This window comes from Pedobacter polysacchareus, assembly GCF_019802255.1.
In the GTDB taxonomy this organism is placed as follows: domain Bacteria; phylum Bacteroidota; class Bacteroidia; order Sphingobacteriales; family Sphingobacteriaceae; genus Pedobacter; species Pedobacter polysacchareus.
Window position 1 is genome coordinate 230686 of record NZ_JAHYSS010000002.1, and the last position, 230686, is coordinate 461371.

A 230686-nucleotide genomic window follows, 5' to 3' on the forward strand; every position below is an offset into this window, starting at 1 on the left:
AGCAATGCTTTTGAACAATACTTTAGAATCGTTTTTGCAGTAAAGTACACGCCTTTCCGGGAGAACGTTCTGAAACAGGCAGGGCTATTTGCAGGGAGTATCCTTCAGGAATAGCATCTGTACCCCATAGATTAAAGTATACTGAACCCCTTTTATCTTTCCGCAATTCCTAATTTGCCCCAGAAATAGATCGTCGAGGATGCCACTCAGTTATCAAGAGGAACAGCCATCAGGGATTGATCTTTAATGACTATGAACATGGAAAATAAGATAAAAACAAAGTTTACTATTGCCTCCGAAGAAGGAATTGCCATACTGCAGGAACTGGGGGAGAAGCGCGCACAAGAGAAATATACCGGATTACTGAGTCCCAGTCAAATTGAAAACTACTTGTTCGATAAATTCAATACGGATACCATTATAAGTAATTTAAATACATTCTCTAATCAATTGATCGTGGTGTATGTGGAGGATCAGCCTGCGGGATACGCGTACTTCAGTGGAAATGGAGAGGTTCCGGAAGCGTTGAAAGATAAACGTGTGGTACACCTCGAAGATCTGGAAGTGTTGGATGCTTATAGAGGAAGCGGCGCAAAAGAGTTCCTGATGGAGAAATTCCTGAATGTCTGTAAATCTTATGGAGTGTTAAAGAGCAGAGAAAGAATCGATGTACAGGATCACATTACTTTCTATGAGCAATATGGATTTCAACAAAAGGGAACAGAAGAGATCAGTATAGCCGGGCTAACTTTTCCATCGGTGATACTGATCAGGGAAAACCCTTAAATACGTTGCTATTTTCTATTGATAAAAGATTCTTTTTTCATGGTGTTCCTGCAAATCCATAAGCTGATCAGCATAAATATTGCAGCAGCAAGGAAGGGAGCACCGGAAAATTTAAATGGTGCTTTTGGATTGGTAAACCAGGCGAATAAATTGGTCATGAGTAGGGGACCTACAATAGAAGTGGCACTCATCAGACTGGTTAAAGCACCTTGTAGTTCTCCTTGTTCGTTCTGTGGAACGTTTTGAGAGATTGTGGCTTGTAAGGCAGGGCCGGCAATTCCACCCAGACAGTAGGGCACGAGAAAGGCAAACATCATCCAGCTTTGGTTCGCAAAGGCAAATAACAGCATACCCAGGACAGAAAACGCAAGGCCGATATATATGCTCTTTTCATTACCTAACCGCGGACTTGTGTACCTGATTAAGCCACCCTGAACCAGCGCAACTAATATTCCCGCAGTGGCCAGTGAGATGCCGATGAGGAAAGTATTCCATTGGAAACGTTCGATATTGATGAATGTCCAGGTACTTTGCAGCGCCTGACCAGCAATATAAATAAAAATTAAAGCCACGATTAAACCACCCACACCTTTGTACTTTTTGAGGCAAAGTAAGGAACCTACCGGATTGGCTCTGGACCATTCAAAAGAACGTCGGTGAGCCTTATCCAATGACTCAGGCAATACAAAATAGCCGTAAATCACATTGACAAACGTAAGGACAGCTGCCGCAATGAAAGGGACTCTTGGGCCAAGCTCACCAAGCAGGCCACCTAGCGCAGGACCAACTACAAAGCCTAAACCGAATGCGGCGCCAATTAAGCCGAAGTTTTGCGCCCTGTTTTCCGGCGTACTGATGTCGGCAATATAGGCTGTAGCAGTGGTCATACTGGCACCAAACATGCCCGCAATGATGCGGCCAAGGAATAACCACCAGATACTTGGGGCTAAAGCCAGGAAAATATAATCGATGCCAAAGCCAAATAAAGAGAAAAGTAATACTGGTCTTCTGCCATATTTATCACTCAGGTTACCGATAATCGGGGCACAGATGAATTGCATAATGGCATAAGCAAACATGAGTAAGCCGCTCCATTGTGAAGCTTCACTGATATTGCCATGGATCAACTGTTCTATCAATTGAGGGAATACCGGAATGATCAGCCCAATGCCAATCACGTCCAATAACATGGTGATGAAAATGAAGCTTAACGCCGCTTTTCTGGATGATGCCATAAAATTTTTAGGATATGAAGGCGCAAGTTATTGCTTCTAATTTAAAAATCGGGTTTCCTGATCTGATATATTATGGATTATGCGCTATTTTTCTAAAATTTAAATTCAAAACCGACCTCAGGCTTAAACTCTGCAAAATCAAAGCACCATTTTAAATCTGCTGTCGAGGATGTTTTCTATCAAGTAGGGCGTGCATCCGAAACATTTAAACGGGGTTCTTAGGAGGCTGTCCAGTTTTTCTTTTAATACTTGATATTCTTTTGAAAATACCGAAAGCTTGACGATTCCGGTTATCGAAAAAGCAAAAAAATAGTGAGTATAAGACCAAGATAAAAAGACGAGATAGTGGTCGGGTAGTGTTCGGGAAGAGATCGGCCTTATAATAGGGTTCGGATAGGGTTGCTTTAGTCTCTGCTATCCCAACCCCTTCCAACAGCTACAAGAAAGTAGGTCTCTTCCCGACTACATCCAGGCTTGTTTTTGAAGAGCTCTGTTGCTTTTAATTGCAGAAAGCTAATGTAGTACTCATCAATCTGTCATTTTAATTATATACGCAGGAGCGGGTCTTATAATTGTCTTCCTGATGTATTTAAATGTATTGACTAGATCAGCTGTTTTACCAGTAATGATCCAGCGGTTATGTTGAGGCTACTCCAATCTTTATCAAGGTTAGTTTTTCTTTAAGATGCCTCTGGTCATACTTTCCTCAAATAAATTCTGAGTATGGTCCCATAATACCTCTGAACCATCCTTCATTTTGCGTGTTTTTTTGAGTACCATATCATATTTTACCTCAAATTCGCTCCAGGTTCCTCCTTCATTGGAGACGTTTTGAAGAACTGGTTCCAGTCTGTCAATGGTCTTGGCAAACTTAGATTCTGCAGTGATTCCAGCTTCAAATTCTTCCCATAGTGAAATAAATTCTTCTGCTTGCTGTTCAGGTAAAAGGCCGAAAATCCGTGCTGCAGCCTTCTGTTCTTCGAGAGTATTGTCGTGATTCGCGTTGGTATCATATAAAAAAATATCTCCTGAATCGATCTCTACAATGTCGTGAATGAGCAGCATCTTGACCACTTTCATTACGTCTACTTTTTCATTCGCGTGCTCGGCAAGTACCATGGCCATCATGGCGAGGTGCCAACTGTGCTCAGCATCGTTTTCATGTCGCATACTGTTGAATAGACGCGTTTTTCGCTGTATATATTTGAGTTTGTCAATTTCGTGAATGAAGGCCATCTGTTTGGACAGGTTCGTTAAATCCATAAGGGTTTTCAAGATTTTTAAAGATCCAAAAGTAGGCTTTTATTCATCTTTTTCTATCATATTCTGGTCAGGTATATCCCCATTACTGAGTAGCTAATTTGGCGGTGGACTTGTTTTTTAGCCTCTTTTTTCGTACCTTTGTCGTGTTTTTAATTTAAAGCTCAGCGGATTCGTCGGAATTTGCTAGTCAATTTCTTTTAAAGAAACAGGTGTAAATCTGTTCAAATGTCTAAGGGGATTGCCCCCCGATTTTCATTTAATGTTTTATTTAAAGCATTTGATTACAAACAGTAATGGAACTGATTTGTACTAATAAAATATTATGGTAAAATTCACACAGCTCATAGGCTGTTTAACACTATTTTTTGTTGTCCCACTGACGACGCTGGCCCAAGATCCAACCCCCATATTAACCGCTGCAGCCCAAATTCCATTAGGAGCAGATCAGCTGGACAGGAGGGATCAGCCAGATTCGACAAGAAAAGCAAGCAGGGAAGGCCAGGCAAATAAGGCATCTCCAAAAAATAAAGAAGATACGCTCAAGCAGAACGTATCGGCAAAACAGAGTGATACAGCAGGCCGGGGAAAACAGGCAAATTCAATACAGCGGGCAAAAAAGCCTACACTCAAAATAGGGGGTGCATTAAGGTTCAACTACAACCTTTCCTCCTGGAAAAAAGAACAAGTAAAAAGAGGCGGAGATTTCGGACTGGATATGTTCAGAATCAATGTAGATGCCTCCCACAAAAAACTAGATTTCCACGCAGAATATCGGTTTTATGCTAAAGCCTCCGGCGGATCTTTTTTAAAAGATGGGTATTTAACCTATCACTTCAATGACAGCACCAATCTTGCAATTGGACTAGTTCAGAATCCCTTCGGGAACACAACGTATAACTCTCATAACTGGTTTTTTAACCTTCCCTATTACCTGGGCTTTGAAGATAAAGCTTCCATGGGAATCAGGTTCCATCAACGCAGCAATCGCTGGATGTATGATTTGGCCTTCTTTAAAAGTGCAATGGAACTGGATTTTGGCGATAAAACCAGCATCGATCCTTCGCGATATTCTTATGATGTTGCGGGCAGAAATAAAGAAGTAAACCAGGGGAACGTAAAAACAGAATATTTACTCTCAGAAAATAAACGAATCGGTATTTCTGGAATGCTGGGCGGTGTTTACAACATCCCTACCGGAAATATGGGCTCCAGATGGGCAGCAGCCATCCATACCGACCTTACTTTTGGGAAGTTCAATGTTAAACTGCAGTCGATGTATTATCAATACCATCTCGCAGATTCAGCACAATATAACCAAACCGTAAATCTGGGTGCTTATGGTTCCACTTATGATGCGGCCACAAAAGCATATTTACACACTGCATCTGTCGCCTTTACCCAACCCGTAAAGATTGGTCCGGTCAGTTCAATCACCTTTTATGAAAACTATTCTTATATGGATAAGACACAAAAGGGAAGTACCGATACACAAATGAATGTATTGGGAATGATGCTGAACGCAGGTAACCTGGTTACTTATGTGGATTGGGCATCAGGAAAAAATCAACCCTGGTTAGGTCCTGAATGGCAAAATGGTCTCGCCTCAGGAAATCCAGATGCCAAATGGCACAGCCGCTTTAACATTAACATCGGCTATTATTTTTAACATCACATCTACGAAAAATGTCTAAACTTAAAATAGAAGACCTTACCCTAATTTTTGGGAAGGAAAAGGAAGCTGCGCTTTCTTTATTGAAGCAAGGGAAATCCAAAGCGGAGATCCTCAAAGAAACAGGTTGCACAGTAGCGGTGAAAAATGCCAGCTTCGCAATTGAAGAAGGTGAATTTTTTGTCATTATGGGATTATCAGGAAGTGGTAAATCCAGTTTATTGCGTTGCCTGAACAGGTTAATAGAACCTACCGCAGGAAACGTGATTTTAAATCAAAGAAATATTACCTCTTTGGGTGACCTGGAATTACAAGCGGTTCGTCGTAAAGAAATGGCGATGGTATTTCAAAATTTCGGACTGCTGCCACACCGTACAGTATTGGAAAATGTAGCATTCGGATTGGAATTGCAAGATATTCCAAAAGCAGAAAGAGAAGAAAAAGCGAAAGCTGTGATTGATCTGGTGAGCCTTCGTGGTTATGAAAATCAACATACAGGCGAACTTTCAGGAGGGATGCAGCAGCGTGTTGGTCTAGCCAGAGCTTTAGCCAATGATCCGGAGATTTTATTGATGGATGAAGCCTTTTCTGCACTGGATCCGCTGATCCGTACGCAAATGCAGGACGAGCTGATCGATCTGCAGGAGAAAATGCACAGAACCATTGTTTTTATTACACATGATCTGGATGAAGCCATTCGCTTAGGGGATCGCATTGCGATCATGAAAGATGGAGAAATTATACAAATAGGTACTCCAGAAGATATTTTAACCAATCCGGCAACAGATTACGTGGCTTCTTTCGTTGAGAAAGTAGACCGTAAATCAATCATCACTGCCGCCAGTCTGCTTTTTGAAAAACCAACCGTAGCTATTTTCAAAAAGGATGGGGTAGAAGGTAGTTTGCGAAAAATGCGTATTTCCGGATTGACCTCTTTACCAGCAGTATCCGTGGATAAACATTTCCTGGGTTTTGTATACCTGAAGGATCTGCTAGAGCTGAAAGCACAAAAAGAGCATACCATTGAAAAAGCAATCATCAAGGATATTCCTGTGGCTTATCCGGAGACAACCGTAGAGCAGATGCTGCCATATATTGCTGAAAACGGCAGAGCGGTGCCTGTAGTAGACGAAAAAACAAATAAACTGATTGGAATCGTATCCCAAACTTCCCTGTTAATTGAAACAACGGGTACAAGCTGGGAAAGCGCCACTGGAAACACAATTGATCACCTTCAAAAAGAAATTATTTAATGATACATATAGGGACATACATAGAACAATTTATAAACTGGCTGACACTCAACTTTGGGACGTTTTTTAACCTGATCAAAATAGTGGTAGAATCTGTCGTTAATTCGGTAGAATGGGTACTGATGTTTCCTCCGTTTTACATCGTGATCGCTTTAATTGCATTTCTAGCCTGGAAACGTACAGGTTGGGGCGTAACGGTCTTTACTATTCTGGGACTCGGCTTGATTTGGGGAATGGGCTATTGGGACCAGACGATGGCCACACTGGCACTGATTCTATCTGCGGCTTTTATCGCCTTGCTGATGGGTGTTCCACTGGGTATCTGGGCCGCTAAAAATCCGATGGCCGGAAAAATCATCCGTCCGGTCCTGGATTTAATGCAAACCATGCCTGCGTTCGTTTACCTGATTCCTGCGGTGCTGTTCTTTGGCTTAGGTAAGGTGCCTGGTGCTTTTGCAACGGTGATCTTTGCGATGCCACCCGCAGTTAGATTAACCACGTTAGGGATTAGTCAGGTGCCTGCTTCTATCGTAGAGGCTACGCGTTCATTTGGTGCAACGCCTCGTCAGCTGCTTTTTAAAGTAGAATTGCCGCTGGCATTACCAACCATCCTGGCTGGCGTAAATCAAACCATTATGATGGCACTTTCTATGGTTGTGATCTCTGCAATGATTGCAGCTGGTGGATTAGGTGAGGTGGTATTGAAAGGAATTACGCAGCTGAAAATCGGTTTAGGTTTTGAAGGTGGGATCGCTGTAGTGATTCTGGCTGTGATCCTGGACAGGATTACACAGTCGTTTGGCGTAAAGAAACCAGTTAAGGTTTAAGCTTAGGAAATAACGGTTAAACACAAAGGATGCTATAGACCGGGCTTCCTGAATGAATATTGAAAATTAGTACAACATCATAAAATAAGATAACATGAAAAAAATATTTGGTAGTATATTGATCGCATTGGTAATTGGTGCCATCGCTTCCTGCGGAAAAACCAATGATGATAAAAAAGTAACGATTGCCTATGTAAACTGGGCAGAAGGGGTGGCAATGACACAATTGTCGAAAGTTTTATTGGAAAAGGAAGGTTATACCGTAGCGCTGAAAAACGCGGATGTAGCACCTGTTTTTGCAGCCGTAGCCGGCGGTGATGCCGATGTTTTCCTGGATACCTGGATGCCGGTAACGCATAAAGAATACCTGGATAAATTTGGTGCAAACCTGGAAGTTTTAGGAACGAATTTTAAAAATGCAAGGATTGGTTTTGTGGTTCCAGAATATGTAAAGATCAGCAGTATTGAAGATCTAAACGTAAATGCGAAGCTTTTTAACGGTAAAATCGTTGGGATTGATGCCGGCGCTGGAATTATGAATAAGACAGAACAAGCCATTAAAGATTACGAGCTGAAATTAGAATTACAGTCCTCAAGTGAGGCAGCTATGCTAGCCGTATTGAAGAAAAGTATTGATGCGAAAGCGCCACTCGTGATCACAGGATGGGCACCACATTACATCTTCAGTACTTATAAATTAAAGTTCTTAAATGATCCGAAAGCTGTTTTTGGTGCGGTAGAATCGATTCAAACGGTAGCCAATAAACATTTTGTAGCAGCTAAGCCGAAGGTGGCAGAATTTTTTAGAAACTTCCAGCTGGATGAAGCAGAACTAAGTTCTTTAATGGCCGCTTTGGAAAGTAATACGAATGAAAAAGTAGCGGTTGTGGAGTGGTTGGCTAAACACCAGGAACTGGAAATGCAATTGCGTTCTTTTATAAAATCAGACGCGGAGTAATGTAAGCGTTATCCTCATAAAACACATTTAGCAGCAGCGGCCGTATCATTTGATGATGCGGCCGCTGCTGGTTTATAGCATCTCTACATTTTTATATATGCTGTTGAGTTATACTTAAGCTGATCAGCTTAATCGTAAACGATCGTTCCTGTTAAATGTAAGATCGGGGTCAAATAAATAAAATGCTCGGTCTTTGTCTTCTTTCGTTTATAATCCAAATTAAACATGGCAGCTATTCTATTTAGAATTTCACCATTCCCAACCTTCAGCATAGCTGTTGCTGTGGTTGGCTTATTGACCCAGGCAATCTGTATGGCTACCGGGATCACCAGGATCGCTTCCTTTTTTTCCTTTAGTACAGAAGAGAAGTTAATGTATTTTAAGAAATCAAAATCTTTATATAAAACCTTCGCGATGCTGTCATTCACATTTATGCTTTTAACTAAAGTGCTATCCTTTTGTTTGACTACATTCAGTTCAATGGCAAAGGTATATAATGCGACAGAATCTTTAAGCTTCCCCTCATAATCTACATCAGTAGCCGAAAAATATCTGCTGATGAGATCGTTGACCGAGTCCTTTTGGTTTTTAAATTCAACTGGATTCATGTCAAAATATTTCTTTATAGTTTTTTCTCTGGACTGCGCATTAGTGATCAAGGTATTTGTGCAAAACAGCACAATGATGAAGATTGATTTTTTCATGTATTCAGTTTTATTGATTAGGACAATTAGGTATGCCCTTAGATGATGGATCGCCTGTACTATTATATGGAAGATATGCATTTGTAATTTCGCTTTTACTTAAAGTTTCTCCCGGATTAGTTTCAAATCTTTCATCGTCAGCGGCATTTTGAAAAACATCCCCCATTCCAGACCATGCTAAGCTCCAGGCATCGTTACTCGGCATGTTGTATTTGCTGGTCAGGTACCCTGCTATGTCTTTTGCGAAGTTACTAAACATAAAGTTGTGTTGTTGTTCTTTAGGCTGATCTCTATAAGTGCTATTTGTCTCTAATAGATAAGCATGAACCATTTCGTGAATTAAGCTGGAAACTACAAATTCTTTTGAACTGTCTTTAAAATAATCCGAATTTAGAGTGATATCAGCCTCAAACTGATTCTTTTCAGGGTATATCGTGGCTTTGGTTTGAGCGGGTTTCCCTACATTCATGTCTTTTATATTTATGATTATACCATTATTTTTACCTGAATATCTATTTAAAAGGTCTGCCATGAATCCTTTTACATCCTTATTGTCATTAAGTGCTTCAGTAATGGTTGTATTTAAGCATGGGTCCTTAATTTCATTTTTGATTTCTTCTAAATCGTCTATCAAAATTACAGGTGGAAGACATGGGGCAGGACCACTTGAACCAGAGGTAGGGGAACTTCCATTTGAATTTGAATTGGGGTTACATGGTTCTGGCGTATAGTTTCCAGATGAGCCTGGTCCCGTTCCTGAAGATCCTGGGTGTCCAATTGTTGAACCTGGGTTTGTACCTATTGGATCATTTAGCTCCGGAAAAAGGTCGCTACAGTCAATTTGCTTTCGCTGAAGTAAGACTCCAGGGTGTCCATTTTGATCAACTGTTGGGATTTCTCTAACATTTATCCAACAATTACCATCATTATCCTTGTACATCCTACCAATATTATCATCTCCTAAAGCCATTAGGTTTGGAACTTTTTTATCAAGAACAGTTTGTTTCTTTTGAGTCCAGTTCGTAGAGCTTGTCTGATTTCTTGATAAATCTCCATTAGAGAAATCTGATGTATAAACTTCCCCATTTTTATGATATGAGTAGGTCTTTTTTAAATTTCCATCCCAATCAGCTATTTTAATTCTTCCTATATATTTCTCTCTCTTTCCTCGTAGCCACTCTACATCAGGATATAAGGTGACCCAGTCTGCAGTTAGCTCATTGTTGTCTTTTTTTGTAATTAAAAGGTAGTTCAATTCATCAAAATTAACAGTTTCATTTTCCCCTACTCTTAGAAAAGATTTTAATCTAAACTTTATAGGTATAGCAACTGCAGTACCATTATTCACCCCCTTGTAAGTGGCTTTATTCCATAAGGGCTCTTTGTACAGAAGGTCATTTACATTATTATTTAATATTAGATCCCCAGCTGTAAGTCCTTTATATGATCTTAGTGTTTCAGCCGTTAGCCTACTATTTGGGACTACGTGATCTTGAAAATAGCTTTTAGCTTCATTTATGCTTATTCTATTTGTTGTGTTTGGGGAAATTATTTCTTTTTTACATCCAAAAAGCAATAAATTAAGGAAAAGTAATAGAGTTGTCCATCCTTTTGTTTTGTTTTTTTTCATGAAGGTGTTTTTTTTGGTTCTAATCGTAAATTATTGTTATTATTATTAATTAAAGATTTTTTTTGAAATTTTTGTTTATCTGAAGGACTACGTTGTTAATTTTACTTCAACTCATTTAAACTTACAGCCAGTCTTTTCGCCAGATAAACATGACATAATTTTTAAGATTCTGTATTAAAAATATCACTGTTCTACGTAGAATATAGGTACTTTTGCCCCATGATTTCAAGGGTTTGGAGCTGCTGTAGCTGAGCCATGAATTTATGCCCGCAATGAAGGAAGATCGCCAATAACAATTAGCGGGATGGACCAGTATTGCAACCAACAAAATAACCAACAAGAACATCGATAACTAACATTTTCAAATGAAAATAGCAATTAATGGTTTTGGTAGAATCGGCCGTATTTTTTTACGCAGTGCCATCGAAAAAAACATCAATGTTGTGGCCATCAATGACCTCGGAGATCCGGCAACACTCGCGCATTTATTCAAATACGATACGGTTCACCGTGGATTTAAGGGTACAGTCAGCTTTGAAGCTGATGCTTTAATTGTGAATGGAAAGAAAATCCAGGTTTATGCAAAGTCTAATCCGGCAGAATTGCCTTGGGCGGAACTTGGAATCGACCTGGTTTTAGAATCTACTGGTAAATTTACCAGCAGAGCAGGAGCGGATCTGCACTTGCAGGCTGGTGCGAAACAGGTGTTGATTTCAGCACCGGCTGCGGATAAAGATATTCCTATGGTGGTATTGGGCGTGAACGAAACGCATATCGATTTGAAGTCGCCCATTCTGTCTAATGCTTCTTGTACCACAAATAATGTGGCGCCCATGGTGAAAATCCTGGACGACAACTGGGGAGTTTTGGAAGGATATATTACTACGATCCACTCCATGACTGGTGATCAGAACCTGCATGATGGGCCTCATAAAGATTTAAGAAGAGCAAGAGCGGCTTCGGCTTCCATTATTCCAACGAGTACAGGAGCGGCAAAAGCGATCACGAATATTTTTCCTCATCTGGAAGGGAAATTGGGCGGTGCAGGAATCAGGGTTCCGGTGTTGAACGGTTCCTTAACTGATTTTACTTGTCTGCTGAAAACACCAACCACGATTGAAGAAATCAATGCCGCATTCAAAAAAGCATCAGAAAATGAATTAAAAGGGCTGGTGGAATATACCGAAGACCCTATAGTTTCCGTTGATATTCTAGACAATTCACATTCCTGCATCTTTGATGCACAGTTGACCTCCATTGTTGGCGATATGGTGAAAGTGGTGGGTTGGTATGATAACGAATCTGGATATTCTAATCGTTTGGTAGATCTGGTACTAAAAATTGCAGCAATACATGATTAAGAGAATTACAGCAGCAGAGACGCTACCTTTGAGAAGCTTAGTACTAAGGAATGGAATGCCTTATGAGCAGTGTATTTTCCCTCAGGATCATCAGGAAGGTGTTTTTCACCTGGGCTGTTTTGAAGGAGAAAAACTAGTTACCGTAGCTACATTTTTCCCAGAGGATCGTTCCGAACAAGGTTCAGGAGGATTTCGTTTACGCGGCATGGCTTCTGATCCGGCCTTTGCTGGAAAAGGATATGGCGCAAAGCTGATAAAATTTGCAATTGATGAGCTGACATCAGCTAATGCTGCTTATATTTGGTGCAACGCGCGTAGTTCTGCGACTGCTTTTTATGAGAAGCTGGGGTTTGTATTCATTTCTGAAGAGTTTGAAGTACCAGGTGTAGGACCTCATTTTGACATGCTCAGAAAGCTGTAAAGCTCATTTGAACCAAATAGCGTAGCGTAAATAATTTAAAGCTTTTTTTTTAAGCTGATCATTCAAAACCAATAATATCTAAACAATAACAATAATGAGAACAATAGACCAGTGTAATTTTAAAGATAAGAAAGCTTTAGTCAGGGTAGATTTTAATGTGCCTTTGGATGCTGAATTTAACATTACTGATGACAAAAGAATGCGTGCTGCATTGCCAACCATTACCAAGATTTTGAATGATGGTGGTTCAGTAATCCTGATGTCTCATTTAGGTCGTCCAAAAAACGGACCAGATGACAAATTTTCTTTGAAACACATCTTAGGTGACCTTTCCAGAATGTTAGACCTGGAAGTGAAGTTTGCAAATGATTGTATTGGAGAAGAGGCTGCAGACAAAGCTAAAAACCTGGAGCCAGGGCAAGTTTTGCTATTGGAAAACCTTCGTTTTTACAAAGAAGAAGAAAAAGGAGATCGTGATTTCGCAGAGAAATTATCGAAACTTGGAGATGTATATGTGAATGATGCTTTTGGTACTGCACACCGTGCACATGCCTCTACAGCAATCATCGCTGAATTCTTTCCGAATGATAAATACTTCGGTTATTTGATGGCTGAAGAGCTTAAAAATGCGGAGAAAGTAAACGATGGCGCGGTGAAACCTTTTACTGCGATCATGGGTGGCGCGAAAGTGTCGGATAAGATTTTATTGATCGAAAGCCTGCTGGATAAAGTAGATAACCTGATCATCGGTGGTGGTATGGCTTATACTTTTGCGAAAGCTCAGGGCGGCGAAATCGGTACTTCTCTTTTAGAGGAAGATAGGATGGCGCTTTGCCTGGAATTGCTGGATAAAGCGAAAGCTAAAGGGGTGAATTTATACCTTCCTTTAGACACGGTGATCGCGGATAAATTCTCTAATGAAGCAGAGAAGAAAAACGTGGATACAGGTTGCATTCCGGCAGACTGGATGGGCTTAGATATCGGTCCAAAAACGATTGCTTTATTTTCTGAAGTGATCAAAGGTTCGAAAACTTTGCTTTGGAATGGCCCGATGGGTGTTTTCGAAATGGCAAACTTCGAGCAAGGAACACGTGCGATCGCTGACGCGGTTGTAGCTGCTACTCAGGATAATGGCGCGTTTTCATTGATTGGTGGCGGAGATTCTGCTGCGGCCATCGCAAAATTCAATTTAGAGGATAAAGTCAGCTATGTTTCTACCGGTGGTGGTGCATTATTGGAGTACATGGAAGGTAAAGAATTGCCAGGTGTAAAAGCCATCAATGACTAGTCTTTTCGTATGAAAAAATAGACAGGCGCTGCGCGATTTTGTGAAGCGCCTGTTTTTTTTACCACCTCATTTACTGTGTTTTCGATCCCATCAAGGCACAAAAAAAGTGGTATGAATTATGTGGATAATTTTTTGTGGTAGAATGTGGTAAAAAGTGGTAGAAATATCTATTTTTACACTACATTATAAAGACCACATAAAGAAATGGTTCAACTGTTAGGAGAGTTTGATTGTAAATTGGATGCGAAAGGCCGCTTGATGGTTCCTTCGTCTCTGAAAAAACAATTGCCTAATGTTGAGGTTGAGGGACTTGTGATCAATAGGGGTTTTGAAAAACACCTGGTGATCTATCCTAAAAAAGTATGGGAAGGAATAGTGGAAGAGTTGAGTAAGTTGAATCCATACGAACAAAAAAACAGAGAATTTATTCGATACTTCACGCGCGGCGCTACGGAATTGACGTTAGATGCAGCAGGAAGGGTTAATTTACCAAAATCATTATTGGAATCTGTAGGCATAGAAATCAACACAGAGTTGGTTTTGGCTTGTCAGTTTGATAAGATTGAGGTATGGTCGAAAAAAGGATATGATGCTTTGTTTGATCATGAACCGGCTGACTTTTCAAAACTTGCAGAAGAAGTAATGGGTAATAAAAATAGGAGGAGCGATGGAGAATAATTACCACATTCCTGTCATGTTGAAAGAATGTATCGATGGTTTGAATATCAAACCCGATGGCGTATATGTGGACGTTACCTTTGGTGGTGGCGGACATTCAAGAGAAATATTAAAGCATTTAGGAAAAGACGGAGTTTTGATCGCCTTCGATCAGGATCCTGATGCACAGCGCAATAAAATTGATGATCCACGTTTCATTTTTGTAGACCAGAATTTTGCCTTTATCAAAAATAACCTGCGCTTGCTGGGTTATAAAGCGGTAGATGGCATTTTAGCTGATCTAGGCGTTTCTTCACATCAGTTTGATGTTCCAGAGCGTGGTTTCTCTACCAGATTTGAATCTGACCTGGATATGCGTATGGACAAACAAGGTGCGCTAACGGCTGCCGATGTTTTGAATACCTATGCAGAAGATAAACTACACAAGATTTTTGGCATTTATGGCGAAGTGAAAAATGCAAAGTCGCTGGCGCGTGCGGTAGTGACCGGTCGTGTGGAGCAACCTATTAAAACCCTTGCGGATTTTAAGAAAGCTGCTGGTGCTCATATCCCTAAAGGGAAGGAAAACAAGTACATGGCTCAGGTTTTTCAGGCTTTACGCATTGAAGTAAACAAAGAAATTGAAGTGTTAGAGAATTTTTTAATGCAAACAGCTGATATCCTGAAACCAGGTGGTCGTTTGGTAGTGATGTCTTACCATTCATTGGAAGATAGACCAGTTAAAAGTTTTCTGGCTAAAGGGAAGTTCAGAGGAGAAGTGGAGAAAGATTTTTATGGTAATGAAGAAAAACCATTTAAAGTCATCACCAGAAAAGCGGTGATTGCAGACGACGAAGAGTTGGAACGCAACAGCCGCGCAAGGAGTGCGAAGCTTAGAATTGGAGAAAGATTATGAGTAACCAGTTCAGGCAAAATATAGAAGAAGAGGATGAACTGGGATCTGAAGAAATTCAGATTAAGAAACCCAGAAGGAAGAATAGGGAGCCTGAGAGTGGTAAAGCGTTCTTTAAGAAGTTATTTACCGAAGGGGTAGTAACCAAGGAAGCGGCAACAGATATGTTACCGTTTTTACTGTTTTTGTCGGTTTTGTGTATGCTTTACATCGCAAACAGTCACATGGCAGTGAAGAACATAAGGAATATTGACAAGTTAAATAAAGAAGTAAAAGAGTTGAGCTGGGAATATAAATCGCTGAAAGCTGATTTAATGTTCAAAAGTAAGCTGACTGAAGTTGCTAAAAAAGTAGATACCCTGGGGATAAAGGAATTAACCGAGCCCCCTAAAAAAATTGTTATAAACGCTAATGAACATTAGAGCAAACATATTATTACGTGTTTATCTGTCATTTGGACTGATTGTACTGCTTGCCGTAGCAGTATTGGTCAGACTATGCGATGTACAATTTGTAGAGGGGCATAAGTGGCGTGCCATGGCCGACAGCCTCTCTACTAAGTATATCAATGTGGAAGCGGCTCGTGGAAATATTTATTCTTCAGACGGAAGTCTGCTGGCTACCTCTATTCCTGAATATGAATTGAGAATGGATTTGTTTGCTGGTGGGATTGACGACAACAAGGTGTTCTTCGGAAAAGTGGATTCTTTAGCCATGAAATTATCGGAATTCTTTAAGGATAAAAGCCCTAAAGAATATTCGCGTTACCTGCGTTCAGCCAGACAGGATAGCTCACGTTACCTGCTGATCAAACGTAAAGTAGGTTATCAGGAATTGAAAATCATCAGAACGTTTCCGCTATATAATATCGGAAAATATTCTGGAGGTCTGATTGCTGTGCAGCAAAACAAAAGGATTAAACCATTTAAGTTTTTGGCTTCCAGAACAATTGGTTATAAAAATGAAAATGTGGCCAATGGTGTAGGTCTGGAAGGTGCTTATGGCAATTACATCAATGGTGAAAGTGGAAAACGACTGGTACAGCGTATTGCCGGTGGCGTATGGATGCCAGTAAATGATGAAGCAGAGGTAGCTCCTAAAGAAGGTGCAGATATCATTTCTACCATCGACATTAATATGCAGGATTTAGCGCAAACCGCATTAGAGAGACAGCTGAAACTAAGTGATGCAGACCATGGTACGGTGATCCTGATGGAGGTCAACACTGGTGAGGTGAGAGCCGTAGCCAATTATACCAGGGTATCAGAAGGGGTTTATGAAGAGAAATTTAACTATGCTATTGGTGGCAGTCAGGATCCAGGATCTACCTTTAAACTGGCTTCATACATGGCATTGCTGGAGGATAAAAAAGTAGATACGAACACTTTGGTAGATACTGGTGATGGTTTTTACCGTGTTCCGGGACATACGATTAAGGATTCACATGGTGGTATTGGTGTAGTAACGGTGATGAAAGCATTTGAGCAATCGGCAAATACAGCGATTGCTAAACTGGTAAATACGCATTATAAAGACAACCCTGCACAGTTTACGGATCATTTGTACGATATCCACATGAACAAGAAACTGGGATTACAGATTCCTGGGGAAGCACAGCCAGTGATCAAGAATCCATCGAACAGAAGCTGGAACAAGAACCTGACTTTGGCGCAGATGGCTTATGGTTATGAGATGCAGATTACACCATTACAAATTCTGGCCTTTTATAATGCGGTTGCGAATAATGGGAAATACATCTCTCCAATTTTTGTGAAAGAGATCAGAAGATTAGGCAATCCGATTGAGCAATTCCATGCCAGAGTGATCAGCGAACAGATTTGTTCGGACAAAACAGTGAAAAAATTACAAGCCATGCTGGAATCAGTGGTGACCAAAGGTACCGGTAAGTTAATGGGCTCTCCTTTTTATCGCGTTGCTGGAAAAACAGGAACCGCACAGGTAGCAGATGGCAATAAAGGATATAGAGCAAAAAGAAGTTATCAAGCCTCGTTCTGCGGTTATTTCCCTGCGGATAAGCCTAAATACTCGATTATGGTATCCATCAATGGTCCGAAAAACGGTTATTATGGAGCAACAGTAGCGGGCCCGGTATTTAAAGAAATTGCAGATCGTATTTACGCAAGTGACATCCAGATGTACAACAATGTTCAGGATCACCTGGTAGGCAATACCAAAAATCCTGAAGCAAAATCGGGACAAAGCAAAGCAGTAAAGAAAGTATACAGTGCTTTTGGCATCAAATCTTTATACGCAGCTAAGTCTGAATATTTCAATAGCGTGGATACCAATAACGGGGTCGCTTATGAAGAATATAATTCCGTAAAAGGAGTAATGCCTAACGTAAATGGAATGGGACTGAAAGATGCCCTATACCTTTTAGGAAATGCAGGTTTGAAAACAAGAGTGTTTGGAAGTGGAAAGGTGTTTAGTCAGTCGATTCCTTCCGGCAGTAAAATAGGTAGAGGATTAGGAGTAGATTTAGAATTAAGATAATATGCAATTACAAGACGTTTTATATGGAATCGCAATAACAAACCTGGTTGGATCTACCAATAGGGAGATCACTGCGCTTGTTTTTGATTCCCGTCAGGTGATTAAAGATGCGGTGTTCTTTGCCATTAAAGGAACGCTTTCAGATGGTCATAAATATATTGAAAATACAATACAGGCAGGTGCTTCGGTGATTGTGTGTGAGCAGATTCCTGCACAGACCGTTCCAGGAGTAGTTTATATACAGGTAGACAATAGTTCGGTAGCCTTAGGAGAAATGGCTGCTAATTATTATGGTAACCCTTCTTCGAAATTGAAATTGGTGGGCATTACCGGGACAAATGGTAAAACGACGATCGCAACGATCTTGTTTAAGCTTTTCCGTACGCTGGGCTATCATGTAGGATTGATTTCTACCGTACAGAACCATATTGATGATGTGGTAATTCCGGCTACACATACGACCCCAAATCCAATTGCCTTAAATGAATTGCTGCAGAAAATGGTGGATGCTGGCTGTGAATATTGCTTTATGGAAGTGAGTTCTCATGCCGTAGTGCAACACCGTATCGAAGGTTTAGATTTTGTAGGCGGTGTGTTTTCGAACATCAGTCATGACCATTTAGACTTCCATAAAACTTTCGACAATTACATTAAAGCTAAAAAAGCATTTTTTGATGGATTGCCGGCAGGTGCTTTTGCATTGACCAATCTGGACGATAGAAACGGAATGGTGATGCTGCAGAATACCAAAGCAACAAAAATGACTTATGCTTTAAAACAGCTGGCTGATTTTAAAGCGAGAGTGGTAGAAAATAGTTTCAATGGTTTACATCTGGAAATAGATCAGGCAGATGTATTCTTTAAACTGGTAGGTTCCTTCAACGCATACAACCTGCTTGCCGTTTACGGTACTGCAGTATTGTTGGGCGAAGATAAACTGGAAGCATTAACCGCATTGAGCAACCTTACCGGAGCTGAAGGAAGGTTTGATTACATCACTTCGAGTAACCAGATCATCGGTATTGTAGATTATGCACATACACCAGATGCGGTGCAGAATGTATTGAGTACCATCGCTGACATTAGAAAAGGCACAGAACAGGTGATTACGATCATAGGTTGTGGTGGCGATAGAGATAAAACAAAACGTCCAATTATGGCACAAGTGGCCTGCGATTGGAGTGATAAGGTGATCCTGACTTCGGACAACCCAAGGTCGGAAAACCCGCAAACGATAGTAGAGGAAATGGAAAAGGGCGTATCGCCAACAAATAAAAGGAAGACGTTGAGCATAGTAGATAGAAGAGAAGCGATTAAAACGGCTTGCCATTTAGCAAAACCAGGAGATATTATCCTGCTGGCTGGAAAAGGGCATGAGAAGTATCAGGAAATCAATGGCGTGAGGTATCATTTCGATGATAAGGAAATATTAATGGAACAATTAAACTTGATCAGCTAATGTTATATTATTTATTCGAATACCTAAACGCACATTACGATTTTCCGGGATTAAGGTTGTTTCAATACATCACTTTCCGTACTTCCTTAGCGATCATTATTTCCTTAATCATTACCACTGTTTTTGGCCGTGCTATTATCAACTATCTGCAGAAAATGCAGGTGGGGGAAACCGTGAGAAACCTAGGTTTAGAAGGTCAAATGCAGAAACAAGGAACGCCAACAATGGGTGGAATCATGATCCTGTTAGGGATTTTGGTGCCTACTTTATTACTGGCCAATCTTTCTAATATTTATGTATTGCTGATGATCATCACCACCGTTTGGATGGGAGTGATCGGTTTTGTAGATGATTATATCAAGGTTTTCAGAAAAAACAAAGAAGGTTTAGCAGGTAGGTTTAAGATTGTCGGACAAGTTGGTCTGGCTTTGATTATCGGATGGACGATGTATTTCAATCCTAATATTGTAGTACGTCAGACGGTAGATGAATCAGGTATTACCAATGCGACTGCGCCAATGGTACTGCGACAAAAAGGAGAGAGTTTTTACTATACACAGGATGTGAAATCTACCTTGACGAATGTTCCTTTTTACAAAAATAATGAGTTTGATTACGCTAAAGTCCTGAAGTTTTTAGGAGAAGGCTATGAGAAATATTCGGTATTTGTATTCTTGTTTTTCGTAGTCATTATTGTGACCGCGGTATCCAATGGAGCAAATATCACAGATGGGATTGATGGATTGGCCACAGGAACTTCTGCCATCATCGGGATTACCTTAGGCCTGCTGGCTTATGTGTCGGGTAATACCGTGATTGCCGATTACCTGAACATCATGTATATCCCCAATTCAGGGGAGCTGATGATCTTTGCTGGTGCCTTTGTGGGTGCCTGTGTTGGCTTTTTATGGTATAATTCCTACCCTGCACAGGTGTTTATGGGAGATACCGGAAGTCTGGCCATCGGTGGAATCATCGCTGCTTTTGCGATAATGATCCGTAAAGAATTATTGATCCCGGTTTTATGCGGCGTATTCCTGATTGAAAACTTGTCGGTGATCATTCAGGTGAGCTATTTTAAATATACAAAAAAGCGGTTTGGAGAGGGGAAAAGGGTATTTTTGATGTCTCCTTTACACCACCACTATCAGAAAAAAGGATACCATGAAGCTAAAATCGTGACACGGTTCTGGATTATTGGAATTTTATTGGCCATCATTACAATTATCACTTTAAAACTTCGATAATGGAAAAGCAAAGGATAGTCGTTTTAGGAGCCGGAGAAAGCGGTGTAGGTGCAGCAATGTTAGCACAGAAACAGGGATTTGATGTTTTTGTATCTGATCTAGGTGCTATCCCTTCGCAGTATAAAGAACGTTTGCAGGAACTGAATATCGCCTTTGAAGAAAAGCAGCATACGGCTGAACTGATCTTAAATGCAGTAGAGGTGGTGAAGAGCCCTGGAATTCCGGAAACGGCTCCAATGATCAAAGCGCTGAAAGCAAAAGGTACGGCTGTGATCTCGGAAATTGAATTCGCGAAAAGATATACCAAGGCAAAAACGATCTGCATCACTGGATCAAATGGTAAAACAACGACTTCCTTGTTGACGTACCACATTTTGAAAAATGCTGGGTTGAACGTTGCCCTGGCAGGGAATATTGGAAACAGCTTTGCAGCATTAGTTGCCACGGCTGATTTTGACTATTACGTATTGGAAATTTCCAGCTTCATGTTGGACGATATGTATGAATTCAGAGCCGATATCTCCATTTTATTAAACATTACGCCGGATCATTTGGACCGGTACGATTATAAACTGAGTAATTATGCAGCCTCGAAATTGCGAATCACTCAAAATCAGCAGAGTGATGATGTTTTCATTTATTGTGCTGATGATGACGAGACTTTAAAAGCCATGAAGTCTGTCAAAATCAATTCAGGGAAGTTGGCTTTTTCTATCCGTAAAAAGATTGAAAATGGCGCTTACCTGGAAGGCAATAACCTACACATCAACATTAACTTAAAAGAGGAATTAACCATGTCGATCACAGAATTAGCTTTACAAGGCAAGCATAATGTTTATAATTCTATGGCTGCGGGCATAGTTGCGAAAATATTGGATATTAAAAATTCCGTGATTCGTGAGAGCATGAGTGACTTCAAAAATGTGGAACATCGTTTGGAACATGTCGGTAAAATCTCCGGCGTGGAGTATATCAACGATTCTAAAGCGACCAATGTGAATTCTACCTGGTATGCGCTGGAAAGTGTAAATCCTGGGGTGATCCTGATCATGGGCGGTGTAGACAAAGGCAATGACTATAGCATGCTGAAAGACCTGGTTCGTGAGAAAGTGAGGGCAATCGTGTGCTTAGGTAAAGACAATAAAAGAATTCATGAGGCTTTTGAAGATGATGTAGAAGTGATCGTCAATACCTTCTCTGCAAATGAAGCGGTTCAGGTGGCTTACCACTTGGCAAATAAAGGAAATACGGTGCTGTTATCACCGGCCTGTGCAAGTTTTGATTTGTTCAAAAACTACGAAGACCGTGGGAATCAGTTTAAAATGGCTGTGAAAGAACTATAAGTTATGATCGCAATTAATCAGATTTTAGACAAGACAAAAGGAGATCGCTGGATATGGCTGATCATTATCCTTTTATCGCTGATCTCTATACTTACCGTGTATAGTGCAACGGGAACGTATGCCTATAAAGTGAATAAAACCGTAGAAAAAGTTTTATTAACCAAGCACTTAATCTTCGTGATTATGGGTATAGGGATGATCTATATCTCGCATTTATTGGATTATAAATATTATGCTGGTATTTCCAAAATCCTGATGATCATTACGATTCCATTGTTATTCTATACCGCAGTATTTGGAGCGAACATCAATGATGCCTCGCGTTGGGTAAAGATTCCAGTGATTGGATTGACATTCCAGACTTCCGATTTGGCGAAACTTGCCCTGATTACCTTTTTGGCCAGGATGTTGACGAAGAAGCAGGAAAATATTAAAGATGTAAAAGAAGCATTTGTCCCGATTATGGGATCAGTATGTGTGGTTTTTGTGCTGATTGCATGGGCGAATCTATCGACGGCAATTATGTTGTTTGGGGTGAGTATCCTATTGCTGATTATTGGCAGGATCTCCATTAAACAGATCTCCATTGTTTGTGCGGGCGGTGCAGTTTTGCTATTGTTTATTGTGTTTTTAGGCCCCAGGGCAGGAACCTATAAATCGAGGGTAAACTCATTCTTACATCCGGAGCTTCAGAATTCAGATAAAACTTATCAGGCAGATCAATCTAAAATCGCGCTGGCAACAGGCGGTGTTTTTGGAAAAGGTCCCGGAAATAGCACGCAAAGAAATTTCTTACCTCACCCATATTCGGATTTTATCTTCGCGATTATCGTGGAAGAATACGGTTTGTTAGGGGCAATGACGGTGATTGTATTATACCTGGTGCTGCTCTACCGATGCGTACGGATTGTCACACAAAGTCCCAAGGCCTTCGGTGCCTTGCTGGCTGCGGGGTTGAGCTTTAGTCTGACCATTCAGGCTTTTGCCAATATGGCCGTAGCCGTAGGTTTAGGCCCGGTTACCGGGGTGCCTTTACCATTAGTGAGCATGGGAGGTACTTCCATGATTTTTACCAGTATCGCCTTTGGAATTATCCTGAGTGTGAGCAGAGATGTAGAAGAGAATAGTCATAAAAAAGTAGTGGTAGGTGAGATTCCTGCAATAGATTAAGAAGATGAAGAGAGCAACGAGAGTAATTATTTCAGGTGGTGGTACTGGCGGACATATTTTTCCGGCGATATCGATAGCGAATGCTTTAAAACGCATGGAGCCTAGCTGTGAGATTTTATTTGTCGGCGCAACAGGCAGAATGGAAATGGAAAAAGTTCCTGCTGCCGGATATAAGATCATAGGTTTAAACATCAGCGGTATACAAAGAGGCTCAATCGTAAAAAATTTAAGTTTGCCATTTAAAATGCTAGGAAGCATGCGTAAAGCCTTGCAGTTAATTGCTGATTTTAAACCTGATGTAGTGGTTGGTGTAGGTGGCTATGCTTCCGGACCCGTCTTATTTGCTGCATCATTAAAAAATATTCCTTACCTGATTCAGGAGCAAAACTCCTATGCGGGGGTCACCAATAAATGGTTAGGGAAAAAAGCAGCGAAAGTATGTGTGGCTTTTGATGAAATGGATCAGTTTTTCCCAGCAGCGAATATCCTGAAGACAGGAAATCCGGTCAGGAAAGATGTGGTAGACATAGCGCAGAAACATCATGCTGGTGCAGAATTGCTGAAACTGGACCCATTGAAGAAAACCATCCTGGTGACAGGTGGAAGCCTGGGTGCAGGGACATTAAACAAAAGCATTGAAAAGCATTTAGAAGATTTAATTGCTGAAGATGTTCAGGTGATCTGGCAGACGGGGAAATTTTATTATAAAGGGATTGTGGAGCGCTTAGGTTTGGATTACCATCGGAATGTATGTATTCTGGAGTTTCTGAATAAGATGGACATGGCTTATGCCGCTGCCGATCTGATTATTTCCAGAGCAGGAGCTGGTACGATTGCGGAGCTTTGTTTGATTAAAAAGCCGGTAATCCTCGTGCCTTCGCCAAATGTAGCGGAAGACCACCAGACGAAAAATGCGATGGCATTGGTGAAACACCATGCGGCGCTTTTAATTGCCGATCGCTCTGCGGAGGATACACTGGTATCGGAAGCATTAATGTTATTAAAAGATAAGGATCGCTGTAAAATGCTTTCTGAGAATATAGGAAAAATGGCTTTGCCTGATGCGGATAACATCATCGCAGAAGAGGTGTTAATTTTAGCAGGGAAAGGAGGTCTACGTGAAGTTAGATAAGATTAAGAGGATTTATTTTGTAGGCATCGGCGGTATTGGCATGAGTGCGCTTGCCCGTTACTTCAAAAACAGAGGTTGCGAGGTTTGCGGTTATGATAAAACCAGGACCAACCTGACGATCGCTTTGGAAGAAGAGGGAATTGCGGTTTCTTACATCGACGAAGTATTGGCTTTACCAGTAGCTTTTTTAACGCATGACGAATACACTTTAGTGGTGTATACGCCAGCTATTCCTAAACATAGTGCTTTACTCCATTATTTCCAGGAGCAGGGTTTTGTGATGAAGAAACGTTCTGAAGTATTAGGGATCATCAGCGAAGGGCAGTTTTGTATTGCCGTTGCCGGTACTCATGGAAAAACCACGACTTCTTCGATCATTGCACACGTGCTGACCGATACCGGTTTTGGCTGTACTGCTTTTTTAGGCGGCATCGCCAGCAATTATAACAGCAATTTTTTATTGGGTACCAACCATGTAGTCGTGGTGGAAGCCGATGAATATGACCGTTCTTTCCTGACTTTACATCCGGATATTTCTGTGATTACTTCTATGGATGCGGATCACCTGGATATCTATGGTGATGCGAACCAGTTGGAGGAGTCTTTCCGCCTGTTTGCGGGACAATTGAAACCGGAAGGAACTTTGTTCGTTAAGGAAGGTTTGCCTTTGGAAGGCGGCCTGAATTATAGTGCAGGAATGGATTCTCCGATTAAAGGGGAAAACATACGTGTTGTAGGATCAAAGTTTGTTTTTGATTATGTAGATGGGGAGGTTAAAATTTCCGATGTACAGTTAATGTTACCAGGAAAACACAATGTTGAAAATGCTGTAGCAGCAATGGCAGTGGCCTTAAAGCTAGGCATTGATGCGGATAAAATAAAGGGCGCTATTGCCAGTTTTAAAGGAGTAAAAAGAAGGTTTGAATATATTGTGAATACAAAAAATCACATTTATATCGACGATTACGCACACCATCCTGAAGAATTAAAAGCTTGTTTTCATGCGGTCAGACAACTGTATCCGGAGAAGAAAATGACAGTGATTTTTCAGCCACATTTGTTCAGTCGCACACGCGATTTTGCCGATGGATTTGCGGAAGTGCTCAGTACCGTAGATGACCTGATTTTACTGGACATTTACCCGGCAAGAGAGCTGCCTATTGAAGGCGTTGATTCAGCATTTTTGCTGGATAAAATCACCTTAGAAAGTAAAGAGATTTGCGCGAAAGACCTTGTGTTGGAGCGTATTAAAACTAAAAACCCGGAGCTGCTGATTACTGTTGGTGCTGGGGATATTGACACGTTAATACAACCATTAAAAACTAATTTCACTAATGTTTAAAGACATCAATTGGAAATTTGTATTCAGATGCTTTGCATGGGTAGTTTGCCTGTGTGGAGTGGTTGTGCTCATGAGTTTCATCAGCATGAAGAAGGATACGGTGACCATTACGAATGTCAAAATATTGATCCCTGGAGCAGATAATTTCATTGAGCGAGAGGAGATAGATGCGGTTTTAAAGCAGAGCCAGGGCTCTTTAGTCGGTCGGAAGCTGGAAGATATCAATCTGCAGGCGATAGAGAAAAAGATACAATCCAACCCTTATATTGCTCAGGCAACCGTGTATGCCGACATGGATGGCGTGATTCATATTGAAATTAAACAGCGTCAGCCGATTTTAAGGGTAATTAATGCTGGTGGACAGGACTATTACATTGACCGTGACGGACTAAAAATGCCGGTGTCTCCGAACTTTACGGCCAACGTTTTGGTGGCTAATGGAAACATTATGGAGCGTTTTAGTGGTAGAGTAGACACTTTAATCACCAAATTGGCAGCAGATTTGTACGAGACGGCTTTGTTCATCAAAAGAGATACTTTGTGGGATGCACAAATCGAGCAATTGTATGTAGATGATAGAATGGATATTGAGTTGATCCCAAGAGTAGGTAACCAGCGCATCTTGCTGGGCTCTGCTGATTCCTTGCAGGTGAAAATGAGAAATCTTCTGGCGTTTTATAAACAGGCCATGCCGAAAGTGGGATGGGATACCTATAAAACGATCAATATTAAATATACGAATCAGGTGGTTTGTGAAAAGAACAAACCAGATTCGCAGGTTGTGAATGGAGTGAAGCGGCCGAAAATTGTGGATACCGCAAAAGCGAATAAGGGAGTGATCAACGCATTGGTTTTGCAGCAGATTGCAAAGGAAATGAAAAACGATGCGGATGATCCTTATGTTCCGGATGGAGCAGTTGCTGCAGTGCCAGTTAAGGCTCCAGCGCCGAAGCCGGTAAATAAGCCGGCGGTAAAAAAGGTGGAAGCTACGAAACCTGCAATTAAAAAGCCGGAAGCAAAAAAGCCAGAGCCAAAAAAATCGGAACCGAAAAAGACAGCAGCGGTAAAACCTGCGGTCAAGAAGCCGGCGACTAATCCAGTTGCAAAAGCAAAGCCAGTGACGAGTCCGGTTAAAAAGACGAGTACTGCAAAAACAGAGAAAAAAACAACTGCAAAGAAGCCGGGAACGGTAGCAGAAAAGAGATAAGAATACAGATACCAGAAAAACAACAAGAATATAACTCAGCAAATCGATATAGTTATGGGCAAAGAAAAATCTATCGTGCAGTCTCCAATCGTAGTAGGATTGGATATTGGTACTACAAAAATTTGCGTGATCGTTGGTCGGCGCACTCAGCATAAAAAAATAGAGGTATTGGGCATTGGAAAAGCGGAATCAGCAGGGGTAACCCGTGGTGTGGTTTCGAACATCCAAAAAACAGTTCAGGGAATCGCACAGGCAGTAGAAGTTGCCAGCGGTCAATCGAATGTTGAAATCCGCGTGGTGAACGTTGGTATCGCTGGTCAGCATATCAAAAGTTTGCAGCACCGTGGGATTTTAACCAGGAGAGAGCTGAACAATGAAATTGGAAAGAAAGACATTGACAAATTAATTGATGATATGTTCAAACTGGTGATGCCCCCAGGAGAAGAAATCATTCATGTTTTGCCACAGGAATTTACTATCGATAATGAGCCCGGTGTGAAAGACCCGATCGGGATGGCAGGAGTGCGTTTAGAAGCGAATTTCCACATCATCTCCGGACAGGTAACTGCGGTTAAAAATATAATGAGGTGCGTAACCAATGCTGGGTTGCAAACTCAGGAATTAATTTTAGAGCCTCTTGCTTCTTCAGAGTCGGTGTTGAGCGACGAAGAGAAGGAAGCTGGTATTGCTTTAGTCGATATTGGTGGTGGTACAACCGATATTGCTATTTTTCATGAAGGCATCATCCGCCATACTGCTGTGATCCCATTTGGGGGGAACAGTGTAACGGAAGATATTCGTGAAGGATGTTCTGTGATGAGAAACCAGGCTGAATTGTTGAAGACCCGTTTCGGTTCTGCCCTGGCTGAAGAGAACAAAGAAAATGAGATCATTTGTGTTCCCGGCCTACGTGGAAGAGAGCCAAAAGAGATTTCTGTGAAAAACTTAGCTTATGTGATCCAGGCCCGTATGGAAGAAATCATTGAGCATGTTTATTATGAGATTAAATCGTCTGGTTATGAGAAAAAATTAATCGGTGGTGTAGTGATCACTGGTGGTGGTGCTTTGCTGAAACACCTTTCTCAACTGGTAGAATATGTTACAGGTTTGGATTGCCGCGTGGGTTATCCGAATGAGCATTTGTCTAAATATGAAGACATGCCAAAGACCATTTATGACGATTTGAAAAGTCCGATGTATGCAACCAGTGTTGGTTTGCTGATCAAAGGAATTCAAAAAGCGGAAGAACTGATCGAAGAAATGAAACAGCCAGGCGTATATGTTGAAAAACCAAAGGATCCTAAAGACAAGAACAAGAATTCTGGTGGTGGACTGTTCGACAAGCTGCTGGCCAAGGCTAAAGACTTCGTAAAGGACGATATGAACGTAAGCGACGAAGATTATATTAAATCATAAATACTTATCCACAATTAGCGATTTTTCCACATTCCAAACAGTAATAGAAAAGCCCTGTTAAAAAATGGTATTATTACGTTGGTAGATGAACAGGAAAAACGAATTTTTAAACAACTGATTCATAAAGATATGCAGTTCGAAATGTTAAAAGATAAGTCATCAATCATCAAGGTAATTGGTGTTGGTGGCGGTGGTGGTAATGCGGTAAACCATATGTACCGTCAGGGAATTACAGGTGTAGACTTTATTATTTGTAATACAGATGCGCAAGCATTGGAGTTTAGTCCGATCCCTAATAAGGTACAATTGGGTGCTAGCTTAACAGAAGGAATGGGTGCAGGCTCAATTCCTGAGGTAGGAAAGAATTCTGCTATAGAAAATATAGATGACATCAAACAAATGCTGGGAAGCACCACAAAGATGTTATTTATTACTGCCGGAATGGGCGGTGGTACCGGAACAGGTGCAAGCCCAATCATTGCAAAAGCAGCGAAAGAATTAGATATATTAACCGTAGCCATCGTGACTACGCCATTTGCCTTTGAAGGTAAACGACGTAAGATGCAAGCCAATGATGGTTTGGATGAGCTGAAAAAATATGTGGACTCTTACCTGGTGATCTCGAACGACAGGTTAAGGGAGATTTTTGGTAACCTGACTTTAGGTTCCGCATTTGCCCAGGCAGATGATATCTTAACTACCGCAGCCAAAGGAATCGCCGAAATCATTACAGTACCTGGATATATCAACGTGGATTTTAAGGATGTGCGTACGGTGATGAAGGACAGTGGGGTTTCGATCATGGGTAGTTTTGCTTGTGATGGCGAAAATAGAGCATTAAATGCAGTGGAAGGCGCTTTGGCTTCTCCATTGTTAAAAGATAATGAGATTGAAGGTGCCAGATATATTTTATTGAATATCAGTTCAGGATTACGTGAAGTAACGATGGATGAGGTGACCATCATCACAGACTATATTCAGGACAAAGCGGGGTTATCTGCAGACCTGATCTGGGGTAACTGTATCGATGAGAACCTGGAGGATAAATTATCGGTAACGATTATTGCCACTGGATTCCAGACTACGGAACAACGTGATGAAGAAAAAAAAAATGTAAGAAAAGTTTCTTTGCTTACGCCTGAAGAAGCTCCATTGGTGAAGCCGGTAGAACCAGTAAATTCTTTTATCGCACCAAGACCGGAAGCTTATTCAAATGAGCCGGTTATGAAAACTAAAGAAGAGATCAAACAGTCTGATCTTTTTGGTGATCTGTATGGCAACAATAAAAGGGGATATCAGGAGCCAGACAATAATGGCATCGTCAGACATACTTTAGTGGAAGAAGAAGCGGTGGCTGAAGAACAGCAGGATCCTTCTTTTGAGTTTGAAATTAAAGTAGCTGAAACTGATTTTACCTTTGAAAAACCAGAATCTGTATTCCATAATAATGTGGAGCCGCAGCGTCAGGAAGTGGTGGAGCAAGGAGCAGATGATGATAAAAATGATGATTCTATCGAAGATCAGTTGAAAAAATCTAAAGAGCGTATCTTGAGATTAAAAGACCTGAGTATGAAACTGAGAACCAGCAATGGTTTACAGGAACTGGAAAACGAGCCGGCTTATAAACGTAAGCAAATGCAGTTGGAACAGGTTCAGCATTCTTCAGAATCCCAGGTTTCAAGGTTTACCTTGAGTAATGATGAAGAGGGATCTACAGAGATCAGACCTAATAACTCATTTTTACACGATAACGTTGATTAACCAGTCGATTTAAATATTTGAAAAGCCTTAGCAATTTTATTGTTGAGGCTTTTTTGGCATAATAATCGTATGGGAAGGGCAAGCGGACTAAAGCGCTTCCAGGTAAAATTGCTATTACAGCAGATTAACCTTAAATTTGCAGAAAAATAAGATACATAACATTTAAATAAATACACATTGGATATTTTTGATAAAGTAGCAAAACGCATGGGACCGATTGGTCAGCACCAGAAATGGTCACATGGATATTTCTCTTTTCCTAAATTAGAGGGGGATATCGCACCTCACATGAATTTTCGTGGCAAAGAACATTTAGTTTGGAGTTTAAACAACTATTTAGGATTGGCAAATCACCCTGAAGTTAGGGAAGCGGATAAGCAGGGTGCGACGGATTTTGGTATGGCATACCCGATGGGTGCAAGGATGATGTCTGGTAACTCTAAGTACCATGAGCAAATGGAGCAGGAATTGGCTGAATTTGTTGGGAAAGAAGATGCATTTTTATTGAATTTCGGTTACCAGGGTATGGTATCGATCATCGATTGTTTAGTAGATAGAAATGACGTGATCGTTTATGATGCGGAATCTCATGCCTGTATTATTGATGGTTTACGTTTACACATGGGTAAGCGCTTCGTTTACCAGCATAATGATATTGAAAGTGCACGCAAACAATTAGAACGTGCTACTAAACTGACTGAACAATCTGGAGGTGGTATTCTTTTGATCACTGAAGGTGTATTTGGTATGTCAGGTGCACAAGGTAAATTGAAAGAATTAATTGAATTGAAAAAAGAATTCGATTTCCGTCTTTTGATTGATGATGCACATGGTTTTGGTACTATGGGTCCAACAGGTGCGGGTACTCATGAAGAGCAAGGCTGTATTGAAGGTGTAGATGTGTACTTTGGTACTTTCGCAAAATCAATGGCAGGTATTGGTGCATTCGTTGCCTCTACACAAGAATTAACTAACTATTTCCGCTACAATATGCGTTCGCAGACTTTCGCGAAGGCTTTGCCAATGCCAATGGTAATTGGTTTATTGAAAAGATTAGAGCTGCTTAAAAATAATCCAGAGTTAAGAGAACGTCTTTGGTTGATCGCAACTACCCTTCAGAACGGTTTAAGAGAACGTGGTTTTGATTTAGGGATCACCAACACGATGGTGACGCCGGTGTTCTTAAAAGGGGAATTGTTAGAAGCTACGGCATTGACCATGGATTTACGTGAGAACTACGGTATTTTCTGTTCGATTGTAGTTTATCCAGTGATTCCTAAGGGATTAATTGAGCTAAGGTTGATTCCAACCGCTGTTCATACTTTGGAAGACGTACAGCGTACTTTAGACGCTTTTAGCGAAGTGTCTGAGAAGTTGAAAACAGGTTATTATAAAGAACATCAGTTCTCTATGGCTTAGGCTATTTTATAAGAATTTAGGAAAGACTGCTTTTTTTAAGGCAGTCTTTTTTTTGTGTCTAAAAATTAGTTTTCAAAAGCGCTTTATTTATTGTCTGAAAATCTTTTTTTTATAGAATAAACACCTTACTTTAGTAATAGAGTATCAATCAAACCATTAAAAACTAAAAAGGAGTAAATTAACGATGAAAAAATTTAATGAAGCAAAAGAACTTGTTGCTGCTTTAGAAGCAGATGCAGACAAATTCTACAACAAAGCTAATAGCGCTGCTGGAACACGTGTTCGTAAAGGTATGCAGGATCTTAAGAACTTAGCTCAAGCGATTCGTTTGGAAGTTCAGGAAACTAAAAACAAAGACGCTAAATAAGCTTTTTGATTCAAAAAAAAGCGTCCAGGCAACCGGGACGCTTTTTTTATGGAATATGGTTTTTACAGCTTCGCTGTTTCTATGCTTTTAATGATGTTTTAAGCAGTAATTCTGTTGGTTTCTGCAATGATTGCTTTGCGCAGGGAGTCAGTTACCTGTACCAATGGCAAACGTACATAGTCGTCACATACACCTAATTGTTTCAATGCTGCTTTTACGCCACCGGGATTTCCTTCTGCGAAGATCAGTCTGGTAAACTCGATTAAGTTCAGATGTAATGGCGCTGCGGCTTTAAAATCACCGTTTAGACACAACCTGATCATGTCGGATAATTGCTGAGGCAAAGCGTTTCCTACTACAGAAATTACCCCTACTGCACCTAAAGCGATCATTGGCATTGCTACCGGATCATCACCTGAGATCAGCATAAAATCTGCTGGTTTATCACGCAGGATCTGGTTGAACTGATCGAAACTTCCAGACGCTTCTTTTGTACCAATGATATTTTTGAAATCATTAGCTAAGCGGCAGGTCGTCTCAGGACTTACATTGCTGCCTGTACGGCCTGGTACATTGTAAAGAAACACAGGTAATGCACTGGCTTCTGATACGGCTTTATAGTGTTGGTAAATGCCTTCCTGAGTTGGCTTATTATAATATGGACTGGCTGATAGGATCGCATCATAACCACTCACTTCGAAATCTTTTATACTTTGGGCAAGTTCAGCGGTATCATTTCCTCCGATACCAGCTACAAGCGGTAAACGGCCATTGTTAATTTCAGCAGTAAATTCCCAGATCTTCTTCTTGTCGCTCTTATTCAGTGTTGATGCTTCTCCCGTTGTACCTAAAGATACCAGGTATTCTACTTTTCCTTCAACGAGGTGATTGATCAGGTTTTTAAGGCCTGTATAATCCACTGTTCCGTCTGCATTAAATGGGGTGACCAATGCCACACCCGTTCCGTGAAATTTGTTCATCTTTTTTATTTACTTCAATAACGCTAATAGGTCATCCTGTGAAATCAGGGGGACATTCAATTTATTTGCCTTTTCCAATTTGGAAGGTCCCATATTATCACCCGCAACAAGGTAGTTGAGTTTTGCGGAAATGCCGCTCAGGATCTTACCACCATTGCTTTCAATTATCTCTTTGAGTTCTTCCCTACTGTAATTTTCAAAAACTCCCGAAATTACGAATGTTTTTCCAGTTAATTTGTCACTTTGTAGGCTAATTTCTTTTTCTACCACTTCGAACTGCAGTCCATAAGACTTTAAAAGCTCAATTTGGTGGATGTGTTCCGGTTTTGCGAAGTATTCTAGGATGCTTTCTGCAATTCTTTGTCCGATTTCATCAATTGCAACGAGTTCTTCCAGGGTTGCAGTCATTAACTTGTCGATATTTTTAGTTCCAACAGCCAGTTTTCTTGCAACAGTTTCTCCGACATATCTGATTCCTAATCCGAAAAGGACTTTTTCAAAAGGCATCTGCTTGGAGTTTTCAATTCCTTTCAGCATATTTTCAATAGAACGATCTCCGAAGCGTTCCAATGTTTTCAAATCTTCTGATCTTTCATGCAGGGTGTAAAGATCGCTGATGCGGGCAACCAGTCCTTTTTGATAAAAGGTTTCAATAGTTTCATCACCCAATCCGTCAATATTCATCGCCTTGCGGCTGATAAAATGCTGGATTCTACCTACGATTTGCGGCGGACAAGCTTCGTCATTAGGGCAGTAGAAAGCCACTTCTCCTTCTTTCCTGATCAATGGGGTATTACATTCCGGGCATTGCGTCAGGTAATGTATTTTTAAAGCTCCTGGCTTACGTTTTTCCAGGTTTACATGGATGATTTTAGGAATGATCTCTCCACCTTTTTCTACAAATACGGTATCACCTTCATGAAGATCTAGTCGCTCGATCTCATTTGCATTGTGCAGGGTAGCTCTTTTTACTGTTGTTCCGGCCAGCTGAACTGGTTTCAGGTTGGCCACAGGGGTCACTGCACCAGTACGTCCTACCTGATAAGTTACTTTCTCCAGGATGGTTTCTACTTCCTGTGCTTTGTATTTATAAGAAATTGCCCAGCGTGGAGATTTGGCTGTAAAGCCCAATTCCTGCTGCTGCGCATAGCTGTTTACTTTGATCACGATTCCATCAATATCATAAGAAAGTTTGAAACGCTGTTCTTCCCATTTGTGTACAAAAGCAAGTACGTCATCGATGGTACTGCTCAGCTCAGTATGCTCGCACACATTAAAACCCCAGCTTTTTAAGCTTTCTAAACTTTCCCAATGCGTTTTGAAATAGTTTTTATCGGTATTCAGGGAATATAGGAAACAGTCTAATGGACGTCTGGCTACTTCTTTAGAATCCTGCATTTTAACGGTTCCTGCGGCAAAATTTCTAGGGTTGGCATATTGTACCTCTCCAAGCTCTTCACGCTCTCTGTTGAGTCGATCGAAGGCAGCACGGTGCATAAATATCTCCCCTCTGATCTCAAATAGCGGAGGAACAGTTTCATTTTTTAACTGATGAGGGATGTTACTGATGGTTTTGATATTGGTGGTTACATCATCGCCTTTGGTACCATCACCACGGGTAACGGCACGAACCAATTTGTTGTTTTCGTAGGTTAAGCTGATGGAAAGTCCATCAAACTTAAGTTCACATACATATTCAAACTGATCTCCAATTGTTTTCCGAACGCGTTCGTCAAAATCGCGTAGGTCTTGTTCGTTATAGGTATTTCCCAGTGAAAGCATTGGCCATCGGTGGGCAACGGTTGTAAAGTTTTTGGTGATCTCCCCACCAACTTTTTGGGTAGGGGAGTTGGGATCTGCGAATTCTGGATGTGCTTTTTCTAATTGCTCCAGCTCTGCTAATTTCTTGTCGAACTCGTAATCTGCAATGGTAGGCATTGCCAATACATAATAATTGTAACTATGTTGGTTAAGCTCCTTAACCAATGCTTCCATTTTGTCTTTGATCTCCATAAGCGGCATAAGACAAAGATAGAAAAATCAGTTTATAAAGGGGGTAGATTGCCTGCTATGCGCTTAAAAATCTCCAGGTATTCCGGCTCCAGGGCGTCTCGGTAAATGATCAGCTTTTCGGTGAGCATTTCTGTCTGTGCTTCCGTAAAAGGATTTGGCCAGATGCGCATACAGATTCTATTGAGTGCATAAGAGATGTTTTCGATTTTTTGATAGCTAAATAGGTAGCGGCTTGTGATGAAGTTATCCAGGAATTTTATGAAAATACGGGTGTCTGTAACTCCGCAGTTTTTTAAGAAAAGTTCAGTGGCTTTTGTATCAGATTTGATGAGCTGTTCGTAGAAAGTATGGATGTTGATCAGCCCTTTGACGGTCAGAAGATGGTCTAAAACCAGTTCAATGCCAATATGTGCCAGGAAAAAAGGTTTCACCGGACTGTTTTCACAAGCAGGTAAAATCAGTTGTTTCAAGGCATGCGTTTGTACTTTGAAGAAGTCTGAGTTGTGAAAAACCCGATCGACTTCCAAGTGTCTTTCCCAGCCTTTTAATAGCGAATGCTGAATTGGATCCCCTAAGAAAAGATGCTTTTCTTTTAGTGGATAGAGGTTAATTTCTTTCTGTGCATTTTTGATCAGATCGGGCAAAATGACGCCTAAGACGATGTTTTCGTCAGGGTTGTCTCGTTCAAAATAGTAGTGGGAAAGAAAGTTCATCGCTTTAAAAGTAGCTATTTTTGTTCAGTTTCGCCCTTTTTGAAGGGGATTGAATTGCTTCATAACCTCAGCTTCTTCCATATTTGTCTTATATTTGCGACAAACTAAGGAGATACATAATGACCAATTTCGTTGAAGAGCTACGCTGGAGAGGCATGTTGCAGGATATAATGCCTGGTACTGAAGAAAAATTAAATGAAGGAATGACATCGGGGTATATCGGTTTTGATCCAACTGCAGATTCATTGCATGTGGGCCACCTGACTCAGATCATGACTTTAATACATTTTCAACGTGCAGGACATAAACCTTATGCTTTGGTAGGCGGAGCAACAGGAATGGTTGGTGACCCTTCAGGTAAATCTGATGAACGAAACCTGCAAACGGAGGATATGGTAGAACATAACCTGGCTGGGATGAGAAAACAGCTGTCGAAGTTCCTTACGTTTGAAGCAGCTGGAAACGGTGCGGTAATGGTGAACAATGCAGACTGGTTTAAGGATATGAATCTTTTTACTTTTATCAGGGATGTAGGCAAGCACATTACTGTGAACTATATGATGGCAAAAGATAGTGTAAAGAGACGTCTTGAAGGTGATTCAGGTTTGTCATTTACAGAGTTTTGCTACCAGTTGATCCAGGGTTTCGATTTTTACTATTTGTGGAAACACCACAACTGTTTAGTTCAGATGGGTGGATCAGATCAGTGGGGAAATATCGTAACAGGTACTGAATTGATCAGACGTAAAGATGCAGGTACTGCCTTTGCAGTCACTACAAAGCTGATTAAAAAAGCAGATGGGACCAAATTCGGAAAAACAGAAAGCGGTGCAGTTTGGTTAGCACCAGAGAAAACTTCTCCGTATAAATTCTACCAGTTCTGGCTGAATGCTTCAGATGATGATACTAAAAAATGGATCCGAATCTTTACTTTAAAAACAAGAGAAGAAATTGAAGCCTTAGAAGTTGAGCATGATGCAGCACCACATCTGCGCATTTTGCAGAAAGCATTGGCGGAAGACATCACGGTGAGAACACATTCTGAAGAAGCTTTAGAAACTGCGATCAAAACTTCTGAGTTTTTATTCGGTAATGGTTCTTTAGATTTCTTTAAGACTTTAAATGAAACACAGGTGTTAGAGATTTTTGAAGGTATTCCTCAGTTTGAAATTTCAAAAGAAGAATTGATGTTAGGTATTGATGCGGCAACTTTATTGGCAGAGAAATCAGCTGTGCTCGCTTCAAAAGGAGAAGCTAAGAAATTGATTCAAGGCGGTGGGGTATCTGTAAACAGAGAGAAATTGAAAGATGCTTCAGAGGTCATTGGTTCGGAGCACCTTTTGAATGATCAGTTTATCATTGTGCAAAAAGGAAAGAAAAACTATTTCTTGCTGACTGTTAAATAAGAAAGATATAGCATAAAAAATCCCGGCCTGATCAGGACCGGGATTTTTTATGCACTCCTAGTTTACGGAGCGTCTGAAATGAACGTTATAATTAGTTACTGAACGAGCAGGTTACAGCCCCTGATATCCGCATTGTCGAAGCGGCCTAATACCTCAAATGAGCCATCAGGGAACAGACGACCTAAATCTTGCGTCGCGATAAAAGAGCAGGAATTTACATTGGAAAGATCGATCACATTGATCCCACCAGTACTTTTATTGTCGACCAGACTTAGCGGATCATTGGTGTCACGCAGATAAATTTTCATCCATGGCGGACAATTGAAAATACCAGCTCCTTTGGAATACGCCTGACCTAATAATTCGGTCATGCCATACTCACTATGGATATCGGCTACACCGAAACCTTCCTGCAGCAATTGATGCAGCTCTTCCCGTACCATCTCTTTTCTTTTTCCTTTCATTCCGCCAGTTTCCATGACTACCAGTTCCGGGAAATTAATTTGATACTTTTCTATAAAGTCCAGCAGGGCATAAGTGACTCCGATCAGGATGGTCTTCTGACCGATGGCCTGCAGTGTGGTTAATTTTTGATGTAATTCTTCATGGTTGTGCAGGAAATAACCACTATCCGGATGTTTGCTGTCTCTGATTAAAGCATCTACCATATAGATCAGCGAGGATCCTTCTCGTTCCAGATAAGAGGGCAGTAAAGCCAGAAAACAAGTGTTTTCAATACTGCCATAAAACTGCTCAAATGCTAAGGTAAAACTCTGGTCGTAGACTGATAAGTCGGTTACCAGGTGTTTACTTTGCAACATTCCTGTAGTACCGGAGCTGCTAAATGTAATCTCTACCGGATCTTTGCTGCTCAATACTTCATGGGTTTTGAAAAAACTGATTGGCAGAAAAGGAATTTCTTTGGCCGATTTGATGGCCTCAGGCTGTACCTTAAGATGAGAAATGTAGGCTTTATAAACGTCGCAGTTTTCTACCTGGTGTTTAAATACCTCCAGGCAGGTTTCTTCAAACTGTTCATTATTGGAGATAGAAAATATTTGCTTGATTAAGTTCTTCACCCTGCAAAAATACACAAGAATGCTTTAGTTGGCGGGTTGATTTTTATTTAGTAATGCTTTTCTGAACTGATAGCCGCAAAAACCGCTGACAGCAGCTGCAAATGCACCTAGTATAGTCGTTAGTGCCAGCACTAGATACCAGCTTTTTACGCCAATCATTTCTGCCACACGGCCAGCCAGTATATGGTCGTTGGGGATACTTTTAAAAAGAGCCATTCCCAACCAGAGTAGTAATATGGCGAAAAAAGGAGCCCATAAAGATATTTTTGCTGTCTTGCCGATCAATCCGCAGGTAGCGAAAGAAATCACGATGATAATCCACCATGGAAGTACCATTTGCAATAGGAAGGACAGGATGAGTATGACTAGAAAAACCATTGGCTTATTTTTTGGTTATTTTTAAGGTAGAAATTATTTTGGCAGCAGGATCATTTGGGCTTTGCATGAAATAAAGATCATACAATTTGCCGCTGGCCCAGGTATCGATCATGTTGTCATAGAAGCGACTTCCAGGATTTCCTGATTGTCCACCAGGAAATACCCCATGTCCTTTAGGATTTTTGCCGAGTTCGATGACCATTCTCCAGGAGGGACCATTAGTTTCACTCAGGGCGTTGATGGTCATTTTTCCACCACCTGTCATCAATACTTTAGAACCAAACCCTGGAATTTTGGCAAGGTGTGGCACATTGCTATGTTTCACATTTGCCCATGCCCATTCCATGCTGATGGCACCATATTTTCTTTCCAGGCTGTCGCATGCATATTTGAAAGCCTCATTCACGGCGTCATTCAAGGTTTCTTTTGCCGGGGTATTGATGTTATCAAACCATTTTGAATTTGGTTCTTTTTGGATCAGCTGAACTGTACGATCCCTGGATGGGAAGCGCATTGGAACAGCATCCACCGTAAATTCATCATTCCAGATGTTGAACATCAGTCTTTTTGTCCATAGGTCGAATACGCTGGCTCCAACAGATTCGGCGCCATAATATTTGTTCCATCCTGAGGTGATCCTGAAAGCTTCTTTTTGTGTCGCATTGAGCCCTGGCTGATCGACAAGCGGGAGGATATATGGCAGGATGTTTTGTGCGTAGATGCTATAGGAATCTGTTTGCATTAAGCGTATACTATCGGCCGTGGCTTTAGTCATGGCAGTCAGGCGGTCGTTGATCCTTTTACCACGTTCATATGGACTGAATTCCCAATTGATGTAATACGGGTAAGTTTGATCCGTAGAAGATTGGTTGGCAGAGCTGACAAAGTTTCTCGATGGATTTTTAACTGTTGGATTTTGCAAGGCAGGAATCCATCCTTGCCAGTCATTTTTAGGGTCTGTTCCGTCTAAGATAAATTTCCCCTGGTCTTTCCATTTCAATGGGAATTTACCATTTGCGGTGATGGAAATGTCATTGTCTGCGGAAGCGAAGACAAAGTTCTGTGCTGGTGCAGTGTAATAAATGAGGGCTTTCCGGTAATCGTCGTAGTTTTTGCCTCTGTTTAATAAGTAAAAGGTTTTTAGCTCATTGGATTTCTCATGTGCAATCCAGCGAAGTGCATTTCCAATCGGCACATTTGCAGCTTTGGAGAAGTCTTTAGGCTTTTGAAGGTAAACTACGGGACCATGATGGGTATAGAATACGGTGTCGACTTCCGTTTTTTCTCCGAGGATTTTTATCTCTTCCAGTCGGCTGCTGGTATTTTTCCATTGGTTGTCGTACCAGTAACTTTTATGGGTATTGTCTTTGAACTTGATCTGGTAGAAATCCAATACATCTGCGGCCACATTGGTGACACCCCAGGCGATGTTTTGGTTGAAGCCAATCACGATTCCTGGTGCCCCAGGAAGGGATACTCCGTAGGCATTTAAGCCGGGTGCATGGAGTTGGATCTGGTACCAGATGGAAGGCAAGGTGAGGTCCAGATGGGGATCATTTGCCAGAATAGGTGATCCGGAAAGTGTTTTTGCTCCGGATATTGCCCAGTTATTACTGCCGATACCCTCTATTTTCTCCTGGGTTTTAATATTCGCAGTAGTCATTTCTGTAAATGCAGCAGGAGGAGTAGGAATTGGGAGTGGCTTGAAATCCCATTTTGTCCCTACAGGGATGATTGGATCTTCTTTGAATGGATAATCAGGAAATAAGTCTTTGACTACTTCAGTGCCAAATTTCTTCCGGATATTGGTCATGTAAAACTCGTCGGAACCCATGGCCAGCACTGCCGACATCTGTTTTAACAATAACGCACATTTCAGTGGAGTCCAGTCTTCTGGTTTAAAATCTAATATTTTGTATTCTAAAGGGAGTTTAGCTGTATTCAGGCTATGGATATAAGCATTGATACCTGCTGTATAGGCCAGAATCATTTCTTTAGATTTCGGGTCTGCCATCATGCCTTCCAGCGATTTCTCTGCGCCATATACCATCCCCATTCTACGTTGATATCTGTCGAGTTCTATGGCTTTTTTGCCGACTACTTCTGATAAGCGTCCGGCAGCATAACGTGTCTGGAAATCCATTTGCCACAAACGATGCATTGCGGTCACGTAACCCTGTGCATAATATACATCATGGTCGTTTTCCGCAAAAATATGGGGGATCATACGATCGTCAAACGCAATATCTACGTTCTGTAAGGTCCCTTTCAGCGCCAGATTTGTTGTAGAGGAAATGGCTTTATTTTCTGCGTTTTGCCAGAATCCAGTGAAAGGATTCAGAAATTTAAGTAGCGGAGGAGTATTCCCAAACTTTGTATTCAAGGCATACGCGAGGAGTATGGGAATAATCACGCAAACCAAGGCTTTTAATTTATTCATCATGATTGAATTAAATGTACGCTTTATCTTGTCAATAAAAGGGAATAGATTTTTTGTGCCTTCGCAATTTAACATAAAACTTAATTCATTTAAAATGAAAATTAGATTTCGTCAATTAAATTGTGTACAAAATTCAGTTTGGATAATTAAAAAATTGTATTAATTTTAAGATAAATTAACCAATTATAAATTCTCGAGTATGAGCAAAACTTTTACAAAAACGATCCTCACGTTTTTATTGCTGTGTATGACCGCCGTATTTGCACAGGCACAAAATGTGATCATTAGTGGGACAATTACTGATAAAATCACTAAGGAGCCAATACCAGGTGTTGGGATTACCGTTAAAGGCACTACCTCCGGCACAGCAACGGACATCAATGGAAAGTACAATTTTAGTACTTCGCAGAAAGCTCCTTTTATTTTGGTCATTTCCTATGTAGGATATGCGCCTATCGAGAAGCAAATTACAGGAAACGCATCAAATGTAGATGCAGCAATGGAACAAGTGGGTATTCTGGGACAAGAAGTGGTTATTTCTGCTTCAAGAACACCAGAGCGTATTTTAGAATCTCCGGTTTCGGTAGAAAGAATGGGTGCTACTGCCATCAAAGAAATTGCCGCGCCGTCTTTCTATGACGCTTTATCGAACATGAAAGGAGTAGAGATGAGTACACAAAGTTTAACTTTTAAATCTATCAATACTAGAGGATTTAACTCCAATGGAAATACACGTTTCAATCAATATGTGGATGGAATGGACAATCAGGCTCCAGGACTAAATTTTTCTGTGGGCAACATTGTTGGGATCAACGACCTTGATGTAGATAATGTAGAGCTGTTACCAGGTGCTTCTTCGGCATTGTACGGGGCAGGCGGAATTAGTGGTACTATGCTGATCACGTCAAAAAATCCTTACGATTATCAGGGCGCAAGTTTTCAATTTAAAAGCGGGATCAACCATGTGAATGATGGGACTACTGATGTACAGCCTTTCAATCAGCTGGATGTTCGTGTGGCGAAAGCATGGAACAATAAATTTGCATTCAAAGGAAGTTTCTCTTTCCTGCAGGCAGAAGATTGGCATGCCAACAATTACACCGATTTTGACCGTGCTGCACGTAAGGTAAAAGAGGGGAATAGAATTTCAGATCCTAACTATGACGGGATTAACGTGTATGGAGATGAAGTAAGTCAGAATATGAAAAATGTGGCTCAAGCGGCTATAAACGCTGGAACTTCCGGTTTTGTACAGCAAGCCCTGGGGTTGTCGGCCCCACCAACAGCTGCTCAGATTGCTGGGTTTAAATCTAATCCGGCTGGTTTAGCCGCTTTAAATGGCTTTTTAGGAACAGACCCAAGGTTTAGACCTTTTGTTGCAGGATTGGCAAATCCAGCATTACTCCCTGATCAGGCGGTATCCAGAACAGGTTATGAAGAGGTAAGTTTGGTAGACTATAAAACACAGTCGCTGAAAGCTTCCGGTGCCTTACACTATCGTTTTTCGCCAACTATTGAAGCGATTGCACAGGCCAACTGGGGAACTGGAACATCTGTATATACTGGCTCTGACCGCTACTCACTGCGTAATTTTAGCATCGGACAATATAAACTGGAATTAAAAGGCCAGGATTTCTTCTTAAAAGGATACACCACTCAGGAGCGTTCCGGAGATTCTTATATCTCTTCTATTTTGGGTAGTTATATCAATGAATCTTCTAAGAAATCAACAGATTGGTTTCCTGAATATGTAGGTAATTTTATCGGTGCAAAGGCATCAGCTCCGGGCGTAACAGACGCTCAGGCACATGCTGCGGCAAGAGCAGCAGCAGATAGAGGCAGATTCCAGCCAGGATCTCCTGAGTTTGAGGCTGCAAAAGATAAGATCATGAATACTACTATTGCCAGTACAGATTTCAAAAAAGGCATTTATGGAGCTAAATTCAATGATAAAACCAATTTATATCATTATGAAGGCATGTATAATTTTACGAATGCATTGAATAATGTAGTGGAATTACAAGTAGGTTCTTCTTATCGCATGTACCAGTTGAGGTCTGGCGGTACAATTTTCGATGATCTTAACAACAGTATCGACATCAATGAATACGGTGCATTTGCTCAGATCGGTAAGAAATTCTTTAATGAAAAGGTGAAATTAACGTTCTCTGGCCGTTATGATAAGAGCTCTAATTTTGACGGCAGGTTTACGCCGAGGATCACCGGTGTATTCACTGTTGCACCAAATAACAACATCCGTGTTTCTTATCAAACTGGTTACCGTAACCCAACCACACAGAATCAGTACATAGATTTATCTGTGGGTGGTGGTTCTCAGCGATTGATTGGTGGTTTACCAGCAAGTTTGAACAAATATGAATTGCTGACCAATAAGCCTTATACCGATGTGAGTTACCGTGCATTCTTAGCTTCTGCTTCAGCAGGTGCACCAAATCCAGCTTTATTAAAGGCTTATGATTTTGATGTTAAAGGTGTTCGTCCGGAAAGTGTACAAGCTTATGAATTGGGTTACAAAGGCTTGTTAGGTCCTAAAGTCCTGATTGATGCTTACGCTTATTACAGCATTTATAAAGATTTCATTACTGCTGTTGATGTGTATCAGAATAGAGATGGTGCTTTCACCAAGTTTGGAGTTCCGGTAAATGCGACAGGAGAAGTGAAAACTTATGGTGGTGCTATCGGTCTGGATTATCTGATTGGTAAATATAATTTGAGTGGTAACGTTTCTTACAACAAGATCGGTGATCTTCCTGATGATTATATCAATGATTTTAATACGCCTGAATTCCGTTATAACTTAGGATTTGGTAACCGTGAAATCATCAAAAATGTAGGCTTTAATGTGAACTGGCGCTGGCAAGGTAAATTCTACTGGAACTCTTCTTTTGCTTCAGGAGAAGTACCTGCATTCAGTACACTTGATGCACAGGTGAACCTAAAAATCCCTTCGGTGAACTCTATGATTAAGATTGGCGGCTCTAACATATTGAATAAATACTACTTCACTTCTTATGGTAATCCTTCTGTTGGAGCGCTGTATTATGTGTCTTATGTATTCAATCCATAGTCTCTCGTTACTTTAAATTTGAGAAACCCTGGCAGGAATGCCGGGGTTTTTTATTCGCTAAGGTTTTAGCTACCAATTCAGAAGCTTAAAATAATCCTTTGGTTTACTGTAAATTTTAACAATCTTAGTTGTATAAAATACACGATCTACCAATCTACTACTTATAAAAAACGATTTTAATGGAAGAACAACACGAACAAGGAAGAGAAATAAAAGAGGAGGAGAAAATTCCCGAAATTGTTGAGGATATAATTCAACATTTAAATAATCCTGTTACCGACTTAAAACCTATTGTAAAAAAATATTTGTCTGCTGTTCAGAAGGTAAGTAAGGAAGGAAATAAGTTTTTCTTCTCTGATGGAGATGCTTGTGTAGAAGTCAGGGTAGTGAGCGATGAAATCATCAGGGTAAGATTGGCACCTCACGGTGTTTTTCTGGATGATTTCTCCTATGCCGTACCCGTGGTGGATCAAAAAGTGACTACTTTCAATATGAATGAGCTGGAGGATCACTATGCAATTTCTACAAATACCATCACTTGTAAGGTTGCAAAGGCAGATTTCAACATCTCCTTTGTGGAGAACCTGAATCAGATGGTGATGAGCGAGGATGACGCGCCGATGCACTGGGAGGAAAATGTGGAATTTGGTGGTTACTATGTTTATGCGACTAAGAAATGCCGTGCGGAAGAAAATTTCTTTGGCTTAGGTGATAAATCGGGGAATATGAACCTGAGAGGTCGCCATTTCCAAAACTGGAATACTGATGCTTATTCCTTTGGATGGGATCAGGATCCTTTGTATCGCACCATTCCTTTCTATGTTGGCGTACATCAGCAGGCGGCTTATGGTATTTTCTTCGACAATACCTTCCGCTCTTATTTTGACTTTGGAAAAGAAGATAACCAGAAGACCAGTTTTTGGGCTGATGGTGGTGAATTGCAATATTATTATATCCATGGGCCACACATGATGGACGTGGTTAAAAGATACCAGACCTTAACAGGGACGCATCCAATGCCGCCTAAATGGGCGCTGGGCTACCATCAATGCAGGTGGAGTTACTACCCGGAAAAGAAGGTGAAAGAAATCGCCGATGGCTTCCGTTCCAGGAATATCCCTTGTGATGCAATCTATCTTGATATTGATTATATGGACGGTTACCGCTGCTTTACCTGGAATAAAAACTATTTCCCAGATCCTAAAAGGATGATCAAAGAATTAGCTAATGATGGCTTTAAAACGGTGGTGATGATTGATCCGGGGATTAAAGTAGATGATAATTACTGGGTTTTTAAAGAAGGTAAAGCGAACAATTATTTCTGTAGAAGGAGTGATGATTATTTTATGGAAGGTCATGTTTGGCCAGGTAGGTGCCAGTTCCCCGACTTTACCAACCCTGCAGTCAGGGAATGGTGGGGTAACTTATACAAGGAACTGGTAGATATTGGCGTGGCTGGAGTTTGGAACGACATGAATGAGCCTGCAGTTTTTGGCGCAGGAACTTTTCCGAATGATGTAAGGCATAATTATGATGGGTATAGAGGCTCACATCGCAAGGCACATAATGTGTACGGGATGCAGATGGTCCGCTCTACTTATGATGGATTAAAGAAGTTGATGCGCAATAAACGTCCTTTTACCATTACCAGAGCAGGTTATTCTGGAATGCAAAGGTATGGTTGTGTGTGGACAGGTGATAACGTAGCAACCTGGGAGCATTTAAAAATGGGCAATATCCAGTGTCAGCGGATGTCGGTTTCCGGCGTTCCATTCTGCGGAACAGATATTGGTGGATTTAGCGGCGAACCAGATGCAGAATTGTTTACGCGCTGGATTCAACTCGGTACTTTTTCTCCTTTTATGCGTGCACACTCCGCAGGAGATACCGCGGAAAGAGAGCCCTGGAGCTTTGGAGAGCCTTATACGAGCATCAACCGGACTTTTATTGAATTGAGGTATCGATTGATGCCTTACTTATATTCTGTGTTCTGGGAGCATCACCGTTATGGTTTCCCTATCCTCAGACCTTTAGTTATGCTGGAGCAGGAAAATGTTGGCAATCATTACCGTCAGGATGAGTTTACTTTTGGGGATAAAATCCTGGTTTGTCCGGTTTTGGAGCAAGGTGCAACCTCTAGAATGGTGTACTTACCTAAAGGTAAATGGTATAATTTCTGGACGCATGAAATCCTAAGCGGAGAAAGTGAACACCTGATCCAGGCTGCTTTAGACCATATGCCGCTATTTGTGCGCGCAGGCTCTGTCATTCCTGAATATCCAGTGATGCAATATGTAGGCGAGAAAAATATCGATGAGGTATTGCTCAATATCTATTATTCAGATTATGAGGTCAATTCCTTTTTCTATGAAGATCATGGAGATACATTTGCCTACGAACAAGATATATATTCAGAGAAAAAGTTTAGTGTAAAAGGTGACGCTCAGAAACTGAGTATCGAGCAAAGTGTAGCCGGTCTTTATACTCCAAATTATGAGTTGTACGACTATACAGTGATCGGAATTCCATTTAAAGTGAACAAAATCACAGTAGATGAAAAGGATGTAAAAGATTATTATGTGGATGAACGTAATTGCTTGCGTTTCAAATCCAACAAGAATTTCATGACAGTAAAGATATATGGTGAGTAGGATAACAAATTAAAATCAATTTCATGAGCATACCAGTTAAGCGCAATTCCGATAAAATAGTAGATGATAAAGCAGTGCCAGCAGTTGGGCAACAGCATAAAAGTGTTTGGGTGTATAGCTTATTTACTGATTTTGATGTGTCCTTGTTTGTCAGCGGAAAGCATTTCCGACTGTATGAAAAAATGGGGGGCCACCTGCAGCAGGTTGCTGGCAGAGAGGGCGCCTATTTCGCTGTTTGGGCACCAAATGCACAAAATGTAAGTGTGATTGGTAATTTTAACCAATGGGATGCCAGTGCTCATCCATTGAACAAGCGATGGGATGCCTCCGGAATCTGGGAAGGCTTTATCCCTGACCTTAAAAATGGAGAGGTTTACAAGTATGGAATTAAAGGTTTCGATGGCGTAGACATCCAGAAAGGTGATCCATTTGCCAGGCATTGGGAACACCCTCCAAGAACAGCTTCGGTGATTTGGGAAGCCGATTACCGATGGAAGGATAAAAACTGGCTGAAAAAACGGCCAAAGATAAATGCACTAAATCAGCCATTATCGGTATATGAACTGCATTTAGGCTCCTGGCAAAGGGATCCTGCAGAACCGCAGCGCGTGCTCACTTATCAGGAAATTGCCACTAGCCTGGTGCCTTATATCCTGGATATGGGCTTTACCCATGTAGAGTTGATGCCCATCATGGAATACCCTTATTTTCCCTCCTGGGGCTACCAGATTACCGGATATTTTGCAGCGAGTTCCAGGCATGGGACTCCAGAAGAATTGATGTACCTGATTGATGAACTTCATAAACATGATATCGGAGTGATCCTGGATTGGGTGCCTTCCCATTTTCCTGGGGATGCGCATGGGCTTTTTCATTTTGATGGTACTCATTTGTATGAGCACGCAGATATGAGGAAAGGTTTTCACCCAGATTGGAAGTCGTACATTTTTAATTATGATAGAAACGAGGTTCGGTCTTTCTTAATCAGTAATGCGATGTTTTGGATGGATAAATTTCATGCAGATGGACTTCGCGTAGATGCGGTAGCTTCAATGCTGTATTTTAATTTTTCAAGAAAAGCCGAAGAAGCTGCAACGAATGAGTTCGGCGGATCGGAAAATCTGGGGGCGATACAGTTTCTTAAGGACTTGAATGAGGCCGTTTACGGTAGCTTTGAGGGCATACATATGATCGCAGAAGAAAGTAGTACTTATCCCGGAGTGACACATCCGGTAAAGGATGGTGGACTGGGTTTTGGTATGAAATGGATGATGGGATGGATGAATGATACCTTGAAGTATTTCAAGAATGATCCGCTGAACCGCAGTTTTCATCATCACCAGCTTACTTTTAGTGCTACTTATGCCTTTACTGAGAAGTTTATGCTTCCTTTTTCTCATGATGAGGTCGTGCATGGGAAATCTTCTATGATCTATAAGATGCCCGGTGATGAATGGCAGAAGTTTGCCAACCTCCGCCTTTTATATGCTTATATGTTTACGCAGCCAGGAACCAAACTGCTATTCATGGGAAATGAGTTCGCGCAAACACATGAATGGGATTTTAAAAGCTCCCTGGATTGGCATTTGCTCCAGCATGCACCTCATCTGGGCATGCAGAAAACCGTGAGGGCGCTAAATAATTTTTATCGCAGCGAACCTGCACTCTATGAACATAGTTTTTCTTATGAGGGCTTTGAATGGATTAACGCGGATGATACCGATAATTCTGTTTATGTATACCTGAGAAAAGGGCTTAAAGCGAAAGATACATTAATCGTCATTTTGAATATGACACCTGTTTTACGGGAAAATTACCGCATCGGACTCCCTTTCAAAGCAAAATGGAAAGAGATATTTAATACAGATGCAGAGGAATTTTTTGGCAGTGGAAAAGGAAATCAAGGCATTCTGCTGGCACCTGAACCGTTAACTTGTCATGGCCGCGAATATTCTATTCAATTGCAACTTCCCCCTTTGGGAGCGATCGTATTGAAACAAGGGAAATAGGTATTTATAGCGCTATTTAAACGACAATAGCCTCCATTTATGGAGGCTATTGTCGTTTAAAACTAAAGAATTTATGTTTTAATCTGGTGATTGAAAGTTGTAAATCACCTGAGAAGTTAATCTCTTTTTGTCTTTTAGTCGTTCCAGATTATCATGGAGTGCACTTTTATCTTCTATGCCAGTGCTGTTTAACAGCGCTTTCTTATAGAATTCATTCGCTGCTTCCCATCTTTTATCCTGCTCTGCGTAAATTCCCATTTGTTCATAAATGCAGCATTTGCAAACGCCTTTCGTAGCCAGTGCTTGTTTAAAGACCTGCTCTACTAATCTTGACATTTCTAAAGTGCAAAGCAGACGCAAATAAGGCAGGTAAACATCCGGAAATTCCGGATCTAAGTCTATACATTTTTTGTAATAATAGCCTGCAGTTTGGTAATTTTTAAGTTTATCCTGATAGATATTTGCCAGGCTGCAGTAAGCTCTTGCATATTCAGGATCTTCCTGGATAATTGCATTTAGTAAGTGAAGTGCTTTTGGCGGCTCTCCGAAATTTAATTCTTCAAGAGCTTCCAAATACTTTTCTTCGGTGGTATATAAAATGTCCATAAGGAATCGTGTCGTTTTTAATCCGATAAGAAAAATTCGGGGTGTTATGAAATCGTTATTGTTGTTAATGGCTGAATATCAGCAGGGATAAAAAGGATATTCCATGCCTATCCGATGCAGGCAAGCCATTGGACTGCTGCTGATAAACGGAAGAGGAGGGTACTTTAACATGGCCTTTTTTTCTACAAAGATAAGGATATGTGGCTTAATATCAAAACGTTTGGTTTGCTGGCATCTGGACATCGTTAATCAGTGATAAATATAATTTGCTGTTTCTGGATTCGAAAGAAAGCAGGAGCTTTTGCATTAAAAACAAGGACCTTTAGAAGGGATATGGGCAAAGGCAACCTGGTTAAAATAACAGGCTGCTTTGGTTTTTTATAAAAATGAAATTATTAATCATGGAATTGTTACATTAGAAATAGATTTCAACCAACCAACAAACCAACCATTACCTACATGACCACCACCATTAAAGAAAAGAGTGCCTGGGCTTATTTGCTGAGTGCACCTGTAATTGTAGCCTCTCTTGGCTATTTTGTAGACATCTATGATTTACTTTTATTTGGTATTGTCAGGATTCCCAGCTTAACAGAATTGGGCCTCGATGAGGCTGCACGGTCTGTTGAAGGAGCCAGTATCATCAATTGGCAGATGACCGGTTTACTGCTGGGGGGAATTCTATGGGGGGTATTGGGCGATAAAAAAGGTCGGTTATCTGTACTTTTTGGTTCCATTATCACTTATTCTATTGCCAATTTTGCCTGTGGATTTGTACAGGATGTTTTTGTGTACAAGATTTTGCGTTTTATAGCAGGAATAGGTTTGGCTGGGGAGCTTGGCGCTGGGATCACACTGGTTTCTGAAAGTTTACCGAAAAAACTGAGAGCATTAGGGACTTCCCTGGTAGCAGGAGTAGGATTGCTCGGTGCGGTAGTCGGTTATTTCACTGTAGAACTTTTTAGCTGGCGAAATGCTTATTTCATTGGCGGTGGAATGGGAATTCTGTTGTTATTCCTTCGAATCGGTGTTTTTGAATCGGGAATGTTTCATGCCATGAAAGCCAAACAGCAATTGAGCAAGGGCGATTTTCTTTCTTTTTTTACTAAGAAAAGCAGGTTGATTTTATATTTAAAATGTATTGGTGTAGGCTTACCTACCTGGTTCGTGATTGGTATTCTGGCTACATTTAGTAATGAGATCGGTAAAGCTTTACATATTTCTGAAGCAATAAAACCAGGATTAGCAGTGATGTGGTGTTATGTCGGTCTTGCTGCGGGAGATTTGGTGAGTGGGATCATCAGCTATTGGCTGGAATCACGTCGCAAGGCTGTGGCTTACCTGATGATGTTTGCGGCCATAGGAAGTCTGATTTTTCTGTATGGAGGCATTTCCACTACAAAAGGACTGTACGCCATGTGTTTATGGGTAGGATTTGGCATTGGCTACTGGGCGATGTTTGTAACGATTGGTGCGGAGCAATTTGGTACAAACGTAAGGGCAACAGCAGCCACTACTATCCCAAATATGGTACGGGGAACGGTAGTCCTGATGACTACCGGTTATACTTTTTTAAAACCCCATGTGATGGAATTGAATGCCGCTGCAATTATTGGCCTGCTTTGTTTCGGAATAGGATTTTATTGCATCAAAACCATTCCTGAAACCCATCATAAGGACCTGGACTTCGTAGAAGACTAAATCCTTAGGATGGACAACAGCTCTATTTGATGGGTTGAAGAATCACGGATTTCAATTTAAATAGTTCTTTGGTATTATTCGCTTCAGGCCTTAAGTTCAAGGTATATATTCCTGGTTTTAGAACGGTGACTGTTGCTACAGGATGCTTAATAAATAGCAAAGGTTTGCTGGAATTGAATTCAGAAGTCCTTAAAGTTTGAAATTTATAGGTTTTATGGTCAAATTCCATGATCCCTTCTTGTTTTGCACTGGCCTCTGGACAAGCATATTCCAACAGCACTTTATAGTCGCCTGGAGAGGTGATGTTAAATTGGAAAGTGGTTTGATCTTCTGGTTTTACCATATTTGTGATGCAGGTGGTATGCTTCCAATCGCCAAAATAATGACTGTAGGTTAAGGTCTGCATTTTTGCGGCCCCGATGGTTTTTGAATGAACTACCTCCAGCATATTGTTCGGGTAGGAAGCGGAAACCGTAGGTATATTGTTTAGGTAACCATCATTGAGCTGCCCATTAAAGGCAACTTCAATGACCGCATGATAAGGATCAGTTTTTAAAGGTAGGTCTACATAAAGTATCTGGTCTTTAATTTCATATTTTAATGTCGCTTTGCTGCCAAGCTGGATAACATTTGTCAACTTTACATTGATCCCAGGAACCCTTATTTTTCCATTTTCCGGAGGATTAAGAATATGCAGGAATAACTTTCCTGGTTTGGAAGTCGTAACGCCCCATGGCTGGGCCGGGACAAGGCCATAGGTACTTCCATAAATGCTCTCCCCATTTTTCTTTAACCATTTGCCAGTCTCCCTAAGGTATTTTTCTGAGTAATAAGGGATGTTTCCTTCTCCATCCGGACCGATATTGAGCATCAGATTTCCTCCTTTAGAAGTTACATTGGCTAGTAGCTGCGTGATTTCTTCTGGTGTTTTGAAATTCATATCATGACTGATGTAACCCCAGGAATCGTTATGGGTGTAAATAGATTCCCAGGCACCTTTTATCGGCGTTGCCGGAACCTCAGAATCGCCGAAAGTACGGTAATCTCCTAATCCCTGTCCCACACGACTGCTAAAAAGGCTTTTCGGCTGTAAGGCATGCATTTCATCAACTAAGGCCTGTGTTTGCTGTTTATTTAGTCCTCCTGGCATGTCAAACCAGACAATACCCAGGTCGCCATAATTAGTCAGCAGTTCTTTTAGCTGCGGGATGGACTTGTCCTTATAATATTTTAAATAATCTTTGTCAGCCTCTTTAAAGTCCCATTTATTGCCGCCGCCATTCGGCTCATGCCAATCCAGAAATTGAGAATAATAAAAGCCAAATTGAATTCCTCTTTTTCTCGTCGCATTGGCCAATGCTTTCATTGGATCCTTGCCATAAGGAGATGCTTTTACGATGTTGAAATCGCTTACTTTAGAATCGTACATCGCGAAGCCTTCATGGTGTTTTGCTGTAATGACCATATATTTGATCCCTGCATCTTTCGCCAGGTCTGCCCATTCATCAGCATTAAATTTTTGCGGGTTAAAACTCTTGGCAACCTGCTCATAAGCCTTCGCAGGAATCTTGGCCTGGTTCATCAGCCACTCACCGCTGCCATAATAATCTTTACCCTCCCATACGCCTGCCAATTTAGAATATAATCCCCAATGGATAAACATGCCGAACTTGGCATTTTGAAACCAGGAAGCATTCGGATTTTCTTTTTCAGCACTGCTTTTATCCCATCTTTCGATGTCCTGGGCATAAGAGGTACAGATTGTGGAGAAAAATAAAAATAAGTAAATGGAGGATTTTTTTAGTTCGTTCATATTTGGATATCAATTGATGGTTAGTCGATTACTAAGATAAGTTCCCTGTTTTTTTATAGTTATTCATTTATAGCCAATGATTAAACGCTTTTGGCAAGATCTACCTGTTTAAAGGCAAAGCTTGATAGTTTGGGTTAAAAGATTTAGGTTTATCCTCCCAAAGTAGAAGAGGATATGGAAGACCGATTAAGGACAGAGCAGGCGATATTGAAGTATAAAGAGAAGATTAGCTGGTTGGATTTACTAAAAGTCATTGCCGTTTTTATGGTCATCGTGGCGCATGCTAATGATAGTATCATCTTAAATCAGGACGGTAATTTTAATTTTGAATGGGGAACTTATATCGGTTCTCTATACCGTTTTTCGGTGCCTTTATTTGTACTCATTTCTGGAGTTTTACTGTTGCCAACCAAACTTAATACCATAGATTTTTATAAAAAAAGACTCTGGAGAATCCTTCCGGCATTGCTATTCTGGGGTGTCGCTTATGTGTGGTTTGATGGATGGGTTCTCCAGCACAAATCTTGGGATAAAATTTGGATGGACATCATTCGCTTGCCCCTTAGTTTTGGTGATGCCTCCCCGCATTTATGGTATCTGTATATGTTGGCGGGCCTTTATTTAATGATTCCCATCATCTCTCCATGGGTTGCTAAGGCCACAAAAAGAGAGCTGGAATTGGTATTGTCCATCTTTATTTTCTCTACTTTTATTCCCTATCTGAAATTTTTAACCGGCTTGGCTTTTGGCGTGTCTGACTGGAATGAATTCCATTCTTTTTACTATTTATCGGGCTTCATCGGTTATTTATTGATGGGATACTATCTCTATACTTACCTGCCAGGATGGAGTATACTTACTAAAAGAACTACTGGTGCAGTCTTATTTCTAACCGGTTATGGCATTACTTATTACCTCAGTATCAGTGTCCCTTTTTCTATTCCAAATATTGAAATGGTATGGTATTACTGTTCTCCAAACGTGCTTTTGGAAGCAGTAGGGGTGTTTTTAATGGTGGAGGGCATGACCTTTAAAAAGGGTGTTTTCATCAGGATTATTCAAACTATTGCCAAGTATTCATTTGGTGTTTTTTTAATACACTACTTTTTTATAGGCATTATTTTCAGATACCTTGCTGCTCAGTTTGACCTTCATGAGGGATTAAATGTGTTAATATCCAGTTTAATGACTTTATTGCTCTCTTTTGTAGCAGTTTGGCTGCTGACCAGACTGAACTGGATGAAAAAGTTGCTCATGTAACCTTCAATGTTTTTTCCTTAGGCATCTCCGATAGTGTTTTTAATCTTTTTGTCCTCTATCGAAGAGGCACTATAGGCTTTTAGACTAGAGGTTTACTGATTCTTTTTACCGTTTTCCACTAGTCTTTTCATCAGTTGGATGATGAGTCCCATATCACTGTTATTTTCTATATCATGGCTGCTATTGATGTTTTGTACATCCAGTTCAGGATTAAGTTTTTTGAGTAAACTGAGCTTTACATTTAGAATTTTAGCAATTTTTTGGAGCAAATCATCCCCAATGTTATTCTTCTGTTCCATTTTTGATACAGCTTGCTGACTAATGCCCAATGCTTTAGCTAATGTGGTTTGTTTCATTCCGTAGTAGCCGCGAATTCGGCTTAAGTTTCTTCCTAAATGGGGTTTCTTGATCATCTTGTTAATGGTAAAGTTATGGTGGTTTCCTGAATATCTAATGGATTAATCAATTGTAAAAAACAACCTGTTTTATGTTAATTACAACCTTATTTTATTCCTTAATCCATATACTGTTTATACTTTTGATTAATTAAAACGTAAAATATGACAATTATTACCAAAAGGAGAGAAAAGGGACTAAAAACTACCTATTTAAATTTTGATCTAATTTATTTCATACAATTGAAGAGGATCGCTTCCCAATTTTCGCAGGAAGAGCTTTCCTTTTTAATGGGTAGGAAAAAGGGATTTATTGCAGATCGGGAGGCATTTAAACAGAATAAGGAATTGTGGCTGGGAGATGTGTCGGCCATGGCAAAGATATTTAACTGTCACACTGTTGACTTTTTCAGAAGCATGGACGGTATTCCCAAAGAAATCAAATTATGGGCAGTACAATCAAAACAAGGAGATTTTATTCAATATAAGGTTTTCCAAGTCCATGAAGAACTTCCGAGGGAACTATTGTACATGATGAATGAAACAGACCCTACGAGACGTTACCATGAAAATGAACAGGTTACTTTTCGTCACCATGCTAGAATTGAACTTAGCCATTTAATGATGGAAGGTTTTTTTGACAATCAGCCAAAAACACCGTTGGAAATTTTTACTGTGTGTAGAAATCGGGCTGGACATTTGATTAGAGCAGGATTTTTGGAAGAAGCACTGGAGGAATGTTTAGGGGAGGCTAAAGGACAAGCTTTGAAGAGGTACAAGCATAAGGATATGGGATTTGTTTATGAGGCAGTATAGTTTCCATCAAATGGTTTTTGACTTCCATCGCTCCCTGATTAACTTTCAGGAAGCGACCTGGTCACCAACCTCGTTTTAGGTGGAGGGAAAATAATGAGTTAATTGAATAATATTTTGATATTTTAGTAAGACCTTATCCTTTAATGGTAGGCGAAGGATGTATTTAAATTATAACCTAACCAAAAAACGCTAAAATTCTTAAACTCAAATAATGATATGAACCTAAAAGTTGGCTTAATTATCCTCACCTCCGCACTGATTCCGGTATTAAATTTCATGAATGCTGAAGATCAGATCCCAAAAAATTTACCTATCCAAGGCACCTGGCAACTCGTATCTGGGGTGACGATTGAAAAGGGAAAATCTACATTTACCGATTATAAAAAAGACATGAAACAGATCAAGATCATCAATGATACGCATTTTGCCTTTTTTAACCATGACTTGAAACAGGGAAAAGATCCTAAGCCTGTTTTTGTGGCAGGAGGAGGTAAATATACTTTAAAGGGAAATGAGTATACAGAACACCTGGAATATTGTAATTACAGAGAATGGGAGCATAAGACATTTAATTTTAAATTGACTATGAAAGGGGATACTTTGATTCAACAGGGAATGGAAAAGGATGAGAAAATCGGTGTCGACCATGAGATTATTGAAAAATATGTAAGGTTAAAAGATTAACAGCATTTATCGTTTCAATCCATGCCAGGCTGAGCTTTATTGTGTTCATCCTGGCATGAAATGGAAAAGACGACTATCATTTTTTATATCCAAGCATTTGGGCTACCTTTGTGCTAATGGATCCCATTAGGCATATCAATCACTTCCGTTTTAACCAGCTCGCTACACAATTGCGAAGGGTATCGGCCGTGTCTTGCCATTTTTTATCTCTGCAATATCGTTTAGGAGATTCTTTTCTTAAAAGCAGTAAGGACTTTATTAAGTAAGCCCCAGCCTTTATAAAGGTTTGGGGATTTGACCTTAATTCTTTTTTCCTTCTATCTTTTTTCTTTCTTATCATGAAAAAATCAGGCATCATACCCTTGTTAAGGGGTATTCTTGTATGGCTTTCTGTATTAAATCTAGGTGTTTTGCTGATGTCCATTTTGACGGTTAAACCGTTGTGGATAGGCTTGTCTATCAGTTTTTTTGCGTTAATGATCGCTTTTCAAAATCATAATCGATCTGAGAAATCTGAGGAACTTCCAGTTTTTGGAAAAGAAAAAACTAATGCTGATTAAGATGGGAATATTAGTTAGGAGGAATCGGGATTTTGATGGTTTAGCCCCAGTTGAGTATTAGACTGGGGCTAAGGTATCACACATTATTTTATTATTTAATTCAACAAAAAAAATATCATGACTACAAGTTCATTAAAAATAGACGAAACCCCTATCATTTTATCCACTGGAATCTTTGATTTATTGAAAGACCACCTGAGAAGAAGAAAGCTAAGTAAGTTTAATGAAGATAAATTGAAACTGGAGCTGCGTTTTGCCAAGCAGGTATTGAATAAAGAATTGCCAGAAGATGTCGTAACCGTAGATAGAGCTGTGCGGGTAAGAGAAATGGAATCTGGTAATGAATTTACTTACAAACTGGTTGCACCTGCAAAGGCAAGAGATAAACATAAAACACTTTCTATTTTATCACCAATTGGGGTAGCAATGGTAGGTTATGTAAAAGGCGCCCAATTACAGTGGGAAATGCCTGATGGCATAAAGGTTTATCGCATTGAAGAGGTGAGTAAAATTGCTTAAGATTCAATGACTAAATGCGCAGCTTAGTTCCAAAGCTGAGCTGCTGATTTGTCATTCTTATTGTTTACAAAAAAGCTGTTCAAGGACTCCCTGAACAGCTTTATTAGTATGAAGCAAATTGTTATTTCTCAAATAAGGCTTAATTTTAAACCTGTTAGAACTTTTAGACTTTTTGAATCAGCAAGTTGTCTTTCTTAACCAGTTCTTTAGCACCGTTTCTATACTTGACAAGGTTAATCAGCAACACACTTCCTAAGATTACAAATAGACCAATAATCTGTATAAAAGTAATTTTCTCATTCGTAAAGGTCAGGCTTAATAGAATAGCAACTACTGGATTGACATAAGCATAAGTACTTACCTGTGTAGCAGACCTGACTTTTAATAACCATACATAAGCACTAAAGGCAGCGATCGAGCCAAAAATAATCAGATAAATAATCGAAATCCAGGCATCCAAAGAAACTTGTGACCATTTAAAAGTCTGATATTCAGAACTGAAAATACTGCCAGGGATAAAGAGTAGTCCTGCAGCAATCATCTGCCAAGCCGTATTTACAGTTACTGAGCTGTTAGGATCGGTTTTATATTTCGCATAAAGTGATCCTCCTGCCCAGCCAATAGGGCCAAGAACTAACAATCCCATTCCAATGACCTCTTTTGTACTCTGCTGTGTATTAAAGGAGTGGATCATTTGTTCACCAAACAATAAGATTACGCCAATAAAACCAATGATCACACCGGCCAGCGTAGATTTACTAGTTAAATTCTCTTTCCATTTGGGTTTATCCAGAATCACAAACCAAATTGCTGCAGAAGCCACCATAATAGCAACTAGGCCGCTTGGAATAAATTGCTCTACCCAAATGACAATTCCATTTCCCAAACCCAGCATCAATATGCCGCCAATGGCTGCAATCCTGATGTTTTTCTTATTAAAAATCTGTTCTCCCTTCATCAGACACCAAGAAATTAGCAATCCTCCCGCAATCAGAAATCGGAAAGAGCCTAAAATGAATGGAGGAAAACCAGCAAGGGCTTTTTGAATGAAAAAGTAAGTGGAGCCCCAAACGATGTAAACAATAGCAAAAGCCAGATATACCATTATTGGGGAAGCAGATTTAGTTGGAGCTGTCATAGTAGGTTCAGTAGGCGTTCAATTTATTTTTCTGGGATGACCAATTGTATTTCTTCTTTTACAGTTTCGAGAACAATGGTGGTTCTTATAGATTGTATGGTCGTTATTTTGCTAAATGAGTCTCTCATTAATGCCATTAAGGAAGCCGAATCTGTGGTTCTCACCTTCACTAGATAACAGTCGTCGCCAGCAATAATATGTACTTCCTGTACTTCTTTAATCTTCGACAATTCCGTTGCGGTAGTGGTACAGCCGATACTATGAGAGGCTTTCATGGAAATGAAGGCCAGCAATTTTAAGTCTACAGCGGCAGGATTGATTCTCGCTGTGTATTGTGTAATCACATTCTTCTGTTCTAACTTTTTCACGCGTTCCAGCACCGCAGAGGGAGCCATCTCTAATTCTTTGGCCATGTGCACATTGGAAATCCTTGAATTTTCCTGCATCAACCTTAAAATAGCAAGATCGATCTTATCTAAATTGATGTTGTTTTCGATTATCATTCTATAAATTTATATAAATTCAGAATAATATGCAAAAAATATTTATATATTATGATTATTGTTCTCTTTTGTTGTGTTTGTTGGATTCTGTACAGATAACTGTTTTTAACTCTTCAGCTCAGTTTAATTGCTGTGTTAACGGTGATTTAAAAATTGCACTGTATATTGCCTGTCAACTGGAAACTCAAAATAAGTGATGAAAAATCTAAAGGCCGCACTATTTGATCTTGATGGAACATTAATTGATTCCGAGTATTTTCACTACGAATGCTGGAATGAAATGCAAAAAATCTACTGAAAAAGTATCAGATCAATGCTGCTTTGGAGGATGTGGTGAACTGTGCAGCACTTGGACAAAAGAAAGAAGAATGTATCGTATTTGAAGATCCATTAAATGAATCAAAGCTGCGAAAGCAGCTGGACTAAGGTGTATTGCGATCCAACGTAATTTGGAAGTTCATCCGTCATTAGCCATAGCGGATGAGTTATTCCAGGATCTAGAAGTGGCTAAAACAACATTATTCGCAGCAAGTTGATCAATTCAGCTTATCAGACGAATAACGATACCGACAGCTAAAGATCAGTATCAATAATCTTGTGTTTAAAAGCAAATACGACTAATCCTGCTACATTTTTTGCGCCTGTTTTAACCAATAAATTATTTCGGTGTCCATCCACCGTACGTAAGCTGATCGACAATCTATCGGCAATTTCCGGAGTAGTCAATTCTTCACAAATCAAACCTAATATTTCTTTTTCGCGTTGCGTAAGAGAGGAGCTGGCATCAAAGCCCCTTAGGCTAGTCTTGTTCAGTAGTTTTCCTGATTGTAAGGTCTTTAACACCATTTCATTGAAGTAGAAGCCATTGTGATAAGTAGTTTCAATGGCATTTTTAAGCTCACTCAACTCTGAGTTTTTAGCGATATACCCGTTTACGCCCTGTTGAATCATCCTGGATACATGTTTCTCTTCACCATGGACGGACAGGACAATCACGCGTACATCCGGGAAGGCTATTTTTAACTGTTTAGTAGCTTCCATTCCGTTCATTTCAGGCATGTTCAGGTCCATCAGTACGATGTCTGGTTTAACCTCACCACATTCATCCATGGCTTTTAATAGTTCCAGTCCATTCCCTGCTTCAAACATAACTTCCATGTTTCCAAAGCTTTTGATATTATTCACCAGGCATTCTCTAAACATCACCTGGTCATCTGTAACTGCAATCTTTATCAATTTGTTCATTTTATTAAATTAGTATAGGGAAATAGATGGAGACGCCAAATCCTGGACTATCGGTATGATAGGTCAGCTGGCCACCGTTCATTTCTACTCTGCTGGTGATGTTCTGTATGCCCAATCCTCTGCGAACCAGGTCTTTGTCAAAGCCTATGCCGTCATCTTTGTATTGATACATCACTTCCATTTCAGTGCAGTTAAGCTGTATTTCTACATGTTTTGCAGCAGCATGTTTCACTGTATTACTGATGAGTTCCTGAGTGATGCGGAAAAGTGCAAGTTCTATTTCTGTGCGGCCGCATTTATCGAGTCCTTCGCTTTCAAAGCTTACATCCAGTCCGTCGGAGCCTTCTATCTGAAAACATAATTCTTCGATTGCAGCTGCAATCCCAAACATTTCCAGTTCATTGGGAATCATGTTGTGAGAAATTCGCCTTACACTCATGACGCCCTTATCTACAAGGAGCTTGGTTTCTTTGATCAGGTCGATACCTCCTACCGCATTGGATGCCGGACTATTTTTCTTCTCAAACTGTATAATTTTCATACCGATAGTAGAAAAGATACTGCCTACCTCATCATGTAAATCTTTGGCGACTCTTCGGCGCTCTTCTTCAATTTTTTCAATGTTATTGTGCAATAATTTTTGCTGGTATTCTGCTTCTTTTTCTCTGAGTTTTACCTGCTGGTTATAGAATTTCTTCTGGTATACGAAAAAAAGCACTACTACAGCAGCGCTCAGAATAAACATGACAATCATTCCCGTAAAGAGAAAAAAGTAAACATCTATGTTTTCTTGTGCTGCCATAAGCCAATAAAGATTAAAATATTATTAACAATAGATAGAAAGGCATGGAATTGCCAAACCATCATGTTGAATTTAAAGCTATATGGCAGAATATAATTGCTAATTGTAAACAATAAGAAACTTCCCGAAAAGTAAATAAAGAAGCCGGTATTGATCCAGAATACAGGGCTTTTTTCAATTTGTGTGTAGAGCGTTTGACGGGTAATTTTATAATAATAATATAAGGAAGCACCAATCACCAAAATGCTTTCCAGTGTTCGCGGATAGGTATTAAATATTTTCCAGTCTTGAATACAGGTGGCATTGATTAGGCAAAATGCAAGAAAGCAGGTGATGAGCACCCAAAACCAGATCTTGTCGATATATGTTTTGAAGATTACCTGGTAGAAAAGCATAATCCCGGTAAATTCAACCATCGTGTAAACGTGCAATACCGGAAGGTTATTTTTAAGCTGCGACCATAAATAGGCACTATATGCTCCAAGAGTTGCAATAGAAACCAGGTATAGTGTGATTACTTTTAATTCCTTAGGATAGGACTTGACATTAATCAAAGCCAAAATCAATGGGCAAAGAATGATGCCCATTGAAAAGTACAAATAAATTTTTTCTAGTGTTGAAGCCATTCTTTAATTATAATGGATCAGGTGAGCAGGTAGGTGGACAAGGCATTGTAAAATCGAACACATTGCTATCTACAGGACCCTCAAGGTTTTCTCCAACACCCTTGTTCACCATATCTTGTCCGTAAATATCAACAGGAACCATGATCATTCTCTGCTGTCTTCCTTCTTCCATTGAGTTATCCCAGCCAAAATACATTCTGATGTATTTAACGCCATCTTCCTCAAGCATGTCTTTCAATTCCTGTGCATCAACCAGAAAAGCTTTGATTAGATTTCCTTGTGCCGTCCAGGCAGCAGTCAGTTCTTTAGCTTCAGCTAAAGGAATTTCATACATACTTTTGTTGTGTTTTTCCATGAGTTGTTTTAATTTTTTGGTTTACCGGTCTTTTTTAGAACTTTTGGTTTTAAATCCTTAATCTAAAATAAAACATTCCTTGTTAAGCTCATCAATTATTTACAGCTAATTTATATTTGTTACGGTTTCGTTATTAAAACAGGTATAAATACCTGTTTTTCCATTCGGGTAATCTAGCGCATTTGTACGCTAAACCATTTCCGGATCTTTATCTGTATTGAACCAGTACATTAAACGACCGATTTATTTATGAAAGTTCCAGACCCTTTGTTTATTGCCTACTGGTTGGGTTATGCGAATCAAAAGATGATTATTGAAACGCTCCCGGAAGGGATTGATGTGATCAATTTGTTTAGCCTTAGTCTGGATGTTGAAAAAACATTGCAGAATTTATACCTGACAAGTAATGGAATGAGCTGGGAAAATATCCTTTCAGGTGTCCGGGTGCAGCAGCAAAGAGGAGTTAGGGTCCTGACTTCCATTGCGAGTGCTGTTCATCCAAAAATTTCATGGAATACCATCGCTGATCCCAAAAAAATTGCCGCCAGTATTTATGAATTGGTAGTCAATACCTGGGGGCTGGATGGAATTGATATAGATCCGGAAATGGGTGGTGATGTTCCTAATGATACTTTTATAAAAGTGATTATGGAACTGGCCAAATACTTTGGGCCACGTTCTGGAACAGGTAAAACCATGAGTTATGTTACCTACCAATATTATGCTGATGAGCAATTGTTAAAGCGCTGCAATGCCTGTTTTGATTACGTATCTCTGGCTGGCTATCTCTGGGACGTAGAAACAATGATTCATCAGTTTGAATTATATGCCGGATTGGTAGGTGTTAAAAAGTTATTGATTGGTGTGCAGCCAGGGCATCACCAGCCCAATTCTTTAACAGATGCGATTCAGCTTTCTCAATGGCAACCTGATAATGGCTTAAAAGGGGGGATGATGCTTTTTAACATCAATATTGATCAGGACTTTAATTATACCAGACAGCTGATAGAAGCACTTAAATCAACTGTACAAAGAAATTAAAATATAGGAGCTCTCAAAACTTCTGGCGGAGGCAATTATTTATATTGTTTCCGCTTTTTTGTTTAAAATAGCGTTATAACTTTTCTATGGATTTTCCAAAATACCAGCAAATCCAGCTAAAGAAAGGCGCAGCAATTACATCGGCTGTATAATGTACATGCTGAACCAATAGCAATACGCCAATAATTCCGGCAGCAATGAAAGCAATGGTTTTTTCTCGCTTATTTTCAAGGCATAAAGCACCTAAAAAAACAGTAGCAGTATGACCGGAGAAGAAAAGATCCTTGGTAATGATATTACCACGATAAAATAGAACAGAACATGGATCTATTAAATCGATAATATCTTTTGGCGGATGCAATGGGACAATGGAAATGGTAATGATCCTGGCAGTACACAGAAATATATACGACCATAGTGCAGTCAGGCAAATGGAGGTATTTCTTGACATACGGACAATGAAAAACACTGACATGCCGTAAAGGATAATAAAAATCCACCAAGAGACATCAATTGCAGGGATTTGTGCCAATACCCAGTCGTTTAATACAAATCCTTTCTCTCTATTCTCCACAAAAGCGAAAAAATGAGGGATGAAAAGAAGGATCAGGGCAAGAATAGAGATCCCCAGGATAAACTTAAGTCTGAATGGCGGGTAATCCCAGGCAATTTGCCAGGAGAATTGTTTAAACTGCATTAATGTGTGCTGTTGGTATATTTTAAAATAAACAAAACAAATAACGGAATTAATCTATTATAAATGAATAGCCAAGTTAAGAAATCATGGTTATTTCTATAAATAAATAAGATGTTTAAACAGGTAATTTGTAGGTTTTTAGCTTAAAATAAGCTGAGTTGCTGCGATTTGATTGGTTTAGCATCTCCAAAAATTGTTTTCCCTCCATATTTCCAGGAATCTCTTCTCTCTTTTTCAATTAATGCTTCAAAATTGTCATTGGGAACAAAGTCTTTTTCTACGTTTCGAGAAATAATGCTCAATTGATGAATGGCCTGTTGTTTGTCTGAATGTCCTATTTTTGCCTGCTGAACGGCTTTGCTCAATACTTCTATAGTTTCATCGTAAATGTTTATGGGCACAGGGAAGGGATGCCCATCTTTTCCGCCATGCGCAAATGAAAAACGAGCAGGATCTGTAAAACGAGAAGGTGTACCATAGATAACCTCACTCACCAGTGCTAGCGATTGCAAGGTTCTTGGGCCCATACCTTTCAATAGTAGGAGTGCCTCAAAATCAGTAGGTTGATTTTCTTGCGTGAGCCACAACATGGCACCCAGGCGTTTAAGGTCAACATCCTTCGCTTTCATTTCATGATGGTTAGGCATGATGAGTTTTTTGATTTCCGTGATCATACGATCCGGATGTTCCCTGGTCATGGCCAGCATCGCTTGCTGTGCAGGGGAAGCGGCTTTGTCAACAAGGTTCATAATTTCACCTTGGTGGATACCGCAGACGCCAGTATGCGGCTCTTCTACGAAAGAACGGAGGCTGGAGGAATGCCAGTGATACCTTCTTGCAGTGCCGCTGTCATTTCGCATTCCTTGCTGAATAACAGTCCACAAGCCCTCTTTATTCAGGATGAAATTATGGGTATACAGCTGAAAGCCATCTTGAATGGCCGTATTGTCTACTTTTGCACTAAGCTTGCTGCACCTTACCAGATGATTTCCATCTAAGCCAGTCTGCTGGGCAATATTCAATAATTCTGCAGGAGTGTGTTTTGATCTTTTTCCCTTCCCACCGCAAATATAAAGGCCTAATTCTTTACCATGAGGATTGATCGCGGCTTTTAAAGCGCCCATCACGGAAGTCGTGATCCCCGAAGAGTGCCAGTCCATTCCCATCACCGCACCGAGACTTTGAAACCAAAAGGGATCGCTTAATCGGCGCAATACTTCGGCAGTACCATATTCGGCAATGATGGCTTCTGTAATGGCTAAACCAAGACGGGTCATCCGTTCGGATAGCCAGCTGGGGACGTAGCCATAATGTAAAGGTAAATCTGCCGTTCCTGATGCTTTCATTACTAACAAAATTAGTAAAAATAAACCGTAGTTAAATCAGAAATTAATGGGTTCAGTATAGTTTACCGATAATTTTCCGCTGTTCGTCGGACTTTTTATTGGCTTTGACTCTCGCTGCTTTCCTAGCTGCATAGAATACTGCATTTTTGGAATAGCTAATTCCTAATCACTAAACTAAAAAAAGATGAACATAATGATTTTTAAAACCTCGGTACAGGATCAAAAAGATCTGACTTCGATTAGACCTGTGATGAATACTTTATTCGGAGAAAAAAATTGGTCTTTAGCTTTTGACGATGTAGACAAAATTTTAAGGGTAGTAAGTGCTATTCCCGCGGTTGCAGTAGTGAAACATATTTTGATGAATAATGGTTTCTTTTGCGAAGAACTTCCTTACTCCCTGGACGAATTTAACGTATAAACTTATTTCTTGAATTCGCTGATGTCAACAATTCTATCGTTATCATTTTTTTTCAAAAAGGAAACGCCTTGTTTATTCTTTTGAAAACTGAAGTTGTTTTGCACCCAACTGTAGATTGCCGGTACTTCTGAAGGTAAATCACCTGGGAAAGCTTGTGATAAGGTTTCATCAGTGACAAAATTTACCTGATATAATTCTTTTGGTGTTGCAAAAACAATAGTTTGTCTGTCTGGAGACAGCATCAGGAATTTTCCGGCAATTCTTTGCTCAGGATCTTGTCTTTTTAATATGTAGGCTTTTGCAGTCACACCGGTGATGAAGAAATCATTATTGATCAGATGCCCTGTCCGGCCAAGTCTATTGATGCCTAAACCAGATTTTTCTCCAGGTCCAGGTTTGGTTGGACGCTCTAAACTGACCACTTCCAATTTCCCATCTTTTAAGGAAATGATATAAACTGGTGCTGCCAATGCAGTTGCATCTGCAGTTTGCACAAGTAAGCTCGTTTTCTGTGTATTAATGAATTCTGCAAATGTGAAGTGTTGCGTTGATTTTTTAGGGTCTGAAGGAGCTGTTTGTATACTCACCGTGCTATCTCTGAATTTTACTGACAACCACTCTTCCTGTTCTGGTTTGTTGAGTTTATAGATGGTAATCGAATCGGCCTTTTGTTCTGAATATTGATTAAAGGCTTCGTTTTTTGTTAAAACTCTAGGCACGTAGTTTTTTATCTTTTCTTCTTCTTTACTACAGCCAAAGATCAGTGTGATCAGTGTAAGGGCAAGCAGGCATTTTTTCATAATTGAACGGAAAGTAATTGTGGTCTGTTTATACACAAATATATAAAAGAAAGGGAATTATTGCTAAACAGTAAACTTTACTTAGACGAATGAACTCGAATGTTATTTTGGCTACTGCAATTGGCAGTGACGGTAAAAGCTATGCGATCAACTCGACCTATAACTGTAAGTAATTTGATTAAATAAAGAAAGGGATGTTCCATCCAGACACATCCCTTTTCTAACCAAATATAAACCTGTATGAACGGGTTTTACTTTAAATTTCCGTAGTATTCTACGAATTTAGCTAATGCATTAGAATAGCCCCATTCGTTATCATACCAAGAAACCACTTTCACGAAGTTGTCATTTAATGCAATACCTGCATTTGCATCGAAAATTGACGCATGATCATCTCCTATAAAGTCAGAAGAAACTACTTCATCTTCTGTATATCCTAGCACACCTTTCAAGTAACCTTCTGAGGCTGCTTTCATGGCTGCTTTAATTTCTTCATAAGTTGCTGCTTTTTCCAGACGAACTGTTAAATCAACAACAGATACGTCAGCTACCGGTACACGGAAAGCCATACCTGTTAATTTTCCTTTTAAAGCAGGAATTACTTTTGCTACTGCTTTTGCTGCACCAGTTCCAGAAGGGATAATGTTAGAGAAACCTCCACGTCCACCTCTCCAGTCCTTCGCTGAAGGACCATCAACTGTTTTTTGTGTTGCAGTTACTGCGTGTACTGTGCTCATTAAGCCTTCAACGATACCGAAGTTGTCGTTTAATACTTTAGCGATTGGCGCTAAACAGTTGGTCGTACAAGAAGCGTTAGAAACTACAGTTTGATCAGCAGTTAATAACTCATGATTTACACCCATTACGTAAGTAGGGATCGAATCATCTTTTGCAGGAGCAGAAAGTACTACTCTTTTAGCACCAGCTTGAATATGTTTTTCAGCGTCAACTTGAGTTAAGAATAAACCTGTAGACTCAATTACTGTTTCTACACCTACTTCATCCCATTTTAAGTTTGCTGGATCTCTTTCCGCAGTGATACGGATTGTTTTTCCATTTACTACAAGGTGTCCGTTTACTACTTCAATAGTACCATCAAAACGACCGTGTGTAGTATCGTATTTTAACATATAAGCCATGTAATCCGGCTCAACTAAATCATTGATTGCAACAATATCTAATCCTCTTTTTAAAGCAGCTCTAAAAACCAGTCTGCCGATACGGCCAAAGCCGTTTATTCCAATTTTGCTCATTTTGTTAATTTGAATAGTAGTTTAGTAAATTATATATCGGTTCTTTAGTAATCGATGTTATTTCCAGTCCATGCTTTTTTGCAGTTGCCCGCAGCTCTTCCTGAAAGTTTCCGGCCACAAGTCCTACAAAATGTATTTCTTTACCGGGATGTAATTTCAATGTTGGTAACAAATAAGTGTTAAAATAACTTTCAAATCCTTTCTCTATTATTCCTAACAAAAATTTATCGTTTCTGTTTTCTAAAAAGAAGTCGAAAAAAGAACTTAGAAACTGCTGAGCCAGAGGACGTTTGTATACGCGTTCCAGGATTTGAGGCCTGTCCAGGTTATACTTCAGTTCAAACTTTTTATGCAGGTCTTTTGGCAGTTTATCCTGAACAAAACACTTTAACAGTGTTTTTCCAAGGTAGTTTGCCGAACCTTCATCTCCCAGGATATATCCCAGTCCAAAGTTGTTCTTCTCCGGTTTCTTTCCGTCATAATACGCGCAATTTGCTCCGCTTCCCAATAAACCTACAATTCCAGGGTTATTGTAACAGGCAGAGATCGCTGCACCATACAGGTCGTCTTTAACCGTTATTTTACTGTATCTAAAGAACATTCCAAGCGTTTCCGCTAATTCATTTCTTCTTTCTTCTGAGGAAGCACCAGCAGCAAAAACATAAATTTTCTTAATGCTTTCTGCGTGATTCACCAGAATCGTTTTTTTATTTAAGAACTGAAGTATAGACTTCTGGTCATTAAAACAGGGGTTAATTCCTGGCATATTGCATTCAGCAATGGTTTTTCCATCTTGTGCAATTTTCCAGTACGCTGTTTTAGATCCACTGTAAACTACGGCTATCATAATTAAATGGATAAAACCTTAGTCATTTCTAACAGGTCGCTTTCCAATTTAAAAGTGTGCCTGGTTAGCGCTTCGTCTATACTTGTCGTCTTTATATCATTTCCACGTAATCCAACCATCTGCATGGTACTTCCTTTCAATAATTCATTCACAGCTGCAAAGCCTAAACGACTGCCTAAAATTCGGTCGAAACTACTTGGGCTGCCTCCACGTTGCAGGTGGCCTAATATCGTAACTTTCGTGTCATAATGGTTAAAACTCTCTTTCACTTTTTTCGCAACATCATAAGCACCACCGGCTTTATGGCCTTCTGATACAATTACAATGCTAGAAGATTTCTTGGTAGATGCGCCAATTGCCAATTGTGAGATCAGTTCATCCAGATGGGTTTCTTTTTCCGGTAGGAGTACTGCTTCTGCGCCACTGGCGATCGCACTTCTCAAGGCAATGCATCCCGAATCTCTGCCCATTACTTCAATAAAGAATAAACGGTCATGGGAATCGGCAGTATCTCTGATTTTATCTATTGCTTCAATAACGGTATTTATTGCCGTATCGTATCCTAAAGTGAAATCTGAGCCGTATAAATCATTGTCGATCGTGCCTGGAATTCCAATTACACGAATTCCGAACTTCTTTCCAAAAAGCTGTGCGCCTGTAAATGTACCATCACCTCCAATCACTACCAAGCCGTCAATATCACGTGCTTTTAAGTTTTCAAAAGCCAGCTGCATTCCTGCTTCAGTCTTAAACTCCAGACAACGCGCTGTTTTTAAAATGGTACCACCTAAGTGTATAATGTTACTAACGGATCTTGCGTCCATTGGCTTGATGTTGTTGTTGATCAAGCCCTGATAGCCCTGCAAAACCCCAAACATGTTGATTCCATTGTATATGCCGGTACGTACTACTGCTCTAATGCAGGCGTTCATCCCTGGAGCGTCTCCTCCAGATGTCAATACGGCGATATTTTTAATATTTGGTTTCATGATTTGTGATTACGAATATAGCGTGTATTTTTTACACTAAGTAATTTATTTTTTATTTTCCTATGTAATTAGGATGCAAGTGTATTTTTTTGCCTCAATGTTTAAAAATTTAATATTTTTTATAGGTTGATCAAAGGTATTTGTTGCTGTAATGATTTAGTGGCGCCAGGAAAAATAAGATTCCAGGCCAACATTTCTACAAAAATCAGCATCTAATCTTTATAAACAAGATTCATCATCCCTGCATCCGAAGGATTAGCGCATGCAATATAGAAAACACGACTGAAAAATCCGATTCATAACCTCATTTCCTGGCAGATTCTTTTGCAACATTATTTTTATAATTATACTTTTCATTTTGTTTTTAACTTAAATCCTGTTAATCTTGTTAAAACGAGATATTATTTAAGAACTTTATAGATTAAACCCGAGTGGAGGAGATGAGAAGTACAGAACCGGGTGTAAGGGAAACGAATAGAAAAGATAAATAATCTACAGAAATTAACGCCTTAATTGAATTCAAGGCAGATTGAAAAATAAGTTTGATAAATAAAATTAGATATTTTGAAAGAAGTCTTACCAAAGTTTAATTCCACTTTCTCGATTGATTGTGTGCTGTTCGGATTTGATGAAGGAGAATTGAAAATTCTTTTGATTGAAAGAAACGAGGAACCATTTAAAGACTGGTGGGCATTGCCAGGAAATATAGTTGGAGAAGACGAAAGTTTAGACCAGTCGGCCTCCCGTATTTTGCATGAGCTAACCGGTTTGGGTGACGTGTATATGGAACAATATTACACCTTTGGGGATGTGAACCGACATCCACAAGGAAGGGTAGTCAGTATTGCCTATTATGCGCTCTTGAGGTTAGGAGGTGATAAAGCCTTGAAACCATTGAGCAATTATGCCAAACAGGCCCATTGGATCAATGTGCAGAACTTGCCAAAGCTGGCATTTGATCATCAGCAGATCTTCGATAAAGGGCTGGAGAAAATTAAAAGAAGAATCAAGCATCAGCCCATTGCTTTTGAGCTGTTACCTGAGAAATTTACCCTCACACAGCTGCAGAATGTTTATGAAATTATCTTGAGTAAAAAACTGGATAAAAGAAACTTTAGAAAGAAAATGCTGAGCTTCGGCGTACTGAAAGATCTGGAAGAGAAACAAAAGGGAGTAAGCTTTAGGGCAGCAACCTTGTATAAATTTGACAAGCGTAAATACGCCAAATTATTTGGCAAAGAGATCTCTTTTTAGTCTCAGATGCGATCAATTTCCTGCCTTTAAAAAAACGGCCACCGTATTTAAATACGATGGCCGTTTTTTTAGCTCCGGTTTATTTCCCTTTATGAATGGCAATCTTATACTGATAAGTAGCCAGGAAATACCTTCTGAGAATCTGCTGTTCAGAAGTACTTACTGAATTCTCACTTGCATAGCGATAAACAGAAATACGCTGGTTTAATACATCGAATACCGATAGTTTTAGTTGTCCGCGGTCTTTTTTGAACATCTGGACACTGACCGCAAGGTTCAGAATGTTGGCGCTTTTTGAGAAACCTTCGCTGAGATTTGGATTATAGTTAAAGTTGTATTTACCATCAATGATGATTCTTTGAGGCCATCTTAAAGTCAGTTCCGCCCCAATATTATGTGAGGGCGTATTGATATTTTTAAAGTCTACTTTTTTATAGGTTGTGATGGATTGTCTGAAATCGTATTTCGTGCTAATGGTAAATAAAGATTGATAATTGAAGTTGAAACTCTGACTGGCGTTTGCATAGTAATTGTATTGTATGCCTTCATCCTGGTTTAGAAAAAAAGCACTTTTAGTGACATGGAGGGAAAAATAGCTTTCTAATCCAAATTGCCAGTCCTGAGACTTTTTAAACTGCTTGCCAAAATTTGCACCCATATAACCGGATACTCCGCCATCTTTGTTAATAGGGGTGGTAGTTGTCGTTCCATTGGCATCTATCGTATTTTTTTCAATGGTATTGTTGTCAGTGAATGTTAATCCTGCATAGGTATTAAAATTGATCTGCTTTTCATTATTGTATTTGTAGAAGTTTCCAGTAAACTCACGATTGTATTTAGGCTTCAGTTCAGGATTCCCAATGTATTTGCGGAGCTGTGTGTACGTTCTGGTGATGGGCTGCATCTGAGCGATGTTAGGCTGTTCGATTTGTTCCTTATAGTAGATGGAAAAACCTGGACCTTGAAAGGATACCATTGGAAATATGTTAAAGTATTTTAAGTATTGATCGGGAATGGCTTTGTTAAATTTGTTTTGCAGACTTTGTAAGGTGGCATTCATGCCGACTCTGATGTTGTATTCTTTTGAGAAGCGATAAGAAAGTTGCGGCATTAGTTTTTGTGTCCAGGTATTTCTGGTCAGTTCGCTGCTCTGCTCAGACAGGAAGATGTTGTATAAACCATCCACTGGATTTTTGTCGTAATTGGAGACCTTTTCTGTAGAATTGACATAATTAGCCCCAGCCTTGAGCTCCAGTTCCAGAGACTTACTAAAGGGGTAACTATAATCTATACTGATAGCCGCATCATTTGAGCGGTTATTGTTGTCTTCCAGCCGATCTAAAAGTTCCGATTTAATCGTTTCCACATAGGACTTTAAATCCATCAGAGAATAATTGTCAGCAGATTTTCTATTCAAATTTAAGAAATGCTGAATGTTTATGGATTCGCCTTCCTTTTTAAACCGTCTGAAGTAGGAAGCAGTGTGAGAAAAGCCACGGTCGTCTGACTTATTCGTGTTTGCACTATTAGATTCAGAAAGTTTTGGATGTAAGGTGTTGAAGCTGCTGTTCATGCCTGAACTTTGCTGATACTCGCTGCCTAGGTTAAGTGTTGGTCGATACCGAAAACGGTTTAAAGTATCAGGCGCCCATTCAATTAAACCTGATATTGCATGTTTATTCTTGTTGTTCCGATTTTCTGACCTGGAAGAAGAACTGAGTATGGTTTCTGCCAATGTTTGCTCATTAAAATTGGTTGAACTAGCTGTAGTTCGGGTATTGGTATAAAAATAGGTCAGATTGCTTTTTAGTTTCTCGCCATAATTGTTATTGATGTTTAAGCCTCCGCTGCTTACCTTTTCCATATGGCCACCCCAGCTTTGTCCGCCAAAGGTGCCGTCATAAAATTCTGAGCCCCCAGATCGGTCGAAACCTCCCATCGAATATAAATCGTCCTGAGAAAAGCCGGTTTTATTCAAGTTATTCGATAAGCCAATGAGACTTACCTGTAAAGTATCTCTGAAATTACTCAGGATGCCTCCTACTTCATAACGATCTCTGCTGCCAGCTCCAGCCTGAATTTTGCCTATGGTACTTTTTTTGATTTTACTTTTTAATTTCAGGTTGATGACCTTTGAGAGCTCCGAGGCATTGAGTTTATGGGAAGGGTCATTTTCCCGGTCATCATACACCTGAATTTTGTCGAGCAGGTCGGCATCCAGATTTCTGGTAGCCACCAATGGATCATTTCCAAAAAACTCTTTACCGTCAATCAGCAGCTTGCTGATCTTCTTTCCATTCACCAGAATAGAACCATTGCTATTGACCTGCACCCCAGGTAATTTCCTTAGCAGCTCTTCTACTACGGCATTTGGCCTGGTCTTAAAAGCTTCAGTATTGAACTCTATCGTGTCTTTTTTGATCAGTACTGGTGATCTTTCTCCCTGAATGATGACTTCTTTCAGGTGTGTACTGCTCAGCAGCAGTAGACCAAAATCTTTAAGCTCACCGCCTTTTAATTGCAGATGCTGTCTATGTGTAGGGTAACCCACATAAGAAATAATCAGTTTTGTAGGGCGGTCTACGGGAATACCCGATAAATTAAACCCTCCCTTTTTATCAGATAAGGTATAAGAAATTAAAGTGGTGTCTTTTGAATTGACCACAGCAATAGTAGCAAATTCTATAGGAGCATTACTGCTGGAATCAGCTAAAGAACCTTTTATGGCGGCTTTATTTTGTGCGTAGGTATTGGATGCTATTAAAAATAGCAGGAGAGGAGCTAAAACTTTAAACATGAAGAGCGTGTTGTATGGTGGTTTGTCTGTTTTCTTTTTAGGAAAATAGATTGGTTATTCAAGTATACTGTATTTTCGTAACTATGTCTAGTTAAATTATGTTAAAACATTTATGAGCCATAAAAAAAGAGGGTACCTGATTCAGGCACCCTCTTTTGCTTTATAGGAATATGTGATTATTTGTTCACTGTATTCATGTGGTAATCCACTAAATCATCTATAGGAGAACGGATCACTTTACCAACGCCCATTTCATATCTATCGGCCACCTGGCTTAAAATATCTCTGAAGCTATAACCTACAGATCCAACACAGTTTAACGTATATTCCTTGTAATTTGGATAATGAATCACCAAATTCTCAAAGAAGGCTGTAAATGCGAAATCTACTGTAGAGAAGGTATAATCTTCGTAATTGTCTTTATAGTCATATAAGAACTTGCTGAAACCAGCGCAAAAACGATTCGGAAGTGGTTTATTATAAATATGGTCAAAAATGTCCTCATTCGTTAAGGCAAAGTTATCATAGAAACTTTCTCTTAAACCTTTAGGCATATAACCTTTCATGTAATCACTAAGAATTCTTTTTCCGATATAACATCCACTACCTTCATCTCCAAGGAAATAACCTAGAGAATCAATGTTCATGGTAATGTCTTTACCGTCATACAAACAAGAGTTTGTACCTGTGCCTAGTATCGCTGCAAAACCAGGCTCATCACCTAGTAAAGCACGGCATGAAGCCAATAAATCGTGTCCTATGTTGATCTTTGCGTTAGGAAAAACCTGCTGCATCGCATCTGCTACAATTTTGCGCTTGGCATCTGTTGAACAACCTGCACCATAGTAATTTACTTCGGTAAGTTTATCAGTTTCTAAATGATCCGGAAGAGATTTTCTTAACGAACCAACAATATATGCGGTATCTGAAAAGTATGGATTGTATCCCTCTGTATTAAATAGAATTTTTCTGCCTGCTTCATTAATTAAACACCAATTGGTTTTGGTTGAACCACCATCTGCAATAACTATCATCTTAATTTGTTTTTTTCGGGATAAAAGTAAATAATCCTAACACTTTTGTAGGGTTTTTTTTCATAAATTTAATTCTTTGGTTTAAGATTTTAAATAATTTTCCGCCTCTATTGTACAAATAAGGACGTTTTTGCTCGTTTTATTTATTGATTTAAAGTTACCATATTGTTAAAAAAACACTAAGCCTAAAATACACTTGTTATTTTGAAATCCAAATTTAAAATCAAGCATTTACGGGAATTGACATTTTAATTGGGGGAAAAGGACATTTTTTAAATTTAAAAAACCTCCATTACAAGGTTAATAAACGTTTTAGTGGCGTTAAAAGATCTTTTTTAATAAAAGATACATATTCTTGATTTAATGTAATTATCTCGTTAGCTCCCTGGATTTTGTACTGCACCTCTTTTTAACGACATTTAAAAAGATAATATTTGTAGACAAGCTGATAACATAAAATGATAGGAATAAAGATTGATTTGAGAAGCGATACTGTGACCAAACCAACGGCAGGCATGCTGGAAGCCATGATGACAGCGAAGGTTGGCGACGATGTTTTCGGAGAAGACGAAACCGTTCATCAGCTGGAAACGAAGCTGGCCGCGATGTTTAATATGGAAGCCGGATTGTTTTGCCCTTCGGGAACAATGACGAATCAGATCGCCATCAAATGTTTTACCCAACCCATGGATGAGGTCATTTGCGATCAGACTGCGCATGTATATCGGTATGAAGGTGGCGGAATTGCCTACCATTCTATGGCCTCTGTCAGGTTGCTGAATGGGCCGCGCGGTATCGTTACCCCGGAAATGATAGAGCCAGAAATCAATGATGACAATATTCATTATCCCAATTCAAGCCTGGTGGTATTGGAAAATACCGTTAATAAAGGAGGAGGAGCTTGTTATCATTTGGCCCAGATCGAGCCGATTCATACCTTATGTAACATTAAAGGGCTGAAATTACACCTTGATGGTGCCAGAATATTTAATGCCCTGATCGCTACCGGCAATTCCCCAAAACACTACGGACAATATTTCGATGGCATTTCTGTCTGTCTTTCCAAAGGACTCGGTGCCCCTGTAGGCTCTGTTTTGTTGGGCAGCAAAGAGATGATTAGAAAAGCGGTGAAAATCCGTAAAGCATTTGGGGGAGGGATGAGACAAGCGGGGTTCCTGGCTGCGGCTGGAATTTACGCCCTGGATCACCATGTGCAAAGGCTGTCTATCGATCATGATCATGCTAAGTCTCTATCTGCAGCATTAAAGCAGGTCAATTACGTGGTATCTGTGATGCCCGTGGAAACAAATATTGTGATTTTTGAAGTCGCAGCAGGATTTAAAGCAGAAAATATTGTCCATCTTTTGGCCGAGAAAGGCATCGCCTGCAATACCTTCGGACCTACAACAGTCCGCATGGTGACACACCTCGACATTTCGTCTGAGATGATCGACCGCGCCATAGAAACCATTTTAAATTTACATCCTTCTGCCCATAAATAACCTTTACATGAAGAAAATTTTGATAGCCAATAGGGGCGAGATAGCATTGCGTATCATGCGTTCTGCACGTGAAATGGGAATTAAAACGGTAGCCGTTTATTCGGAAGCCGATAGAACAGCACTTCATGTGCGCTATGCCGATGAGGCCATCTGTATCGGGCCGGCAGCATCAAATCAAAGTTATCTGCTTGGGGAAAAAATTATTGAAGCTTGTCAGATAACGGGCGCAGATGCGATCCATCCTGGCTATGGTTTCTTGTCTGAAAATGCCAGTTTTGCAAGGCTAGTGAAGGCTGCTGGCCTGATTTTAATCGGCCCAACACCGGAAGCAATGGAAATCATGGGAAATAAGCTTTCTGCAAAAGCGGCAGCATTGAAATACCAGATCCCGATGGTTCCAGGAACAGAAGAGGCCATCACGGATATTGAAGAAGCCAAATCAAGAGCGGTAGCAGTAGGTTTTCCAATCCTGATCAAAGCAGCTGCCGGTGGTGGTGGAAAAGGAATGCGCGTGGTAGAAAAGGTCAGCGATTTTGAAGAACAAATGCACTTGGCTGTGAGCGAAGCAACTTCTGCTTTCGGCGATGGTGCTGTATTTATAGAACGTTACGTGTCTTCGCCCAGACATATTGAAATACAGGTCCTGGGAGATACTCATGGCAATATTGTACACCTTTTTGAACGCGAATGTTCTGTACAGCGCAGGCATCAAAAGGTGATAGAAGAAGCGCCTTCCAGCGTGCTTACAGAAGAAATCAGAGCAAAAATGGGCAAATGTGCCGTTGATGTGGCCAGATCCGTAAACTATGTAGGGGCCGGTACTGTGGAGTTTATTCTGGATGAAAACCTTGATTTCTTCTTTTTAGAGATGAATACCCGACTTCAGGTAGAACATCCGGTAACGGAATTGATCACTGGACTGGACCTGGTCAAAGAGCAGATTAAAATAGCCCGTGGCGAAGCACTTTCCTATGCGCAGGAAGACCTGAAAATTCATGGTCATGCGATTGAATTGAGGGTGTATGCGGAAGATCCAGAGAACAACTTTTTGCCTGATATAGGCATACTTGAAGTTTATCAAACGCCAAAAGGAAATGGGGTACGTGTAGATGATGGCTTTGAACAAGGCATGGAAATCCCTATTTATTATGATCCGATGATCGCCAAATTGATTACTTATGGTCAGAACCGCGAGGAAGCGATGGAAAGAATGATCAGGGCTATTGACGAATATCACATTACCGGGATAAAAACTACGTTGGGTTTTGGTAAATTTGTAATGCAGCATGAAGCCTTTAGATCAGGGAATTTCAACACACATTTCGTAAGCAAATATTTTAGCCCGGACCGGATGAAGCTGAGTGACGAAAATGAAGCGCTAATGGCAGCAGTCATAGCTGCAATAACTTATAAAAAGAAACCAGATGTATTGATTGCTGAATCTCAGGAACAGCAAATCAGCAATTGGAAAAGAAACCGTACAAAATATAATTAGCAGATGTTTACAGGAATTATTGAAACATTAGGAGAGATCACAGCGATTAAAGAAGAAGGTACTAATCTTCATTTTACCGTTCAATCGCAATTGAGTAACGAATTAAAGATTGATCAAAGCGTGTCCCACAATGGGGTATGCTTAACGGTAGTGGCTTTAACAGAAGATGCACATACCGTAACGGCCATTCAGGAAACCCTGGAAAAGAGCAATCTGGCTCATTTAAAAGTTGGTAGTAAAGTGAATCTGGAACGCTGTATGCAGATGAACGGACGCCTGGACGGACATATTGTACAAGGTCATGTAGACCAGACCGCCATTTGTGTAAAAAGAGAAGAATTAGATGGCAGTTGGGAGTATCGCTTTAAATATGACGCACAAAATGGAAATGTGACCGTAGAAAAAGGCTCTGTTAGTGTAAACGGAATCAGTTTAACTGTCGTAGGCTCAGCAGATGATGAGTTTTCTGTTTTTATCATTCCTTATACTTTCGAGCATACCAACCTTCATCAGGTGGAAGTTGGAACTACCGTAAACCTTGAGTTCGACATTATCGGTAAGTATGTAGCCCGTTTGGTTGGCCGTACCTCATTATCGCTTTAGTTCTTCAATCTTATTCTTTATAAAAACGATCAGCTTGGGCTGCTCAGCAGTATTTATCGTTTTCAGGTATTGCTGGTAATAACTAATGGCATTTTTCTTGTCATTTAGCTTGGTTTCATAAACCAATGCAATGTTATAATATAAACTGCCATTGTTCTCAAATAACAATCCCCGCTTATAAGTAGTGATGGCCTGATCGTTTTTATCAAGACTCTCATAAGAGTCTCCCAATAAACCATAATAACTGGATGTTTTAGGGGAAATGGCGGCTTTCACCGTTTTTTCCAGATACTTAACGGCGTTCTTGTGGTCCTTAATTCCGCGGTAACTCAAGGAAATGTTGTACAAAAGTCCTTCCGCATCTTCGCTTTTACTGTTGACCATTAGAAAGTAATTCAGCGCTTTTTGATAATTCAGCAATAAGAAATAGCTCTTCGCAATATTATTCAGTACGAAGCTGGAACTGTCTCCATAACTCATTAATTTCTCACCGGTCTGAATGGCCTCCTTATACTTTTTAGCAGCAATTGTTGCCGGCATTTTCATCTTTAGCAACTGTAGATTGCTGCTGTCGGCAGCTAATGCGGGCTCCAGCACACTTAATGCCTTCTCAAAATAGTTCATCTTGAAGTAAAGTTCACTTAACTCATAAGCGACATCAGCATCTTCCGGATTCAGTTGATTGGCCTTTTTATAATGGTCAATCATAGGGATCAGATCTCCCTGCTCTTTTTCTATACGTCCGATCTGCTTGTAAGCATTGAAATTATTGCTGTCCAGGGTAATGATATGGCTGATATATTCCTTCGCCTTGCTGTTATTGCCCCTTCTTAAATTGATATTGGCCAGGTTAAATAAACCTGGAATATCATCGGGCTTTTCTGCATAAAGCTTTAGGTAGTTTTTTTCTGCTTCCGGAAGTTTTCCTGCCATTAAATAGGCATAAGCCAATTGTGAAATCGCTTTTGGGTCATTTATATCCTCCTTATAAATACTTTGCAGGTATTGAGCAGCATCCAGGTACCGTTGTGATTGAAAAAAATCCAATAATTTCTCTTTATCTAAAACAGGGTTGGTTTGTGCATTTACAATAACGGTACAGCTCAATATCAAGAGGGAAAGGAGGAATCTTTTCATTTAACGTATAGATTGATTTTATAGGATGATTGCTCGGGGAACAATTTCGTTTCAATAAACTAAGTTATTAGTTTGATTTCAGTATTCCAAATTTGAACCTGATAATCTGGTCCAAATGGAGAAAATGAAAACATCTTGGCAAGGTAATTGGTTCTATCAACATATCAATAACAGGTTAAACTAAATCAAAAAAACATGGATACATTAAAGAAGTTTGAATTAATGGAGAAGATAGTCAGGGAGTTGGTTGATTTACAGCATTCACAACAAGCGATTATCCAGAAGATAGGAAAGATTGAAGTAGATAATATTGAATTGGGGGATAAAAGGCTGGATAAAGATCTTCCAGACATGCACCAGCGGGTTTCAGACAATCTTGAAACCATCGTAGGAATCCTGGCTTATTTTGGTGACAAAACTGAGAATTTTGGAAATAAAAACAATGTGGAAGCGCTAAAAGAGCAGCAAACCATTGACGAGGCTACTGGCCATTAAAGAAACATCATAATAGGTGAATGGATAACTACCATCATCCAGATGAACCTGAGAAAAAAGCTGATGCAGGGATTAATGCATCGGCTTTTTTATTTGTTTATTGCTCAAATCATCTTTTGGCGGGGCAACGGGGATGAATAAATTGAATCGCGTTCCTACACCCAATTCACTTTCCACGCTAATAGTCCCATCATTACGCTCCATAAATTCCCTGCATACCACCAATCCGAGTCCTGTTCCTTTTTCATTTAAAGTCCCTCGCGTAGACATGTTCTCTCCGCTAAATAACTTTTTCACAGTTTCTTCTTTGATACCGACCCCATTATCATGAATCGTCAGCATCATCTGACCTTTTGTATAAACGGAGGAAATATCGATCTCACAGCCCTCGTAACAGAATTTTATAGCATTACTCAGTAAATTGCGCACCACAATCTGAATCATCAGCATATCTGCATATACCATGATTCCTGGAAATACATCCTGTATAATCTTCACATTTTTTGATTCCGCAGAAGGTAAATGGTAATTTACTTCATTGATGATCATGCTCCTCAAATCGAAATACTCTTTATTGAGTCCGTATCCTTTTAATTGGCTTCTGGACCAGTGTAAAATATTTTCCAGCAATTCTGTGGTATATAAAATGTCCTTGTTTAAGGTCGGTGATAACATTTTAAACTCCTCAATCGTAATCTGATCATTAGAAATCATTTTGAGTACTTCGGAAAGATTCACCAATGGGCCACGAAGGTCATGTGCAATGATGGAAAAAATTCGGTCCTTTAGCTGATTTAGTTTTTTAAGCTCTTCGGTTTGCTGCTGAGAGCGGGCGGCCTCCTGTTTAAAATGGGTCAGGTCCTGAAATTTAATCACGGTAGCTACATTGCTCAGCTGATTGTCGTCCAGGTAAATAATATCGGCTTCCAGGTCATGGACACCCAATGGGCTTTCCACGCTGAGTTCCACTTTTCCCGATTGGTGTTTCCTTAAAAATTCAAAGAAATTATCCTGTTCTGGAAACAGGGATTCAATAGTGGAACCGATGATTTTTTTGCTGTTAGGTTCCTCAAGGTATTTTCTTAAAGCCTGATTATAATCAATAATTCTGTACTGTTTATCAATCACTACAAAGCCATCTTGTATCAAGTCCAGCACCTTTTCTCTGGCCACAGGCAGTACATCAAAAAGTTTATACCGGTAAGCAGCGAGTGCCACAAAAGCGATGGTTCCTGCAAAAGCAAAAGGGGTAAGGTCTAGGTTTTGGACAGGGCGGAAGCCAAAAACATAGGCGATATTAGTCACCCAGGGGATGAGCGCAGCAATGATAATGCTGTAATTTTGTCGTTTATAGATGGGATCAGCCTTGCGAAATGCGGCAATCAGTAGGTAACTGCCAATGGCCAGTAACGAATAAAAGTAAGCGGTAAATATTTTATACGAGATGCCAGGTTCTATGGACACCGTAGGAAATGGACCGCTGGTGTCCATGAAATAATTTTTATAATGCAGGTGATGAAGGTCATTGGTCCAAACCAGAAGCGTGGTAATTGAAGTAACACTGACCAATAAAGACAAGTTCAGAGTTCGCTTATACCAGTACTCTTTTCCGGATAGTTTCAAGCAGAACAGCAGCCAGTAAAGTGGAACTGTAGTAATGCCGATATATTCAATGTCTATGAAAAATTTTGCTGTCTTTAAATCGCTGGTCGCGAGTTCAAAACCATATCCTAAAGACCAGATGGCATAAGACAGCATGACGAGACCAAAAAGTCGCACTGCGCCATGGTCTTTGCGGTAAGCATACCAAGATAAGAAAAGCGTGACCGCCCCAAAAAAGATCAAAAAATAAGAGTACGCATTAAATGTAAAATCCATCTAAATAGGTGATGATAAGGGATCCACTTTTGAATTCTAACACGATTTCAAACTGGCGATTGTAAATATAAAATTACGTAATATACTGATGAATTAAAAATATTCTTAGTTTTACATATCAGTATAAAATCAACCTAACATTACATTATGAAAAAAATAATCTTATCTGCGTTATTCATCTGTTCGAGCATGATGGCGTTTAGTCAGATCTTACCTAGCTTTCAATTCGGATTAAAAGGTGGTGTCAATATGACCAAGTTCAGCACAGAAGGTACTTTTAAAAGTGAAAACAGAGCAGGATATTATGGTGGTATTTGGGCGCGCATTGGCGCAGCTGGAATTCATTTACAGCCAGAGATGTATATTTCAGGTAAAAACACCACTTTAAAAGATGCCAATGGCTTTGAGAATAAAGTAGATTTTACAAGTTTAGATATTCCGGTATTAGTAGGTACAAAAATCGGCGCAGCTGGAGTGGGGATTCGTTTAAACACTGGACCAGTGGTTTCTTTTGTATTGAGCAAAGATCAATCGATTAAAGACGCTACTACTCAGGTGTTCAAAGGAAACTTTAAAGATCAGAACTTTGCATGGCAGTTTGGTGCAGGACTGGATGTCAGTAAATTAGGCATCGACTTAAGATATGAACAAGGATTGTCCAAAATTGGCAAAGACGATTACAGTAATGCAAAAAAACTAGGCTTATTCACACTAGGACTAGCTTACCGTTTGTTCTAAAATACAATTTTTCAACAATTGTTGAAAAGGGCTGAACTTTAGGGTTTTGCCCTTTTTTTTGGCGCTAAAATTGATATTATGATTCTCCCTAACTTAAATAAGAAGACCATGAATATCAAAGAATTATTATTGAATGGAAAAGGCTTCTCAGAGCTGCTGAAACAATTCTCTATTGAAGCTGATGATGTCAAAATTCAGGATGAAGACGTGATCTTGTCTGACCAGATTTTGCGACACAAAGACATTGTTAAAGAAAGCATTTGTATTGAAGGTAAAAACAAAGAAGGCATTGTCAACTTATTTGGAACCCTCCATTACAACCTGCTGAATAAATTGGCTGTTTTTGAAATGCAGGGATTTGAGAAAATTTCCGCGGTATAAAGTGCCTAGTTATCCTTAATTACCTCTTTAATTTCGTAGTTGAATGCACCCTTAATTGGGCGTATAGGACGGTTTTTGTCGTCACTCAGCACTTTTACATAACAAGCTCCGAAGTAAAAAATGAAGGAGGAATAGAAAACAAACAGCATAATCAGAACAATAGATCCTGAAGTGCCATAGATGTTGCCAATGCCACTAAGCGGCAGCATAATTCTAAGAATAGACTTTCCAATGGTAAACAGAATCCCCGTAAGGATTCCGCCATGGATCGCATTTTTCCATCGCGGACGGCCATTGGTTAAGTACTTAAATAAGACCGAAAACCAAGTCGTCACAATGATAATAAATAAGATCTGGTTTAAAAACAATAGGAAAAATCTTCCAAAAGTTGGGGCAGCATTGTTCACATAAGTCCCGATGATGGCCTGCATACTGTCTGTCAGGATCCCGACAAAAAATAACAGTCCAGCCAGTAAAATGATCACAAATGATCGCGCCCGAAGCTTCATCTTGAAGTAGAACCCCATTTTTTCTTTTATCCCAATAGACCAGATCTGATCCATAGAGTTTTTGATGACTGCAAAAAGGGTGGTCGCTACAAATAAGAAAAAGATAAAACTCAAAACGGTTGCATACCATTGGTGGTCTACACCTCTGATGTTTCGCAGTACCTGTTTAATTTGAGTGGTACTGCTGTCGTCCAAGACGGTGCCTAAACGCTCAAACAAAGTATTGGCCAGCGTTTTCCTGTCCGTGAAAAATCCAAACAAGCGGATTAAGATGATCAAAATAGGAGGTAAGGCAAAGTTTGCAAAGAAAGCAGTAGCGCCGGCAAGTCGCAGTGGATCATTCTTTTGGAATAATTTAAATGCCGCACTAAAGCGTGTAAAGAATAATGAGATGCTTCCGATGATGTTAATTTCCATTCCCCGCAGGTTGCCTTTAGGCCGAAATTAACTATTTTTTCTTAAATCATTGCCTGCTATCCTGTAAAAAAGCCAGTACTGTTTCCAGACTGGCTTTCGTTTTATGAATAATAATCTCAGTTTTATAAATTACCCCTCAATTCCTGCTCCCTTTCCAGGGATTCGAATAAGGCTTTAAAATTGCCGGCGCCAAAGGATTGTGCGCCTTTTCTTTGGATAATTTCAAAGAATAAAGTCGGTCGGTCTTCTACCGGTTTAGTGAAAATCTGTAACAGATAACCCTCCTCGTCACAATCTACCAGGATTCCCAGCTCTTTTAGCTGTGCAATCTCCTCGTCAATCTGACCCACGCGGTTTGGCATCATGGTATAATAGGCTTCAGGGGGTGCACTTAAAAACTCAACCCCTCGAGCTTTTAAGTCCTTTACCGTAGACAAAATATCTTTTGTAGCTACCGCAATGTGTTGCACCCCTTCGCCTTCATAAAATTCTAAATATTCTTCAATCTGTGATTTCTTCTTTCCTTCTGCAGGCTCATTGATCGGGAATTTGGAAAAACCATTCCCATTGCTCATCACCTTGCTCATCAGTGCAGAATATTCAGTATTGATCTGTTTATCATCAAATGATAAGATGTTTACAAATCCCATCACATCTTCATACCATTGTACCGTCTCATTCATCCTGTTCCAGCCCACATTGCCCACGCAATGGTCAATGTATAGCAAACCTGCTTCTTTAGGCGCATAGTCGCTGTTCCAGACACGATAACCCGGCATGAATGTTCCGTTATAGTTTTTACGTTCCACAAACATGTGGATGGTTTCACCATAAGTATAAATCCCCGACATGCGCACTTCTCCGGATTCATCCGTTAAGGTCGTGGGTTCCAGGTATGGCTTTGCCCCGCGTTTAGTCGTTTCTTCAAATGCACTATAGGCATCATCCACCCATAAAGCCAATACTTTTACGCCATCACCATGCTTTTTCACATGTTCTGCAATCGGGCTTTCCGATTTCAAAGCAGTGGTCAGTACCAATCTGATCTTTCCCTGCTGCAACACATAGGAAGCGCGGTCGCGTACACCCGTTTCTGGTCCTGCATAAGCCAGAGATTGAAAACCAAACGCTGTTTTATAGTAATGTGCAGCTTGTTTTGCATTGCCTACATAGAATTCTATGTAATCCGTTCCATTTATTGGAAGAAAATCCGGCGCTTTAGCGATCTTTTCTGCAAATGTTTGTGTACTCATGATTTTAATAATTTAAACTCTTTATCTGATATTCTAAGGTTTGTTTATTCTACGTTTTGCTGCCAGCTTTTGTAGTAATGCTCATCTTCAATACGGATGGCATCTTCCGTTAACATTAATGGGCGGAAAGGATCAATCATGACAGCCAGTTCTTCCGTACTTTCTTTACCGATCGATTTTTCTACCGTTCCTGGGTGTGGCCCATGAGGAATTCCACCTGGATGTAAGGTAATCTGACCTTTAACCACACTTTTTCTGCTCATAAAATCACCGTCTACGTAATATAATACCTCATCACTATCCACATTGCTGTGGTTGTATGGAGCAGGAATAGAAAGCGGATGGTAGTCGTATTTCCGCGGAACAAAAGAGCAGATCACGAAGTTATGCCCTTCAAAAGTCTGATGCACCGGAGGCGGCTGATGTAACCGGCCTGTAATCGGTTCAAAATCATGTATAGAAAATGCCCATGGATAGTGAAAACCATCCCAGCCTACGAAATCAAAGGGATGAGTACCATAAGTATAAGGATACATTAAGCCTTGTTTCTTGATCAATACCTTGAAATCACCAAATTCATCGATGGTTTCCAGGTCTTGTGGGCGTCTGATGTCACGCTCACAATATGGAGAATGTTCCATTAACTGCCCGTATTCATTTCTATAACGTTTTGGGGAGCGGATAGGACTGAAACTTTCGATGATAAAAAGCCTGTTTTTCTCATCGTCAAATTCCATTTGGTAAATGGTACCGCGAGGTATCACCAGGTAATCGCCGTAGGCAAAACGAATCTTTCCGAAACCTGTCTTTAGCGTTCCCGTACCCTCATGGATAAAAATCACTTCGTCTGCCTGACTATTCTTATAAAAATAGTCCGTCATCGATTTTCTTGGCGCTGCCAAAGAGATGTGTAAATCGCTGTTTACGAGTACTGGTTTCCTGCTTTTCAGGTAATCATCTTCTGGTTTGATATTAAAACCGATCAGACTGGTATGACGCAGGTGCTTTTCGCGCGCAATCTTTGGCTCCACCGAGTAAGGCTCACCGAGTTCTTTAACGATCGTTGGCGGGTGACAATGATAAACGAGTGAGTATAAGCTGGAAAACCCTTCAGTAGAAACTAGCTCCTCTGCATATAAATTGCCATCTGGCTTTCTAAAAACGGTATGACGTTTCGCAGGAATAGTTCCTAAGGTATGATAAATAGGCATAACAGTAGGTTAATTTGGTTAGAATTATATGTATATTAATAACAGTAAAACGTAGAAAACGTTTTATTCAAAAGCAAGGAAGGCTAGTTGGAATACTGGGCAAAAATGATTTTGGAAAGCATCGCATACCGGAAGGCGGCCAACGCTTGTTTGGCTACTTGATTTTGATATGTGAGTGGTAAAATCATTTTGTTTACGGAGCTAAATTAAGTAATAATTATAGTAATCAACAAACAATCAGGACGATTATATGTAGATAAATTATATTTAACCACTGGAGCTGTATTTTTATATAGCTTTGAATAATTTGACCAAAAACTGAACATATATGAAGCTGGTATCCTACAAAACAGAAGACAGAGAACACTTGGGTGTTTTTGTAAATGGACATATTTATAACCTGAATTCTTGCGACAAGCTGTTGCCAGATGAGATGAACGCTTTCCTGCAAGGTGGCGTGGACCTGATGGATCGTGCTAAAAAAGTAGATGCACAGATCAAATCTGGCGAAATCGAACCTAAAGAAGAAGCTTTCTTTGAATTATTAGCGCCAGTACCACACCCAACTTCCTGCAGAGACGGTTATGCTTTTCGTCAGCATGTAGCTGCCGCACGTAGAAACCGTAATGTAGAAATGATCGCGGAATTCGATCAATATCCTGTTTTCTATTTTACCAATCATAATGCCATTCAGGGTCCTGGCGATATTAAGTGTATGCCAGATCATTTTGAAAAACTGGATTTTGAGCTGGAAGTCGCCATCGTGATTGGCACTAAAGGGCGCAATATTCCTGCAGCAGAAGCTGATCGCTATATTGCTGGTTATATGGTGATGAATGATATGAGTGCAAGAACCCTGCAAATGGAAGAAATGCTCCTCAATTTAGGCCCTGCAAAAGGAAAAGATTTCTCTACTGTAATTGGCCCTTGGCTGGTGACCCCAGATGAACTGGAAGAATATTTGACACCAGCAAAACCTGGTCATACTGGAAATGCCTATAACCTCGAAATGACCTGTACCGTTAATGGTGTGCAGGTATCTGCCGGAAATATGGCCGATATGGACTGGACATTTGCCGAAATCATTGAACGCTGCGCCTATGGTGTAGATCTGTTACCAGGGGATGTGATCGGTTCTGGAACTGTGGGCACAGGATGCTTCCTGGAATTAAATGGCACCGGATTGTTAAATAACCCTGATTTTAAACCTCAATGGCTGCAGGAAGGTGATGTGGTGGAGATGGAAATCACCGGCCTTGGACACCTGAGCAATAGCATTATAAAAGAAGACAGCAGCTTTTCTATCTTTGCTTTTAAAAAGAAATAATTAAAATCTCCGGTAAAATGCGAAAACACTGGTTACTCCCGCTAAAATTCATCCTTCTCTTTTTTAAACTATATTTAGACCCTAACTTTGACCTTAAACAAGCTCAAAAACCGCTATGCTGACGATCGATGTAACCAAACTTTCCCCTGTTCAATTACAAAACTACCTGCAATATGCCATTGCACCCAGACCCATCTGTTTTGCAAGTACCATTGATGAGGAAGGGCACATCAACCTGAGTCCTTTTAGCTTTTTCAATATGTTCAGTACCAATCCGCCTTTATGCATCTTCTCTCCATCGAGAAGAGTGAGGGATGGCAGTAACAAACACACGCTGGAAAATGTTTTGGAGGTGAAAGAATGTGTGATCAATATCGTCAACTATCCGATGGTACAGCAAATGAGCTTAGCGAGTACAGATTACGGGAAAGGCGTGAACGAGTTTGAAAAAGCAGGTTTTACGATGCTGCCTTCTTTGCTGGTAAAGCCGCCAAGAGTGGCAGAAGCACCCGTACAAATGGAATGTATCGTTAAAGAAGTGATTCATTTGGGCGATCTGCCAGGTGCTGGTAACCTGATCCTGGCAGAAATAAAAATGATCCACATTCAGGAGAATATTTTAGATGCAGATGGGAAGATAGATCAGGAAAAAATAGACTTAGTGGCCCGTTTGGGCGGCGATTGGTATTGCCGGGTGACACCAGAAAGTTTGTTTAAAGTAGCTAAACCCTTAACCACACTGGGTATTGGCGTAGATGCCTTACCGAAGGCTGTAAGAAATTCTTATGTACTTTCCGGCAATGACCTCGGAAGATTAGGGAATATAGAACAGCTCCCTTCTGCCGATGATATTGATGAAATGCAGCGCAACAGCCAGGTGAAAGAAGTGTTAGATGCCACCATTGGTGATGCGACAAATCGCGAGCGGGAACTTCATGAATTGGCGAAACAGTTCCTCAATGAAGGAAAAGTAATGGATGCATTGAAAGTGGTGCTGTTATAAAATGCTCACTACTTTCATGAAGCGTTTCTTATAGAAACCTTCGTTTAAGCTTGTAATAGTGACTCCTTTTGCGCTTCCAGAAGAAGAATGGATGAATTTAATCTCATCACCATCTACTTCAGAAATAATTCCTACATGGCCTACACGACGAACGCGGCTATTGGTACCAGTAAAGACGATGACGTCTCCAACCTGGGCATCAGCAAGCTTTTTATCGTGGCCTTTTGTGGCGAAATCCCGGGAAGAACGCGGTGCGTTCACGCCAAAATTCTTAAACACATAGTTCACAAATCCGGAGCAGTCAAAACCTATTTTAGGATTGCTGGACGCATATCGGTAACGCGTACCAATCATAGACTTAGCAAAAGATAAAAGATTGCTCGGTTGAAATTTGCTGGCAGGAAGTGCCGGCAGGTGTTCCATTAGTTTGAAAACCACATCCTGATAAGGAATCGGTGACAGCCCTTGCGACTTTGCAGCAAAGGTACTCATGGAAAGAAACAGGACAATTAGGATGCTTTTCTTCATAGGGATTGGGCTAAAGATATATAAAAAATCTTTAGCCAAAAGTAATGTTGATAACTAATTGATTAAGGGGTGGTTACTGCTACGGGGATCACTTTTCCATTAAAAAACTTATGCCCGGTCTTCGCAAAGTCAGCCACATATTTACCCATTTCAAAAGCCATAACCGGCGATTGATAGCCTGGGAAAGCCTGTTCTAACATTTCTGTTTGTGCAGAACCTAAGGCCAGACAGTTTACTTTAATGCCAGTTTCTGCCAATTCAAAAGCCAGACACTCCGTTAAAGTATGTAAAGCAGATTTGCTGGAAGAATAAGCAGCAAGGCCAGGAAACTTTACGCTGCCCTGAAAACCACCCATACTGCCTATATTTACAATATGACTGCCTGCGGTCATCAGCGGCAGTAAATTCTGGATCATATTGAAATGACCCAATACATTGCTTTCAAACATCTGGTATAAATCCTCTTTACTGGTTTCCAGAAAAGGTTTTTTGATCAGTGATCCTGCGTTGTTGATTAAAATATCTACGGTACCCAGCCTTTCTTCCAAAAAGGGAAGTAACACGGCATAGTCGTCATTTACAATGTCAAATTCCACCGGAAGTAATACACAATCAGGATTGATGCTCCTGGCAATTTCCAATAGCTTGCGCAGCTTGTCGGCCGAACGGGCAATACATACAATTTTGTTTGCTTTGTAGTTGGAAAACTCTAAAGCAGCTTCAAAACCAATCCCACTGCTCGCACCTGTTAATACTATATTCATTTAATCTATTTTCTGTGCTAATTAATCTTCTTCTGTAATCAATTGGCTCACCGGATTTTCAATCACATGTAAACCATCGGTAATTAATTTATGGTGATCCGGTTCATTTGCTGCTTTCAGCTCCAGATAAATACGCACTTCTTTTTCCAGTTCAGGATCCAGATTCTTGTGGTAAAGGATCTCCAGGATCTCTAAAGAAGCCAACCAATCGGAACGGTGTGCTGTCTTTAAAGTCTCAAATAAAGCAACTACCCGCTCATAATTTCTTTTGTCTTCGCGAATGCTGCGGATTTCTTTATAAATCGCATGCAGCTGCTGTGTTTTTTCGTCGTAAGTTACCTTATGCGTTGCTTTATCACTGATATGTGTGATTTCTTCGTAAGCATCTTTATCGGCAGCCCCATTAAATACGGAAACAATTTTCTCTCCGACAGCCATATCATAAGTGCCCCATTCCGGTTGGAAAAGCACGTTTCCGTTGCCTTCTTTTACCGTACAGTCTTCAAACACCATCAGGATATTTTTGCCATTGTGCTGTATGATTTTCTTCAATAAACCGTTCAGGTGAATGCCGCCATCAAAATTCAATTCGGCTCTGCTGCCTTCAGTAATTCCTTGTTCTGCCAGTTCTGACAAGCTCAGGTCTTCCAGGATTAAGCCATTTAAGCGGCCAACAGGGGAAGAGAATCCATCTTTATGGTAAAACTTACCATGACCTTCCAATTGCTTTGAATCTACTGCTAATGCAGAAGGCCCCGTTGTTTTAATGAAAGTCAGCTCATCAGCAGCATTTAAACCCATATCTGTAAAGATCCCGGTTACCTGTAATCCAGAGCTATAAACTGCTGTGGCTGGGTTTTTACACTCAATGGCTTTCACAATACTTTCCGTACCACCGCGTCTGAATGCCATGGTATCAGCAAACTGCTCTAAAACATCGATCAGGTTTTGGAAGTTCTCCGTTACAAATAGCTGTGGCTGCGGTTTGGTAATGTCGTAAGAGTAATTGATCGTATCAATGTTGTACCAGATTTTCTTCACTTCTTCTTTCATACAGCTGGAACTTTCGCCAATTGAAGAAAGTAAACCTGCACCGTATATTTTCGGGTTTTCTAAGGTACCGATCAAGCCGTACTCGACAGTCCACCAGTGTAAACGACCCAATAGAGCCATTTCAGAAGGTTCGCCCATATTTTCAGCGACCGCTTGTAAATGTTTTTCTGCCTTGGCAATTTCCTGTTCCGGCGTATTTGCCGACTCTTTTAAAATACTGAGGTGGCGAATGGCTTCATAAAGCTCAAAATCTTTTGAAGAAAACATGGCTTTTGCACCAATAGAGCCAAAATAGCTCAGGTAATTGTTGTAATCGGTATCTGCAATAATTGGGGCATGGCCTGCCGACTCATGGATGATATCCGGAGCTGGCGTATATTCAATATGGTTAATCTGACGTATATCTGCTGCAATCACCAATACCCGGTAAGCCTGGTATTCCATGAAAGCTGCAGGAGGAATAAACCCATCTACAGTAACGGCACCCCAGCCAATTTTACCAAGGTTATCGTTCATGGTCTGCAAGTTCGGGATGTGTTCAATACTTAAACCCGCACGCTGCAAACCTTTAATATAGGGATAATAGGCCACTTGTTTCAGATAGCTGTAGTTTTGACGCATCACATAGCGCCAAACTGCCTGATCAATTGGCGTATATTTTTCATAATGCTGCTCTACAATAAATTGCCTTAAATGCTTTGGAAGCTTAGCTACTCGTGGATTGTTAAAGTCATTAAAATCACTCATTACCTATATGGTTTATCTGAAGGCCAATATAAGAAAATCTATTTCTTCTCCTAAACAAAATACGCCTTGATTTGCGAAAAATAACGGAAACAAGACATTCCAGCGCTAAGGTTATCCTTATTTCTTGACTTTAAAAGAAAAGTGCTTTTGGGAGAAATAACTAAAAATAGCGAGTAAAAAGGAAATGATGACCTTGGAAATGGTAGGGTAAAATCCAAAGGACTCTATCAATACTTTTAATAAAGCATAGCTGATCAAAATATTGGTGGCCACCACAGAGCCATATCTGAACAATTGGATCCTGCCTTTTAGGGTGGATTTCGTGAAAACCAGGTACTTGTTTAGCGTAAAACCGATGATAAAAGTAATCACTGTTTCTATAGCAAAGGCCGCAATAGGGGCAGTAATCAGCTTCGGTAGGAAAGGAAGGTTCAAATGAACATCCTGCTGTTTCAGGATCCAGTTGTAAACAATATAATAAATGACAATGCCCGCTGCGGTGGTGGAACCCCCGGAAGCGATGTACCTAAACGTGTGCAGGGAAATGTATTTGGAAAAAGGAGGATAGAAAAAGTCTATGAGCTTTAACAAAGCTTTGCGCATACTTACTATTTATAGGTTAACTGGTTTGCGATCATTCTGTTGTTATACTGCTGCCTGAAGGCTTTTAACTTCTTTTCCATAGCGGCGGCAACATCCGGTTCCTCTGCTAAAATATTGTGCTGACTCAATCGGTCTTTTTTAAGGTTATACAGTGCGATGTTGTCTTTACCGTCATTTACCAGGTAATAATCACCCCAGTAAAAATTAAAAGAGCCATCGTTATTGCTCACCACAAAGTTATCAGTTTTCTCATCAAAAGCATCAAAGCCAAAAGAGAAGTAAGGCTTGTCGTAATGCAGGTAATTTAATACAGTAGGCATAATGTCCATCTGCTGAGCCAGTTTATCTGACATCCCTTTTAAAGAGCCATCCGGGCGATAAAAAATGATTGGAATGGAATAATAACCTGTGGTATTCTGGTATTCCTGGTGATAAGATACCGTGGCATGATCGGCACAAAGCACAAACAGCGTGTTTTTGAACCATGGCATGGTAGATGCGGTTTTAAAGAAATTACGCAAAGCCATATCGGTATAACCCAGCGGTTCTTGTACTGGAAGTGGTCCTTTCGGGAATTTACCTACGTATTCTTCCGGAACACGGAAGGGGTGGTGGGAAGATAAGGTGAACATACTGGCAAAGAAAGGTTGTTTTAAGGTATTGATGGTTTTTGCGGTAAACTGTAAAAACGGATCATCCCATATACCCCAGGTGCCATCAGAATCACCAGTCTTCTGGTATTCATTCTGTCCGAAATATTTCTTTACACCAGCAAGATGAGTATAAGAAGAGAAGCCCATAGAGCCATTGGGTGCCCCATGGAAAAAGGCGGTTTCATAACCTTCATCACCCAGTATTTTCGCAATACTGGTAGTTTTGTTGCTGGAATAAATCGACAATACAAAAGGCTCATTGATGGTCGGGATTCCGGTAATTACCGAAGGAAGGGCATCAATAGATTTTCTGCCGTTCGCATAGCTGTGTTTAAAAGTATAACTCTCGCCAACCAGGGAATCCAGGAATGGCGTATATCCTTTGTATTTACCCCCGTCTAGGTCTTTATTGAGGCTGCCAATATGTTCTTTCCCCAGACTTTCCACGATGATCACCATGACATTTAACTTGTTAAAGTTGCCCGTGTCTTTTGGTAAGTGAATGGGATTGTATATCGAATTTAAAGTTTGCTCGTCATAGTAATTGAGTGGTTTCAGTTTAGAAGCTTTTAAGGTTCTGAAAATTGCAAAAGGCGTATTCAGCACCAGGCTCATCTGATCTGGGGTGTCCACAAATTCACCGGCATTGCTTAAGGTAATCGGTCTGGTTCCAAAACCCCATCCACCGCGTACACCAGTGATGCACATTAGCGCAGTCAGGAATAACAAGACCGTGTGTAAAGTATAGACTGGCCAGGTAAAACGGGCCGTTTTTTTCACTTTTACCAGTTCATACAATTTAACGAACAGCCATACCAATACGGCTAAAATGATCAATAAATACCAATAATCTTTTAAGAAATCACCGAAGAGTTTCAACTTATTCTGCTCATTGCTGAACTGGCTGAAAACTGTTGCAGTAGTTCTTTTAAGCGTAAACTTATAGTAAACAAAATCAATCAGGTTGGCTATAATCCCTAAGCTGTTGGTGATGATAAACCACCATTTGAAAAACTTTTGATACCCTTCATTATAGCGTAAAGGAAATGGAATCAGATGGGCAAGGAGATAGATCGAATTGATATATATTAAGGCAGAAATATCAAATTTTAGTCCACCCCAAAGGATGTACAGGTACTTAGCGAAAGTGATGTTTTGGAAGAGATCATGATTGAAAAGATAAAATCCGATTCTACATAAAGTATATATTAGTAATAAGATCAGAAATCGATAAGCCAGCGCCAGATAGAGGTGAAGGCCTGTAGTGTCTTTTATTTTCAAAGTTTTGAATATTTGTTCCAAAGCTAAGTATTGATAATGATTTATTAATGTTAAATTAATCAAAAGGGCTATCTCCTGATGGGAGACAGCCCTTTTTGATCATTGTTAGCTATTTCTCTATCGTATCATGCTCTAGGAAAAATAGATGTCTTTAAAGTTCAGCGTTTTTGTCGTATCGATCCTTCTGTTGAAACGTTCTGGTTTGATTTCATTTAAGGTATCAAAACCACAAGCTTCCATCAGCTCGATTGTAGCATGAACTGTATTTTTATGGAAGTTGGCCACGCGATGTTTTTTATCAGTCACGTCAATTCCTTTAAATAAGCTTTTATCTTGCGTAGCGATACCTACCGGGCATTTACCACTGTCGCATTTCAAGGCCTGAATACAACCCAAGGCCATCATCATTCCTCTGGCACTATAACAGGCATCTGCACCTAAGGCTACTACACGCATGATGTCGAAACCGGTGATGATCTTTCCTGAAGCCAGGATTTTAATGTCTTTTCTTAATCCGTATTTTTTCAGGGTGATGTTTACAAAGGCAAGCGCATCTAGTAAAGGCATCCCTACGTAATCTGTATATTCTAGCGGCGCTGCACCCGTTCCACCTTCTGCACCGTCAATGGTAATGAAATCCGGAGAGATCTTAGTGGAGATCATCGCCTCACAGATGTCGATAAATTCCTCTTTACTACCGATACACAATTTAAAACCAATCGGTTTACCACCAGAAAGTTCACGCATCTGCTGGATAAACTGCATTAATCCGCTGGCATCGGAGAAAGTGCTGTGTGCTGGAGGCGAAAGAATTGTTGTTCCTGCAACCACATTTCTGATTTCCGCAATCTCTGGGGTATTTTTGGCTGCTGGTAAAATACCACCATGACCAGGTTTTGCACCCTGGGACAATTTCAGCTCAATCATTTTCACGTATTCTCTTTTCGAGTTCTTTTGAAACAACGCGGCATCAAATTTACCTTCTGCATCTCTACAGCCGAAATAACCTGTTCCTACCTGCCAGATCAGGTCGCCACCACCTTTAACGTGGTAAGGACTGATTCCACCTTCGCCGGTATTGTGGGCAAATTTATTCAGGTTGGCACCATTGCTCAGCGATTGGATTGCCGTTTTACTCAATGCACCAAAACTCATCGCACCGATATTCAGGATACTTAAATCGTAAGGCTGCGTACAAACGGAACCTCCAACTTTTACCCTCAGGTCCATATTGGAAATCTTTTTAGGGTAAATACTGTGTGATACCCATTCATATCCTTCCTCATAAGGGTCCACCTGCATCCCGAAGGCTACAGTTTCACGCTCATTTTTTGCCCTTTGGTAAACAATAGAGCGCTGGCGACGGTTGAAAGGTTTTCCATCCAATTCCGATTCAAAGAAATACTGACGCATTTCTGGTCTGATGGATTCAAAGAAATAACGCAAACGGCCAATTACCGGATAATTCCGGAGCACAGCATGCTTAGACTGAAAGCGGTCGTAGGCCAGGGCCGTAATCAGGATAACGGGCAACGCAATTAATAAATGGAAAGCGGATTTTTGATAAAACGCATTCACGATTAAAGCGATAATGCCTAATAAGGCGATCCAAAGAAATACTGTTCCAAGTATGGAACGAAATCCTTTTTGTTTCATAAGGTGGTGATAAATAAAAGTAGATGAACATCTCGAAAGGGATAACGATTTTTGAATCTTATGCCTTCAAAATGAGTTTAAAAAATAATTTTTCGAATAGAAGAGGCCCCTGAATCGAGAATCTTATGGAGAAGGACTCGGGGCTAAGAGAATAAAATCTCTGGAGGTACTCTGGAAAACAAAGCCAAAGGCGTAGTTCTCCCGCTCATATCGCGCAAAGCGCCTATATGCGGTGTTATACTTATCCTCAGTCGTTTTCATTGGCGCAAATCTCGGCACCTTTTTGCTCAATTCAAAGGATTTCAACGTTATTTAATTGTAAATATTAATCTGGAAGGGATACAAAGTCGATCACTGCACAGTAACGGTAACGCGGATGGGGCTGAATGCTCAGTCCAACGGTGTTCAGCTCGGAGGATGTATTGAGGATGAGTTTTCGGTGGCCAAGGTCGGGCACACCCTTGTCTAGCAGTAACATACAGATGTTTTCCAGGCCTGAACTAAAGCCGAAAGCAATACATTCGCCATTGGATTTTTTAGGATATACCGTACTGACGCGCTGATTTAATGTGCGTCCATCTCTAGAAGTATGTCCAGCATAATTGTTTCTGTTTAAGTCTTTTGCATGAGCTCTCGCGATGTTTGTGAGTGCCTGATCGGGCCAAAACACGGGTAAATTCTTAATTTCCTGCAAGTCCCTGCGCAAACTGCGGTAATAACTGTCATTTCTATTCACTTTTAATTCCGCATAATTCCCATATTGCTGCATCCTGGTATTGTAAGCATCTACAAAATCCTGGAAGTAGGTGTCAAAAAATCTGGCGCCATCCATTCTGACCAGGTTCATATAAATCACCATGTCTTTCTCTTCCGCAGTCAGGTAGCTGGCATTGCCCGCTGTATTGGCCATTTTTAGTTCTTCTCTGGTCCAGCTGTCATCTGGCGACTGTGCTTTTAATTGCGGACTAAACGTGGTAAATGGGAGGGTGAATAGGAGCGCAAGGGCAAAAATCTTCATCTTATCTTTCTTTATTCAAGAACCTATGATCATTCAATAGTTCCTTTTTGCTGCATTAACGCAAAACACAGGCCATTTGATATGGCTGGCGTGATTTTTCTGCTGGAATCATCCTGCTGCTAAAATTTTTACACCTAATTTAACTAGGAGTTAATGATGGTTTTCGGTGTATTTACCCTTGAAATTCTTCTGTCTTCCTTTCGTTGCTGTTTTGCTTTTCTTTTGCTCCGGCAAAAGCTGAGAAAAAGAAAAGCAAAACAATAGCAAAACAATAGCAAAACAGATAGCGTCCGAAACCCGGATAATATAGTCTCCATACCCGGATATTTTGAGGGTAATTTCTGACTTTGTTCAGGGAGGTTTTCAAATTGGCCCGTAAAATATTTCCATTTTTATAGCATTAAGCCTGGAAATTTTTATTTCTAATTATCGGTGTAATGTTTCTTTTTTATATATGAATCAAGGTGAGGACTGAGGATGTATTTATTAAAAAACAGTAGGATCATTGGAAGCTTCGTCAGAAAGGGTACGTCAGAAAACAAAAAAGAGCGGTCTTTTCAGACCACTCTTTTTGTAATTCTATTTTAGTACCAATTACCTTGTACACTGATATTTTTCTTTAGAACTTGTAGCTCAAAGTGGCTAAAAATTGTCTTGGAGGAATTGGGTTCACACTGTAATTCTCATGTACAAAGTAGTTCAACTCATTAGTGATGTTGGCTATTTTGGTCAATAAGGAAAGTTTTTTCCATTGGTAACCTGCAGAAAGATCAAATGTGGTGAAAGCTTTCAAAGGAATAATTCCTGTAGAAGTTCCAGATTTGTTGGTGTTTCTTCCACCGTTACGGTCGCCTGTATAATAAGCGGAAGCACCTAATTTTAATCCTTTAAGGCCGCCATTCTGGATAGTGTAGAAAAGGGAACCGTTAGCTGTGTTTTTAGTAGTTCCGACTAAACGCTCACCTTCCACTATACCACCTGTTACGACTTTATTATCTGGAGTCTTAGATTCCTCACGAGTATGGGTATAACGCATATAGTTATAGCTATAGCCAGCAAGGAAATTTAACCCTTCAACAATGGTTCCGGTAATGTCTAATTCAACACCATCACTGGCAGTTTTACCAGTAAACTCTTTCAAATTCGTATCACCGTTTACTGCACCATCTGGCCTAAACTCAGCGGTTTGTGCGAATTTGCTATTGATAATTCTATAAACAGTTAAGTTGGCTGTTAATCTGCCACTAAGAAAATCATTTTTAACACCCGCTTCATACTGATCAATAATCGATGGATCCATAGGTGCATTTGTATTGACATCTAAACCAGCATTTGAAGTGAAATTATTTGCGTAACTCACATAAAATGAAGTGGTTTTGAACGGTTCATAAATGAAACCTAATTTAGGAGAAAAAGCACTTTCAGTTTTTGTTTTTTCAATGCCATTTGCAACAAGTGTTTGTACCCCTGTGTCATAAGTGAATGCTTTAGATCTTGGTGTTCTCTGATAAGTGTAACGAAGTCCTGCCAATACTTTAAATTGATCAGTTAAGGCAATTAAGTCCTGAACAAATCCACCCATTCTATAAATTGGGGTTTTAGTGTCAGAAATTGCTGAAGTTTCCGGCATATTAAAGTTAGAAGGGATGTTGAAACTAGAAGGATCCAGAATATTTACTGTATCATAATATTTTGCGCCTTTCGCATCTTTCAGCAGGTTAGGATCAGAAAACCCATAGGCTTTAGTAATCGACTGATCTGCATCAGCTCCTACTAATAAAGTATGTGCGATACCAGCAGTTTTAAAAGCGCCGGATAAGTTGATTTGTTGATTATAAGTTTCTTCTTCTGTTTTAGAACGAGTTAATGCACGGTTCCATGAACCATTTGCTAATGCAGCAGGACGTTCAGAAGAGAAGTAATTTCTAGTATAAGATTGAAGAGAAGCCACTACATTTAATTTCCAGTTGTCGTTAAACTTATGAGTAATGTTGGCTTGGGCAGTAGTGGTATTGGTTTTATTGTATGCCCAGCTGGTATTTAAAAACATGTGTCTGCTGATGTTTGCAGGCAATTGGTTACCAACGGTTCCTACACCAAAGTCTGGTGTGAAATCACTTTTCAAGTAATCTCCTTGTAAGAGGATTTCTGTTTTATCACTTACTTTATATAACAAGGAAGGGTTCACATAAACTCGGTTAGAAGTTACATGATCTCTGTAACTGCCAGCATCCTCGTAGGTACCAATTACTCGGAAAGCAAGATCTTTGGTAATTGGACCATAAACATCAGCCGTAGGCTTGTATAAATCATAACTACCTGCACGCATAGAAACTTCACCACCGTAGTTGAACTGTGGTTTTTTAGTCACCATGTTGACTACAGCACCACCAGAAACACCACCATATAATAAAGCAGCACTACCTTTTAAGACTTCAACGGATTCTAGTGTACTGGTTTCAGGCATTCCGCCAGTAGTGGTACGTGCGCCATTTTTGAACACATTATTGGTACCTAAAGCATAACCACGGGCGTAAAAAGTTTCACCACTTACACCACCACGATTAGCACCAAAAGCAACACCATTTACATTTTTCAACACATCGCTGAGTCTGCTTGCTTGTTGGTCAGTTATGGTTTGGCTATTGATAATTTGTACTGCCTGAGGAAGGTCTCTTACAGGGATGGATACTTTGCCCAGGCTCACTGGCTTTAGGTTCGGGCTCACATTAGCCGCGATGATTACTTCATTCAGCTCCGATGAGGTTTCGTTAAGTGTGAAGTATAGTTTTGTATCCTGCCCTTCAATAACAGTTGCCGTTTGGGTTTGTACTTCTAAGCCGATATAAGAGGTTTTTATCGTGTATTTTCCAGATTTCAGGTGGCTGAAAACAAATGTACCATCTTCATTAGTGAGGGTTTTTCTGTTGTTTTCTACAATCTGCACATTCACATAAGCAGCAGGTTTACCATCACTTGTACTTACTTTTCCGCTGATTGTACCTCTTACTGGTGCCGAAGCCAGCTGAGCAAAAGTGGTATTGGTTAATGAAATAAGCAGCGCAAGGCTAAATAATATGTAAAGTTTCTTCATGAGCTTTATTTAGATTAATTCTAACGTGGCGCAAATGTACTGGCTGATGAGGAGAACTGCAAATTTATTTAGAATTAAAACAAATAAGGTTTTAGCCTTTAGAAAACAACCATTAGAAAGGGTAGGAAATATGCTGGAACCAGAAAGAATCGCATACGCGGAGATCGCGAATGCGAAGAAATATAAAAATATTTTCAGTCGGATATAATAAACCGAATAGACGAGCGTCTATATATATGAGAGCGTTAATTTAAACGGGGAGGTTTCGGAGGAAACTTCCCCGTTTTACTTTAAAAATTATTTTAAACACCAAACATGGTAGGTGCCATCTTTCATTTCAGACCCTTCCACGACCTTTTCAAAACCAGGGAATTTCGTTCCCCATTCCTGCAGACTGCGGATATAGCTTAACCATGGACCATCTGCCGGACCGAAACTTTCACCCGGCATAATGATTGGAATTCCTGGAGGGTAAGGAATCACGCCAACTGCAGAAGTTCTGCCCGCCAGTTTATCTAATGGCAATAACTCCACATCACCCGACATCAGTTTTTGGAAACCAACCCTTGGCGTGGTTACCGGTGTTGGCAGCTGACTAAATGCTGCGGTTTGCCATTTATCCATATTGCTTTCTCTCATATTATGGAACATTTCATCCGCAAGATCCTTTAATCCCATCTTTCCATAACGGTCAGAATAGTTGGCAGGAAGGTCAGGAATAGTTGCTGTTAATGGCGTATTCTCATCATAATGCCTTTTGAACTCTAAAAGTGCATTGATCAATGTACCCCATTTCCCCTTGGTATTTCCTACAGAGAACAGGCAAAGTACCATGAAATCTGTAGTCCTGGAAGGGATAATACCTTTGGCATATAAGAAAGAGGAAACTACCGCTGCCGGGATTCCCCAGGCACTCAATTTACCGTTATCTTCCATTCCCGGGCATAAGATCCCTGCTTTAATCGGATCCAGCATACACCAGTTTTCGGTCATCTGGTCGAAACCATGCCAGGCATCCCCAGGCTTCAATACCCAGCAATTCGAATCGTGACTCAGCAATTCTTTAGGCGCATCTGCAAAATCTACTTGTTTTCCAGTTGCCGGATCAGTGACCGTTGGCGCATTCCAGGAACCAAAGAACCAGTCTTTTTTCTGATGGAAAGCACGTTGTGTACGGGCTAATGCCTGACGGAAATCTACGGCCTCATCAATCACCTCCTGGGTAAGGATTTCTCCCTGTTGACCATCCATCATCGCTGCACCAATTTCATTGGAAGCGATGATCGCGTACAATGGAGAAGTGGTAGATTGTAAAAGGTAGGATTCGTTAAACCGACTGTGTTCAATTGGTCTTCTACCATTCCTGACGTGGATGTAAGAAGACTGAGAAAGCGCAGCCAGTAATTTATGCGTAGAATGCGTTACAAATATCGTAGGGGCATCTTTTGGATGATCTTCCGCTTTGCCACGCAAGCCATAACGGTCTTTATATAATGGGTTGAAACGGGCATAAGCATACCAGGCCTCATCCAGGTGGATCTGGTCTACGGTTGGTGCCAGCAAATTTTCCAGTTCTTTAGAATTGTAACACATGCCATCGTAAGTGCTGTTCGTCACCACCGCATAAACCGGTCTATCCTGAGTGGCATGACTTTTTAGGGCATGATTGTCTATTTTCTTTTGGATCACTTCTGGTGAAAATTCTTTCGCCGGAATTGGACCGATAATACCAAAACGGTTACGGGTAGGGATAAAGAAGACCGGAATCGCACTCGTCATGGTCAAGGATTGCTCTATGGATTTATGACAATTTCGATCACATAAGGCATACTGTCCATCCGCAACTGCAGCGGTAAATATTGCTCTGTTGGAACCGGAAGTTCCGTTCAGCATATTATAACTTAAATGCGAGCCAAATACTTTTGCAACATAGGCTTCCGATTCTTTTACAGGCCCTTCATGGTCTAACAGAGAGCCTAGCGGCGTTCTTTCGATTCCAGTATCCGTACGGAAAAGATTTTCTCCAAAGAAATCAAAAAATACTCTTCCAACCGGAGATTTGGTGAAGGCAATTCCACCCTGGTGTCCTGGAGCAGCCCAGGAATACTCTGCCGAATTCTCTGTATAATTGATTAAAGCTTTTGTAAATGGAGGGAGTAAGTTTTCAAAATAATGATGAATCGCAATCTCAATCCTTCCGCCAAGGAAGGAAGCAGTGTCTTCCAGCATCCATATAAATTCATTCGCCAGACTCATGGATTCTATAGTGAATGAATTCTGATCGCCTTTTTCTGCAATCAAGAATACGGGAACGGAAGCATTTCTTTTTCTAATTTCCTGCAGTAATGCGGTGCCTTGCTGATGGGTAGCCTCATCATTATCACCTAAAGTCCAGTCTAACAGGACACAGCTGATGGCCGCATCAGAGATGATCACCGATAAGGCATCGTCGTAAGAAATGGCCTCAATGACTTCAAAATTCCGGTCTTGCAATTCATTTACCAATGCTCTGACCGCTCTTCCATTGGCTGTATTTAGAGTAAGAAGTTCATCATCGATGATCAGCACTTTTCTTTTGTTGAGTTTATTGATACGTTGAATCATAGGTTTATTTATTTAATTAGAGTCGAGTGGATAAGCGCCTTTATGGCTGCGGTTATAATTGAAAGCGTAAAGCGCAGTGGTAATCAGTACAGAAACGAAAGCACCCAATACGGTAATAGAATCGGAACTCACCACAGACCAGATGCAGTAAATAAAGGCAATGCCGATAATTACGATGTAAGCGTTGCGTTTTTCGCCCAGGTTTCCATGACCGATGAGCATCAATGCCGCACAGGTATAGATGTAAGGAATCACCGTAAAGATCACCGTGATCGAAGAAACAATGCCAAATTGTTTGGCCGCATTTGGCGAAATGGTGGTCAGTTGTAACACGGTCATCAGTACGCCCACAATGATCAACCCGGTTACCGGAATCCCATCTTTGTTCACTTTAGCAAATATTTTAGGGAATAAACCATCATCAGCCGCTGCTTTTGCCGTTTGTCCGGCAACCAATGTCCAGCCACCAACTGATCCTAAACAGCCTAGCATCGCACAGAAAGCCACTACTGCACCTGCAGTTTTCCCCAGGGCCATCGCTACTGCATCGCCGAAAGGAGAAGAGGAAACCTGCAATTCTGCATTGGGGATCATACCCATAATGGCTGTACTGGATAAGATATAAGAGACCGCGGCAATTAATACCCCGCCAACGGTCGCAATAGGCACATTCTTTTTAGGGTTTTCCACTACTCCCGCTACAACAGAAGCAGTTTCTACGCCGATAAATGCCCATAAAGTAATATTTAGAACACTTTGTACGGCACCAAGAGAATCTTTTCCACTCACGTTCCAGGCCTCCATATAGGTACTGCTCTTAAACCAGAACCAACCAAATACGGCTACACCAATGATTGGAATCAAGGCTAAAACTGTCGTAAAGGCCTGCACTTTAGTCATTAACCGCGGTCCAGAGATGTTGATCAGCACAAATGCCCATAGGATGGCTATAGAGCAAATGGTAGCAGGAATGGGTTCTTTTAAAAAGGGAAAGAAGTAACTGAGGTAGCCTACACCGACTACTACAATTGCGATGTTACCCACCCAGGCGGCCACCCAGTACAGCATATTGGTCTGGTAACCTAGAAAAGGACCAAAAGCCCTTCTTGCATACGCGTAAGAACCACCCGGACTACGGTCTATCGAAGAGATTTTCGCATAGACTATAGATAGGGCAATCGCACCCACAATGGTGACCAGCCAGCCATAAATGGCAATTCCACCTGTAGCCGCCAGGTTTGCAGGCAGCAGGAATACCCCTGAGCCCATAATGTTTCCCGCAACCATCAGCATTACAGGGATTAAACCAACTTTCTTATTGTTTTCTGCCATAATATTTAAGGATTTAGATAGACCTTAAAACAAAGCTATTGATCCACTTCTGAAAAGAGTAGGAAGGAAAGGAGCAATCCGTTTCACTTTATAAAGTGGAACATAGTTTAGCGGATACAGGTAGGGCTTTTATGTATTTTGAGGAATTAAATATAATTATGGCGCTGACTGAAAATCGATTAATTAAGCTATCTATTTACCTCACAGGTGTTTTTGCTTTTTTAAGCATCTGTTTTGGCTTGTTTACAGATGCCAAGGCCATCATCTTTGACGGACTTTTCAGCCTGATAGGGATGGTACTTTCCATTGCTTCCATCTTTGCACTCCGCTTTATCCGAAAACCCGAAGATCAGGTGCTTCCTTATGGAAGAGCACACTTTGAACCCTTTATTATTCTGATCCAATGTCTGGTGATCATCTTCCTCTGTCTCTATTCTTTAATTACCGCAAGCCTGGATTTTATGCATGGCGGCAGAATTGTAGACCTGGATGTGGCCATTGGCTTTTTGATTTTTTCTGCATTAGGTTCTTTAGTGATCTGGTTGTATTTCCGGAGAAAAGCAAGGAAAGTGTCTTCTGAGTTTGTCAGGATTGAAGCCTTGGAATGGCAGTTGGGTGCTTTTTTAAGTGTGGCCATTCTGGTAGGTATGGTGATTGCCTTTGTCCTGGACCGACTCGGTTTCCATGCTGTTGTGCCTTATATAGATCCAACATTGGTGATTCTGGCCTCTCTTGTTTTTCTCATAGAACCGATCAAAACAGGGATCAGAAACCTGAAAGAACTGCTGCTGTTTGCCCCTGATGATGAGGTGGAAAGAACCACCAAAGCGCTGGTTCAGGAGATCGTGACCCAAAAAAACTTCTTAGAAGTGAAGAGTCATATCGCAAAAACAGGGAAGTACCACCTGATAGAAATTGATTTCCTCTTGCCGGAAGGCTATCCGCTCCATTCGGTAGATGAGCTGGATCTGATCCGGGCAGCGGTATATGAAGGGATTAAAAATAAAAACAACAACCTATGGCTCACCATTTCTTTTACCGCACAGCGGAAATGGATGCTGTAATGATGGTCTCCTATGTTAACATTATATATACGATCAAATTATGCTTTTTAAACAGACACTCGCTTTTTTACTTCTTCAGATGGTGGTGATGACCACTTTTGCACAAAAGGATTCCCTGACGCGGAAACGTCTTGATAGTCTGGAGGCCCGCTTAAATTACCTGGATATCCGATTAAAGAAAAATGCTTCGCCACCCAGGACACAAACCAGAAGTGCCGTAGAATCCGGGAGATATACAGGGGTGGTGATGGCCGATGATGAAAGTATAGCACTGCAGATTGGTGGTTTTATACAGACAGATGCGATTCATGATTTTCACAATAACAACAGTCCTTTAGGGTTTTTATCTTCAGGAATAGACATTCCTAATGCTAAAAAAAGCAATACTACTTATAGCGTCGCCGCCAGTCGTTTTAACCTGAGCGGACAGATTCCCATTGAAGGTAAGGGACTAAAAACAGTACTGGAGTTCGATCTTTTCAATAGTTCCTTTAGTCCGAATTTGAGAATGGCCTACGCCGAATATGGAAAGGTGCTGGTTGGGATGTACTGGTCCAACTTCATGGATGTAGATGCTTATCCAAATACCTTGGATTATAATGGGCCCAACTCCATGACTTACGGCAGGCAGGTGCAGTTCAGGGTAACCTTGCCAGTCAGCAAAACTACAGATGTGGTCTTGGCACTGGAAGATCCGGAGAGTTTTTTGACGCTTCCTGATGAGTCAGGCTTTAAGGCATTAAAGCAAGTTCCTGACCTGACTGCCAGTATTCAGTACAGTAAAAATGGAAGTCACCTGCGTTTTGCTTCAGTATTACACCCAATTGTCTACCAAAATACTTTGCAGGAAAGAGAAAGTAAGGTCGGTTATGGCCTCACTGCCAGTGGTGTTTTGCAGCAGCCAGGAAACAAGGATAATTTTGTGTTTCAGGCCAGTTATGGTCAGGGAATCAGTAAATACATTAACGACATTGGGCCTGATAATTATGACGGCGTCTATAATCCTGCTACTTCCAGCCTGGAAATTCTGGGTGTTTGGGGTCTTTCGGCTTCTTATGACCATTGGTGGTCGGATAAATTCAGTTCTACTGCTGGCTGGGGTTATCTGAACCTTAATAATAAGGGAGTGGTTGCAAATCAGAGTTTTAAGTCCTCGAATTATGGTATTCTAAACTTGATTTACTACCCTAATAGCTTTATCAAAGGAGGTATGGAGTATTTATATGGTACCAGAAAGAACGTAAACGGTGATTCTGCCAATAATAGTCGCATTCAGCTTACTTTACAATTTAGATTTTAGTTATTCTTTCCGGGAGTTGTGTGTTAAGAAATTAAATGTTCCTGCTCTTTTATCTTCATAAAAATGGAATGACTTTACATAGAATTATTCTGATAATAATCCTCTATTTAGGTAATTATTTATTTTAAAATAAATAAAACCTTTTTCCCTTAATAATGTACTATAATAAACCTCTCTCTCCTAAAAAGGGATTTTTGGATTATATTATAGAGATATAGGTTGTGAAATTATTAATTGCTAGCGGAAAAAACTTACAAAATCCATTACCTATGGAAAAACATACTCCTCATGCTAACAGGTATCTCCGTCCGGGATAATGTAACTGTTACCTCAAAACATCCTATCTATCCTTGAAATCATAAATGCTATGTTATATGGTACATTTTTCCCCGCAAATTGATACTCACGCGTTTGTAAGCGCCGCTTATCTGCTTTTTCTCGTTCCTCAAGTCGTAAAACACCCCCTTTTCCGATTTATAAATACCCTTAAAAAGAAACTTTCCCCTGAACAAAAGGAGGAAGAACTACAACGGCTTCAGCTGGAAGCTGGCGATACCCCATGTCAGGGGCAGCTGCTTTATAGTGAAGATAAGCGCAATGCCTATCTGCAGATCCTGGAGAAAACTCTCGCCGATCAGCAGCCTTTTTTGACTAAAGGCTACTCTATTAAAGACTTCGCAGAAGATACCGGCATCCCCGCTCATCATCTTTCCTGCTTGATTAACAAGGAGTATCAGCTTAATTTCCAGAATTTCATTAACTTTCAGAGAGTGGAGTATGTGAAGTCGCAGATCCATCAGGAAGAATGGAAACAATTGTCTTTAGAAGGTATGGCCTGGCAAGCGGGCTTTACTTCCAGAACAACATTTTTCAGGGCTTTTATTAAAAACACCGGTAAAGCGCCCTCTTATTATTTAGGTGATACTCACCATAAGCTATAATTTAATGAAGTTTAAAATTTTAACGTTTTTATCTGTACTGTGTACCCCGGTTTTATTAAAGGCACAAGGAGTCGAAATTCCTGTATCCTCTAAAACGAAGCTTACTTTATCAGGGATGCTGCAAAGTCAGTTCAATTATTCACTCGACGATGATGTGGACATCAAAGGGATGCACCATTCCGGTGAGGAGCATTTTGCGCACAATTCCTTTTCTGTAAAACGGGCAAGGGTGCAGTTGAATGCGGCGATCAACGACCGCATCAATGCCGTAATCCTGGTCAACTTTGGCGACTTTACCGGAAATCCCCAGAACAAGGTACTGGAAAATGCGTATATAAAATATAGTGTCAATGATTATGTGAATTTTCAATTCGGACAGTTTCGTCCGCAATTTGGACAGGAAGATAATTATCCGGTAGACTTTGTAAAATCGATAGACTTCTCTAATCAATATTATTTGTTCGGTGCCAATAGCTGGCAAAGTTTCCAGATTGGTGCTAGCTTCTCCGGACAGATTAAAGACATCGACATTCCTATTCAATATTCGGTAGGGGTGTTTAATGGCAATAATAGAAACCAGGTCAGCGATAACGACGATGGTAAGATTTTTCCTGCACGCGTAGTACTCGGTTTAAGTAAAAATACACATCTGGGTGGCAGCGCTGGATTCGGTAAAAACATGGGACAGAAGATCTGGGCTTACGGCGTAGATGTGGATTATACGAAAAAACTGAATGAACGATGGGGAATGTCCTTTGTTTCTGAATATAAACAAGGGATCAATAGTCAGGAGTTTTTTGGACAGGAAACACCGGTAATCCCAGTCAGCAAATATGCGATGAGAGGGATTTATATGCTGCCAAATGTGAGCTATAGTTTTAAAAACACCAGGTTGAAAGACCTGGAATTTGCTTTTCGATATGAATACCTGGACGCTGATTTCAGACAGGCAGGGAATTCCAGAGAAACTTATATCCCAATGCTCAGCGCTTCTTTTGCAGATGCCTATGCCATTCGTGTGCAATTGGGTTTGCAAATGGATCGATACGAAAGAAGTATACCAAACACCACACAATATAATAACAATCGAGTGATTTGCCAGATGCAAGCGCGCTTTTAGTATTTGATGCCCATTTTTAACAAAGAACAAACTAAATCATGCAAGAAGTAAACTACAAAACGCTACTGATTACCCTGGCATTCGGGCTGATCATCTGGTTTATCCCAGAACCAGAAGGGGTTAAGGCGGAAGCCTGGCACCTGCTGGCCATTTTCCTGGCCACGATTCTAGGGATTATCCTTAAAGCTGCGCCAATGGGCACCATGTCTATGATCGCAATCGCTTTAGTGGCCATTACTGGTGTACTCGCTCCCGGCGATCCCGGAAAAGCAATCGCTTTAGCACTAAGCAGTTTCGGTGATAAGGTGATCTGGCTGATCGGAATTTCCTTTTTTATTGCCCGTGGATTTATTAAAACGGGACTGGGAAGCAGGATTGCCTACCTTTTTATCCGCGTATTTGGCCGTAGTTCTTTGGGATTAGGTTATGGCCTTGGATTGGCGGATTTAGTGCTGGCTCCTGCAATCCCTAGTAATACAGCCCGTGGCGGCGGTATTATTTATCCGATTATGAAATCTATGGCCATCAATTTTGGCTCTTTTCCTGATAAAGAAGAAACACACCGCAAGCTGGGCGCTTACCTGAGTTTGAGTAGTTATAACGTCAACCTGATCACTTCTTCTATGTTCCTGACTGGTACGGCCAGTAACCCGATGTGTCAGAAGTTTGCGGCCGACCTTGGGATTCAGATTACCTGGATGTCATGGATGTGGGCAGCCATTGTTCCCGGTATCATTTCCTTGATCTTGATTCCTTATGTACTCTATAAAATCTATCCCCCTGAAATAAAAGTGACCCAGGGCGCCACAAAAATGGCTTCAGATAAACTGAAAGAAATGGGCAAAGTGTCTACCAATGAATGGCTGATGCTGATCGCCTTTGTGATCCTGCTGGTATTGTGGGTGAGCGGTGATTTCTTTAAAATTGATGCCACCACCACCGCTTTTATCGGACTGGTATTCCTATTGCTGTCCAGAGTACTGACCTGGGAAGATGTAAAAAGCGAAAAAGGAGCCTGGGACACCATTGTATGGTTCTCTGCACTGGTCATGATGGGCAGCGCGCTAAATACCCTCGGATTAATTCCCTGGTTAAGTAATGCAGTAAAAGATCAGCTTGGAGGCTTAAGCTGGACGATGGCTTTTCCAATTATCATCCTGGTTTATTTTTACAGCCATTATCTTTTTGCCAGTGCAACGGCACACGTTGCTTCCATGTATGCGGCCTTCTTAGGAGTAGGGGTGATCATTGGTATTCCACCGATGCTGCTCGCCTTATCACTAGGTTTCTGCGGCGGTATTTTTGGTACGTTAACGCATTATGGCCATGGACCTGCACCGGTATTTTTTGGAAGTACCTATGTAGATGTGAAAGATTGGTGGTCGAAAGGTTTTGTATTGAGCATCATTTTTCTGATCGTATGGATGGGTATCGGCGGACTTTGGTGGAAAGTAATTGGCGTATTTTAATTTAAAGCTATGGATAGAAAAACAAATACCTCTACGCTGATGCGTAAAACATTAATGGCTTTAACAGGACTATTCCTGTGCTTTTTTCTGGTGATTCATCTGTTGGGCAACCTGCAGCTGTTGTTGCCCGCAGAACAGGCAAAAGGAAGTTTTAATGGTTATTCACAGCTGCTTTCGGGCAATATTTTTATAAAAATCATTTCTTATGTGCTGTACGCTTCGATTATTATCCACGGTGTAGATGCATTGGTGATCACCCTGAAAAATAAAAAAACTGCCGGTAAATATGCGGTAGATGGAAGAGCAGCCACCAGTAAATGGTATTCCCGGAATATGGGGATCCTTGGTACGCTGATCCTGATCTTTCTGGTGTTCCACTTTAAAGATTTCTGGTACCAATATAAGTTTGGAACGCTACCAATGGACGAGTTCGGTCATAAGGATTTATATACGATAGTGATTGCCGCTTACCAGGATTGGTGGTACGTATTATTTTATGTGCTTTCCATGTTTGCTTTAGGTTATCACCTGCTGCACGGCTTTTTTAGTGCCGCCCGTTCTCTCGGATTGTATCATCCAAAATACGTGGCCTGGGTCAGGAATTTTGGAAAAGTATACAGCTACGTGATTACGTTCGGCTTCGCAATTATCCCAATTTATGTTTATTTAACCCAGCATGTAGTATGGAATTAAATGCTAAAATCCCGCCGGGGCCATTAAAAGATAAATGGAGCTTTTATAAAGACCATGCCCGATTGGTGAATCCCGCCAATAGAAAAAAAATGGATGTGATTGTGGTTGGAACCGGACTTTCCGGAAGTGCCGCCGCCGCATCTTTAGGTGAAATGGGCTATAATGTCAAATCATTCTGCTTCCAGGACTCCGCAAGAAGAGCGCATTCCGTTGCCGCACAAGGTGGTGTGAATGCCATGAAAAACTATAAAAATGATGGCGATAGTGTGTATCGCATGTTTTATGATACGATAAAAGGAGGCGATTTTCGCTCCCGGGAAGCCAATGTGTACCGATTGGCAGAATGTTCCGCACAGCTGATCGATCAGGCAGTTGCCCAGGGCGTACCTTTTGGCCGTGAATATGGAGGATACTTGAATAACCGCTCTTTTGGAGGGGTACAGGTAAGCCGTACCTTTTATGCAAGAGGGCAAACCGGACAACAATTGCTGTTGGGCGCTTATCAGGCACTCATGAGACAGGTTGCCGCTAAAACGGTGACTTTATATACCAGACATGAGATGTTGGACCTGGTGATGGTAGACGGAAAGGCGAGAGGGATCATTGTGAGGAATCTTGATACCGGTGAAATCGAAAGACACAGTGCACATACGGTGGTGCTGGCAACTGGGGGCTTCGGTAAGATTTACTATTTGTCTACACTGGCGATGGGCTGCAATGCCTCTGCCATCTGGCGTGCCCATAAAAAAGGAGCATTAATGGCTTGTCCAAGTTGGACGCAGGTTCACCCGACTTCTTTACCACAATCGGGAAGTTACCAGAGCAAGCTCACCCTGATGTCCGAATCTTTAAGAAATGATGGTCGGATCTGGGTGCCTTTGAAAAATCCAGAAAATAGAAAACCCAATGATATTCCTGAAACAGAAAGAGATTACTACCTGGAACGCAGATACCCAGCTTTTGGGAATCTTGCGCCAAGGGATATTTCTTCCCGGGCAGCAAAAGAACGCATTGATGCCGGATTTGGCGTAGGCCCTCAGCTCAATGCCGTTTATCTGGACTTTTCAAAAGCGATCAAAGAACAAGGACAAGGAAAGATTAAAGAGAAGTACGGAAACTTGTTCGATATGTACCGTAAAATTACGGACATCGATGCTTATAAAGAACCAATGATGATTTCACCAGCTGCGCATTTTTCTATGGGTGGTTTATGGGTGGATTATGAACTGATGACCACCATTCCAGGACTATTTGCATTAGGTGAAGCCAATTTTGCGGATCATGGTGCCAATAGACTGGGGGCCAATTCCCTGCTGCAGGCTTGTGTGGATGGCTATTTTATTGCGCCATATACCATTTCAAATTACCTGGCCGGAGAGATTAAATCCGCAAGACTAACCACCGAAGAGCAGGAATTTGTAGATGCCGAAGTTCGCGTAAGGGCACACCTGGGAAAATTACTAGCCATTAATGGCACTAAAACCGCTGATCAATACCATAAAATATTGGGAAAACTTCTTTATGACTATTGTGGTTTATCAAGGAGTAGAGAAGGATTAATTAAAGCAATACAAGAAATCAAAAACTTGCGCGCAGATTTCTATCAAAACCTCAAGGTACCCGGTACGGAGGAAGAGATGAATGGAGAGCTGGAAAAAGCAGGCCGTATTAGTGATTACCTGGAGATTGCGGAATTGATGTGTCAGGATGCGCTGACAAGAGAAGAATCTTGTGGTGCCCATTTCAGGGAAGAATACCAGACTCCGGAAGGAGAGGCCTTAAGAAACGACGAAAAATATTGTTTCGTTTCTGCCTGGAAATATCAGGGGGAGGATCAGGAAGAAGTTTTGGTTCCAGAACCCCTGCATTTTGAAAATGTAGAATTAACCGTAAGGAGTTATAAATAATATACCGGCTATGAAAATCTATTTAAAAATATGGCGACAAAGTGATGCCGGTAGTCCGGGGAAATTGGTCGATTATGAATTGGACAATGTGATTCCTCACATGTCATTTCTGGAAATGATGGACACACTGAATGAACAGCTGATTTTGAGCGGCGATCGTCCTGTAGAGTTTGATCATGATTGCCGGGAGGGAATTTGTGGTCAATGTGGAATGATGATCAATGGTCGTGCGCATGGCCCCATCAAACATTTAACCACTTGTCAGCTGCACATGCGGGAATTTAAAGATGAGGATACAATATATATTGAACCTTTTAGAGGAGCCGCTTTCCCAGTAAAAAGGGATTTAAGGGTAGACCGTTCTGCTTTCGACCGCATCATCCAGGCCGGAGGTTTTGTTTCCGTAAATACAGGGCAGGCACCAGAAGCAAATGGCATCCCAATCACTCATGAACAAGCAGAATCGGCTTTCGATAGTGCCGCATGCATTGGCTGCGGGGCTTGTGTGGCCACCTGCAAAAATTCAAGCGCCGCATTATTTACTTCCGCAAAGATTGCGCACCTGGTGAAATTGCCTCAAGGAAAGATGGAATCCAACAAGCGGGTGTTGTCAATGGTGGCACAAATGGATCTCGAAGATTTTGGCCATTGTACCAACACTGAAGCCTGTGAGGTGGAATGTCCGCAAAGCATTTCCGTCCTGAATATCGCCAGAATGAATTGGGAATATACCCTGAGTAAAGTTTTAAAAAAGTAATATGTTTAAAAATCTACCTAACTGTAAAAATTATGCCCTGCTTTGTGGCCTGATGGTTTGGGGCATTACTGCAAATGCACAGAATACGTCATTGGAGGATTGTTTTAACCTCGCACAGCAGAATAACCTGAGCCTCAGACAGGCGAAATCCTCTCTGGCTTCAGGAGAGGCCAACCTGAAAGCAGAGAAAAAAAGCTACCTGCCAAAGGTGGATTTATTGTCTAGCTATACGTATCTAAGCAGTCCTTTAACGATCAACTTACAACAGGCAAGGGACGGTGTAGTTAATGGATCTTCTCAGCAAAGTGTCAATACTGCCAATGAGGTGTTCAAAGAAATCACCGGAAATCCACTGCCCCAGTCTGTACAGGATCGCATATATAATACCTCTAAAAATGTAATCGGAGCCATTTACCCGGATTATAATCCCAGTTTGAGTAAACAATCTTATTTTGTAGCAGGGGTCGGCTTCCGGCAACCCATATTTTTAGGCTATAAATTAGATGCTGCTGGAAATCTGGCAGAATCCCTGGTAAAATCGGCAGATATCAATGTAGACCTGGTAGGGAAGGAAGTGGAGTTCCTGATATCTTTACAGTACCTACGGATTTTATATTTAAATACCCTGCTTTCTGAACAGCAGACCATGGTGAATGCGCTGACGAAAAACAATGAATATGCACAGCAGCTGGTGAAAAACGAAATCCTAGCGCCATATCAGAAAAGCTGGACAAATGTGGTTTTGATTCAAGCACAAAGTCAATTCAATAATATTAAGCTGGAACAGGAAAATGCCAGGGTGGAATTGAATAAATTACTGGGGATTCCTTTAGACTCCAATATTGTGATCGCAGATACGCTAAAATATCGTCCTATAGAACCAGCAGCTCCAAAAGAGGATTTCTGGGTGTCTAATCCGATTTACAGACTCGCGGGAAGCAAAATCAATTATGCTAAAACTGCAGAAAAGATCAGCAGGTCTTTCTCTTTGCCCAATATTTTTGCCATCGGTAATTACAACCTGTATCAGAAAGACCTTCCGGTGACGATTCCGGATTGGTTTATCGGAGTAGAGCTGCAATGGAGTCTGTTTAACGGACAAACCCGTAAACGCACGCAAGCTGCAAGCAAGCTGGTGGAAGAGGCAAAACTTGGAGAACAGAGTGCCGGATTGGCCTTGCAGGTGCAATCAACGGTGGCCAGAAATAAAATGAAATCACTGCAAAACGATGTATACGCCTTAGGTAATGCCCGTAAAGAAGCGCACACCACAAGCACTCTGATTGGTGAAAGGATGAAAAACCAACTGTCTTCTCCTAAAGATGTGAACGACGCTTTATTGGTAGAAACGGAAATCGATAAAGGGTACCATACTGCAGTGTTCGGCTATTACCTGGCCGTTGCCGCTTATTTTAACAGCATTGGATCGCCTAAAGAACTGGCAAAATACCTTAAATAAAACTTAAAAACTCAAGCTATAAAACACATATACATGAAAGATATCATCAAAAATTACTGGGCCTTACTGATCCCTATTATAGTGGTCATCGCTGCTTTGTTCTTCTTTCTGGCAGGGAATAAAAAACAAGACAATAATTTCATCGGCATGGTAGATGCTTCCAGTGTGGATGTCGCAGCTGAATTTCCAGGGCGTTTGGACTCCCTGCTGGTAGAACTTGGGGATACCGTAAAAGAAGGACAAATTGTTGCAATTCTTCGTTCCAATGAGATTGACGCGATAAAAGCACAGGCGCTTGCTGCAATTGATGCGGCAAAAGGACAGCAGGAATTATTGTTAAAAGGGGCAAGACCAGAACTGATCGATGCAACTTCTAAATTGTACCAGATTAGCGAAGACCAATATAAATTATTTAGCGCCACCAATGATAGGATGCAGCGTTTGTACAAAGCAGATGTGATCTCCGGTCAGGAAAGGGATGTTTTCTATTTCCGTTATGAGGCTGCGAAAAAAGAAATGGAAATGGCAAAACTGAACCTGAAAATGCTGAAAGATGGTACGCGTCCGGAAATTATGAAAACGGCCAATGCGATTGTAAAACAAGCGGAACAGGCTTATGAGCTGACCAAATCATTAGGCGACAATACCAGGGTTCATGCACCTGCAGATGGGGTAATTTCCAGCTTAGTAACCCACCAGGGGGAAATTGTTTCTATAGGTTATCCAATGATGACCATTGAAAAGAAAAACTCCAAACTGCTGAGGTTTAATGTCCGTCAGGATGAATCTAATCTTTTAAAGGTTGGGTCTAAAGCTTCGGTAAAAGTGCCTGGCTGTGATCCTGAAACTTTTGAAGTAAAAGTGACTTCAATTGCGCCTACCTTAGAGTTTGCGAATTGGGTACCTACAAAAGACAAAGGTCAGTTTGAATTGAGAACATTTACGATAGAGCTGAAGCCAGAAAACCCTGCCGGAATTAAAGGCTTGCGTGCTGGTATGACGGCTTCCTTAATTTTGCCATAATGCGTTCGACTTGTCAAATCATCATTCGGGAATGGAACAGGATTCTCCATCTAAAGGTATTTTACCTGGTGATGCTGGTGGTCCCTGCTCTGTTGTTTTCTTTTTATGCGTATATCTATCAGGAGAAAGAAGCGAAAAACCTTCCTTTTGCGATTTGGGATGACGATCAAAGTCCGGTGAGCCGACAGCTGATTTTCTTGCTGGAGCAACGGGATGCCTTACGCATCACCAAAAGATTGTATAGCGAAGCAGAAGTGCAGAAGGCGATTCAAAAAGGAGAGATCATGGGGGCCGTACATTTCCCGGTAAATATGCAGAATGATATTTATAGCCGTCATCCTACCACAGTAACGCTGTATACCAACGCTGCGGCTTTAGTCCCTGCAAAAATGGTGTACAAGGCAGCAGCACAGGTGATCATCACGGGAAGTAGCGGGATTATTCTGAAAAAGCTGGTCAAAACAGGGATGGCGCCAGATCGGGCTATGGCTTTGGCCAATCCCATTAAACTGGACACCTACCAGCTGTACAATGCCACTTACAATTACCAGGAATACCTCGTACCCGGGCTGATTACGGTAGGCATGCAAATGATTCTGATCATCAGCAGCATGCTGGCACTCAATTATGAATACAAGACCAATACGATGCCGCAGTTATATGAACTGGCAAAAGGATCTGCATTTCGAGTAATTGCTGGTAAAACGATCGCCCATCTGGTGGTCAGCTGGTTCAATTTTGTCCTCATTGCCTTTATCCTCTTTCCTTTCTTTGATATCGGTGTGCCAGCGGCAACAGGTAAGTTTTTTGCGCTGTATACCCTGCTCTCTATCGCATGTATTGGTATCGGAATGTTCATTTCTGCTTTATTTAAAGATGTCATGCTTTCCGGTGATGTGGCTTTGTTTTATACTTCGCCGGCCTTTGTGTTCAGCGGTTTTACTTTTCCAAGATGGGCAATGCCCTGGTATGATCAGTATTATGCGACGATTATGCCCTACACGCCATTTTTGGATACTTTCTTTAAGATATATTATATGAACCTGCCATTCTATTATGCGCAGGCTGATTTGTATAAATTATTGTTGTTTCCGGCGGTCATGTTCCCGACTGCCTTAATTCTTTTCCAACGTCAATTTAATAACAGCAAAAATGAAGCAGCAGTCGAACCCGTCCTTAATTAATCTTTTACTGAGAGAAGCAGGGCTAGTGGTGAAGGACCATAGTTTGCTCCTTACACTGCTGATCGCACCTTTGCTATATGCCTTTTTTTACGGCAGTATTTATATCAATAAAGAAGAAGAAAATGTGAAACTGGCCATTGTAGATGATGATCAGACCCGCTTGTCTCGTTTATTACAGCAAAATATAGACAATTCTCCAATGGTTGAACTGATCCATTTTTCTAACCTGGAAGATGCAAAAGAACAGATGTATGAGGGGAATTGCCAGGGCTATATGTACATCCCGAGAGGGACACAGACCAACTTGTTAAGCCTGAAGCAAAGCAATGTGGTGTTGGCTGTAAATGCCGCCAGATTTCTGCCATCCAGTGACATTTTAGCTAGTGTGCAGGCCATCTGCCTGACTGTCGGAGCAGGGGTACGGCTTCAGTTTTTCGAGAAAAGTGAGGGGATGACTTCCGCAATTGCCATGCAGAATGTGATGCCGGTCAGCCTAGATTATCGTCCGTTGTTCAATGAACGGTCCAGTTACGGTGCTTTCTTATTGCCAGGCTTGCTGGCGCTGATCTTGCAGCAAACCTTATTGATCGGTCTTTCCGAAAGTGTAGCCGCAGAAAGACAGCATTCTACCATTGCTGGCTGGTTAAGGGGAGGAGCTTCCATGGCGATTTGGGGCAAAGGGTTGTTTTACCTGATCCTATTCTCTGCTTATGCGTTTTTCTTTTTGAATGTGAACTATAGTTTGCTGAACCTGCCCATGAGGGGCAATGGTTTGGAACTGACTTTACTCTTGCTGCTGTTCCTGCTCACTTTAATCCCAATGGGACAGTTTATCGGTTCTTTATTCAAATCGCAATTGCTCTGTTTACAGATGATGGCCTTTTCCACGTATCCGATTTTCCTGATTACCGGATATTCCTGGCCATTTGAATCTTTGCCATTGCCGGTGCAATGGTTGTCGATGCTATTGCCGACAACGCCCTTTATACAGCTGTATACGGCGGTGGTACAATCTGGGGTAAGTATTTGGGAGAATCCAAAGTTGTTGCTGCACCTGATGCTGTTATGGGCTTTCTATAGTGGCATCTGTTATGCACGTTTGCATACTTTGAGAAAACGGCTGCTGGCTTAGTTTTTTAAGGAGTCTGGTGTTTTTGCATGATATCTCTATAGTTGTATGTTTATTTTAATGATGCGTTAAAGCAATTATGTAATTCGCAATAGGACTGGCGCCTATAGTTTATCCTCTAACCAGTACAGGTAGAAATGAGCTTAACAACAAAGCCCTGCAATCCTAAAATTGCAGGGCTTTTTATCTATTTGATGACCTTATCTTAAAAGGTTTTTCCAGCTTACCCTGCTAGAGATCAATTCTTCCAGGTCTTTAATGTCAATCCTTTGCTGCTCCATCGAATCACGGTGACGGATCGTTACGGTATTGTCTTCTAATGTCTGGTGATCCACAGTTAAGCAGAATGGCGTACCAATCGCATCTTGTCTGCGGTAACGTTTACCAATGGCATCTTTTTCTTCATACACACAGTTGAAATCAAGTTTCAGGCTGTTCATGATTTCTCTTGCTTTTTCTGGTAAGCCATCTTTCTTCGTTAATGGGAAGATCGCTACTTTAACTGGTGCTAAACAAGGGTGTAAGCGTAATAAAGTTCTGCTGTCTTGTTTTTCTTCTGTACTCAGATCCTGCTCTTCGAAAGCATTGATCATTGTTAATAAGAACATACGGTCTAAACCGATAGAAGTTTCGATCACGTAAGGCACATAATTCCCGTAAGGCTTACCTTCTTCATTTAGCTCGGCATCGAAATATTGCATTTTCTTACCAGAGAAAGTCTGGTGCTGTGTTAAATCGAAATCTGTACGGCTATGGATACCTTCTACTTCTTTAAATCCGAATGGGAATTCAAACTCGATATCTGTAGCGGCATTTGCGTAGTGTGCTAATTTCACATGGTCATGGAATCGGTATTTCTCAGCTGGCGTACCTAAAGCCTCATGCCATTTTAGACGAGCTTCTTTCCAGTAAGCGAACCATTTTGCATCTTCACCTGGACGTACAAAGAATTGCATCTCCATTTGTTCGAATTCGCGCATTCTCATGATGAACTGACGTGCAATTACTTCATTTCTGAATGCCTTTCCGATTTGTGCAATACCGAAAGGAATTTTCATTCTGCCAGATTTCTGCACGTTCAGGAAGTTCACAAAGATACCTTGTGCCGTTTCCGGACGTAAGTATACTTCATCAGAACCTTCAGCCATCGCACCAAACTGCGTGCTGAACATCAGGTTAAACTGACGTACATCCGTCCAGTTTTTTGTACCACTCACCGGACAAGCAATTTCATGCTCTTCGATCAGTAGTTTTAAGCGTGGAAGATCATCTGAAGTTAATGCATCATCCATATCAGCCTGCAATTTTGCAGCTTTATCAGTTTTACCGTCTTTTTCGTAACGGGCAATTTTATCTTCTAACAACTGGTCTGCACGGTAGCGTTTTTTCGAGTCTTTGTTGTCGATCATTGGATCGTTAAAGCCATCTACGTGTCCGCTGGCTTTCCATACTTTTGGGTGCATAAAGATTGCAGAATCAATTCCTACAATGTTCTCATGCATCTGAACCATGGATTTCCACCAATAAGTTTTAATGTTATTTTTTAATTCAGAGCCTAATTGTCCGTAGTCATATACCGCACTTAGTCCGTCATAAATCTCGCTGCTTTGAAATACAAAACCGTATTCCTTGGCATGTGATATTACATTTTTAAATTGTTCGTCGTTAGTGTTCTTTGCCATAATGATGCAAATATAGAAGATTAACAAATATATATAGGACCTAAATTCCTACTTTTGACCATGAAACAATTTAATCTGCTTCTGGTAGGCTTCTTAATGCTTGCCGTATCTTGCACTGGACAAACGAAAAACTATATTTCTTTTAGCAATGGCGAAGAATTAAGGTCATTTTTAAATAGAAAAACACCGGGGTATCCACTGATATCTGCACATAGAGGAGGCCCTATGAAAGGTTTCCCTGAAAACTGTATCGCTACTTTTGAGAATGCTACAAAATATCAGCCGGTAGTGATCGAGTTTGATGTGGCCTTAAGTAAAGATTCAGTCTTGGTGATCATGCATGATGATCGCCTGGACAGAACCAGTACGGGGACCGGAATGATTGGCGATTATACTTATGCGGAATTGCAAAAGCTGCAGCTGAAAGACGATTACGGAACTACAACCCCTTATAAAATCCCTACTTTAAATGAGGTACTTGTTTGGGGAAAAGGAAAGGTATTATTTACAATAGATGTAAAGAAAGGAGTGCCATTTTCTAAAATTATTGCCGAGGTACGCAAAACAAAATCAGAATCAAATTCCATCGTGATTACTTATAATGACAACCAGGCGGTAGAAGTACACCATTTGGCACCAGACCTGATGATTTCTGCTTCTGTAAAATACGATACAGATTTAGAAAGGTTAAATAGTAAAGGGGTGCCAAATAACAGGATTGTCGCTTTCGTTGGGACTTCAGTTCCAGAGCAGAAAGTTTTTCAGGGTTTACATGAAAAAGGAATTACCTGTATCATGGGCACCATGGGCAACTTAGACAAACGGTCGCTGGCCAGACCAAATGGTAAGTATTACTATCAGTACCTGGTGAATGGTGCGGATATGATTTCTACGGATAATCTGGAATTGGCAGGAAAAGAATTCGATCAATATAGAAAAGATAAAAAGATTCGTTCTTCACACATTAAAAAGGTAAAATAAATTGAGCATTCAGGTCAGTTCACTCAGCAAGCATTTCGATCAGCAGAAAGCGGTAGATGGCATTAGCTTTGAAGCTAAACCAGGTAGGATTTTAGGATTCTTAGGGCCGAATGGTGCCGGGAAATCTACTACGATGAGGATGCTGACGAGTTATCTGAGCCCTACATCGGGGACAGCGAGTATATGTGGTTTTGACGTCAGGACACAGTCTATTGAAGTGAGAAAGATCATGGGCTACCTTCCGGAAAATACCCCTTTATATACCGATATGTATGTACAGGAGTTTTTGTTATTTGTAGCGGAGACTTATCAATTGAAAGATGCGAAACAACGCGTAAAAGAAACCATTGAAAAAGTGGGCCTTGCAGCGGAACAGCATAAGAAGATTGCCATGCTTTCTAAAGGCTATAAGCAAAGGGTTGGTCTGGCGCAGGCCATCATTCATGATCCACAGGTGCTGATTTTAGATGAACCCACTTCTGGATTGGATCCCAATCAGCTAACAGAGATCAGGGAACTGATCAAACAGCTGGGCAAAAATAAAACAGTGATCATTTCTACACACATTATGCAGGAGGTAGAGGCCATTTGTGAAGAGGTCATTATCATTGATAAAGGCCGGATTGTAGCGAATGCATCAATTGATGAACTCAAAAAAGAACACCAACTGACTTCTTTAGAGGATATTTTCAGGAAATTGACTTCCTGATGTCTGTTTTTTAAGGTGTTTATCGCCATTGGCCAAGTTTTTGTATCTGAGTATTGATTTTATATCAATAATAAAAATTAAACTTAAACACATGAAAAAATTATTTTTACTAACAGCGATCGCAGGTATTTTTGCATTTTCAAATGCACAGGCTCAGAAAGATCCTGCTATGAATGGACCTAAGTTAGGTATAGGTGCAGAATTCGCGTTTCCAGTAGGAAACTTTGGAGATTTCCAGAACTTCGGTTATGGTGGATCATTAAACTACCAACACCCAATCGCGCCGAATTTGAATTTAACAGGGAGCGCCGGATACATTAATTTCGAATCAAAAGAGATATTAGGTACTAAATTCAATTCTGGTTTTATTCCTGTTAAGGCTGGTGCGAGATATTTCCTTGCAGAGAACTTTTATATCAACGGTGAATTAGGTGCATCTTTTGCAACAGGTAGTAATAACAGTGGAACTGCTTTCGTATACTCTCCAGGTATCGGTGTTGAATTCCCTGTTTCAGATAAATCATCAGTTGATTTAGGTGGACGTTATGAAGGCTGGTCTAACAATGGCACAGCTTCTTTCTTTGGCATCAGAGCAGCATTTAACTTCGGTTTGTAAGCTATACTAATTTTATGCTGTGCGAGTTGCGCACAGTTGCAAAGCCTTTCTGTTTACAGGAGGGCTTTGTTTTTTTTAATACCTTCTCTATCAATGCCAACTTTTCTCCAAGTCGGTATTCATTTCCGTCATGCTGCACCATTATCGCTGCGCTCTAGTTCCCATACTTCAGTAGCCAGGCGATAACTATTTATCCAATTGAGCAGGTAAATTGTCTCCATTTTGAGGCCATGTAAGGTGCATATATTTGCCCCTTTTTTAGCTTAAAATAAGACTGATTTTTACAGGTTTTTGAAAATATTATGTCCGACTTGATCGGTTTTAGGAAGAATTTGATTTTTCAGCCCTTATTTTTATCTCAAAATCGCCTTGATTTTGGTCATTTTCAGCCCTTAAAAATCCAATTTTAGAAAAAAAAATGAAATTATTTTACACTTTTTTTGTTTAAAAATTTGCAGTGTAAAATAAACACTAACCACTTATTGAGGAGAAGATTTGTAACGATGCTCTTACTTTGTCAATTTAAAGTAAAAAGATAATATTTTCTAGCAGCTATTTGTCTGCAACCAAGCCCTTTTTCAATGGGTTAATTTTTTAAACTCATTTGATTTTTTTCAAATCTATTTTTTGCCTTTTCTCAGCAGGTTTTTTGAAAAATCAATTACTTGTACACTTATCTATTTTATTCACAATGCTTAACAACTTATTAAAAAAATATAAAAGTATTGAATTCTTAATTTAACTTTTTATATGTTTATGTAAACCAAACGCCAAATATGTCTGCAACAATAAAAAAGAGTGCGCAACTAAGAAGAGAAATACTTAGGCACTTGTATTCAGGCTTCTCACTTTCTTTGAATGAGCTCAGTAAACTGACTCAGAAGAGCCTACCTATTGTGACTGCCGTAGTGAATGAACTCATCACTGATGAATTTGTCATCAGCGATGGACTTGCACCCTCAAGTGGTGGAAGAAGACCATCCATGTTTCTATTGAATCCAAAAAAAGAACGCTATATCGTTTCCGTTGCTGTAGATCAGATGGTTACCCGTATGGTGATCTATAATTTAACCCATCAAATTCAACTCCCGCTTCAGGTGATTGAAATAGATACTTATACAGATACCAATGCGCTGGAGAAATTAATTGCTTTTATCCAGCTTAACCTGGAGAAATCAGCCATTAATCCGGATCATATATTGGGAATCGGTATTGGTATGCCTGGTTTCGTCAATATTGAAGAAGGAATCAATTACACCATATTCCCGATCAGCGAGGGGGACAACCTGAGAGATTACCTGAGCGAGAAATTAAATCTTTCGGTGTTCATCGACAATGATTCAAGTTTAATTGCTATGGCAGAGCTGAAGTTTGGAAAAGCCAAAGGAAAGCAAGATGTGATGGTGATCAATATGGGCTGGGGTACCGGACTGGGAATGATTATAGACGGAAAAATTTTCCGAGGTCATAGCGGTTTCGCAGGTGAATTTAGCCATATTCCGCTGTCTGGGAGCAACCAATTGTGTTCCTGTGGCAAACGTGGCTGTCTGGAAGTAGAAACTTCCTTATTGGTCATGGCAAGGAAAGCAAAAGCTCAGGTAGAAGCAGGAGTAGAATCCAGTATGAAACGCTTGTTTCTGGATGCATCCAAGCATGATGGCGACCATTTCCTGGAAGCTGCACGTTCCGGCGATCCATTGGCCGTTTCCATCTTATCCGATGCTTCTTTCCATTTAGGAAAAGGTGTAGCCACTTTAATCCACATCATGAACCCCGAGAAAATCGTATTGAGCGGTAGGGGCGCGATTGCAGGAAAGATGTTTATGCCTTCTATTCAACAAGCTATTAATGAATTCTGTATTCCCAGGATTGCAGAATGTACCCATATCGAAGTTTCTGAGATCGCCAATGACGCGGAATTACTCGGTGCAGCCAATATGGTAATGGAAAGAACCGAATTTTCATAAGCAAAGTAATCACCTAGATAGAACCATCCTTTACCAATTATACAAACCCAATTCTAAACAAAAAAACTATGACTAAACTACTACTAAAAATGACATGGCTCAGCTGTGCCATGTTATTCTGGAGCATCGGAGTCTTTGCCCAGACCGGTCGTACCGCAACAGGTACTGTAAAGGATGAGTCAGGCACACCCATGCCTGCAGTAAGCGTCCGGGTGAAAGAAACAAAAAAATCAACCAGCACCAATTCAGAAGGAAAATTCTCTATTGAAGCAGTCGCTGGAAATACACTGGAATTCAGATACCTTGGCTACACCAGTAAAGAAGTCAAGGTAGGAGCTGATCTAGTGGTCAATGCAAGTTTAACACCTAGCAATAACGACTTAAAAGAAGTGACTGTAGAAGGTGCACTTGGGGTGAAAAAGATCGATAGAAACCTGGGTTATTCGGTAACTAAGATCAAAGGTGATGACATTACCCGTACCAATACCGTGAATCCGATTACAGGTTTACAAGGTAAGGTTGCCGGTGTGAATATCAATGTGGTGGGAACTGCAGGGGTACAGACTTCTCCTTACATCCAGATCAGGGGAGCTAAAGTTTTAGGTAGCGGAGACAGACAAGCCAACAATCAGCCGATTTTTGTGGTTGATGGTCAGGTGATCACCAATAACATTGTTGGTGGTGATGCTGCTGATGGCGGTTCTCAGCTTAAAAACCTGAATCCGGATGATTATGAGTCGATTACGATTTTGAAAGGTGCTGCGGCAACCACATTGTATGGTTCCAGAGGCTTGAACGGAGCAGTAGTGATCAATACTAAAAGAGGAAAAAGCGGACAGGGATTAGGTATTGAGGTGAGCAGTACTTATCAGGTGACTGATGTGTACAAAAGCTTCATGGACCTTCAGAATGATTATGGTATGGGGAGTTACCTAAGCAGAGAAGGTGCATTCAGACCAGATGGTACGCAAAGTTTAACCACTGGTAACTGGGGGCCAAAATTCGACGGTAGGTTAGTGCCTGCTATTTACAATCCATCAAAAAAGGTAGCTTATGAAGCGCAGCCAGACAATTGGAAAACCTTTTACCGCAATGGAAATTACATCAATAACAACGTTGCCTTAGGTGGAAGTACAGATAAGTTCAATTACCGTTTTTCCTATTCAAATACCAGCAATAAAGGTATACTTCCAAACAATGGACTGAAAAGAGATGCGATAGACCTTAAAATTGGTGGAGAAATCAATAAGATCTTCTCTTCTGAAATGGGCTTAAGCTATGCAAATACGGTGACTAAGAATTATTACAACCAAAGTAGATATTCTACTTATGGTGATAATGCATTGGCATTTAGTACCTATTATCTACCAAGGAATCTTGATTTTGCGGATTGGTATGCTGGATACCGAAATCCTGTAAACAATGAAATCTATACGTATAGCAGACCTGGAGGTAATTTTGATGCGGTTGTTAATACTTTTTCAAGAATCGACAAAAAGAACTATACCAATAATGAAAACTCCTTATTAGGCTATCTTCAATTGAAAGCTCAGGTAAATCCATGGTTAGATTTTAGTGCAAGAGGTAACTTTAATTACCAGAAAAACTTTGCAGAAAATAAGGATTATGGAAATGAAAAGGATAACAAAGGTGGATATTATAGTGCAGGTGGTGGTTATTCAACAGACTATACCTTATTGTTCATGGGCCATGCCAATAAAGACATTAACGAAGACCTGAATGTTGATTTTAGATTGATCAATGAGATTTATGGAAATAAATTGGGAGAGACTTATAGTGCAGCTACCAGTGGTGGTTTAGCAGTGCCTAATAACTTCTTCCTTGCCAACTCTATTAATCCGGTAGAAGGTGGTCCGGGTAATACCACAACCAGAAGATATGAACTTTCTTTACCTTCTTCCCTAACTATTGGTTTGGCAGGAGTAGTGAATTTTTCTTATAAAAAATACCTGAATTTAGAGCTTTCAGGACGTAATGACTGGATTTCAACCTTAACTTACCCGGTTATTGTTCCAGGTAAAAATAACAACTCCATATTTTATCCATCAGCAAACATATCTTATATCTTCTCTGATCATTTTAAAGATAAAATGCCTTCCTGGTTGTCATTTGGAAAGGTTAGAGCTTCCATTGCTTATGTAGGTAGTGCGGGTATTGCCAGGCCGTTTGATACTGGTGCTGGATATGCGCCAGGTACTATCGTAGATATCAATGGGAATACAGTGCCTATCGCAACGCAAATTAATGGTGATACTAAACCAAACTATGACCTTAAACCACAAAAACAACGCGAAATTGAATTTGGTACCACCCTTTCATTCTTGAAAAATAGAATTGACCTTGATGTGGCCTGGTATAGAGGAAATACCTACAATCAACTCCTGAAACTTAATGGTGTTTATGAAACTGGTTATCCTAAATCTTTCTTTAATGCAGGAAATATTCAAAATCAAGGTTTTGAAGCAACAATTGGTGGCTCTCCGATCAGGTCGAAAGACTGGGGCTTAGACCTATCCCTTAACCTTGCGCATAACAGAAGTAAGATCATCGAATTTGGTAAAGGCATCAAAGCATGGAACATTACAGGAGATTATGAAGGTGGACAAGTCTGGGCTTATGAAGGTGGCGATTTTGGAGTACTTGAAATGCGTGCCAATACTACAGTGAAAATTGATCCGGCAACAGGTTTTCCATTTATTATAAATGCGCCTAGATTGGCAAATGCAGACCCAAATGTGAAATATAATGTAGCCAACTATAACCTGGTTGACAATACGGATGCTGATCTGCCAAATGGAAGGTTACCAATCGGTAGAGTAGAGCCAAGCTTAACTGGTGGTTTCTCGGTAAATTTAAGGTACAAGAACTTTAGCCTGTTTACACAAATAGATGCTCGTTTTGGAGGTTATGTTTATTCAGAAACTTACGCGTATTCAATGGGTAATGGTGTGCCATTGGCCTCTTTAAAATATCGTGATCAGGCACATGGTGGTGTTGCCCGTATAGATTCTTATACCGGACAAACGGTGTATGATGGTGCAATTCCTGATGCTGTTTTTGCGGCTGGACAAATGAGTTTGATTGATCCAACTAAATCAATCGCCGGAATGACTTTCAGAGATGCTTATGATCAAGGATTGGTAGAGCCATGGAAAGCTTCTGTTTATTATGCTTACACTAAAGGATGGCAGAATGCATTGAATAATTCAGATGCCATCTCTAAAATGTCATGGATCATGATGCGTGAGGTGACCTTAGGTTACCAGATTCCATTCCAAATCCTGGATAAAGTGAAAATCAAAGGGGCCCGTATCAACTTTACAGCTAGAAATCTGGGTTACCTATACAACAGTTTAGTGGGTGGTCAGAATCCTGAATCTTTACAGAGTAATGATCCTTTTAGCCCATGGATTACTGGTGGTGTTCCTTTTACCAGGAATTATGCAGTTTCCTTAAACGTTAAGTTCTAATCCCTAAAAATTAAACAAATGAAAAAGAAACAACTATATATATTGGGCCTGATTGTCTTCGCATCGCTTGGGCAGTCTTGTAAAAAACACATGATTGAGCTCAATACAAGACCTGATACACTGGAAGATGTGGATCCAAAGTTCTTGTTCACTTCTACGGTTCAGGACATCAATTACAATGGAAGAGATAAAATCATTAACAGATACACCATCATGTCATACATGCAGTATATCGTTAGAGATGGTGCTGATGTTGATCTTTCTGGATTGTACTGGGCTTCTGGAGCTGCAAAAGGTGGAACTCCACCGGTAGCTTCCTATTATGAAGATTATTATAAAGTAGTAGGTGTAGGGCTCAACAGGTTACTGGCCAAAATTGAAGTGATGCCGGAAGATCAGAAGATCAGATATGAAAATCTAAAAGCTTTGAGCCAGATTACGGACGTTTATCAGGCATGGAGAGCGGTGGATTTATTTGGTGCAATGCCTTACGATCAGGCTTTTCAGGATCTAAAATATCCAAACCCTATTTACGAATATGATTATGACCTGTACAAAAAATTCGACGCCAAATTAAAAACGGCAGCTACAGCGATTAAGAACATCCCGGGCAACCAGGTAGATATGGCCCTTAATGATTTGTTCTATAACGGCGATATGACCAAATGGTTGAAATTTGCAAATACTTTGCGCATCAAGATCGCGCAGCGTTATGAAAAGAGGGATCCTGCAAATCTTGAGGCAGTGCTATTGGATATACAGAATAACTTCAGTGGTCAGCTGATTGGTACTTACGAAGAATCTTTTGGAATCAACCATACTAAAGATTGGAACAATAACGTGGATGATCTTAACCAGATCAAGACCTCTTATAATGCTGCCTATCCTTTCGTGGAGTTCTTGAAATCAACAAGAGATCCAAGATTGGCGGTATTGGTTCGCGAAAATCAATTGGGAACGAATAATCCAGCTTATAACAGCTTAGTGGCAATCGCTACCCCAGCTACTTTGGCGAAATTGGCTACCCCTGAATATCAACAGCGTTATTATGGTAAACATACCTTCCCTGCGTCGCAGTCGGCAGCTTATGGACCAACAGGTGCAGGTCGTTTCCAAACATTTGCAACGACAAGTAACTCGGTTAATTTAACTTATCAGTCGCTGATTCAAGGTCGCTATTTCGTGAAGAATAGTGGTTTTAAAGTTGACGTTCCAGATCCACTATTGAATACCAATGATAAACTGGTTGCTGGTGGTTTACTGAAATATAAATCGTTATTCATCAGCTACGCAGAAACTTGCTTCATGATGGCCGAGATTGCTGCAAAAAAAGGTGCTGCAGTTTTAGGAAAAGATGCTGCAACCTGGTACAATGCTGGTGTTACCGCTTCATTTGATCAATACAAAAGAGTGGGAACTGACATCAGTGTACCTTATGCTACAACCCTTGATATGGGAGATTATCTAACCCGTTTCCCTTACCGTGGTTTAGAAAGCATCTATTCTCAAGCTTGGGTACATTACCTGGCGCAGCCAGAAGAAGCCTGGGCGATGTGGAAAAGAACGGGATATCCGCAGTCTAAAGATTTCAGACCTGGACAACCAACTACTCCTGGGAATATTGGAGATGGTACTGGGATTGCCTATCTGGAAAACCTTTGGAATGGTAATGAGAACCTGATTAGGCCAAGAAGAGGTGTGCTTCCTGGTTCTGACCTGAATAGTGATAATAAATTTAAAGCAGTTGCCGATATGAAAGCCAAAGATCCGGCTTATGGTAACGATATCAACGATGCCAAAGGAAGAATCTGGTGGGATAAACAATAATAAATAGTTAGGATAAGTTAGTGTTTGGCTGCCCGATTTTATTGGGCAGCCTTTTTTTTCTCTTAAATTTTCTAACTTCGGCTTCGTTAATCCAAATGAATGTACGCGGTATTTAAAAGAGAGTTATTTAGTTTATTGAATTCATTGATGGCCTATATTACCATCGGTGTTTTTTTACTGGCATCCGGTTTATTGCTGTGGTTTTTTCCAGATACTTCTATCCTGGAATACGGGTATTCAGAACTGAATGGATTTTTCAATCTGGCTCCCTTTTTATTCCTTTTTCTTATTCCTGCGATGACCATGCGTTCTTTTGCAGAGGAAAGAAGGGAAGGGACTTATATCTTATTGGCTACCCGACCGGTGACCGACTGGCAGATCATTTTTGCAAAATACCTGGCCTGTTTCGTGCTGGTCATTTTCGCTTTATTACCTACCTTGATTTATTCGTATTCCATTGCTGAACTGGCCCTGCCAAAAGGAAATATAGATACGGGGGCTATTATCGGTTCCTATATCGGTTTATTGTTATTGGGAGCGGCATTTGTCTCCATTGGGATTTTCGCCTCTTCGCTCACTAAAAACCAGGTGGTCGCTTTTGCGCTTTCTGTGTTTATCTGTTTCTTTGCTTACAGTGGATTTGAGGCGATGAGTCAGGTATTTGGCCTTCGCGCAATTGAAAATATATTGCTCAGTTTGAGTGTGAATGAGCATTATCAATCCATGAGCAGGGGCGTATTGGATACACGGGATCTGGTTTACTTCCTGACTTTTATCATCGCTTTTCTAGGTTTAACCAAATTGGTGATCGGAGGTAGAAAATGGTAATTAATCAACGTAAAATTGGAAGTATTGCGGTTTTTATTGTCGCTTTGGTTTTAGTCAATGTCCTGGCGCAATACCTATATACCCGTATCGATTTTACTAAAGAAAAACGATATACCTTAACGCCAAAATCAAAGGAGATCCTTAAAAACATTAAACAGCCAATTACGATTACGGTATTCCTGGATGGCGATTTACCGGCTCCTTTTAAAAGGTTAAGGAATGCCACCAAAGACTTGCTTGCTGATTATAAAGCAGAAGCTGGGCAGGAAATTAAAGTGATCTTTAAAGATCCGATTTCAGGGCTGTCTATCGCAGATCAGGATACGGTGATCAACCACTTATATAGTGCAGGGATTGAACCTACTACCATCAACATAAAAAATGATGCAGGTTTTGCACAGAAAATAGTCTTTCCGATGGCCATGCTGGAAAGCCCAGATAGGCAGTTACCGGTAAAGCTGCTGCAGAATTTAGGGGCAACCGGTGGTTATGAGGAGAACATCAACAACTCGATTCAAAATTTAGAATACCTCTTTACCTCTGCGATTCAGCAAGTGCTTTCTTCGGAACATCCCCGGATTGGTTTCACCGAAGGGAACGGAGAATTGACTGACTTGATGTTAAATGATGCGATCACCAGTCTTTCCGATAGCTATGAAGTAGGCAGGGTAAACCTCAATACCATTGATGCTGCGGGATTGGACAAGTTGAAAACATTGATCATTGCCAAGCCTCAGCAGGAATTTACGGAAGCTGAAAAGTACAAAATCAATTATTTTGTGATGAAGGGTGGCCGGGTAGTCTGGGCAATCGATCAGGTGAGTGCCGATCTGGACAGCCTGAAAGGTTCCGGAGAACAGCTGGCTTTTAATAAAAAACTAAACCTGGACGACATGCTGTTCATGTTTGGTTCAAGAATCAATTACAACCTGATTGCCGATGCCAATTGTGCCGAAATTCCATTGAGTATGGGTGGGAATGGTCAGATTGAAATGGCTCCCTGGGTTTATTATCCATTGATCCAGCCGGATACCTCACATAACCTCGTTAAAAATATTGATGTCATCAGAGGGGAATTTGTCAGCACGATAGATACCATTGCAGTGAAAGGATTAAAGAAAACGGTGATTTTACATTCTTCTCCTTTTAATAAGGTATTCAATGCGCCTAAATTGTTGTCTTTACAAATGGTGGCAGAGCAACCGGATCCACGTGATTATGCAAGCAAACCCCAGGCATTGGGCGTATTGATTGAAGGCAGCTTTCCTTCTGTGTTTTTAAACCGTTCTGTTCCGGCAGGGATCACTGGAAGCTACCCGCTTCCGGCAGTAAGCAAGCCAACCAAAATGATTGTGATCGGCGACGGTGATGTCTTCAAAAATCAAATCAGCAGTAAGGACGGTTCTGCATTTCCGTTGGGCTTCGACCGATACACGCAAAAAAACTACGGAAATAAAGCTTTGCTCCTAAATATCGCAGATTACCTGTCAAATGATGATCATCTAATCGCTTTGAGAAATAAAGAGGTTAAGATCAGACTGTTGGATAAGGCGAAACTGCGTACAGAAAAACTTCAATGGCAATTGGTCAATATGGCTTTGCCATTATTATTGTTAATATCGTTCGCGATTTTTCAACATTATTACCGCAAGTATAAGTATGCGAGGTAATTTTTATATTTTTGAGAACTGACAAGATCATACTATGAGATTTATTGTATCCACATCAACGTTATTAAAACATTTGCAAACAGTAAACGGTGCGTCAAGCAGCAGTACTGTATTGCCGATATTGGAGAATTTCCTTTTTGAAATTAAAGATGGAAGTTTAACCATCTCTGCCACTGATTTACAAACCAGCATGACCACCTCTTTACCGGTTGAGTCTAAAGAAGGCGGAAAAGTAGCTGTGCCAGCAAAAATACTTTTAGACACATTAAAAACATTACCAGACCAGCCGATCTCTTTCAATATTGACGACAACACTTTCTCTATTGAAATCAGCGCAGGTGACGGTAAATATAAACTAAGCGGAGAAAATGGGGACGATTTCCCGAAAATTCCGGTAGTAGAAAATGCTTCATCGGTAAACCTTCCTGCTTCCGTATTGACAGAAGCAATTACCAAAACCATTTTTGCAGTCAGCAGCGACGAGTTACGTCCAGCAATGACAGGTGTATATTGTCAGTTATCTGAGCAGCACATCACTTTTGTAGCTACTGATGCACATAAATTGGTAAGATATAGAAGAATGGACAGTAAAGGCGAAAAAGCTTCTTCTTTCATCCTTCCTAAAAAAGCATTGACTTTATTAAAAGCAGCATTGCCATCTACAGATGTGAATGTTTCTGTGGATTATAATGCCACCAGTGCTTTCTTTAAATTTGAAAACATCAACCTGGTTTGTCGCCTGATTGATGAGCGTTACCCAGATTATGAAGCGGTAATTCCTGCGAATAACCCTAATAAACTGATCATCGACCGCGCTTTGTTCTTAAATACCTTGCGTAGGGTGGTGATTTTTGCCAACAAAACTACACATCAGGTACGTTTAAAAATCAATGGTTCTGAGCTGAATATCTCTTCTGAGGATTTAGATTTCGCCAATGAAGCACATGAGCGTTTGAGCTGTCAGTATGAAGGGGAAGATTTAGAAATTGGTTTCAACGCCCGTTTCTTAATTGAGATGCTGAGCAACTTAAGTGGTGAAGAAGTGACTTTAGAACTTTCTACACCTAACCGTGCAGGATTGTTAATTCCACACACAAATGACGAGAACGAAGATGTGCTGATGTTGGTGATGCCAGTGATGCTGAACAACTACAACTAGAATTATCTTAAAGTATAATGAGAGGCCTGGTATTTTATCAGGCCTTCTTTTTGCAAAATTCTCAGAAGAACCACGGAATTTATTCTGTCACAGCTAACTAATTATTGAATACTAAAATTTAAAATAGGATGTTTATTAACATGTTATTCTTAATTTTGGGCTTAAACTATACGATTTGGAACTTTTATCACAACTAGTAGATTTTATATTGCATACCGATAAGGCTTTAGTACAGCTGGTAAGCGATTATAAAACATGGACTTACCTTATTTTATTCTTGATTATTTTCGCGGAAACCGGATTTGTAGTGACCCCATTTTTACCTGGTGACTCGATGTTGTTTGCCGTTGGCGCATTGATCGCAAAAGGCGGAACCGGTCTTGACATCTGGATCATGTTCCTGCTCCTCACCATTGCTGCAATTGCTGGAAACAGCTTGAATTACAGATTGGGCAGTTATTTCGGTATTAAAGTATTTAAAGAAGGAAATAAAATCCTGAAACTGGAATACTATAATAAATCTCATGAGTTTTTTGAGAAGCATGGTGGTAAAGCAATTATTTTTAGCCGCTTTCTTCCGATCTTCAGAACAATAGCTCCTTTCGTTGCTGGTGTTGCTAAAATGCCTTTCGGCAGATTTACCTATTATAACGTAGTGGGTGGTATTGGCTGGATCTTCAGTTTACTTTTTGCGGGTTTCTTGCTTGGACAAATTCCAATCATCAGAGATAACTTTTCAATTGTGATCATTACGATTGCTGTAGTGACCTTCGGTCCGGTTATTTATGCTGCGATTAAAAGCAGAATTAAACCTAAAGATATTTTAAAGGACTAATTTGGTTCTCTAATCAAAATATGCCCATTGGGTGTCGGCGCGGCTTCAAGTTCTTCAACAGGACTGGAAGCCGCGTTTTTTTTAGGCATATTTTTTAAGTTGGGCTGCCCTGCGTCAATCCATGCGGAATACCAAAAACTCCCTGTCGTATGGATGGCAGCGCGCATTTGTCGTTCTACCATCTGGTTCATTTCCTGATGATAAGCAGTGGAATAAGATAAAGAGTATTGCCGGATCAGTAATTGCTGTCGCTTCGAAAAACTGTATTTCTTTCTTCCAGGCGTGTTTGCACTGACTTTTGCTTCCATAGCCAGTACACTATCCAGTAAGCGGTGGCTATTACTAACGATCTTCCAGGCAGTTTTCAAGGGATCTTCAATGTATATCGCCTTTCCGACCCGAAAATTATATTGTTCGGCAAATAATTCCGGTAAGCGGCTTTCCCAAAAGGCATGAATGCCATGCTGGTTGCTGAGCTGACCATTGTGATTTTGAGTAGTATGCAGCGGCACATGTGCATCAGAAACGTAATGACCGAGGTAGGCGGAATAGATTAATATTCTCATGGAATCCCTTTCTACAAAGGCCCGGACGAGCTTGAAATAGGATTTTTGAATCTGCCAGGGCAGGCTGCCATTCGTTGATAACTGCTTCAGTCCGTATTTTTTCTGCGCTTCTGTCCATTTTCTGGGAATGCTATCTATGTTTTTTTCATAGCACTCCACATCTATGAAATGTCTGCCTGCTTCTGCAGTGTCCGCATAACGGCGTTTGTCGGGGTCTACCGCATGATCGCTGAGGTAACTGATGTTCGCCTTATAGAAAGTGTTCAGGCCTTTAGGAAGCGTGAATACAGCCAGGTAGTGGATTCGCTGATGCGCATAAAATCCCCAGGAGGAGCAAAGCAGCCAGGTCATAAAAAGAAAAACAGGGATCAATACACGATTCATCCCTGTCAAGCTATATATTTTAACCTATTACCTGGTTATTCTTCGATGCTTTTTCCTTTCATGGCTGAAGAAACGGCCATATCCATTACTCTTTCCGCAAATGGACGGGTAAACTCATTCAACTCATCCGCTTTTTTCAAAATAGTATCTTTTTCTGCGGTAGCTAATGCGTTTTTCAGCGCTTCAATATGAGTTTTAGTGTCTGTAATTTCAGTGGCTGTTAAGAAATTGCCATGTTTTTCAATGAAACGTTCCGCAGTGTAAACCAATTGTTCTCCTTCACTTCTTGCTTCAATCAACATGCGTTGCTCCACATCACTCTTAGCATGGGTAATGCTATCGATCAGCATTTGCTCTACTGTATCATCGGTAAGACCATAACTTGGCGTGATGTCGATCTCTTGCTTTACTCCAGAACGAAGTTCTATGGCTTGAACAGTAAGGATCCCATCGGCATTCAGCATAAAGTTGATGTCTACTTTTGGCAATCCTGCTGGCATTGCCGGAATCCCTTTCAGGTCGAATTCTGCCAGTTTTCTATTTTCTTTCACCAGGTCACGTTCTCCCTGGAATACAGAGATCTTCATGTTCACCTGTCCGTCGATAGAAGTGGTATATTGTCTGCCTGCTTTGGTTGGCACTTTTGCGTTTCTAGGAATGATGACATCCATCAATCCACCCATCGTTTCAATTCCCAGAGATAATGGGGTTACATCCAGTAAAAGAATGTCTGAACGGTTTCCAGCAAGGATGTCTGCCTGAATTGCCGCACCTAATGCCACTACTTCATCCGGGTTAATTTGGTCATGCGGTGTAGAATTGAAGAACTCAGCTACTTTTGCTTTCACATAAGGTGTGCGTGTAGAGCCTCCCACAAGTACCACTTCATCAATTTCTGCTACTGTAAGATTAGCATCGCTTAATGCTTGTTTACAGGCATTTAAAGTTTCAGCAACTTTGGCAGAAATCAGGTCTTCAAAAGTCTGTTTGTCTAAGGTACACCAGATTTCTCCAATCTGCTCATTGAAAAGGTTTTGAGTACTCAATGATTTTTTAGCTTCTTCCGCTTTTAGTCTGAGCGACTGCATCAAACCTTGGTCTGCTGATAAGGCAGCGTTATCTAATTTATTTTTCTCTATCCAGTAATGAACGATGGCACGGTCAAAATCATCACCTCCTAAAAAGGTGTTGCCATTGGTGGCCAGTACTTCGAAAATCCCATTTTGAATAGATAGGATGGAAACGTCAAACGTTCCTCCACCAAGATCATATACAGCAATTGTTTTTTGCTGAGTAGGATCAAGGCCGATTCCATAAGCCAGACTGGCTGCGGTTGGCTCGTTCACAATTCTCAGCACGTCCAGACCTGCTAACCTGCCCGCATCTCGCGTGGCTTGGCGCTGACTGTCGTTAAAATAAGCAGGAACTGTAATCACCGCACGGTTTACCGGGGTTTTTAACGCATGTTCTGCTCTTGCTTTCAGTTCCTTCAGTATTTCTGCTGAAAGTTCTATTGGCGTATAAAATTTATCACCAGCTTTAATCTTTACCAAAGAATCATTTTCGTCATCTATGATTTTGTAAGAAAAAGTATCCTGATGTGCAGCAACATCTTTGTAAGATCTGCCCAATAATCTTTTAACGGAAAATATAGTATTTGAGGGATCGCTGATTAAAAATTCTTTGGCATCATTACCTACAACCGCATCGCCATTGGCATTAAAATGCACGATTGATGGCACCAAAACACCTTTTCCTGTGTCATTAATGACCATAGGGTTTTTGTCGGGGTTGATAAAGGCTACCAGACTGTTGGTGGTACCAAGGTCAATGCCGACGATGATTTCTTCTTTCTGTAAGGAACCTGTTGCGAGGTTAATGGAGATCTTTGCCATAGTGAGGCAAATTTAGGAATGTTTTGTTCTTTTTTTGTTTTAAGGTTGTAATGTTTTAACCTTCTGAGCTGGAATCAGCTCTTTTTTATGAATATTATACAACCACAATACAATATCCTGGTAGCTATCCGTTCCTTTTTTCTGGTTGTTCAGCTTTAAAAAGCTATCCAGGGCCACATCCATATAGCCATACATGTCGCTGTTGTACTTTTTCCAAAATGCCTTTTCTATCTTGAAATCGTTCAAAGTAACTGGATTTATCGTTGCATACAAGCGTTGATAATCTTCAGGAGATTTGATTTTGATCTCAAAAAGAATACTTCTCAGCATATTATAAGCCGCAGAATACTGGAAATTTTGATCGGTACTGTGGATGGCCACGAGGTAACCGATTAGATTGGCCTCATCTTCTCTGCCGATGCCCAATTGGTGGGCAATCTCATGGCAGGTCACAAAAGGTAAGGAGGTTGTAGGTAGTCTGGTGTTTACATTGGCTTCGCCTGATACCGGGTTGTAATAGCCTTCAATCCCTATTTTGGTCACCACCCAGCTGTTCAGCACCGCTTTAACGGAAGGCACCCGGTAATTGAAGAAGGTATTGGTTTTCTTTAGGCTATCGTACGATATTTTTGCCTTGCTTTCCAATTGATCCAGGTTGTACCGTTCTTTTTTTATGCTTTGTAAACCATTGAGCTTGTCGATAAAATATTCGCCCAGCAGCACTAATTCTGCCGTATTATACTTTTCATTTGAAATGCCCAGCTGTTTGCTGATGGTGGGGCGGGAATAGTTCAATCCCCATAAGATTTTAAATACCAGGTATAAAATCAATCCGAAATTAATCACCTGCAAGGGAATTTGGATTCGATCTGAAGCGTTTAGTTTCTTTTGAAAGACCTTTTTGAAAAACAGATAGAGGCTCCTTAAAATGTATAAAACGAGTAAGAGATAAAGGAAATCGCCAACCGGAAAAGGAAATAGGAAACTGATCCATCGCTGAATCACTGAACTGACCTGGTACAGGCCATTGGAATAGTATTTCTCTATAAAATTACTGCTCAGTCCGGCAAGAAATACGATTCCCGACAGACTGAACAGCAGGACAAACTGTTTCATTCTGGGTTTGTCCATTAATTTCATTAGTTGTGGTACATTAATTTTAAGACCTGTTAAAAGCTAATCTCTTTCCTTTTTCATTGGTCATAAAGCTTCCTTTTTGATACGCTAAATTTCCTGAAACTAAGGTGTGTGTGATTTCAGACTGGAAGGTTTGTCCTTCGAAAGGCGACCATCCGCATTTGTACCAAAGGTTTGCTCTGGTCACTTTAACCGGATCATTCAAGTTCACTAAAACTAAATCTGCCCAGTAACCTTCTCTAATGAAACCTCTTCTGTCTACCTGGAAACAAGTTGCCACATTATGCGCTGTTTTTTCTGCAATCTGTTCTAGTGTGATTTTCTTTTGATGGTACATTTCTAATAAGGCAGACATCGCATGCTGTACCAATGGGCCACCAGAAGGGGCTTGCAGGTAAGGCTGATCTTTTTCTGCAATCGTATGAGGAGCATGATCTGTCGCAATAATGTCGATATGACCATCTAATACGCCTTTTAAGATCGCATCTTTATCCTGTTCTGTTTTTACTGCCGGATTCCATTTGATCCAGTTGCCTTTAGTGGCGTAATCTCTGTCGTCGAACCAAAGGTGGTGGATGCAGGCTTCGGCAGTGATTCTTTTATCTTTTAATGGTGTAATGTTGTCAAAAAGTGCTACTTCTCTGGCGGTAGAGATGTGCAGAATGTGTAAACGCGTCTGGTATTTTTTAGCCAGTTCTACTGCCATTGAAGAAGAAATATAACACGCTTCTGCGCTTCTGATCAATGGGTGCATGTCTATGGTGATGTTGTCGCCATATTCTGCTTTGTAGCGCGCCATGTTTTCTCTGATGGTCTTTTCATCTTCACAATGTGTCGCCACCAACATCGGTGCTTCTTTGAAAATGTTTTCTAAAACCGTCGCGTTGTCTACCAGCATATTTCCAGTAGACGAACCCATGAATACTTTAATCCCGCAAACGTTGTTCGGATCAGTTTTCAATACTTCATCGAGGTTGTCATTGGAAGCGCCCATGAAAAACGAGTAATTCGCTAAAGAAACATCTGAGGCGATCTGATATTTATCAGCCAGCAACTGCTGACTTAAGGTATTCGGAACCGTATTGGGCATTTCCATGAAGGAAGTGATCCCTCCGGCAACGGCAGCCATACTTTCAGAAAATATGTCCGCTTTATCCGTTAGTCCGGGTTCTCTAAAATGTACCTGATCATCGATCATTCCTGGAAAGAGGTGTAGACCCTCTGCATTGATTTCTTTTGCGCCTTCCGCAGTGATGTTGGGCGCAATTTTTACGATAAATCCCTCTTTAATGAGTACGTCAGCAACAAATATCTGGCCTTCGTTTACCACTGAGGCCGCTTTTATCAGAATGGTGTTCATGCCTTCAAACTTAAATAAAAAAAATGTTATTTGCCCTTCCAGATGTTGTCTGCAGGGCTCGCATCCATAAATATGCCGCCATCAGCCTGAACTTCTATCACTGTTTGCTTTGCATTCAGCGAGATGACCGTTGATTTTTGATTGGCCTTCCAAACCGCTGAAGTTTGATGAAACACGCCTGTTGATCCATCTTTATACTTCAGTTTTATATCAAATGGAACGGCAAATCCACCCACATTATCCAGTTTAATCTGGTAAGCGAGTCCTTTATTGGATACTTGTTTAACGGCAAGGTCAATGTAATTATTGCTGAAAAACCAGTTGTTCCAATACCAGTTCAGGTTTTGTCCGGATACATTGTTAAAGGTGTAGAAGAAGTCCCATGGAATGGGATGTTTGCCATTCCAGCGCTCCATATAAGCATGAAGGTACTTTTTAAAGGCAACATCACCCAGCATGTCTTTTAAGGCAAGGTAGGCAAGGGCGGGTTTAACGTAAGCATTATTGCCATAACCAGCGCCGGATACCTGTGTAGATAGCGTAATTACCGGCTGGTCTTCTTCAGCAGAGGGATCATTGATCCATCGGTCTACACGGAATTTTTTGAAGTTCTCATCTGCTTTCTCTTTTCCAAGCTGAGCGGTAGAGATCAGGTACTCTAATGTAGTGGCCCAGCCTTCATCCATGTGTGCATACCTGGTTTCATTGGTACCCATGTAAAAAGGGAAATAAGTATGTGCCACCTCATGATTCAGCACAAACTGAGAAAACTCCAGATCTGGTGTGGTCGAATCGTTGATCATCATCGGGTATTCCATATCTGCAAAGCCCTGCACTGCAGTCATCTTTGAAAATGGATAAGCTACGCCGGGCCAGTTGTTAGAAAACCAGGATAAAGCTTGTTTTGTCCAGTCTGCTGCTTTTGGGAAATCGATGGCTTTGGCATCGTAAGCGGCCTGTGCACTTGCTCTTCTACCTGTTTTTGGGTCTACTACCACACTTCCGCCATCCCATAAATAATGGTTGCTCAAAGCAAATGTCACATCTGTAATGTGATCGGCAGTAAATACCCAGCTGTTCCAGTCATTTTGCTGCGTCACCAATCCTTTCGCCATTTCTTCTGCGTTGGCAATAGGGGTAATGGTCTCGCTGCTATAAGATTTTTTTAATCTTTCCGCAAAAACCGGCTGTAATACTTCCTGTGGATTTTGTAAATCCCCGGTGGCCCATACCACAAAGTTTTTAGGCGCTTTTACCGTTAAGCGGTAGTCGTTAAAGTCGTTGTAAAATTCGGCCCTGTCGGTATGGGGGATGAGATCCCAGCCATAATAATCGTCATAAACAGATACCCTGGGAAAAGCATAAGCCACAAAAAATGTACTGTTGTCCAGCTGACCTTCTCTGCCGCTTTCTTTGGATAAAGGGTAAGACCAGCTGATGTTCAATTCGGCAGTCTGACCCGGCTTCAATGGGTTTTTTAATTCAAGGGCCTCTACAGTTCCCCAATTTTCATTCGTTACATTGTATTTCTGCTGATCAATTTGCAAAGCGCTGATGGTTAGCCCATCAGATAGAAAGTCTTTATTCACATAATTTGCACGTGGAGCTGCTGGTTTATGTAGATTATTGACAAACCTAATGGCAATTTGATGTAAGGTATCTGGACTGTGGTTCGTGTATTTGATCGTTTCCGTTCCGCTTACGATTTTACTGACCGGATCTACACTGATCACCATGTCGTATTTACCTTTATTTTGCCAGTAATTTTTGCCCGGTTTTCCGTCTTTTGATCGGCTTCCTTTTTCATAAGCCATCTTTATATTTCTTGGCAGGTATAGTTCCTGGGCATAAGCAGCTGTGCTTCCGCAGAGCAGTAAGGCAAAGGCAGCTGGGAATATTGCCTTTAACCATCTGTTTTGTTGTTTTTGCATCTGGTTCATTCGTTATACTTATAAAAGTACATTATTTAAGATTTTTTAAAACAATCGTGATCATAAATAATACGTTGAGCTGATGATCCTATAAATAATAGTATCTTTGCAAAATGCCCAAAACATTTGAAGAGTTTAACCTTAATCGACAGATTTTAAATGCTGTAGCTGATGCAGGGTTTACTGTTGCCACCCCAATACAAGAAAAATCAATAGCACCTGTCCTGTCAGGACAGGATATATTCGGCATTGCCGAGACTGGAACCGGAAAAACAGCAGCTTATGTTTTACCGATCCTGATGCAATTAAAATATGCTCAGGGTGATTCGCCAAGAGCCTTGATCCTTGCACCAACCAGAGAGTTGGCGATGCAGATCACTGAACATGTTAAAATTTTCTCTAAATATACAGACCTACGTACCGTTGTTGTTTTCGGTGGTATTGGTCCAAAAACACAAATCGAACAGATTAAAGCAGGTGTAGACATCATTGTCGCTACGCCGGGAAGATTTTTAGATATTTATCTGGCCGGACACATCAATACACAGTACCTTAAGTTTTTGGTCCTGGATGAAGCGGATAAAATGATGGATATGGGCTTCATTGGCTCTATTCACCGTATTTTAGAAGTGGTACCCCGCCGTCGTCAGAACTTGTTGTTCTCTGCAACCATGAGTGACCTGGTACAGAAAATTGCGGGAGACTTCCTGAAACACCCCACTATTATTGAAGTAGGCTTACAAGCTACTCCTGCAGCAACAGTGACGCAGAAGCTGTATGAAGTGCCCAATTTCAAAACAAAGATCAATTTATTACAACACCTGCTGAAAAATGATGAAGAGTTTAAAAGACTCATCATTTTCTGTAAAACCAAGACGGTTGCCGATAATATTTTTAGTTTTATCGTGCGCAGGTTCGGTGAAGATGCCGTAAGGGTAATTCATGCCAATAAAGGCCAGAACACGAGAATCAACTCTATCAATAGCTTTAAAGAAGGAAATATCAGGGTATTGGTGGCTACAGATGTGGCTTCCAGAGGGATTGACGTTTCTGAAGTGAGTCATGTGATCAACTTCGATGTACCGATCATTATTGAAGATTATGTACACCGTATCGGCCGTACGGGTAGGGCTTATGCCAAGGGGGATGCCTTGACTTTCGCTACGCCTGCAGAAAAATATTACATTGAGAAAATAGAGAAGTTGATCAGACAACAGATTCCTGTGCTACCTTTGCCGGAAGAAATTTTCGTAGAAGAAACTCCTTATGAAGAACGTCAGGCTATTGCCAGAGCAATTGACGACCAGAAACGTAAGGATGATCCTGAGTTCAAAGGAGCTTTCCATGAGAAGAAGCATGCCGCGGCAATTGCAGCTTCAGAAAGAGAGAAAATGAAAAATAAAACTCCTGCCTGGAAGTCTAAGAAATTCAAAAATAAAAAGTAAAACAAGGGAATTGAAAGTAAAACTGACACCACTTAACATCATTTCAGCAGTCTGTATTACGATTGCAGCTGTGCTGTTATTTGAAAAAAGACCGCCATCAAATGCACATACGATCAACCTACAGCCCATTCTGATTGGCTTTAGTTTGCTCATTGCAGTGATCGCCTTTATATCCGATCAGATTTTCAGGAAGTTTATTCCTGAGCTGAAAAAGATTTGGATTGTGGAATGTACAGTGATTCTTTTTACTGTTCTCTTATTTGTCATTATAAAAGTTAGCATAAATTAAATGAAACAAGCAGAAATCAAAATTACCGTTGAATTAGACGACAACAATGTCCCTGATAATATCCTTTGGGAATCTACAGATTCAGCTACAAAAGAGCAGGTACCTGTAAAATCAATGATGTTGGCACTTTGGGATCATAACTATAAAAACTCTATGCGCATCGATCTATGGACTAAAGACATGCCTGTAGATGAGATGAAAAGATTTTTTTATGAAACTTTGCAAACGATGGGAGATAGCTTCCTTAAAGCTACTGGAGAGAAATTGATCGTTGAAGATTTACGCGATTATTGCGCGCATTTTGCCGATAAAATGGGAATTAATACGCAGCAATAAAATCAGGATGAAAATTCAGGGAGTTATTGGTGCAGCAATTATGGCTGCTGGCGGATGCTGTCCGCTGATGCGCTTACCAATTATTGGAAACTGGAACTATTTTGATATAGACACCACATTAGCCATTACTTTTTATGTGGTGGTAGCGGTTGCTTTATTAGGTTCTTTAGCTAATAAAATAGGTTTAATCAAATTTGCAGGATGGGCAGCAATTGTATTAGTTGCAATTTCGCTGGTTGGTATTTATTTTAAAGTCAACGATTCTTTTGGCTTCCTTCATTTCAAAAAGCTGGTGAGTGTGGCTTCAGGAATGGTGAAACTAAAATGGGGTTGGTATGTGATTCTGGCTGGTGCTGCAATGTTGATCACCGTAAGGAGACCAAGGGTGGTATTGGTACAAAAGGGAACACCAGAACTGGCTAAAGAGGTTCTATAATAGAATAAAAGGGGTTTTGATCACCTCATAAAGCTTAAATAAAAAAAGAGCTGATCGGATCCGATCAGCTCTTTTTTTATTCTCATTTTAATTCAATCCGCCAAGCGCTTTTTGTTTTCTTTTACGCTTGTAATGGCTCTGTTTAAGGGTGCCGGTTCCGGTAATGATGCTGATGTTTCCATCCACTTCGAAAATAGCGAGTTTCACATCTTTGAATTTCTCCACACCGTGTTCCCGCATGGCTTCCCTCAATTCATCATCGGTGATGTCGAGTTTAGCCAGTTTCTCAAAATCCAGCTTGCCATTGTGGATCAGAATTTCAGGTTTTTCGGAAAGCAGGTTTCGGAACTTCTTACTCTTATACATTAGTTTTTTCAGTGCGAAGTTGAGGGCAAACAGAACAGCGGCTGCTACCAATCCACCTAGTAAGCTCGTATTGTTGCCCACCATCGCATTTTGAACGGCATTACTGATCAGTAAAATCAATACGACATCAGTGGTGTTGAGCTGGGAAAGCTCCTTTTTTCCCGTTAAGCGGATGGCAACCAGCATAAACGCATAAACGGCAAGACTTCTTAGAATAATATCCAGATATTGGTTCATAGGTTTTTGTTTAGAAATCGAGTGTCATTTGTCCTTTTTTACTGATGGCCCTTTCATGATCCAGCAGCCATTTTTTGCGCCATAATTCTCCTGCATAACCAACGAGTTTGCCATTGCTGCCAATCACCCGGTGACAAGGAACTACAATGGCCAGGTTATTTTTGCCGTTCGCTGCAGCAATTGCCCGAATCGCCAGCACGTTATTTTGCTGCCTGGAGAATTCCAGGTAGGAACAGGTATTCCCATACTCGATGGTCTGTAAAGCAGTCCATACACCTTGCTGAAAGCTCGTCCCTGTTTGTTTTAGCGGCAAATTGAAAACAGTTAATTTCCCTTCAAAATAATCATTTAGTTGTGCCGCTGCTAATTTGCTGACCTTGTTCTCTGAAAGGCCATGCGGATCGCTTTCCTTGAAAGTAATTTTGCTTACTGAATCTTCATTGGCAAATACATAAATTACGCCAATCGGACTCTGTAAAATACTGCAGTAGGTACTGGTCATAAGCATCTTTAAGTAATTTTTGCTATTCAAATGTATAAAATTTTAGCGCTTTAGTTTTTTTTGCTAGTATTGCCCTGATATATAAAATGGAAGCGCAAGAGTTTGTTGATATTGATGAGCTAGACTTCAACAGGAGTATGGCGAGGTGGGTGAAGAAGAACCCACATATTATGCGTGCAATGACTGGACATCATTTGTTGATCTTATTGAACAATGGTAACCTACGCATCAACCTGAATCATTTTAGTCCGGAATACCAGGATAAATTTATTGACCATAATTTCGAACACTATTGTCTTAAATTTATCGACCGTTTAGACGAACCCATTGCCGGCTACCTGAATACCTGGGGCATTCCTCAATGTGGACTGCATTTTATTTTTCTTCTGAAAGGAAGAAGTTTTCAAAAGCACATCACCTATCAGCTTTAAATGTTAAAGGAGCAGTTATACTAAATAATAATCCCGGTCATTAGCAAATCGGTGGTTTAACAATTATCTTTGCGACCGGATGAATTTAGCAGAACAGATCAAACATTTAATAAAAAAGGAATTACTGTTAGAATGGCGTTCCAAATACGCTTTAAATGGCGTGCTTTTGTACGTGGTCTCTACGGTTTTCGTTTGCTTTTTATCTTTTGTGAGTACAGATAAGGTCACTTTAAATGCTTTATTCTGGATCATCATGCTTTTCGCCTCAATCAATGCCGTCTCCAAAAGTTTTCTCCAGGAAAGCAGAGGCCGACAAGTTTACATTTACACCATTGCCAGTCCATTGGCCCTCATTATTTCCAAAACTATTTATAATGCCTTGTTAATGATGGTGCTGACCGTGATTGCCCTGGGCTTTTATATCCTGGTTTTTGATTTCGGTCCGGAGGATTTAGGCTTATATCTGGTGGCGGCTTTATTAGGCAGCCTAAGCTTTTCTACGATTTTCACGATGGTTTCTGCCATTGCTTCTAAAGCCGGAAATGGAGGAATGCTGATGGCAATTCTGAGTTTTCCAATCATCATTCCCGTATTGGTAGTACTGATTAAACTCACAAAAAACGCAATGGATGGCCTGGATCGCAGTGTGAGTCTGGACGAAATTGGTTTATTGCTCATCATCAATGCCTTGGTAATGTCGGTATCCGTCTTATTATTCCCATACCTCTGGAGAGATTAAATTTCGTAAGCCTCGCGTCATTTAGACTGCTTTGCTGAGAAATAACCACCTTTTTTAGGCGGTGTGATCACAAAGTTATAACGGAGTAGAGAAATTTCTCGCTACATTTGCCGATTAATAGCGTATAAAAGATCAAATTTTAATGTCGATGTATAAAAACTGGTGGAAAGTATTAGGCGCAATATTGGTGATTTATTCAACCGTTGCAGGTTTTCTTATGAAAACTCCTGAATTACCAATTATTCGGGAAAGTATCAGAAACCTTTATTTTCATGTGCCAATGTGGTTTAGCATGATCGTATTGTTTAGTATCTCCGTTTTTTACAGCATCAAATCTTTGAGAAGTAACGACCCTGCGGACGATATTAAAGCTGTTGAAAGTGTGAATGCAGGGGTAGTATTCGGTCTTTTAGGGATTGTAACCGGTGCCATCTGGGCTAAATTTACCTGGGGACAAGCCTGGAGTTTTGACGTGAAACAAAACTTTGCCGCAATTGCCATCTTACTTTATTTCGCCTATCTCGTGCTGCGCAATGCGATTGATGAAGAACAAAAGAGAGCAAAGATTTCCGCGATTTATAATATTTTTGCCTTCCCGATTATGGTGGTGTTACTATTTGTATTGCCGCGTTTATCAGATTCCCTGCATCCAGGGAATGGGGGGAATCCGGGGTTTAACGCTTACGACCTGGATAGCCGCATGAGAATGGTGTTTTACCCAGCTTGTTTAGGCTGGATCCTGATCGGCTGCTGGATTTACAACCTCCTTTACAGACTTCGCGACTTAGAAAGAAATAAATTATCAAAATAAATTCAGGGTTATTCGATAGCCTTATAATCCTCAAATGATAGACTCATGAAAAAATTTACAGCAACCTTTTTAATGTTCTTATTGACGCTGCAATTGTTCGCACAAGGATCCGGTTCTACCATTACCGACAGCCTTTATGCTTCTGATAAAATATATGTAGTGGTGGCCTGTGTCCTGTTAATTCTCCTTGGCTTGCTTTTCTTTCTGTTTACAATAGAAAAAAGATTAAAAAAGTTAGAAAAAAAATAATTGGCCAAAAGCCAATTTTAAATCGTTTGAGCCCTGTTTTGGCGCTTGTTTTGATGTAGTGTTTGCCTTACACTAAGTGAATTGCCATTTGCATAAGTGGTTTTTTTTACTGCAATTTTGCAGGTAATTAGTATAAGAACTTATATTCAATTCATAAAAAACAAAGAATGGCTAATACAGCAAACGAGACAAATTTTTTTGCAGACGTATGCAAAAATTTTGACAGTGCCGCGCAATTTACTTCTCATCCAGAAGGTCTGCTCACCCAAATCAAAGCTTGTAACAGTGTGTATCGTTTTCAATTCCCTATCCGTAGAGGAAATGGTTTTGAAGTGATCGATGCATGGCGCGTTGAACATTCTCATCACATGAGTCCTACCAAAGGTGGTATTCGTTACAGTGAAATGGTAAACGAGGATGAAGTGATGGCCTTAGCTGCATTAATGACGTACAAATGTGCGATTGTAAATGTTCCTTTCGGTGGTGCTAAAGGTGGGATCAAAATCACCCCTAAAAATTACACCGTAGGAGAGCTGGAAAATATCACCCGTCGTTATACGACAGAATTAATCAAAAAGAACTTTATCGGTCCTGGTATTGACGTTCCTGCTCCGGATTACGGATCAGGTGAGCGTGAAATGAGTTGGATTGCAGATACTTATATGACCATGAACCCAGGTCAGCTAGATGCTTTGGGCTGCGTTACCGGAAAGCCAATCGCTTTACACGGGATCCGCGGACGTAAAGAAGCAACCGGCCGTGGGGTAGCTTATGCCATCAGAGAATGTGTAACTGTAGCAGAAGATATGGCTAAAATTGGCTTTAAAGCTGGTTTAGGCGATAAACGAGTGATCGTTCAAGGCTTAGGAAACGTAGGTTACCACTCGGCTAAGTTTTTAGCGGAATTTGGAGCAACTATCGTTGGCCTTTGCGAATTTGAAGGAGCCATCTACAATGAAAACGGATTGAACATTGATGAAGTGTTTGCTCACCGTAAATTAACCGGATCTATCTTAGGTTTCCCAGGCGCCAAAGAGTTTAAAAACTCAATGGAAGGTTTAGAACAGCCATGTGATATCCTGGTTCCTGCTGCATTGGAAAATGTGATCACTTCAGACAATATCAGAAACATCCAGGCGAAAATTATCGCAGAAGGTGCAAATGGTCCTTGTACTCCTGAAGCAGAAGCCATCTTCACTGAAATGGGTGGTATCATCATTCCTGATATGTACTGTAATGCTGGTGGGGTAACCGTATCCTATTTCGAATGGTTGAAAAACCTTTCTCACGTAGCGTTTGGCCGTATGGAAAACCGTTATGCAGAAAACTCAAACAGAAATCTGATCAATACTTTAGAAAGTTTAACCGGTAAAAGCATTCCTGCTGAACACCGCTTAATGATCGTTAAAGGTGCTTCAGAATTGGAATTGGTGAACTCTGGTTTAGAGGATACGATGATCCATTCTTACCATGAAATCAGAGAAACTTTAATGAGCAAACCAGGTATCCAGACTTTAAGAACGGCTGCTTTTGTTGGCTCAATTGATAAAATTGCCATTTCATATATGAATCTTGGTATTTGGCCATAGGACAACGTCGGTTCTACGCTTAGTTAGAAGAAGAGGCTGGGATTTTATCCCACCTCTTTTTTTTTGTCATTTTTCTGTAGCACTTTATAAATTGCAACATCTTTCTTTAGCCGATTCCCGTATCTTATAGGAATGGAGGGCTAAATAAATGAAGATTTGGAGTTTTGCTGCTTTCATGGTTTTGGGCTTATGGGCAGGCTGCTCGGAGGATAAAAACCTGCAGCACCTGGAAAGTAAAAATGGTTTTGCAGTGATCAGTCCGCCGGCAGCGAATGAAAAACTAGCGACTTTTGCAGGAGGTTGTTTTTGGGCCACTCAGGAGGCCATGCTGGAGTTAAAAGGGGTTCATAAAGTGATCAGCGGTTATGCCGGGGGCAATATCGAAAACCCAAACTATCAACAGGTGCAAACTCAAAATACCGGTTACGCAGAGGCGGTACAAGTCTATTACGATCCTTCCATCATTTCTTTTGAAGCCCTTTGCAGGGCTTTCTTCTATGCTCATGATCCAACTCAAGTAGATGGGCAAGGGGCAGATATTGGTACCGAATACCGGTCGATTGCCTTTTTCCGATCGCCGGAAGAATACCACACCATCTCCCGCCTCATTCATCAGCTGGAAAGTCATGAGCTTAAAGGGCAGACGATCGCTACAGAAATCCTTCCTTTCAAGGTGATTTATCCCGCAGAAACGGAACATCAGGATTACTATCCTCAGAATCTCTGGGATCCCTACATCAAAAAGGTTTCGATGCCAAAGGTGATGAAACTGAGGGCGAAAATGCCGGAATTCATCAAACCACAGTATCTGAATTAGCCCGAAAATTTTCTTTTTTGATCATTGTTCCTTGAATTGCGTTGTTTTTGTCAGAGAACTATCAATAAATCGTCATCAAAGTGAATTGCAGAGCTCTAAAAGATTTTAGGTAACTATATTTTTTATCTTTGTCTTATTCTAAAATTTTATTAGCATCATGAGAAAAAGTGCAATTATTGGTTTAATCACAATAGCGATCTGTGTAGGGTTCTTAATTAGTTTAAATGCCGGTACCAGTAACTATTCTACCTTTACTGAAGCTGCCAAAGATTCCAGAGAATTTCACGTCATGGGATTCTGGGAAAAAGAAAAAGGCATGTACTATGATGCTCAGAAAGATGCCAATCATTTCGCTTTCTTTATGAAAGATGAAAAAGGTCAAGTGAATAAAGTAGTTTACAATGGCAGCAAGCCACAAGACTTTGAACGTTCAGAAAAATTAGTTTTAATAGGTAAAATGAAAGATGGTACCTTTTATGCTTCAAAAATATTAATGAAATGTCCTTCTAAATACAACAATGATCTGGTGGAGATAAAAGAGGACGGTCAGGTAATAAAATACAACTAATCTTAATGGATATACAATTTTTTGGAGAAAACCTCCTGCCCGGTAAAATCGGCCAATTCTTTATTGTTTTAGCATTTGCTGCTTCACTACTTTCTACGATAGCTTACTTTTTTGCGGCTAAGAATAAAGACCTTGGAGATCAATCATGGACACGCATAGGTCGGGTTTCATTTCTAATTAACTGGGTAAGTATCCTGGGAATTGGAGTTACTTTATTTTATCTGATTTTAAATCATAACAACGAATATTACTACGTTTATTCGCACTCATCCAAAGAACTTCCGGTTTATTACATCGTTTCTGCCTTCTGGGAAGGACAGGAGGGAAGTTTCTGGCTATGGGCCTTCTGGCAATCTCTGCTGGGCGGTATCCTGATGTGGAGAGCGAAATCATGGGAAAATGGCGTGATGACCATCGTTGCCTTTTCACAGGTTTTCTTAACTTCTATGCTATTGGGCGTACAGATTTTCGGAGAGCGGATCGGTAGTTCCCCATTTATCCTGTTAAGGGAAGCGGTGAACCTGAAAGATATGGCACCGGTTGTATTTGCCGATCCTGAGAACTTTAAAAACTATTTGAAATTTATTACTGACGGCAGAGGATTAAACCCATTATTGCAGAACTATTGGATGGTAATTCACCCACCAACACTGTTCCTGGGTTTTGCCAGTATGATTGTTCCTTTCGCTTATGCGGTAACCGGTTTATGGCAGAAGAAATATAAAGAATGGGTTAAACCAGCGATGCCATGGGCATTGTTTGCGGTAATGATCCTGGGAACAGGGATTATCATGGGCTCCTTCTGGGCTTATGAAGCACTGAACTTCGGTGGCTTCTGGGCATGGGATCCGGTAGAAAATGCATCCATCATTCCATGGTTAACCCTGATTGCAGGAGTACACGTGATGATCGCTTTTAAAAATACAGGTCACTCATTCTTTACGGCAATTATTTTAATCATCATCAGTTTTGTACTGGTACTTTACGCTTCTTTCTTAACCAGAAGTGGTATCCTTGGCGAAACTTCCGTACACTCTTTTACAGATCTTGGGATGTTTGGTCACCTGATCTTATACAATGTGGTTTTCCTAACCATTCCAGTGGTTTTATTGATCATCAGATGGAAAGAATTGCCAATTACCAATAAAGATGAAGAAACTTATTCCAGGGAATTCTGGATGTTTATCGGCGCTTTAGTGATTACCGTAGCCTGTATTCAGGTGATCTTCTCGACTTCCGTACCGGTATTCAATGCAGCTTTCGGAACTAAATTCGCCCCTCCGATAGATGCAATTAAATATTACAACCAATGGCAGGCTCCTTTCGCCATCCTGGTTACCGTGATCTCCGGTTTCTCACAGTTCATGAAATACAAGAGAACTGACATCCGTAAATTCTATAGCAGCTTAATTGCTTCCATCGTTTTTGCCATTGTCATCACTGCTGGTTTTGTTTACCTGACCAATATCTACACCAACTTAATGTACATCCTGCTTACTTTTAGCTGTGTATTTGCCATTCTTGCGAATGCAAGGGTACTGGCGCAAGGGCTGGGTGGAAAACGTAAATTGGTAGGTGCTGCTGTGGCACACATGGGTTTTGCTTTATTGCTGATTGGCGCTTTAGTAGCTGCTGCCACCAATAAGCCGATCTCTATCAACACCACAAACTTCATCCCGGTGAAGGATTTTGAGAAAGCAGAAAAACCTGGTGAAAACATTGTATTGTACAAAAATGAGCCTAAGAAAATGGGCAGGTACACGGTCACTTATACCAGAGATACCACCATTGCACCAAATACCATTTACACACTGAACTTTAAGGTGTATGATGAGAAAACCGGTAAGCTGAAAGAAGATTTTGAATTGAATCCACATGTTCAGGCGAATGAGAAAATGGGATTGATTGCTTCTCCAGATACCAAACATTACTTTACTTATGATGTGTATACCCACATCACCAGTGCTCCGGATAAAAAGGCAATGCATGAGGATCATGAAGGACACAGTCCGGAGGAAAATTATAAAGCGCCTAGAATTGTGAACGTGAAAGCAGGTGATACTTTACACACCAGCAGTGGCATCATTACCATTAAATCACTGAACAATAAACCAGAAGCGAAAAGCTTAGTATTGGCAGAAAACGACCTTGCAGTAGGTTTACCGCTGGAAGTAGAAGTGAATGGTAAAGTGTATAAAACGGAGCCGATCTTCCTGGTAAAAGGAAACAATACCTTTGATTTTGCCCGTAATATTGATGAGCTTGGATTAAGATTCAGGTTTACTAAGGTGCTTCCTGATCAAGGAAAAGTAGAGTTGCAGGTTTTCGAAAAACCTCAGCAAGCTAAGGATTGGGTGGTGTTTAAATCTATTGAATTCCCTTATATCAATTTATATTGGGCGGGTACAATAGTCATGGTGATCGGATTTTTACTGTCGATCATAAGGAGACAAAAAGAAGCTAAAGTAGTTTAATTATATACAGCCTGAGCTTTCCTGATGATTTGATTCGTTTGGCAAGCTCAGGCTTTTGTTAAAGCTTAAAAATGAAAGTAGTTTGTATCGGTTCTGGTCATGTGGCCACACATTTTTCTACTGCAATTGCTGCAGCAGGAATGGAATTGGTACAGGTATGGAGTAAAAGTCAAGAACATGCGGAGGTATTAGCAGATCTACTGGGCGCTCGGGCTATTTCCGATAAAGCGAACATTGACCTTCATGCAGATTTATATCTGATCGCGGTAAAAGACGATGCGATTCCAGAAATGGCAGCTCTATTGGCCGGTGTAAACGGTTTGGTCCTCCACACTTCCGGTGCAACAGACCTGGATGTATTCCCTGCTGCGATGAAAAATTACGGGGTGCTGTATCCTTTACAAACCTTTTCAAGGACTAAAGCGCTCGACTTTTCAAAGGTGCCGCTTTGTCTGGAGGCAAAAAATGAAACCATACTGACTACTTTAAAAAATATTGCTTTGCAGTTGAGCCCACTGGTTTATGAAGTGAATTCGCAGCAAAGAAGAATCCTGCATCTGGCGGCGGTTTTTGCCTGTAATTTCAGTAACCACCTGTATGCAATAGGACAGGAGATTCTGGAAAAGAACCAGCTGGATTTTGAGATTTTAAGGCCTTTGATTTTGGAAACCGCTGAAAAAGTGCAGCATGCTTTTCCCCGCGATGTACAAACCGGACCGGCCATCCGACACGATGAACAAACATTATTGAAGCATAAAGAATTGTTAAACGGGATGCCTGAACTTCAGGTTATCTATGAAACTTTAAGTAAAAGCATTAAAAAAACAGTTTAATCATGTAATTGCCGTTTTTGGTGCTTATTTTTGAGACATAAATTATGAGTATTTTTAAATTAAAGATAAATTTTGAAGAGAAAGGCAAAGAACCAATTGAACTTCCAATCGCTGGAGGAGAATCGGTTCTTGATGTATGCCATGATCACGGAATAGAATTACAACACAACTGCGGTGGTGTTTGTGGATGTAGTACTTGTCATGTTTACGTGACTAAGGGTATGGATAATATTCAGGAAATTTCCGATAAGGAAGAAGACTTTATTGACCGTGCTGTTCGTCCTAGAATTACCTCTAGATTAGGCTGCCAATGTGTAGTCATCAGCGGAGATATTGAAGTGACGATCCCGGATCAATCCGAATTTTTAGGCCATTAATTAACAAACAAACAGCATTATGCAAGATAAATTTGCTTTACCAATTTATTGGAACGATCACGAAGACATCGCTCAGGAATTATATGAGAAATTTGGTGACGATTTCAATGAAGCCAAAATATACCGTATCAGGTTTACTGAATTATTAGAATGGGTACTTTCTCTGCCTAACTTTAAAGGAACCAAAGAAGAAAGTTCTGAAGGTCATCTGGAGCAAATCCAGTCGGCCTGGGTTTATGAATGGAGAGATAACCAAAATTAAACCGAATGTTTCTGCAAAAACTTAAAGAGATTACCACCTTCATCTTCGATGTGGATGGTGTATTGACAAACGGAGATATTCTGGCCTCAGATTCGGGGGAGTTTTTGCGGACATTTAATATTAAAGATGGTTATGCCCTGCAGCTTGCTGTAAAAAAGGGCTACCATGTTTGTATCATTTCTGGAGGTAAAGGACTGGCCATGCAGAAACGCTTTGAAGGATTAGGCATCACTGCTATTTTTCTGGGTGTATCAGATAAGGTGCAAGTACTTCATAATTACCTGGAGAAACGTCAGCTCAGATTGGATGAGGTGACTTATATGGGAGATGACATCCCAGATTTAAAGGTCATGAAACTGGTAGGTCTCCCTACTTGCCCGGCAGATGCCGTTTCTGAAATTAAAGCCATTTCTCAATACATTTCTCCCTATACCGGTGGTAAAACCGCAGTGAGGGACTTGATTGAAAAAGTAATGCGCGTACAGGGGAAATGGTTTGATGAAAACCCTGCAGCCGCTGATTCCAGCAAATAAGCCTGCCCTTATTTTTATTTCTAAAATTTCTGTTTTTTAATGCTTATTATGTAATAAATATGTTACATTAGAAGCGTTAAACCATGGATGGCTTTCTTCCTCTAATCTTACAAAAAACAAGGTGTTTTATACGGAACGAAATTCCTCGGATCTGCATGTAGGACTCCTGATTTTATAAAATTAAATAGAACCTCATGAAGAAATTATTAATGATCTGCGGACTGTTATTCAGTGTAATCACATTCGCACAGGCGCAAGATGGTGGTGGTCGTCAGAAAATGACACCAGAACAAAGAGCACAAAGAAGTGCGGAAGGTTTGGCTAAAAAACTAAGCCTGAATGATGACCAAAAAACTAAAGCTACGGCGATCTTTATGGATCAGGCCAATGTGATGGAAAAAGCCCGTGCCGCTGGTAACACTGATAAAGAAGCGAGAAGAGCAGAAATGATGAAATTAGCAGATGATACAGATGCAAAGATCGGTGCTATTTTAACCGCTGATCAGAAAAAAACTTACGAAACCTGGAAAGCAGAACGTAAAGAACGAATGAAAGGTAATAGGATGGGTCAGGGACCCAAAGTGGGGGGGGAGCAATAATTATATTTTATTGCAAATAATAAAGGCGGCCATTGGCCGCTTTTATTATTTTTGCACAAATATTTTTTATGTATCAGCAAAAACTTCCTATTATTCTGGCTTCTAAATCTCCACGCAGACAAGAGCTAATGACTGCAATGAACCTTGATTTTAAGGTGGTATTGAAAGAGGTGGATGAAACCTATCCGGAAGAGCTGCTTCCAGCAGAAATTGCGGTTTACATCGCAGAGAAAAAAGCAACAGCATTTGATGAAGACAGCAAAGGCAGTGTGATCATTACTGCAGATACCATTGTAGCCTATAATGGCGAAATTCTTGGTAAACCGGAAGATGCACATCATGCGACAGAAATGCTGACCAAACTATCGGGCACCAACCACCAGGTATATACCGGTGTCAGCTTAACCTTTAACGGCGAAATGCGTTCGTTTTATGATACTACAGAAGTATTTTTCAATGAACTGACGCCAGCACAAATCCAATATTATATTAAAAATTACCAGCCTATGGATAAGGCCGGATCCTATGGCATTCAAGACTGGATCGGTTTGATCGCGGTTGCGAAAATCATCGGTTCTTATACCAATGTGATGGGCTTGCCTACAGAACGACTTTACAAAGCTTTAGCAGAAAGCAATTGGTCTGTCTGATCTTTTAAACTTGCCAAAACGCCCATCTTCAGATCGTAGGTAGATAAACTCATTTGTTGAAGGTTGCCCAGTTCCAGGATATAGTCTGTGAGCAGGGCCGCCATCACAATCATATCTACCCTTAATTTGATCAATCCAGGCATGTGGTCTCTCTCCTCATGACTCGAAGCGATAAACTTCGCTGATAACTTCTGATAATCAGAAAGAGGAATTGGATAAGATTTGATCGCTTTTAAATCCAACTCCGGATAAAGCATCCCGGTAAAGGTTTCAAAGGCGCCCGCAGAGCCAATCAAATGATTTGGCTGGTACAAGCTCAAGTTTTCTTTTAAATCGGCTAATTCCTCGTCTAAATGCGCTTTGATGGCTTGTTTATCGCTGGTGTTGATGGGGTCAGAATGAAAATAAGCCTGCATCAATCGCGCAGCCCCGATGTTGTAACTTTTCTTCCAGTAAACCTGTTTAGGATCACAAATGATAAATTCGGTGCTGCCGCCGCCAATATCCATAATTAGGCAGCGCTCCTGAATCAATCCAGTCACTTTTACGCCCTGAAAAATGTATGCCGCTTCTTCTTCACCACTGATCACAGTAATTTCAATTCCTGCATAGCTTTTGGCCGCCTTTACGAAATCAGCGCCATTAGCAGCACTCCTGATGGCAGAGGTAGCCGTTGCTTTAACCAGTTTTACCTCATGTTCCGCAATCAGCTGACTAAATTGTTCCAGTGCCAGGAGGCCTCTTTCAAAAGCCTCCTGGATGATCATATTGTCATTGATTTTTCCTTCTCCCAATCTCACTGGCAGATTGGTTTTATAGATGATTTTAGGCTCAGGGCCTTCCAGATCAGCGATGATCAGGTGAAATGTATTCGTGCCTAAGTCTATAACTGCAACCTTCATCTTGTTAATTTTTATAAGTAAACCACTTGATCATTTCTTTCAGACTGGTTTTCTTGCCATACATTAAAATTCCTACTCTGTAGATTTTAGAAGCGAGCCAAACGGTGCCTATAAATCCAACGATTAGAATCAGCATAGACAGTGCCAATTGCCAATCCGGTACACCATAAGGCAAACGAACTACCATGGCAATAGGAGAGGTAAAAGGGATGATGGATAGCCAGAAAGCGATCGGCCCATACGGATCGTTGGCCACCACGCTTAAAGAAAGGGCATAACCAACAAATAATGGCATCATCATCGGCATCATAAATTGCTGCGTCTCTGTTTCAGAATCTACAGCAGATCCGATAGCGGCATACAATGCACTATAGAACAAATATCCACCAATAAAGAAAAATATAAATACAAGAATAATTTTGGTCAGGTCTAAACCAGCCAGACTTTTTTGCATCGATAATACTGGACTATCTACCGTATCCACAGCTGCAGAACTGACTGCTGTGCCATCTGCTGCTTTCATAGACATCGTGCTGCTTTGCTTCAATTGGTCTTTTCCAACTAGAGTGGTCACTGCAAGGGTCGAAATGGAAGCAGTCAATACAATCCATAAAATAAATTGGGTGAGACCAACCAAGGCAATGCCGATGATTTTTCCCATCATCAATTGAAAAGGTTTCACTGATGAAATCATGATCTCTATGATCCTGCTGGTCTTTTCTTCAATCACACCCCGCATCACCTGGATGCCATATAGCATGATAAACATGAACATCAGAATACCGGCAACGGTGCCGATAATGGTGCTGGCACCTGCACTGGAATCTTGTTCTTTTCCAGTCTCGCTAATCTTTTTGGTATCAATATTAACCGTAGTTTTCAAACCATCCAACGCGGTTTGAGAGATTCCGGATGCTTTTAACTTTTGGTTTCGGAGGATGTTTTCTACATCTCTGGAAATCCTGCCATTGAGTGATAAACCGGCTTGTTTGGTGCCCAGCAGCTGAATCCCCTGTGGTTTATTGAGCTCAAAAGCGGGGATGTATAAGATGTAATCGTAATCTGTCTTTTTAAAGGATGCTTTTAGTGCATTTAAAGACTGGTCTACATAGTGGTAACTGATATTTTTATTGGAAGTCAGTTTTTCAGTAAGCGCAGTATTTTCTGAAACTACTGCTACTTTACTATGTGTCCCTTTTACGCCTTCAATTGAAAAGTAAATGATCAGTCCATAAAAGGCGGCGATGAGGATCGGGGTCAATAAAGTCATGATAATGAACGACTTTTTCTTCACCCTTGATAAGTATTCTCTTTGTATAATGAGTAAGATTTTGTTCATGGCTTAGCTTTTTTGGGTTACTTTTTCAATGAAAATATCGTTCATAGTAGGGATCACTTCATCCAATCTGTTAATAGCTACATAAGGAAGTAAGGCTTGCAATACCTGATTTGCAGTTTGCTGCGCTCTGATTTTGATTTTTAGCCTGGTTTTATCCCCAATAACGGTGTGTTCCAGTACTTCAAATAGCGCTTGAGCATTTTCAAAATTATACTCACCATGGTATTCCAGCCAATAAATATTGTTGCGGTACTGCGCCTTAATTTCTGCAACCGGGCCGTCCAATATCTTTTTTGAACGGTGGATCAGCGCGATATTGTCGCAGAGTTCTTCCACGGATTCCATTCTATGGGTAGAGAAAATAAAGGTGGCTCCTTCTTTATTGAGTGCTAAGATTTCGTTTTTGATCACATCAGCATTTACCGGGTCGAAACCTGAAAAAGGCTCATCCAGGATAATCAGCTCTGGTTTATGTAAAACGGTGGCTACAAATTGTACTTTTTGCTGCATTCCTTTACTTAGGTCTTCTACCTTTTTACTCCACCAATCACCCATACCCAGTTTCTCAAACCAGTACCTGATCCTTTTGGTCGCCTCGGCAGTACTCAATCCCTTGAGTTTGGCAAGGTATAAAACCTGCTCGCCGATCTCCATTTTCTTGTAAAGCCCTCTTTCCTCCGGCAGGTAGCCGATCTGTGAGATGTGCTGCACGTTGAGCCTTTCTCCATTAAAGATGACTTCTCCGCTGTCAGGAGCCGTAATTTGCGTGATAATTCGGATCAGGGAGGTTTTCCCGGCACCATTAGGGCCTAGAAGGCCAAAGATCTTTCCTTTTTCTACATGCAGACTGACGTCATCTAAAGCCCGATGAGTAGCGTACTGCTTTACAATGTTATTTATAATCAGCATCTTTTTAGTTTTAATAGTTTAGTAGCCTAACTTATTAAATTGTTACTGATGAAAAGATAAATAAATAAAAAAAGCCACCCGAAGGCGGCTTTCTAGCATGCTGACTAACCGGAATTAGTCAAAATATTCTTTCATTTTTTCAAAGAAACTCTTGTCGTTCTTTCCTGGCTGAGGTTTGAAGTTAGGGGATTCCCTAAGTTTCTCCAGCATACTTCTTTCTTCCGAACTTAAAGCTTTCGGCGTCCAGATGTTGACATGGATGATCTCATCACCACGGTGGTAAGAATTGATTTCCGGAATACCTTTGCCTTTCAAACGTAAAAGTTTGCCGCTTTGAGTACCTGGTTCAATCTTGATTTTTGCTTTACCATCAATGGTAGGCACTTCCGCACTGTAACCTAAAGCCGCATCTACAATAGAAACATGTAAGTCGTAAACCACATTATTTCCTTCGCGTTTTAGAGATTCATGAGGAATTTCTTCGATCAGGATGATTAGATCACCTGGAATGCCACCCTGAGGCGCTGCATTACCTTTACCACTCATGCTCAGTTGCATTCCGTCGCTTACCCCAGCAGGGATATTGATGGTAATGGTTTCTTCGCCGCGAGTGATGCCTTCACCATGACAGGAAGTACATTTAGAGGTAATTTGTGAACCACTACCGTTACAGGTAGGGCAGGTAGAGGTTGTTTGCATTTGTCCCAATATGGTATTGGTTACTCTGCGCACGGCACCGCTTCCACCACAGGTTTGACAAGTGCTGACCGAATTACGGTCTTTAGCACCTGAACCATCACAGGTTTTACAGCTGACTTGCTTGTTAACTTTGATTTTCTTTTCTACACCGTTGGCGATTTCTTCCAAGGTAAGTTTTACTTTAATGCGCAGGTTGGTCCCTTTTGCTACACGTCGGCCACCACGAGATTGCTGACCGCCGCCGCCAAAGAAGCTATCAAATGGACTGCCGCCACCACCACCGAAAATGTCTCCAAACTGGCTGAAGATATCTTCCATGTTCATGCCGCCGCCACCATAACCGCCACCGCCGCCAGAAGCACCACCAACACCTGCATGTCCATAATGGTCATAGCGTTGTTTTTTCTCCGGATTACTTAAAATCTCATAAGCTTCAGCTGCTTCCTTAAACTTTTCCTCTGCTGATTTATCATCCGGGTTTTTATCCGGGTGAAACTTAATGGCTAACTTGCGGTAAGCCTTTTTAATCTCTTCAGCAGATGAACTCTTGGTCACGCCAAGCACATCATAAAAATCTCTCTTGCTCATAAAATATTAACTCCCTACAACGACTTTGGCAAAGCGAATCACCTTGTCGTTTAAAGTGTATCCTTTTTCTAATTCGTCCATCACTTTTCCTTTTAACTCCTCATTTGGAGCAGGAATTTTCGTTATTGCCTCATGAAGATCTGTATCAAATGGGGTATGAATCGTTTCCATTTCTTTCAGTCCTTTTTGGCCTAATGTACTTTTTAATTTATGGTGAACCAATGCTAAGCCTTCCAGGATCGGAGCTACATCAGTAGCACCTTCCATAGCCTTATTGGCACGGTCAAAATCATCCAATACCGGAAGCATAGAGACAATTACGTCTTTACCTGCAGTTTGTAAAAGCTCTACACGTTCTTTTTGAGTACGACGTTTGTAGTTGTCGAACTCTGCAAATAAGCGCAGATATTTATCATTTAATGCAGCAACTTCCTGTTGTAGTTTTTCTTCAACTGAAAGTTCAGGCTGAACTTCTTCTGTTGTTGAAGCGGCATCTGCACTTTCTTCGGCTTGCACGTTGGTTACCTGCTCATCAGCAGTATTTTCCATTATAGGATCTTCGATGTCGTTTTTTTTCTTCTTGCTAAACATGGTATAGTAGAATTTTTGGATTCAAACTCAAAAGGTTTGCCAATGAATGATATCGGCCATACTGTCAGTTTTCAAATGAAAAACTGACCAGAATGGCCGGATAATAAATGATTTGTCAGAAAATGGTTACACGATTTGTGCATCCTGATGCACTACGCCAGCTTCACATTTAATGATTCTGGAAGGCAAAGTGCGGATAATATGGTAGTCGTGGGTAGCCATCAATACTGCGGTTCCTCCCTGACTGATTTGTTTCAGCAGCATCACAATTTCTTCAGAAGTATCCGGGTCCAGGTTGCCTGTAGGCTCATCAGCCAGGATGATTTCCGGGTTATTCAATAAAGCACGGGCAATCACCACACGCTGCTGCTCCCCACCGGAAAGCTCATGCGGCATTTTTCTGATTTTAGAACGTAAACCTACTTTCTCCAGCACATCTTTAATGCGCTCCTGAATTAAGGCTGCATCCTTCCAGCCTGTTGCCTTCAAGACAAACTCTAAGTTCTTTTCTACCGTTCTATCGGTCAGCAGTTGGAAATCCTGAAACACAATACCCAGTTTTCTACGCAAATAAGGTACGTCTTTAATCGCCAGGTTCTTTAAATCAAATCCAGCAACCTGTCCTTCACCATTTCCGATGTGCAGGTCCCCATAAATAATTTTCAGTAAACTACTTTTACCAGATCCTGTCTGACCGATTAGAAAAACGAATTCTCCCTTATCCACATTCAGATTTACATTAGATAAGACCAGGTGTTTCTGCTGGAACACATCTACGTTCTTTAAATTTATAACTGCGTTTTCTGTCATGTTTAAATATCTAATTTAGCAATTTGTCCGAAAGGCAAATCGTTCACAAAATTCATTATATAGGGTAACTTATCGCCCAAACCGAGTTTCTCTAAAGATTTATCAGGTCTGTCTACCCGAAAATACGCCAATAGCGTGAATTTATCATCCCGCAACTGTACATAGTCTGGGATTTTGGCAATGCCTTTAACTTTGATTACATACATTTTGTTCAAAAATAGTATTTCAAATTGAGAAATGAAGAGAAATGATCTGTTCCCCTGATTTTACCATCGGTTCAATTGTGGTACAATAATCAGACCCTTATATCCCATTTAGGAAGGCAATCGTGTCTACATTGTCTGCATAATCCCATAATTTAGGTGCCTGACTTTGGCCCGGTGCCAATACCTTGGTATTTAGCTTTAAATCCGCTTTAGAAACCACACATTGGATGTTTTCTTCTTCTTTTACCAGTCTTTCCTGAACCTCTTCGAAACTTTTATAACGTTCATAAAATAATACAGCCAATGGCGATACCATGTTTTCATCTTCCTTCAGCAATAGAAAGCCATTGTCGAAATGCGTCGCCGCATTAACCAGGTAGATCGACTTGTTATAATCGTAGTTGTTGTTGTATTTGAAGTGGTTGATGATGTTCTGGAACGATTCTAAAGGCTCATAGAAGTTCTTGATGTCGTAATCTTCAGGAATGAAAAGTTTAGATACATTTCTGCAGCCCAAACCAAAGTAATCGAAAATATCATGACCCAGCATCGCGATTTCTTCTTTGCTTTCTTCGCCGGTCAGCACCGCTACGCTATTTCTGTTCTTCCTGATGATATTAGGCACTTTTCCGAAATAATATTCAAAATATCTGGAGGTATTGTTGCTGCCAGTAGCAATCACCGCATCAAAATCTTTGAGTCTTTCTATGTAAACGATGTGAGGGGCAAGCAATGGCTCGATTTCTACCAATCTTTTTAATAAAGCTGGCAGCAGCTTGTCATCCGAAGAAGAAAGCTTGATCAATGCAATATTTCCTGTGGCCAGCACAGAAATTACATCATGAAAACCTACCATTGGTATATTTCCAGCTAAAATCAGTCCTACTTTTTTCGGTGTCTCGCTGATCTTGATGGATTTAAACCAGGTTTCAATATCCTGGTCATTGAGCATCTGGTTTAATGCTTTTAAGGCTTTTTCCACTTCCTCAACGGTGAACCAGGCATTGCTATTTGGTGCTGATAAAATTAAATTTTTAAAGTCAGGATCGGGATTGGCAGTAAATTGACCAAGCTTTTTGAGTGCAATTATGAGTTTTTCAGCAGTAAGGATTGCCATATTCCAATTATTTTAAAGTTTATGTGTTATATTTGCATTGCAAAGGTAACCTTAGCATTAGAATTAGACGAAGACATGGCTATTAAAATAACAGACGAATGTATTAACTGTGGAGCATGTGAGCCTGAATGCCCAAATAATGCAATTTATGACGCAGGTACAGCCTGGAGATTCTCTGATGGAACCAATTTAAATGGCATCATTGATTTCGGCGGTAAAGAGGTGGACGCAGAAGCTTCTATGGAAGCGGGATCGGACGAAGTTTATTATATCGTTTCCGATAAGTGTACAGAGTGTAAAGGCTTTCATGATGAACCTCAATGTGCGGCAGTATGCCCGGTAGATTGTTGCGTTGATGATGAAGATGTACGCGAAACTGAAGAAGAACTATTGGCTAAAAAAGCCTGGTTACATCAGGAAAATTAAGAACATAAATATTGAAAAATATAAAGGACGCTTAGATAGCGTCCTTTTTTTATGCCTGATATTTTAATGCAGCTGCTTATTCTTTATCTTCAAATTTATTAGGGACAATCAGGACCGGGCAGGCTGATTTTCTAGCCACATGCTCAGCAACACTGCCCATTAGGAAATGATACAGTCCTGTGCGGCCATAAGTGCCGATGACAATCAGGTTGGAACCCCATTCATCAGATTGCTGGATAATCCCATGCGCTGCATTGTCAATCACACTTAAATAAGTGGTTGGAATGCCTAAACTGTATTTGGCTTCAATTTCTTTCAATAGCATCGTGCTATTTTCTTCACTGTTGTCGTAAGTCTCCAGAAAAACCGGGGCAAGCGTTAGGTCCGGATTAATATTTGCCGGAATGGGTTCGATGATGTTCACCAGTGCTACTTCTGCACCAAATGTTTTTGCGATTTCATACCCTGTCTTGGCCGCCTTTTCGGAGCAGGTACTATTGTCGACAGCAATTAAAATCTTTTTAAGGTTCATGGTCTTACAATTTAATGGTTATACTATTAAGACATCTTGTAACTTGAATTGTTTGCTGATCCCAGGTGATATCAGATTGGATTTGCTGGAAAAGCGAATTCCTTTGCCTAATATATAGATTTCTAATGAGTTTGTAATAATGGGACAGATATTGTTATTTTTATAGCGCCAGAAGCACATTAATATGGAACAACAATATGGAATTTGCAGGGTAGCTATTGCCCCTTTAAGGACTGAGGCCTCGGATAGGGCCGAAATTAGTTCTCAGTTGCTTTTTGGAGATCATGTAGAAATCCTGGAAAAAAAAGAGAACTGGTGGTTGGTTTACAACGCTTATGATGGTTACGAAGGCTGGATGGATTTCAAACAGCTGACCATGATTTCCTTAGAGCAATATGCAAATAACCATGATTGCGACCATGTAGTTCCTGCAGAGTTATTGGGTACCGTGATCGATGAGCAGGGGACTAAATATTACCTTTCTCCGGGAAGTAACCTTCCGATGCTGGAAAATGGCTTCTGTTCCCTTGGTCAGCAAAAATATGCGGTCATGTTTACCCCCTTAAAAATCTCCGCTTATCATACAGTGGAAGAGTTGATCAAACACGCACTTTTCTTTCTGAATGCGCCATACTTATGGGGTGGAAGGAATTTATTTGGGATTGATTGCTCTGGATTTGTACAAATCATCTTTAAATTAAACGGAATCCATTTGAAACGTGACGCCTGGCAGCAGGCAGAACAAGGGGAGGTGGTCGACTTTTTACCAGGTGTAAAACCAGGAGATGTTGCCTTTTTCGACAATGCAGAGGGCAAGATCATTCATGTAGGCATTATGCTCAGTACAGATCGCATCATTCATGCCTCGGGCAAGGTCAGAATTGATCCGATAGATGATCAGGGAATTTATAATGCGGAGTTGGGACGTTACAGCCACCAACTCAGGATCATTAAACGCTTTATCTAACTGCCTTCTATTACGAAATTTGGCGCACACTTTACCGGGAAATTGCAGGAATTGGCAATGAAACACATTTTGTGTGCCTGCTCATGTAAAGCATTCGCCTTTTCCTGGTCTGCTGCTCTGGTAATGGTGACAACCGGATTTAAGATCACTTCTGAAAAGTAACCACTGCCATCCGCATTTTCAATCATCGTTCCTACTGCATTGTCCTGATAATCCATGACAATGATGTCGTTTTGTGAACAAAGGTGAAGGTACCAAAGCATGTGGCAGGAGGAGAGCGAAGAAACCAATAAATCCTCAGGATTGTGTTTGTTTTTATCACCTAGAAATGCGGAATCAGAAGAGCCTGCAATATCAGGTTTCTGAGCAACGGAAATCACATAGTTTCTGTCGTACGAGCGATAATCCATGGTTCCTGAACCTTTATTTCCTGTCCAGGTGACTGCAGTTTTATATTGATGTTCTTTTGCCATGATTGGTACTATATTTATACCAATTTAAACATTCTTATATTTCTTTCCTCAGTTTTTTGAAAGTAAATGGCAGTATTCTGATAACCTGCTAGTTAAATTTCCAAACCATCACTTGTCGGTCGTCTCCAGTAGAAATCAAGTAGTTACCATCTGTACTCCAGATCAGTTTATTGATGGAATGGAAGTGTCCTTCTGTATTCTTTTCCAGGCTTAGGATTTTGTACAGTTTAAAATCGGCACTGCCCCAAACTTTAATGCCTTTATCCTGACTGCAAGTCGCAAAATAAGGTTCAGTAGGGTGAAATGCGATGGCATAAATGCTGAATAGGTGTGCAGCGATACTATTGATCAGCTCATAATCAGGTAAACTCCAGACTTTCAATTGCGCATCCCGACTGCCTGAAATCAGGTAATCTCCGGCAGGAGAATATTGCAGGGAGGTAATCGGTAAAGTGTGACTTCTTAATTCCTTCAGCAGACTGAAATCCTCCGTATGGTAGATTCTGATCAGGCCATCTTTGCCACCCAATGCCATTTCCTTTTCATCATTACTCAAAGCAATCACCCTAACGGTTTGAGGGATCACCTGAAAATGATACAGTAAAGAGAAGTCAGCTAATGACCATACGGCCAGCATACCATCTTCTCCGGTGCTGATCAGTTCGTTCTTATAGGTGATGGTCTTCAGGTCAAATACGCCTTTTTGATGGAAGTTTAAAGTGGCAACCACTTTTTCTTCCTCGAGGTTAAAGACCAGGATGGTGCCGCTGCGCTGTGCGATGAAAAGCAGGTTGCCGAAACGGTGCAAAGCATATACAGAGCTTTGCACCGGCACCAGCACTTTTACAAACCCCATCGTTTCCAATGACCATTCTACAATACCTTTATCATTTCCGGCACTAAAAAACGTGTCTTTTTTAGGAGAGTTCAGTAAGGCGTAGATTGGGTTTTGGTGTCCGCTTAAGGTATGTAAGTGTTTCAGCATTTTAATTTATTCTTGGTACCGCTTGTCTTTATGGACAGCAGCTTATGATTTACGGTGTCTTTTTTCCAGGTTTTGAGCAATTTCCGTCAAGCTTTTTCCTTTTTCTTTTAGCAAGACTAAAAGGTGGAAAATCAGGTCTGAACTTTCATTCACAAAATCTTCATCGGTTTCGTTTAAAGCGGCAATCACGGTTTCTACACCTTCTTCACCAACTTTTTGCGCAATCTTGTTCAGTCCTTTCTGACGTAACTTGTTGACATAAGATTCTTCTGAAGGGTTTTCATACCTGTCGGAGATGACGCTTTCCAATTCAAAAAGGAAGTTTTGATTGTAATCCGTTTTAAAGCAGCTTCTGCTACCTGTATGACAGGTTGGACCTACCGGGCTCGCTTTGATTAAAATCGTATCGCGGTCGCAGTCAATATGTGTGTCTTTTACGAAAAGGAAGTTTCCACTTTCTTCCCCTTTAGTCCAGAGGCGGTTTTTAGACCTGGAAAAGAAGGTCACTTTGCCCTCTTCCTGAGTTTTTGTCCAGGCTTCCTGGTTCATGTAACCCAGCATTAAAACTTCCAGTGTCTGGTGGTCCTGAATGATGACAGGAACCAGGCCATCCGTTTTTTCAAAATCTATAATCATAACCTTACAGGTATATTGTGGTATTTTAATTTTTGTTTCAGGTCGGGGATAGGGATCTCAGCAAAGTGAAATACCGAAGCCGCAAGGGCTGCATCCACGCCTGTTTTTTCAAAGACTTCTATGAAATGTTCAATAGTTCCGGCACCTCCAGAGGCAATTACAGGGATATTGATCATTTGTGTAATGCGATTCAATAACTTGCAATCAAATCCTTGTTTTGTCCCATCATGGTCCATAGAGGTGAGCAGAATCTCTCCTGCACCCATATTTTCTGCCTGTTTGATCCAGTTTTCTGTTTCCAGTTCAGTGATCAGTCGGCCGCCGTTCAAATGCACGCGGTTTTTGCCTTCCACCAATTTGGTATCTACAGCTACCACTACAAACTGAACGCCAAAAGCAGCTGCCAGTTCTTCAATCAAAGCAGGGTTTTTCACTGCTGCCGAGTTGATGCTGATCTTATCAGCGCCTGCATTGAGCAAAGCTTCAGCATCCTGGATGGTGGTAATACCGCCGCCAATGGTAAAAGGGATGTTCAGCTGACGGGCAACTGATTTCACCATTTCTATCATTGTTTTACGACGTTCATGGGTGGCAGTAATGTCCAGAAAAACAAGTTCATCGGCACCTTGCTGGGCATATTGCCAGGCCAGTTCTACCGGATCTCCTGCATCTTTCAGGTCTACAAAGTTGACCCCTTTAACCGTTCTGCCATCTTTAACATCCAGGCATGGAATGATACGTTTACTTAGCATCGGCTTAAAGAGAAGTCATTTGCTTTAAATTCCATTCTTTGATCTCCTCAATGGTGATTCTGTTTTCATAGATGGCTTTACCAACTACCACAGAACGGATGTCTAATTTTGCCAGTTCTTCAATGTCCGCCATCGAACTTACGCCGCCAGAGGCGATTAGTTTAATGAAAGGAGAGTGCTCCAATAGTTTTTTATAAAGGTCTACCGCAGCTCCGCCTAGTTTTCCGTCTTTGTTAATATCGGTACATAGGAATCTGAAAAAGCCCAATTGCAGGCATTTATCTACGTAATCCATTAATTTTACCGGCGAACTTTCCATCCATCCAGAATATTTGATCACTTCATCCAATACATCAATCGCAATCACGATTCTGTTGGCATAATCATATTTCTTACCTACTTCCTGGCTCAATTCCGCAAGGAAATCTGGATTAGTGATGGCTTGTGTACCTACGATGACGCGGTGAATTCCAGCATCCAATAGGTCTGTAACCTGTTGAATGGTGCGGATACCACCTCCGTATTGCACACGCATATCAGTTTTACTGATGATTTCAAACAATGCTTTCTGGTTACTAAAATCACCTTTGGCACCGTTTAAGTCAATAATATGTATGAATTCTGTACCGTTAGAACGGTATGTTTCGATCATTTCAGCGATGGAAACATCATATTCAGTTTTCTGGTTGTAGTCACCTTCTCTAAGACGAACGACTTTACCATCTAAAATATCAATAGCAGGAATAATGTACATTTTATTGTTTTAAGTTTGAAAAATTCTTTAATATCTGTTCTCCGGCATTCCCAGATTTTTCTGGGTGGAACTGAACGCCATAGAAGTTATCTTTTTGTATCGCTGCAGAAAATGGCTCGCCATAGTTTGCAGTGGCAATATCAAAAATAGGGTTATATTCAATAAAGTACGAATGCACAAAGTAAAATTGTGTGCCGCTCGCTACGCCATCAAATAATGGATTGTTTTTATGCTCAATATTATTCCAGCCCATGTGCGGAATTTTAATGCCCTGGTTTTTATCGAATAACCGGGTATTTAAGGGAAAGATGCCGGTTAGTTTGGCATCTCCTTCTTCAGAATGATCAGTTAGGAGCTGCATGCCTACACAAATGCCCAATACTGGTTTTTTAAGCGCTTTTATGGGTGCTACCAGGCCGGTTTGTTCCAGCTTATTCATGGCTGCAGCGGCATGGCCTACCCCTGGGATGATGATATGGGTATATTTATCCAGATCAGCTTCCGTGTTGACCATCCCGTAGTTCAGGCCTTGTCTTTCCAATGCTGAGGTCAGCGAAAAGATGTTGCCAGCTCCGTAGTTTACGATTCCAATCATTACAATACGCCTTTAGTACTTGGTAAGACTAACTTTTCTGCATCTCGTTTAATGGCCATTTTGATGGCTTTTGCGAAAGCTTTAAAGATCGCTTCAATTTTATGGTGTTCATTGTCGCCTTCCGCTTTAATATTCAGGTTGCATTTTGCCGCATCGCTGAAGGATTTGAAGAAGTGGTAGAACATTTCTGTAGGCATATCACCTACTTTTTCGCGTTTAAAATCAGCCTCCCAAACGATCCAGTTTCTGCCGCCAAAATCAATGGCTGCCTGTGCTAGACAATCGTCCATTGGTAAGCAGAAACCATAGCGCTCCAGACCTAATTTATTGCCGATTGCCTTTGCAAATGCTTCGCCAAGGGCGATTCCGGTATCTTCAATGGTATGGTGCTCATCAATGTGAAGGTCGCCATTTGTTTTTATTTTCAGGTCGATACTGCCATGACGGGCGATCTGATCCAGCATATGGTCAAAGAAGTTCAATCCTGTAGAGATTTCTGCTTTGCCGGTGCCATCCAGGTCTATATCGATGCTGATTTTTGTTTCATTGGTATTTCTTTCATGGTGAATGGTCCGTGTTCCGGCTTTCAGCATGGTGTAAATGTCTTCCCAGTTTTGAGTTTTTAACGCGATATATTCGCTCAGGGCCTCAATTTTATCTAGTTTTTCATTGGCACCCAATTGCAGGTTATTGCATAACCAGATGGCTTTTGCACCCAGGTTTTTAGCCAGAATGATGTCGTTGATGCGATCGCCGATCACAAAAGAATTTTCCAGGTCGTAATCTGCAGTCAGGAAATGCTGTAATAAACCGATGTTAGGTTTACGCGTTGGGGCATTTTCATGGGCAAAAGTTTTGTCGATGATCACTTCATTGAACACCACACCTTCATTGGCGAAGGTTTTCATCACAAAGTTGTGTACCGGCCAAAAGTTAACTTCCGGGTGGGAATCTGTGCCCAATCCGTCCTGATTGGTCACCATCACCAAATCATAATCCAGCTCTTTAGCTATTTTTGAAAGGTAATAAAGAGATCTTGGGTAAAACTCCAGTTTCTCAAAAGAGTCAATCTGCTCATCAGGTGGTTCATTAATGAGGGTACCGTCTCTGTCAATAAATAATACTTTTTTCATCAGAATGTTATTGCTTTTCAATGGTTATGAAGCCATTAAAAAAGGTTTCATGTTTTATGAGTTCAGCGCTTTCAAAGCGTTTAAGAGGATTTCGTTTTCTTGTGGGGTTCCTATCGTGATTCTTAGGCAACCTTCACATAAGGTTACTTTAGAGCGGTCTCTCACGATGATGCCCTGGTTTACCAAAGCGTCATAAGTTTTCAAGGCATCGATCACTTCAATGAGTATGAAATTGGCATCGGAAGCATGGACCTTTTTAACGATGGGCAGGTTGAGCAGCTCCTCGCTCAGATTTTCTCTTTCTGCAACAGTGATTTTGATCCATTCATTGACCTGTGCGATGTTTTCCAAAGCTTTCAAAGCCAGGTCCTGTGTGGCCTGATTGATGTTATATGGAGGTTTTACTTTATTCAGGATGTCGATGACCGGGCGTGCAGCAAAGGCCATTCCTAAGCGCAATGCGGCAAGGCCCCATGCTTTAGAAAATGTTTGCAGGATCACCAGGTTCGGGTATTCCGTCAGTTCCTGGATAAAAGTGCGCTGTTTGGCGTAGTTAATATAAGCTTCGTCAATGATCACCAATCCATTGAAATTAGCCAGTACCGTTTCAATATCGGTGCGGATAATAGAATTTCCGGTAGGGTTATTTGGAGAACAAATGAAAATCAGCTTCGTATTTTCATCGATGGCTTCCGAGATTTTCTCCAGGTCCAGCTGAAAGTTTGGCAGCAGGTTTACTTTTCTGGCTTCCACATTGTTGATGCCCGCAGAAACCTCATACATGCCATACGTAGGAGGAAGGATGATCACATTGTCTTTTCCCGGTTCGCAGAAAGCGCGAAACAATAAGTCTATCGCTTCATCGCTGCCATTCCCAAGGAAGGTGTTTTCAATCGGTACACCTTTGATTTTGCTGATGGCGTCTTTAAGATCCAGTTGCAATGGATCCGGGTATCTGTTAAAATTAACATCTAGCGGAGAACCGTATCCGTTCTCATTTGCATCTAAAAATACACTGGCCTGTCCTTTATATTCATCTCTAGCAGTAGAATATGGTTTCAGATTTTTGATGTTTTCTCTTTGGAGGTTATTGATATCCATCTTTATGATTTTAAACGAATAGTGATTGCATTTTTGTGAGCTTGCAGACCTTCTGCAGCGGCCAACACCTCAACGGTATTGCCAATATTGGCCAAACCTTGTTCTGTGATGTGTTGAAAGGTGATTTTCTTGATAAAAGAATCCAGAGATACGCCAGAGTATGCTTTGGCAAAACCGCTGGTAGGTAGGGTATGGTTGGTGCCCGAGGCATAGTCGCCGGCACTTTCCGGAGTCAGGTTGCCTAAAAATACAGAACCTGCATTCTCAATCAGCGGGATCAGCTGCTCAAATTGAGCGGTAGCTAAGATCAGGTGTTCCGGAGCATATTCATTGCTAAATTCCATGGCTTGTTCCAGGTCGTCTACTAATACTGCATAAGAATTGGCGATCGCTTTTGCGGTAACGTCTTTTCTAGGAAGTACAGCAATCTGGGCTTCGATTTGTTTTAGCGTTTCCGCAATAATTTCGGGAGAAGTGGCGACTAAAATCGCCTGACTGTCGGCACCATGTTCTGCCTGAGCCAATAAATCTGACGCGATAAAAGCTGGATTTGCAGTCTCATCCGCAATGACCAAAACTTCTGAAGGACCCGCAGGCATGTCTATAGCCGTCATGCTGCTGGACTGAATCAGTTGTTTAGCCTGAGTCACGTAACGGTTTCCCGGTCCGAAAATCTTGTATACTTTCGGAACGCTTTCTGTACCGTAAGCCATTGCGGCAACAGCTTGTGCACCGCCGATCATATATATCTTGTTGATGCCGAGCTTTAGGGCACAGTAAGCAAGGTAACAATTGGTTTTTCCGTCTTTCTGAGGAGGGGAGCACACCACAATTTCTTTACACCCTGCCAACACCGCCGGGATACCGAGCATCAAAAAAGTGCTGGGCAGCACCGCAGATCCACCAGGAATGTATAAGCCTACGCGAGAAATGGGCCTGGATTCCCGCCAGCAGGTGACGCCGGGCATGGTTTCCAGTTTGTTTTCCGTGTTGGCTTGTGCGGCGTGAAAAGCATGGATATTTGCATAAGCGGTATCAATCGCTGCTTTTTCAGCTGCAGGAATAGTCGCAGCAATGCTTTTGATCTCGGCTTCGGAAAGAAATAATTCTTTTAAGGCCACCTGATCAAATTGCTGAGCATAATCTACCAAAGCAGCATCTCCACGTGTTTTTACCTGCTCAATAATCTGAGTGACACGATCCAGGATACTACTATCGTCTTCCAGTTGTCTTAAACAGAGATTTTTGATCTCTTGCTCCGTCAACTCTTTATAACTATAGGTTTTCAATGTCTTGTTTTTTTAGGTGAAACTTAAGCGATGATTTTCTCAATTGGCATAACTACAATTCCCTGGGCTCCGGCAGCTTTCAGGCTGTTGATCTTTTCCCAGAAATCGTGTTCCGCAATTACAGAATGTACAGCCACCCATTCTTCATCAAACAAAGGCACCACCGTTGGACTTTTTACTCCTGGTAATAAATCAACCACTTTCTTCAGATTGGTTTTTGCAACGTTCAACACCACGTATTTGGTTTCTTTAGCGCGCAATACCGAAAGGATTCTTTGTAATAGTTCCTGTACTTCAGGCAGCAATTCAGATCCTTTGCTGCCAATCAGGATGGCTTCAGATTTCATGACTTCCGAGAATGGTTTTAAACCATTGCTTTTTAGCGTGCCGCCAGTAGATACAATGTCGCAGATGGCATCGCTCAATCCTAATCCAGGACCAATCTCTACCGAACCTGAAATGGTTCTTACTTCTGCATTGACGTGATTTTCTTTCAGGTATTTCTCTAAAATTACCGGGTAAGAAGTGGCAATGGCTTTACCTTCTAACTGCGCGATCTCGGTGATTCTGCTTTCATTAGGAATAGCGATTTTTAACGTGCATTTACCGAAACCTAAGCGTTGAAGGTAAGTCACATCAGCACCGGATTCTACAATTACATTCTCTCCAACAATACCGATGTCGGCAATGCCATCCTGAACATATTCTGGAATGTCATCATCTCTCAGGAAAAGAATCTCTAAAGGGAAATTAGTAACGGTGGATATAAGGGAACTTTTGTAGTTTTCGAATGATAAACCACAATTTTTAAGAATCTCTACTGATTTTTCGTTTAATCTACCAGATTTCTGGATAGCTATTTTAAGTGTTTTCAATTAGTATGCTAGGTTGAAATTATTGAATATTGGACAAGAAGATATTTCGGAAACAAGTTTTGAAGTACAAAACATTACATATACATCGCCGACAGGCGATGGTGCAAATGTAAATGATGGTTCAAAATTTGGTTCATAATTCTTTTTAAGTCCTTAATCAACAATGTTTAGCATGTTGTGGAACTGCAAATATATAGATTGAAAGCAAAAAACAAAATATATATGGCATTTAATTTGCCTAAAGGAGTTTGATAATGACAATTAACGTCTAGTTTTGTAAAAAAAAATACCACATTGAAAAAAATACTGTTCTTCTTAATCCCTGTTTGTTTGCTTTTAAATGGTTGTTCTTGGTTTAAAGATACACCAGAGATTGGTCTTTTGCTATCGAAACATTTTGATCGTAAACTTTATAAAGATTTTGATACTGCGGAGTATAATGTAGTGTTTAAGCAACAATTTGATGCCTTAAAAGGGAAATTGACAAACCCGAATACCATAAAATATTTTTATGCAAGCCACAATGAAGAGCCGCGTCTGGTGACTCAGTTTTTCATCAACGGTGGATTAGATACCTTAACTGCTTACATCGCCAGAGTGGATGCGCATGGCTATAACCCAGAACTTTTCCGACTGGAAGAACTGAAAAAATCATTACAGGCTTTATCCCTTAATAAGTTCAAAAACATTCAGGAAGTTTATCCTGTCATTGCTGATTTAGAGTTAAATGCAGCAGAGAGCTTAACCAAGTACGATAATTTTGTGGCCTATGGCAGTGTAAACCCACGTAAATTGTTCTCCCGTTATTATGTTTCGGTAAAACGCCCCGATAGTGCGAGTATCTCTAAGGTATTGGGAACTGCAGATATTCAAGGTTTACTGAAAGAGATCCAGCCAGATTCTAAACAATATATTGCGCTGCAACACAAATTGGCAGATTTAAAAGCCGCTGGTTTAGGGAAAAGTGACCAGGCGAAAACTATTCTGGTTAATATGGAGCGTTTGAGGTGGAAGTTACCAGAGATGGGCACAGAATTCGTGGAGGTTAATATTCCTGATTTTTCGCTGACCTGGTTTAGCAAAGAAGATACTTTGACGCACATGAAAGTCTGTGTAGGGGGAAAGAGAGAAGAAGGATATGCAGAGAAAATGGCCAAATATGCGAAAAGCGGCAATCTGGATGATAAACCTAAAAACCACGAAACACCAATATTATACAGCAAGCTGAATTCTATTCAGGTAAACCCAATCTGGAACATCCCGGTGAGCATCGCCAGAAATGAAATCTATTGGATGGCCAGAAAAGACCCTTATTATTTATCTAACAGCAATATCAATGTATACCGCAATGGTAAATTGATCGGAGAGCCGGATACTATTCAATGGAGTAACTATTCCAGAGAGAAATTGCCTTATCAGTTTAAACAAGGTTCTGGAGATGGGAATGCCTTGGGTAAATTTAAGTTTATCTTCGACAATGGTTCCAGCATTTACCTGCATGACACCAATAATAAGAGTGGTTTCGCAAAGGCCAACCGTGCCATCAGCCATGGCTGTGTCCGCGTAGAGAAACCTTTGGAATTTGCCCAGAACCTGGTGAAAGATAAAAACCGTTACGATCAGCTGAGGATGGAAGTAAATCTTCCGCCTTTAGATACCACAAAAATGGAGCTGTACCGCAAAAAACTGGCAAAGAAAGCAGATACGGTGAATTTGTTCAAGCTAAAACCTACCTGGTTTGGTACCAAGAAGCAGGTTCCACTGATTATAAATTACATCACAGCCTGGTCACAGAACGGTTCAATGCAATATAGAGCCGATGTGTACGGATTAGATGAAACTTTATGGTCAGCTATGAGGAAATTCATGTAAAAGTTCTACCTTTGGTTTTTAATGAATTTCCTATACCCAGGTTTTCTTTTCGCACTGCTGGCAATAGCCATTCCTATTGTAATTCACTTATTTAATTTTAGGAAATTTAAGAAGGTATATTTCAGTAATGTACAGTTTCTTAAAGAAGCGAAAGAGCAGAATTCTTCCAGGGATAAACTTCAGCATTTATTGGTATTGGCCTGCAGGATCCTTGCGGTGATGTTCCTGGTTTTTGCTTTTGCAAGGCCATATATCCCATTGGAAACAGGCGCAGACCCTGATAAAGGGAACCTGATCAGTGTGTATATCGACAATTCCTACAGTATGGAAACGGTAAACAAGGAAGGGAATTTGCTGGACGAAGCGAAGCGCAAAGCGAAAGAAATTGCCAATGCTTATCAGCTGAATGATCAGTTTCAATTGCTGACCAATGATTTTGAAGGCAAACATCAGCGTAAATTAAATAAAGAAGCGTTTATCCAAATGCTGGAAGAACTGAAAATATCACCGGCCAGCAGAACAATGCAGCAAGTGGTCAACAGACTGCAGCAGGAAGGCGATTCCAGAAAAAATCATTTGGTTTACCTGCTATCTGATTTTCAGCAGAACTTTGTTGGAACTGAAAAGATCAAATCTGATTCCAGCATCCGCTATTCTTTCATCAGTTTAAAAGCCAATGCACTTCCAAATATCGCGGTAGATAGCGTATGGAGCTTATCTCCGGTTCATCAGCCCAAACAAGCGGAGAGATTAGTGGTGCAGCTGCATAATTATGGGGAGGAAGATGCAGCCGATATCCCTTTAAAATTAACCGTCAACCAACAGCAAAAAGCCATTAGTAACCTTAAAGTCCCTGCCGGTAAATCTATAACAGACACCCTTTCTTTTGGCGGTCTGGAGAAAGGATGGCAAAAAGGAGTGCTGAGCATTAAAGATTTTCCCATCACTTTTGATGATGAGCTGAATTTTAGTTTCCGCGTGAATAGCGAAATGAAGGTTTTGACCATTTCTGGCGATCCTACCCAGCAATTCTTAAAATCACTGTTTGCTGCTGATCCTTATTTCAAACTGACGGAAATGGCAGAGGCAAACGTCAAGTATTCCAGCTTCCCGGAATATAGTCTGATTGTACTGAATGGATTGAAACAACCTTCTTCTGGATTGGCGCAGCAGCTGAAAAGCTATGTGCAAAATGGAGGTTCCCTGGTGATTTTTCCAGATCTGGATGCAGGTGCGGTAGTTTATACGCCATTTTTAACGGCCTTATCTCTGCCTGCTATACAAGAATTAAAAACAGGGAAACCGGTCAGCAGTAGTATCGAACTCAAAGACCCTTTGTTTAAAGACGTGTTTGATCAGATTCCTGCAAATATGGACCTGCCGGTAGTGAACAGGTATTTCAGTTATCTGGAAAGAAACACCGCAGGGAAAGAAAGCATCCTGCAATTGCCATTGAGCCAAAGCCTTTTTGCAAGATACCCTGCCGGAGCAGGAAAAATATATTTGTCGGCCAGCACGCTGAGACCGGAAGATGGAAATTTATCCAGACATCCGGTGTTTGTACCGCTGCTTTTTAAAGTGGCTTTTAACAGTGCGAAAGAACAGCCGATGTATTATACCGCTGGTAAAGATGATTTGCTGGAGCAGCAGAAAACGAGTGTTGGCGCTAACCAATCGCTGGTTCTAAAATCAGCAGATGGCACAGAAATCATTCCTGAAATCCGACAAACCCCAGGAAAAACCTTGCTCTATATCGCCGATCAGCTGAAGAAACCAGGCTTCTACGACCTGAAAAGAACCGATTCGGTATTGGCTGTACTGGCCTTTAATGACAACCGACGAGAATCAGATATGCGCTATGCTACCGCTCAAAACCTGAAAGATTTATTTGCAGGACAGAAGATCGCGGTACATAATTCTGAGAAAGATGCCTTATCGTTAAATATAGAAGCAAAAAATAGCAGTATAGAGTTATGGAAACTTTGCCTAATTTTGGCTGTTGTTTTTTTAGCCATCGAAATACTATTGATCCGATTTTTTAATAAAACAAAAAACATACAAAAACCATGAATCTTCTCATCACTGGGGTAACCATTGCCGACCCAAACAGCCAGTTCCATCAAAAAACTTGTGATGTACGTGTAGAACAGGGCAAAATTACCGCCATTGGCAGTAACTTGCAGTCTTCCGGCAAGGAAGAAGTTTTTGACGGAGCAGGAGCCATTTTATCGCCAGGTTTCTTTGACCTGAACTGCTCCATTGGAGATCCTGGATTTGAAACTAAAGAGGATATTGAAACAGGAACACGTGCCGCAATGGCTGGTGGTTTCACAGGATTAGCCGTTTTACCACATACCAGACCGATTGTTCATTCCAAAGGAGAAATCGCTTATATCCTCAACAAAGCCAAAGGAAACCTGGTAGATGTATTGCCAGTAGGGGCAGTGAGCCAGGATCTGGAAGGAAAAGAATTAGCAGAGATGTACGATATGCAGCAGTCAGGTGCCGTGGCTTTCTCTGATGGCAATAAGGCGATCGCTGACGATGGATTCATGAGCCGTGCTTTGCAATACATCAAAGGCTTTAACGGCCTGATGATGGTGCATCCGGAAAATAAATCGATCTCTGGAAAATCGCAGATCAACGAAAGTAAAACCAGTGTATTGCTGGGCATGAAAGGCGTTCCGGCATTAGCCGAAGAGATGCACATCAGCAGGGATATTTTCCTGGCTGCCTATCATGAAGCCCCATTACACATTAGCAATATCTCTACTGCCGGTTCGGTAGCACTGATTAAAAAAGCTAAAAGAGACGGCTTAAAGATCAGCTGTGATGTGGCTGCGCACCATTTGGTATTCACGGAAGAGCTTTTGAATGATTTCGATAGCAATTACAAAGTGAAACCGCCATTGCGTGGGAAATCAGATGTAAGGGCATTGATCAACGGCTTGAAAGATGGTACTATTGATGCCGTATGTTCGCAGCACCGTCCGCAGGAAATAGAATTTAAAGCCGTAGAGTTTGAAATTGCCGCTTATGGCATCATCGCTTTGCAAACTGTGCTTCCATTGATGCTGAAAGCCGGATTGGATGCCACACAAATTGCAGAAAAACTGTCTATCAACCCCCGCAAATTGTTAAACCTTGCAGTTCCAGTAATTGCAGAGAATGAGATCGCCAACTTCACGGTGTATCATCCAACATTGGAATGGGAGTACAATACCACAAATAATCAATCAAAATCAGCGAATTCACCGCTTTTAAATAAGAAATTAACCGGAAAAGTTCAACTGGTATATAACAACAAACAATTACAATATGGATAATCATGTTAGAACAGCGCTAATTGCGTCGTTAGATAAATTTGCTGAGGTTTCTGGAATAGATTCCATCAAATTAGAAGAGGGGTTGATCGAAGTATTCAGTAAAGATCTTGGCTTCCTGGAAAAAGTGGAAGAATTTGACGAAGTATTCAACGAATATCCTGCATTTGAGCAGTTGAGAGAAGTTTTCTTCGATTTATTGATGATTAATTTCTTCGCTAATGATGTGAAAAAATTAGAAGAAGATTACCTGGAAACAGATGAGTGGGCAGATATTGAAGAAGAGACCATCGATAGAGGTACTGAGCTTTTAAACTTGTTGTTGTACATCAATGAGTGTCATGATGAGCGCATTAAGCCAGAGCTGGGCGACTTCCTGAAAGAATTCTTATTGGTAGAAGAGGATGAGTTCCAGGACGAATTCCATATCTATGAAGATTTAATTACCAACCAAAACCTGGTAGAAAGTAGTGTAGAAGATATTTGCAGCCATGTAGGTATGATCGATTTAGGAGAAGAAATGGAAGAATTATTTATTCCTTTCATGTGTTTCTTCCACCAGCCGAAAGTAAGTGAAGAGGTAATCAAAGATTTACAGGAATATAGCCCTAATAAAGAATTTGATGTTGCAGTTTATACGTTAATTGCTAATTTTAACAAAAACTAAAACCTTTATATATGCACCAAAACTTAATTGAGTTAGAGAAGAAGCCTAATAAACTGGCTTTTCAGGCAGCTATTGCTTTCGCTTTATACTTTTTTGTATTGATTTTTGTGTTTAAATTTCTGAACATCAGTCCAGCAAATACACATTTGTCTACCGCTTCTAAAGTAGTGAGCCAGTTGTTGTCTTATGTGCCTTTCTTTTTAGCGATTGTCTATGTACAAGCGAACCATAAAAAGGAATTAGGGGATTATATGACCTTTAACCGCGGTTTTTCTGCTGGATTTAAAGTGGCTGCTTACGCTGGATTATTGCTTTTTCTGGTACAGGTGATTTATTATTTTGTAGATAAATCTGCTACTGATGAGTTGCTTGCCGCTGCAATTGAGCAAGCGGATGGTGATGAGCAAAAAGTGAAAGGTGTAGAAATGATGCGCCCTTATATGGGACTGTTTGTTGGTTTTGGAACCGCGATGACTTATACCATTATAGGTTTGGTTGCGAGCTTAATTGGCGCCGCAGTTTTCAAGAAGGAAAGACCCTTTGACGTAGATTAAAGTAATTTAACCTATGTATTTATAAATACACAACGTGCAGTTTTATCATTTTATTTGATGAAATTTGCACGTTGCTTTTTTTTAGCACGTTATTAAGTCATGGATATTTCTATTGTAGTTCCTTTATATAATGAAGAAGAGTCTCTTCCGGAGTTAACTTCCTGGATTGCTAAGGTGATGGAAGCGAATAACTTCTCTTACGAAATCCTGTTTGTTGATGATGGAAGTACCGATACTTCCTGGGCAGTGATTGAAGAATTAAAAACTCAGTTTAATGCGGTAAAAGGCATTAAATTCAGGAGGAATTATGGTAAATCAGCGGCGCTGAATGTTGCTTTTGAAGCGGCACAGGGTGATGTCATCATCACTATGGATGCAGATTTACAGGATAGTCCCGATGAGATTCCGGAATTATTCCGCAGGATCAAAGAAGAAAAGCTGGACATCATCTCCGGATGGAAGAAAAAGCGTTACGATCCGATTTCAAAAACTATTCCTACTAAATTGTTCAATGCGGCGACCAGAAAAATGTCTGGAATTCAGCTGAATGATTTCAATTGCGGCTTAAAAGCCTACCGTAAAGAGGTGGTGAAAACCATCGAAGTTTACGGAGAAATGCACCGTTATATTCCTGTAATTGCAAAATGGGCCGGTTTTAAAAAGATCGGTGAGCAGGTGGTAGAACACAGGGCAAGGAAATACGGTGTCACTAAATTCGGACTGAGCAGGTTTATAAACGGCTTCCTGGATTTATTGTCGATCTTTTTTGTGGGCAAGTTTGGTAAAAGACCAATGCACTTTTTTGGTTCATTAGGGGTGTTGAGTTTCCTTTTGGGAACCATCATGGCGCTTTGGATGATCGGTGTAAAATTATACCATATCGCGATGCTGATTCCTTATAAAAGGGAAATCACCGACCAACCTTTGTTTTACATTGCATTAGTGGCCATTATTTTAGGTTCTCAACTGTTCCTTACTGGATTTGTGGCAGAACTGGTGACCAGAAATGCACCGGAAAGAAATGCTTATCTGATTGAAAAGGAGATACTTTAAGCCATGTTTTTTTCTATAATTATCCCGCTATATAATCGTCCGCAGGAAATAGATGAATTGCTGAGTACCTTAACGAAGCAGACTTACCTTCAGTTTGAGGTGCTGGTGATCGAGGATGGCTCTACCAATGATGCGAAAGCCATTGTAGCGAAATACGAGAATAAACTGGACATTAAGTATTTTTTTAAGCCTAATGCCGGACAAGGTTTCGCCAGGAACTATGGTTTTGAGCGTGCCAAAGGGGATTACTTCGTCATCTTTGATTCTGATTGTCTGATTCCTGAGGATTATCTGGAAACAGTAAAAGACTACCTTTTTGAGCACCATCTGGATGCGTATGGCGGTCCGGATGCAGCACATGAGACTTTTACGCCGGTTCAGAAAGCGATCAGTTACGCCATGACTTCTCCATTTACCACCGGAGGGATCAGGGGAAATAAGAAACACATCGGCCAATTCCATCCTAGAAGCTTCAATATGGGAGTTTCCAGAGCGGTATGGGAGAAAGTTGGTGGTTTTATTCTGACGCGTTTAGGAGAAGACATTGAATATAGCATCCGAATCCATGAAAATGGCTTTAAGATCGGACTCATTCCTGCAGCTAAAGTTTTTCATAAGCGAAGAACCAGCTTCGGGCAGTTTTATAAACAGCTCCACTTTTTTGGCAGGGCAAGGATCAATATCTACAAGCATTTTCCTTCGGAACTGAAATTGGTACATTTCTTCCCTGCAGTTTTTACCTGTGGCGTGATCTTTACAATATTGATGAATTTCGTTTGGCCACCATTGGCCTTTATCTGTAACTTTATATTGTTGCTGTACTTTGCGATGATCTTTTTTCATTCCTGGCAAGTCAACAAATCTTTAAAAGTTGCATTTTTTAGTATCATTGCATCATTCATTCAACTAACCGCTTATGGGTTAGGGTTTATGCAAGATTTTTTTAAGCGTGTAGTATTTAAACAACCATGATAAATTTTTTAAAGGAGAGTACGTTTACGGTGAAGGATGTGATCATGCAGGCCTGGATCGTGACGCGCGACAATTATTTTTCTATTGCCACCCTGTGTTTTCTGGTTTTTATAACCGTTTCCACCTCTACTTTTATGGCCTTCTTTATGGGAGAACTCCCAACTGGCGTAAGGGTAGTGATGCTGCTGATCTTCGTGTTATTATATTGTATCGTTAACCTTTCCCTGTTGAAATACATTTTCCGCCTGCTGGATAAGGAAGACGACAGGGACATTCAAATAATTGAAACTTTACCCACCAGAACAGAGATCATTCGTTTCCTGGTAGGTACTGTGTATTTTGGAATCAGTATTTTCCTGGTAGGCATCTTGCTATTGCCAGTATTGTACGTTTTAGACCTGATTTTAAAGTTTGCCGTGAACCAGGGATTCATCGGTAATTTCACGGCTGCGGGTAAAGTGATTGTCAATATTGCAGTCGCGATTGCGATATTAAGCATCTTCTTTACCTTCATCAGGATTATTTTCTTCCCTTTCTTTATCATCGATAAACATGTACATCCGTTCGAATCGATTAAGCTAAGTTTAGCCACTACCAAAGGGAACTTCATTAAATTGCTGTTCATTTTCGGAGGCTTTGTACTGATTCAGGCAATTGTATTCGGGTTTTTCTATATCGTAGTGGTGAGTGGTTTTCAATTGATCAGTTTGATTTTTAACTACGAGATTTACTCTTACGTTTCTTTATTTACAGCTATTTTCAGTTCCTTTATTGTGGTGCCATTCTCCACAGCTTTAGTCACAGTGGCGTATCGCCGAATGGTTAAAGAATATAAAGGAGATGAACATCCTGATATTTTACACAACATCGTTTAAGAAATGTTATGGGATTAAAAGCGGCATTAAGTAAACCGTTTGCGGCACTGGTAGTCAGGGGCATCAATAAATGGAAAAAAAATGCAGTTTCTGCGCAGCAGACCATTCTTGCGCAGCTCATTGATTCCTCAAAAAATACGGCTTTCGGTAAAGACCATGGTTTCGGGGAAATCCGCAGCTATGAAGATTTTAAAAAACAGGTTCCTTTAAGGGATTACGAAGCTTTAAGGCCTTATATTGATCGGGTAGTGGCCGGGGAATCCGATGTGATGTGGAAAGGTAAACCACAGTATTTCGCGAAAACATCAGGCACTACTTCTGGCGTAAAATACATTCCTATTTCTAAGGAATCCATGCCTGAGCACATCAGGGCGGCAAGGAATGCTTTATTAACCTACATCCATGAAACGGGTAAGGTAGGGTTCATCAATGGAAAAATGATCTTTTTACAAGGCAGTCCGGTGATGACGAAGAAAAACGGCATTAACGTAGGCCGCTTGTCGGGCATTGTCGCACACCTTGTTCCTAAATACCTGCAGAAAAACAGGCTTCCTTCTTATGAAACCAATTGTATTGAAGATTGGGAAGAGAAAGTAGATGCGATCGTAAAAGAAACTATTCAGGAAAATATGACGCTGATCTCGGGCATTCCGCCATGGGTGCAGATGTATTTTGATAAGCTGCAGGAGAAATCCGGTGGTAAAAAGATCAAAGATATTTTCCCTGAGTTCAGTCTTTTCGTCTATGGAGGAGTGAATTACGAGCCTTACCGCTCAAAAATCGAAGAAAGCATCGGCAGAAAAATTGATGCGATCGAAACTTATCCGGCTTCAGAAGGGTTTATTGCTTATCAGGATAGCCAGAAGGATAAAAGTTTGTTATTACTGGCGAAAGCAGGGATCTTTTATGAGTTCGTACCAGTTGATGAATATTACAATGAAAATCCGACGCGTTTGAGCTTGGGAGAGGTGGAGCTGGAAAAAAATTATGCTTTAATCCTGAATACCAATGCGGGCTTATGGGGATACAGCATCGGAGATACTGTTAAATTTGTCTCCAAAGATCCTTATAAGATTATGGTGACGGGCAGGATCAAGCATTTTATCTCCGCTTTCGGAGAACATGTAATCGGCGAAGAGGTGGAACATGCACTTTTAACCGTGGCCAATGAAGAAGGGGTAGGTATCACTGAATTTACGGTGGCGCCGCAAGTGAATACCCCGCATGGAGAATTGCCTTACCATGAGTGGTTTGTAGAGTTTTCGGCTGCGCCAAAAGACCTGCTGGCTTTCAGTAAAAAGGTAGATCAGGCCTTACAAAAGAAGAATATTTACTATTTTGACCTCATTGAGGGTAAAATATTGCAACCTTTAATCATTCGTTCCCTTCAAAAAGACGCTTTTGTGAACTATATGAGGGCGGAAGGTAAGCTGGGTGGACAGAATAAAGTGCCCCGTTTATCAAATGACAGGAAGATTGCAGAGGTTTTAAGTAGTTTTACAATTCGTCAGACAGACGAAGAACAGGGAGAATTTAATTGAAGAACATATCAATATTAGGGTCTACAGGATCTGTAGGCACTCAAGCCTTGGAGGTAGTACAGGCAAACCCTGGATTATACAAGGTGTTAGCGTTAAGCGCTCAATGCAATGCCAGTTTACTGATCAGTCAGGCTTTAACATTTGCGCCTGAGCTTGTTGTAATTGGTGATGAAAGTCAGTATCTGACGGTGAAAACTGCCCTGGCAGGAACTTCAATCAAAGTATTGGCGGGTGAAGCTGCTCTATGTGAAGCTGCGGCTTTAGCAGGAGTAGATGTGGTACTGACCGCTGTGGTAGGTTCTGCAGGTTTAAAACCAACCATCGCTGCGATTGAAGCTGGAAAAGACATCGCCCTGGCCAATAAAGAAACTTTAGTAGTGGCTGGTGATTTGATTACCAGCTTAGCGAAAAAACATGGGGTAAAGATCATTCCTGTGGATTCAGAGCATTCCGCAATTTTCCAATGCCTGGTAGGTGAAGGAAATGAAGCGCTCGAAAAGATTTACCTGACCGCTTCTGGTGGCCCTTTCAGAGGGAAAGACCGCGAGTTTCTAGCCAATGTAACCAAAGCACAAGCCTTAAAACACCCGAATTGGGTGATGGGTGCCAAAATCACTATAGATTCTGCTTCTTTAATGAACAAAGGATTGGAAGTGATTGAAGCGAAATGGTTATTTGACCTGGAAGCCGATCAGATTGATGTCATCGTACACCCACAGTCGATAGTTCATTCTATTGCGCAATTTAAAGATGGTTCTATGAAGGCGCAAATGGGCGTTCCCGACATGAAACTGCCAATTCATTACGCTTTAGCTTACCCGGAAAGAATAAGTACGGATTTTAAGCGTTTTAACTTTCTGGAGTACCCGGAACTGACCTTTTACCCGGCGGATAACGAAACCTTTAGAAATCTTGACCTGGCGTATACTGCTTTGAGAAAAGGAGGGAATATGCCATGTATCATTAATGCGGCCAATGAAGTGGTAGTAAACGCGTTTTTACACGATAAAATCGGCTTTTTGGAGATGAGTGAGGTCATAGAAAAATGTATGGAAGGGATTGCATTTATCGAGGCACCAGGGCTGGAGAATTATCTGGAAACAGATCAGCATACGCGTATATTTGCGAATCAACTAGTAACAAAATAAGAATTAACGAATCAAAATTAAAACATTAATATAAGATATGAGCGGATTGATTATGGCAGCCCAGTTGCTTCTAGGGTTATCGATACTGGTAATTTTACACGAATTAGGACATTTTCTGGCGGCACGTGCCTTTGGGATTAAAGTAGAAAAGTTTTATTTGTTCTTTGACGCCTGGGGCTTCAAATTATTTAGCTTCAAACGTGGTGATTGTGAATACGGAATAGGATGGCTGCCTTTAGGTGGTTATGTGAAAATTGCAGGGATGATCGATGAATCGATGGATACTGAGCAGATGAAACAACCAGCGCAGCCATGGGAATTCAGGTCTAAACCAGCTTGGCAACGTCTGATTGTGATGTTAGGTGGTGTAATTGTCAACATTGTGGTAGGTATCTTCATTTTCTGGATGATGACCTTCAAATATGGAGAAACATACATTCCAAACAGTTCTGTACTGGTAGGAATTAATCCTGGAGAGATCGGTAAAGAAATCGGTTTACAAAGAGGAGATAGGGTAATTGCTGTAAATGGCAAGAAAGTGATTCGTTTTGAAGAACTGATCAGCTCTAAAGTATTGCTTGGAAATACCACTTTGACAGTGGTTCGAGGTAATAAAACCTTAGACATTAAAGTTCCTGATAACATCTTGAATAAAGTATCTGACCAGGGAATTGAAGCCTTTATTAGCCGTGTGCCACTAAGAACGGCAACGGTCGATAGTGTGATTGCAGGCAAACCTGCTGCTGTTTCAGGTGTGTTAAAAGGTGACCAGATTGTGGCCATCAACCAACAACCTGTTAAAAGTGACATTGATGTTCGCGAACTGATCTTAAAAAACAAAGGTAAAACGACTGATTTTACGATCAACCGTGCGGGAACAGCTTTAGATCTAAAGATTCCTGTGGACACTGCAGGTACCATCGGCTTTGCCTTTAACCCAAATGAGATTAAACAGGAAACTATCAAATATAGCTTGCTTGCAGCGCTTCCTATCGGAGTAGATCAGGCATGGAAAACTTTCAGCGACAATGCGAAAGGAATCTGGAAAGTATTAACCGGAAAAATCAATGCCAATAAAGCCTTCTCAGGTCCTGTAGAGATCGCACGTAAGGTTTATGGCGGTGAGTGGATCTGGGCTAGGTTCTGGGCTTCAACAGGCTTTATTTCCATCGCATTGGCATTTATGAACTTACTACCTATTCCAGCATTGGATGGTGGACACGTAGTATTTCTATTGATTGAAATGGTAAAGGGAAAACCACTGGGTGATAAATTTATGGAGCGTGCACAAATGGTAGGCTTCATGATGTTACTGGCATTAATGGTCTTCGTATTGGGGAACGACTTGTTCAAAGTGTTCTTCAAACCTTAAAGCAATGGTAGATTACTTTGAATTTTACGGTTTACCCGTTACTTTTCATCCCGATGCTGCGGAGATCAAGAGAAAGTTTTATGAGCTGAGCAAAAAGTATCATCCGGATTTCTATATCAATGAACCGGAGGAGAAACAAGCAGAAGTGTTGGAACTGAGTACGATCAATAATAAAGCATACCAGGTGTTAAGTAATCCTCAAAAAAGGGTGCATTACATCCTGGAATTGAAAGGACAGTTGGTCGAAGGAGAGAATTATAGCCTTCCTCAGTCTTTTCTAATGGAAATGATGGACGTGAATGAGGCACTGATGGATTTACAATTTGATCCGGATGCAGCGCGTTTAGCCGCCTTAAAAACTGAGGTAGACGAAATAGAAAAGGGCTTAAGTGATCAAATCGCTGCCCTGACGACTTCTTTTGAACTTAAGGATAAGGAAGCCCAGCTTCGCATCCTGTCCGCTATAAAAGATTTATATTACCGCAATAAATACTTATACCGAATCCGGGAAAGTATCAAAAAGGCAGAATCTGCCGCATAAGGTGTTACGGCATTGTAAAAAAGCCTGTTCGGGCTTTTTTACAATGTTTGTTTGAGGTACTTTTGAGCTCAAACCCATTTATATGAACACACTATCCATTTTTAGAAAAGTTGCCGTAGCTGAAGGGCTGTCTTACCTGCTGTTGTTATTTATAGCAATGCCATTGAAATATTGGGCTGATATGCCGCTAGCGGTGAAATATACCGGCTGGGCGCATGGCTTACTGTTTGTGATGTACATCGTGATCCTAATCATGGCCTGGACAGAGTATAAGTGGAATTTTAAAAAAGTAGCCATGATTGGCGCCGCTTCTTTACTTCCTTTTGCACCATTTATAGTGGACAAAAAGTTAAAAGAAGAAAACTAAAATAAAAATTTGCATTTATAAAACAAGTTCCTATATTTGCAACCCGCTAAAGAAGCAAATGCCCGGATGGCGGAATTGGTAGACGCGCTGGTCTCAAACACCTGTGGGAAACCGTGCCGGTTCGACTCCGGCTCCGGGTACATTGGAAAGCCTTAGAGAAATCTAAGGCTTTTTTGGTTTCACAATTACCTTCACCATTATTTCCTTCTCATCAGATTTGCTTTCGGCTATCATTAATGTTAGCGCAACCAATGCATTGCCTGCAATGCGTTTTAATTCATCGGGTTTATAGAGGACGCTGTTCTTGTTCAGAAACCAAGGTAAGCAGCAATCCGTTTATTGCTTTCAGAAAAGGAATGGTTTTTAACCACAAAGTATAAAAGGCTGGAACGATGGTTTATCGGAACAACCGCATTTCACAATCAGCATCACCTTAATGAACGACAAAATTTTGGTTTTTATACCTCTATTCGGGATCGTTTGTTTGGAACATACAAGCATTAACTATGTAGATTACTGTCTTTAGATGTTTAAGGCTTTCGCTTCATCCCAGCATGCAACACACAATATTTTGTAATCACATCCCAAAAACCATTGCTCTTGTTCTGCATCATTGGTAACTTTTGATAATTTGCCTGCGCATTCATTGCACCAAGCATCTGGTCGACCTAAATCGTCGTCGTTATATTCATGAAATCCTACTTGAGATTGATCCAATAAGCTATGGGCTAAATGCGTGCAAAGTAATCCGACCTCTTGTTCGCCATGAATGCTACAGGTTGTTTTCTCTTTATTCATAATTTTTTTATTAAAATTAAATTGTAACCCTCCTTTTTTCGAACTGGTTTAGTAGACGAGGATTCAAATCTATATAATATTTTTCATCCCTCAGCATACAAGGTGGCTGCCTATCGTTCTCGGTTAGCAGCTATATTTTTACTCATTACACGGCATATGTAGTTTGGGACTGAGTTATTCGTTTTCAAAATACTGATCATGAAAGCCACAAAAGCAGGTTATTTTTCACTAAATTTGCGCCATTAACAACTAGAGCAAAGGCAAATAAGAGTAATCCGGAGAAACGGTATATTGGAAAGCCTTAGAGAAATCTAAGGCTTTCCTGCTTTCTGACCATCCTGATCGGCTGCTATTCTTAAAAGAAGTCCTTATCAGCTGCTGATACCATTTGTGTTTTAGCTCTAGTGGATATGCTGCATAAGCAGCGCAAGATTATTAAAATTAAAATCATGGTAAAATTATTTGTGGTGGGTTATCCACTAGATATTCAGGAAGCTGATCTGATGGATATATTCAGCATTCATGGAAACATACACAGCATACATTTGTTAACCGACAAATTTACCCAAAGACATAAAGGCTTTGGTTTTATCGAAATGGAAGAGCAGGCAGATGCCGATAGAGCGATTGCTGCGATCAATGGCATGGTACTGAAAGGCAGAAAGATTAGCGTTAAGCTAGCGGATGAAGATAGAGCAGAGAAACCGAGAACAGTGAGGGAAAATCGCTTCAATTCTCAGGAATTGCAAGGTAATGCAAGTCAGACTGCTGATGAGCCCTTCAAAACTAAGCGCCCAAGGAAATTAATGTCAAATACGTTCAGAGCAGAGCGCTAATGAGCATGCGCTGGAGAAACAGCTATATTGTATCATTTGCCCAAAACAACAAAGCAGGAATTCAGGTTGAATTCCTGCTTTGTTGTTTTGCAGCTGGCCGGATTTTAATTATGGTTTATATTGTCCCCAGATGGGTATGTTTAAAGGAATCCCTGTATTTTAGCCCATAGCCCAGCATCCTGTCGAAAGACGAATGTGCAAACAATAGGATACCAATACTGGTCCATAGTTCCTGTTTGCTGAAAAATCCGATACCCACCACAATCAATGCAATCGCCCGATGGTGAAAGAGGTTATAAGTGACCGCACCAGTTTTTGTACCAAACAAATAACCGATCATCGAAACATCCGGACTAAAGAATAATAGTATCCAGATCCACCAGGAAAGCCCCAGCGCATGCTGAGAAAGAAAATAAATGGCCAGCGCAGTGATGGCTGCTTCTTCCACTTGAATATTGAGGTTCATTTTTTTACTCATCACCTTATCTTTTTTAATGGGTCAGGTCAAAGGTAGGGCAGGAACATTCATTTTTGAATTGACAAAAATCAAGAAGTTTTTTTTCCGCGGATGCGACTCAAGGTTTCTGGGGTCATTCCCATCATAGAAGCCAGGTATTGCAGTGGCACCTGGTGGAACAATTCGCGGTGGTGTTCAAATAACAGGTGATAACGTTCTTCTGCGGATAAGGAAATCTGGTTAAACATCCTGTTTTCCAGTGTGACAAAACACTTCCCAATAAACAGCTTTTCAAACTCGTTCCATTTCGGGATCAGATCGCCAAGTGTTAAATACTGATCATGGCTGATGGTGTATAAAGTGACATCGGTAAGCGCCTGGATGTTCCATCTGCTTGGATTTCGGAACAGAAATCCGGAAAGATCGGTCACAAAATTTCCGCTGCTGGCGATCCATTGGGTTACTTCTTTATCTGGCAGGGCGACAAACAGCCTCAAAAGACCATGCGCGATGAAGCTCAGCCTATTGCTTTGCTGCTGGACTTTCAGGAAAAATTCTCCTTTAGCTAGTTTTTCTTCCTGGAAGAGCGCAGCTAACTTCTGACAATCGTGCTGTCCAATGCTGAAATAATGATGCAGGTGGTTTTCGAGTTCCGTCATTTCTTAAATGTCTTAATCCTTTTAAAAAACAATACTACTATTATAATACTATGGTCTGAATATTGTTTTGAAATGTTTCATTTGATGCATCGGAGATTTGATTGGTTTCTATCCATAAATGGACTCAAAACCCCCTTTCTTTTGTCTCGTTTAGCCTCATGGTTTTTCTGGTAAAATACTGATATTAGTATAGTTGAGCAGAGGCTCAATAGAACCTCATGATTTAAAACCTAAGAAAATGGCAGCAGCAAAAAATCCTTTTGGATGGACAGAAATTTACGTGGAAGATATGGCAAGGGCTCAGAAATTCTACGAGACCGTATTGGCAGTAAAATTAGAAGCGATGCCTATACCAGCAGGTATGGACATAGAAAAAGATTGCGAAGATGCTTATGAAATGGTTTCTTTTCCGGGGGATATGGCTGCTCCGGGAACCAGTGGTGCATTGGTAAAGTCAAGTATGTTTAAACCAGGCTTTGGCGGGACATTGGTTTATTTCAGCTGTGAAGATTGTGCCGTAGAGATCTCCAGGGTAGTCTCCGCGGGAGGAAAAGTATTGAACGATAAAATGTCGATCGGAGAGTATGGATTTTGCGGCGTTTGTATGGACTCAGAAGGCAATGCCATCGGCTTCCATTCTATGAAATAAGCAGGAAAACAAAACAGGGCCTCCCTTAAGGGGAGACCCTGCTACAATTGAAAAACGGTTTAAATTTTTTGTTTGTAAACGGTCTTGCCTTCTTTAATCGTTTCAGTGACCTTAATGTCCTTTATTTTCAAAGGATCTATCGTAGTCGGATCTTGATCAAGAATCACTAAATCTGCAAGTTTACCTGCTTTCAGCGAGCCTTTACGGTCTTCTTCCTGATACTGATAAGCCGCATTGATGGTGATCGCTTTTAAAGCTTCCAGAGGAGTAATCTTTTCATCTGGTCCTAATATCCTGCCGGATTGCGTTCTTCTGTTTACAGCAGCATATACGGCGGTCAGCAAATCAGGGGGCGTAACTGGTGCATCATGATGAATAGTGAAGCTGATTCCTGCTTTTCTCGCAGAATTTGCCGGACTTAAAAACTGGCTTCTTTCCGGACCAAAAACGCTGGTATAATGCCAATCTCCCCAGATGTACACATGGGTAGAGAAATAGGAAGGCAATACACCAGTATCTTTAATCTTTTGAATATGGTCTGGTCTGCTGTTCTGGACATGGATTAAGGTGGCACGCATTTCAGGTTTGTAAACGCCTTCTTCTTTTAATTTGTTAAAGGCGCCCAGTGCCTGATCGATCGCTGCGTCACCATTGACGTGCAGCTGTGCGGTAAAGCCATGCTGGAATACCTTTTTCAAGCCATTGTATAAGAAGTCATCCGTAAAAGCAGGAGATCCTTTGTAGTCTTTACTGGCACCTACCGGAGGTACTAGGTAAGGAATGGTTAGCCAGGCTGTTTTTCCTTGCGGAGAACCATCTAAAGAAAATTTAAAGCCACCTAATTTTAAGCGATTCGTATACTTCATGTATTCCGGTTTAAAATCATCGATTTTATCCTTATACATATCGTAATCCGGGAAATAGACCACATCGGCAATCAGTAATTTTTTAGCTGCGGCTTCTTTTAAAAGTGGAATGCTTTCGCTCATCGATCTACCATCGCAGATTGTAGTTTGTCCATATTTTAACCACTCATCCTGCGCTTTCATCAGGTTTTGGATGGCCATAGACTCTTCTCCTGGTTTTACTTTAGGTACTGGCAGCATCGTCATCAGCTTATTTAAAGCCATGAAATTGGCATTCTCTTCCAGTTTTCCATTTAGCTTTCCTGTTTTCTTATCGCGGCCATAATGACCACCAGGAGGATCTTTAACGGTTTCAGCAATGCCTAGAAGTTTAAGCATGGCAGTGTTCACTACACTCACATGGCCGGAAGCATGTAAGGCTAAAATGGGGTGTGTATCGGAAATGGCATCCATTTCCGCCAAAGTTGGATTGGTATGCTCAACCATTAAAGCATCGTCATAACCATTGCCCAATAATGGGGTATTTGGCGGCATCGGATGGTCTTTAATATATTTTTTGATGGTTGCCTGCATGTCTGGAATTGAATTTACCGTTCCATAAGGTGCAGCACCCAGGTCTATCGCGGATTCCATACCTGCTCTGGAAGTCAGGTGGCCATGTGCATCTATAAAACCAGGCATTAGTGTTTTACCCTGGAGATCATGAAGTTCAGTTTTATCGCCTACATATTTGTCGGCTTCTGCCTTTTTTCCAGTGAATAAGATTTTCCCGTCTTTAACTACTAGGGCTTCTGCAGTAGGTGCTGCATCTTCCATCGTTAAAATTGGGCCGCCAAAGTAAATGGCATCGCCTTTATCGCCTGTGGTTTTGCTCTGACAGCTAAATAAAAGCGCCGAGACCAGCAGTTGAAAATAGTATCTTTTCTTCATAATGTATATTTATTTAACACAGGTGTTGCTTAATAGCTATACATTTATTGAAGAGAAATTGTTTTAATGTTTTTCAATTACCCCTGCTGGGTTAACTTCTTTTTGTTTCGTGATGTTAAACCTATAAAGGTCTTCTGTAGGAACGAGTTTTCTCGACACTTTTTCAATGTCCATTCCTGCTTCGGTCCATAAGTACGGTCTGAAACTATAAGATTTATTGCCATCTAGGTTGGCAATAAACTGATCCCAGGTAGACCACCTTAAACCTTTGTAAAAATCAGAAAGGTCACCATCCAGGCAAAAACGTAGAAATTCAGTGTAACCTAAACCTAAAGATTCCCATTTCAGACTGTTTGGCGCTAAGTAATAGACACTTTTTATATCCGAACCAAAAGCACCATAATTGATGGCAAAGAAACCACCGATCGCATCATCTGCAACCAGGGTGAAATCAGGCTTTTCACCATATTCTTTAATACTTTTCCCTTTATTCCATTCCGGTACAGAGCGGCTCAGCTTGGCGCTGCCTGATCCTAAAATCCTCAGCCAGCCATTGTCGATCATAATTCCTCCGGTATGGTAAATTACTGCGCCTAAAGTCGCATAAGTGGATACTTGTGCCTGGTATAAGGCAGTTTTAGCGAGTACTGAATCACATTCCAATACCTGAACTTTATTTTTTGCGGAATCCAGCCATTTTTGAACCAATGGCCATGCTGGGTCCGTAGTGTTGATGAGCTGTTCCAGGCTTTGCATTTTTTGCTGTGCAGAACTGGTCAAAGAAAAAAGAGTCAGACCGATGATGAAGGCGGATTTTAGAATGCTTTTCATAGCTATGAATATTTTTTTGTCAAAGATAAGCGCTTCTCCGAGAATAGGGCGCCTGTCTTTGTGTTTTCTTTTAAGGAAAGATGAAGCGGAATGATGATCTTAATTTTTTAGATAAATTGAGGTAGTTTGGGGCTAAATCACTGGAAATAGCCGCAGAAAAGACCTACTTGTGTTCGGGATGACACCTGCTGTCCTGTAGGGTTCGGAAGGGGTTCCGATAGGGTCTGGATAGCAAAGACCATAGCAACCCTATCCGAACCCTATCGGAACCCCTTCCGAACCCTATATTAAGGCCGATCTCTACCCGACCAGTATCCGACCAGTATTACAATACTAAGATTTAAAGCTTTTTCCTGAAACAATGGCCAGATATTTGATTGTTGTTAAACGAAAAATATCTGAAATTTATGATGGTAAATCAGAAGAAAAAACTCAAAAGAACCGTTTCATTAGTCAAAATTCTCGCAAAATATGGATTTGGCGAATTGTTGAACTATACCAACAATGACAGCAGCAATGAGTTTGCTTCTTTAACGGTTTATGAGCGGATTCGGATGACTTTAGAAGAGCTTGGGCCAACTTACGTGAAATTCGGACAGGCCTTCAGCATCAGAGAAGATCTTTTACCAAAGGAAATGATTGTTGAACTGCAGAAATTGCAGGACAATGTGGAGGCAAAGCCGATCGCTGTAAAGGAGCTATTAGCTGAAGATCTGAACATCGATCCCGAACTTTATTTTTCTCATATTGATGAATTGCCTTTTGCTTCTGCTTCGATCTCACAGGTCTATAAAGCCACTTTGGTTACTGGGGAAAACGTTATTTTGAAAATCAAACGTCCGGGGATCCGGGAAATCGTGACTTCAGACATGCTCATCATGAAAGATATTGCCAAAGTATTGATCAGTTACAGTGAAGTATTCCGCAGGATTAACCTGGTAGAAGTGCTCGAAGCCTTTGAAAAATCTATTTTTCATGAACTTTCTTTTGTGAATGAGCTGGATAATATAGAACGCTTCTCCAGGAACTTTAAAGGGCATCGATCGATTTATCTGGCCAAAGTATTTCCAGAGCTTTCCAATGATAACATCCTTTGTATGGAATTCATTCAGGGGGCTAAAATTACCGACAAGCAGGCATTAATCGGAATGGAGCTGAAACCGGCAGAGATTGCCGAAAATGGGCTGGATTTATACCTGATCCAGGTATTGGAACATGGCTTTTTCCATGCCGATCCGCATCCTGGAAACCTGATCGTCTTGCAAAGTGGACAGATTGCCTTCATTGATTTCGGTTCTATGGGCAGTATGATGCCGATTGAAAAAGAAATGCTGGAAGATTTTATTTCGCATTTTCTGGCACAGGATGCCAGAAGACTGATCATGACGCTGAAAAGAATGGCATTGCGTTTTAATGTAGCTGATGAACACCAACTGGAACGCGATATACACGGTTTCTTTACACTGCTGGAAGGGGCTTCACTCCAGGAAATGGACATCAAAGAAGTGCTCACGAAATTCTCTGCGATCTTGAATCAAAATGAAATCCTGATGCCTGACCACCTTTATCTGCTGGTTCGCGGGATTGTGCTCATTGAAGGAATAGGCAGGGCATTGGTGCCGGATTTAAATATTGTAGAAAGCCTACGGCCGTATATTCTGAAGATCGCCTTGCGAAAACTCAGTCCGGATGAAATGAAAAAGAATGCTTTAAACCTACTGAGGACGCTTACGGAGGCGATGAAAACCATGCCGGAAGAATTCCAGTCGGTATTGAGCAAGCTGAATAATGGGGAGCTGAAGGTGATTCAGGAAGTACCTCAGCTGGAGCAGACCAGAAAAATGATGAGCAGCTTGATGAACAGATTGGTGATGGCATTACTAATGTCGGCCTTACTGATCGGCTCAGCCATTTTGATTGCTGCCAACCGGCCGCCAAAATTCCATGACCTGCCAGTCCTGGCGGTGTTTGGATTAGTCCTCAGTTTCATCCTCGCCCTCTGTATTTTTATTCCCCTGATTTTTAGGAAAAAGTAACAGCATCTGTTATCAATCACAAGAATTTTTGTCAGAAATATGAAATTTTGACAATCGAAAGCCCTTGAAAAAGATAGTTTTAGAGAATTGGTACGTCTCTTGCTATCCCCAAAATGAATTATTTTATAAAAAAAGGAGGTTTTTGAATGTTAAAGAGGTTTTGCAATGATAAATATAAAAATGATCTGACCACAAATGTGGGTGATTTCCTGGAATCTTTACTAGGGGATGCGGAACTTTCCATGCTCAACCCTGCTGGGGTTCCTGCGGTAAAGCACAGTGGATCATGTGTGAAAGATACGATAGTACTTGGCTTGAATCCTCAGGAACAAGTAAATTTACACAAAGTATAAACAATTTTCCTTGTGCTGTGTTGTCCTCATAATCCCGGTCATTGTGATGGATAACGCTCTCTTATACTCACCATAAAAAATATTGGTTATGGGATTTGTTCGTCATTATGGCTATGGATTTAGCGAGGACATCAAATTTTAAATATAAAATCAATACTATGGAAACACAAGTTTTAGGAAGCATCAGAAAGACGGTCAAATATTGGTATTTACTGGGTTTATTAGGCTTAGCCTTAATTTTGGTAGGCATTTGGGTGTTTATGACGCCTTTACAGTCGTACATTACCCTCTCTATGCTTTTTGCAGTTACTTTTCTTTTTACCGGAATCATGGAGTTGGTGTATGCGATTTCCAATCGAAAGTCGCTGGATAACTGGGGCTGGTCGCTGGCCGGTGGTATTGTTGATTTTCTAATCGGTATCATGCTGGTCGCAAATCCACAGATTTCTTTATTAGTACTTCCATTTTATGTTGGTTTTGCAATTCTATTCCGCTCAATTATGGCGATAGGATGGTCAATAGAACTTAAAAAACATCATTTACCTAGCTGGGGCAGTTTATTGGGGATAGGGATCATAGGTCTGATCTTTTCTTTCATCATGCTTTGGAATCCGATTTTTGCAGGGATGACCATTGTTTTTTATACCGCTGCCTCATTTATTGTGATTGGTATATTTCAGGTTTACCTTTCATTAAGGTTAAGAAAACTTAAGGATTAATTCCGTCAATACTGAAAATTATAGATTCCCGGCAGCTATAAAATGAAAAGCGCCTGATAGGAGATTGCTCAGTACATAAGTATAAAATAGGGTGACATAAATTTAATCCTAGAAATAGGCTGCATCCAACTGGACGCAGCCTATTTTTTTTAACCTGGTATTTGAGGTTAGTTTTGTGGGGAAAAACAGGACAATATAGTCGTTTCATAGGTAATTAAAATACCTGAAATCAAGGTGTAAATACGTTTTTTTTAGCTGAGAAATAGCTGAATTCTGGCTTGGTTTAGTATAAATACGATGTGTCCTGGACTCCTCGGGAATAAACTCGCTAAATGATATAAATTTCAGCAAAAAAAAAGAGGCAGGAAATTAATTTCCAACCTCTTTTTTAATGTTGTTTTGTATGACCTTAAAAGGATGGCCCCTACAAAAGGTATATTATTTCTGTACGAATTCAGTGTTTGCAGTTAAAGTCACTTCTTCACCTAACATTGCTGAACCATATTTAGTACCGAATTTAAAGTCAGCTCTTTTGATCGTTCCAGTAACTTTGAAACCAGCAGTAGGTTTTTTAGACATTGGGTTAGTGGTTAAGCCTCTTAAAGTTGCATCTAAAGTCACCGCTTTAGTTACACCATGGAAAGTAAGGTTACCAGCAACTTTGTATTTGTTACCGCCAACTTTCTTTACTGAAGTACTTTTGAAAGTTAATGTTGGGAATTTAGCTGCATCAAAGAAATCTTCACCTTTCAAGTGTTCGTCTCTTTGACCGTTGTCAGTATTTACAGAGTTTACATCTGCAGTTAAAGTAATCACTGCATCAGAAAAATCCGGTTTGGAAGAAACGATAGTAGACTGGAAGTTTTTGAAAGATCCTTCTACGTCAGAGATCATCATGTGAGTGATTTCAAAACCTATTTTAGAGTGAGATGGGTCAATTTCCCAAGTCTTTTGTGCATTAGATTTGAAAGAAAAAAGGGTAGTACCTAAGACTACAACAGCTAAGATTAATCTTTTCATTTTTTTGTTTTTGATAAGTTTTTAAATATTTGATACAAAGAGAAGGATTAATTGCAGTATTGTTATTGACCTATGGTAAGAAAAAACAAAAAGAACAAAATGATCGGCTTTTGTAAAGCCCTATATTTTTGATAATATTGTGCCGGCTCTCGTGATTTGTTAAATTCATTTGTATCTCCTGAAATATTCATGACCGAGGTTTATAAATCGCTTCTTCATGAACTTATTGTGCGTAATTTTACTCTCTCTTTCTACAATCAATAGCCTGGCCTTAATTTTTAAAAAAGGGAATCAGCTTTTAAAAAATAAGATGTTAGGGATTTCCCTACTTTGCTATAACCTCTCTTTACTGGTGTATTTCTTGTGGATAGATACTGGGTTTATTGTAGAATATCCCCACTTACTCCGCGTCATCAGCCCTTTAATATATTTGAATGCACCCTTTTTTTATTTTTATATCAGGAATTCTCTGAGCAACACGAATGGTTTAAAAAAGTACGATTACCTCCATTTTCTTCCTGCGTTGATTCATTTTATTGATTTAATTCCGTTTTATATTTTGCCACTCTCAGAAAAGCGGGAAATTGCCAGTTTGATCTTCAAGAATAAGGATTTATTGAATTACATCGGCTCAGGGATCATTCCTATTTCATTTCATTATCTTTTTAGATTGGCCATTCAATTGGGATACCTCATCTACTGCCTTTATCTGGTTTTAAAATTACAGCCGCAATACCTGAAATTAATTCATAAAGCACAATTGAAAAATTGGCTTTCCATCTCGTTAATGGCCATGGCAACCATTATGGTCAGTAACTTTTGTTTCATGATGTTTACTTATTTTGGAGAAAATCAGGATCAATACTCCGGGCCTAAATTTGCCTGCTCCCTGATCGCTTTTCTAGGCATCCTGTTTCTCAATGCTTACATCAATTTTAAACCGGAACTGGTGTATGGTTATCCTGGAAATCCATTAGTTCGCTCCGAATTTTCAGAAAGTACAGCTACTGAAAAGCCAGCTGCCAGTTTGAGCCCTGAACAGGAAATTACGGTCAAATTGGACATCAAAGGAATGGATCAGGGCTTGGAAAAGATCCGCCTGGCTTTAGAACAAGAAAAGGTTTTTCTGCTGAAAGGCATCACTATTATCGATTTTTCAAAGCATACTGGGATCCCTCCGAAAGTATTATCGGCACTGATTAACCGGAAGTTTAAAACCAATTTCAATGAATTAATCAACAATTACCGGGTGGAATATGCCATAGAATTACTCGATCAGCAGATCTTAGAGCGTTATTCTATTGAAGGATTGGCCTCAATGGTTGGGTTTAATTCTAGAATTACCTTTTTCAACGCTTTTAAGAAGAAAACCGGGTATAGTCCGAAGGAATATATGAAAACTAAGTTAACTGCTACTAATTCAGTTTTTTAGCCCTTTTGATCACTTTTGTTGTTTTTAATTATAATAGAAAGATTTGTTTCAAGATGCTCTTTTGAAACAACCTATGGTTGTATAGCGTCTTTAATTTGTGGTATTTCGTGATGCTAAGCAAGGCCTCATTTCGATCTTCCCTTTTAGGATTTTTCGACCACTATATTTTAATACGCTCAATCAAGGCGGCCGGAGTTTTTCAGCCGCTTATTTTTTGGAATGATTTTTTTTCGGCAATCTTAAACCAACATGGTGTACAGTCCTGTTATACGATCGGTATGCAGTCGTGATATATGGTTCTGGAGGGGAGCAAATTATAGAATCAATACAAATGTTCCTCCAACAATTAATAGGGCACCAATAGCAGTTTTTATTGTCAATGTTTCACCAAGAAATAACACAGAAAGTAAAATCGTAATGGCCACACTTGCTTTATCCAGTGGGGCAACCTGAGAAACTTTCCCTATCTGCAGGGCTTTAAAATAGAATATCCAGGAAAGGCCGGTAGCAATGCCAGAAAGGATCAAAAATGTCCAGTTCATGCGGGATAAACTACCCAATCCAATTTCCGCATGCTTGTAAAATACCATGCTCCATACCAATACCAAAATAACCAGGGTGCGAATGGCTGTAGCCAGATAGGTGTCCACCCCCTTGATCCCGATTTTTGCGAGAATCGCCGTTAACGAAGCGAAAAGGGCCGACAGTAAAGCATAGATCCACCACATAGTTTTTTATTTTAAAAATAAGGAATAATTCTGTAGGAACCTGGTAGTTAAGTTCCTGGCTGGAACTTCAAAAAGTACACAGATTCTGCAGGTAGCTTAGAATCCATTAGATGATTACACCTTTAATTTATACTTATGAGAAGATTACTGTTACTTTTTTTACTGATGCTCGGTTTTTCCTTCGTAAATGCCCAGAATACTAAAATTACACTCTCCGGACGTATCAAAGACAGCCATAGCAAATTACCGCTCTCCTTTGTAAATGTAGGTCTGAAATCTGTAAAAGACAGCAGTTTTATTGCTGGAACTGTCACTGATGATCAGGGATTTTTCAAATTGGAAGAATTGAAAAGTGGAACTTATCTTTTGATCATTTCTTTCATGGGTTATCAAACTAAACGCCAGCCAGTATCAATAGGGCAGCTGACTCCCTTCCTTGACTTGGGCTGGATCAATATGCAGGGCGAAGTTAAAACCCTCACAGAAGTCGTGATTTCGGGTAAAACAGAAAGCCTGAGCAATAAAATGGATAAGAAAACTTTTAATATGGCAGATCAGTTGAGCCAGGGAGGAGGTTCTGTATTACAGGCCATGAAAAACCTACCGGGGATCAGCACGAGTTCAGATGGGAAAATCATGCTTCGCGGCAGTGATAAAGTAGCAGTGCTTATTGATGGTCGACAAACCGCATTGACTGGTTTTGGTGGACAAAACGGACTGGATAATATCCCGGCATCTGCCATAGAACGTATTGAAATCATCAATAATCCTTCGGCAAAATTTGATGCAAATGGCAACGCAGGGATCATTAACATCATCTATAAACAGCAGAAACAGGAAGGATGGAATGGTAAAGTTGGCCTAACAACAGGTTTGGGCGCGATTTGGGAGAAAAAAGAGAACTTGCCGGGCATTCGTCCGCAATATCAGGGAACGCCAAAAATTAACCCCTCTCTTTCCCTCAATTATCGTAAAAATAAGCTAAATACTTTTATGCAGGCAGACTGGCTGTATACGCAAACCCTGAACCGGAATGAATTTGCGACCCGGATTTATGACACAGGCGAGGTCATCCAACAGCAAGTGAAACGGAACAGAAATACGTCTTATGCGACACTGAAAACTGGTGCCGACTGGAATCCCGATGACCACAATTTGTTTTCCTTCTCAGGCTTGTTTAACCGGGAAAAGATCATTGACAGGGGAGATATTCCTTATTTTAATGAAGCTTTATCCAGCAGGTATCGTCTCTGGCAGTTTCTGGAAGATGAAGTAAAATATACGGCAACAGCTACGACTTCCTATCAGCATAAATTTAAACAGCCGGGGCACCTGCTCAATGCCGGGTTTAATTATACTTTCCACCGTGAAGATGAGCAGTATTTTTTCACCAATATCATGCCCACATTTACTGGAGAAGATGCTTTTAAATTGCTTTCTGACGAGCATGTCGCTGATTTTAATGTGGATTATGTACGTCCGCTGAAACATGGCAGGGTAGAAGCAGGAATGAAATTCCGAAACAGAACTATTCCCGTAAATATGCAGTTTTTTCCTGGCCTGAATTCTCCGCTGGATGTGAATGCCGGGGGTTGGGCAGATTATAAAGAAACCATTCCCGCCTTGTATGGGAATTACGTTTTCGAAAGCTCAAAAGTGGAACTGGAAGCAGGGCTGAGGATGGAATATGTGAAAGTGAGCTATGATGTAAACCCTAATCACCCGACCTATAAAAGCAGTGGGTACGACTATACGCGCCCTTTTCCAAACCTACGCTTCGCCTATAAACTCGATGACAAAAATAAGCTGTCCGTGTTTTATAACCGTAGAGTAGACCGGCCAAATGAGGTAGACATTCGAATTTTTCCTAAATACGATGAGCCAGAAGTGATCAAAGTTGGAAATCCGGGTTTACGCCCTCAGTTTACCAATAGTCTGGAATTGGGTTACAAGACCAATTGGAATAAAGGGTCTTTCTATTTTGCAGCTTACCGGCGAAATACAGAAGGTACAATTGCCAGGATTGCCACCCAGGCTCCTGGAAGTAATCTGATTTACAATGTGTTTCAAAATGCCGGGCACAGCAGCAATACGGGTGGCGAAATGGTAGCCCAGCAACAAATGAGCTCCTGGCTTAGCCTGAATCTGAATGGAAATATTTATCAGAATAAAATTGATGCTTTTACCCTGGAGAATCTCTATCCCGTTCCTGTGATTTATACCGCAAAAAAAGATGAATTGATCTCAGGAAACCTGAAGTTAAACGCTTTAATGAAGTTTCCGAAACTTGCAGAACTGCAGCTGACCGGGATCTATCTGGCACCAGACCTGGTGCCGCAAGGAAGAATTGATTCGCGATTTTCTTTGGATATGGGATTCAAAAAGACCTTGCAAAAAGGGAAAGGAGAGCTGTTCTTAAACGGAACAGATATTTTGAATACACTACAGATTAAAAAAAATATTTCTGGCAATGGTTTTCAATTGATCAGTACAGATTACTATGAAACTCAGGTATTCAGATTGGGCTATAGCTATAAGTTTTAACCAAAAAACCAGGTTGGAAATTTAGTTTTTCCAGCCTGGTTTTTAATTTTTCAATCTTATTTTTAAGGGTTCTTGCGCCATAAACGCTTAATCTTGTGCCATTCTTTCAATGGCTAAAGTTATTTCTTTGCAAACTTATCCGCAATCAGGTTTAAGTTCAAGCCATGTTCCATATAGGCTTTTAGTCCATCCAGAACGGTAGTGAAACCGCCGCTTGCTCCATTGATTTCTGCGATTAATTCCTCAGCAGAAGTTTGGAAGCCGTATTGTTTGATGGTAACGTAAGTCGTTTCCGGGCCAGTAGCCTCAAAAAGAAAATCCACAATTGTGGAGTACTGATCCCATTCAATAGAGATTTTTTCGTTTGGAATGATCTCTTTCACCAGTACGGTGCTGGATACATTGTACATTTCCCATTCCCATGTGATGCTTTTCCCGGTTTCCAATAGACCACTACCCTTCGTAAACCAGAAGTTTTTGGTAATTTCAGGATCAATAAAGGCCTGGAAAACGGAGGCAGCAGGTTTTCTAATCAGCATCTGTGCTTCTACAAAAGGACCGTTAGTTTTCATGTGATTTTATTTAAAAGCTGAAATGATTTTTTAGAAGGTTGAAAACACAAAATTATCAAGACCCCCTGTTTTACCTGAAAAGTGGTGTAAAACAGGGGGTTGTTTGCGGGAATTAAGGCTTAAAGTAAACCTCTTTTTTTAAGCATCGGTTTAATATCTGGCTGATGCCCGCGGAAATTATAGAACATTTTGCCCAGGTCTTCTGTATTTCCTTTTGACAAGATCATATCGCGGAAACGCTGTCCATTAGCTCTGGAAAGTCCGCCATTCTCTTCAAACCAGGAATAAGCATCGTTTTCTAACATAGAAGTCCAGGTATAGGCATAATATCCTGCCGCATAGCCATTGCTCCAGATGTGTAAGAAATAGCTGGAACGGTAACGTGGCGGCACCTCATACAAGTCTAATTTTGTTTTCTTCAGCGCATTCGCTTCAAATTGATCTACATTTTGCAAGGGCAGGTTTGGTGCTAAAGTATGCCATTGTAAATCAAGTTCTGCAGCAGACAGCGCTTCTGTAAATTCATATCCCTGATTAAATGTACTTGCTTTTTTTATCTTGTCTAGTAATTGCTGTGGCATCGGCTGACCGGTTTTATAATGCAGCGCATAATGTTTCAGGATTTTCGGATCTGTAGCCCAGTGTTCATTGAACTGTGATGGGAATTCTACATAATCACGGGCCACATTGGTGCCCGACAAACTCACATACTGCTGATCTGCGAATAGTCCATGCAGGCCATGGCCAAATTCATGGAACATCGTGATCACATCGTCAAAACTAATTAATGCAGGCTCGCCATCTTTAGGTTTAGTAAAATTGCAAACATTGTAAATCACTGGAATTGTACCCATTTTTTTCGATTGAGGAACCATATTGTCCATCCAGGCGCCACCATTTTTATTGTCGCGCTTGTAATAATCGGTGTAAAATAAACCCAGCTGACTACCATCTTTGTCCATCACATCAAATACACGGACATCTTTTTGGTATACCGGAAGGTCTTTACGTTCTTTAAAAGTGATGCCATACAACTGATTTGCGGCATAAAACACGCCTTTTTCTAATACGGTATCCAGCTCAAAGTAAGGCTTGATTTCGTTTTCATCCAGGTCATATTTCGCCTTGCGTACCTGCTCGGAATAGAAGTTCCAATCCCATGGGGCCAATTTAAAACCTCCTTTTTGCTGGTCGATCACCGCCTGTATGTCTTTTGCTTCTGCTCTGGCTTTTGCAGTGGATGCCGGTACCAGCTGACTAAAGAAACTGGCTACCGCTTCTGGTGTTTTGGCCATCTGATCCTGAAGTTTCCAGCTCGCATAGTTTTTAAATCCCAAAAGCTGCGCCTGAGTCGCACGGATTTGTGCAATTCTGGAAATTACTTCTCTGGTATCATTGGCATCGCCTTTTTCCGCACGGGTCCAGGAAGCATTGAATAGTTTTTCACGTGCGGCACGATCTGCCATTCCTGATAATGGTGGCTGCTGTGTAGTATTCGCTAATCCTTTTCCTGCTGCCAGCAGTTTGGTGCTAAAACTGGTGCTCAAACTTGCTTCTTCTTTATTCAATGCTTTCAGCTTTTCTTTATCGGCTTCCGAAAGTTTTGCTCCCGATAATTCAAAGCGCTGGTAATAATAATCCAGTAGCTTTTTGGATTCCGGATCTAAAGTTAACTTTTCGCGCTGCTGATAAACGGCTTCTACACGCTTAAATAGTTTGGTATTCAGGTAAATCGCATCATTGTTGGCCGTTAATTTTGGTGCTTCCTCTTTCTGGATTTTTTGCAGTTCAGGATTGGTATTTGCGCCGGTCAGCAAGTTGAAAACCCGGTTTACCCGGCCAAGTAATTGTCCGCTGTTTTCAATGGCGATGATGGTGTTTTCAAATGTTGGCGCCTGTGTATCGTCAATAATCTTTTGTATTTCCTCCATTTGCTGTTTCATTCCAGCTTCAATTGCTGGTTGAAAATCGCTGTCTTTAATCTTATCGAAGGCAGGTGCCTGAAAAGGAAGTTTGCTGGGTTCAAAAAATGGGTTAGCGGAAGAGAAGTCTTCGCTGCTCGCCGCAGTTTTCTTTTGTGACTGGTTACAAGCCCCTGTGATTGCAAATAGGGCCAGTAATGGGAGGTAAGATATTCGTCTCATAGTTTATAATCGCAGTTAGTTATTTATAAAAATAAGGATTTATTAGTTAGATTACGACAATGCCCATTGTCTTGATCTACAGTGGTTATGTTTCCTGAAAATTGGATTTTCCCTGATGAATTCTGGAGATTCCAAAAAGACAGGAGATGATGACCTACTGGTTTAATAGACTTTATGTGTAGATATTCTATTATTTTTATATTTTCGTTCTGGGGAACTAAGTCTAATGTTGAAATATAAAATACTCAGTGATCGGGAATTGACCAGCCTGCTCAGAACAGGTGATCAGCTCGCCTACGCTGAGATTTATAACCGTCACAAAAATCTGCTTCAAAATCACCTGTATAAGAAATTAGGCGATCTGGAGCTAGTGAAGGATGTTTTACAGGATCTTTTTGTGAAATTGTGGGACAATAAATCAGAGATTCCCCTCACTGATAACTTACCTGGATATTTATTCTGCGCGGCAAGAAATCGCATTTTTAACCATTTGTCGCATAAGCAGGTGGAGTCTAAATACATCAATTCCATCCAGACTTTTATCAATGAGAACAATTACATCACTGATCTGGTGGTTAGAGAACATGAATTTGCCCGGATTATCCGTCAGGAGATCGAAGCATTACCACCTAAAATGAGGGAAGTTTTTGTCCTGAGCCGGGAAGGCCACCTTTCCCATGAGGAAATTGCGAAACAGCTCCAGATTTCTTCGCAAACAGTTTCCAAACAAATCAGCAATGCCCTCAAAATTTTAAGAGTGAAATTGGGGGTGCTTTTCTACCTGCTGTAATCTCCATAAAAATATTTTTATTTTCTTCTACCTGTTGGGTATCCCTATAGCTGTCTTGCTATTAAACGGGGAAAATTCCTGATTATTTATGCAAAAAAAAGAGGTTACTGATTTATTAAAGAAATATTTGGCAGGAAATTGCTCAGAAGAGGAGTGTGGACTGCTGGAAACCTGGTACCTTAAATATGAGGAAAAAGCATTACCAGAGGTTGGTCAGGAGACAAAAGATGCGCAGCTGGAGGAAATCTGGGTTTTTCTTTCGAAAAGAATGGAGAAGACGTTTGAGGAGCCAATAGAAGAAAGCCAGCTTGCAGCAGCACCATCAAGAATACCAACAATACCAGCAGAAATAACATCAGGAACAGCAGCAGTATTACCAGGAACACCAGTATCATCAGAAATACAAGTCATAGCAGAGGCCGCACCATCATTTCCGCTGCGCAAAACTCCATTGATCTGGACAAAAATTGCAGTAGCGGCAACCGTATTGTTTGCTTTGAGTATTGGTTTTTATTTTTATAATATCCCAGATAAAACAGGGAAAGATCCTCAGGAACAGCTCAGTCAATCTGAAATAGACCCTGTTCATCAAAAAGCGATGCTCACACTCGCGGATGGAAGGAGGATAACTTTAGATGAAGCACAAAACGGCGAAATTGCCGAACAAGGCGGGGTCATTATCACTAAAACCAAAGATGGTCAACTGGTCTATGAAGGCGCTGCAGATGAAGGCTCAGCAACTGAAAAATCAAGCGCTGGAAGCTCAGTAAATGCAGTTGCAGCCCGGGGAAATTCTTTTAATAAAATTGAGACACCCAAAGGCGGACAATATGAAGTGAGCCTGCCTGATGGCACAAAAGTATGGCTGAATGCAGCGTCTTCTTTAAGTTATCCTGCATCATTTACCGGAGATAAACGAGAAGTGAAATTGCTTGGTGAGGCTTATTTTGAAGTAGCTAAAAATAAGAATATGCCTTTTGTAGTACATAGTAAAGGACAGGAAGTAGAAGTTTTGGGAACGCATTTCAATGTGAATGCTTATGCTGATGAAGAACAGACAAAAACAACTTTGCTGGAAGGAAGTGTGAAAGTTAAACTGCTGGATGCAAAAGGAGCAGCGCTCCTTAAACCCGGTCAGCAGTCTGTTTATGAAGGAAATCAGCTGGATGTGAATGCGATAGACGTAGCTGAGGTTATGGCCTGGAAAGAGGGGTATTTTCTTTTTCAGGATGAGGAGATCAGGTCGATCATGAGAAAAATTGCAAGGTGGTATGATGTGGAGATGGTTTATGCTCCAAATGTCAGCCCTAAAAAAATTGGTGGACGAATTTCCCGGAACAAGTCCCTGGACTATGTGTTGAAAACAATCTCCAGGACAGATAAATTTAATTTTAAAGTAGAAGGAAGGAGGGTTACAGTGATGCCTTAAATTTTACGATCTCAAAGGCCTGTAACAAAAAAACCAGAAGCGTTGAAGCCGCTCCTGGCTGATTAAAGTTTTTACAGGTACCCATTACAAAAACACGAAAGTATTATAAATGACCAGGAACGAGGTTAATGGCATTGCTGTGCCTCGTTCATAAAAAACCAACTAAACCAAATGTATGAATTTATAACCTTTAATTCCTACGACTATCGTCGTATGAAACGCAAATTATTATTGACAATGAAACTGACCGTACTGTTGTTAATGTCCTGTTTAATGCAAGTGAGTGCTGCAGGTTTTGCTCAAAATAAAATCACGCTTTCCCAGAAAAATGCTTCCCTGAAAAAGGTGTTGAATGAGATCTCAAAACAAAGCGGTTTCGATCTAGTCTTTGTTTCAGACGCTTTGAAACTGGCAAAACCAGTAGACATTCAAGTGAAAGCTGTGAGTCTGGAAGAAGCTTTAAAACTTTGTTTTAAAAATCAACCGCTGGTAGGCTATTCCATCGAAGGCCAAAGCGTGATTGTGAAAGATAAAAAAATAGAGCCAGTTCTGCTCATTCAGCAGATTGGACAGGCAGCGGTGGAGATCAAAGGAAAAGTGCTGGACGAAACCGGTCAGGCCGTTCCGGGAGCAACTGTAAAAGTAAAGGGAACCGGGCAAGGGGCGGTAACAGATACCAACGGACAATTTGTTTTGAAAGGTGTAGATGAGAATGCCACATTAGTAGTTTCTTACCTGGGCTATATCAGTCAGGAAGTAAAATTAAACGGGCAAAAGCAAATCACAGTAAAGCTGCTGGTAGACTTAGGACTGCTGAATGAAGTCGTAGTGGTAGGTTATGGGGTGCAAAAGAAAGTAAACCTGACTGGTGCTGTTTCCGTAGTCAAAGGTGATGATCTGGAAAACAGACCAGTGGCCAATGCTACACAAAGTTTACAAGGACTGGCTCCGGGATTAAATGTTTCGGTAGCGGGAAATACCAAACCCGGACAAAGTTTCAATGTCAACATCAGGGGTGCCGGAAATCTAAGTGAGAGTGACGGTGCTTTTGTATTGGTAGATGGAATGGCGATGTCCTTATCGGATGTAAATCCCAATGACATCGAATCTATTTCCGTACTAAAAGATGCGGCGGCTTCCGCGATTTATGGGGCAAGAGCACCTTATGGGGTGATTTTAGTGACCACAAAAAAAGGAGCAGCTGATCGTACCAGTATATCTTATTCCGCTAATGTAGGCTTAACCTCTCCGCTTTTACTGCCGCAGATGGCAAACTCCTATGATTTTGCGAAATTCTTCAACAGTGCCACCTTCAATGCCACAGGAAGCAAACAGTATTCTGACGCAAAACTGGCTTTGCTTGAGCAATATATAAAAGATCCAACAGGAATGAACATCTTTCCTGAAGCCAATGATAATTACTATTCCAACTGGGAGAATACCGCGAATGGAGTGGCCAATACTGATTGGTTTGCCTTTCATTACAAACCTTTTGCAGTACGGCAGTCGCACAACGTAAGTGCCAGTGGAGGGAATAAAAATACGCAGTTCTATGTGTCAGGTGCCTATTACAATGAAGGGGGAAGCCTGCGTTATGCGGATATCAATTTCGACAGGTATAACCTGAATGCCAATATCAGCACGCAATTGGCGAGCTGGGTAAAACTAAAGTTGAATACCAAATTCACACAGTCTACTTATAAATCTCCATTCAGCGGATTTGAAGATTTATTCTTTCATAACCTGGCCAGGATGAGACCAAATGTCTCTCCTTACGACCTGAACGGGAATTTCTCTGAGATGTCTAACGTTCCTTACCTGCAATCTGGTTCCAGCGATGTGACCAAGGAAAGAACGCTGGCTATTTTACCAGGTCTGGAATTGGAACCGGTTAAAAACTGGAAGATCATGGCAGATTTCAACCTCCTGAATAAAGACATCAGTCAGGATGTGTTAAAATTACCAGGTCAGATTTATGGAATTGATGGTACGCCTAAATTTGTCAACAGATCAGAATACAATATTCCATTGCAGGGTGGTTATGAGCGTAACGTGAGGGGAACTAATTATTTTTCCCCAAATGTTTATACTTCTTACAACTTTAGCCTGAATGAAGACCATAATTTTTCTGCGATGCTGGGTTTTCAGCAGGAACTGAATGAGTATAATAGGCTTACTTCTTCCGTTCAGGATTTGATCAGCACAACCAGACCTGGCCTTTCTTTAGCCACTGGGCTACAAACCACTACGGAAGATCGGACACATTGGGGAACACAGGGCTTTTTTGGCAGGTTCAACTACAATTACAAAAGTAAATACCTGGTTGAGATCAACGGCAGATATGATGGTTCTTCCCGCTTTGCCTCAGGCAGCAGATGGGGATTTTTCCCTTCCTTCTCTTTAGGGTATAACATCGCTCAGGAGAAATTTATGGAGCCGCTAAAAGAACAGATTAGCATGCTGAAACTGCGTGGATCTTATGGTTTCTTAGGTAATCAATCTGGTGCTGGTCTTTATGCTTATGCACAGTCGATGAAAGTTGTGGTGCCTGGCCCTTCCGGTGCAGGTGGCCCATGGTATTATCAAAATGGCAGAGAAGGATATATAAAAGCACCAGACCCTTTTAACCCTGAAATCACTTGGGAAAAAGTACAGAATGGAAACATCGGACTGGACTTTGAAGCCTTAAAAGGCCATCTTTCCGGGAGTATCGATGTGTATCAGAGAAGTACGAAAGACATGTTAGGCCCATCATTGGATATAGCAGATATGTTTGGTGGTATTCCGCCGAAAAGTAACAATGCCAACCTCAGAACCAAGGGTTGGGAACTGTCCTTCAACTGGCGTGATAAGCTGGACAATGGCATTCAGTATTCCCTGGGTGTGATGTTATCTGATAATAAATCAGTGGTGACGAAATACCAGAATCCATCCAAAAGCAATCCAGGAGGTGCCTCCAGCTGGTATGAAGGAAAAGAAGTGGGTGAAATCTGGGGATACAGGGCTTCCGGCCTGATTCAGACCGCAGAAGAAGCTGCAGCATTTAATAAACTGAACCATACCTTCCTTTCTCCGGTAAACTGGGTGCCTGGAGATGTGAATTATCTGGATCTGAATGGTGATGGGAAAATTAACAATGGGACTGATGTATTGGGTGATACGGGAGATAAAACCATTATCGGAAACAGTACACCGAGGTATGCCTACTCCTTCAATGGTTCGATCCAATGGAAAGGGATTTCTGTTTCTGCCTTATTTCAGGGCATCGGAAAAAGAGATTATGCACCAGGAAATTTGGATACTTATTTCTGGGGTGCAGGTTCTTTAGCACAGGTCACCGTGTTTAAGCAGCACCTGGATTATTGGACACCAGAAAATACAGGCGCTTATTATCCAAATCCTTATGCTGCTCCTGCGGGATCTATCGGCAGTTTTACCAATAAAACGCAGCAGATTTCTGATCGTTATCTGCAAAATGCCGCTTATTTAAGGCTCAAAAATGCCACCATCAGCTACTCCTTACCAGAACAATGGATCAAGAAAGTAAAGCTGAGCAAGGTGAATGTATTTGTAACCGGAGAAAACCTGTTTACGATCACTAAACTGGCTAAAATGCTGGATCCGGAAACGATCAATGGAGGATATGCTCCAGGGAAAATTTATCCGCTCAGCAGAGTGTATGCAATGGGTGTAAATATTGGTTTATAAAAAGATAAGAAAATGAAAAAGAATTTAAATATATGCGTGTTACTAGGCTTGCTGTGTGTCTTTTCTGCTTGTAAGAAAGGCTTTCTTGACCTTGAACCGCTTGATACCTTGAGTACCACCAATAGTCTGGCTTCTACCAATGAGCTGAGAATGTATATGAACCAGTTTTATCAGGGTACTCAGCTGAATCAGACCACGCAGCCAATAACGGATATTTATCCGGAATCTTTCCCGGTGCAGCCAACAGTTGTAGGTGGGGCAGGGATTGCCTTTAATGATGCAGGAACTGATAACATGATTTTCTCTGCAGTAAACACACGTACCTCCGGGCTGTTCTCCCTGAGTGCAGCACCTACGATTAAGGAATATGTGGCGGTAAGGAACCTGAACTATTTCTTTGAAAACTTCAAAAATGCAAAAGGAAACGCCGTAGAAAACAATAAGTTTTTAGGGGAAGCCCGTTTTTTTAGAGCTTATTACTATTTTGCCATGCTGAAAAAAATCGGGCCAGTAACCTGGGTAAACAAAGTCTTGCCGGGAGAGAAAGAGGTGATGGAAGTGCCTAGGGCATCCAGAACTTTAATTGTCGATTCTGTATTGGCGGATTTGGATCAGGCAGTGGCTTTATTGCCTGCAGTGAGCAACAGTGCCAGTATGCGCCTCCATAAAGATGTGGCATTGGCTTTTAAATCGAGGGTAGCGCTTTATGAAGCGACCTGGCAAAAATACCATAAGGCTAAGAACGACCCGTTTTTTACTAAAGACATCAGTCCGGAAAAGATTCAAAGCTATTTTGAACAGGCGCGTGATGCCGCATCGGCAGTGATGACTGGTGGTAAATGGTCGGTTTATACCACTGGGAAACCTTTGGAGGATTACGGAAACCTGTTTATCACCACAGATCTATCCACAAATCCAGAAGTCCTGCTTTGGAAGAAATACAATGTCAATGATAACATTGCGCATAGTGTGAGCAAATACACTTCTACAGGAGGGGCAGATCTGGGCTTAACCTTATCCCTTGTCGATGATTATTTAACCAGAGACGGAAGGCCATTTGTTGGTACCGAGCGTGCAGAGGCGCAGAAAGTTTATGCCAAAGAGCTGAGCCCTGTGCTGAGGGATCCGCGGTTGGGGCAAACGGTAGCGCTTCCAGGAAAACCCTTGAAACCAGCTGTTGTAGTTCCGGGATATCCACCGATCAACCAGACTGGCTTTAACAAAAGCACCACAGGTTATCCGCTGTATAAATTCCTGGAATATAACAATGCCGGCGCGGTTTCTGATGATTTTAAGAGTGTTGCTCCGGCAATTATTTTCCGTTATGCGGAAGTATTGCTAAACTATGCGGAGGCCGTTGCAGAATTAAATGGGGATCCTGGGGCGATTGCAAATGCGCTGAATCCATTGAGGGTACGTGCCGGAATGCCTGCAGTTGATTTCAGCAGAGAGTACAATACCGATGCCGCTTATCCTTTCCGCAACCTAAGTAATGTGATTCAAGCGGTAAGAAGAGAGCGGAGGGTAGAATTTGCAGCAGAAGGGATGCGTTTAGACGACATCATGCGCTGGGCTGCAGCAGGAGAACTGCTGATTGGAAAACGCCAGTTAGGGACGCTTTTTGTAGGCAGCGACATGACCAGTCAGAATGCTGCCGGTGGATTTTACAGTGCTTCATTGTTGTATTATGATACTGCACCAGCCGGTAAATCGGTCAACCTTTACCTGAATGGCAACTCTGGCGACCCACAGCGTTACATCGATCCTTATAAAAACGTGCTGCCAAATGGAGCAGGTTTTAATCCGCAGAGAGACTATTTGTTGCCGATTCAACAGCGAATGATTCAGTTAACCGGAGGTCAATGGAGTCAGAATCCGGGATGGTAATCACAAAATTCCAGATGGTAATCAAAATCTAAATCAAAAGAAAAGAAATGAAGACAATCAATCATAAATTGAAATTACTGCTTTATGTAATGCTCATTGGCCTGGCCTGCGCTTGTAAAAAAGAGGTGGGTTCGCCAAAACCAGAACCCTCAGCTTTTTCTGCAGTGGTAGAGGGGGGCCTGACTACGGTTCCTGCTGCCGGTGGAAAAGTGAATATTGTGATCAGCGCTGGTACTGACGGATGGTGGTTAACCAGTCCACAGGTAGATTTGCTGATCAATACGAAGATGTATGGCTCCGGGGATTTTAAGCTTCCAGTCACGATAAAAGAAAATACAACTGGCAAGGCGAGGATGATTTCTATAAATGTAAACCCTACCTTTAACCTTCCCCCGGTTACATTTAATATAAACCAGGATAAATAAAACCTTTCAGGCGGTAGGTTAGACCGCCTGAATTTTACACTTAAACACCCTAAAATGAAAAGAATTTCCCTGTTATTTTTACTGCTCTGCGGACATTTAACCTACGCCCAGCAGCAGCCCAACATCATCATTATTGTTTCCGACGACCATGCTTTTCAATCTATTGGTGCCTATGGCAGTAAACTGATGAAAACACCATCTATTGATAGAATTGCGAAAGAAGGGGTGCGTTTTGACAAAGGATATGTGACCAATTCTATTTGCGGCCCAAGTCGCGCGGTCATTTTAACCGGTAAATACAGCCATAAAAATGGCTTTAAAGACAATGAAAATTCCAAATTTGATGGCAGTCAGGATTCTTTTGTGAAGCAATTGAGAAGTGGCGGCTACCAAACCGCATGGATTGGTAAATGGCATTTGGAAACGACGCCGCAAGGATTTGACCATTGGCAGGTATTGCCGGATCAGGGACAATATTATAACCCGGATTTCCTGATGCAGGATGGAACAAAGAAAAGATATGAAGGTTACGTAACTAATGTGGTAGAAGATGTAGCGGAAGATTGGTTAGATCAGCGCGATCAGTCGAAGCCTTTCTGTCTGGTAATCGGTCATAAAGCAACCCACCGCGTGTGGTTGCCGGATACTGCAGACATGGGGATGTTCGATAAAGTAAAATTCCCTTTGCCGCATAATTTCTATGACGACTATAAAACTCGTGAAGCAGCAAAAATCCAGGACATGAGCATCGCTAAAACCATGGTGATGGGCTATGATCTGAAGATGTTTGGTTCAGAAGCCGAAGCAGACAGAGAGGGGTCTGTGAAAAGAATGAACCCTGCGCAAAGAGCAAAATTTAATGCGTACTATGAGCCAATAGCAGCAGATCTGAAGGCCAGGAATTTAACTGGTAAGGCATTAACGGAATGGAAATTCCAGCATTATATGCAGGATTACTTGAGTACAGCAGCCTCTTTAGACCGTAATATCGGTAGAACACTGGACTACCTGGATAAAAAAGGACTGACCAAAAATACCATCGTCATTTATATGTCTGATCAGGGTTTTTACTTGGGTGAGCATGGTTGGTTCGATAAAAGATTTATCTATGAAGAGTCTTTCCGTACGCCAATGGTAATGCGTTACCCTGGCGTGATCAAACCGGGGTCAGTTTCCAAAGATTTTGTAATGAACCTGGACATTGCGCCAACGATGCTGGATGCCGCAGGAATTGCCATTCCTAAAGACGTGCAGGGAAAATCAATGCTTCCTCAGTTAAAAGACAGTAAAACGGCCGGTAGAAAGGTGATGTTTTACCATTATTATGAAAATGGAGAACATTCGGTATCGCCTCATTTTGGCATCAGAAACAGCAGGTATAAGCTGATCCGTTTCTATAAGCGTGTGAACAGCTGGGAGCTTTTTGACTTACAGAAAGATCCTAATGAGCTGAATAATTTGTATGGTCAGAAAGGTTATGAAAAAATTACCGATCAAATGAAAAAGGAACTGGATGCGCAGATCGCCAGCTATGAAGATCAGGATGCTGCAGCTATTTTAGCGAAAGGTATTTAAAGCAGCTGGTCTTGCTGGTCCGAAAGCATACTGGCCATAGGACAGCGCGGAATTCGGAATGCTAGCTAAGTATTCCGAATGATAGGCCAGCATTCGAAATCATATCAACAGCCGGATTACATTTTATGTATCCGGCTGATTTGTATTTATTTAACAGCTTTCTGATGGTTTAATAACTCGCTGATGAGGAAATCAGGGGATTAATGCCTTTGATTGGCACCAGATTGAACTGCCTTTTCTATCTTGAAAAATTTGGTGTGTATATTCTTGATCACTAAGGTCAGACAAGTGCCTGCAACAAATGGGAAAGTCAGCAGTGTGAAATGATACTGCGCCATGACCCAGGCAATCGCGAGGGCCAGCAATACTGATATCAATACCCAAAATCCGTCCATCACTTTTGTTCCTGCAAAAACAATCGCACATAATACCGCATTGTAACTGCCGAGTCCCATGTGAATACTTTCCTGTGGACTCAGGGATAAACAGTTGGAAATGATGGCTGCAATAACTCCAGCGGCCATTGCATAGAGCGCCGAAATTGGCGAGCTGATAAAAACAGCAATAAAGAACAGCAATCCTGCAAAAGTGCCTCCCTGAAAAATTACTTGTCCGAAGCTACGTAAAGCATAGGCAAAATCGGGATTTAGAGTTGCTTCCATCATTAAAACATCAGAAGGACCTACCTGATATACCTGATGGAAAATGTACAATAATATCCAGGTGACGAATACAAAAGGGAAGGTAAACACCGGGATTTTCTTGACAATAAGAAAGTGCTGCAGCATCGTCGCCAGAATAGCACCTATCACTATTGCGATCCAGATGACTGCTACAGACTGAAAATAAAAGGGAAGGGCTACGCCAACTAAAGCTGCGCTAAATCCATAAAGACCGCTTGCTATCTCATCTTCTTTGTAATTTAAAATTTTTGCCGTTAGGGTTCCGCATAAAGTGGCCAGGAGGGCACCAATCCCCATTTGCAGAGAACCACAAAATATGCCGACTAAAAACAGGAGGCCTGTCCATGCATTTTCCTGTAACATGATTTGTCCGATGCCTTTGAGTACAGCATCAAGGATTGGAATTTTTTGCGTTAATGATTTCATAGGGTAGATTGAAAATAAACTTAAGAATAAAATCTAAAGGATCAACCTTTAAAAATCAATTAAATGATATATTTGCGGCAATGAAAACGATAAAACACTTATTTTTACTGGTTTGCACAGCGGCATGCTTTGCAGGTTGTTCCAAAGATTTTGATCAGGATAAACAAGCTAAACAAGATACAGAGCTGATTAAAAAGTTTATTGCTGACAATAACATTCCCGATGTAAAAGAAGACGCGTCAGGGGTTTTTTACCAAATTATCGACCGTGGTGCTGGTACCGTAATTTACTCTGCTAATACCTCGATTTCGGCGAAATACGTAGGAAGGTTATTGAATGGTAGTGTATTTGATGATGGAAAAGGAGAAACAATTGATTTCAAATTGGGTGGTGTAATTCCAGGATGGCAGATCGGAATTCCTAAGATTCAAAAAGGCGGCGAAATCCGTTTATTGATCCCTTCTCAACTGGCTTATGGAAACTCTTCTCCATCAGGTGCAATTCCTAAAAATTCAGTATTAGATTTTACAGTAAAACTAATTGACGCTAAATAAGCGGATCAAATACCTATAAAAAAACCGCCCTGTAACAGCTGTTGCAGGGCGGTTTTGGTTATATAAGAGGGGGGGAGTTGGGATTTCGTCGATTGTCATTCCTAAAAATCGTTGATTAGCATACAGGAAGCTCAGCAATTATAATCCTGGAAGTCCGTCAATCAGGGCTTTTAAGCTTGGGTTATCCGGCATATCCGTTTGAAAAACCAATAGTTTTCCTTCCTTGTCATAAATCAGGTAATGCGGGATGCCAGTGATGTTTAATTGCTTGGCAAATGCCCCGGGGAGATCCAGATATTGATGGCCATGCAGCTGCAAATCCCTCATTTTACTTAGCCAGTTCTGGCGGTTTGCATCAATGGAAATGGCCACAAAATTAATGTTCCTGCCTTCATACTGTTTTTCCAGCGCTTGCACATAAGGGGTCATTTTGATACAGGGAACACACCAGGAAGCCCATAGGTCAATAAATAGATACTTGCCTTTGAAGGATGCTAAATTAACCGTGTCTCCTGCCATATTTTCAAAGGATACCAGAGGTAATGCGGCTCCTTTCATGGTATATCTTAAGTTTTCAAAACTTTTCTTTATCTGATTGCGCAAAGCGGCATCTTTAATGTTTTCTGCTTGAACATTGAAATCTTTTAGCTCCTGATCAAAATCAGCAGAAACCTTGTAGGTGTTGATGTAGGCAGATAGCAGGTATCTTACCAGGTCATCTACTACATTTGGCGCAAGGCTCCGCTGTTTGATCCAGTTCAGTTCGCTGCTGACTTCTGCCAGTGTTTTTCTCTTGTTAAATGGGGCTCCTTTAGTTTGGAGTTCAATATACTTGATCAGGTTGTAAGTTGCGTTTGGGAACAGTTCTACTACCGGATCCTGGTAATAGGGCAGGAAAGCGACCGGGCCATTGTAATAGCTGGCCGGCAATTGTGCCTTAGTTTTTGAGGCCCTGATGTAATCTGAACTGAAACGGAATAAATTACTCTGATACGTGTCGAATGCTTTAAATTTCAGGTATTTCTGAACCTCAGGGGCTAGTTTTTTACCCTCCGTCAGACTGTCTGCGATGAAGAAGAACGCTTGAAGGTCGGTTTTAAGTCCGGCTGTATCCAGGTTTTTTTGAAACATTACTCTGCTCTGCTGGTTGTATTTTTCCTGAATTCCTACTAAAGCCTGATTGTTCAGGTCTTTAATTTTACTGTAGTTACAGGTTAGGCCGAATGACCCAATAGGCAGGTATTCCAGGTTCAGCGTCTGGTTTGGATTTAGGTAAAGGACACTGGTATTGACCGATTTGTTTTTTCCGGCTTCCATCACCACACTTAAACTATAAAATCCCGCAGTTTTGAGCGCTGTTTTCAGGCTGAAAGTGCTGCGGTTTCCTGTATTGATTTTTACCAGCAATGGTTTTTTGCCGGAAGAGAAAGGAACGACCTCTTTTAAGGAAATCAGAAAGCTGCGGTCATTACTGGTTTTGATGGTGCCTTTGATGACGGTTATTGCCTGGCCGACCAGCGTTGAGCTGATCAGCAAGGCGGATAATAATAATTTTTTCATTTAATTATCTTGGATTTTGAACGATGTTGGGGTTTAAACTCATCACTTTAGAAGGAATCGGCAACACAAACTTCGGATCATTTGCAGGCAGTGTTTTTGTGCCATGAACAATGCTGATGTTTCTGCCTTCCAGATTACCACGTTTGATGTCAATCAGGCGGGCATTAGAAAAGGTTAATTCCAATCTACGCTCTCTAAGTACTAAATTAACTGCTTCCGCAGGGCTTGATGCACTGAGTTTAACATAGTTTTTTGGGGAGAAACGCTTGATGCGCAGCAGTTCTAAATCTTCCAGAGCTGGGATGGTATTGCCTAAACGTGCAGATGCTTCAGCACGCATTAAAAGCAATTCCTGTGTGGTGATTCCTGCATTGTTATAGTCGTAAGGCCCTTTTAGATCGAACATAGCCAAACCTCCATTGGGATAGGCTACCCCTGAGTAATTCGTTGGACTGGAGCCAAATTCTAGCCTTAGGTCGCCATTTTCATACAAGGCCTTTTGCACATCAGAATAAGTGAAATAGTAGTTGAAACTGCCGGCTATGTTATGAAATTTATGCAGCACAATGTGTTTTTTATCTAAGGTGACTGATGGCATCCCTAAAATCTGACTGGCTGGTTTGTTGTTCGGGTTACTAAATTTAAGGTCGTTGTAATCATAGATGAAATTACTCAGTTTAAAAGCTCGGTCTGCATATTGAAATGCGCTGTTCCAGTTGCCCATATACAGATACATTCTGGCCAATACCCCATAAGCTGCCGCTTTGTTCGGCCGGTAAGTATAAGTGGATTTTTCCGGTAAAATTGCTGCGGCTTCCAGTAAATCCTGCTCGATTTGCGCATAAACAGTTTTAACGGGAGCACGAGGCAATAGTGCATTGATGTCTGCTTTTAGAGGTAAAGGAATACCCGGATCAGTAGCTGCGCTGGTGCTGTAATGTTTCGCATATTCATTGACCAGGGTTAGGTTGCAAAAGGCGCGGTGTACCAATGCTTCCCCTTTTACCTGATCTCTTTGTGTCGGGTTGTTTTCCGTATTGGTCTCCAAACCTGATAAAATTGTGTTGCAGATATAAATCGTGCGGTAGGCGATTCTCCAGTCTGCATCATCTTCTGTGACGTCAAACAATTCATCCTGGAAATCATAAGCTTTAATCATGGCATTACCGGCATAACCAATGGCTCCAGCGCGGTTATTGTCAGGGAGATTCAGCTCATCGGACATATAAATGGTATTGTTAGAGGTTCTGGTGATCTCTTGTCCAGCACTCAATAAAGCCTGGTAATCTTCTAAAGTTGTTGGAATTACCACCCCTTTAGGCTTTACATCCAGGTATTTGTCGCAGGAAGCGAACAGCAATACCAATAAGATCAATGAATATTTATATAATGTTTTCATGAATGTTGCGGTTAAAAGTTAAGATTCAAAGAGATCACATAATTTTTGACAGCAGGATAACCGATGCTTCCTGTGCTTAAAGTTGTGTAATCAGGATCCAGGTTTTGCTTGTTGGCTGTCCATAACCATAAGTTGTTCGCCTGTCCGGTGATGCTGGCTGCAGTAAATACCTTGTGCAGGAATTTCTGTGGCAGCTGGTACGAAAGACTCAATGACCTTAAGCGAATAAATGAAGCATCATCATCCCAAAGATCCGCTTTTTTGTAATAATCGTTCCATCTTGCATCAATTGAAGCGGTGTTGTAAACGCGCGGGATATTGGTGTTCAGCTCATCACCCGGGTTTTGCCATCTCTGGGAAATGTCGTTGGATAATCCAGCATTCAGATCCGTACGGGTAGTATTGATGCGCATGACATGACCAAATTTATAAGTGAATTGTGGCGTCAGGATGAAGTTTTTATAGGCGATATTGACCATTAATCCACCATAAATTGGTGGATCCATTGTACCTACGTATTTCAAGGCATTCACATCTGTTATCCTTGTTGCCGACCAGCTTCTGATATTTCCATTGGCATCATAAATTTGTGGTTCTCCTTTGTCGGAAAGACCAGCCCATTTATAACTGTATAAATAACTCAATGGTAATCCTTTAACCGGGCTTATACCTGCTACGTAAGTGCTGGCGGTATTGCTGGGTGCCAACACATCGGTTACCCTGTTTTTATTATAGCCAAAGGTGAAATCGGCATTTACACGCAGTTCGCCCTGTAAGATTCTGGCACTCAGGTTCAGTTCAATTCCCCTGTTGGTCATCGTGGCGGTGTTCATTTCTGCCTTTTCAAATCCGGTGGTCGGATCTAAAATACTGTTGCCTAGTAAGTCGTAGCTTTTCTTTCTATAAAGATCCAGGGATCCGGTAATTCTATTGTTGAACACGCCGAAATCTAAACCAAAATTGATGGTCGCTGTTTTTTCCGGACGCAATGCCTGGTTTTCAGGATTGGTAAACGTTAACATGTTTTCCTGGGTACTGAAGTTTTTTCCAGTGCCTGCAATGGGGTAGGGGCTGGAGTTTCCAATGTTTCCGTTGATCCCGTAAGTCGCTCTTAAAATCAATTTGTTCAGGAAAGTAACTGGCTTTAAGAAGGACTCATTTGTGGCATTCCAGCTCGCTCCAGCACTCCATAACGGGCGGTAACGGTATTGAGGGTCTGTTCCAAAAAGGTTACTCTGATCGGTACGGATACTTCCCGAAACCGTGTATTTGTTCTTATAAGTATAAGCTGCATTGGCGAATAAAGAGAAGAACCGGTTGTCATTTTCAGCAAACTGGGGATTCCATGTATAGGATTCATAACTGCCTGTTGAGGTGAGCGCATTCGAAGCAATCGCTGCAGCATCGAAATAATCAACGGTTAAGGCCTGGGGATTATAGTTGTAATACCTTTCTGTATTGCTTTTGCGGTCGATTTTTCGCAGTTCCATCCCTGCAATTCCAGTAATGGAATGGTCTGTACCGATCTGCTGATCCACATTGACCATGTTCCGGAAAGTCCAGCTGTTCTGACGATCTTTCAATTTGTCGTACACCGGGCCCACAGGGAATTTGTTGACATAAGTGTTCTTTACCGGATCTAAAACCCTCCAGGTATTGGCCAGGTTTCTTACATAATAAGTGTTTAAATTCTGTAGGTTGTCGGTTTGGTTAGAAAGCAGCTCTGTTTGAAATTGAGAAGTAATGTTTACGCCTTCGACCACTTTGTAATCAGCGCCAACGTTAATTCTGGTCGCGAAGGTATTCGTCTTTGTATGGGTGTTTTCTATGTTTTGTAAAGGATTGACATCCCAGTTCTTGTATCCTTTATCATAATAGCCTTGTTTCAAATGCTCAGCGATTTTAGAACCGTGTGATACATAACCACCATTGTCGTCTAAAAAGGTCTGGTAAGGACGGCTAGTGGCGAAATCATAACCCGTTCTGTTGCCGGTTCTGTTGGCATAAGTAGTATTCAGTCCTAAGGATAGCGTCAATTTTGGCAATACCTGCAAGCTGTTTTTAACGTTCAGGATGAACTGGTCATTTTTACTGCCTACGTTAGCGACCAGCTGATTGGTATAAAAAGAAGAGATGGCAAACTTGTGTTTTTCCGTGCCGCCACGTACAGAAAGGTTGAGCTGTCGTTGTACTGCTTTGCGGTAAATTAAGTTTTGCTGGTCTAAGGAGTTCAGTTTTTTCAGCTTGTCGATGCCTTCCTGTACCTGTGCATCATTCAATAAACCTTTGTATTTTTTATAGAACAATTCTGCCACTTTTGAATAGTTGGCATTGTCGGCGGTAGCAGGATTAAACCATCCTTTCTTGATGGTTTCCACTTCGAAGTCGATATAATCAGCAGTGCTTGCAATTCTTTGTGTAGAGAAATCGGGTGCCTCGTCGATGCTTAAGCTCGTACTGAAATCAAAAATGGCTTTACCATCACTGGCTATTCCATTTTTTGTGGTGATCACAATAACTCCGTTTGAAGCCCTAACCCCCCATATCGAAGCTGCTGCCGCATCTTTTAGCACGGTGATGTTTTCAATATCATTGGGGTTTATGGTCATGTTTCCGCTTTCCACAGGAAAGCCGTCTACTACGATGAGTACTTGTCTGGTACCCGTTTTAATAGAGGATACGCCTCGAACCTGCATCTCTCCGTTTGGGCCTACCAGCAATCCCGGAACCATACCTTCAAGTCCTTTGGCGAAATTGGTGGAGGCGAGGTTGGTGATGCTTAGCTTTTTCTTATCTACAAAACTGAAAGAGCCGGTGGCGCGTTCTTTAGGCAGGTTCTGGTAACCAGTAGAAAGGGTGATCGCTACTTCCTGAAGTTTGGTATTGCTCGGTTTTAATTGAATAGTTAAAGATTTGTTCTGGCCTTTTGTCGCGATTTCTACCGTTTCATAACCAATATAAGCGGCAGTAATTGTGGCATCATCAGCTGCATTTTTAAGCTCAAACTCGCCTTGGGAATTGGTAGCTGTTTTGTTGTTGCTGCCTTTTTCAGCGATAATTACCCCAGGTAATGGCTGCTGATCTTCGGTCAGGACCCGGCCACGTACGGTTTTCAACCGGCTTACTGCAGTTATAGGGTCTGCATTTTTTACCGCCTGACTTAATGGTTTAATTAATATGGTCTTTTCAATAATTTCATAGCCGAAATTCTGCCCTTTTAAAGTTTGATTTAAGGCATCTTCCAGTTTTGAATTGCGAATCTGGATGCTGACTGGTGCGGCTTTTTGTAATAAATCAGAGCTGTATAACAGTTCATAACCGCTTTGTTTTCTAATTTCCTGAAGTACACTTTTTAGAGAAGCATTACTTCTGACAATCGTAATCTTCTGGGAAAAACCTTCCGCACTCACTTGTAAACACAATACAGTGAGCAGGACTGCTACTAATTTCATAATAAAAATTGGTTTGGACTTTAAAAAGCCGGATAAATTTAAGCCCGTAATTCGGTCATAAACACCCTTGCTTTGAAGGTTGAAATTCATAAATTTGTTAGGTTAAGGTGGTTGATATTGTTAACGGATTCATTGTTTGATGAAGATGCTTCCTTAAAACGCCGGTAGTGTTGCTGCACTACCGGCTACTTTTTTTGTGTTGCTGCACAAAAAAATATAGGATCATCTACATGCTGTTTAAATGATAAGCCCCCAGGGTTTATTTCTTGCTAAAGCTGATGTGCTTGTTTTTTTCGTAAAGGTTTTTGCTATAGTTTATGGTTTAAAGTAGGTGGATTAATTGATGAGGTTTAAAGTATGTGATTTTTAACCGGGATATTTATTTCATGAAGGACGTTGTTTATTTGGCTGCTTTAATGGTATTCCCTTCCAGGTTTAAATGAACGTCTCCTGCTAATTCCAACATTTTTAACACCTTGGAAAGGTATACGTTTTTAGAAATTACACCGCTGAACTTGCGGTCTGGCACCTGGCTATAATCTACCTGGACGCCATACCAACGTTCTAATTGACGGAGAATACTGCTCAGCTCTTCGTCGTTAAAGACAAAATTTCCCTTTTGCCAGGCAATTACATCTGCTGCATTTACGGCTTTGATGTTCCATTTTCCATCTTTAAATACAGCCTGCTCACCAGGTTGCAGCTTCGCGGAAGGGCCATTGCTCAAATGCAGCGATACTGAACCTTCCAGTAAAGTAGTCTTGATTGGTCCTTCATTTGAATAGGCATTCACATTGAAATGTGTACCTAAAACTTCCACTTCCTGTTGGTTACGGGACACCTTGAACGGTTTGGTTTTATCCTTCGCTACCTCAAAATATGCCTCGCCCTTTAATTCCACTTTACGTTCCTTTAAGCCCTCAAAGGAAGCCGGAAAGCGTATGGAACTGGCAGCATTTAACCAAACTTTACTGCCATCAGGCAGTTCAATCTGATAAGTACCGCCAATAGGGGTGGATAAAGTGTTAAATTCTGGTGTTAAAGCCGCTGATTTGCCGTTTTTAACACGGTAAACCAATACGCCTTCTTTTGATTTATGGATGCTGATGCCGGTTTGTTCAATCAGTTCAGCAGTTTTAAGTTGATTTAAGGATACGGTATGGCCATCTGCCAGGGTTAATGTGGCAATTTGCCCGCCGGGCTTAAGGTCATGCGCCTGGTTTTGAGCCAATGTATTGACCGTATTGTTTTTTGGAGGAGGTAAAAAGATCAGTGCAGCAGCAATGGCTATAAAAATAGCAGCTGCGGCAGCAATGCTGATCCAGAAAGAAATCGGTTTTGCAGCTTTAGGCATTGGAAGTACTTTCGCATCATGATGCTGAGCAGCATGCTCTGCGGCAGTAGCTATGTTTTCCCGGCTTAAAATACGGGCATATATGCGGTCTTTTAATTCAGCAGCACTTTCTTTTGTTTCCGGATCTTCGAGCATGGAATCGTCAAAGGCATCATACCATTGGTTAAATTCAAGTTGTTCAGCAGGACTGATGGTCCCGTTTTTCCATTTTTCTGCTAACTGCTGTAGATATTTGTCTTTTTCCATCAGGTAAAACTGCTGCTTTTATTAGATAGCCAAGGCTGAAGCAACAATCCCTTACTGCGAAAGAAAATATTTTATATCTGGATCATAAGTGGTTATAAATCGATCAATAATAAGAGCATGCCGACAGCACCAAGGTTGTTTTTTATCGTTTTTCTGGCTTTCGATAAATGTGCTTCTACGGTTTTTTCAGAGATGTCCATGGTTTCGGCAATCTGTTTCTGAGAATATCCAGCCTCGTGTTTTAAGCGGAATACCAACTGACATTTTTCCGGCAGAGTTTTAACGGTCAGTTCCAGTAATTGCTGGAGTTCATTAAAACTAAGCTGATCCTGCGTACTCTCGTCTACTTCCGTTACTTCATTGCTCCAGTCTTTTTCAAAGCGCTGGGTGCGGGATCTTTTCTGTAATCTATTGATCACTTCAAACTTAACGGCAACAGAAAAATAGTTGTTAAAGCCTTTGTGCAGCTCGAAACCAGCCCTTCTTCTCCATAAATTACAGAATACGTCCTGAACAATTTCTTCCGCTTCTATGGCATCATCCAGCCGTTTTCGGGCCACTACATACATTTTATCCCAATAGCGGGAATAGACTTCACTAAATGCAGCTTCACTGCCGTTTTTTAATAAACCAGCAAGTTCATCCTCAGAATATTCGCTTAAAGAAACCATGATATTACCCCGCGCTAAAATTACGATTAATTATGTGCTGCTCAAATGTAAGCGGGTTTGTTTTTTGGATCGCAGCAGCAGGATATTGGTTTTGGCGGGAAAGACCCCTGTTTTTGTCGCAATTACGGAGCGTTAAATCGGAAGCTTCATGTTATATTTGAATTGCTGAACGGTTGCTGGAATTAATCCACTGATCAATTGGAACCAATTAAGGGATCACTCCTGAAAGCTAAACCTTAAAAATTGAAATCATGAAAAAACTGGCATTTAAAACGATGATCAATGCTGCTCCGGAGAAAATATGGGAAGTATTGCTGGGTAAGGATACTTATCCGATCTGGACTGCGGTGTTTGCGGAAGGCTCCGACGTGAAAACAGACTGGAAGAAGGGGAGTAAAGCGATCTTTCTGGACGGCAAGGGAAATGGAATGGTTTCTGAAATTGCGGAAAATATCCCTGGCAAATTTTTATCCATCAGGCATCTTGGGGATGTGATCAATGGAAAGGAAGACCTGGAAAGTGAAAAAGTAAAAGAATGGGCAGGTGCGTACGAAAATTACACCCTGACTGAAGTTGACGGGCAAACAGAATGGAGCATTAGCCTTGATATTGTGGAGGAATATGAAGATTATATGATGGACACCTGGCCCCAGGCTTTAGAGAAAGTTAAGGCCCTGGCAGAAAATAAGGGGTAATTCTCCTTATTTTCTTAGGGCCTGGCATTATCTTTTTAGCGCGTAGAAATAGCCATTGGAGTCGCCGAAATAAACCAGCTCTTTTTCTACTGTTGGTGTAGAGAGGATCGCTCCTAAAGCAAGGATTCTTTTTTCTACTTCCAGATAGTTCTTTCCATCCGGATCAATATCTTTTCGGACGGCGTCCTTTTCATCGAATAATAAGGAATAATACTTTTTGCTTTCTTCGGTTTGGAAAGTCGCATTGACCTTTCCGGATTCGGGATCTACAAAATACAGGCGGCCATTGAAGCAGCCGAAAACCAACTCCTTATTTATAAAAGCAGCAGCGCCATACACCCTCATATTGAGTGGTAAAGTCCATTTTATATCACCATAAGTGCTGCCCATACTGTAAAACCGATGAGTATCCGAAGTCCCCACAAACAGCCGATCCTGATCAAGCAGGGGGGCGGCAATGATCCAGCTGCCACCTTCTTTCCTGTTCCAGAGTCCGGTTCCGGTTTTTAAGCTGAGTGAATATATATTGAAATCCCGGCTGCCAAAGAGTACCGCATTTTCGTTTGCGGCTGCCGCTTTCTGTATCTCACCTTTTGGGAAATACAGATCTCCAACGGTTTTGAATTTCCAGATGAGCTTGCCGGATTTACTGTCCAGGGCATAAAATAATCCGTCATAGCTGCCTACCAGTACTTTGTGGTCTTTAACTAGCGGTGTAGCATGTACAATGCCTCCGGTTTTAAAAGACCAGTGCTGTTTTCCGTTGTCTACATCGACTGCGTAAATGCTGCTGTCTCCACTGCCAAAATAAACCATCTGATCAGCCACAACGGGAGAAGAGAGGTAATAATCCCAGGCATCGTATTGTTGTTCTCCTTTAGTGGCAAAGCTCCAGATCAGTTTTCCATTTTGATGGTCCAATGCATATACTTTTCCATCGGCACTGGAGAAAATTACCATATTGCCATGGATCAATGGATCTGAATGTATTGCGCCTTTGGTTTTAAATTTCCACTGGACTTTACCCGAAAGCTTGTTTAACGCGTAGAAACTGTGGTCCCCGCTTCCAAAATAAACTAGGTTCTGATGAATGGCAGCTGTGCTGTATACCGCCGTATCTGTTTTGAATTTCCATAAAATGCTGGGTTGTGAATTGGCATTCCTGCTAAAAAAAAGGAAAGAGATCAGCATGGCTAAGCGACTGCATCTGCTTAAAATTGAGGGCGTTATTTTCATACGAATATCTGTTTTAAGAGCATCACCTCTTTTAAGAGTGTGAAATGATTGAGCAATTGAACCTATTTATAAATATATAAAAATAACTTAGCTGTAGAATTATTGCTTATTTTTAAGGAAAATAATAAGATGCATACAAACGCCCTCTCTATAGCCAATTATGCCTGATCAACCTGTATTCTCCAGTCATAAAAGATTGCTGTTTGCTGTGCTGGTGCTCACTTTATGGTTCGGCAGTACCAAAGGGTTTTCTCAAATCGCAGAGGTTAGAAAACTGGAATCTATCCTGCCGAAGGTTAAAGACAGCATCGTCTATGTAGATGTACTCAATCGTATTGGTATGCTTTCCCACCTGCAATACCGGGATTCCTGCCTGTATTATGCGCAAAAAGCAGAAGGGATAGCCCTCAGACATCAGTATCAGAAAGGATTGTCGGATGCATTTAATTGTCAGGGCATCTATTACATCGCGATTAATAATTACCTCTCCGCCAAGTATTTTAATGATGCACTGCAGATCTATAAAAAAATAGATGATCTGGAAGGCATTTGTCAGGTGAAGATGAACATGGCCACGCTGATCTCGGTGAATAAGTCGGGCGGTAATGCCCTGCAATATATTCAGGAAGCCTACGAAAAGAGTAAGTCGCTGAAAAAAGATTCTCTCCGTTCTATCCTCATCAGTAAATACCTGGACATCGATACCAGCCTAAGCAAGCCACAGTTTAAAGCGCTTTTTGACGAAGGATATGCGATTGCTAAAAAATATCAGGACCAACGCATGATGATTTTTTACAACGCCACGGCTGGTGTGACGCTATATGAGGAAGGCCAGAAACAGGCGGGGCTGGACACGCTGCTGAACGCCTTGAAACAAGCAGATCTGATGGGCTTCGGAAGTGTAAAAGTTTGGACTTATGCTGCGCTCAGTGATATGATGTTGGATCAGAAAAAGGATCAGCTGGGTATCAATTACCTGACCAATGGACTGGAAGCATCTGAAGAATTCGGTTATGCGGAATATTACACCACCTTCGCGGAGAAATTATACCGGTATTATAAATCACATGGACAGCCGGAAAAAGCTTATTACTATGTTTCTCTTTTATTAGCAAAAAGGGACCAAATTGCGAAGGCTGCGGATCAGTCAGGTTATAATTACCTGAATTTCGCCCTGCGGGAAAATGAAAACCTGGAGCTTAAAAGTAAAGCGGATTCCAGGTTTCGGCTGATGGCTTTATTAGGCTGTTTATTTGCACTCAGCGTAGCCTTGCTGTTTTTTGTATACCGCTCGCTGCGGGTAAAAAAAGAACATGCGGAAGCCCAGCGGAAACTGCATGAGTTGACCCTGCGCCAGAATACAGAACTGCAGAAGACAAATCATTTCAATACCATGCTGATTTCTGTGATTGCACATGATGTCAGACAGCCATTCAGTACGGTGGTGATGCTTTCCAGTATTTTTAATGAAGAGGTGGATTTGCTGGGAGAAGCCGAAAAGCTGGAAATCATGAGGGAGCTCAATGGGACTGCACTAAAGAGCCTTTCCTTTATGGATGGGCTGCTGGAATGGATTAAATCGAAGAAAAATGGCTTTGAATACCATCCTGAAAAGTTGATGCTCAAAGCACTCATCCATGAAGCCAATACGTTTTTCCAGATGGGGCAGGAGAAGAAAATGATTCGTTTGGAATTGGAGGTTGCGGAAGAAGTCAGCGTATGCGCACACAAGCAAATGCTGCTTTTTATCCTTCGTAATATGCTAAACAATGCGACTAAGTTTTCGCCGGTTGGGGGGATCATTACCGTTGCAATCGAGGAGAAAGCAGATGAAATCATTGTGAGCATTAAAGACCAGGGCGTAGGAATGAGCCAGGAAAAAATAGACCATCTCTTTACTTTAGCCGCTTCAGAGGGTGAGGAAAATCAAAACCATGGTGCCGGCCTTGCCCTGAGCATTTCTTATGAGATGGCCAGCATCATGAATGCGAAAATTTATGCCAAAAGTGCCTTGGGCCAGGGCACTGTCTTTTTCCTGGCATTGAAGAGAAATGGATAGTGCTTCTTTGTTTGAATTGTGTAATTTTTGTTTTTGAGCTATAGGGCGATTTAGCGTTTTTATTGCTTTTGAGGGGTAATAATGCCGATTTCTTGTTTGCTTTAGTTGAATTGTGTAATCGCATGTTTGATTCTCATAATTCTCCCTGCTGGTAAATTGTTAATTTTGCCGCATCTATGATGACAAGTCTTTCCAAAACAAAAACAATAAAAGAAAACCATCAGCAAATCGCTACCTGGCTTGCTTTTGCTTTACTTCCTTTATCGGGTTTTGCTACCGATATTTATATCCCTTCGCTGCCTACAATGGCTGGCGTTTTGAATGTTTCCAGTATTCAGGTCCAGCTTACCTTAAGTATTTTCCTGATCAGTTATGGGGTTTCCCAGCTATTTATCGGGAGTGTGCTCGATAGCTTTGGCAGGTATAAAGTTTGTCTGGTTTCACTGCTGATTTTTGCAGCAGCGAGTCTGGTGATTGCTTTGACCCATAACATTTACCTGATTTATGCGATGCGTGTGATCCATGGCCTCACTGTTGGCGCGATTGTAGTCGCGAAAAGAGCCTACTTTGTAGATGTTTTCAAAGGCGACGAATTGAAGCATTACCTCAGCTTATTTTCAATTATCTGGTCTACCGGACCTATTGTTGCGCCTTTTGTAGGTGGGTATCTGCAAGCTGCTTTCGGCTGGGAATCCAATTTCTATTTTCTGGCTGGCTTTGCCGTAGTTTTTGCGGTACTCGAATTGATTTACAGTGGAGAAACACTGGTCCATGTGACTGAGTTTAACTTCAGAAAGATTGTAAATATCTATCTGGAGATGATTAAAACTGCCAGTTTTACCCTGGGGATTGTGATGCTGGGATTGGCTTATTGTATGGTGATGGTGTACAACATGACCGGCCCTTTTATCATTGAACATGAGCTTCATTTCTCTCCGGTAATTGCCGGTTACAGCTCCTTGGTATTGGGTTTTGCCTGGATGGTAGGTGGTTTTATCGGTAAAGCAACGATCAATAAACCTTTTTTCAGCAGGCTAGCTTTGAATGTAGGCCTGCAGCTGGCATTCGTTGCCGTTATGATTTTGAGCCTTAACTTCATCAGCAACTTATATTCCCTGATCTTCTTTGCATTTATTATTCATGTGGGTGCAGGTTATACGTTTAACAATTATTTCACTTTCTGCCTGAGTAAATTCCCTAAAAATGCAGGAATTGCAGGCGGACTGACCGGAGGATTCACTTATGTCATTGTTTCGTTATTAAGCTATGGTATTGTGAGTATTGTACCTGCGCAGGATGAAAGAAACCTAAGCTACAGTTATCTCATCCTGATACTGTTGTCTATTATCATTATGTTTTTTATCTTTAAAATGAATAAGAAACAACCAGATAGTGTAGCGGCATAGGTTGATTTTATTTTTGATTTTCCTAAACTTTAGTTAATTTAGATTTAATCATGCCCAAATCTACCTCTCAGGTGATCATAGATCATCCATCCCAAAGCATTCGCTATCTTTATGATAAGCATGCGGGAATGCTATTAGGCTATATATTTGAAGTGGTAAAAGACCGAAAGTTAGCCGAAGATTATTTAATAAAGATATTTTCTGCCCTCTCCCTGAGGGACGAGATTCCGAATCAGGAACAGGTCAGTAGCTGGTGCAGCCTACTTAAATTTGCAAAGGCAAAATTGCAGTTGTTTCATGTGGGTAATCCCTATGAAACAACTCATGTTGAGTCAGGTGTAGCATTAGCTCAGCCAGTCAATACTTATCTTGACCGTTTAAATGAATTGCAAAGAAGTGTTTTCTGTGGTGTTTATCACCATGGGAAGACGATTTCATCACTTTCGATAGCACTAAATACAACTGAGGATTTAACCAGAAAGACTTTAAAAGAGGCTTTCCTAATTATGAGAAGTGATGGTTAAGATAGAAGAGTATCTGGAAAGCGGCGTGTTGGAGACCTATATATTAGGTATTGCCACCGAAGCTGAAATTGAAGAATTGTTAGCCCTTAAATCCCGTCATCCTCAGATCGACGAAGCATTGGCTATCCTGGAAGCCGATCTGGAACGTATTGCGGAACACATGGCCATTGCGCCGCCGCCAAATACCTGGAACAGGATTGAAACCAGTATGAATGAATTGGTAAAAAGACCTAAGATGGAACATCCAAAAATGGAATACCTGATTGGCGATGAGCCGGTAGAAAGAAGTCGCCCAAGATCACGTAAAAGCGAGCAGTTTATCGAGGTGGAAGGGGAAAACGGCCACATGCGCATTCGTAAAGCATGGCGATGGGTGTTTGCTGCAGTATTTGTATTGGGCAAAATATTCCTGGCCTTTGCGATTTATTATTACCTGGAAAACAAACACACGCAAGAGGAGATCCAGCAGCTGAAAATGGAAATGAGAAGCATGCGGAGATAAAATCGAGCATTTAATAAATATAGAAACCGGATGATTGCTTTCAGCAGCCATCCGGTT

Annotated in this window: 206 protein-coding genes and 1 tRNA gene (1 of these 207 cut by a window edge); 122 read left to right on the forward strand and 85 right to left on the reverse strand. The window is 40.9% G+C overall.

Annotation, left to right across the window (positions count from 1 at the left end):
* On the forward strand, positions 1–114 hold the 3' end of the coding sequence (locus tag K7X70_RS04845; protein WP_222536000.1) for an aminotransferase-like domain-containing protein. The gene continues 1320 nt to the left of window position 1, outside the view; the window shows 114 of its 1434 coding nt (coding positions 1321–1434); its start codon lies off the left edge, out of view; it ends in the stop codon at positions 112–114.
* A 144-nt stretch (positions 115–258) separates the two neighbouring features.
* Positions 259–786, forward strand: a complete 528-nt coding sequence (locus K7X70_RS04850; protein WP_222536001.1) for a GNAT family N-acetyltransferase — start codon at positions 259–261, stop codon at positions 784–786.
* Positions 787–794: 8 nt separating this feature from the next.
* Here K7X70_RS04850 and K7X70_RS04855 read toward each other — a convergent pair whose 3' ends face one another.
* Positions 795–2021, reverse strand: a complete 1227-nt coding sequence (locus K7X70_RS04855) for a TCR/Tet family MFS transporter (RefSeq protein WP_222536002.1) — start codon at positions 2019–2021, stop codon at positions 795–797.
* Positions 2022–2690: 669 nt separating this feature from the next.
* Positions 2691–3284 (reverse strand): HD domain-containing protein, encoded by a 594-nt coding sequence (locus tag K7X70_RS04860; protein WP_222536003.1) that lies wholly within the window; start codon positions 3282–3284, stop codon positions 2691–2693.
* 322 nt (positions 3285–3606) lie between these two features.
* Between K7X70_RS04860 and K7X70_RS04865 the strand changes: the two genes are divergently transcribed.
* The 4 genes from K7X70_RS04865 to K7X70_RS04880 all read left to right on the forward strand — a co-directional run bounded on the left by K7X70_RS04865 (position 3607) and on the right by K7X70_RS04880 (position 7991).
* Positions 3607–4950, forward strand: a complete 1344-nt coding sequence (locus K7X70_RS04865) for a putative porin (protein ID WP_222536004.1) — start codon at positions 3607–3609, stop codon at positions 4948–4950.
* A 17-nt stretch (positions 4951–4967) separates the two neighbouring features.
* Positions 4968–6206: a quaternary amine ABC transporter ATP-binding protein gene (locus K7X70_RS04870; RefSeq protein WP_222536005.1), complete on the forward strand. Its 1239-nt coding sequence runs from the start codon at positions 4968–4970 to the stop codon at positions 6204–6206.
* Positions 6206–7033, forward strand: a complete 828-nt coding sequence (locus tag K7X70_RS04875) for an ABC transporter permease (protein WP_222536006.1) — start codon at positions 6206–6208, stop codon at positions 7031–7033. Before K7X70_RS04870 ends, K7X70_RS04875 begins: the two co-directional genes overlap by 1 nt.
* A gap of 94 nt (positions 7034–7127) precedes the next feature.
* Entirely contained in the window at positions 7128–7991 is an 864-nt protein-coding gene (locus tag K7X70_RS04880; protein WP_222536007.1) for a glycine betaine ABC transporter substrate-binding protein, read from the forward strand.
* A gap of 128 nt (positions 7992–8119) precedes the next feature.
* Here the strand turns inward: K7X70_RS04880 and K7X70_RS04885 are convergent, their stop codons facing one another.
* Together K7X70_RS04885 and K7X70_RS04890 are read right to left on the reverse strand one after the other, a co-directional pair.
* The gene (locus K7X70_RS04885; RefSeq protein WP_222536008.1) at positions 8120–8695 is read right to left on the reverse strand and encodes a hypothetical protein; all 576 of its coding nucleotides are present in this window, start codon (positions 8693–8695) and stop codon (positions 8120–8122) included.
* Between the two features lie 10 nt (positions 8696–8705).
* A complete protein-coding gene (locus K7X70_RS04890) occupies positions 8706–10325 on the reverse strand; it encodes a SprT-like domain-containing protein (RefSeq protein WP_222536009.1) in 1620 nt (539 codons plus the stop codon).
* 365 nt (positions 10326–10690) lie between these two features.
* Between K7X70_RS04890 and gap (K7X70_RS04895) the strand changes: the two genes are divergently transcribed.
* From gap (K7X70_RS04895) to K7X70_RS04980, 18 genes are all read left to right on the forward strand, one after another.
* Positions 10691–11686 carry a type I glyceraldehyde-3-phosphate dehydrogenase gene (gap, locus tag K7X70_RS04895; protein WP_222536010.1) on the forward strand — a complete coding sequence of 332 codons (996 nt, stop codon included), beginning with the start codon at positions 10691–10693 and terminating at the stop codon, positions 11684–11686.
* Positions 11679–12107 (forward strand): GNAT family N-acetyltransferase, encoded by a 429-nt coding sequence (locus K7X70_RS04900; RefSeq protein WP_222536011.1) that lies wholly within the window; start codon positions 11679–11681, stop codon positions 12105–12107. Before gap (K7X70_RS04895) ends, K7X70_RS04900 begins: the two co-directional genes overlap by 8 nt.
* A gap of 94 nt (positions 12108–12201) precedes the next feature.
* A complete protein-coding gene (locus K7X70_RS04905) occupies positions 12202–13395 on the forward strand; it encodes a phosphoglycerate kinase (protein WP_222536012.1) in 1194 nt (397 codons plus the stop codon).
* Between the two features lie 204 nt (positions 13396–13599).
* Positions 13600–14073: a division/cell wall cluster transcriptional repressor MraZ gene (mraZ, locus tag K7X70_RS04910; RefSeq protein ID WP_222536013.1), complete on the forward strand. Its 474-nt coding sequence runs from the start codon at positions 13600–13602 to the stop codon at positions 14071–14073.
* A complete protein-coding gene (rsmH, locus tag K7X70_RS04915; protein ID WP_062547095.1) occupies positions 14063–14968 on the forward strand; it encodes a 16S rRNA (cytosine(1402)-N(4))-methyltransferase RsmH in 906 nt (301 codons plus the stop codon). The genes mraZ and rsmH overlap by 11 nt, the downstream gene beginning before the upstream one ends.
* The gene (locus K7X70_RS04920; protein ID WP_222536014.1) at positions 14965–15387 is read left to right on the forward strand and encodes an FtsL-like putative cell division protein; all 423 of its coding nucleotides are present in this window, start codon (positions 14965–14967) and stop codon (positions 15385–15387) included. Before rsmH ends, K7X70_RS04920 begins: the two co-directional genes overlap by 4 nt.
* Positions 15377–17479: a penicillin-binding protein gene (locus K7X70_RS04925; protein WP_222536015.1), complete on the forward strand. Its 2103-nt coding sequence runs from the start codon at positions 15377–15379 to the stop codon at positions 17477–17479. Before K7X70_RS04920 ends, K7X70_RS04925 begins: the two co-directional genes overlap by 11 nt.
* A 1-nt stretch (position 17480) precedes the next feature.
* Complete coding sequence (locus K7X70_RS04930; protein ID WP_222536016.1) at positions 17481–18938, forward strand: UDP-N-acetylmuramoyl-L-alanyl-D-glutamate--2,6-diaminopimelate ligase; 1458 nt, start codon at positions 17481–17483, stop codon at positions 18936–18938.
* A complete protein-coding gene (gene mraY, locus K7X70_RS04935; protein WP_062547099.1) occupies positions 18938–20185 on the forward strand; it encodes a phospho-N-acetylmuramoyl-pentapeptide-transferase in 1248 nt (415 codons plus the stop codon). Before K7X70_RS04930 ends, mraY begins: the two co-directional genes overlap by 1 nt.
* Positions 20185–21528, forward strand: coding sequence for a UDP-N-acetylmuramoyl-L-alanine--D-glutamate ligase (gene murD, locus K7X70_RS04940; RefSeq protein ID WP_222536017.1), 1344 nt, complete (start codon positions 20185–20187; stop codon positions 21526–21528). Before mraY ends, murD begins: the two co-directional genes overlap by 1 nt.
* Before the next feature lie 3 nt (positions 21529–21531).
* Positions 21532–22698, forward strand: coding sequence for an FtsW/RodA/SpoVE family cell cycle protein (locus tag K7X70_RS04945; protein WP_062547101.1), 1167 nt, complete (start codon positions 21532–21534; stop codon positions 22696–22698).
* A 4-nt stretch (positions 22699–22702) separates the two neighbouring features.
* Complete coding sequence (gene murG, locus K7X70_RS04950; RefSeq protein WP_222536018.1) at positions 22703–23830, forward strand: undecaprenyldiphospho-muramoylpentapeptide beta-N-acetylglucosaminyltransferase; 1128 nt, start codon at positions 22703–22705, stop codon at positions 23828–23830.
* Positions 23817–25172 carry a UDP-N-acetylmuramate--L-alanine ligase gene (murC, locus tag K7X70_RS04955; RefSeq protein ID WP_222536019.1) on the forward strand — a complete coding sequence of 452 codons (1356 nt, stop codon included), beginning with the start codon at positions 23817–23819 and terminating at the stop codon, positions 25170–25172. The genes murG and murC overlap by 14 nt, the downstream gene beginning before the upstream one ends.
* Entirely contained in the window at positions 25165–26379 is a 1215-nt protein-coding gene (locus K7X70_RS04960) for a cell division protein FtsQ/DivIB (protein WP_255606920.1), read from the forward strand. The genes murC and K7X70_RS04960 overlap by 8 nt, the downstream gene beginning before the upstream one ends.
* A gap of 54 nt (positions 26380–26433) precedes the next feature.
* Positions 26434–27795 carry a cell division protein FtsA gene (gene ftsA, locus K7X70_RS04965; protein WP_062547105.1) on the forward strand — a complete coding sequence of 454 codons (1362 nt, stop codon included), beginning with the start codon at positions 26434–26436 and terminating at the stop codon, positions 27793–27795.
* 129 nt (positions 27796–27924) lie between these two features.
* A complete protein-coding gene (gene ftsZ / locus K7X70_RS04970; protein ID WP_222536020.1) occupies positions 27925–29556 on the forward strand; it encodes a cell division protein FtsZ in 1632 nt (543 codons plus the stop codon).
* A 177-nt stretch (positions 29557–29733) separates the two neighbouring features.
* Positions 29734–30975: an aminotransferase class I/II-fold pyridoxal phosphate-dependent enzyme gene (locus K7X70_RS04975; RefSeq protein ID WP_222536021.1), complete on the forward strand. Its 1242-nt coding sequence runs from the start codon at positions 29734–29736 to the stop codon at positions 30973–30975.
* A 184-nt stretch (positions 30976–31159) separates the two neighbouring features.
* A complete protein-coding gene (locus K7X70_RS04980) occupies positions 31160–31342 on the forward strand; it encodes a BF3379 family histone-like protein (protein ID WP_062547107.1) in 183 nt (60 codons plus the stop codon).
* 98 nt (positions 31343–31440) lie between these two features.
* Here the strand turns inward: K7X70_RS04980 and dapA are convergent, their stop codons facing one another.
* Genes dapA through K7X70_RS04995 form a run of 3 tightly spaced genes read right to left on the reverse strand, consistent with a single transcriptional unit; the run spans position 31441 to position 35048 of the window.
* On the reverse strand, positions 31441–32322 hold the full coding sequence (gene dapA / locus K7X70_RS04985) for a 4-hydroxy-tetrahydrodipicolinate synthase (protein WP_222536022.1): 882 nt from the start codon (positions 32320–32322) through the stop codon (positions 31441–31443).
* A 9-nt stretch (positions 32323–32331) separates the two neighbouring features.
* Positions 32332–34344: an NAD-dependent DNA ligase LigA gene (gene ligA, locus K7X70_RS04990; RefSeq protein ID WP_222536023.1), complete on the reverse strand. Its 2013-nt coding sequence runs from the start codon at positions 34342–34344 to the stop codon at positions 32332–32334.
* 23 nt (positions 34345–34367) lie between these two features.
* A complete protein-coding gene (locus K7X70_RS04995; protein ID WP_222536024.1) occupies positions 34368–35048 on the reverse strand; it encodes an ACP phosphodiesterase in 681 nt (226 codons plus the stop codon).
* A 119-nt stretch (positions 35049–35167) separates the two neighbouring features.
* On the opposite strand from K7X70_RS04995, the gene tyrS reads away from it, so the two are divergent.
* Entirely contained in the window at positions 35168–36454 is a 1287-nt protein-coding gene (gene tyrS, locus K7X70_RS05000; protein ID WP_222536025.1) for a tyrosine--tRNA ligase, read from the forward strand.
* 95 nt (positions 36455–36549) lie between these two features.
* On the opposite strand, the gene K7X70_RS05005 is transcribed toward tyrS, so the two are convergent.
* Genes K7X70_RS05005 through K7X70_RS05015 form a run of 3 tightly spaced genes read right to left on the reverse strand, consistent with a single transcriptional unit; the run spans position 36550 to position 40354 of the window.
* Positions 36550–37533: a LuxE/PaaK family acyltransferase gene (locus K7X70_RS05005; RefSeq protein WP_222536026.1), complete on the reverse strand. Its 984-nt coding sequence runs from the start codon at positions 37531–37533 to the stop codon at positions 36550–36552.
* 24 nt (positions 37534–37557) lie between these two features.
* A complete protein-coding gene (locus tag K7X70_RS05010) occupies positions 37558–37911 on the reverse strand; it encodes a hypothetical protein (protein WP_222536027.1) in 354 nt (117 codons plus the stop codon).
* A 4-nt stretch (positions 37912–37915) separates the two neighbouring features.
* Positions 37916–40354: a penicillin acylase family protein gene (locus K7X70_RS05015; RefSeq protein WP_368388279.1), complete on the reverse strand. Its 2439-nt coding sequence runs from the start codon at positions 40352–40354 to the stop codon at positions 37916–37918.
* A gap of 196 nt (positions 40355–40550) precedes the next feature.
* Between K7X70_RS05015 and K7X70_RS05020 the strand changes: the two genes are divergently transcribed.
* From K7X70_RS05020 to glgB, 3 genes are all read left to right on the forward strand, one after another.
* Complete coding sequence (locus K7X70_RS05020; protein WP_222536028.1) at positions 40551–43439, forward strand: TonB-dependent receptor; 2889 nt, start codon at positions 40551–40553, stop codon at positions 43437–43439.
* Between the two features lie 179 nt (positions 43440–43618).
* Entirely contained in the window at positions 43619–46090 is a 2472-nt protein-coding gene (locus K7X70_RS05025; protein WP_222536029.1) for a glycoside hydrolase family 31 protein, read from the forward strand.
* A 23-nt stretch (positions 46091–46113) separates the two neighbouring features.
* Positions 46114–48099 carry a 1,4-alpha-glucan branching protein GlgB gene (gene glgB / locus K7X70_RS05030; protein WP_222536030.1) on the forward strand — a complete coding sequence of 662 codons (1986 nt, stop codon included), beginning with the start codon at positions 46114–46116 and terminating at the stop codon, positions 48097–48099.
* A 78-nt stretch (positions 48100–48177) separates the two neighbouring features.
* On the opposite strand, the gene K7X70_RS05035 is transcribed toward glgB, so the two are convergent.
* The gene (locus K7X70_RS05035) at positions 48178–48705 is read right to left on the reverse strand and encodes a hypothetical protein (RefSeq protein ID WP_222536031.1); all 528 of its coding nucleotides are present in this window, start codon (positions 48703–48705) and stop codon (positions 48178–48180) included.
* 459 nt (positions 48706–49164) lie between these two features.
* Between K7X70_RS05035 and K7X70_RS05040 the strand changes: the two genes are divergently transcribed.
* Positions 49165–50406, forward strand: coding sequence for an MFS transporter (locus tag K7X70_RS05040; RefSeq protein ID WP_222536032.1), 1242 nt, complete (start codon positions 49165–49167; stop codon positions 50404–50406).
* 22 nt (positions 50407–50428) lie between these two features.
* Here the strand turns inward: K7X70_RS05040 and K7X70_RS05045 are convergent, their stop codons facing one another.
* Complete coding sequence (locus tag K7X70_RS05045) at positions 50429–52219, reverse strand: alpha-L-fucosidase (protein ID WP_222536033.1); 1791 nt, start codon at positions 52217–52219, stop codon at positions 50429–50431.
* A gap of 174 nt (positions 52220–52393) precedes the next feature.
* Between K7X70_RS05045 and K7X70_RS05050 the strand changes: the two genes are divergently transcribed.
* The gene (locus K7X70_RS05050; RefSeq protein ID WP_222536034.1) at positions 52394–53479 is read left to right on the forward strand and encodes an acyltransferase; all 1086 of its coding nucleotides are present in this window, start codon (positions 52394–52396) and stop codon (positions 53477–53479) included.
* Positions 53480–53571: 92 nt separating this feature from the next.
* On the opposite strand, the gene K7X70_RS05055 is transcribed toward K7X70_RS05050, so the two are convergent.
* Positions 53572–53892, reverse strand: a complete 321-nt coding sequence (locus K7X70_RS05055) for a helix-turn-helix domain-containing protein (RefSeq protein WP_222536035.1) — start codon at positions 53890–53892, stop codon at positions 53572–53574.
* A gap of 147 nt (positions 53893–54039) precedes the next feature.
* On the opposite strand from K7X70_RS05055, the gene K7X70_RS05060 reads away from it, so the two are divergent.
* The 4 genes from K7X70_RS05060 (at position 54040) to K7X70_RS05075 (ending at position 56453) form a co-directional block, all read left to right on the forward strand.
* Entirely contained in the window at positions 54040–54690 is a 651-nt protein-coding gene (locus tag K7X70_RS05060) for a hypothetical protein (protein ID WP_222536036.1), read from the forward strand.
* A gap of 216 nt (positions 54691–54906) precedes the next feature.
* On the forward strand, positions 54907–55374 hold the full coding sequence (locus K7X70_RS05065) for a hypothetical protein (protein ID WP_222536037.1): 468 nt from the start codon (positions 54907–54909) through the stop codon (positions 55372–55374).
* Between the two features lie 338 nt (positions 55375–55712).
* Positions 55713–55934 carry a hypothetical protein gene (locus K7X70_RS05070; RefSeq protein WP_222536038.1) on the forward strand — a complete coding sequence of 74 codons (222 nt, stop codon included), beginning with the start codon at positions 55713–55715 and terminating at the stop codon, positions 55932–55934.
* 117 nt (positions 55935–56051) lie between these two features.
* Entirely contained in the window at positions 56052–56453 is a 402-nt protein-coding gene (locus K7X70_RS05075; protein WP_222536039.1) for a GreA/GreB family elongation factor, read from the forward strand.
* A gap of 163 nt (positions 56454–56616) precedes the next feature.
* On the opposite strand, the gene K7X70_RS05080 is transcribed toward K7X70_RS05075, so the two are convergent.
* Positions 56617–57591 carry an EamA family transporter gene (locus K7X70_RS05080; RefSeq protein WP_222536040.1) on the reverse strand — a complete coding sequence of 325 codons (975 nt, stop codon included), beginning with the start codon at positions 57589–57591 and terminating at the stop codon, positions 56617–56619.
* A 23-nt stretch (positions 57592–57614) separates the two neighbouring features.
* Entirely contained in the window at positions 57615–58094 is a 480-nt protein-coding gene (locus tag K7X70_RS05085) for an Lrp/AsnC family transcriptional regulator (RefSeq protein ID WP_222536041.1), read from the reverse strand.
* Between the two features lie 196 nt (positions 58095–58290).
* On the opposite strand from K7X70_RS05085, the gene K7X70_RS24525 reads away from it, so the two are divergent.
* Positions 58291–58392 carry an HAD family hydrolase gene (locus K7X70_RS24525; RefSeq protein WP_368388286.1) on the forward strand — a complete coding sequence of 34 codons (102 nt, stop codon included), beginning with the start codon at positions 58291–58293 and terminating at the stop codon, positions 58390–58392.
* Between the two features lie 275 nt (positions 58393–58667).
* Here K7X70_RS24525 and K7X70_RS05090 read toward each other — a convergent pair whose 3' ends face one another.
* From K7X70_RS05090 to K7X70_RS05105, 4 genes are read right to left on the reverse strand one after another with little or no spacing between them, the layout of a single operon-like run.
* Positions 58668–59339, reverse strand: coding sequence for a response regulator transcription factor (locus K7X70_RS05090; RefSeq protein WP_222536042.1), 672 nt, complete (start codon positions 59337–59339; stop codon positions 58668–58670).
* 4 nt (positions 59340–59343) lie between these two features.
* On the reverse strand, positions 59344–60141 hold the full coding sequence (locus tag K7X70_RS05095; protein WP_222536043.1) for a sensor histidine kinase: 798 nt from the start codon (positions 60139–60141) through the stop codon (positions 59344–59346).
* Positions 60120–60767, reverse strand: a complete 648-nt coding sequence (locus K7X70_RS05100) for a hypothetical protein (RefSeq protein WP_222536044.1) — start codon at positions 60765–60767, stop codon at positions 60120–60122. Before K7X70_RS05100 ends, K7X70_RS05095 begins: the two co-directional genes overlap by 22 nt.
* A 7-nt stretch (positions 60768–60774) precedes the next feature.
* Positions 60775–61122 (reverse strand): hypothetical protein, encoded by a 348-nt coding sequence (locus K7X70_RS05105; protein WP_222536045.1) that lies wholly within the window; start codon positions 61120–61122, stop codon positions 60775–60777.
* Positions 61123–61371: 249 nt separating this feature from the next.
* Here K7X70_RS05105 and K7X70_RS05110 point away from each other — a divergent pair, with 249 nt between their 5' ends.
* Positions 61372–62163, forward strand: a complete 792-nt coding sequence (locus K7X70_RS05110; protein WP_222536046.1) for an EndoS/ChiA family endoglycosidase — start codon at positions 61372–61374, stop codon at positions 62161–62163.
* A 73-nt stretch (positions 62164–62236) separates the two neighbouring features.
* On the opposite strand, the gene K7X70_RS05115 is transcribed toward K7X70_RS05110, so the two are convergent.
* The gene (locus tag K7X70_RS05115) at positions 62237–62860 is read right to left on the reverse strand and encodes a phosphatase PAP2-related protein (protein ID WP_222536047.1); all 624 of its coding nucleotides are present in this window, start codon (positions 62858–62860) and stop codon (positions 62237–62239) included.
* Between the two features lie 143 nt (positions 62861–63003).
* Positions 63004–64206, reverse strand: a complete 1203-nt coding sequence (locus tag K7X70_RS05120) for a DUF763 domain-containing protein (RefSeq protein ID WP_222536048.1) — start codon at positions 64204–64206, stop codon at positions 63004–63006.
* Between the two features lie 184 nt (positions 64207–64390).
* Between K7X70_RS05120 and K7X70_RS05125 the strand changes: the two genes are divergently transcribed.
* Complete coding sequence (locus tag K7X70_RS05125) at positions 64391–64627, forward strand: hypothetical protein (RefSeq protein ID WP_222536049.1); 237 nt, start codon at positions 64391–64393, stop codon at positions 64625–64627.
* A 2-nt stretch (positions 64628–64629) separates the two neighbouring features.
* Here the strand turns inward: K7X70_RS05125 and K7X70_RS05130 are convergent, their stop codons facing one another.
* The 4 genes from K7X70_RS05130 to pfkA all read right to left on the reverse strand — a co-directional run bounded on the left by K7X70_RS05130 (position 64630) and on the right by pfkA (position 68516).
* Positions 64630–65427 carry a hypothetical protein gene (locus tag K7X70_RS05130; protein WP_222536050.1) on the reverse strand — a complete coding sequence of 266 codons (798 nt, stop codon included), beginning with the start codon at positions 65425–65427 and terminating at the stop codon, positions 64630–64632.
* A gap of 251 nt (positions 65428–65678) precedes the next feature.
* The gene (gene gap / locus K7X70_RS05135) at positions 65679–66680 is read right to left on the reverse strand and encodes a type I glyceraldehyde-3-phosphate dehydrogenase (protein WP_062547140.1); all 1002 of its coding nucleotides are present in this window, start codon (positions 66678–66680) and stop codon (positions 65679–65681) included.
* 4 nt (positions 66681–66684) lie between these two features.
* On the reverse strand, positions 66685–67527 hold the full coding sequence (locus K7X70_RS05140; RefSeq protein WP_222536051.1) for a hypothetical protein: 843 nt from the start codon (positions 67525–67527) through the stop codon (positions 66685–66687).
* A gap of 2 nt (positions 67528–67529) precedes the next feature.
* The gene (gene pfkA / locus K7X70_RS05145) at positions 67530–68516 is read right to left on the reverse strand and encodes a 6-phosphofructokinase (protein WP_222536052.1); all 987 of its coding nucleotides are present in this window, start codon (positions 68514–68516) and stop codon (positions 67530–67532) included.
* Positions 68517–69080: 564 nt separating this feature from the next.
* Between pfkA and K7X70_RS05150 the strand changes: the two genes are divergently transcribed.
* On the forward strand, positions 69081–69770 hold the full coding sequence (locus tag K7X70_RS05150; protein ID WP_062547143.1) for an NUDIX hydrolase: 690 nt from the start codon (positions 69081–69083) through the stop codon (positions 69768–69770).
* Between the two features lie 79 nt (positions 69771–69849).
* Here K7X70_RS05150 and K7X70_RS05155 read toward each other — a convergent pair whose 3' ends face one another.
* Positions 69850–72567, reverse strand: coding sequence for an outer membrane beta-barrel protein (locus K7X70_RS05155; RefSeq protein ID WP_222536053.1), 2718 nt, complete (start codon positions 72565–72567; stop codon positions 69850–69852).
* A gap of 176 nt (positions 72568–72743) precedes the next feature.
* A complete protein-coding gene (locus K7X70_RS05160) occupies positions 72744–73601 on the reverse strand; it encodes a hypothetical protein (protein WP_062547144.1) in 858 nt (285 codons plus the stop codon).
* Between the two features lie 458 nt (positions 73602–74059).
* On the opposite strand from K7X70_RS05160, the gene K7X70_RS05165 reads away from it, so the two are divergent.
* Genes K7X70_RS05165 through K7X70_RS05175 form a run of 3 tightly spaced genes read left to right on the forward strand, consistent with a single transcriptional unit; the run spans position 74060 to position 77201 of the window.
* Positions 74060–75103, forward strand: a complete 1044-nt coding sequence (locus tag K7X70_RS05165) for a threonine aldolase family protein (protein ID WP_255606921.1) — start codon at positions 74060–74062, stop codon at positions 75101–75103.
* Positions 75104–75110: 7 nt separating this feature from the next.
* Positions 75111–76598, forward strand: a complete 1488-nt coding sequence (gene accC, locus K7X70_RS05170) for an acetyl-CoA carboxylase biotin carboxylase subunit (protein ID WP_222536054.1) — start codon at positions 75111–75113, stop codon at positions 76596–76598.
* Positions 76599–76601: 3 nt separating this feature from the next.
* Positions 76602–77201 carry a riboflavin synthase gene (locus tag K7X70_RS05175; RefSeq protein WP_222536055.1) on the forward strand — a complete coding sequence of 200 codons (600 nt, stop codon included), beginning with the start codon at positions 76602–76604 and terminating at the stop codon, positions 77199–77201.
* On the opposite strand, the gene K7X70_RS05180 is transcribed toward K7X70_RS05175, so the two are convergent.
* On the reverse strand, positions 77190–78338 hold the full coding sequence (locus K7X70_RS05180; RefSeq protein ID WP_222536056.1) for a tetratricopeptide repeat protein: 1149 nt from the start codon (positions 78336–78338) through the stop codon (positions 77190–77192). The genes K7X70_RS05175 and K7X70_RS05180 overlap by 12 nt on opposite strands.
* A 195-nt stretch (positions 78339–78533) precedes the next feature.
* On the opposite strand from K7X70_RS05180, the gene K7X70_RS05185 reads away from it, so the two are divergent.
* Positions 78534–78833, forward strand: coding sequence for a hypothetical protein (locus K7X70_RS05185; protein WP_222536057.1), 300 nt, complete (start codon positions 78534–78536; stop codon positions 78831–78833).
* 72 nt (positions 78834–78905) lie between these two features.
* On the opposite strand, the gene K7X70_RS05190 is transcribed toward K7X70_RS05185, so the two are convergent.
* Positions 78906–80711 carry a sensor histidine kinase gene (locus tag K7X70_RS05190; RefSeq protein ID WP_222536058.1) on the reverse strand — a complete coding sequence of 602 codons (1806 nt, stop codon included), beginning with the start codon at positions 80709–80711 and terminating at the stop codon, positions 78906–78908.
* A gap of 147 nt (positions 80712–80858) precedes the next feature.
* Between K7X70_RS05190 and K7X70_RS05195 the strand changes: the two genes are divergently transcribed.
* Together K7X70_RS05195 and K7X70_RS05200 are read left to right on the forward strand one after the other, a co-directional pair.
* Positions 80859–81449, forward strand: a complete 591-nt coding sequence (locus tag K7X70_RS05195) for a porin family protein (protein WP_062547151.1) — start codon at positions 80859–80861, stop codon at positions 81447–81449.
* 108 nt (positions 81450–81557) lie between these two features.
* The gene (locus K7X70_RS05200) at positions 81558–81830 is read left to right on the forward strand and encodes a hypothetical protein (RefSeq protein ID WP_222536059.1); all 273 of its coding nucleotides are present in this window, start codon (positions 81558–81560) and stop codon (positions 81828–81830) included.
* A gap of 5 nt (positions 81831–81835) precedes the next feature.
* Here the strand turns inward: K7X70_RS05200 and K7X70_RS05205 are convergent, their stop codons facing one another.
* The 3 genes from K7X70_RS05205 to K7X70_RS05215 form a co-directional block, all read right to left on the reverse strand.
* Complete coding sequence (locus K7X70_RS05205; RefSeq protein ID WP_222536060.1) at positions 81836–82756, reverse strand: YihY/virulence factor BrkB family protein; 921 nt, start codon at positions 82754–82756, stop codon at positions 81836–81838.
* Between the two features lie 122 nt (positions 82757–82878).
* Positions 82879–84009: a 4-hydroxyphenylpyruvate dioxygenase gene (hppD, locus tag K7X70_RS05210; protein WP_222536061.1), complete on the reverse strand. Its 1131-nt coding sequence runs from the start codon at positions 84007–84009 to the stop codon at positions 82879–82881.
* 44 nt (positions 84010–84053) lie between these two features.
* On the reverse strand, positions 84054–85220 hold the full coding sequence (locus K7X70_RS05215; protein WP_222536062.1) for a homogentisate 1,2-dioxygenase: 1167 nt from the start codon (positions 85218–85220) through the stop codon (positions 84054–84056).
* 328 nt (positions 85221–85548) lie between these two features.
* Here K7X70_RS05215 and K7X70_RS05220 point away from each other — a divergent pair, with 328 nt between their 5' ends.
* Both K7X70_RS05220 and K7X70_RS05225 read left to right on the forward strand, forming a co-directional pair.
* Complete coding sequence (locus K7X70_RS05220) at positions 85549–86547, forward strand: fumarylacetoacetate hydrolase family protein (RefSeq protein ID WP_222536063.1); 999 nt, start codon at positions 85549–85551, stop codon at positions 86545–86547.
* Between the two features lie 115 nt (positions 86548–86662).
* Entirely contained in the window at positions 86663–87550 is an 888-nt protein-coding gene (locus tag K7X70_RS05225) for a flavin reductase family protein (protein WP_222536064.1), read from the forward strand.
* Here the strand turns inward: K7X70_RS05225 and K7X70_RS05230 are convergent.
* The 10 genes from K7X70_RS05230 to adiC form a co-directional block, all read right to left on the reverse strand.
* The gene (locus K7X70_RS05230) at positions 87545–88078 is read right to left on the reverse strand and encodes a C40 family peptidase (RefSeq protein ID WP_222536065.1); all 534 of its coding nucleotides are present in this window, start codon (positions 88076–88078) and stop codon (positions 87545–87547) included. The two genes, K7X70_RS05225 and K7X70_RS05230, sit on opposite strands and share 6 nt — an antisense overlap.
* A 62-nt stretch (positions 88079–88140) precedes the next feature.
* Positions 88141–88842: an SDR family NAD(P)-dependent oxidoreductase gene (locus K7X70_RS05235; protein WP_222536066.1), complete on the reverse strand. Its 702-nt coding sequence runs from the start codon at positions 88840–88842 to the stop codon at positions 88141–88143.
* Positions 88843–88863: 21 nt separating this feature from the next.
* Positions 88864–90642, reverse strand: a complete 1779-nt coding sequence (locus K7X70_RS05240; protein WP_222536067.1) for an aromatic amino acid hydroxylase — start codon at positions 90640–90642, stop codon at positions 88864–88866.
* A 117-nt stretch (positions 90643–90759) separates the two neighbouring features.
* Complete coding sequence (locus tag K7X70_RS05245) at positions 90760–91245, reverse strand: GtrA family protein (protein ID WP_222536068.1); 486 nt, start codon at positions 91243–91245, stop codon at positions 90760–90762.
* Between the two features lie 5 nt (positions 91246–91250).
* Positions 91251–93179, reverse strand: a complete 1929-nt coding sequence (locus K7X70_RS05250) for an LTA synthase family protein (protein ID WP_222536069.1) — start codon at positions 93177–93179, stop codon at positions 91251–91253.
* A 132-nt stretch (positions 93180–93311) separates the two neighbouring features.
* On the reverse strand, positions 93312–94835 hold the full coding sequence (locus K7X70_RS05255) for an FMN-binding glutamate synthase family protein (protein WP_222536070.1): 1524 nt from the start codon (positions 94833–94835) through the stop codon (positions 93312–93314).
* Between the two features lie 325 nt (positions 94836–95160).
* Entirely contained in the window at positions 95161–95853 is a 693-nt protein-coding gene (locus tag K7X70_RS05260) for a CAP domain-containing protein (protein ID WP_222536071.1), read from the reverse strand.
* Between the two features lie 619 nt (positions 95854–96472).
* Complete coding sequence (locus K7X70_RS05265) at positions 96473–98947, reverse strand: TonB-dependent receptor (RefSeq protein WP_222536072.1); 2475 nt, start codon at positions 98945–98947, stop codon at positions 96473–96475.
* A gap of 297 nt (positions 98948–99244) precedes the next feature.
* Positions 99245–101551 carry an Orn/Lys/Arg family decarboxylase gene (locus tag K7X70_RS05270; protein ID WP_222536073.1) on the reverse strand — a complete coding sequence of 769 codons (2307 nt, stop codon included), beginning with the start codon at positions 101549–101551 and terminating at the stop codon, positions 99245–99247.
* Positions 101552–101563: 12 nt separating this feature from the next.
* Positions 101564–102883 (reverse strand): arginine/agmatine antiporter, encoded by a 1320-nt coding sequence (gene adiC, locus K7X70_RS05275; RefSeq protein WP_222536074.1) that lies wholly within the window; start codon positions 102881–102883, stop codon positions 101564–101566.
* Positions 102884–103041: 158 nt separating this feature from the next.
* Between adiC and K7X70_RS05280 the strand changes: the two genes are divergently transcribed.
* From K7X70_RS05280 to K7X70_RS05335, 12 genes are all read left to right on the forward strand, one after another.
* A complete protein-coding gene (locus K7X70_RS05280) occupies positions 103042–103947 on the forward strand; it encodes a cation diffusion facilitator family transporter (RefSeq protein WP_222536075.1) in 906 nt (301 codons plus the stop codon).
* 40 nt (positions 103948–103987) lie between these two features.
* Positions 103988–105247, forward strand: coding sequence for a DcaP family trimeric outer membrane transporter (locus K7X70_RS05285; RefSeq protein ID WP_222536076.1), 1260 nt, complete (start codon positions 103988–103990; stop codon positions 105245–105247).
* A gap of 374 nt (positions 105248–105621) precedes the next feature.
* Entirely contained in the window at positions 105622–106188 is a 567-nt protein-coding gene (locus K7X70_RS05290; protein WP_222536077.1) for a helix-turn-helix domain-containing protein, read from the forward strand.
* A gap of 4 nt (positions 106189–106192) precedes the next feature.
* Positions 106193–107308, forward strand: coding sequence for a porin (locus K7X70_RS05295; RefSeq protein WP_222536078.1), 1116 nt, complete (start codon positions 106193–106195; stop codon positions 107306–107308).
* 38 nt (positions 107309–107346) lie between these two features.
* Positions 107347–108777, forward strand: coding sequence for an anion permease (locus tag K7X70_RS05300; protein WP_222536079.1), 1431 nt, complete (start codon positions 107347–107349; stop codon positions 108775–108777).
* 9 nt (positions 108778–108786) lie between these two features.
* The gene (locus K7X70_RS05305; protein WP_222536080.1) at positions 108787–109470 is read left to right on the forward strand and encodes a succinate dehydrogenase cytochrome b subunit; all 684 of its coding nucleotides are present in this window, start codon (positions 108787–108789) and stop codon (positions 109468–109470) included.
* The gene (locus K7X70_RS05310; protein ID WP_222536081.1) at positions 109461–111377 is read left to right on the forward strand and encodes a fumarate reductase/succinate dehydrogenase flavoprotein subunit; all 1917 of its coding nucleotides are present in this window, start codon (positions 109461–109463) and stop codon (positions 111375–111377) included. Before K7X70_RS05305 ends, K7X70_RS05310 begins: the two co-directional genes overlap by 10 nt.
* Before the next feature lie 10 nt (positions 111378–111387).
* Positions 111388–112134 (forward strand): succinate dehydrogenase/fumarate reductase iron-sulfur subunit, encoded by a 747-nt coding sequence (locus tag K7X70_RS05315; RefSeq protein ID WP_222536082.1) that lies wholly within the window; start codon positions 111388–111390, stop codon positions 112132–112134.
* Between the two features lies 1 nt (position 112135).
* Complete coding sequence (locus K7X70_RS05320; RefSeq protein ID WP_222536083.1) at positions 112136–113593, forward strand: TolC family protein; 1458 nt, start codon at positions 112136–112138, stop codon at positions 113591–113593.
* Positions 113594–113626: 33 nt separating this feature from the next.
* Positions 113627–114616, forward strand: a complete 990-nt coding sequence (locus tag K7X70_RS05325; RefSeq protein ID WP_222536084.1) for an HlyD family secretion protein — start codon at positions 113627–113629, stop codon at positions 114614–114616.
* The gene (locus K7X70_RS05330) at positions 114616–115800 is read left to right on the forward strand and encodes an ABC transporter permease (protein ID WP_222536085.1); all 1185 of its coding nucleotides are present in this window, start codon (positions 114616–114618) and stop codon (positions 115798–115800) included. Before K7X70_RS05325 ends, K7X70_RS05330 begins: the two co-directional genes overlap by 1 nt.
* On the forward strand, positions 115769–116932 hold the full coding sequence (locus K7X70_RS05335; RefSeq protein ID WP_222536086.1) for an ABC transporter permease: 1164 nt from the start codon (positions 115769–115771) through the stop codon (positions 116930–116932). Before K7X70_RS05330 ends, K7X70_RS05335 begins: the two co-directional genes overlap by 32 nt.
* A gap of 197 nt (positions 116933–117129) precedes the next feature.
* Here the strand turns inward: K7X70_RS05335 and K7X70_RS05340 are convergent, their stop codons facing one another.
* The gene (locus tag K7X70_RS05340; RefSeq protein ID WP_222536087.1) at positions 117130–118611 is read right to left on the reverse strand and encodes a glycine--tRNA ligase; all 1482 of its coding nucleotides are present in this window, start codon (positions 118609–118611) and stop codon (positions 117130–117132) included.
* A gap of 60 nt (positions 118612–118671) precedes the next feature.
* Here K7X70_RS05340 and K7X70_RS05345 point away from each other — a divergent pair, with 60 nt between their 5' ends.
* The 10 genes from K7X70_RS05345 to K7X70_RS05390 all read left to right on the forward strand — a co-directional run bounded on the left by K7X70_RS05345 (position 118672) and on the right by K7X70_RS05390 (position 132694).
* The gene (locus K7X70_RS05345; protein ID WP_222536088.1) at positions 118672–119592 is read left to right on the forward strand and encodes a glycerophosphodiester phosphodiesterase family protein; all 921 of its coding nucleotides are present in this window, start codon (positions 118672–118674) and stop codon (positions 119590–119592) included.
* 1 nt (position 119593) lies between these two features.
* Entirely contained in the window at positions 119594–120301 is a 708-nt protein-coding gene (locus K7X70_RS05350) for an ATP-binding cassette domain-containing protein (RefSeq protein ID WP_222536089.1), read from the forward strand.
* Positions 120302–120392: 91 nt separating this feature from the next.
* Positions 120393–120917 carry an outer membrane protein gene (locus K7X70_RS05355; RefSeq protein WP_222536090.1) on the forward strand — a complete coding sequence of 175 codons (525 nt, stop codon included), beginning with the start codon at positions 120393–120395 and terminating at the stop codon, positions 120915–120917.
* A gap of 776 nt (positions 120918–121693) precedes the next feature.
* On the forward strand, positions 121694–122884 hold the full coding sequence (locus K7X70_RS05360) for an ROK family protein (protein WP_222536091.1): 1191 nt from the start codon (positions 121694–121696) through the stop codon (positions 122882–122884).
* A 68-nt stretch (positions 122885–122952) separates the two neighbouring features.
* On the forward strand, positions 122953–126375 hold the full coding sequence (locus tag K7X70_RS05365) for a SusC/RagA family TonB-linked outer membrane protein (protein WP_222536092.1): 3423 nt from the start codon (positions 122953–122955) through the stop codon (positions 126373–126375).
* A gap of 18 nt (positions 126376–126393) precedes the next feature.
* On the forward strand, positions 126394–128202 hold the full coding sequence (locus tag K7X70_RS05370; protein WP_222536093.1) for a SusD/RagB family nutrient-binding outer membrane lipoprotein: 1809 nt from the start codon (positions 126394–126396) through the stop codon (positions 128200–128202).
* 99 nt (positions 128203–128301) lie between these two features.
* Positions 128302–129030 (forward strand): gliding motility-associated ABC transporter permease subunit GldF, encoded by a 729-nt coding sequence (gene gldF / locus K7X70_RS05375; RefSeq protein ID WP_222536094.1) that lies wholly within the window; start codon positions 128302–128304, stop codon positions 129028–129030.
* Positions 129024–130700 carry a gliding motility-associated ABC transporter substrate-binding protein GldG gene (gldG, locus tag K7X70_RS05380; RefSeq protein ID WP_222536095.1) on the forward strand — a complete coding sequence of 559 codons (1677 nt, stop codon included), beginning with the start codon at positions 129024–129026 and terminating at the stop codon, positions 130698–130700. The genes gldF and gldG overlap by 7 nt, the downstream gene beginning before the upstream one ends.
* A 34-nt stretch (positions 130701–130734) precedes the next feature.
* Positions 130735–131859 (forward strand): DNA polymerase III subunit beta, encoded by a 1125-nt coding sequence (gene dnaN / locus K7X70_RS05385; protein WP_182961418.1) that lies wholly within the window; start codon positions 130735–130737, stop codon positions 131857–131859.
* A gap of 175 nt (positions 131860–132034) precedes the next feature.
* On the forward strand, positions 132035–132694 hold the full coding sequence (locus K7X70_RS05390) for a VTT domain-containing protein (RefSeq protein ID WP_062547187.1): 660 nt from the start codon (positions 132035–132037) through the stop codon (positions 132692–132694).
* On the opposite strand, the gene K7X70_RS05395 is transcribed toward K7X70_RS05390, so the two are convergent.
* From K7X70_RS05395 to K7X70_RS05415, 5 genes are read right to left on the reverse strand one after another with little or no spacing between them, the layout of a single operon-like run.
* Positions 132691–133644 carry a zinc dependent phospholipase C family protein gene (locus tag K7X70_RS05395; RefSeq protein WP_222536096.1) on the reverse strand — a complete coding sequence of 318 codons (954 nt, stop codon included), beginning with the start codon at positions 133642–133644 and terminating at the stop codon, positions 132691–132693. The genes K7X70_RS05390 and K7X70_RS05395 overlap by 4 nt on opposite strands.
* Positions 133645–133679: 35 nt before the next feature.
* On the reverse strand, positions 133680–135539 hold the full coding sequence (gene hscA / locus K7X70_RS05400) for a Fe-S protein assembly chaperone HscA (protein ID WP_222536097.1): 1860 nt from the start codon (positions 135537–135539) through the stop codon (positions 133680–133682).
* 39 nt (positions 135540–135578) lie between these two features.
* Complete coding sequence (locus K7X70_RS05405; RefSeq protein ID WP_255606924.1) at positions 135579–136655, reverse strand: DUF3810 domain-containing protein; 1077 nt, start codon at positions 136653–136655, stop codon at positions 135579–135581.
* 43 nt (positions 136656–136698) lie between these two features.
* The gene (locus tag K7X70_RS05410) at positions 136699–138036 is read right to left on the reverse strand and encodes a dihydroorotase (RefSeq protein ID WP_222536099.1); all 1338 of its coding nucleotides are present in this window, start codon (positions 138034–138036) and stop codon (positions 136699–136701) included.
* A 26-nt stretch (positions 138037–138062) separates the two neighbouring features.
* Positions 138063–139967, reverse strand: a complete 1905-nt coding sequence (locus K7X70_RS05415; RefSeq protein WP_222536100.1) for a M1 family metallopeptidase — start codon at positions 139965–139967, stop codon at positions 138063–138065.
* Positions 139968–140080: 113 nt separating this feature from the next.
* Here K7X70_RS05415 and K7X70_RS05420 point away from each other — a divergent pair, with 113 nt between their 5' ends.
* From K7X70_RS05420 to K7X70_RS05435, 4 genes are read left to right on the forward strand one after another with little or no spacing between them, the layout of a single operon-like run.
* Positions 140081–141412: a DEAD/DEAH box helicase gene (locus tag K7X70_RS05420; RefSeq protein ID WP_222536101.1), complete on the forward strand. Its 1332-nt coding sequence runs from the start codon at positions 140081–140083 to the stop codon at positions 141410–141412.
* A 10-nt stretch (positions 141413–141422) separates the two neighbouring features.
* The gene (locus K7X70_RS05425; RefSeq protein WP_255606925.1) at positions 141423–141701 is read left to right on the forward strand and encodes a hypothetical protein; all 279 of its coding nucleotides are present in this window, start codon (positions 141423–141425) and stop codon (positions 141699–141701) included.
* Positions 141702–142037, forward strand: a complete 336-nt coding sequence (gldC, locus tag K7X70_RS05430) for a gliding motility protein GldC (protein WP_062547194.1) — start codon at positions 141702–141704, stop codon at positions 142035–142037.
* 7 nt (positions 142038–142044) lie between these two features.
* Entirely contained in the window at positions 142045–142473 is a 429-nt protein-coding gene (locus K7X70_RS05435) for a hypothetical protein (protein WP_222536102.1), read from the forward strand.
* Between the two features lie 87 nt (positions 142474–142560).
* On the opposite strand, the gene K7X70_RS05440 is transcribed toward K7X70_RS05435, so the two are convergent.
* Together K7X70_RS05440 and K7X70_RS05445 are read right to left on the reverse strand one after the other, a co-directional pair.
* A complete protein-coding gene (locus tag K7X70_RS05440; protein WP_222536103.1) occupies positions 142561–143076 on the reverse strand; it encodes a DUF421 domain-containing protein in 516 nt (171 codons plus the stop codon).
* Positions 143077–143086: 10 nt separating this feature from the next.
* Positions 143087–143578, reverse strand: a complete 492-nt coding sequence (locus K7X70_RS05445) for a methylated-DNA--[protein]-cysteine S-methyltransferase (RefSeq protein ID WP_222536104.1) — start codon at positions 143576–143578, stop codon at positions 143087–143089.
* A gap of 86 nt (positions 143579–143664) precedes the next feature.
* On the opposite strand from K7X70_RS05445, the gene K7X70_RS05450 reads away from it, so the two are divergent.
* The 14 genes from K7X70_RS05450 (at position 143665) to K7X70_RS05515 (ending at position 154510) form a co-directional block, all read left to right on the forward strand.
* Entirely contained in the window at positions 143665–144009 is a 345-nt protein-coding gene (locus K7X70_RS05450; protein WP_222536105.1) for a hypothetical protein, read from the forward strand.
* 79 nt (positions 144010–144088) lie between these two features.
* The gene (locus K7X70_RS05455) at positions 144089–144748 is read left to right on the forward strand and encodes a heme exporter protein CcmB (protein WP_062547199.1); all 660 of its coding nucleotides are present in this window, start codon (positions 144089–144091) and stop codon (positions 144746–144748) included.
* A gap of 148 nt (positions 144749–144896) precedes the next feature.
* A complete protein-coding gene (gene ccsA, locus K7X70_RS05460) occupies positions 144897–145559 on the forward strand; it encodes a cytochrome c biogenesis protein CcsA (RefSeq protein ID WP_222536514.1) in 663 nt (220 codons plus the stop codon).
* Positions 145560–145604: 45 nt separating this feature from the next.
* Positions 145605–145808, forward strand: a complete 204-nt coding sequence (locus K7X70_RS05465) for a CcmD family protein (protein ID WP_062547201.1) — start codon at positions 145605–145607, stop codon at positions 145806–145808.
* Between the two features lie 167 nt (positions 145809–145975).
* Positions 145976–147397 (forward strand): Glu/Leu/Phe/Val family dehydrogenase, encoded by a 1422-nt coding sequence (locus tag K7X70_RS05470; protein WP_062547202.1) that lies wholly within the window; start codon positions 145976–145978, stop codon positions 147395–147397.
* Positions 147398–147545: 148 nt separating this feature from the next.
* Entirely contained in the window at positions 147546–148214 is a 669-nt protein-coding gene (gene msrA, locus K7X70_RS05475; RefSeq protein ID WP_222536106.1) for a peptide-methionine (S)-S-oxide reductase MsrA, read from the forward strand.
* Positions 148215–148371: 157 nt separating this feature from the next.
* A complete protein-coding gene (locus K7X70_RS05480; protein ID WP_222536107.1) occupies positions 148372–148782 on the forward strand; it encodes a cytochrome c maturation protein CcmE domain-containing protein in 411 nt (136 codons plus the stop codon).
* A 5-nt stretch (positions 148783–148787) separates the two neighbouring features.
* A complete protein-coding gene (locus K7X70_RS05485; protein ID WP_222536108.1) occupies positions 148788–151256 on the forward strand; it encodes a heme lyase CcmF/NrfE family subunit in 2469 nt (822 codons plus the stop codon).
* 71 nt (positions 151257–151327) lie between these two features.
* The gene (locus K7X70_RS05490) at positions 151328–152089 is read left to right on the forward strand and encodes a Rossmann-like and DUF2520 domain-containing protein (protein ID WP_222536109.1); all 762 of its coding nucleotides are present in this window, start codon (positions 151328–151330) and stop codon (positions 152087–152089) included.
* 44 nt (positions 152090–152133) lie between these two features.
* The gene (locus K7X70_RS05495) at positions 152134–152466 is read left to right on the forward strand and encodes a 2Fe-2S iron-sulfur cluster-binding protein (RefSeq protein ID WP_062547207.1); all 333 of its coding nucleotides are present in this window, start codon (positions 152134–152136) and stop codon (positions 152464–152466) included.
* Positions 152467–152485: 19 nt separating this feature from the next.
* Positions 152486–152728, forward strand: a complete 243-nt coding sequence (gene iscX / locus K7X70_RS05500) for a Fe-S cluster assembly protein IscX (protein WP_062547208.1) — start codon at positions 152486–152488, stop codon at positions 152726–152728.
* Between the two features lie 5 nt (positions 152729–152733).
* Positions 152734–153261: a KdsC family phosphatase gene (locus tag K7X70_RS05505; RefSeq protein WP_222536110.1), complete on the forward strand. Its 528-nt coding sequence runs from the start codon at positions 152734–152736 to the stop codon at positions 153259–153261.
* 194 nt (positions 153262–153455) lie between these two features.
* Positions 153456–153860, forward strand: a complete 405-nt coding sequence (locus tag K7X70_RS05510) for a DUF4890 domain-containing protein (RefSeq protein WP_222536111.1) — start codon at positions 153456–153458, stop codon at positions 153858–153860.
* 68 nt (positions 153861–153928) lie between these two features.
* Positions 153929–154510: a Maf family nucleotide pyrophosphatase gene (locus tag K7X70_RS05515; protein ID WP_222536112.1), complete on the forward strand. Its 582-nt coding sequence runs from the start codon at positions 153929–153931 to the stop codon at positions 154508–154510.
* Here the strand turns inward: K7X70_RS05515 and K7X70_RS05520 are convergent.
* The 8 genes from K7X70_RS05520 to K7X70_RS05555 form a co-directional block, all read right to left on the reverse strand.
* The gene (locus K7X70_RS05520) at positions 154474–155412 is read right to left on the reverse strand and encodes a Ppx/GppA phosphatase family protein (protein ID WP_222536113.1); all 939 of its coding nucleotides are present in this window, start codon (positions 155410–155412) and stop codon (positions 154474–154476) included. The two genes, K7X70_RS05515 and K7X70_RS05520, sit on opposite strands and share 37 nt — an antisense overlap.
* Before the next feature lie 4 nt (positions 155413–155416).
* The gene (locus tag K7X70_RS05525) at positions 155417–156751 is read right to left on the reverse strand and encodes an ABC transporter permease (protein WP_222536114.1); all 1335 of its coding nucleotides are present in this window, start codon (positions 156749–156751) and stop codon (positions 155417–155419) included.
* Between the two features lie 3 nt (positions 156752–156754).
* Entirely contained in the window at positions 156755–157660 is a 906-nt protein-coding gene (locus K7X70_RS05530; RefSeq protein WP_222536115.1) for an ABC transporter ATP-binding protein, read from the reverse strand.
* Between the two features lie 114 nt (positions 157661–157774).
* On the reverse strand, positions 157775–158947 hold the full coding sequence (dnaJ, locus tag K7X70_RS05535) for a molecular chaperone DnaJ (protein ID WP_222536116.1): 1173 nt from the start codon (positions 158945–158947) through the stop codon (positions 157775–157777).
* 6 nt (positions 158948–158953) lie between these two features.
* Positions 158954–159538 carry a nucleotide exchange factor GrpE gene (locus K7X70_RS05540; protein WP_062547216.1) on the reverse strand — a complete coding sequence of 195 codons (585 nt, stop codon included), beginning with the start codon at positions 159536–159538 and terminating at the stop codon, positions 158954–158956.
* A gap of 126 nt (positions 159539–159664) precedes the next feature.
* On the reverse strand, positions 159665–160348 hold the full coding sequence (locus K7X70_RS05545) for a cell division ATP-binding protein FtsE (protein ID WP_062547217.1): 684 nt from the start codon (positions 160346–160348) through the stop codon (positions 159665–159667).
* 2 nt (positions 160349–160350) lie between these two features.
* On the reverse strand, positions 160351–160554 hold the full coding sequence (locus tag K7X70_RS05550) for a hypothetical protein (RefSeq protein WP_062547218.1): 204 nt from the start codon (positions 160552–160554) through the stop codon (positions 160351–160353).
* Positions 160555–160651: 97 nt separating this feature from the next.
* Positions 160652–161671, reverse strand: a complete 1020-nt coding sequence (locus tag K7X70_RS05555; RefSeq protein WP_222536117.1) for an acyl-CoA reductase — start codon at positions 161669–161671, stop codon at positions 160652–160654.
* A gap of 75 nt (positions 161672–161746) precedes the next feature.
* Between K7X70_RS05555 and K7X70_RS05560 the strand changes: the two genes are divergently transcribed.
* A complete protein-coding gene (locus K7X70_RS05560) occupies positions 161747–162097 on the forward strand; it encodes a 4Fe-4S dicluster domain-containing protein (protein WP_187667603.1) in 351 nt (116 codons plus the stop codon).
* 76 nt (positions 162098–162173) lie between these two features.
* Here K7X70_RS05560 and K7X70_RS05565 read toward each other — a convergent pair whose 3' ends face one another.
* The gene (locus tag K7X70_RS05565) at positions 162174–162629 is read right to left on the reverse strand and encodes a universal stress protein (RefSeq protein WP_062547220.1); all 456 of its coding nucleotides are present in this window, start codon (positions 162627–162629) and stop codon (positions 162174–162176) included.
* A gap of 184 nt (positions 162630–162813) precedes the next feature.
* Between K7X70_RS05565 and K7X70_RS05570 the strand changes: the two genes are divergently transcribed.
* On the forward strand, positions 162814–163596 hold the full coding sequence (locus tag K7X70_RS05570) for a C40 family peptidase (RefSeq protein WP_222536118.1): 783 nt from the start codon (positions 162814–162816) through the stop codon (positions 163594–163596).
* On the opposite strand, the gene K7X70_RS05575 is transcribed toward K7X70_RS05570, so the two are convergent.
* The 10 genes from K7X70_RS05575 to hisG all read right to left on the reverse strand — a co-directional run bounded on the left by K7X70_RS05575 (position 163593) and on the right by hisG (position 172189).
* Positions 163593–164069 carry an OsmC family protein gene (locus tag K7X70_RS05575; RefSeq protein ID WP_222536119.1) on the reverse strand — a complete coding sequence of 159 codons (477 nt, stop codon included), beginning with the start codon at positions 164067–164069 and terminating at the stop codon, positions 163593–163595. The two genes, K7X70_RS05570 and K7X70_RS05575, sit on opposite strands and share 4 nt — an antisense overlap.
* Positions 164070–164157: 88 nt before the next feature.
* Positions 164158–165054 carry a WD40 repeat domain-containing protein gene (locus K7X70_RS05580; protein WP_222536120.1) on the reverse strand — a complete coding sequence of 299 codons (897 nt, stop codon included), beginning with the start codon at positions 165052–165054 and terminating at the stop codon, positions 164158–164160.
* Positions 165055–165096: 42 nt separating this feature from the next.
* Positions 165097–165690, reverse strand: coding sequence for a bifunctional phosphoribosyl-AMP cyclohydrolase/phosphoribosyl-ATP diphosphatase HisIE (gene hisIE, locus K7X70_RS05585; protein WP_222536121.1), 594 nt, complete (start codon positions 165688–165690; stop codon positions 165097–165099).
* Positions 165687–166442, reverse strand: coding sequence for an imidazole glycerol phosphate synthase subunit HisF (gene hisF, locus K7X70_RS05590; RefSeq protein ID WP_222536122.1), 756 nt, complete (start codon positions 166440–166442; stop codon positions 165687–165689). Before hisF ends, hisIE begins: the two co-directional genes overlap by 4 nt.
* A 4-nt stretch (positions 166443–166446) precedes the next feature.
* Positions 166447–167196 carry a 1-(5-phosphoribosyl)-5-[(5-phosphoribosylamino)methylideneamino]imidazole-4-carboxamide isomerase gene (gene hisA / locus K7X70_RS05595; protein WP_222536123.1) on the reverse strand — a complete coding sequence of 250 codons (750 nt, stop codon included), beginning with the start codon at positions 167194–167196 and terminating at the stop codon, positions 166447–166449.
* Between the two features lies 1 nt (position 167197).
* Entirely contained in the window at positions 167198–167791 is a 594-nt protein-coding gene (hisH, locus tag K7X70_RS05600; protein WP_222536124.1) for an imidazole glycerol phosphate synthase subunit HisH, read from the reverse strand.
* Positions 167791–168924, reverse strand: coding sequence for a bifunctional histidinol-phosphatase/imidazoleglycerol-phosphate dehydratase HisB (gene hisB, locus K7X70_RS05605; protein ID WP_222536125.1), 1134 nt, complete (start codon positions 168922–168924; stop codon positions 167791–167793). Before hisB ends, hisH begins: the two co-directional genes overlap by 1 nt.
* A gap of 54 nt (positions 168925–168978) precedes the next feature.
* Positions 168979–170025, reverse strand: coding sequence for a histidinol-phosphate transaminase (gene hisC, locus K7X70_RS05610; protein ID WP_222536126.1), 1047 nt, complete (start codon positions 170023–170025; stop codon positions 168979–168981).
* A gap of 2 nt (positions 170026–170027) precedes the next feature.
* Positions 170028–171314, reverse strand: coding sequence for a histidinol dehydrogenase (hisD, locus tag K7X70_RS05615; protein ID WP_222536127.1), 1287 nt, complete (start codon positions 171312–171314; stop codon positions 170028–170030).
* A 23-nt stretch (positions 171315–171337) separates the two neighbouring features.
* A complete protein-coding gene (hisG, locus tag K7X70_RS05620; protein ID WP_222536128.1) occupies positions 171338–172189 on the reverse strand; it encodes an ATP phosphoribosyltransferase in 852 nt (283 codons plus the stop codon).
* Positions 172190–172483: 294 nt separating this feature from the next.
* Here hisG and K7X70_RS05625 point away from each other — a divergent pair, with 294 nt between their 5' ends.
* From K7X70_RS05625 to K7X70_RS05695, 15 genes are all read left to right on the forward strand, one after another.
* Positions 172484–174061 carry a L,D-transpeptidase family protein gene (locus K7X70_RS05625; protein WP_222536129.1) on the forward strand — a complete coding sequence of 526 codons (1578 nt, stop codon included), beginning with the start codon at positions 172484–172486 and terminating at the stop codon, positions 174059–174061.
* Positions 174062–174082: 21 nt separating this feature from the next.
* On the forward strand, positions 174083–176131 hold the full coding sequence (locus K7X70_RS05630) for a vWA domain-containing protein (RefSeq protein ID WP_222536130.1): 2049 nt from the start codon (positions 174083–174085) through the stop codon (positions 176129–176131).
* The gene (locus K7X70_RS05635) at positions 176128–177387 is read left to right on the forward strand and encodes a dihydroorotase (protein WP_222536131.1); all 1260 of its coding nucleotides are present in this window, start codon (positions 176128–176130) and stop codon (positions 177385–177387) included. The genes K7X70_RS05630 and K7X70_RS05635 overlap by 4 nt, the downstream gene beginning before the upstream one ends.
* On the forward strand, positions 177380–178051 hold the full coding sequence (locus tag K7X70_RS05640; RefSeq protein ID WP_062547234.1) for a hypothetical protein: 672 nt from the start codon (positions 177380–177382) through the stop codon (positions 178049–178051). The genes K7X70_RS05635 and K7X70_RS05640 overlap by 8 nt, the downstream gene beginning before the upstream one ends.
* A gap of 11 nt (positions 178052–178062) precedes the next feature.
* Positions 178063–178605: a DUF4199 domain-containing protein gene (locus K7X70_RS05645; protein WP_062547235.1), complete on the forward strand. Its 543-nt coding sequence runs from the start codon at positions 178063–178065 to the stop codon at positions 178603–178605.
* Between the two features lie 99 nt (positions 178606–178704).
* Positions 178705–179658 (forward strand): glycosyltransferase family 2 protein, encoded by a 954-nt coding sequence (locus K7X70_RS05650; protein ID WP_222536132.1) that lies wholly within the window; start codon positions 178705–178707, stop codon positions 179656–179658.
* Between the two features lie 3 nt (positions 179659–179661).
* Positions 179662–180630, forward strand: coding sequence for a glycosyltransferase family 2 protein (locus K7X70_RS05655; protein WP_222536133.1), 969 nt, complete (start codon positions 179662–179664; stop codon positions 180628–180630).
* Positions 180627–181505, forward strand: a complete 879-nt coding sequence (locus K7X70_RS05660; RefSeq protein ID WP_222536134.1) for a hypothetical protein — start codon at positions 180627–180629, stop codon at positions 181503–181505. Before K7X70_RS05655 ends, K7X70_RS05660 begins: the two co-directional genes overlap by 4 nt.
* Before the next feature lie 8 nt (positions 181506–181513).
* Positions 181514–183046: a GH3 auxin-responsive promoter family protein gene (locus tag K7X70_RS05665; RefSeq protein ID WP_222536135.1), complete on the forward strand. Its 1533-nt coding sequence runs from the start codon at positions 181514–181516 to the stop codon at positions 183044–183046.
* The gene (locus K7X70_RS05670) at positions 183043–184194 is read left to right on the forward strand and encodes a 1-deoxy-D-xylulose-5-phosphate reductoisomerase (RefSeq protein ID WP_222536136.1); all 1152 of its coding nucleotides are present in this window, start codon (positions 183043–183045) and stop codon (positions 184192–184194) included. Before K7X70_RS05665 ends, K7X70_RS05670 begins: the two co-directional genes overlap by 4 nt.
* Positions 184195–184231: 37 nt before the next feature.
* Entirely contained in the window at positions 184232–185566 is a 1335-nt protein-coding gene (gene rseP, locus K7X70_RS05675) for an RIP metalloprotease RseP (protein WP_222536137.1), read from the forward strand.
* A 4-nt stretch (positions 185567–185570) separates the two neighbouring features.
* A complete protein-coding gene (gene hscB / locus K7X70_RS05680; protein ID WP_222536138.1) occupies positions 185571–186107 on the forward strand; it encodes a Fe-S protein assembly co-chaperone HscB in 537 nt (178 codons plus the stop codon).
* A gap of 82 nt (positions 186108–186189) precedes the next feature.
* Complete coding sequence (locus K7X70_RS05685) at positions 186190–186474, forward strand: DUF3817 domain-containing protein (protein WP_062547243.1); 285 nt, start codon at positions 186190–186192, stop codon at positions 186472–186474.
* Positions 186475–186534: 60 nt separating this feature from the next.
* Positions 186535–186614: transfer RNA gene (locus K7X70_RS05690), tRNA-Leu, on the forward strand.
* Positions 186615–186813: 199 nt separating this feature from the next.
* Complete coding sequence (locus tag K7X70_RS05695) at positions 186814–186978, forward strand: sterol desaturase family protein (protein WP_255606929.1); 165 nt, start codon at positions 186814–186816, stop codon at positions 186976–186978.
* An 18-nt stretch (positions 186979–186996) separates the two neighbouring features.
* On the opposite strand, the gene K7X70_RS05700 is transcribed toward K7X70_RS05695, so the two are convergent.
* The gene (locus tag K7X70_RS05700; RefSeq protein ID WP_222536139.1) at positions 186997–187272 is read right to left on the reverse strand and encodes a hypothetical protein; all 276 of its coding nucleotides are present in this window, start codon (positions 187270–187272) and stop codon (positions 186997–186999) included.
* Between the two features lie 449 nt (positions 187273–187721).
* Here K7X70_RS05700 and K7X70_RS05705 point away from each other — a divergent pair, with 449 nt between their 5' ends.
* Positions 187722–188108, forward strand: coding sequence for an RNA recognition motif domain-containing protein (locus K7X70_RS05705; protein WP_222536140.1), 387 nt, complete (start codon positions 187722–187724; stop codon positions 188106–188108).
* A gap of 115 nt (positions 188109–188223) precedes the next feature.
* Here the strand turns inward: K7X70_RS05705 and K7X70_RS05710 are convergent, their stop codons facing one another.
* Together K7X70_RS05710 and K7X70_RS05715 are read right to left on the reverse strand one after the other, a co-directional pair.
* Positions 188224–188586 (reverse strand): DUF4260 domain-containing protein, encoded by a 363-nt coding sequence (locus K7X70_RS05710; protein ID WP_222536141.1) that lies wholly within the window; start codon positions 188584–188586, stop codon positions 188224–188226.
* Between the two features lie 68 nt (positions 188587–188654).
* Complete coding sequence (locus tag K7X70_RS05715; protein ID WP_222536142.1) at positions 188655–189224, reverse strand: Crp/Fnr family transcriptional regulator; 570 nt, start codon at positions 189222–189224, stop codon at positions 188655–188657.
* Between the two features lie 238 nt (positions 189225–189462).
* Between K7X70_RS05715 and K7X70_RS05720 the strand changes: the two genes are divergently transcribed.
* Positions 189463–189873, forward strand: a complete 411-nt coding sequence (locus tag K7X70_RS05720; RefSeq protein ID WP_222536143.1) for a VOC family protein — start codon at positions 189463–189465, stop codon at positions 189871–189873.
* A 59-nt stretch (positions 189874–189932) separates the two neighbouring features.
* On the opposite strand, the gene K7X70_RS05725 is transcribed toward K7X70_RS05720, so the two are convergent.
* Both K7X70_RS05725 and K7X70_RS05730 read right to left on the reverse strand, forming a co-directional pair.
* Positions 189933–191669, reverse strand: a complete 1737-nt coding sequence (locus K7X70_RS05725) for an amidohydrolase (protein ID WP_222536144.1) — start codon at positions 191667–191669, stop codon at positions 189933–189935.
* A gap of 63 nt (positions 191670–191732) precedes the next feature.
* Complete coding sequence (locus K7X70_RS05730) at positions 191733–192500, reverse strand: DUF2625 domain-containing protein (protein WP_222536145.1); 768 nt, start codon at positions 192498–192500, stop codon at positions 191733–191735.
* A gap of 407 nt (positions 192501–192907) precedes the next feature.
* Between K7X70_RS05730 and K7X70_RS05735 the strand changes: the two genes are divergently transcribed.
* From K7X70_RS05735 to K7X70_RS05745, 3 genes are all read left to right on the forward strand, one after another.
* On the forward strand, positions 192908–194536 hold the full coding sequence (locus K7X70_RS05735) for an ABC1 kinase family protein (protein ID WP_222536146.1): 1629 nt from the start codon (positions 192908–192910) through the stop codon (positions 194534–194536).
* A gap of 146 nt (positions 194537–194682) precedes the next feature.
* Positions 194683–194889, forward strand: coding sequence for a hypothetical protein (locus K7X70_RS05740; protein WP_222536147.1), 207 nt, complete (start codon positions 194683–194685; stop codon positions 194887–194889).
* 158 nt (positions 194890–195047) lie between these two features.
* On the forward strand, positions 195048–195608 hold the full coding sequence (locus tag K7X70_RS05745; protein WP_222536148.1) for an HdeD family acid-resistance protein: 561 nt from the start codon (positions 195048–195050) through the stop codon (positions 195606–195608).
* Between the two features lie 438 nt (positions 195609–196046).
* Here the strand turns inward: K7X70_RS05745 and K7X70_RS05750 are convergent, their stop codons facing one another.
* Positions 196047–196628, reverse strand: coding sequence for a YceI family protein (locus tag K7X70_RS05750; RefSeq protein ID WP_222536149.1), 582 nt, complete (start codon positions 196626–196628; stop codon positions 196047–196049).
* Positions 196629–196845: 217 nt separating this feature from the next.
* On the opposite strand from K7X70_RS05750, the gene K7X70_RS05755 reads away from it, so the two are divergent.
* A complete protein-coding gene (locus tag K7X70_RS05755) occupies positions 196846–198060 on the forward strand; it encodes a helix-turn-helix domain-containing protein (protein WP_222536150.1) in 1215 nt (404 codons plus the stop codon).
* A gap of 314 nt (positions 198061–198374) precedes the next feature.
* Here K7X70_RS05755 and K7X70_RS05760 read toward each other — a convergent pair whose 3' ends face one another.
* Positions 198375–198788, reverse strand: a complete 414-nt coding sequence (locus K7X70_RS05760; RefSeq protein WP_222536151.1) for an EamA family transporter — start codon at positions 198786–198788, stop codon at positions 198375–198377.
* Between the two features lie 135 nt (positions 198789–198923).
* On the opposite strand from K7X70_RS05760, the gene K7X70_RS05765 reads away from it, so the two are divergent.
* Positions 198924–201332 (forward strand): TonB-dependent receptor, encoded by a 2409-nt coding sequence (locus K7X70_RS05765; RefSeq protein ID WP_222536152.1) that lies wholly within the window; start codon positions 198924–198926, stop codon positions 201330–201332.
* Positions 201333–201451: 119 nt separating this feature from the next.
* Here K7X70_RS05765 and K7X70_RS05770 read toward each other — a convergent pair whose 3' ends face one another.
* Together K7X70_RS05770 and K7X70_RS05775 are read right to left on the reverse strand one after the other, a co-directional pair.
* The gene (locus K7X70_RS05770) at positions 201452–201904 is read right to left on the reverse strand and encodes an SRPBCC family protein (protein ID WP_222536153.1); all 453 of its coding nucleotides are present in this window, start codon (positions 201902–201904) and stop codon (positions 201452–201454) included.
* A 119-nt stretch (positions 201905–202023) separates the two neighbouring features.
* Positions 202024–204048: a M3 family metallopeptidase gene (locus tag K7X70_RS05775; protein ID WP_222536154.1), complete on the reverse strand. Its 2025-nt coding sequence runs from the start codon at positions 204046–204048 to the stop codon at positions 202024–202026.
* Between the two features lie 226 nt (positions 204049–204274).
* Here K7X70_RS05775 and K7X70_RS05780 point away from each other — a divergent pair, with 226 nt between their 5' ends.
* The 6 genes from K7X70_RS05780 to K7X70_RS05805 all read left to right on the forward strand — a co-directional run bounded on the left by K7X70_RS05780 (position 204275) and on the right by K7X70_RS05805 (position 213862).
* Positions 204275–204838, forward strand: a complete 564-nt coding sequence (locus K7X70_RS05780) for an RNA polymerase sigma factor (RefSeq protein ID WP_222536155.1) — start codon at positions 204275–204277, stop codon at positions 204836–204838.
* Positions 204839–204926: 88 nt separating this feature from the next.
* Complete coding sequence (locus tag K7X70_RS05785; protein WP_222536156.1) at positions 204927–206267, forward strand: FecR family protein; 1341 nt, start codon at positions 204927–204929, stop codon at positions 206265–206267.
* Positions 206268–206438: 171 nt separating this feature from the next.
* Complete coding sequence (locus tag K7X70_RS05790) at positions 206439–209975, forward strand: SusC/RagA family TonB-linked outer membrane protein (RefSeq protein ID WP_222536157.1); 3537 nt, start codon at positions 206439–206441, stop codon at positions 209973–209975.
* A gap of 12 nt (positions 209976–209987) precedes the next feature.
* Positions 209988–211862 (forward strand): RagB/SusD family nutrient uptake outer membrane protein, encoded by a 1875-nt coding sequence (locus tag K7X70_RS05795; protein WP_222536158.1) that lies wholly within the window; start codon positions 209988–209990, stop codon positions 211860–211862.
* 47 nt (positions 211863–211909) lie between these two features.
* Positions 211910–212287 (forward strand): hypothetical protein, encoded by a 378-nt coding sequence (locus K7X70_RS05800; RefSeq protein ID WP_222536159.1) that lies wholly within the window; start codon positions 211910–211912, stop codon positions 212285–212287.
* A gap of 54 nt (positions 212288–212341) precedes the next feature.
* Positions 212342–213862 carry a sulfatase family protein gene (locus K7X70_RS05805; protein ID WP_222536160.1) on the forward strand — a complete coding sequence of 507 codons (1521 nt, stop codon included), beginning with the start codon at positions 212342–212344 and terminating at the stop codon, positions 213860–213862.
* A 200-nt stretch (positions 213863–214062) separates the two neighbouring features.
* Here the strand turns inward: K7X70_RS05805 and K7X70_RS05810 are convergent, their stop codons facing one another.
* Positions 214063–214971, reverse strand: coding sequence for an urea transporter (locus tag K7X70_RS05810; protein ID WP_222536161.1), 909 nt, complete (start codon positions 214969–214971; stop codon positions 214063–214065).
* An 80-nt stretch (positions 214972–215051) separates the two neighbouring features.
* On the opposite strand from K7X70_RS05810, the gene K7X70_RS05815 reads away from it, so the two are divergent.
* Positions 215052–215525 (forward strand): FKBP-type peptidyl-prolyl cis-trans isomerase, encoded by a 474-nt coding sequence (locus K7X70_RS05815; RefSeq protein WP_222536162.1) that lies wholly within the window; start codon positions 215052–215054, stop codon positions 215523–215525.
* 138 nt (positions 215526–215663) lie between these two features.
* On the opposite strand, the gene K7X70_RS05820 is transcribed toward K7X70_RS05815, so the two are convergent.
* The 5 genes from K7X70_RS05820 to K7X70_RS05840 form a co-directional block, all read right to left on the reverse strand.
* Complete coding sequence (locus K7X70_RS05820) at positions 215664–217085, reverse strand: TlpA family protein disulfide reductase (RefSeq protein WP_222536163.1); 1422 nt, start codon at positions 217083–217085, stop codon at positions 215664–215666.
* A gap of 4 nt (positions 217086–217089) precedes the next feature.
* The gene (locus K7X70_RS05825) at positions 217090–218484 is read right to left on the reverse strand and encodes a RagB/SusD family nutrient uptake outer membrane protein (RefSeq protein ID WP_222536164.1); all 1395 of its coding nucleotides are present in this window, start codon (positions 218482–218484) and stop codon (positions 217090–217092) included.
* A gap of 11 nt (positions 218485–218495) precedes the next feature.
* Positions 218496–221936, reverse strand: coding sequence for a SusC/RagA family TonB-linked outer membrane protein (locus K7X70_RS05830; RefSeq protein WP_222536165.1), 3441 nt, complete (start codon positions 221934–221936; stop codon positions 218496–218498).
* Between the two features lie 400 nt (positions 221937–222336).
* Entirely contained in the window at positions 222337–223536 is a 1200-nt protein-coding gene (locus tag K7X70_RS05835; RefSeq protein ID WP_222536166.1) for a FecR family protein, read from the reverse strand.
* A 92-nt stretch (positions 223537–223628) separates the two neighbouring features.
* Positions 223629–224207, reverse strand: a complete 579-nt coding sequence (locus K7X70_RS05840) for an RNA polymerase sigma factor (protein ID WP_222536167.1) — start codon at positions 224205–224207, stop codon at positions 223629–223631.
* Between the two features lie 251 nt (positions 224208–224458).
* Between K7X70_RS05840 and K7X70_RS05845 the strand changes: the two genes are divergently transcribed.
* The gene (locus K7X70_RS05845) at positions 224459–224902 is read left to right on the forward strand and encodes an SRPBCC domain-containing protein (protein WP_222536168.1); all 444 of its coding nucleotides are present in this window, start codon (positions 224459–224461) and stop codon (positions 224900–224902) included.
* A gap of 27 nt (positions 224903–224929) precedes the next feature.
* Here K7X70_RS05845 and K7X70_RS05850 read toward each other — a convergent pair whose 3' ends face one another.
* A complete protein-coding gene (locus tag K7X70_RS05850) occupies positions 224930–226138 on the reverse strand; it encodes an outer membrane protein assembly factor BamB family protein (protein ID WP_222536169.1) in 1209 nt (402 codons plus the stop codon).
* Positions 226139–226298: 160 nt separating this feature from the next.
* Between K7X70_RS05850 and K7X70_RS05855 the strand changes: the two genes are divergently transcribed.
* The 4 genes from K7X70_RS05855 to K7X70_RS05870 all read left to right on the forward strand — a co-directional run bounded on the left by K7X70_RS05855 (position 226299) and on the right by K7X70_RS05870 (position 230629).
* Complete coding sequence (locus K7X70_RS05855; RefSeq protein WP_222536170.1) at positions 226299–228197, forward strand: sensor histidine kinase; 1899 nt, start codon at positions 226299–226301, stop codon at positions 228195–228197.
* 176 nt (positions 228198–228373) lie between these two features.
* On the forward strand, positions 228374–229603 hold the full coding sequence (locus K7X70_RS05860; RefSeq protein ID WP_222536171.1) for an MFS transporter: 1230 nt from the start codon (positions 228374–228376) through the stop codon (positions 229601–229603).
* 50 nt (positions 229604–229653) lie between these two features.
* Positions 229654–230127, forward strand: coding sequence for an RNA polymerase sigma factor (locus K7X70_RS05865; protein ID WP_222536172.1), 474 nt, complete (start codon positions 229654–229656; stop codon positions 230125–230127).
* Positions 230120–230629, forward strand: a complete 510-nt coding sequence (locus K7X70_RS05870) for a hypothetical protein (RefSeq protein WP_222536173.1) — start codon at positions 230120–230122, stop codon at positions 230627–230629. The genes K7X70_RS05865 and K7X70_RS05870 overlap by 8 nt, the downstream gene beginning before the upstream one ends.
* The last annotated feature ends 57 nt before the right edge of the window (positions 230630–230686 follow it).

Coding starts and splice junctions, on each gene's coding strand:
- ftsZ (WP_222536020.1), top strand. CDS start 27,925: ATGCAGTTCGAAATGTTAAAAGATAAGTCATCAATCATCAAGGTAATT.
- K7X70_RS05530 (WP_222536115.1), bottom strand. CDS start 157,660: ATGCTGATTATAAATAACATTGTAAAGCAGTACGCTACTCATCGGGCT.
- K7X70_RS05125 (WP_222536049.1), top strand. CDS start 64,391: ATGAACATAATGATTTTTAAAACCTCGGTACAGGATCAAAAAGATCTG.
- K7X70_RS05090 (WP_222536042.1), bottom strand. CDS start 59,339: ATGAACAAATTGATAAAGATTGCAGTTACAGATGACCAGGTGATGTTT.
- tyrS (WP_222536025.1), top strand. CDS start 35,168: ATGACCAATTTCGTTGAAGAGCTACGCTGGAGAGGCATGTTGCAGGAT.
- K7X70_RS05440 (WP_222536103.1), bottom strand. CDS start 143,076: ATGAACCAATATCTGGATATTATTCTAAGAAGTCTTGCCGTTTATGCG.
- K7X70_RS05115 (WP_222536047.1), bottom strand. CDS start 62,860: ATGCAGTTTAAACAATTCTCCTGGCAAATTGCCTGGGATTACCCGCCA.
- K7X70_RS05480 (WP_222536107.1), top strand. CDS start 148,372: ATGAGAAAAAGTGCAATTATTGGTTTAATCACAATAGCGATCTGTGTA.
- K7X70_RS05510 (WP_222536111.1), top strand. CDS start 153,456: ATGAAGAAATTATTAATGATCTGCGGACTGTTATTCAGTGTAATCACA.
- dnaN (WP_182961418.1), top strand. CDS start 130,735: ATGAGATTTATTGTATCCACATCAACGTTATTAAAACATTTGCAAACA.
- K7X70_RS04855 (WP_222536002.1), bottom strand. CDS start 2,021: ATGGCATCATCCAGAAAAGCGGCGTTAAGCTTCATTTTCATCACCATG.
- gldC (WP_062547194.1), top strand. CDS start 141,702: ATGAAACAAGCAGAAATCAAAATTACCGTTGAATTAGACGACAACAAT.
- gap (WP_222536010.1), top strand. CDS start 10,691: ATGAAAATAGCAATTAATGGTTTTGGTAGAATCGGCCGTATTTTTTTA.
- K7X70_RS05315 (WP_222536082.1), top strand. CDS start 111,388: ATGAAAATCTATTTAAAAATATGGCGACAAAGTGATGCCGGTAGTCCG.
- K7X70_RS04875 (WP_222536006.1), top strand. CDS start 6,206: ATGATACATATAGGGACATACATAGAACAATTTATAAACTGGCTGACA.
- K7X70_RS04885 (WP_222536008.1), bottom strand. CDS start 8,695: ATGAAAAAATCAATCTTCATCATTGTGCTGTTTTGCACAAATACCTTG.
- K7X70_RS05045 (WP_222536033.1), bottom strand. CDS start 52,219: ATGAACGAACTAAAAAAATCCTCCATTTACTTATTTTTATTTTTCTCC.
- K7X70_RS05015 (WP_368388279.1), bottom strand. CDS start 40,354: ATGATGAATAAATTAAAAGCCTTGGTTTGCGTGATTATTCCCATACTC.
- K7X70_RS05100 (WP_222536044.1), bottom strand. CDS start 60,767: ATGGCTTCAACACTAGAAAAAATTTATTTGTACTTTTCAATGGGCATC.
- K7X70_RS05120 (WP_222536048.1), bottom strand. CDS start 64,206: ATGAAAGCATCAGGAACGGCAGATTTACCTTTACATTATGGCTACGTC.
- hisH (WP_222536124.1), bottom strand. CDS start 167,791: ATGATTGGAATCGTAAACTACGGAGCTGGCAACATCTTTTCGCTGACC.
- K7X70_RS05195 (WP_062547151.1), top strand. CDS start 80,859: ATGAAAAAAATAATCTTATCTGCGTTATTCATCTGTTCGAGCATGATG.
- K7X70_RS05255 (WP_222536070.1), bottom strand. CDS start 94,835: ATGAAACAAAAAGGATTTCGTTCCATACTTGGAACAGTATTTCTTTGG.
- K7X70_RS05560 (WP_187667603.1), top strand. CDS start 161,747: ATGGCTATTAAAATAACAGACGAATGTATTAACTGTGGAGCATGTGAG.
- K7X70_RS05710 (WP_222536141.1), bottom strand. CDS start 188,586: ATGAGTAAAAAAATGAACCTCAATATTCAAGTGGAAGAAGCAGCCATC.
- K7X70_RS05205 (WP_222536060.1), bottom strand. CDS start 82,756: ATGGAAATTAACATCATCGGAAGCATCTCATTATTCTTTACACGCTTT.
- K7X70_RS05745 (WP_222536148.1), top strand. CDS start 195,048: ATGGAAACACAAGTTTTAGGAAGCATCAGAAAGACGGTCAAATATTGG.
- gldG (WP_222536095.1), top strand. CDS start 129,024: ATGGTAATTAATCAACGTAAAATTGGAAGTATTGCGGTTTTTATTGTC.
- K7X70_RS05790 (WP_222536157.1), top strand. CDS start 206,439: ATGTATGAATTTATAACCTTTAATTCCTACGACTATCGTCGTATGAAA.
- K7X70_RS05435 (WP_222536102.1), top strand. CDS start 142,045: ATGAAAATTCAGGGAGTTATTGGTGCAGCAATTATGGCTGCTGGCGGA.
- K7X70_RS05050 (WP_222536034.1), top strand. CDS start 52,394: ATGGAAGACCGATTAAGGACAGAGCAGGCGATATTGAAGTATAAAGAG.
- K7X70_RS05805 (WP_222536160.1), top strand. CDS start 212,342: ATGAAAAGAATTTCCCTGTTATTTTTACTGCTCTGCGGACATTTAACC.
- K7X70_RS05020 (WP_222536028.1), top strand. CDS start 40,551: ATGAGCAAAACTTTTACAAAAACGATCCTCACGTTTTTATTGCTGTGT.
- K7X70_RS05640 (WP_062547234.1), top strand. CDS start 177,380: ATGGATAATCATGTTAGAACAGCGCTAATTGCGTCGTTAGATAAATTT.
- K7X70_RS05855 (WP_222536170.1), top strand. CDS start 226,299: ATGCCTGATCAACCTGTATTCTCCAGTCATAAAAGATTGCTGTTTGCT.
- K7X70_RS05735 (WP_222536146.1), top strand. CDS start 192,908: ATGATGGTAAATCAGAAGAAAAAACTCAAAAGAACCGTTTCATTAGTC.
- K7X70_RS05040 (WP_222536032.1), top strand. CDS start 49,165: ATGACCACCACCATTAAAGAAAAGAGTGCCTGGGCTTATTTGCTGAGT.
- K7X70_RS05155 (WP_222536053.1), bottom strand. CDS start 72,567: ATGTTTAAAGTTTTAGCTCCTCTCCTGCTATTTTTAATAGCATCCAAT.
- hscB (WP_222536138.1), top strand. CDS start 185,571: ATGGTAGATTACTTTGAATTTTACGGTTTACCCGTTACTTTTCATCCC.
- K7X70_RS05450 (WP_222536105.1), top strand. CDS start 143,665: ATGGAAGCGCAAGAGTTTGTTGATATTGATGAGCTAGACTTCAACAGG.
- K7X70_RS04930 (WP_222536016.1), top strand. CDS start 17,481: ATGCAATTACAAGACGTTTTATATGGAATCGCAATAACAAACCTGGTT.
- K7X70_RS05525 (WP_222536114.1), bottom strand. CDS start 156,751: ATGAACAAAATCTTACTCATTATACAAAGAGAATACTTATCAAGGGTG.
- K7X70_RS05840 (WP_222536167.1), bottom strand. CDS start 224,207: ATGGTTTCTTTAAGCGAATATTCTGAGGATGAACTTGCTGGTTTATTA.
- K7X70_RS05055 (WP_222536035.1), bottom strand. CDS start 53,892: ATGATCAAGAAACCCCATTTAGGAAGAAACTTAAGCCGAATTCGCGGC.
- K7X70_RS05685 (WP_062547243.1), top strand. CDS start 186,190: ATGAACACACTATCCATTTTTAGAAAAGTTGCCGTAGCTGAAGGGCTG.
- K7X70_RS05495 (WP_062547207.1), top strand. CDS start 152,134: ATGAGTATTTTTAAATTAAAGATAAATTTTGAAGAGAAAGGCAAAGAA.
- K7X70_RS05285 (WP_222536076.1), top strand. CDS start 103,988: ATGCTTTTTAAACAGACACTCGCTTTTTTACTTCTTCAGATGGTGGTG.
- K7X70_RS04945 (WP_062547101.1), top strand. CDS start 21,532: ATGATCGCAATTAATCAGATTTTAGACAAGACAAAAGGAGATCGCTGG.
- K7X70_RS05085 (WP_222536041.1), bottom strand. CDS start 58,094: ATGATAATCGAAAACAACATCAATTTAGATAAGATCGATCTTGCTATT.
- K7X70_RS05320 (WP_222536083.1), top strand. CDS start 112,136: ATGTTTAAAAATCTACCTAACTGTAAAAATTATGCCCTGCTTTGTGGC.
- gldF (WP_222536094.1), top strand. CDS start 128,302: ATGTACGCGGTATTTAAAAGAGAGTTATTTAGTTTATTGAATTCATTG.
- K7X70_RS05470 (WP_062547202.1), top strand. CDS start 145,976: ATGGCTAATACAGCAAACGAGACAAATTTTTTTGCAGACGTATGCAAA.
- K7X70_RS05865 (WP_222536172.1), top strand. CDS start 229,654: ATGCCCAAATCTACCTCTCAGGTGATCATAGATCATCCATCCCAAAGC.
- K7X70_RS05810 (WP_222536161.1), bottom strand. CDS start 214,971: ATGAAATCATTAACGCAAAAAATTCCAATCCTTGATGCTGTACTCAAA.
- K7X70_RS04900 (WP_222536011.1), top strand. CDS start 11,679: ATGATTAAGAGAATTACAGCAGCAGAGACGCTACCTTTGAGAAGCTTA.
- K7X70_RS05845 (WP_222536168.1), top strand. CDS start 224,459: ATGAAAAAACTGGCATTTAAAACGATGATCAATGCTGCTCCGGAGAAA.
- hscA (WP_222536097.1), bottom strand. CDS start 135,539: ATGGCAAAGATCTCCATTAACCTCGCAACAGGTTCCTTACAGAAAGAA.
- K7X70_RS04865 (WP_222536004.1), top strand. CDS start 3,607: ATGGTAAAATTCACACAGCTCATAGGCTGTTTAACACTATTTTTTGTT.
- K7X70_RS05190 (WP_222536058.1), bottom strand. CDS start 80,711: ATGGATTTTACATTTAATGCGTACTCTTATTTTTTGATCTTTTTTGGG.
- K7X70_RS05550 (WP_062547218.1), bottom strand. CDS start 160,554: ATGTATGTAATCAAAGTTAAAGGCATTGCCAAAATCCCAGACTATGTA.
- K7X70_RS05820 (WP_222536163.1), bottom strand. CDS start 217,085: ATGAAAAAATTATTATTATCCGCCTTGCTGATCAGCTCAACGCTGGTC.
- K7X70_RS05065 (WP_222536037.1), top strand. CDS start 54,907: ATGAACCTAAAAGTTGGCTTAATTATCCTCACCTCCGCACTGATTCCG.
- K7X70_RS05730 (WP_222536145.1), bottom strand. CDS start 192,500: ATGAAAAGCATTCTAAAATCCGCCTTCATCATCGGTCTGACTCTTTTT.
- accC (WP_222536054.1), top strand. CDS start 75,111: ATGAAGAAAATTTTGATAGCCAATAGGGGCGAGATAGCATTGCGTATC.
- K7X70_RS05395 (WP_222536096.1), bottom strand. CDS start 133,644: ATGAATCGTGTATTGATCCCTGTTTTTCTTTTTATGACCTGGCTGCTT.
- K7X70_RS05365 (WP_222536092.1), top strand. CDS start 122,953: ATGACTAAACTACTACTAAAAATGACATGGCTCAGCTGTGCCATGTTA.
- K7X70_RS05780 (WP_222536155.1), top strand. CDS start 204,275: ATGTTGAAATATAAAATACTCAGTGATCGGGAATTGACCAGCCTGCTC.
- K7X70_RS05130 (WP_222536050.1), bottom strand. CDS start 65,427: ATGAAAAAATGCCTGCTTGCCCTTACACTGATCACACTGATCTTTGGC.
- K7X70_RS05305 (WP_222536080.1), top strand. CDS start 108,787: ATGGATAGAAAAACAAATACCTCTACGCTGATGCGTAAAACATTAATG.
- pfkA (WP_222536052.1), bottom strand. CDS start 68,516: ATGAAACCAAATATTAAAAATATCGCCGTATTGACATCTGGAGGAGAC.
- K7X70_RS05830 (WP_222536165.1), bottom strand. CDS start 221,936: ATGAAATTAGTAGCAGTCCTGCTCACTGTATTGTGTTTACAAGTGAGT.
- K7X70_RS05660 (WP_222536134.1), top strand. CDS start 180,627: ATGATAAATTTTTTAAAGGAGAGTACGTTTACGGTGAAGGATGTGATC.
- K7X70_RS05110 (WP_222536046.1), top strand. CDS start 61,372: ATGAAAGTTCCAGACCCTTTGTTTATTGCCTACTGGTTGGGTTATGCG.
- hppD (WP_222536061.1), bottom strand. CDS start 84,009: ATGAGTACACAAACATTTGCAGAAAAGATCGCTAAAGCGCCGGATTTT.
- K7X70_RS05630 (WP_222536130.1), top strand. CDS start 174,083: ATGAATTTCCTATACCCAGGTTTTCTTTTCGCACTGCTGGCAATAGCC.
- K7X70_RS05340 (WP_222536087.1), bottom strand. CDS start 118,611: ATGGCAAAGAACACTAACGACGAACAATTTAAAAATGTAATATCACAT.
- K7X70_RS05230 (WP_222536065.1), bottom strand. CDS start 88,078: ATGAAGAAAAGCATCCTAATTGTCCTGTTTCTTTCCATGAGTACCTTT.
- K7X70_RS05715 (WP_222536142.1), bottom strand. CDS start 189,224: ATGACGGAACTCGAAAACCACCTGCATCATTATTTCAGCATTGGACAG.
- K7X70_RS05570 (WP_222536118.1), top strand. CDS start 162,814: ATGGAACAACAATATGGAATTTGCAGGGTAGCTATTGCCCCTTTAAGG.
- K7X70_RS05330 (WP_222536085.1), top strand. CDS start 114,616: ATGCGTTCGACTTGTCAAATCATCATTCGGGAATGGAACAGGATTCTC.
- K7X70_RS05405 (WP_255606924.1), bottom strand. CDS start 136,655: ATGAAACAGTTTGTCCTGCTGTTCAGTCTGTCGGGAATCGTATTTCTT.
- K7X70_RS05750 (WP_222536149.1), bottom strand. CDS start 196,628: ATGAAAAGATTAATCTTAGCTGTTGTAGTCTTAGGTACTACCCTTTTT.
- K7X70_RS05765 (WP_222536152.1), top strand. CDS start 198,924: ATGAGAAGATTACTGTTACTTTTTTTACTGATGCTCGGTTTTTCCTTC.
- K7X70_RS05370 (WP_222536093.1), top strand. CDS start 126,394: ATGAAAAAGAAACAACTATATATATTGGGCCTGATTGTCTTCGCATCG.
- iscX (WP_062547208.1), top strand. CDS start 152,486: ATGCAAGATAAATTTGCTTTACCAATTTATTGGAACGATCACGAAGAC.
- K7X70_RS05010 (WP_222536027.1), bottom strand. CDS start 37,911: ATGGTTTTTCTAGTCATACTCATCCTGTCCTTCCTATTGCAAATGGTA.
- K7X70_RS05215 (WP_222536062.1), bottom strand. CDS start 85,220: ATGCCTATTTATCATACCTTAGGAACTATTCCTGCGAAACGTCATACC.
- K7X70_RS05410 (WP_222536099.1), bottom strand. CDS start 138,036: ATGAACACCATTCTGATAAAAGCGGCCTCAGTGGTAAACGAAGGCCAG.
- dapA (WP_222536022.1), bottom strand. CDS start 32,322: ATGAACAAATTTCACGGAACGGGTGTGGCATTGGTCACCCCATTTAAT.
- K7X70_RS05445 (WP_222536104.1), bottom strand. CDS start 143,578: ATGACCAGTACCTACTGCAGTATTTTACAGAGTCCGATTGGCGTAATT.
- K7X70_RS05420 (WP_222536101.1), top strand. CDS start 140,081: ATGCCCAAAACATTTGAAGAGTTTAACCTTAATCGACAGATTTTAAAT.
- K7X70_RS05860 (WP_222536171.1), top strand. CDS start 228,374: ATGATGACAAGTCTTTCCAAAACAAAAACAATAAAAGAAAACCATCAG.
- K7X70_RS05760 (WP_222536151.1), bottom strand. CDS start 198,788: ATGTGGTGGATCTATGCTTTACTGTCGGCCCTTTTCGCTTCGTTAACG.
- K7X70_RS05095 (WP_222536043.1), bottom strand. CDS start 60,141: ATGGCAGCACAAGAAAACATAGATGTTTACTTTTTTCTCTTTACGGGA.
- K7X70_RS05185 (WP_222536057.1), top strand. CDS start 78,534: ATGGATACATTAAAGAAGTTTGAATTAATGGAGAAGATAGTCAGGGAG.
- K7X70_RS05140 (WP_222536051.1), bottom strand. CDS start 67,527: ATGATAGCCGTAGTTTACAGTGGATCTAAAACAGCGTACTGGAAAATT.
- ligA (WP_222536023.1), bottom strand. CDS start 34,344: ATGCCGCTTATGGAGATCAAAGACAAAATGGAAGCATTGGTTAAGGAG.
- K7X70_RS05870 (WP_222536173.1), top strand. CDS start 230,120: ATGGTTAAGATAGAAGAGTATCTGGAAAGCGGCGTGTTGGAGACCTAT.
- K7X70_RS04870 (WP_222536005.1), top strand. CDS start 4,968: ATGTCTAAACTTAAAATAGAAGACCTTACCCTAATTTTTGGGAAGGAA.
- K7X70_RS04905 (WP_222536012.1), top strand. CDS start 12,202: ATGAGAACAATAGACCAGTGTAATTTTAAAGATAAGAAAGCTTTAGTC.
- K7X70_RS05070 (WP_222536038.1), top strand. CDS start 55,713: ATGAAAAAATCAGGCATCATACCCTTGTTAAGGGGTATTCTTGTATGG.
- K7X70_RS05565 (WP_062547220.1), bottom strand. CDS start 162,629: ATGAACCTTAAAAAGATTTTAATTGCTGTCGACAATAGTACCTGCTCC.
- K7X70_RS05455 (WP_062547199.1), top strand. CDS start 144,089: ATGAATTTAGCAGAACAGATCAAACATTTAATAAAAAAGGAATTACTG.
- K7X70_RS05225 (WP_222536064.1), top strand. CDS start 86,663: ATGCTGACGATCGATGTAACCAAACTTTCCCCTGTTCAATTACAAAAC.
- hisC (WP_222536126.1), bottom strand. CDS start 170,025: ATGGATATCAATAACCTCCAAAGAGAAAACATCAAAAATCTGAAACCA.
- K7X70_RS05850 (WP_222536169.1), bottom strand. CDS start 226,138: ATGAAAATAACGCCCTCAATTTTAAGCAGATGCAGTCGCTTAGCCATG.
- murG (WP_222536018.1), top strand. CDS start 22,703: ATGAAGAGAGCAACGAGAGTAATTATTTCAGGTGGTGGTACTGGCGGA.
- K7X70_RS04980 (WP_062547107.1), top strand. CDS start 31,160: ATGAAAAAATTTAATGAAGCAAAAGAACTTGTTGCTGCTTTAGAAGCA.
- K7X70_RS05515 (WP_222536112.1), top strand. CDS start 153,929: ATGTATCAGCAAAAACTTCCTATTATTCTGGCTTCTAAATCTCCACGC.
- K7X70_RS05635 (WP_222536131.1), top strand. CDS start 176,128: ATGAATCTTCTCATCACTGGGGTAACCATTGCCGACCCAAACAGCCAG.
- K7X70_RS05545 (WP_062547217.1), bottom strand. CDS start 160,348: ATGACAGAAAACGCAGTTATAAATTTAAAGAACGTAGATGTGTTCCAG.
- K7X70_RS05295 (WP_222536078.1), top strand. CDS start 106,193: ATGAAGTTTAAAATTTTAACGTTTTTATCTGTACTGTGTACCCCGGTT.
- K7X70_RS05175 (WP_222536055.1), top strand. CDS start 76,602: ATGTTTACAGGAATTATTGAAACATTAGGAGAGATCACAGCGATTAAA.
- K7X70_RS05650 (WP_222536132.1), top strand. CDS start 178,705: ATGGATATTTCTATTGTAGTTCCTTTATATAATGAAGAAGAGTCTCTT.
- K7X70_RS05415 (WP_222536100.1), bottom strand. CDS start 139,967: ATGCAAAAACAACAAAACAGATGGTTAAAGGCAATATTCCCAGCTGCC.
- K7X70_RS05080 (WP_222536040.1), bottom strand. CDS start 57,591: ATGACAGCTCCAACTAAATCTGCTTCCCCAATAATGGTATATCTGGCT.
- murD (WP_222536017.1), top strand. CDS start 20,185: ATGGAAAAGCAAAGGATAGTCGTTTTAGGAGCCGGAGAAAGCGGTGTA.
- K7X70_RS05280 (WP_222536075.1), top strand. CDS start 103,042: ATGGCGCTGACTGAAAATCGATTAATTAAGCTATCTATTTACCTCACA.
- K7X70_RS05165 (WP_255606921.1), top strand. CDS start 74,060: ATGATAGGAATAAAGATTGATTTGAGAAGCGATACTGTGACCAAACCA.
- K7X70_RS05505 (WP_222536110.1), top strand. CDS start 152,734: ATGTTTCTGCAAAAACTTAAAGAGATTACCACCTTCATCTTCGATGTG.
- hisF (WP_222536122.1), bottom strand. CDS start 166,442: ATGCTAAGTAAACGTATCATTCCATGCCTGGATGTTAAAGATGGCAGA.
- K7X70_RS04880 (WP_222536007.1), top strand. CDS start 7,128: ATGAAAAAAATATTTGGTAGTATATTGATCGCATTGGTAATTGGTGCC.
- K7X70_RS05465 (WP_062547201.1), top strand. CDS start 145,605: ATGAAAAAATTTACAGCAACCTTTTTAATGTTCTTATTGACGCTGCAA.
- K7X70_RS05160 (WP_062547144.1), bottom strand. CDS start 73,601: ATGATAGTTATTGCAGATGGTGGTTCAACCAAAACCAATTGGTGTTTA.
- K7X70_RS05260 (WP_222536071.1), bottom strand. CDS start 95,853: ATGAAGATTTTTGCCCTTGCGCTCCTATTCACCCTCCCATTTACCACG.
- K7X70_RS05835 (WP_222536166.1), bottom strand. CDS start 223,536: ATGGAAAAAGACAAATATCTACAGCAGTTAGCAGAAAAATGGAAAAAC.
- K7X70_RS05645 (WP_062547235.1), top strand. CDS start 178,063: ATGCACCAAAACTTAATTGAGTTAGAGAAGAAGCCTAATAAACTGGCT.
- K7X70_RS05310 (WP_222536081.1), top strand. CDS start 109,461: ATGGAATTAAATGCTAAAATCCCGCCGGGGCCATTAAAAGATAAATGG.
- ftsA (WP_062547105.1), top strand. CDS start 26,434: ATGGGCAAAGAAAAATCTATCGTGCAGTCTCCAATCGTAGTAGGATTG.
- K7X70_RS04860 (WP_222536003.1), bottom strand. CDS start 3,284: ATGGATTTAACGAACCTGTCCAAACAGATGGCCTTCATTCACGAAATT.
- ccsA (WP_222536514.1), top strand. CDS start 144,897: ATGTATAAAAACTGGTGGAAAGTATTAGGCGCAATATTGGTGATTTAT.
- K7X70_RS05490 (WP_222536109.1), top strand. CDS start 151,328: ATGAAAGTAGTTTGTATCGGTTCTGGTCATGTGGCCACACATTTTTCT.
- K7X70_RS05815 (WP_222536162.1), top strand. CDS start 215,052: ATGAAAACGATAAAACACTTATTTTTACTGGTTTGCACAGCGGCATGC.
- K7X70_RS05180 (WP_222536056.1), bottom strand. CDS start 78,338: ATGAAAAGATTCCTCCTTTCCCTCTTGATATTGAGCTGTACCGTTATT.
- K7X70_RS05270 (WP_222536073.1), bottom strand. CDS start 101,551: ATGATTCAACGTATCAATAAACTCAACAAAAGAAAAGTGCTGATCATC.
- K7X70_RS05035 (WP_222536031.1), bottom strand. CDS start 48,705: ATGGACATTTTATATACCACCGAAGAAAAGTATTTGGAAGCTCTTGAA.
- K7X70_RS05720 (WP_222536143.1), top strand. CDS start 189,463: ATGGCAGCAGCAAAAAATCCTTTTGGATGGACAGAAATTTACGTGGAA.
- K7X70_RS05360 (WP_222536091.1), top strand. CDS start 121,694: ATGTCTGCAACAATAAAAAAGAGTGCGCAACTAAGAAGAGAAATACTT.
- K7X70_RS05325 (WP_222536084.1), top strand. CDS start 113,627: ATGAAAGATATCATCAAAAATTACTGGGCCTTACTGATCCCTATTATA.
- K7X70_RS05075 (WP_222536039.1), top strand. CDS start 56,052: ATGACTACAAGTTCATTAAAAATAGACGAAACCCCTATCATTTTATCC.
- K7X70_RS05740 (WP_222536147.1), top strand. CDS start 194,683: ATGTTAAAGAGGTTTTGCAATGATAAATATAAAAATGATCTGACCACA.
- K7X70_RS05200 (WP_222536059.1), top strand. CDS start 81,558: ATGAATATCAAAGAATTATTATTGAATGGAAAAGGCTTCTCAGAGCTG.
- K7X70_RS05775 (WP_222536154.1), bottom strand. CDS start 204,048: ATGAGACGAATATCTTACCTCCCATTACTGGCCCTATTTGCAATCACA.
- K7X70_RS05245 (WP_222536068.1), bottom strand. CDS start 91,245: ATGCGCAAAGCTTTGTTAAAGCTCATAGACTTTTTCTATCCTCCTTTT.
- K7X70_RS05355 (WP_222536090.1), top strand. CDS start 120,393: ATGAAAAAATTATTTTTACTAACAGCGATCGCAGGTATTTTTGCATTT.
- adiC (WP_222536074.1), bottom strand. CDS start 102,883: ATGGCAGAAAACAATAAGAAAGTTGGTTTAATCCCTGTAATGCTGATG.
- K7X70_RS05540 (WP_062547216.1), bottom strand. CDS start 159,538: ATGTTTAGCAAGAAGAAAAAAAACGACATCGAAGATCCTATAATGGAA.
- K7X70_RS05705 (WP_222536140.1), top strand. CDS start 187,722: ATGGTAAAATTATTTGTGGTGGGTTATCCACTAGATATTCAGGAAGCT.
- glgB (WP_222536030.1), top strand. CDS start 46,114: ATGAGCATACCAGTTAAGCGCAATTCCGATAAAATAGTAGATGATAAA.
- K7X70_RS04925 (WP_222536015.1), top strand. CDS start 15,377: ATGAACATTAGAGCAAACATATTATTACGTGTTTATCTGTCATTTGGA.
- K7X70_RS05265 (WP_222536072.1), bottom strand. CDS start 98,947: ATGAAGAAACTTTACATATTATTTAGCCTTGCGCTGCTTATTTCATTA.
- K7X70_RS05235 (WP_222536066.1), bottom strand. CDS start 88,842: ATGAATATAGTATTAACAGGTGCGAGCAGTGGGATTGGTTTTGAAGCT.
- K7X70_RS05800 (WP_222536159.1), top strand. CDS start 211,910: ATGAAGACAATCAATCATAAATTGAAATTACTGCTTTATGTAATGCTC.
- K7X70_RS04920 (WP_222536014.1), top strand. CDS start 14,965: ATGAGTAACCAGTTCAGGCAAAATATAGAAGAAGAGGATGAACTGGGA.
- mraZ (WP_222536013.1), top strand. CDS start 13,600: ATGGTTCAACTGTTAGGAGAGTTTGATTGTAAATTGGATGCGAAAGGC.
- K7X70_RS04960 (WP_255606920.1), top strand. CDS start 25,165: ATGTTTAAAGACATCAATTGGAAATTTGTATTCAGATGCTTTGCATGG.
- K7X70_RS05665 (WP_222536135.1), top strand. CDS start 181,514: ATGGGATTAAAAGCGGCATTAAGTAAACCGTTTGCGGCACTGGTAGTC.
- K7X70_RS04995 (WP_222536024.1), bottom strand. CDS start 35,048: ATGAACTTTCTTTCCCACTACTATTTTGAACGAGACAACCCTGACGAA.
- K7X70_RS05025 (WP_222536029.1), top strand. CDS start 43,619: ATGGAAGAACAACACGAACAAGGAAGAGAAATAAAAGAGGAGGAGAAA.
- K7X70_RS05060 (WP_222536036.1), top strand. CDS start 54,040: ATGACAATTATTACCAAAAGGAGAGAAAAGGGACTAAAAACTACCTAT.
- mraY (WP_062547099.1), top strand. CDS start 18,938: ATGTTATATTATTTATTCGAATACCTAAACGCACATTACGATTTTCCG.
- hisIE (WP_222536121.1), bottom strand. CDS start 165,690: ATGATTATAGATTTTGAAAAAACGGATGGCCTGGTTCCTGTCATCATT.
- K7X70_RS05795 (WP_222536158.1), top strand. CDS start 209,988: ATGAAAAAGAATTTAAATATATGCGTGTTACTAGGCTTGCTGTGTGTC.
- hisA (WP_222536123.1), bottom strand. CDS start 167,196: ATGTACATTATTCCTGCTATTGATATTTTAGATGGTAAAGTCGTTCGT.
- K7X70_RS05580 (WP_222536120.1), bottom strand. CDS start 165,054: ATGCTGAAACACTTACATACCTTAAGCGGACACCAAAACCCAATCTAC.
- gap (WP_062547140.1), bottom strand. CDS start 66,680: ATGAGCAAAATTGGAATAAACGGCTTTGGCCGTATCGGCAGACTGGTT.
- K7X70_RS05240 (WP_222536067.1), bottom strand. CDS start 90,642: ATGAGTGATTTTAATGACTTTAACAATCCACGAGTAGCTAAGCTTCCA.
- K7X70_RS05105 (WP_222536045.1), bottom strand. CDS start 61,122: ATGGAAAAACACAACAAAAGTATGTATGAAATTCCTTTAGCTGAAGCT.
- dnaJ (WP_222536116.1), bottom strand. CDS start 158,947: ATGAGCAAGAGAGATTTTTATGATGTGCTTGGCGTGACCAAGAGTTCA.
- K7X70_RS04890 (WP_222536009.1), bottom strand. CDS start 10,325: ATGAAAAAAAACAAAACAAAAGGATGGACAACTCTATTACTTTTCCTT.
- K7X70_RS05345 (WP_222536088.1), top strand. CDS start 118,672: ATGAAACAATTTAATCTGCTTCTGGTAGGCTTCTTAATGCTTGCCGTA.
- K7X70_RS05485 (WP_222536108.1), top strand. CDS start 148,788: ATGGATATACAATTTTTTGGAGAAAACCTCCTGCCCGGTAAAATCGGC.
- K7X70_RS05725 (WP_222536144.1), bottom strand. CDS start 191,669: ATGAAGAAAAGATACTATTTTCAACTGCTGGTCTCGGCGCTTTTATTT.
- K7X70_RS04850 (WP_222536001.1), top strand. CDS start 259: ATGGAAAATAAGATAAAAACAAAGTTTACTATTGCCTCCGAAGAAGGA.
- K7X70_RS05825 (WP_222536164.1), bottom strand. CDS start 218,484: ATGAAAACATTATATAAATATTCATTGATCTTATTGGTATTGCTGTTC.
- msrA (WP_222536106.1), top strand. CDS start 147,546: ATGAAGATTTGGAGTTTTGCTGCTTTCATGGTTTTGGGCTTATGGGCA.
- K7X70_RS05785 (WP_222536156.1), top strand. CDS start 204,927: ATGCAAAAAAAAGAGGTTACTGATTTATTAAAGAAATATTTGGCAGGA.
- rseP (WP_222536137.1), top strand. CDS start 184,232: ATGAGCGGATTGATTATGGCAGCCCAGTTGCTTCTAGGGTTATCGATA.
- K7X70_RS05755 (WP_222536150.1), top strand. CDS start 196,846: ATGAACTTATTGTGCGTAATTTTACTCTCTCTTTCTACAATCAATAGC.
- K7X70_RS05335 (WP_222536086.1), top strand. CDS start 115,769: ATGAAGCAGCAGTCGAACCCGTCCTTAATTAATCTTTTACTGAGAGAA.
- hisB (WP_222536125.1), bottom strand. CDS start 168,924: ATGAAAAAAGTATTATTTATTGACAGAGACGGTACCCTCATTAATGAA.
- rsmH (WP_062547095.1), top strand. CDS start 14,063: ATGGAGAATAATTACCACATTCCTGTCATGTTGAAAGAATGTATCGAT.
- K7X70_RS05575 (WP_222536119.1), bottom strand. CDS start 164,069: ATGGCAAAAGAACATCAATATAAAACTGCAGTCACCTGGACAGGAAAT.
- K7X70_RS05555 (WP_222536117.1), bottom strand. CDS start 161,671: ATGGCAATCCTTACTGCTGAAAAACTCATAATTGCACTCAAAAAGCTT.
- K7X70_RS05770 (WP_222536153.1), bottom strand. CDS start 201,904: ATGAAAACTAACGGTCCTTTTGTAGAAGCACAGATGCTGATTAGAAAA.
- K7X70_RS05520 (WP_222536113.1), bottom strand. CDS start 155,412: ATGAAGGTTGCAGTTATAGACTTAGGCACGAATACATTTCACCTGATC.
- K7X70_RS05300 (WP_222536079.1), top strand. CDS start 107,347: ATGCAAGAAGTAAACTACAAAACGCTACTGATTACCCTGGCATTCGGG.
- K7X70_RS05220 (WP_222536063.1), top strand. CDS start 85,549: ATGAAGCTGGTATCCTACAAAACAGAAGACAGAGAACACTTGGGTGTT.
- K7X70_RS24525 (WP_368388286.1), top strand. CDS start 58,291: ATGAAAAATCTAAAGGCCGCACTATTTGATCTTGATGGAACATTAATT.
- K7X70_RS05290 (WP_222536077.1), top strand. CDS start 105,622: ATGGTACATTTTTCCCCGCAAATTGATACTCACGCGTTTGTAAGCGCC.
- K7X70_RS05655 (WP_222536133.1), top strand. CDS start 179,662: ATGTTTTTTTCTATAATTATCCCGCTATATAATCGTCCGCAGGAAATA.
- K7X70_RS05700 (WP_222536139.1), bottom strand. CDS start 187,272: ATGAATAAAGAGAAAACAACCTGTAGCATTCATGGCGAACAAGAGGTC.